We start from the raw sequence: 208053 nt of genomic DNA, 5'->3' as shown, positions 1-208053 counted from the left end.
ACTAAAGCGAGCAGACCAAGTAGAAGATGAACGCCTAAAACAGCTTTATCAATACAAAGCCTATGAAACACTAAAAGAAAATAAAGGTGCTTTAGAAGGCATAAAAAATATTGACAATCCGAAAAGCTCGAACCTACAGCTTAACGTAAGCCTAGGAACAAGCAAATCCGAAAGCAGTTATAAAAGTGAAACCGAATTAAATCAAGGCAGTAATCTCTATGCAACCGGTGACGTAAACGTCAAAGCCACCGAAAAAGATATCACCCTCAAAGGCAGTGAAATCACAGGTGAAAATGTAAATCTAGACGCTAAAGAAAATATCAACGTCATAGCAGGAACAAATAAAAATGTAGGCAAAGGAGAAAACTCCAGTAGCTCCGCAAGCATTGGTGTAAGTATAGACTTTAGCGGAATAAGTGGAATCAATGCAGGCTATAACAAAGCCAACGGCGAAGTAAAAGAAAACGCAGAAACACACGTAGCAAGCACAATCACAGCAAAAGACACACTCACCACAAAATCCGGACAAGACACCAACATCATCGGCAGTAAGCTTGAAGGCAACAGTGTAAAAATGGAAGTCGGTAAAGACTTAAACATCGAAAGCCTTCAAGACAAAGAAATCTATGATGAAAAGAACAGTAGTAGTGGTTTTAACTTTAGTGCAGACATAAAAGTAAATGCAGATACAGGGAAAAACCAATTTCAAAATGCAGGAATCACAGGCGGTAAAAATAAAGGCAATACCAACTCCACCTACGAAAGCGTAACCGACCAAGCCGGAATCTACGCAGGCAAAGGTGGCTTCGATATTGAAGTAGGCAAAAACACCGATTTAAAAGGTGCAGTCATAGCAAGCGAAGCCGATGCTAGCAAAAATAAGCTTAGCACGGATACGCTGACTTATTCTGATATTGAGAATAAGGCGGAATATAGTTCAAGTAGTAGTGGAATTAATGTAGATACGAGACCAAATGCAAAAGATAAAGACAAAGGAATTACGCCAAATATCGGAGTAACTTCAAGTGATGAAGCAGATTCCACAACAAAATCCGCAATAGCACAAGGAACAGTAGAAATCAGAAGCAATCCAGACCAAGATTTAACTGGGCTAAGTAGAGATACTCAAAATTCACTAAATGCATTAGAAAAAATTTTTGATAGAAAAACAGTCGCCGAACAACAAGAACTAGCACAACTATTTGGACAAATTGCATTTGAAGAAGTGCATAAATTAGGAAATAAATTTGGTTGGGATGATGGAAGTATAGGAAAAATAGCACTCCATGCATTTGTCGGAAAATTCATGGCGGAGCTAGGTGGAGGAGATGGAAAAACAGGAGCAATAAGTGCGGCTGTAAATGAAGCTTTAATAAAAGAAATAGGAAAACTACCAGTAGAGCTACAACAAATGGCAAGTGCAATACTAGGAAAAACAGTAGCGCAGATGACAGGAGGAAAGTCAAATACAGGAGCAAGTATAGCTGCAAGTGCAACGAAAAATAATTGGCTCAATACAACGCAGCAAGAAGCCCTAAAAAGAGATATGCGAAACGCTAAAACAGATAAAGAAAAGCTAGAAGTGATAGCGAAAGCATTAGCATTAAGTAAAGCAAATATAGACGTATATGGAGAACCCGAAGAAGGAGAAGCGATTATAAGGGAACTCTATGACTATTTAGATGGGCTACATATAGGATATTCAGATGCAGGGGGGAACAAAGGATACGAAATTAGTTCAGGAGGGTTAAATTATAACCTAGCAAAATTAGCAGAACAATTAGGCATAGACCAAAGTAAAATAAACCAGTATTATGAATATTATAAAGAAGTAAATAAACTAGACGTATTAAAACAAGAAAGCCCAGGAGATTATGCATATAAATTCGGACTAGCTGAAAAACAACTAGACCCAGCAACAGGAAGATATTTTGTAAGATTAGAAGATGGAGACTATACAATTTGGGGGATTCCGGCAAAAGGTGACCAACTAGCAGAACAAGGAGGGAAAGTAGTAAAAGGACAAGATGGAGGAAACTATGTACAAGATGAAAATGGTACATGGTGGACAACAAATCATGAAGTAACAACAACTGATTATGGTGAGGTCTTTAAAGGCGTAGTGCAAATGACAGGTGGTGGTAGTGAAGCATATTCTGGGGGAATGCTAATAGGTGGAACACTTGGGGTAGGTACAATTGCAGGTGTTGGGTTAGCAGCTGATGGAGTTGCAAATATGTCAGAAGGATTTGGTAGAATTTTGAACCAATTTACAGGAGGCAATCGTCAATGGAATTATGTAAAAAATGCGGCAGTGGTAATATCGCCTGAATATGGGAAGCGTGTATATGATGGTTCCCAATTATTATTGGGTGTATATGGAGTAGGGGCAGGAATCGGAAAGTTGACAGCAGAAACTGTATATACCAGTAAAAACCTATTAGGATATGTTGCAGTAGATAAAGGTAAAAATACATGGACATATGTAGGGATAGATAAGAAAGGTTTAGAAGTTTCTAAATGGACGGAAAATAATATTGTAGTTAATCGTCTTGTTGTAAATCCAGAATTAGTTACAGGAACAACGTTAGGAGGACTTGCACTTGATACATTTGGAATGAATGATGCATTAAGTTCAATAAAAGAAAATATGGGGGGAAATAAATAGTGATAAATTTTTTTCAAAGTTTAAATAAAAGATGGCATTTTCTTCTTTTGGGTGGTGTAGTTGCTTATATTGGTTTTTTGTTTGGAGAAATGCATAATAGAGATAGTATCTATCAATATCAACCGTTCACAATTATTACATTAATAGCCTCAATTGCTATTGGAAGTGTTTTATATAATGTATATTTATATAAGAAAAAAAAAATTAGTTATTTTGAGGGGCTTTTAAATACTGCTTTTTGGGAAATAATAGCATCTATAATATTAATTGGAGTAATGATGACAGTAAAATATCTAACAGAAAATTATCAAATGGATTTTAGCACATTATTAGGGTTTCCATATCATCCGAGATAGTTTTAAACTTAATATCTAAGTAAAAAATACGAGAAAATAGCAGACTATGAACTGCCCCTATAGATTAGATTAAAATCTAATTTATAGGGGCAGTTTTTCATGGTAAAGTTTTAAGCAAAACAAGGAACCGAAGTAAACGATCAAACGCAAACCACCAATAATAATCCTACGGCTACGGGAGAACAAGCGAATGAACCGAAAAAGCCACCAGAAAAAAGTGACTTATCAATTAATATCAGCCTAGGAACAAGTAAATCCGAAAGCCAATCACAAAGTCATACAACACTAGCACAAGCAAGCACAATATCAGCAGGAGAAAACGTAAATATAAAAGCCACAGCTGGAGATATCAAAGTTAAAGGAAGCGAAATAACAGGAGAAAATATAACCCTAGAAGCAAAAGGCAACCTAGATATCCAAGCAAGTGCAAACAAAAATACCAGCAATACCGACAGTAAAAGCAGTTCAGCTAGTATAGGCGTAAGTATAAACCTAGGTGATGGAAGTATTGGAGCTATAGGTGTAAGTGCAAGCAAAGCAACAGGGAAAATCAAAGAAAACGCAGAAACCTATAACCAAAGCACAATCACAGCAAAAGACACACTCACCACAAAATCCGGACAAGACACCAATATCATAGGCAGTAAACTTGAAGGCGATACCGTAAAAATGGAAGTAGGTAATAACCTAAAGATCGAAAGCCTCCAAGACAAAGAAACCTATGACGAAAAGAACAAATCAGCAAGCATCAGCATAAGTGCAGGAAGCATAAATGGCTCCGCAAGCCAAGGCAAAACCAACTCCAACTACGAAAGCGTAACAGACCAAGCCGGTATCCACGCAGGACAAGGTGGTTTTGACATCGAAGTAAGCAAAAACACCGACCTAAAAGGAGCGGTAATAGCAAGTGAAGCTACGCCAGATAAAAATAAATTATCAACAGATACGCTAACCTACTCAGATATAGAAAATAAAGCAGAATATAGTGCAAATAGTATAGGGGTTAATATAAATACAGACAAAAATGCAAAACTAAACGAAAAAGGAATCACCCCAAATATAGGAACACCAGCCAAAGGAGAAGCAGACTCCACAACAAAATCCGCAATAGCAGAAGGAACAATAGAAATAAGGAGCAATCCAAACCAAGACCTAAGTGGACTAAGCAGAGACACCCAAAATGCACTAAACGAACTAGGAAAGATATTCGACAAGAAAAAAGTAGAAGAACAACAAGAACTAGCTAATTTATTTGGGTAAATTGCATTTGAAGCAGTAGGAGACCTAGCTAGAAAAAAACAAGATGAAGCTGAGCTAACAAAAATATTAGCAGAAAAAGACCATGTTGCAGGAAACATAGAAAAAGAAGAAAAATTAGCACAACAATATAAGCAAAAAAATGATCAATTAGCCTCATGGTGTGAAGGCGGAGTGAATATTACAGCGATTCATGCTTTAGTAGGAGGACTAGCAGCCCAATTAGGAGGAGGTTCATTTACCACAGGTGCAACTGGAGCAGCAAGTGCAGAAATCAGTAGAAATTTAGTAAAAGATTTATCTCCAGATGCGCAACAATGGGCAAGTGTAATTATTGGAGGAGCAGCCGCAAAAGTTGTAGGAGGCAATGCTCAAGTTGGAGCATCTACGGCACTATCGGGAACAGTAAATAACGACCTAGCCCATAAGATAACTGGAATTACAAAAGGCATATTAAATGGAGTAGAAGAAGATGCAAAAGGGCTAATTGATTTTATAGTCAATTATCAAGAAACAATAGAAAATTTAAAAGATACAGCAAATGCAATATATGATTTAGGGAAAGAGCAAGGATTTGGGGCTATATTTGCAGAAATAGGTAATGCAATAGGTGGAGACTGGGTAAATAAATACGATACTATTGAAAATGAATATATCAATGGAATGATAGATGAAAACACCTATGACTATCGAATTGGTATGTTAGCAGGAGAAGTAACCTATTTTATTGCGAGTACAGTAGCAGAACCAGAAAAACTAGCGGTAAATCCAAAATTATTAACAAAAGTAGCAAAACTAAGTAAAGTAGAAAAATCATCGGAATTTACTTTAGAGACAGTAATAATAACAGCAGAAAGAATAGAGGGGTCGAGTAAAGGTGAACTTAGAATTGGTCGTTTTACAGCTCAAGAGACATCAAAGTTAGCAGCTACTAATGCAGAACGTGCAGCTGCACAAGAGGCTGCTCTGTCGGCTAAGAATACGGGATGGATTGATAGTGCTGGTAATATTAATTGGTCTAAAAATGATGGTTTTGTCGGTACACCAAAAAATGTAACCTTGCAACCAGGAGCAAAAATTGATAGATATGGCTATGAAAGTGGAAGCTATGTTTCGCCACAAGGAACATCTTATGAGATGCGTGCCTTAGTTCCTGGAACTGAAGCGAAACCGTATAATGTCTACGAAGTAGTGAAACCAATAGATGCTTTAGGTGGAGAAATAGCACCTTGGTTTAATCAGCCTGGTGGTGGTATTCAGTTAAAGCTAGGCAAGACAATTCAAGAACTCTTAGATGGGGGATATATCAGAAAGGTGGAACCATAAATTGAAAGAAACGGAATTAAAACGAAAATTAATAACGATGAATATTAGACCAGATATGTACTCACTTAACGGCGGATTACCAAATGAGAAATTTTGTTTATCGGAGGTAAATGGAAAGTGGGAAGTGTATTATAGTGAGCGAGGAAACAAAACAGGCTTAAAAAAATTCGATAATGAGGACGACGCGTGTGATTATTTCTATGATATGGTATATAAAACTTCGAAGAGTATGGGGCTAATATAACCTCGCTTCAAAACTTTAATCATCTTACGACAAAAAAACTTGTTTAGGGAAATAAAAATAGAATTTCTTTAATTACATGATGTAGATGACAATATATTTTATTCCTAAACTGATCGCATAATCTTAATTCTGTAGTTAGTCACCCAGAAAGCTCCTAGCGTAGCGGCAGTACCGTCGGTAGCATCAATGATGCAATTGCCTCTGCTGACGCTTTGATTTGAGAGGAAGGAACTGAATAAAAACAATGAGGTTAGCGGACGTAAAAAATCCGTTAACCTCTGTTTTTATCTCAGTGACTTCTAACCATATTAAACTGATATATAAATATTTTCCTATAAATGATAATAAAAAATCACTCAGGGTGAATCAGAAGGACTTAGACTCATTACTACTACAAAATGGACAACTCCCCCCATAACCATTGCCCATACAACTACCACAATATATCCCACCACATTCTTTTGGAGAGACAGAAGGGACGTTCCTTTTTTGACAACAAGATGATACACTTGAAGCACGAGGTGATAAAACTGTCGCGTGAAACAAGAATAGTAGTAATAAGTTGACGGAAAAGGAACGTCCCTTAGTGTCCTTCTTAGTGTCCTTAGTGTCCATACTTAGTGTCCCATATAAAAAACCTGTAAAAGCAGGGATAGTAAAAAGCAGGACAATATAAATGGAGCAGTTATAAAGCATATATAAAAAAAGAGCTAATATTAGGAATACTAGGAGAAAATAAAATCGAATCAATAAAAGAATTTAAAAAATTTACTGATATGGATGAAAATGATATATTTATTGATATAGATGCAAAGGAAAATAGGATGGAAGAAAAACAAGCAATAAAATTATGGAACGGGCTTGATAAAAAAGAAAGAACATTAGAAGAAAAATTAAAAATATTTAAGGTAGAAAGCAATTATACCACTAAGAAAGCTATCAGAAATAACAGGTATTAATAAAGATAAAATAAATATATTAACGAAGTGATAGACAAAAAGAACCGTAACCTTTGTATTCCTTTATCTTTTTTGTTAAAGTTAGAGTCTTTATTATGAATTAGTTATCAGATAGATTAGTTTCTTGAGGTACATTGTTAAGATTAAGTGAGGGGATAGGTTCTGCACAGACAATACTATTTTGAATAAGGTACGATTTGGTTGCTTCATCTGAGTAAGAATATCCCTTTTCAATCATTGATTTAATAAAAATCTTATTATAAAAATATGCAAAAATTGGGCCGACAAATAGAGCACCAAATCCTGCCGTACATAATGCTGTAAATAAAGAAATCAAAAATAAAATTGCTGCCCATTTGATATCTCCACGAATTAATGGGACGAAGATTCCGAATAAAAAGGTTGTCCAAGAGTATCCTGTAGGACATTGTTTTACAAGTCCAGTACGTTGATTTTTTAAAGTAATCATAAAAAACACATCCTCTATAAAAAATATTAACTACCCGATAATTACAATAATACCATATTATAACATAGAATTAAAGGGAAAATATTTTAAAAAAGTAAATTTAATTATATTTATGGACTTTTTTGTAATTTCATGATATGGTCAATAATGATATGTTTTTCAATAAAATGGATTTGGAGTGATGGGGTTGTTATTTTGGAATCAGGGGATTAAGTTTTTATTAGGTGTTGTTGCATTAGGCTGTTTAATGTTTTATCCAGAAGTTAGCTTCGCAACTGAGAATGGAGAAAATATAGTTCAGCAGTCAACTAATAATGAAATTTTCCTTGCAAAAGTTAAGGAAAATGGTAAATGGGGCTACATTGACCAAACGGGAAGGTCCATTATCCCAATTGTTTTTAATGATGTGGGCGATTTTTCATCTGGAATAGCAAAAGTTAAATTGAACGGTAAGTATGGATATTATAATAAGACAGGAAAAGAAATTATTCCAGCAATTTACGATGAGTTGGGTGATATAGAGGGGGGAATGATTTGGGCAAAACTCAAAGGGAAATACGGTTATTTTGATACGCTGGGGCAGCTGGTAATTCCTTTTGAATTTGACGATTTTGTAGGTTTTAAGGATGACCTATTTCTTTTAAAGAAAAATAAAAATTGGCAGTATTATAATAAAACTGGTCAAAAAGCTTTTGAGGGAACATATAAGAATGCTTCTTTTTTTTATAATGGTTTAGCGTTGGTTTCACAAGATGATAAATATGGCTACATAAATAAAAAAGGTGAAATAGTCATTCCTTATCAATATAAGTCCGCGAATCGTTTTAGTGAAGGGCTAGCAGCTGTTAGAGAAAATGGTAAGTGGGGTGTTATTAATAAAGAGGGTAAAATGGTAATAAAACCACAATTCAGTGAATGGATTTATAACTTTGATGATGGGATTGCAACGATAAAAGATGGTGGAAAATATAAATATATAGATAAAAAAGGTGAACTGCTTTGCGAGGCAGATTTTGATGAAGTATATCCTTTTAATGGTGAAATTGCTGAGGTTAGGAAAAAGGTAAGCAAGTTTTGTTGGGGCGGTTTTTTACTGACTGCAGCAATGGGAAGTATCGTTGATCATCCAGCACCTAATACTAGTGTAAGAAGAATTGAAATTGACCAAAATGATTTAACAACGCAGAAACAAAAACGCGGGTATATAGATAAAAAGGGCGATTTTGTTGTATCAACAAAGAATGATCAGGTGGATAAATTTCATGAGGGTATAGTGCGAGTAGTTACTGATGGAAAAAGTGGCTATATGAATATAAAAGGAGAATATATAATTCCTGCCCAATATGATGCGATATTAGGGTTTTCCGAGGGTGTAGTAGGGGCAGGTAAGGATAAAAAATGGGGATATGTAGACTTAAAGGGAAATGAAGTAATTCCTTTTAAATATGATATGGTTTCTGATTTTAGCGAAGGGCTTGCAGCAGTTAAGGTACTGGACAAATGGGCATGTATTAATAAAGAGGGAACTCAGATTGTTCGTTTAAAATACAATGCCATTAATGGATTTTCTGAAGGGGTGACTACTGCAAAGATAAATAATGCCTGGGTTATTCTTGATACAGCAGGTAATACAATAATGTCAGAAAATACAGCGATTGAAGATATGACATATTCTAAAAATGGTTTGATTCAATTTAAAGAAAATAAAAAATGGGGTTATATGAATCATCAAGGCGACAAGGTAATTGAAGCAAAATATGATTCTGTTACAGATTTCTTGAAAAGGTAAACGACAAAAAGAGGTTATGATTAGCGAGTTTAATCGCTAATCATAACCTCTTTTTATAAAATTAAATACAATTTACAGTTATTTAATTTTACTAATAGAAATATTAAGTTGATACGTCCCATAAAGGGAAAGTTGATCTAGTAGACCATTGAGTTCCTCTTGGTTTTTTGCATGTACTTTTAATAGATAGCAGCCATGACCGCTTATTTTATGGGCTTCTTTTATTGTGTCATGGGATTTGATTAGTTTTTGCAAGCCGAGGTGGTCGAGGTTTTTCATAAAGAGAATAATAAAACATTGTATTGAATTATTTAGTTTTGATTCATCAATCTCAATAGTAAAATGTTTGATGATGCCTGTTGATTCTAGTTTATCAATTCTAGCTGCCACCGCAGGAGCGGATAGATGAACTAGTTCTGAAATGTCTTTTAATTGCATTCTAGAATTCATTTTTAGACAATCAATGATTTTGATATCCGTAGAATCTAGGTTTATGGTTTTATCATTCATCTTTATCCACAACCTTTTTAAATTATTTTTTTTTTCTTAAAAACTTTGATAAATAAAGGATTATCTTAGATAATCTTTCTCTAAAAAAATAGCAAAATGCTAAACTTTAGATGTGATCACGATTTAGTTATGAACTAAGATTTAGATAGGGTTAAAAATGCACTTGAATCAAGTCATACCTTACCTATATAAAATCATAAGAGTTTTTAGCTCTTTTTGCAATGTTGATGTATCTCTATATAAATAAATTTAGAGGTGTATTTTGAAAGGGGATTTATTATTATGGATAATAATGTTTTATTGCTTATTGATTTTCAAAGAGAATATAATACCAAAGGACGTTCGTTTTATATCAAGGAGATTGAGGAAAGTTTGGGAAATGCACAAAGTATTTTACGTCATGCTAGGAAAAATAAATGGACAATTATTCACGTAAAACATTACAATGATTTAGAATTCAAAAATACAGAAGTTTTTTTAAAAGGGAATAAGTATGCAGAATATATAGATGAATTTATTCCCTTGAAAACAGAAACTGAATTTGAAAAAAATAATTATTCTTGCTTTTCAAATAAAGAGTTTACGGAGTTTTTAGAAAAATATAAATCGGAAAAAATTTTTGTTGTTGGCTACAATTCAAGGATGTGTGTACTTTCAACAATTATAGAAGGGTATCATAAAGGGTATAAGTTTTATTTTGTTCATGATAGTTCAAATGCAAAGGCGGATATGATATATACAGAAAAAGAAATACATGGGGTGATGACTTCTGTATTAGCTACTTTTTCACAGGTTGTTTCAACAAAAGAAATAGTAAAATAGGTATTCTTAAAAAGTGCATTATAATAAAATATTTTTCAAAACATAAATAAAACAGCTAGAGGATAAAACATCACTACTTTCGATGTTTGCCCTCTAGCTGTACCTATAGTTTGACATTGGGTTACTATACCTCATTCATTATTTTGTTGTCCGATATTCACTTGTCTGGACTCCTTTTCATCAGAGACCTCATACTGTTTATTTCTATAGCTAGCCTAACTAAAAAATATTATTTACAGGCGCGAGCGCACGGCAGATGAGCCATTGTCGCTAACTAAACTATATAGAGAAACATACAAGTAGAATCTAAATGGGTAGCCATTCATGTCATGACATTCAGAACAGGAATCTTTGTTGCGCATTGTTGCAATCAATGCGTTCTTTTAGGGGTAAACGGATTCACCTTACACGAATACTTACCGTCCTCTTCTGTGCCGTATCAGTATCTTCTCTCACCAAGAGTATACATCCGTCGGGATTGCATCTCTACATAGGCAACGAGTAAGATCTTTCAAACAATTTGTTTGCACCGTGACGTTAAGCTTATGTTGGGATGATTTGTTCGGTCATGTATTCGATAAACCTCACTTCCCTTCTGTATGAAGATTTCCTATTCCTTATGGCTTTATTATAGCATAACCGAAAATTTATTTCAATATTCAGATTATTTTAAATTTATAAATTTTTTCGCTGATTTTCGATTAAATTTGCTAATTAAAATTGAAAAAGAAGAAGAGGTAGTTGCTAAAATTATTTTTTATATTTAAGGCTAGAATACTTGGGGTAGGGGACAAATTACATTTTGAAACATATTATGTAATATAGGAGGTGAACGATATGTCTGATATGGAGCGGTCTAAAATAGAAGAAATTGTTCGATTTACAATTGATGAATATTGTGATAATTGGATTTTGTGGGTTGTGGTTTTACTATTAGCTTTTGTTCTTTTGATGGGAAATACTTTTTCGTTTTGGCTCGGTGTATTAGTGGGTTTGGCAATTCCATACTATATCATTCCGCACTATTTCACTAACAAGTGTGAAATTGTTGCTGAATAGATTATATGGCTACATTCAGTGGAGATAGAAAATTCGCTGGATGTAGTTTTTATATAGTTGAGAAATCGTTATTTTGCAATATTTCATCTATTTTTTGCATTGTAGAAAATATTTGTATTGACCAGTTTTTATCAGCGGCGTAAAGTTCATTTATATCACGAATCGTGTGACCGCGATAGTAGTCTCCGTCGATATAATGTGTGCGTAGAAATTGTGCGACATAAGCAATAGCGTCTTCTTTAGAGGCAAAGGCGATTGCATTTTCAGGAGTACTTGTATAAGCTGCAAAGCCAAATAAATTATTACGCTCTGTGGCTAGTGTGGATTTTCCCCAGTTTGATTCGTGAATTGCAATTGCAGCTAAGAAAACAGCATTGATTCCCGTATCTAATTCGGCATTAATGAACGACTCTCCTAATCCTTGCATAGGAGTATTTTTCAAAACATAGTTTAATTCAAATGCGGTTATTGCTGAGAGGAAAGTAATATCAAAGGTTTCTGGTGAGTAACGTTGGTAAGTTCGACTAGTTTTTGGCTTAGCACGATAGATTTTTGAGTTTAATTCAGCATCACAAAATCGAAGACGTGTGCTTTCTGGGGTGACGATTGTCTGGATAGTCAGTTTGCCGCACGCACCAAAAAAATCTACGTATAAATTGGTCAGAGAATTTTTCTTTTTTTGGATTTGCTTTTCTAAACTTCTAAGTTCAACGGTAAGAGTCGCAATTTTATTATTTGTAATTTGAAGATTTTCTTCTACTGAGGTTATACCTATATAAGGCGATGAAACTATGGCATAAAAAAATATACTAAATATAAATAAAATTACTAGGCATAATGATATTATGTAAAGTAAATAATTTTTAAATAGTATGTTTATGGTGATCACCGCCTTATCTTTTAAGTTTAAGGGTTAGGTGTAATCAGGATATGAAAAAGAGTAGTTTAAATTAATTATATAAAAAATAATAAATAAAGTCGAATAAAAAGACCTTTAGGCAGGAAAAGAGAGATTTCAAACTTGCATAGAGGCCTAATTTATATTTTTAGTAATGTAATGATCAATTAGCTGTTTTTACGCTGAAATTCTACCATGAAATCAACTAATGCTTGACAGCCGGCTTTTGGCATTGCATTGTAAATAGAAGCGCGAAGCCCGCCTACGGAACGATGACCTTTCAAACCGCCTAGACCTTTTTCAGTCGCTTCGGAAATAAATTGTTTTTCTAATTCTTCAGTTGGTAAGCGGAAGGTAGCATTCATGAAAGAGCGGCTCTCTTTTTGCGCATGTCCGCGATAGAACCCATTGCTGTTATCGATAGCATCGTAAATAATAGCAGCTTTTTCTGCATTGCGTTTTGCCATAACTTCAAGGCCGCCGTTGTTTTTAATCCAGCGAACTACTTTGCCAAGCATATAGATACCAAATGCTGGAGGTGTGTTATAAAGGGAATTATTTTTTGCATAAGTATCATAACGAAGCATTGCTGCAATATTTTCTGGCAAGTTTTCAATCATTGATTTACGAATTACAACTAAACAAACACCGGAAGGTCCAAGATTTTTTTGTGCACCTGCATAAATCATGGAGAATTTTGAAAAATCAACCGGACGAGAAAGCATATCAGAGGACATATCTGCAATTAATGGAACGTCGTTTGTTTCAGGAACGTATTTCCATTCCGTACCAAAAATTGTATTGTTATAGCAGATATGAAGATAAGCTGCGTTATCGCTTAATTTGATATCTTCTTGTTTTGGAATATAAGTGAAATTTGCTTCTTCACTGGAAGCGGCAATGTGTGTTGCACCAAAAAGTTTTCCTTCTTTCAAGGCTTTTTTGGCAAAGGAGCCAGAAACTACGTAGTTCCCAATTTTTCCTGCTGTTAAAAAGTTCATTGGAATCATATCGAATTGCATACTTGCGCCGCCTTGGATGAACAACACTTCGTAGTCATCACCAAGTTTCATCAATTCTTTGATATCGGCAATTGCTTGATTATGTACAGCTTCATATGGTTTGGAACGGTGACTGATTTCCATAATGGACATGCCTGTATTTTGGAAGTTTAATAATTCAGCCTGTGCTTCTTGAAGAACTTCAAGCGGTAAAACTGCTGGACCAGCGTTGAAATTAAAAATACGATTATTCAAATCAGGATACCTCCTCAGGTAACTTGTTTATTTTTTGTTATATTCTAACGCTATTTTTGCAAAATCGTCAAGGGAAAAATAAAAAATGTTTTTTTGAAAAATACACTTGACGTTTGACGGAGGATAAAATATAATCTAATACATGATAAAAAAATAAAACAGTCATTTTATTGACTATTTGTAAATGCGATGATGGGGAAGCGATTTAGCGATTACTTTTCAGAGAACCGGTGTTTGGTGCAAATCGGTAAGTGGTGTAGATTGTTCCGCCCCAGAGTATCTAATGATGAATTAAGACGGGGTTCGCCCGATATAGCGGACTAGAGGAAGCATATTATGCTAACTTGGGTGGTACCGCGGAATATTAAAGTTTCGCCCCAATTGATTTGGGGCGAAACTTTTTTGTATATATGCCAGATTCCGACTGTGCCAGCAAAGGAATCTAGGGAATTTGATTTTAAGATAAGAAAAGGAGAGTTTTGTAACATGATGAAAGTTTTAGTTGCCGATGGAGTTTCTCAAAAAGGGATAGACATTTTAAGTAAAGAGTTTGAAATTGTAGAAAAACCAAAATTGACTGCGGAAGAATTACTGGAAATGATTCCTGAATTTGATGCGTTAATCGTGCGTAGCGCATCTAAAGTAACAAAAGAAGTATTTGCAGCAGCAAAGAACCTTAAAGTTGTTGGTCGTGCTGGTGTTGGTGTAGATAACATTAACATCGAGGCTGCTACAGCGAAAGGTGTTATTGTTCTCAATGCGCCAGAAGGTAATACAATTGCAGCTACAGAACATACGATGGCAATGATGCTTTCCATGGCGAGAAATATTCCAATTGCCAATGAAACAACACAAAAAGGTGAATGGAATCGTAAAAAATATGTCGGTGTTGAACTTCGTGGAAAAACATTAGGTGTGATTGGTTTAGGCCGTATCGGTAGCGGTGTTGCAAAACGCGCCTTGGCTTTTGATATGGACGTTATTGGTTACGATCCATATGTTAATGAAGAAAGAGCGCAAAACATGGGCATTGAACTCGGTACATTAGATGATATCTATACAAAAGCAGATTTCATTACAGTACATATGCCGCTTACAGCACAAACAAAGCATATGATAGGTAAAGAAACTTTTGCAAAAATGAAAAAAGGCGTTCGTTTAGTAAATTGTGCACGTGGTGGAATCATTGAAGAAGCTGCATTAGCTGAAGCTGTAAAAGACGGTATTGTAGCTGGTGCCGCAATTGACGTTTTTGAGAGTGAACCTATGGGCGAAAATCATCCATTACAAGGGCTAGAAAAAGTTGTACTTACACCTCACCTTGGTGCATCTACGGTAGAAGCGCAAATCGGGGTTGCAGTTGACGTTGCTTATGGGGTAGCAGCAGCACTTCGCGGCGAACCTGTTTCAACTGCGGTAAATATGGCACCTGTTTCGGCTCAAGTAATGAAAACAATCAGACCTTACTTTGACTTGGCAGAACGTATGGGATGTACAGTTCGTTCTTTAGCAGAAGGTGCAATTTCTGAAGTAGAAGTAGAATACAATGGTGAAATTACAAAAGTAGATACAAAAATGATTACAACTGCAGTTGTTAAAGGAATGTTAAACCCAATATTGCAGGATGCAGTAAACTATGTAAATGCACCTGGTATTGCGAAAGAGCGCAATATTAAAGTGAAATCCGTTAAGAATGCAGAGGCAGATAATTTTGCAAATCTAATTACGGTACGTGTAAAAGCTGCGAAAAATGCGGTGGAAGTACAAGGGACATTATTCGGTGAAGAGGCTCGCATTGTTACAATTAATAAACATCGTGTAGATGTTGATCCCCATGCGAGAATCTTAATTTGCCCTCATATCAATTGCCCAGGTGTTATTGGTAAAGTTGGTTCTATTATGGGTGCTGCGGGTATTAATATTTCTGGTATGCAAGTGGGTAAAACAGATATTAAAGGAACAAATATTATGGTACTTACTATTGATAATGAAATTTCAGCGGATGTTCTTGCTGAGGTTGTTAGCATACAAGGAATTTTTGATGCAAAATTAGTCAACTTTGACGTAGTTTGAGGAAGGTTTTCTTCCTATATAATATAGGAATAGATGAATAGTAAAATTAAGAGATAAAAAATACAAGTCTTCAAAATAAAGACTTGTATTTTTTATCTCCATCTTTCATAGATTTTATCATATGAGGTATAATGAAAATAATGAATTTTATTAATGAGGAAATAGAATGAAAGAAATAGAGTTTTGTGAAAAAGTTCATCTGCTTGGGGGAAAACTTTATATTGTCGGCGGCTGGGTGAGAGATTTATTAAGGGGGGTAGCTGCACACGATAAAGATTATGCTTTATGTGGAGTCTGTGAAGAGTCTTTTGTACAGACATTCCCACAGGCAGTTCGTATAGGAAAAGCTTTTCCTGTGTATTTACTTACTGTTGATGAGAAAAAATGTGAAGTTGCTTTTGCGCGAAGTGAAATAAAATCTGGTGATGGATATCGAGGGTTTTCTATTGTATTTGATTCTAAAATTACAATAGAAGAAGATTTGTATCGTAGGGATTCTACGATGAATAGTATTGCCTATGATGTAATGACAGAAGAGATTATTGATCCATATCATGGCGCAGAGGATATCAAAGCGAAACGAATTCGGGCTGTTTCTAAGCATTTTACCGATGATCCCGTAAGAGCACTTCGGGCTGCGCGCCAAGCAGCGCAATTTGGTTTCGCTATTGATGATGTAACGATAGAGTATATGAAACAATGCCGTAGGGAGATCCAACTGGAAGCAAAAGAACGATTGGTAGGAGAGTTAGAAAAAGCACTGAAAACAGATATCCCATCAAGATTTTTTTCTGCATTGCGAGATGCAGAATTATTGGATGTGACATTTCCACATATTTATGCGCTTATTGGGAAAACGCAACCAAAGAAATATCATCCTGAGGGAGATGCGTTTGTGCACACTATGCAAGTCTTAGATAGAGTTGCCATGGAAAACAACCGTGTAGAGGTTCGTTTTGCCGCATTAGCACATGATATTGGAAAAGGGGTAACGCCAGCGGTTATGTTGCCGCATCATTATGGACATGAAAAAAAAGGCATAAAAGTTTTAAGTGAGTGGAATTGTCTAATGACATTACCGCGTTTATGGATAAAATGTGCGGATTTTGTGATTAAAGAGCATATGCGTGTCAATGTCATGAAACATGATGGGAAAATTGTTGATTTTATTATTGCGCTAGGAAAAAATCCGATTGGTGCAGATGGTTTTTCGGCCGTAATTCGGGCGGATAATGGAAGCTTACCAGAGTTTTTAATCCATTACGAATTTTATTTAGGTAAGCTAAGTCGGGTATGTGGGCATTCGGCGCCACAAGGATTGTCGGGAAATCAAATTGGGGCATGGGTTCGTAATGAGCGTTTACGTCTTTATCAACAGCTCAGAACTCAGGTTGAAAATAATTGAATGTGAAAATTTCTGAAAAAATCAATAAATTATATAAAAACGTTGAATTTCATTTGAAATTCAACGTTTTTATATATTCAAGAATATTGATTTCATGAATCGAAGAAATGATTTTATCTGCTTGACTTAAATCTTGTTTCCCAGAGTTTGGGTTGGCAAATCCAACACATTTCATTGCTGCAGCTTTTGCAGCGATTGTGCCACTTTTTGAATCTTCAATGACAAGGCAATTTGCTGGTTCAACGCATAATAGGTGAGCAGCTTTGAGAAATATATCAGGTGCAGGCTTACTATTTTCAATATCGTCTCCGCTGACAATTACATCGAAATAATTGTGTAGTCCAAATTTATCAACAACAGTATTTATAAATAATCGCTCTGATGATGAAGCAATCGCTGTTTTTATTTTATGTTTTTTTAAACTTGCTAATAATTCTCGAATGCCGGCGATTGGTTCATCCTCTAGTTTTTTTATTTCTCGAATAATAATATCACGTTGATAGGCTGCTATTTCAGCTATGGTCTGCTTTAATTGATATAATTCTCTTGTCTTGGTAAATACGGCTATACTTGTCATTCCGGTATAGTCTTCGGGACAATCGAGAAACTCTGTTATACCGAATTCTCGTAACATATCTGCATGAACTTTATTGTAGATTGGCTCGCTGTCGACAATGACTCCATCCATATCAAAAATAACAGCTTTCATAGAATATCCTCCTCAGAATGTTTACTATATCTCTATTATATATGATTTTGTAAAGTGTTGTTCCAATTTTTTCAAAAGCGTTCTAGGATGCTATATTCTTATGACTTTTGTCGGCTTTTATAATATAATGATAGCAAAAGGTGGTGATATCATTAGAATATGCAGAGTAATAAAAATTATTATATTGTTTTTATCATTAATGATACTCGTTCAGCCAATCAATGGCTATACTGAGGAGGAAAAAGAATCAATACGCGTTGGATATTTTTTATTTGATGGATATAACGATATTTATGGTATAGATCAAAAAGATGGTTATGGATATGAATATTTACAAAAAATTGCAGAGTTTACCAACTGGAAATATGAATATGTTCCAGGAACATGGCAAGAACAATTAGCTATGTTAGAAAAAGGTGAAATTGATATATTAGGTGCAGCACAATATACAGAGGAAAGAGCACGAATTTTTGATTATCCAAATTTTGAAATTGGTATGAGCGCTACAGGGATTTATGTGAGACAGGACAATGAAAATTTTGAATATGGCGAAGTTGAAAAACTAGATGGATTAATTGTTGGTTTTATGGCAGGCAGTGATGACAATCGTGTATTTGAAAATTTTTGCAAAGCAAGGAATATTAATACAAAAAATATTTATTTTGGCAGTCAGCAGGATATAGTGACTGCGTTAAATGAAGGTAGAATTGATGCTTTTGTTTCGGATAATCTTAGAAATTTAAAAACAGAGAAGTTATTAATGAGTTTTGAACCAGTCAAGTCCTATTTTATTACGACAAAAGGGAATAAACACGTTTTGGATAAGCTTAATTTTGCTCTCGCTGAAATAAAAAAAGAAAATCCTGATTATGATAAGGAGCTATTTGCTAAGTATTACGGGAAAATTGATACAAAGATGCATGTCTATACGAAAGAGGAGAGGGCATATATTAGGGAACATCCTATCCTTAAAGTAGGTTATGTTGTTAATGATTATCCAATGGAGTATTTTGATAAAAAGGATAAAAAGCCTAAAGGGATAATGATAGATATCATGGATTTGATTTCGGAATATAGTGGAATTAAGTTTGAATATGTGGGCTATAAAGGATATATAGATTTATTAGAAGGACTAAAAAAAGAAGAAATCAATATAGCTAGTCAGTTTCCGAACAATATTGCCCTAGTTGAGAAGTACCAAGCGTCATTAACAAAACCTTATATGCATATTTTTCAAACGCTGCTTTCTATAGATGATAGACCATTAAAAATGCATGCGACTATTGCTATTCCAGAAGATCGGATTGATTTAATTTATTATATTGAAAGACTTTATCCTGAGGTGGATATTATACGGTCAAGAAGTTATGATGATTCTGTTAGCAGAGTTGAAAGCGGAGAAGCTGACTTTGCTTTGCAGAATTTATATATGATGGAAGATATTATGCGGACTCGCGGGCAGATAAAGAACTTTGAAAAGAAGATTTTGACTGATGAAAAGTTGCTGCTTTGTTTAGCGGTGAATCGTGAAAATGGAACTATATTACCGCGTATTCTTAATAAGAGTATCGCTCGCATTAGTTTTGCTGATATTGATACTATCATATTGGGAAATACAAGGATAAAACAAGATTCATTGCAAAACTTTTTTTTGCAGTATTATTATCAAGTGATTGCTGGTGTATTATTTGGAGTTATTGCAATTTTAATTATAATTATTTTAGCCAAAAATCGTAAAGTGATAAAATTGCAAAGATTGGCGGAAACTGATGGGTTAAGTGATATGTATAATCGTGACGGAATAAAAAAAGAGATAAATAAGTTGCTTCATAGTGGAATATCTTATCATAGGGTGTTATTTATTATTGATATTGACCATTTTAAGGCGTTGAATGATACGTATGGGCATCCTTTTGGCGATGAAATTATTCAATTGGTATCGAAATGTTTGAAGGAGCAATTTGAAGGAAGAGGAATTTTTGGCAGATTAGGAGGAGATGAATTTGTCGTATTCCTCAATGTTATTGAGAAAGAAGAAGATATTGCAAAAGAAGCGATGCGGTTAAACAGAGCTTTTCGTAATATACAAAATAGTAAATCATGTAAGTTAACTTGTAGTATTGGAATTGCAAAGTTCCCTGAAAGTGGCTATAATTTTGATACTTTATATAAGTCAGCAGATAAAGCTTTGTATTATGCAAAACAACAGGGGCGGAATACGTATAGTTTTTAAAAAGCTTAAGAAGAAAAACCAAACTTTAAAATATTTTAAAGTTTGGTTTTTTTCGTAATCAGCTGATTTTGCCAAAGATTAAATGTTCTTTCTAAATTAATTATTAGAATTGCGCTAATAATAATACTGCCGCCTAATAATTGAATAGGTAAAACTGTTTCGCCCAGAATCAGTGAACCTGCAATAACGCCAACGATTGGAACGAGGTTCAGATAAATCGTTGTAATCGTAACGTCAAGGATTTTTAGCGCGTAAACGTAAAGATAATTTCCTAGTGCAGAACAAAAAACAGCAAGAAAAATAACTTGCGCTAATGCAAGGGGGGAGAAAGGTTGCCATTTTTGATATTCAAAGCAGGCGAGCGGTAATAGTGTAATTGTAGCAAAAATAGTTTGGTAAGTTACAATGCAAAGGCTGCTATATTTATGTTGTATTTTTCTACTGAGTAGAGTGAAAACTGCCCAAGAAAACATTGCACCGATCATAAGCATATTCCCTTTAAAATTATTTGAATCTAAAGATAAATCTCCGTTAGCGGTAATTGCAAGATAGGCTCCGATTAAACCGACGGCAGACCCGATAAATTCTAATCCTGATAAACGTGCTTTGAAAAAGATTACGTTAAGTGCAATCGCCATAATTGGAGTCAGGCAAGAAACTAAAGAAGCATTGGATGCACTTGTTAAACTAAGCGCAGTATTTTCAAAACAGAAATAGATGGTGATGCCAACAAATCCTGCAATTGCTAGGGGGAAGTAATCCGATTTGGATATCTTTGTTTGTGGTGCGTTAATTTTTAAGCCACAGTAGAGGATAATTGAAGTGATAAAAAAGCGAATAAAAGCGAGTGTAATCGGTGGGATTTCATGAACGGCTATCTTTATACTGATAAATGAACTGCCCCATATCAATACAATAAGGAGCATAATCAAGTTAGCAATGCATTTTAATTTGGTGTCTGGTATTTTGGTATCCTTAGAAATCATGTAGTTTCTCCATATCGTTATATGTTTAAATTTGGCTATGAAAAAAAGGAATTCGCTAGCAAATGCCGAATACCTTTAATTTGATGATAGGCTATTAATTAATAATAATTATTTTTTTTGAAATAGAGGAGGCTTTTTTATGGATATGTCAGTTTTATGGAAACTTTCTTATGGAATGTATGCAGTCGGAACGTTAGATGAGGAGCGTCCGACAGGGTGTATTGTTAATACTGTTGTACAGATTACAAGTGAAAATCCAATTATTGCTGTGAGTATGAATAAAGATAATTTTACTTATAAAGCAATTAAAGAGTGTGGGAAATTTAGTATATCTATTTTATCAGAGCGGACAAGCCAGAATACAATCGCGAGACTTGGCTTTTGCTCAGGGTGCGAAGTGGACAAATTTGATGGCTTAGAATATATGTATTTGGATGGTATGCCAATAGTAAAAGAGAATGCTTGTGGATATATTGGGGCGGAAGTGATATCCATGACGGAAACTGAAACGCATTTTATTATTCTTGGGCGTGTTACGAATACGATGAAAGGTGTAAATGTTGATCCGATGACTTATAAATATTATCATGAAGTTATAAAAGGAAAAGCACCGAAGAATGCGCCTACGTATCAAGCTGAAGTAGAAGAAACGATAAAAGATAAATATGTCTGTGATGTTTGTGGATATGTCTATGAAGGTGATATTCACGATGCACCAGCAGATTTTGTTTGCCCAGTTTGCAAGCAAAGTAAATCCCATTTTAAAGAGCAATAAAGTGGATTCATTTGGGTGGAGTTTTACCTCATATAAAAATCCCTATCATTTTTTACAAAATGATAGGGATTTTTGTTGAAGTCTATTTTGCATTAGCAAGGAGATATTTTTCGGCTTCTACATTCCAAAGACCATTGGTTTTCTTTGTTATTTCATTAAGTTTTGCAAAAAGGGGATTTGTTTTACCTAATTCAGCAAAATCCTCAATCGCAACAAGTGGAAGATTAATTCCGGTATAAATTAATTTTTTCCCAGCTGGTTTATCAGGTAGTGTAAGCACCGCTTCGGCGGCATGATCAATACCGCCAATATGTGTTACCATAACTGCGGGATTGATTTTTCCTTCTTCAGTTAAACGAAGGGATTCAATCATATCATCTGTATTCCCACCAGTTGTTCCAATTGTATGCGTGGAGGCGTAGTGTACGTTATAGAAATTGCATTCAGCAGAGAATTTGGTATCTGTTGGGCCTGCGAAGAAGTTTAAACAACCATCGCGTCCTAAAATTTGATCTGCTTGTTCGACTACTGCTTTTACAGGGGCAAAGGCGAATACATCATCAAATCCTGTATCGCCGCTTAATTTACGAAGATAGGAAACGGGATCTTCCACTTTGGCTGTATTGACGAAGTGAAGTTCGATGCCGGATTTTTTCGCTTTTTCAGCGAAAATTTGTTCAGCGCGGGCAAGTCTTGATTCATTGACGTCGGTTACGACGATAAAACCAGGACGGCGATCACAGTGAAGTGCATAATCAATTGCACCAAGTCCCATTGGACCAGCCGCCGCGATAAGCGCTAATTTTCCGCCCTCAACGATGCCCATAAGGTGTTCATAACTCCCCATTTTTGTATGGAAGTTTGCATGAAAAGCGCCGATAATACAAGACATTGGTTCAGCAAGAGAAGCTTCATAGAAGGATTCACCGCTGTATTTTAATAGGCAGCCAACTTCCATAACTTCGTGCGGAAGGATGGCATGTGTTGCTGTACCTCCGCAATAGCGATATGAATATCCAGGAGAATCCATACTTCCCTTATAATTTAGTGCCGGTTGCAATGCATATTTTTCACCGGCTTTGAATTTGCCTTGCCATTTTTGTCCGACTTGAAGAATCGTTCCTGCCATTTCATGTCCAACGATAATTGGGTGCGAAGAGATGTCTGAAGGTACGCGCTTATGATCTTCACCTAAACAGGCGGCTTTATAAGTTGACATACAAACGCTGTCAGTTATAATATCGACCAATATTTCATCGTTTTGTATTTCTGGAAGTTCAAATTCTTCTAATCGTAAATCTTTTTTTCCGTATAAACGGACTGCTTTTGTTTTCATTTTTTTTGCTCCTTTATCAAGTTTTCATTTTAAATACTATAGTTAGCTGTTCAAAATATTTATTTAATGGCTAATTTGCTTTAAGACTCTCAACTTTTATAAGTGAGAGTTACACCCACACAGGGCACAGGCGAGCAGCTACGCCCCTGGATAAGGTTGTTGGCAGGGTTCAGATGGAGTAAAAACTCCACCTGAATTAAGTCTACTTTATTTTACATGGTAAAGATATGATAAATATCTTCTATTTTGTCTGTTTTGCGAAGCTTTGCTACAATATCTTCACCGCCATCTTCATCGGATTCAATTGCAGTTGCGATATTTGCCAGAATATTTAAATGCTCATTGCCAAGCCCAGCAATACCAATAACGAGGTAGGCGGTATCATCACCAAACTGTACACCGTCTGGATATTGCAGAACGACAATACCAGATTTTTTAATTTTCTCTTTAGCACTTGATACACCGTGAGGAATTGCGATACCTTTACCGATATAGGTAGTAATATCATTTTCACGTGCAATCATTGCTTCAATATAATCTTCTTCGACATACCCGCTTTTGAAAAGTAGCTTTCCAGCTTCGCGAATCGCAGTTTCCTTATCGGTAGAAGGGCAGTTTAATTTAATATTCTCTCTTTTAAGCATACTGCTTGAATCAGGTTGATTTTTCGGTATTTCTGTTTCAAGAATAGGTGCTGTTTTGACATTTGCTAAACGTTCGGATAAAATTTCAAATACATTGTTTTGGAGAAAATCTTTTACGAAGATATGCTCAGCTTGTGGGGATGCTTTCACTGCGCGTTCCGCAAGTTTTTCATGTGTAACGACAACTTGAGCATCAGCAGGAATTGCTTCGATTGCACAGTTGGTAACACTCACATTAAAACCAGCTTTTTTAAATTTATTTCTTAATGTACTCGCACCCATTGCACTAGAGCCCATACCAGCATCACAAGCATAAACGATTTTCTTCAAGTCGTTGCCTGCAATTGCTGTTTTGGAAACAGAAGTGTTTGGAGTTCCTTTTAAATCTCTCAGCGTTTCTTGTGCTTTTGATAATTCACTATCATCCATTCTTCCAGCTGCACGTTTTACGAAAACGGAAGCAACGAGGAAGGAGACGATTGTAGAAGTCAGGATGCCAGCGAGTACAGCAAGATGAAGTCCTTTTGGCGTCATTGCAAGTAATGCGAAGATACTACCAGGAGAAGGTGTGGCAACCAGCCCTGCTCCGAGTAGTGAAAAGACGGCTACACCGCTCATTCCGCCAGCGATTACGGCTAAAACTAAAAGTGGATTCATTAAAACATAAGGAAAATAGATTTCATGAATACCACCGAGAAAATGGATGATTGTTGCGCCAGGGGCAGAATCTTTAGCAGTTCCTTTAGCAAACATCCAGTAGGCAAGTAAAATACCAAGTCCAGGCCCAGGATTTGATTCAAGTAAAAAGAAGATGGATTTTCCGGTTGTTTGTGCTTCTTGAATACCAATTGGACCTAAGACACCATGATTGATTGCATTATTTAAGAATAGAATTTTAGCTGGTTCGATGAATATAGATGCAACGGGTAAAATACCAGCAGTTACAATTGTTTCTACACCAGCGCGCAAAAAATTATTTAAAAGTAGAACAATTGGCCCAATTGCAATATAAGCTAATAAAGCAAGAATGGCACCAATAATGCCGGCAGAAAAATTGTTAATGAGCATTTCAAAACCGGATGGGATTTTGCCATCGATGGATTCATCAAATTTTTTGATAATATAACCGCCGAGAGGTCCCATAATCATTGCACCGATAAACATTGGGATTCCAGCGCCGACGATGACGCCGCTGGTTGCGATTGCACCAAGTACACCACCCCTTGCACCAGCTACAGCTCTACCGCCAGTATAACCAATTAGCAGTGGTAATAAATAAGTTACCATTGGATCAACGAGCGAGGCTAATTTTTCGTTTGGATACCATCCCGTAGGAATGAATAAAGCCGTAATGATGCCCCAAGCGATAAAAGCGCCAATGTTTGGCATAACCATACCACTGAGAGCACGACCAAATTTTTGAATGCTTTCTTGCATGCTTATCCCTCCATGAATGTTGTATTTTTCTCTTTATAAAACTCTTCCAACATATTACTGACTTCTAAACGAATGCGCTCTTGGGTTCCGCTTTGCAATAAATCAAGCAACCCAAATCGTTCAAGAAGCATTTTAGCGAGGTAGCTCATTATTTCCAATTTTGTTTTGCTGACTTCCTCAGGTGCCAGCATGACAACTATCGTTTTCACAACTTTCATCTCATTATTTCCGTCATCTACAGTGATTTGATTTGCTAATTGAATTACTCCGAAACATAATTGTGTGATACTATCATTTCGACAGTGCAATAAAATAATTGGAGAATCAGAGATGAACGTAGTGCCATAACGTTCTCTTGCTAAAAACGCTTTTTCTAGTAGCTTTTGTTCGGAAACGTTAGATTTCAGGAATTTACTGATATTTATGATCACTGTTTCTAATGAATTTGCGCTAGCATCAACAGTAAGAAAAAAATTGTTTAGCAATTCGAGAATCGCTTGTCCATAGTCTGTTAACATAGTGAGCTTTTCAGAAAAAGTATAATTTTGCTCGGTCATTTTTGATAAAGTTTGGTGTGAAGCATTTAGTAAATTTATTTGATTCTCAATCGCAAGTCTATCGACATCGAGGAGCAACGAATTTACCACTATGACAGGTAGGGGGCAATTTGTTATTGGAATCGTAGAGATGACGAAGTCAACACTTGCTTTGCGTAATTCGGTTTCATCTATGCGAATTGCAGAAATAATATTGGTGATTTTGAGAGTTTCATATTCTCTTTCAATTCGTGTAGCTAATAAGCGAGAAGATCCCATGCCAGAAGGACACGCAATCGCTATCTTGTAAATTGGTTTAAACACTTTATGTTGGCTTTCAATTGCTGCTCCTAGATGCATTGCAATATATGCAATTTCCGCCTCAGGCATAATGAGATCTAGCTTATCTTCTAAAGTTTTCGCGCATTTTTTACTTATCCACATTAATTCCGGATAATGCTCTTTCATATCTTTTAATAAAGGATTTCTTATTTCCATATTCATTTGCAAGCGACGAATGGATGGTCCGAGATGATTAACTAAGCCAATGAGTAATTTTTCGTTTTTTATTAATGGAAGCTTTATTTCTTGCTCAGCGATTTTGATCATTTGTGTTGCAAGTTGAACTAGTTTAAAGTTGTCAATCGTTTTGTCTCTATTTTCAGCAGAAAAATATTGGTTGCGTGCACCTAAAAGGTGCATGGTAATGTAACCAATTTCAGCTTCAGGAACAGTTAGGTGAAATACATTGTTAATTTGGATGGCAATTTTTTGCGCAATGCGATATTCGGCTTCTTGTTGTAGCTCAGTAAGGTGTGATTGTGTCATGGTAATTGAACCATAGGTTTGCATTCGTTTAATTGCCAAAGCTAGGTGTACAGTTAAGCCGATATAGGCATTGTCTGAAAGCTTTTTAGACATAAACTCTTCCGTATCTTTTAAGAGGTTTGTTAGCTTTATGATAACGCTGGGTTCAACTAGATTGAGTAATTGCCGACTCGCATCTATTGCAATGGATGCATGATTCTCTTTAGCTTTTGAAAAATTATCACGTAATATACTAAGCAAAGCTGTTTCGTCAATGTTTTCATAAATATAGTGAATAATTGCTTTACGAATGTCCTGTTCGTCGCCTTGGAGATAGATGCCTAGACCCGGTTTTCTGATGAAAGATAAATGATGTTTAGCAAACCAAGGTTCGAGCTTATCTAAATCGTTGCTGATTGTGCTTTCCGTGACGTTGAGCTGCTTTGTTAACTTAAATAACTTCATTGGTTCTTGATCTGATAAAAGTTGACCTGCAATTGCAATTTGACGCTGAGTGGGGGTATAGATTCGCTGAGTCGTCTGTTCCTGAAATAATTGGATAAGCTGATTTTTTTCCGCCGAAGAAGCGAGTAGCTGAATCCCGACGCCGGTTTTTTTGTCTAAGTTAAATCCATATTCGCATAATATTTTTTCAACATATGGCAAATCACGGCGAATAGTTTTAGCACTGACTTCTAAATTTTCAGCTATTTCAGAAAGCGTAATTGGAGTTGCAGCTTTAGCTAATTGAAGAAGAATTTCCTTAATCCGCGGATTGAGCTTTGCGCTGTTCATTACAATGCCTCCTCTGTTTATCCGATAGTATGAGTTGGCTTTATCTTAAGATTAATTTTATTATACATTCAAAGTCGGTCAAACTCAATCAAAAGAAATCATGACAAGTCCATATTTATTATGGACAAAATTAAAGATTTCAATTTATTGATGAAAATAAAGTAGGAGGATAAGAATTTAGTCTGTGTAATAGTAAGATATAATGAATTTTTATATAAAGTCTTTCATTAGATAGGTAATGGAGCAACTTAAAGAAACTGTATAAAAATGGACCAATAAAAAACATAATTAACAGTAGGAGAACAATGCTCAAGAATTTGAATGTAAAATGCACCTGTTTAAAAATTCGTAAAAAGTTAAAACCTATGTTATCAGTGTTTGGTTAAATAAAAGGAGAAAAGAATAAAATGATACGTAAGCACCTATAAGGGTTTATTTAGGGATGAAGATTCAGAGGGAGCTAAAATGCCATCTGTATCAAGGTTTGTGCTATTGTCATGGTATCATTCGGGGAGGAATTATTGTTGATTCTACGTAGAGTCGTATATCTATGTCTTATAAGTTTATTTATGTTAATAAAAATATCGGTTGGGTTCGCGTCGCCGGATCTTGAAAAGCTGACAGCACAGGCTGTTATTTTAATAGAAGCAGACACGGGGAAAGTTATTTATGAAAAAAATGCTGAGAAAAAAATGTATCCGGCAAGTACGACAAAAATTATGACGACGATTCTTGCATTAGAAAAAAGTAATTTAAATGATGTAATTATGGTAAGCGAGAATGCTGCTGGGACAGAAGGCTCTTCAATGCAATTAGCGACTGGGGATCAACTGCCGATGATAGATGCGTTGTACGGCATTATGATGTTATCCGGCAATGATGCATCCATTGCGGTGGCGGAACATATCTCTGGCTTAGTTGAGAATTTCGCTGCGCTAATGAATGAAAAAGCACAACGCTTGGGGGCGTTTCATACGCATTTTGCAAATTCTTGCGGGTTACCAGATCCCAATCATTATACAACTGCACATGATTTGGCACGAATTGGAGCGTATGCATATAAAAATCCTATGTTTAGAGAGATTATCAAAACGCAGTATAAATCTTTTTCGTGGCGAGAATACCAAGCCCCCGTTCTATTTGAAAATACAAATTTACTATTGGGAAATTATCAGGGGATTAATGGAATGAAAACAGGCTATACGGAGGCAGCAGGGGAGTGTCTTGTTGCTTCTGCCGAGCGAGATGGTGTAAATCTTATTGCTGTAGTTTTGCACTGCGCGCAGGATTATCGCTGGTATGAGGCCGCGGCGTTATTAGATTATGGCTTTGAAAAAGTAACAATGGAAACAATGGTGACAAAAGAAGGCTCAAGCACTTTTGTGCGTGTAGATGATGGAATTTCTTATCGCGTAAAAGCAAGTCCTAATGAAGATATCAAGATTGCGGTATCTAACGGTGATAGAAATCGTTATGCATTGCAACTTGAAGTACCGACAGTTAGGGCACCTGTGCGAAAGGGACAAGCTGTTGGAAAGATAAATGTACTTTATGGCGAAGAAGTTGTAAGGCAAATAGATTTGCTGGCTGAAGAAGATGTTGAAGCAGGATTCAATATTTTTGCGAAGGTAGCAGGGCTTTTTTATGATGTAATTCAATGGGCAAGAAGTGCTATGGAATAAATAAGGGGGTGGAAATGTGAAAATTATCATTGCACCGGATTCGTTTAAGGGGAGTTTGTCAGCGATTGCGGCGGTCAAAGCGATAGAATGTGGAATGAAGAGAATTTTTCCCGCTGCGGATTTCATAAAAATGCCGATTGCGGATGGTGGTGAGGGAACGCTTGATACGCTTGTTTATGCGACTGGCGGAAGCATTGAAAAAACAAAAGTTATGTCGCCAATTGGTGGAACGGTGGAGGCAAGATGGGGCATCTTAGGGGATGGCAAGACCGCAATCATTGAAATGGCAGAGGCCTCAGGGTTGACATTGGTTGAAGCGGCAAAATGTGATATCAATAAAGCGACGACCTACGGAACGGGACAATTGATGAGGGCGGCGCTTGAAAAAAATTTACATAAGATTATTGTTGCCATTGGCGGCAGTGCGACGAATGATGGCGGCTCAGGAATGGCACAGGCTTTAGGGGCTAAATTCTTAGACGAAAATGGAGAAAGTATAGCGTTTGGTGGAGCAGCATTAACTTCTTTGGCAAATGTTGATTTAAGCAAATTCGATAGAAGAATCGAGCAGGTGGAAGTAGTTGTCGCTTGCGATGTTGCAAATCCGTTATGTGGTGAAAATGGTGCATCAGCAGTATATGGACCGCAAAAAGGTGCAACAACTGATGATGTGCGAAATCTTGATTGCGCATTAGGCCATTATGCAGATATTATGACAAGGGTCACGGGGAAAGATTTTCGGAATAGCGATGGTGCGGGGGCGGCAGGAGGACTTGGAGCAGGACTTTTGTGGTTTACTGGGGCAAGGATGAAACGCGGAATTTCGCTTGTTATGGAAACGCTCAATTTTGCGGAAAAAATCAAAGAGGCTGATTTAGTCATTACGGGGGAAGGCCGTACAGACAAGCAAACCTTATGTGGAAAGGCACCAATTGGAATTGCTGAGATTGCGAAAGCGTATCATATTCCTGTTGTCTGTATCTCCGGCGCATTGGGCAAAGGGTATGAAGAAATTTTTAAGGGCGGCATTGATGGTGTACAAGCAATCCCACACCAACCAATGCAGTTAGAAGATTGTATGAAAAATGCCGAAGTGCTCCTCACGCTTGCCGCTGAACGAGTGGCGAGATTGATAAAAATAGGGCGAGAATTAAAGTGAAAATAGAAAAATAATCGGTAGATAGAAAGATTACTTAATTGAGTGTTTTATAATGAGTAAATATATTGATGATGTAAAATATTTCAATAATAAAGTTTTAGGGCGAGTAAAGAGGCATTAAAATTTATTTTTAAACGGTAATTGTTACAAGTATACGATTTTTTATTGACAAGAGAATTTGTTAGTGATATTATCTAAACCATAATTAAATGAGAAGCTCTTATCAAGAGAGGTCGAGGGACTGGCCCGATGAAACCCGGCAACCGGCAGAAATGCAGTGGTGCCAAATCCAGCAGGAGTATATTTCCTGGAGATGAGAGAAAAGTAGTGTATGAATGATAGGCTCTTTTCCTCACGGAAAAGAGCCTTTTTGTTTGACTGGAAATAATTTTAGGGGGGATTTTAAATGAGAAAAAAGTGGGTAGGGTTGATTTTGGCTATGGTGGCAGTTTTGAGTATGACGCTAATCTCGGGTTGTACTTCCGATAAAAATGCAGATCCTTCGGCGGAAAAAACATCAATAAAGGTTGGGGTAACGCCTGGACCTCATGCAGAGGTTATGGAGGTTGTACAAAAAGTAGCGGCGAAAGAGGGTTTAACTATTGAAATTATTGAGTTTAGTGATTATATTCAACCGAACGTCGCATTAAATCAAGGGGAGATTGATGTGAATAGTTATCAGCATCAGCCATTTCTTGATGCACAGGTGAAAGACCGTGGCTACAAAATCGAAACTTTGGCAAAAACAATTTTGTTCCCAATGGGGGTATATTCCAAAAATTTGACGGCGATTCAGCAAGTTCCGGAAAATGGTGTAATCGCGATACCTAATGATCCTAGTAACGGTGGCAGAGCGTTAAACATTTTAGAAAAAGCGGGTCTGATCAAGTTAAAAGAAAATGCTGGACTTAGTGCGACGGCAGCGGATATTGTGGAAAATCCGAAACATCTTGTAGTCAAGGAATTAGAAGCGGCGCAGATTCCATTATCGTTAAGTGATGTCAGCCTTGCAGTGATCAATACGAATTATGCAGTTTCCGCAGGGTTAGTACCAACGAAAGATGCATTGTTTTTAGAAGATGCAGCTTCACCCTATGCGAATATTTTAGTCGTTCGGTCAGCGGATAAAGAGAATATAGCTTATCAAAAATTTGTGAAGGCTTATCATTCAGAAGAAGTAAAACAATTTGTCAATGACCATTTTGCTGGTTCGGGAATTGCAACTTGGTAAATAGATTAAAGGAGTGAAAAAAGTTGATTCAGCTATCGAATATAGAAAAGATTTATGATGGAGCATCGGGCCCAGTTCACGCATTAAAAGGCATTAATCTTCATATTAAGCGCGGGGAAATTTATGGTGTTATTGGACTTAGCGGTGCAGGAAAAAGTACATTAATTCGGTGTATTAACATGTTAGAACGTCCGACAAAAGGAAAGGTCATTGTTGATGGCGAAGATTTGACAGCGATGTCAGATAGTCAGCTTAGAAAAGCGAGAAAAAGTATCGGCATGATTTTTCAGCATTTTAATCTGCTTTCTTCAGCTACTGTCTATGAAAATGTAGCGTTTCCATTAACATTAATCGGAACAAAAAAATCGGAGATAGCAAAAAAGGTTTTACCTTTGTTAGAATTGGTAGGACTTGCAGATAAAAAAGATCAATATCCTGCGCAACTAAGTGGTGGTCAGAAGCAAAGAGTAGGGATTGCGAGAGCTTTGGCAAGTGATCCGAAGGTGCTTTTATGCGATGAAGCAACTTCTGCGCTTGATCCACAAACGACGAAATCTATTTTGGAATTAATCCGTGATATTAATCAAAAATTGCAATTAACTGTAGTTTTAATTACCCATGAAATGCAGGTAATTAAAGAAATTTGTGATAATGTAGCTGTGATAGAAAATGGTGTGATTTGTGAGCAAGGGACAGTGCTGGATGTATTTACGAATCCACAGCAACCGATTACGAAAGAGTTTATCAGTGTCATTATCAGTCGTGATATTCCAGAGGCATTTAAAGATGCTAAGATATCGCAAATCCCAATTCCAAATAGTAGTTTATTAGTTCGCTTATCCTTTATCGGAAATTCGGCGGAAGAACCGGTAATATCCAGCTTAATTCGTCGCTTTGCCGTAGATACAAATATTATTTATGGAAATGTTGATCATATCAAGAGTACACCATATGGCACTTTGGTTCTTGAGATTACAGGTGAAGATGAAGAGATACAAAAATCATTGAATTATTTACAGGAAAGAAACTTAGGAATTGAGGTGATTGGCTATGTCGCAGGACATGATAATGCTATTAGCTAAAGGGTTATGGGAAACGACGTACATGGTCTGTGTATCCTCGCTTATTTCCGCATTGATTGGAATTCCGTTAGGGGTTATTCTCGTTACTACAGATAAGGGGCATATTTTAGAGAATTTATCCTTTAATCGAATTTTAGGTGCAGTGGTAAATGCTGCGCGGTCAACGCCATTCATTATTTTAATGGTTGCAATTATTCCATTGACTAGAATCATTGTAGGTACTTCTATTGGTACGGAGGCGGCTATGGTTCCGCTTACGTTGGCGGCAATTCCGTTTGTGGGTCGTATTATTGAAACTTCATTAAAAGAGGTTGAACATGGATTGATTGAAGCGGCGCAATCAATGGGGGCAACACCTTATCAAATTATTACGCGGGTGATGATTCCGGAGGCAATGCCATCTATTGTTTCGGGAATTACGATTACCGTGATTAACTTGATTAACTATTCTGCGATGGCTGGTGCAATCGGCGGCGGCGGACTCGGAGATTTAGCAATTCGTTACGGCTATCAACGGTTCCGTGGAGACGTGATGTTAACTACAGTTATTATTTTGATTATTCAAGTACAGTTGGTACAATCTATTGGGGATTATGTGGCAAATAAATTAAATAAACGTTAAGTTTTGGTATCCACAGCAGTTTTGCTGTTAAGATATAGAATTAAAATGGAGGGGACATATAGAATGAAAAAAATCACATTACTTTTGGTTTCGTTACTTATGGTTGTTATGGCTGTAGCAGGCTGTGGCACAAATGCACCTGCAGCAGATAAAGCGGCGGACAACAAGGTATTAAAAGTTGGCGCGACAGCGGTTCCGCATGCGGAAATTCTTGAGGTGGTAAAACCTATCTTAGAAAAGGAAGGCATTAAATTAGAAATCGTTGAGTTTAGCGATTATGTACAACCAAACTTAGCTGTTTCTGATAAGGAATTAGATGCAAACTTCTTCCAACATACACCTTATCTTGAAAAATTCTGCGCGGAACGCAATTTAAAATTAGTAAATGTTGCTGGTGTTCATCTTGAGCCAATGGGCATTTATTCAAAAAATATTAAAAATATTGCAGATACAAAAGATGGTGCTAAAGTAGGCATTCCAAATGACCCTACAAATGGCGGTCGTGCATTAGCACTACTTGCTAATGCAGGTTTAATTACATTAAAAGATGGCGTTGGCATTCATGCAACTGTACCAGATATCACGGCAAATCCGAAAAACTTAAAAATCAATGAACTTGAAGCAGCGCAATTGCCTCGTTCACTTGATGATTTGGATCTTGCTGTAATCAATACAAATTATGCACTTGAAGCAAACCTTGTACCGGCAAAAGACGCATTATTTATTGAACAAAATGATTCTCCTTATGTAAATATTTTAGTAGCACGTGCTGGGGATGAAAATCGTCCAGAAATTCAAAAACTAGCAGCTGCTTTAAAATCCGAAGAAGTGAAAAAATTTATCAATGAAAAATATAAAGGGGCTATATTGCCTGCATTCTAAATCATAAGAAATAGATGAGGAATAGGGGTGACCAAAGTTTTATTTTGGCCACCCCTTAATTTTTGCAAAAAAAGAAAGCATTATAGTTATGCTTTGCATAAGATAGGGTAATATTATTACGTTGAAACGAGGTGGAGTTGGTGTCTGAGGAAGAGAGAAAGCTAAGGCCGGCAAAATGGCAAAAACCAGAAGTAGAAGATACACGAACAAATCAAACTGAGATGAAGAGAGAGCCAGACTGGCAAAATCGACAAGAAAATATGTGTAGACCTCAACCAAGAGGATATTGTTATCCTAGAGTTGGGGCATTGCAAGGAGGATGCTATCCAGGTAGGTATATTGGGTGGTATCATCATCATAAATGTCCACCGCGACATCTTTGTTATCCGCGTGCTTATTATCAATATTAATTATTGTAGTTTATATATAGAGAGGTCGTTTTATTATCCTTACGATAATAAAACGACCTCTCTATATTATTAAATAATTGATGTAGACTATTTTTAATCCGGCTTTATTTGAAGAATAATTGACATAGTTATAGTAACGACTCCTACAGGTTTATATATTTCAAATCAAATTAAAGTATATTGTATACATTAATGGTTATTTATTAAATAATAGTAGGATAATTTATATTTATGTAGAATAAAATTAATATATGGTATACCACGTGTCAGTTGCCAGTTTTGCTAACTGATTATCGTTTTTACAAGGAGTCTTAAATGAAACTTAATCGCATTCCAAAAGTAATCTCATACAAAGAAAAAGCTTATAATGAAATTAAGAGTGCTATTTTAAATAACATTATTACAGCAAATGATATTTTGAATGAACGTTCTTTAGCAAATGATTTAGGCATCAGCCGGACACCGATACGGGAAGCATTACAGTTGTTGGAAAATGAAGGTTGGGTAGTAACGGAACCTTGTAAAGGTACAAGGGTTAAAGAAATTACCATTGATGATATTAGAGAAGTTTATGAGATGAGATTGGCCTTAGAGCCATATGCTATCAAATTAGCGATAAAAAATATAACAAAGAATGAGTTAGATCAATTAAGAAAAATTAGTGAAAGTCAATTACAATTGTGTGCTGGAATACATCCAGAAAACTTTACGGAAGCCGATATGAATTTTCATATGTCTATAAGTGCAATATCCAAAAACTCTCGGCTAATAAATACAATCAATAGTTTTATGGATATCATGGGAATGTATATCATACGAACGATTAAAAATGATAATCGCTATATTGATGCAGCAAAAGAGCATATTGATATTATTGATGCCGTATTAAAAAAAGATGTTTTAAGTGCAGAAAAGGCAGTTGCTAGTCATCTTGAAAAAGCTTATACGAGTATTCACCATTTTTTAATGGATAAAAATACTTAGATGCTATTTTTTTGCTTTTTGTGGTATGCCACATGTTGCATTTTACATGTTTTTAATATATTTGTTGCGAATTTTTATTAAGGGGGGTGGATAATCTAAGATTAAAAATTTATTGCAAAGGCGGCTGTCATTGCATTCACTACTAAAAACAAGGTAGTGAAGATATAGAAAGCTGTAGCTTTTTATATGGATCCCCAATATATCATGTTAGGAGAATGAGTTATGACAATTTCACAGATTCTTATGTTATTAACATTATTGCTAATGGTTTCTGGCCGCACACCGATTTATTTAACTGCTATTGTAGGATCTTCTATCGCTGCTATAGCTGCAGGATTTCCGTTGTCTGGCGGATCGGATGTTACTGTTTTAAAGCTTATCAATGGTGGATTGAATCCAGTAATTGCTGATATGGCAGGGGTATTGTTATTTATTGGAATAATGGAAAAGTCGGGATTTCTTGATATTGTAATCCGTAAAATAATGCAAGTTGGTACAAACCTTGGCGGTGCACCTGGGATTGCTGCTGCAGGAACCTTTGCTGCTGCTGTAATTGGTGCTTTGACTGGTTTTACTCAACCAGCGATAACTGCAGTTATTACTGGCCCAGCTGCGATTAAATTAGGTCTTAATCCGAGTAAGGTGGCTGGGTTACAAGCGCATGCTGGTCACTTTGGTAATTTTGCCGGTTTTACACATCCAACTCAAGTTGCAGTAGTGGCAACAGCAGCCATTGGTTTTGGTGCTATTAATGTTGTTGGTGCAATCGTAGGGTTATCAATTATTGCATTCAGTTTTTTCCGTTTACATCGCGAATTAAAAAGTACAGGTTTTAAATTAACCAAAGAGCAACTTTCTGAAATTGATGCAGTTACTTCTTCGAATTCTTCAACGTCCTTTTTAACGGCAATTGTTCCGTTTTTAGTTTTGTGTACAGGGTTTGTTTTAGGTTATCCTGTGTTCTTAATGGGAGCAGTCGCAGCAATTTTAGTATTAGTTTTAGCTAAGCTATCCTTGAATGAAGGTGAAGCTGCAATGCTACAAGGGGTTACTAAAATAGCAACTCCTTTAATCGCAACAATCGGCTTCTTATTTATGTCTGGGGTTATGAATAAAATTGGTTTAGTAAGTGTAATTTCTGATGTTCTTGGTCCGATTGTTTCAGTCGCACCAATTCAAGTAATGTTATTGGTATCAGCATTAACAGGTTTCTTTACGCAATCAAATGGTGCATCTGCCGCAATCGTAGTACCGTTTTTACAAGTTGTACTTGCAACTGGTGCAGATCCGTTAGCCGCGGCATGTGCGGCAGCTGGTGGTGCAGCTATTATGCAATACTTCTTGACTGGAGGACCTGTAGCAGCTTTATCAACTGTTATACCAGTAGTTCCAGGTTCAGAGTTAAAGGCTGCAAATAGATTCCAACGTCCAGCGATGCTATTTGGGTTAACAGTTTTATTTGTCATTACTTTATTTATCTAATAATTAATCTTAGAGAATATTCTCAGCTTCTATAAGTTGGAGTTAAGAGTGACTTGATTCAAAGAGCGTTAAGACTGTACTTGAATCAAGTCTTACTTTATATAAGGTGGTGAGTTTATTGCAAATAAATTTAAGTAATGAGAGAACAGGTATTATAGGTGTTGCTGGCCATGTTGGATGTGGACATTGTCATAGCCATAAGCAGTTTATTCAAGATGATTCTGTCGGGTTGGCGACGGTGTTAACCCTTTTTCAAGAAGCTACTCATTTATCTTTAAAGATCAAGGATGTTCGTAGTGTTACGGGAAGTCACAATTACGTTGAGGTTGAAACAGAATCAGGCGGTATTGGCAGAGCGACTGCTCGGCGTGGAATAACGATTCATGAAGCCGAACTTGTAAAAACATTGGTTGGAAAACAAGCAATCAATACTCATACTTTAGTTTTGGAAACATTCGGAAGAATCTATGGGCAAGGAATTCATGAAGTTCCTGTTGCAGTTCAAACCGCTATAGCTAATGCTGCTTTAGATAGCTTTGTCAAAAACTATCCGGATCATTTTATTAGTGGGTATGAAGATTTAATAGGTTCTTGTGGGCGAATCGCAGGGGCTGTTTTAGATATAAATGGAATACCTGTATCAGTGATTGGCACAGTGAATGCTTCTATTGGTGGTATTGGCCCGAATGAGGATATGGAAGGGAATATTGCCGTAGGAGTCAAAAAAGAAATAATGGAAAAGTTAGGCATGATTAGATTGCCAACGATTGTTGTTGAGGGAAAGGTATATTGGCCAGCTATGTCTGATAAATTAGATTGTCCGACTTTTTTAGTTCGTCAAGCTTCTGGAATAGACAATTGCGTTGTTGCTGATTGTATCTATCGTGCTGCTCAAACTTCTTTATTGCCAATAGAAATTAATGAAACTTCTCTACAAAGGGAAGTGGGGGCTTTAACCAATCATACGATTGCATTCAGCGAAAAGGTTATTGCTTTAGCTGAGCAATTAAAAACTGCGGAATTTTCCCAAAATAAAGTTAATATTCTAGCTGAACTTAGTGTGCTAGTTAGTCAAGATGGTGGGGGTATTAGCTTTATGAGTGACAAACTTTATGATATTGTTGGTGGAATAGGAATGCTGCCTGCAACTAGTGCTGTTTTTAGTTATATTGTTCCTCGTTCTTACTACGATAAATACATTGTTCCATTTGCTACGGAAGAAGATGTAAATCATTTTGTTAAAATTGTGAAAAAATCTGTCCAAGAATTGTATCAAGTATTGCCACATGCACTAACACAAGTGAATCAATCTGTTGATAAAGGCACGTTAGAATCCTTGGTCTTATTGAAAGGGTGAAATAAAATGCATGACAAAAAAGTTATTATTATAACTACAGGCGGGACAATCGCTATGCGCTATGATCCTGTGAAAAAAGGATTATGTCCCGCGGTTACGGGTCCTGAGCTTATAGAAGCCATTCCTGAATTGGCTGGCTTATGCTTGGTTGAAGTAGTAGAATTCTCTAATATACCAAGTCCGCATATGAATCCGCAATTAATGTTTAAATTGGCGCATCTTGTAGATGAGCTTGCTATGCGAGAAGATGTTGCTGGAATCGTTATTACACATGGAACAGATACCCTAGAAGAAACGGCATATATGTTAGATTTAACCGTAGAAACAAATAAACCGGTTTGCCTGACTGCTGCGATGCGGAGTTCAGCAGAATCAAGCCCGGATGGACCTAAAAATATTCTTTGCGCAGTTAAAGCTGCAATTTGCCCGAAGCTTGTTGATGCTGGTGTTGTAGTAGTAATGAATGAAGAAATTCATGCGGCAGTAGAAGTTACTAAGACGCATTCTGCAAATACAAAAACATTTGCCTCTCCTTTTTGGGGACCCGTTGGTTATGTAGATACTGATAAGGTGATTGTTCGTCGAAAATCGCTTACGCTGCAGAAAATACATACGAAAGAAATTATAGATGATGTATATCTTATTAAGGTTGTTGCAGGGTTAGATGACTTTTTCTTCCGTTGCTTGATTGAAAAAAAAGTAAAAGGTATAGTTGTCGAAGGACTGGGCAGAGGGAATGTTAATCCAGCAGTAAAGGCTGGTATCATTGCAGCAATTGACAGTGGGATTCCTGTTGTTCTTGCAACGAGAGTTTATAGTGGTAGAGTACTAGATACTTATGGTTATGATGGTGGTGTAAAATCATTTAAAGACTCGGGTGTTATTTTAGCTGGAGAGTTAACTGGTCAAAAAGCACGTCTAAAGCTAATGGTTGTTTTAGGTATAACAAATGATATGAAAGAGTTGGCAAGATATTTTGACAACTAATAAAATATTGGTTCCTAAAGAGGTATCGCGCTAAAAATTAGTGCGATACCTCTTTTTCATAAAAATAGCTCTAGACTACCAGAAATTTGAGTGTTTATTACTATATTTATGATGGTATATTTTCTTTGCCCGCTGGCTAAAGATAATTTTTGGTAAAAAGGTTTAAAATAATAAAATATTAGCAGGATTTTCCGTGGAAAGGTGAAATAATAGTATCGTTGTATTTTACAATTTTATTTTAAATTTTAATTAGAGATGGGAGAGGGATATGAACAGTTTTCGACTAACTAAAAATGCCATGCACCAATTGGCAACGGAGTATACAACTCCATTATTGGTAATATCTTTAGAGCAGATTGAGTATAATTATCGATTTTTGGCTAAATATTTGCCTCGAGTAAAAGTTTTTTATGCGGTAAAGGCAAATCCAAATGATGATATCGTCAAGAAGGCTGCTGAATTAGGGTCTTATTTTGATGTTGCATCTGATGGAGAAATGTTGCAATTAACTAGATTAGGTATTGGTGCGAACCGTATGGTATATGCGAATCCTTATAAGACGCCAAAAGGGCTTGCAGTAGCGAATCGTACGGGAGTGAATAAATTTACGTTTGACAGTGAAAGTGAAATCTATAAGATGGCAAAGGCAGTTCCAGGAGGAACGGTGCTTTTACGTGTCAGAGTAGATAATCCGAAAGCATTAGTCGATTTAAATAAAAAATTTGGAGCCGCGGTGGAAGATGTGCCGCGTTTATTGAGGATAGCGCGCGATCAAGGTCTTGATGTTGGAGGACTTTGCTTCCATGTTGGAAGTCAATCACCAACTGCAGAAGCGCATATAGAGGCACTTCATATTGTGAGAAATTTATTTGATAATGCACAAAAGGAAGGTTTTAAGCTTAGAATTCTAGACATTGGTGGAGGCCTTCCAATTCCAACATTAGATGCAAATATAGACCTTGCTAAAATAGCGGAAGATATAAATATAGCTTTGGAAGAATTATTTCCAGATACGGAAATATGGGCTGAACCTGGTCGTTTTATTTGTGGCACAGCGGTCAACTTAATTACTAGTGTGATTGGAACGCAGGAGCGTAATCATCAGAAATGGTATTTCCTTGATGATGGTCTTTATGGTAGTTTTTCTGGTGTGATTTTTGATCATTGGGAATATGAACTAGAGCCCTTTAAAGAAGGTGAATTATATCCGTCTACAGTAGCTGGCCCAAGCTGCGATTCATTGGATGTGTTATATAGGGATAGAATGATGCCTAAACTAGAAATAGGAGACTTGTTGTTAACTGCAAATTGTGGGGCATATACTTCGGCATCTGCTACAGAATTTAATGGATTTGCAAAAACTCCAATGATAATTTGGGAAGATGTTAAAAATAAAATAAAGTAAAGTTAGTTGAAAAGTCTATGATAAATAAGTGGATAACTTATTTGTTATAGACTTTTTCATATAAAAAACAATAGTTATCCACATTTTTATTCACATAGTGCATAAGTTTGTGGATAAGTTTGAGTATAAACCATAAAATAGTTAGGTTTTTAAGAAATATCTTGTGGATAAGAAATTATCCACAAAAATAAAATATGTGAATAACTTATGGTTTTATGTTGATTTATTATAGAATGATTTTTATCTTGATGTATTTTGAGGTATAATAAAAAATAATGTTTCAATTTGAAAAAGGATGATAAAATGTGTGATCTGGATGAAAAAACATTAGATAATATTATAAAAGAAACAATTCACGCAATGGAAAATGGAAAGACACAAATCTTTGAAATTTATGAAGCGGCTTGCAATGAAGTAAAAAATGTTAAAAAAGACATTGAAGAGTTAAAAAAAATGGCAGAAGAGATTATTAATAAAGTTGATGATCATGAAAAAAAAGAACGCCTTGCTAGGATGAAATTAGCGCAGGTAAGCTGTAATTTTAAGCTTTATAATGAAACGGATATAAAAATATGTTATGAAGAAGCCAGACAAATTCAAATTCAGGTGGCTGTTCTACGAGAGCAAGAACAAAGTATGCGAAAAAAGCGTGATGAAATGGAAATTCGCCTTAAACAATTGATGGGAACGGTAGAAAAGGCGAAGCAGCTCGTTTCACAAGTTGGTGTGGTATTAGGATATTTAAGTGCCCAGATGGGTGCAGTTGCAACGAAAATGGAGGAAATGAATCAGGAGAAATTACTTGGTGCTACGATTATTAAAGCGCAAGAGGATGAAAGGCTGAGAATTTCGCGTGAGATTCATGATGGGCCGGCACAAATGATGGCAAACGTTGTTTATCGGACGGATATTTGTGAGCGGTTATTGGCTATGGATACAGAAAAGGTGCGTGAAGAACTACATGATCTTAAGGCGCAGGTACGCAATTGCTTGACGGAAACGAGGAAGATCATTTTTGATTTACGGCCGATGGGACTGGACGATTTAGGTTTGGTAGCAACAATTTTTCACTTTTTAGAAAAGTTTGAAGAACGCAATCATCTCATTGTTGATTTTAATGTGATTGGAGAAGAGGTGCGCCTGGCAAGACATATTGAAATAGGTGTATTTCGTGTAGTTCAAGAGGGAATAAATAATATTCATAAACACGCACAAGTAGATCAAGCAAAATTGGTGGTCGAATTTCATCATGAATATTTGTCTATTACTGTTGAGGATGAAGGGATTGGTTTCAATGAAGATGATGTTGATGTGCATGAAGGAGAATGCTATGGGTTGCTTGGGATGAAAGAGCGTATTTCTTTGCTGAAGGGCAGATTAACGATTATTTCAAAAGCATTTGAAGGAACAAAATTAAGAATTTTAATCCCGTTGCTGGACAAAGAATAGCAAAGGAGCTTGCTGGTGAACGAAAAGCAGAAAACAGTGCCGATACTTACGGCAATGAAACGATATGTAGAAGATGGTGCAGTTGGATTTCATACGCCGGGGCATAAGCAGGGTAAAGGAATGGATGCGGAATTTTTTGATTTAGTTACGCCGCTTGGATTAAAAACCGAAGTGTCTTTAATGGAAGAGTTGGATGATTTACATGAACCGGCGATGTGTATTAAAGAAGCACAGGATTTAGCTGCTGAGCTTTATAACGCCGACTCCAGCTATTTTGTTATCAATGGAACAACAGGCGCAATTCACGCGATGATTATGGCGGCAGTAAATCCGGGAGATAAAATTATTATTCCGCGCAATGCGCATAGGTCTGTGATTGGTGGGGTCATTTTAAGCGGAGCAGAGCCGATTTTTGTTTTACCAGAAGTGGATATAGAGCTGGGAATCGCGATGGCAGTATCACCGGAGCAAATTGAGCATGCGATAAAAGAACATCCTGATGCAAAAGCTGTATTAGTTGTGTATCCAACTTATTATGGCGTGGCTTCTGATATAGAGAAAATCGCTTCCATTGTACATAAAAATAAAATGCTGTTACTTGTAGATGAAGCGCATGGACCTCATTTAAAATTTAGTAATTGTTTGCCGATGCAGGCAATGGATGCAGGCGCTGATATTGTTGCGCAGAGCACACATAAGATTTTGGGAGCTATGACACAATGCTCAATGCTTCATGCACGTCATCACCGTATTGATGTGCAAAAATTGAAGACGATGATTAGTTTAGTTCAATCGACGAGCCCTAATTATTTACTTCTAGCATCTTTGGATGTAGCACGGCGGCAAATGGCGGTTGAAGGAAAAGCTTTATTAAAGCGAGCCGTTGATTTATCCATTTGGCTTAGAAATGAAATCAATAAAATTGAGGGACTTTATTGCTTTGGAGAAGAAAAGTTAGGTTCGCAGGGCGCATATGCACTTGATATTACGAAGCTGACTGTCACCGTTAAGGGACTCTATATGACAGGTGCAGAAGCTGAAAAAATTTTACGCTACAAATATAAAATCCAAGTAGAATTATCTGATTTATACAATATTTTGTTTATTCTTTCCTATGCGGATGGTCAAAGAGAAGCAGAAACATTATTAATGGCATTGCGTAAGCTGGCTGAAGAGGTAAACCAAAATTCTACTTCAATAAATACTTTAGCCTGTGCGATTTATCCATATAAAATTTTAACAAAACAATCACCTCGTCAAGCATTATTTGCAGTGAAGAGAAAAATGCCATTTCACGAATCGACTGGATATATCTGTGGGGAAGTGATTACTTTTTATCCACCGGGTATTCCACTGATATGTCCAGGCGAAGTGATTACGCAGGAGTTAATAGATTATTGTAAAATGATGCAGCAGAGTGGATTAAAGGTAGTGGGTCCTAATGATGCATCGCTTACGACAATTCAAGTTGTTGCTGAATAATTTATCCGAGGGTTAACGGATCTGATTTCAGTGGGAGCTAAAAAACATACTGAAAGAGCATTATTTATTTTTTAAGGTGGTGTGACGGTGGGAAAGATATTTTGCTTGATAGGAAAAAGCAGTTCAGGAAAAGATACGATATTTAAAAAAATATTGAACGAATTGAATATGGAATTAAAACCTGTTGTCACGTATACAACACGCCCTAAACGAAATCATGAAGTTGAAGGAAAAGAATATTATTTCATCAATGAGGAAAAAGTTCAAGCATATGAAAAGAGCGGATGTTTAATAGAGAAGCGCATTTATCATACGGTAGATGGAGATTGGATATATTGTACAGTCGATGATGGGCAGTTTGATTTGCAAAAATATAGTTATCTCATGATAGGAACGTTAGAGGTATATCAAAGTCTTCAAGAATTCTTTGGGAAAAGAGCGATTGTTCCATTATATCTGCATATAGATGATGGAGTTCGATTAGAACGTGCATTATTCCGCGAGCGACAGCAGGAAAATCCAAATTATGAAGAGGTATGTCGACGTTTTTTAGCAGATAGTGCAGACTTTAGTAACGCGAAGCTTGTGAAATGTGGGATTGATGAACATTTTCAAAACCATGATTTGAGAGAATGTATGAAGAGGATAAAAGCATTTATTTTAGAAGTGATAAAAAACAAATAGTTTACTTGAGTAAAAGATGCAATTTGATTGCATCTTTTTTATCTATTAGGATACAGATGGGAGGAAAAATGTTCTGCATCAAATTTTGCATTATATAAAAAGGATTTTTTAGGAAAAGAGAATAGGTTAGGTAATAAGATTGATTGCTTATTTTAAATAAAGGAATTATAATTTAAAGTAGGTGTATCTATCAAAGTTTCTGGAAGGTGGATTAGAATGAAAGTTAGTAATATGGGGGCGCGAAGTTCATTCCCTGTTGGTGAACATGATGCGAACTCTAAAATAGGGAAAAAAACGAGTCCATTTTCATCTGAACTTACGCATAGCCAAGATGAGATCTCTCTAGAGCGTTTGAACGAACTGCTTGAAAAGATTGATAAGCAAGGGGCTAAACTGACGCAAACACCGACTTATTCGGAATTAAAATCATATCGTGATTTAGTAAAAACTTTTGTTGGCGAAGCTGTATCGAGAATGTATACGATTAACTCGCAGACTGGATGGGATAGGCAAGGTAGACAAAAGGTGTATACGACGATAAAAAAAGTAGATTCTGTTTTAGAGAGTATGACAGAGGATATTCGGACTGGACAAGCTACAAATTTATCTATCGTAGCTAAGCAAGATGCAATTCGTGGTATGCTTGTTGATTTATATATGTGATGGTGCTGAAAATGAATTGGCATGATGTAATCGGGCACGAAGATGTAATTGCTGAGTTAGAAGCGATAATGAAGCAGGGGCGAATGCCTCACGCAGTTTTATTCATCGGACCGGAGGGGATTGGAAAACAATTGGTTGCGAGAATTATGGCGGCGTCACTTTTTTGTGAAAAGCAAAATGGAACCCCTTGCGGAGAATGCTTTCCTTGTCGGCAGTTTTTCAGCAATCAACATCCGGACTTTTTCTTTTTATCCCCAGAGGGCAATAGTATAAAAATTGAGCAAATTCGTCAGTTGCAGGGTGAAATTTCTTTAAGTCCGTATTTAGCTGATAAACGGATTGTCATTATTGATAAAGCAGAATTAATGACGGTGCAGTCAGCGAATAGTTTATTAAAGACGTTAGAAGAGCCGCAAGGCGATGTTATTTTCATTCTACTTGCACATAGCCGGCAGAGTTTGTTGGATACGATTTTATCCAGATGCCAAGTGTTTAATTTTCAGCCATTAAAAGTTTCTGCATTAGCACAAGCTTTATTGTCTCATGGCATTGATAAGGATAAAGTGGAGATTCTCGCTCGATTATCAGATGGGAGTATGGGAAAAGCATTAGAACTCTGGGAAAAAGATGGGCTGCAGCTTCGTAAGCAGGCTATAGAAGTTCTTGATTGTATAGATCTGGATGATATTTGGCGAGTGAGTACGGCTTTAAGTGAATTGGAGCGCAATCGCTTATTAGCGGTGTTAGAATATCTCAGTATGTTATGGCGTGATATGCTGGTATTGCATGACGAGTGTAATGGTGAATTAATATATAACATAGATATGAAAGAAATCTTAAATAATAAAAGTGATGCATGGCCAGCAAGACGGCTTTTGGCGGCGTTGCAACTACTTAGTAAAGTGCGTATGTCATTAAAGGCGAATGCAAATGCTAGACTTGCGATGGAATCATTTTTATTAAAATTAAGAGATTTATAAGGAGGCTGCATGTGCAAACGGTAGTTGGTGTACGCTTTAAAAAAGCGGGTAAAATATATTATTTTGATCCTGGTGAGCTAAACATTTTAGAAATGGACGATGTCATCGTTGAAACTGCACGCGGAGTGGAATATGGTCAAGTTGTTATCGGACCGCGTGAGGTGGAAGAAGACCAATTGGTGCTACCATTAAAAACAGTGCAACGAAAAGCTACAGAGGCCGACTTGGCAAAAGTAGAAGAAAACAGGCGCAAGGAAAAAGAGGGGTTTGCAATTTGCGAAAAGAAAATTGCTGCTCATAATTTGCCAATGAAATTAATTGATGTAGAGTATACGTTTGATGTAAACAAAATTATTTTCTATTTTACTGCTGATGGAAGAATTGACTTTAGAGATCTTGTTAAGGATTTAGCAGCGGTTTTTAGAACGAGAATTGAACTCAGACAGATTGGTGTTCGTGATGAAGCAAAATTGATGGGCGGTATTGGCTGTTGTGGTCGTCCGCTTTGTTGTGCTACGTTTCTTGGAGATTTTGAGCCAGTATCTATTCGAATGGCAAAAGAACAGAATTTATCGTTAAACCCGACAAAAATTTCAGGTATTTGTGGCCGTCTGATGTGCTGCTTGAAATACGAAAATGATTGTTATTGTTCATGCTCTTGTAAAAAAATTGTTGCACCGAAACAGGGGAGTAGGGTCATTACGATAGATGGTGAAGGTAAAGTAATTTCCGTGAACAATCAACGAAAAACAGCAACGATTTTACTTGATGATAATAAAACAATTGTAACTTCATGGGAAGATGTCGTTGAAAAGGATTGATTTTCTGTTAGCAGATGGCGAACGTTTAGATGATTTGCAAATTGATGGGTTAAAGGTGATTCAACATAAAGATCAATTTCGTTTCTCTGTAGATGCAGTATTATTATCACATTTTGCGCACTTGAAGAAAAAGTCACGTGTAATAGATTTAGGGACGGGTACAGGCGTTATTCCGCTATTATTAACAACACGTGGCGCAGATAATATTACGGGAATAGAAATTAACGCTGTGATGGCTGATTTAGCCAAGCGCAGCGTTAAATACAATCAATTGGAAGACAAAATTAAAATTGTGCAGTGGGACTTACGTGAAATTCGGAATTTGTTTCAAGCAAGTATGTTTGATTTAGTTGTGGCAAATCCACCTTATCGTCCCGTTAAGCAGGGGAAAATCAGTGAACTTGATGCGGTTGCTATAGCACGTCATGAGGTGTCTGCAACGCTTGAAGATGTAGTAATGACTGCGAGATATTTATTGAATATGCGTGGTCGCTTTGCAATGGTTCATTTACCGGAACGTTTAACTGAGATTATTGTCGTAATGCATTCGGTAGGGATTGAGCCTAAACGTTTGCAATTTGTGCATAGTAAAATGGGGAAGAAGCCTGTGTTGGTTCTCATTGAGGGAGTTGTTGGTGCTAGGTCTGGACTAATAGTAGAAAAACCGTTTACGATTTATAACGAAGATGGTTCCTATCATAAGGACATTATGGAATATTACGCGAGATAATTTACAAATAAAAATGGACATACTATAATGGAGATGCAAGTATACTTTGTCTTGCGAAGATGGTATGCTAAACATTAAAAGACAAAGAGAATGTCAGCGTTTGATTTTGCGACATTCTCTTTTTGTATTGCAAATATATTTTGAGCAGAAAATAGGAGAGTCAAATGGCTGGAATTTTATACTTATGTGCTACCCCAATAGGTAATTTAGAAGATATGACGTTTCGAGCAGCTAGAGTATTAGGGGAAGTGGACTTTATTGCTGCGGAGGATACACGGCATACGAGAAAGTTATTAACACATTTTGATTTGCATACACCGTTAATTAGTTATCATGAGCATAATAAATTCGAACGAGGACCAGAATTAATTTCCATGCTCCTGGAGGGGAAAAATATCGCGGTGGTAAGTGATGCTGGATTACCGGGGATTGCAGATCCAGGCAGTCACTTAGCACAGCTTGCAATTGAAGAGGGCATTATTGTAACGCCGCTCCCGGGAGCAAATGCAGCATTGTCCGGACTTATTTGTTCTGGGCTTGATACGACAAGTTTTTTATTCGTTGGTTTTTTACCGAAGACGAGTAGAAAGCGGCGGGAAGTATTAGAGTCTATTGTATCATCAAAAGCAACATTGTTATTTTATGAATCACCACATCGATTAAAAGATACGCTAAAAGAATGTATTACTGTTTTAGGAGAGCGAAAAGCGGTTGCATGTCGAGAATTGACGAAGAAATTTGAGGAATTCGTGCGAGGAACACTTTCTTCTTTACAAGAACATTTTCAAAATAATCAGCCTCGCGGTGAATTTACTTTAATTATTGAGGGCAATACTAAAGACGAAGAAGATTTTGAACAATCAGCCGGAGAGATTTCCTTACAGGATGCTGTAGAGCAATTAATAAAACAAGGTGCAGATAAGAAAACGGCGATGAAAGAAGTGGCAGTAAAGTATAAAGTTTCAAAGCGGGATGTATATCAGGCTTTATTGGGAAAATAAAAAAGTACCCTGAAAATTGGCGGGTATAAGCCAATCTTTCGGGTACTTTTTGAAATATGTATTGGGGGAATTACATGGAAGGTTGAGCCATTGCTTCTAAGCACTCAGAGCAAATGTTTTTTCCTTTGAATTTTGTAACTTTATCTGCATTACCGCAGAAAACACATGCGCAAGATGGTTCATATTTGCGAAGTATAATGCGGTCTTGATCTACATAAATTTCTAAAGCGTCTTTTTCTTCAATAGCAAGTGTACGGCGTAACTCGATAGGAATAACCACTCTTCCAAGTTCGTCTACTTTACGTACAATACCAGTTGATTTCATCATATATTCTCTCCTTTATATTCAACAACATTCGACAATTTGTGTCTAAATAAATAGTACCAGACATTACATTTGTTGTCAACCCTGTTTTTCCCAAAAAAAACAAATAAACTGTCTATTTTCTTATTTATGGGGGAAATATTTGTAAATTAACGACATTAATATGTAGAATTTTGTCGAAAGTGTAATTAATTTGAGATGAATGTATTATAATTACTCGAAAAGAATGAATCTGAATTGCCAGTCAAAAAAATTTTTCGCTTAAATTATAGCGAAAAAACGACTTTCTTCTCCAATAGAATAAAAACATAATTTAATCAAGTAAGACTTGCTTAAATTATGTTTTTATTCTATTGGAAATTTAGTCGCCCTCATCTAGGAGATTAGCCTGGAGGTATAATTCCTAATTATAGAAGGTATGAGTCTAGAACGAGTTAGTTATCGAATAAATATAAAAATTTTGTATAGTTATGATAGGAATAAAATGAATAAAAATTTTAATAAATTTTTTTAAAAAAATTCGTCATTTTAATTCTGACATGATAAAATGAATAGTGCGATGAAAGGGGTTTAACATTTATGGAAAAGAAATCATTTTATATAACAACACCTATTTATTATCCAAGTGATAAATTGCATATTGGGCATGCGTATTGTACGACAATTGCAGACTCTGTAGCAAGATATAAGCGTTTATGTGGGTATGACGTATTATTTCTAACAGGTTCCGATGAGCATGGGCAAAAAATCCAACGTAAAGCGGCAGAACAAAATATTACGCCATTACAATATGTAGATAAAATTGTAGCAGGGTTCCAAGATTTGTGGGTAAGATTGAATATTTCAAATGATGATTTTATTCGTACAACCGAGGAGCGTCATCATAAAGTTGTACAAGAAATTTTTAAAAGGATTTATGAAAAAGGCGATATCTACAAAAGTACATATGAAGGGCTTTATTGTACTCCATGTGAAACGTTTTGGTTAGAACGTCAATTGGTAGATGGAAAATGCCCAGATTGCGGTCGTCCGGTAGAAACAGTTCAGGAAGAAAGTTATTTCTTCCGTATGTCAAAATATCAGGAGCGTCTATTAAAATTTATTGAAGATAATCCGGATTTTATTCAACCGGTATCACGCCGTAATGAAATGATTAACTTCATCAAAGGTGGGTTAGAGGATCTTTGTATCTCCCGTACAACTTTTGACTGGGGAATTCCTGTACCAATTGATGGAAAACATGTTATTTATGTATGGTTTGATGCACTTAGCAACTATTTAACAGCAGCGGGCTATTTATCAGATGAAGAAAAGTTCAAGAAATATTGGCCGGCAGATTTGCATTTAGTGGGAAAGGAAATCGTTCGTTTCCATTCGATTATTTGGCCAATTATTCTAATGGCTCTTGATATTGAATTGCCGAAAAAGGTGTATGGACATGGTTGGTTAATCGTAGAAGGCGATAAAATGTCAAAATCTAAAGGAAATGTTATCGATCCGGTTGGATTGATTGAAGAGTTTGGTGCAGATGCGATTCGTTATTTCTTGCTTAGAGAAATAAACCTTGGTATGGATGGCAATTTCTCGCGTGATGCATTGATTCAAAGGATTAATTCTGACCTTGCAAATGATTTAGGAAATTTATTGCACCGTACACTTAGCATGGTAGCACGATTTAATGATGGAATTGTTCTTGAGCCTGGTCAAGCAGATGAAGTAGACGGATCTCTCATTGATTTAGCGAAAAAAACCGTATCTGAATATGAAATGTTAATGGATAAAATGGATATTAGCCCAACGATTAAATTGGTATGGGCGTTTATTAGCCGTACTAATAAATATATTGATGAAACAATGCCATGGGCGCTTGCAAAAGATCCAGAAAAAAAATCTCGCTTAAATACGGTGATGTATAATTTGGTAGAAAGCTTGCGTGTAATTAGTGTGCTAATTGCTCCATTTATGCCGATAACTGCAGAAAAAATATGGAATCAATTGGGCATTGCTCAAGCATTTGATGAGGTTCAATTCGCGGATATAAAATCTTGGGGCAAAACGCCTGTAGGTACGAAAGTAAATAAACCTGAGCAACTTTTCCCAAGGATTGAAGAAGAAAAAGAAGAAAAAACTCAAAAGGCAGAAGTGAAGCCAGCAGTGAATGAAAAAGTAGTTGTTGAACCGGCTGTAACTGAAGAAATTAGCATTGAGGACTTTAGTAAAGTACATTTGCGTGTAGTGAAAGTATTGGCAGCAGAAAAAGTTAAAAAAGCTGATCGATTGCTAATGCTTACCGTAGATTTGGGCGATGAACAACGAACAATTATTTCTGGAATTGCTGAGCACTATACGCCGGAAGAATTAATTGGTAAGAATGTTGTTATGGTGATTAATCTAAAACCGGCAAAAATTCGTGGTGTTGTTTCAAAAGGAATGGTCCTTGCAGCATCAATAGATGATAAATTAAAAGTAATTGAAGTAGATATGCCAGTGGGTAGTAAGGTGAAGTAAAATGTTTTTTGATTCTCATGCTCATCTTGATGATGAAAAATTTACTGATGACCGTGCAGAGGTCATTGCGCGGGCGAAAGAAAATGGTGTAACGCATATTGTGAATATTGGTGCAGATATGGAGTCTTCGGCGCGGTCAATTGAGCTGACGCAGCAGTATGATATGATTTATGCAGCGGTTGGAGTACATCCTCACGATGCAAAGAAGGTTATAGTATCTGACTATGACCAACTGGCGCAGTGGACAAGATTAGATAAAGTTGTGGCAATTGGTGAGATTGGTCTGGATTATTACTATGACCTATCTCCGCGAGAGCTACAAAGAGAAGTTTTTATCAGACAACTTGATGTTGCTCGGCAAACGCATATGCCAATAGTGATTCATGATCGTGATGCACATGGCGAAACGATGGAGATTTTAAAACGTGAAGGAAAAGGGTTGATAGGGGTAGTCCATTGTTTTGCCGGCAGTATGGAAATGGCAGCGGAGCTGATCAAAATGGGCTGGTATATCGGTTGCGATGGACCAGTAACATTTAAAAATGCAGCAAAACTACCGGAAATTATGCAAAAGATTCCATTAGAACGTTTGCTTATTGAAACGGATAGTCCATATCTCACACCTGTACCATTTCGCGGTAAGCGTAACGAGCCAGCCTATGTTCGCTTTGTTGCAGAGCATATCGCTGTTTTACGTGGTATTCCTATTGAAGAGATTGCGAAAGCAACGACGCAAAATGTATGTGATTTATTTCAAATCAAACTATAGAAAAATCAGTTATGTTAATATAATTACAAAAAATGATCGGAAAGAGATTCTCTTTCCGATCATTTTTTATAACCTGCTACTGAATTCGATAAGTAAGATTTGAGTTAGGTAAAGATTAACTCCGTTTGAAATTTATTCAGCGTTATAAGGTTTTTATTTTCGCCTAAAAAGCCAAAGTTTGGGTAAGGCTAATCAACGGATAAAATGACCATTGCTTTCTAAAAAAAGATGTACTAAGATGAAAGAAAATTTACAAATGAAATCCTAAAAAATATAAAAATTATTTTTAAAGCATAAGGGGGGATTAAATGAAATTGCCAGATTTCTTAACACGCATATTTTTAGGGTTATTAACGCTATGCATACTTAATTTAGATTTAGGTTCTATTGTAAATGCAGGACCTGCCCCAATTCTAACTGGTGCTAGATTTGTTTACTTAGCGGTAGGGGAAAATGAATATTTATATCCGAACAATCGAAATAAAGTAATTTGTCCTACCGAACTAGATGGAGAATATGTAGATATTATGGTTGAGTTCAAAGGGTATCCTAATCAAAGTGTAACTTTTATTAGGCAAGGTGGAATCGCATTGAAAAAAACGATAAATTCCATTACACCGACTAAAAATGGGGTTAGAACGCTTTATAGAATTAAAAAAGAAGATATGTCTGGCGGATACATAATTCTAACATTAGATGCTAAAGGGGCAAATGGTGGAAGTGCGAGTGCTTCTGTAGAAGGATTAAGACTTATTTCATAAAAAACTAAATGCGTTTTAGCACTATTTTTCTTGGAGACTAAATAAGAAAATCTTTAGTGTTTATTGTACTTGAAAATATAATTTATTGAAATATTAACGATAATGCAGAAACCAATTGGAAAACAGCTCCTTTTTATGCATAATTTTTATCTTATTTGCATAAGATTTAGATATGGAGGAAAAATTTAATAAAGAAAAATTTTAGGGAATTATTTGACAATGGTAATTTTACGTGGTATAATGCACAAGTTCTTCAAAAGGGGGAATTGAGTGAGTAAAAAAGAAAGATTCTTGCACAAAAAAAGCAGCTTTATTACTATTTTATTACTCGTCGTTTTACTAACAACAGGCTTCATTTATGGACAAAAAGATGTTCAAATTGATGCAGATGGTAAAATGATTAAAGTAAGTACGTTAAGATCTGATCCTTCACAGATTTTAAAACAGGCAGGCGTTATTTTAGGACCAAAGGATGAATACAGATTATCGACTCAAACTTTAGAAAAAAATACGACAATTTTCGTGTATCGGGCGGTGCCCGTTACAGTTACCTACAAAGGTACAAGCAACTCTTATATGACTGGAAAACCAACTGTGGGCGAATTACTCGCCGAATTAGGTATTGCGGCTGATACAACAAAGTCAGTTCCGCAGGTAGACTCGAAAATTACAGAAAATCTTGAAATAAACGTAGTGGATGTAACAGAAAAAATAATTGAACGTGAAGAACAAATTAGTTATGAAGTAATCCGTCAGCCGGATCCAACAATGGAAACCGGGAATGAAGAAGTGATTACTGAAGGTGAAAACGGTGAAAAACTTGTGACTGTGAAGATTGAGTATCACGATGGTCAGCAAGCATCTGAAACCGTGACGAATGAAAAAATCATAAAGCCTGCTAAATCTGAAATTGTAAAGGTTGGTACACGTGATACGATAGATACATCACGTGGTACAATGAGATTTAGAAAAGTAGCGCACATGGAAGCGACTGCCTACCTCCCAACGGATGGGAATGGAGCTGGGATAACTGCAACTGGAATGGCCGCAAGGCGCGGAATTGTTGCTGTAGATCCAAATGTAATTCCATTAGGAACTAGACTCTACATACCAGGCTATGGAATGGCACTTGCTGCTGATACCGGTGGAGCAATCCAAGGGAATATTATAGACCTTTGTGTAGAGGACTATGGTGAAGCAATGCAGTTTGGTAGAAGAACTGTGAAAGTCTATATTTTAGATTAATAATATAAGAGAGAAACTATCGTGAAAGGTTATTTTGCGATAGTTTTTTTTCATCCCAACGTGCAAGGGTGTTTTAAAGAAAGTTTACTTTCTCTGGGCAGCCTTGCTTTATTTTGATTATATGCAGCAAAGATTCGTAAATTTCATAAAATCGCGGTATAATATAAATAATAATTTAAAATAAAGTAGGAATGAAAATGGTAAAAGAAGTGATTGTAGTAGAAGGTAAACAAGATGTAATTGCGGTGAATCGAGCGGTTGAGGCAGATTGTTTAATTACAGGCGGTTTTACGTTAAAACCTTCTATGATAGAGGATATTCGCCGTGCTTATGAAAAACGTGGAATAATTATCCTTACGGATCCAGATGGGGCGGGGGAAAGGATTCGCAAGTATTTGAGTGAACGTTTTCCGAACGCGAAGCATGCGTTTGTTCCTAAATGCGATGCGACAGCAAATGATGATGTGGGAATTGAGCAGGCATCACCGGAAGCAATAAAAAAAGCTTTGGATAAAGTGCGGTATTTAGAATGGACACCGACAAAGATTTTTACAAGTCAAGATTTAGTGTTAAATGGCTTGAGTGGGAGTCCATCCGCATCGATAAGGCGGGCAGATCTTGGCGCAATTTTAGGAATTGGATTTGCCAACGCTAAAACATTTTTAAATCGATTAAATCATTATGGAGTAACGAGAATGGAGTTTGAACAAGCAATACAAATATTAAAACAAAATGCAGAGGAGAATGTGACTGAATGATTCAGCCGATAATTGCAAAACGCGAGGTAACCCGTCATATTTTAAGAACATTTGATATTCATATGAGTAAAAAATTAGGACAGAACTTTCTTATTGATGAAGGGATTGTTCAGGGAATTGTAGCAGCAGCCGATATTCAAGAGGGGGAAACAGTTTTAGAGGTTGGCCCGGGGATTGGAACGCTTACGCAAGGATTAGCAGAAGCAAAAGCAAATGTGGTTGCTGTTGAATTAGATAGCCGATTGCCAGAAGTTTTGGCAAAGACGTTAGAAGGATATGAGAATGTACGCATTGTGCATGGGGATATTCTAAAAGTAAACATTCGTGAAATTATTAAAAGTGAGAGCTTTAAGGTTGTAGCTAATCTACCATATTATATTACGACACCAATTATTATGGCACTGTTAGAGCAACATTTACCGGTGAAAAAATTAGTTACAATGGTACAAAAGGAAGTAGCAGAGCGCATGGTGGCAAAGCCTGGTACAAAAGATTATGGCGCATTGTCCGTTGCTGTACAATATTATACGGAGCCAAAAATTATTCTGGATGTTCCGCCAAAATCTTTTATCCCGTCACCGGCGGTGGATTCGGTGGTCATTTGTTGTGATGTGAGGGAAAAGCCAGCTGTAGATGTTGTCAATGAAAAAATGTTTTTTCGTACGGTAAAAGCTGGGTTTTCACAACGTCGTAAAACCTTAAATAATGCATTAAAGACAATGGGCCTTGGTGTGGAAGTAGTAAAAAATGCATTAGAGGTAGCTGGTATTGATGGAAATCGGCGCGGGGAAACATTGTCGCTTGAAGAGTTTGCTGCAATTGCAAATGCGATTAAAGGGTAAAAATAGGGCTGTTGCAGTAGCGAATATTTTTCGCGACTACAACAGCCCTTGCTTTTATTATCCAATATGAGTTAAACAAAGTATGGTTATTTATCATTGATAATATGTAGAGGAAGACATGGTTTTAGATATCATCCCATAATACCGTCGAGAATCATAACTAGGTTGATTCTATGACACTTATTTTTATGCGAAGAAAAGACTAGGAATAATCCTAGTCATGTTTGTGTTCTAAGTATTTAAAATATTCCTCAATGTGATCTATACCTGATTCCTCGTCGCACCAGTCAATCCATTTTTTTTCACATTCACTGTATTCCTCTAAGGTGGATGTGTTGGAGGAATTTTGGGGTAAATTGTTTTCATATTGAAATTTATCATATTCTGCTAATGTATCCATAATTTTTTTTGCTTCTTTCAAATTAGCGACATCAATAATAAATGGGTTACATGCTGTTGGTGGAACATGACATACTCTTAACTTTTTCATTGTAAACATCTCCTTATTAAATTCTTTTGGTTTTAATGATTTTCTATGCTAAACTGTGTTTCTATATGCTTCATTATCATTGTTTCGCCGTCGTTCCATATAATCCCTTTTTGCTTTGTATAGGTATTTTTCAATATACATTCAATAGACATAATAGTAGCAGAAGACGAAAAAATCAGCCTAGCACCTCTATGAGAAAAAGAGCATACAACGTAGATGCAGTTTCAGAAATGTTAGATTTACCGTCGAGTATATTGTATGGTATGATTATAAATGGGAAAATCACTGTAATGAAAATCGGTAAACGTTAAAAATAAGTTGAAATACAGTTAGACGAACTTTTGAATAGGTTAGAGAGTAAACCTTTTTTAAGTAGAGGCAAAAGAATTGATACCTAATTTACAAGGAGGTAAATGTACGAATGAAAATTATTGATTCACATATCCATTTTTCAAATAGTGAGCATTTTGTAAACGCGGCGAAAAATTCTGAACATATAGTTACATTGGAACATTTAGAAATGATTTTTCAGCAAAGTAATATTGTATTGGGGATTGGAATGGGCGTCGATGGGAAAGACCCTGCAGGCGGGATAAGTAAACCGCTCACGCTTGGAAAGGAAGGGTTACCTCCGTTTTTGGTACAATGTTTAGGGATAGATACAGCGGCAATTCGCAAGGAGACTTTGAATGATACGTTAGATGCTTTTGAGCGTATGCTGAATGAGAAAACTACAGTTGGTCTTAAAGTATATGCAGGATATCAGCATTTTTATGTAAATGATGAAATTTATCATCCGTTTTATGAGATGGCAGAGGCCCATGACGTTCCGGTTGTTATTCATACAGGCGATACAGCGAATTCGAAAGCATTGCTTAAATATGCGCATCCGCTTACTGTGGATGAAGTAGCAGTAAATTTTCCACGAGTTCGTTTTGTTATGGCGCATTATGGAAATCCGTGGATCGCTGATGCAACAGAAGTTGCGCGAAAAAATGAAAATGTCTATGTAGATTTATCGGGCCTTGCAGAAGGTATATTTAATGTGAATTGGTTTATGCAGCATTATGAAGATTATGTCAATCATATGAGGATGTGGATGACTTATTTGGGAAACTATGAGAAGTTTATCTATGGCTCTGATTGGCCGCTAGTATCAATGAAGGCTTATATTTCATTGATTTGGCGGATTATTCCGGTAGAGTATCATGAACTGGTTTTTTGGAAAAATGCAGAATCTGTATTTTCACGGATAAAAGAAGTTCTCCCAAAAGAATAAAGTAGGATAAAAAGGACAGCGATTTAGATCGCTGTCCTTTTTATATATCCCAAGCAATAGAATCAAGTGGTGGGGTTGCTTTATCAATTTCGCTTAAAATCCAAGGTGCATTATCATGATCGGCGGAAAAAGCAACTTCAAGAGCTTCTTTATATTCTTCTTTTATTTCCATAAAGGATAAGGCTTTATGCATATAGTCTTTCATAATTAGAGTTGTAGAGCTATGTGCCGCAATTTGAGCTTTGAAGCGATATGCATGATATAGATAACTGTTTTGATGAACTGGAATAGATTCATATATTTCAATTTTTTCATCAGCTTCAGCTAAAGCTATATTTGTACGCTGCATTTGGTGAAGTGTAATCCAGCGATCTGCCCAAAGTTCACCACGCAGAACGTATTTATAAAGGAAATCCGTGCTTTCGGCTAATTCAATTGCTATATTGATATAGTAGAGTGCGTCATCCAGCTTATCTTTTTGTTCGCGCAAACAGGAACTTAAGCGTTGTAGAGCAAAAGCTTTTTCTTCTACTGCTTCTCGGTTTTCCTCATCTACTGCCGCTTCGACAATAGACTTAAATAGCTCTATCGCTGTTGCTTGCTTATCAAATTGGGGCATTGCTAAAAAATGAGCAAGCCTCGCTCTTGCGTGCCAGTTATCCATTCCGCCGTCAAATAGTGAATGTGGTGGATTTGCAGGACTGTCAATTACGAGATGAACGAGTTCATGAAATTCTTCATTTGTCATAAATAGGTCAACTCCTATATTTTCGATTTATTTTTATATCATATAGAATAAATCTCGTTAAGTAAAGTTTAGTCAGTGATAAATAAGTTCATTTTTTAACTTATTGGGAAAAGATGTATTTTTATATAGAGAATGATATAATAAAAAAGATAGTTTAAACGGCGATTAAGAATCATCGCAATGGATATGATAGTATTGGGAAGCGGGGAATATCGTATGGATAGTGATTTTTATTCAGATGAGATTATGGAAACACACGACCCAAGGGGATTTACATTAAGAGAAGCAATTCATGAAGCAAAACGCTGTCTAAACTGTGCAAAACCACTCTGTCGCACTGGATGTCCAATTGAAAATGAAATTCCTGAATTTATTAAGGAGTTAGCAAATGGAAATATTGGCGAGGCCAGCGCTGTAATCGCGAGGCGAAGTAATTTGCCAGCAGTGTGCGGAAGAGTTTGTCCACACGAAAAGCAATGTGAAGGTGCTTGCATATTAAATCGAAAAGGTGAAGGTATTAAGATTGGTAAGTTGGAACGTTTTATTGCAGACGTGGATGCAGATTTCGAGCTAACGCCACCACCTAAGCCTGTAGATACTAAAGGTAAAGTTGCGATTATTGGATCTGGACCAGCTGGGCTTACTGTTGCCGGTGATTTGGCGAAAAAAGGTTATAAGATTACAGTTTTTGATGCTCAAGAAGAGCCTGGTGGGGTTTTAATGTATGGAATCCCAGAATTCCGCTTGGCAAAGGAAGTAGTAAGGCGAGAAATAAAAAGAATTCGTAGATTAGGTGTAGAGTTTATTAATAATATTATGGTCGGGCAAGATTTGACGTTGCAAGATATTTTTGCACAAAATTTTGATGCAATATTCATTGCGACGGGAAATTCAGTTGCAAAGTCGTTAGATATTGATGGAAAGAATCTTGTAGGCGTTTTAGAGGCAACTTATTTATTGCAAATGGTTTCTTTGGCTACACAGGGAAGCGTAGATCAAAGTGAGGTTCCGATAAAGTCCGGTGATGATGTTGTGATTATTGGAGCCGGTAATGTTGCGATGGATGCGGGGCGAAGTGCAATACGTGAAGGTGCTGCGAGTGTTACTGTAGTTTGTCGTGAAGCAGAAGATAAAGTGGCGGCACTAGAGTCAGAAGTAGAAGCCGCAAAAGCGGAAGGCGTAAAGTTTAGATCACTTCGCCAGCCAACGAAATTTTTAGGTTCAATTAAAGTACGTGGATTGCAATGTGAAATTTTGCATTTTGATGAAAATGCAAAATTAACTGGTACGGGTGTGCATGATTTCATTAAGGCAGATAAGATTGTGATTGCGATTGGTCAACGACCGGCTGCTCGGATTATATCAACGACGAAAGGAATTGAAGTAGATGAGGGGGGATTTGTAAAAACTAGATCGCGCCCTTATGGAATGACAACGCTACATGGAGTTTTTTCTGGTGGTGACGTAGTGCACGGTCCGGCAACTGTAGTGAGGGCGATGAAGGATGCAAAAAAAGTAGCTATGGGAATTGCTCAATATGTAGAAGCAAAAAAGCTTATGCAGGAATGTGGTTTGAAAATAGAAAAAGATCGTTGATGAAAAAGTAAAATGACACAGGAAGGACAAGTTTGTTCCTCCTGTGTCATTTTACTTAAACGGGAGTTAAAAATTCATCAAGAATATCAAAACGGCGCTCAGCATGATAGCCAACATAGGATTTATTTTGCCATTGGCGGTTGCGTGGTTTTCCTTCGTAGACGGTGATTGCTTCGATACAATCACCTACGATTGTATCAATAATCTTGTTAGCATGGACGGATCCTTTGACAGATGAACCAAGAATATAATGGGGGATTGTTGTGCCAATGGCTATTTTTAGATTGTGTATTTTTGCCAAGGATAGAGTGACTGGTGGAATTGCAAATTCTTGTAGAGATATTGTATTTAGTAGTTTTTTTGAAATGGCATGTGGACCATGTGCTGGATTGGATAATTGAATTTTATTTTCTAAATTTAATGTCTGATTTAGAAGAGAGCGCCATTTAAAAGTGGGATTGCATTTTTCAATATGTCTAGGCGGCAATGGATAGCAATTCGTTAATGCCATATCCACTTTATCTACTAAAACTGCATCGATTAGTTCTATTAAATTTTTCCCAAACGTGCCAACCATGTCACCATCAACAAAAACAACAACATCGCTTCCTAAGGATTGAGCGACTTTAGCACCAATAGATCGTGGAACATCGATGCCAAGAGGTTCATAAAAATAGATAAGTTGAAGCTTAGGAATTCTTAGCTGTAAAGATTGATAAACGGTAGAATCACGACAGCCGTTTGTAATGAGAATAATATGATCAATCGGCAGTAATGCCAGATTTTGCAATACTGTCATAATTCGCCCAGACTCATTTTTTGCTGGGACAATGGCACAAATCATAGTATTTCACCTCGTTAATCACAGTAACTGACTCGTAACAGTATATGGATACGTTAACTCAGTTGCTACAAATGGAAGAATATAAATGATGAGTACCAAAGATTCGCCCTTTGCATAGAATGTAGTAACGAGGGGGTGCGGAGTGTGGCGGTAATAAATGTGGGGGATTTAGTTGTTAGAAAATCGCATGATAAAGATATTATTTTTAAAGTAATAGATATTAATCGTGATGAAAATGATAAAGATAAATGTGTACTAAAAGGCATGCATATGCGTCTGGTTGCCGATGCACCGATTCATGATTTAGAACAAATTAGTGCAGAAAATCTGCGTAATGAAGTTGTAAATATGGAAAAAATTCAGCAATCAGGATTAGAAAGAGCTTTTGATAGAAGAAAAGGCGAGAGAAGAAAAAATTCTCTTTTCCGCGGATCAGAGAAAAAAGTAAGTTTTTTTGAGATTCCGGGGCGAGTATTGCATATCGATGGCGATGAGGAATACTTAAGGATGTGTTTAAAAACTTATAAACAATTAAATATGGAAGCTGTTGGAAAGTGTATTGAAGAAGTAAAGCAACCATTGCATATTGCTAAACTGGTGGAGCAATACCGCCCCGATATTTTAGTTTTAACTGGCCATGATGCCTTGATTGGTGGAGGGAAAAAGGATTTAAAAGATATTAAAAATTATCGGCATTCAGCATACTTTGTAGAATCGGTAAAGCAAGCGCGAATGGTAGAACCAAATCGTGATGATTTAGTTATTTTTGCTGGCGCGTGTCAATCGCATTTTGAGGCAATTTTAGCCGCAGGCGCGAATTTTGCTTCATCCCCGATTCGTATTTTCATCCATGCATATGATCCAGTATTCATTGCTGAGAAAGTAGCATTTACACCAATTAATCGAACGGTGGATGTTTGTGATGCAATTACAGCTTCAGTAACAGGCGTGCAAGGTGTAGGCGGAATTGAAACGAGAGGAAAATTTAGGCTAGGTTTACCGAAAACCCCATACGGTTAAAAATACGGCTTAAAATAGTTAAATGAACTATTTTAAGCCGTATTTTATCTTGTATATAATTTGCTTGTAAAATTTCAAAACAGTTGTGTTTTAAATAAGAACGGTTAGGTTTTAGCGTAAGTGAAACTTTTATATTGAGATTAATTGCTTACTTTAATTGGCGAAGCTGCTTGAGTAGAGATTGACATCCACATAAAACATCTTCATAGGTACGGTCAAAATTTCCAGTGTACCATGGATCAGCGATACTACGCTCTTCTCCTGCAAAAGAAAGTAATAAATGAACTTTATTCTGGACATCCTTTCCGATAATTCGTTCAAGATTTTTAAAGTTTTGCTGATCCATAACAATAAGGTAATCATATATAGCATAATCTTTTTTTGTCACTTGCACCGCTTGTCTAGATGAAAAATGAATTTGCATTTGGCGAAGTTTTTTCTGTGTGCCAATATGAATATTGTTACCGATTTCTTCTCGGCTAGTTGCTGATGACACAATAAAAAAATCTCTTTCGCAGCCTGCCTTTTTTACTAAGTCCTTCATTACGAATTCTGCCATTGGGGAACGGCAAATATTCCCATGACAGATAAACATTATTTTTTTCATTTTGTTCCCCCTAAAAAAGTTCCTATAAATAAGTCATAGCCTACATAAATGTGACTTAATTATAACATAAGTGAAATGCAGAGTGTGTAGTCATATATCAGAGGGGGCTGTATAGAAATTTGCGAAAAGATGAATAACGTTTACTAATCTATTATGGTATAATAAAAAGTCTACAATAAAGTAATATTTGGGAGATGTAAATGGTGCAAGAAGAAAAAAATAGACAAATAGGAATGGCGGCAGCCATTGGAGCGTGCTTTATGTGGGGAATATTGCCCATATATTGGAAGTTACTGCGGGATGCTTCTGCTTATGAAATTTTGGCGCATCGAATTTGTTGGTCATTTATTTTTATGTTAGCAGTTATTTTTCTTTTTCGCAGAGGTAAGAAATTTGTCATGGATTGTAAAGAGATTTGGCAAGATAAAAAGCGGAAGCAGTTATTATTAAGTGCTTCTTTACTGATTAGTGTAAATTGGCTGACTTATATTTGGGCAGTGAATCACGATCATGTTATTGAAACAAGTATAGGTTATTATATCACTCCCTTGATGAGTGTTTTATTGGGAATGGTTATATTTCATGAGAAGCTGATTCTGGGGAAAAAAATTAGTATCGTTTTAGCTTTTATTGGGATTGTGATTATGACGTGGCAGTTTGGACAAGTACCCTGGATTTCTGTGATTTTGGCAGTGTCTTTTGCAATTTATGGGGCATTAAAAAAGAAAATGATGATGGATCCAATTACGAGTATTACGTTGGAAACCTTATTGGTAATGCCCCTAGCTTTAGTTTATATAGGTTACCTTTGGTTAAGCGGTGAAAGTCATTTTGGTGGTATGAATTGGGCACTTACTTTATTCTTAATTGGTGCTGGGATAGTCACGGCAACGCCGTTAATTCTTTTTTCACAGGGGGCAAATCTTTTACCTCTAAATGTCCTGGGCTTCTTACAATATATTGGTCCGACAATTGCACTTTTCCTCGGAGTGTTTTTATTTAAAGAGGTTTTTAACTGGACACATATGATTGCATTTAGCTTTATTTGGGCGGCTTTAGTGATTTTCTCACTTTCGGAACGTTTTGCAATACCTCAGAGTAAGCCAAAAAGAAAGAAAACAGTTCTTCAGGAGTAATTATGGTGTTATAAAACTTTAAATGTGAAATTATTTTATCATAAGAAAATAATTAGAATTTAAATGCAAAACGCGACGAATTGTAATTTTTAATACAATTCGTCGCGTTTTTATTTTAAGTAGAAGTGAGATATCTATTATAATGAGTTGCTTAGCTTGGCGTTTGTTTCACGTACAGCAGCTACGCTTTTGGCAAACATTTCACGTTCTTCTAGAGTTAAAGATAAAGTTACAATTTTTTCTGCTCCACTTGCACCTAAGATAACAGGAACACCAGCACATACATCTTTTTCTCCATATTCGCCATCTAAATAAGCAATACAAGGTAATAATTTTCTTGTGTTTAAGGCAATAGCTTCCGCCATTATTGCGACAGCTGCACCGGGTGCATACCATGCAGAAGTGCTGAGAAGTTTAGTTAGTGTTCCGCCGCCGACTTTTGTTTCGTGAATGATTTTTTCTAAGGTTGCGTTGTCTAATAATTCTGTAACAGGAATGCCTTTATAAGAAGCTAGACGAGTTAAAGGGAGCATAAGATCGCCATGAACGCCTATGACCATGCCATCTACATCCGTTGGTGGACAGCCGATTTTTTGACTTAAGAAATAGATGAATCTGTTACTGTCTAGCACACCGCTCATGCCAATCACTCGATTGTGTGGTAATTTACTATCTTTTAGTGCTAGATATGTTAAAGTATCTGCAGGATTTGAAACGATAATAAAAATTGCATCAGAAGAATATTCTAAACATTTATCCATAACACCTTTTACGATTTTCGCATTTGTACCAATTAATTCTTCGCGTGTCATACCTGGCTTTCTAGCTAATCCAGAAGTGATAATGATGATATTGGAATGTGCTGTTTTGGCGTAATCGCCTGTAGTTCCAACCATTTTGGTATTAATATTAAGCATATGTGCAGTTTGCATCATATCCATAATTTTACCTTCGGCAAATCCTTCTTTAATATCTAATAGAACCAACTCATCGGTAAACTTTTTTAATGCAATCACATTTGCAGCAGTAGCACCGACGTTTCCTGCACCTATTACACTGATTTTCATAAAATCATCTCCTTTTTAGATTGACTAGCCTTATTTACAGAGCATAACTGAACAAGTTGCGTGATGGATAACGTCATGGCTGACGCTTCCAAGCAATGCGCTTTGCACGCTGCCTAATCCGCGCGTTCCCATGATAATTAAATCAACATTGTTTTTCTTTGCAAAGTTAACAATTGTTGTAGATGGAGTTCCTTCTTCTAAATATGTTTTCGCATCAATTCCGCTAGGAACTTTTTCTTTGGCATTTTTAAGAATGTTTTCTCCCATGTGATGATGTGATTTTAAAATTTCATCTAGTAAATAAGAATCTACAGAGATCTTTTGAATATTTGTAACATATAAAAAGGAAAGTTTGATTGATTGATTTTCAGCTAGGCTGATTGCCTGCTCAATCGCGTTTATTGAGTGTTCGGAGCCATCGATTGGAACGAGAATATGTTGTATTTTTTTCATGATAAGACTTCCTTCCTTGTAAAATTTACAGATGTTTTGTTTACAGTTATAGAGTACCCTTTTGTAGAATATAAGTAAAATTGTTTTATTTAATCAAAAGAATAGGCAGATGCTTATATCAATATTCATCTACTCTATCATGGGCAACTAGAAACAATTTTATGAAAGAAAAACAGGGTTGTTTTTTTGTTGAAAATAACTATTAAATTTAAGATTGCATGGGTTAGTGATTTAATCACAGTAATCTATCAGTGATTTTGATAGGATAATGCAAAAGATTATTTTAAGGATGAGTGAGTATGTATAAAATTTTATTGATATTTTTAGTAGTTGGATATTTTTATCCAATCATTGGATTCTTAGCGTTGGTTTGTATGGTGGGGCCAGTTATCATGGCAGTTAAGCGTGGGCGTTATTGGTGCGGGCATTATTGCCCGCGGGGAAACTTTTATGATAAATGGATTGGAAAGTTTTCACGTACCCAGAGGATTCCTGCTATATTTCGTAGACAATGGTTTCGCATCTTTATGGTAATTTTTATCTTTATGGTATTTGGATTTCAAATGTATAATGCGTGGGGAGATTTAGCTCAAATGGGCGCAGTTTTTTGGCGAATTGTTTTTGTTACAACCGTTGTTGGAATTCTCTTAGGAGTCATTTACCGTCCTAGAACATGGTGCAGCTTTTGTCCAATGGGAACTTTGTCTTATTGGGTTTCGCCGAAAAAGAAAACAAAGTCAAATGCTTTTGAGAAGATTTTTGTTAGTGATGAGTGTGTAGGGTGTAAAGTTTGTACGAATGAATGCCCATTGGAAATTAAGGTTTATCGAGCAAAAGGTGATCGCGATGGATTAAGAAATCGAGATTGTTTAAAATGCGGACGTTGTATAGCAAAATGTCCGAAGCAGGCAATAAATTTTGCAAGGGAAAATAAAAATGCACTTGACTTTGCATGTAACAAATCTTTTATTGAGTGAATATAAATAAGAAGAGATAAACATGGCTGTTTCATTAGCAGTTTTGATTTCCACTGAAATTAGGTATGTAATCCATAGGATTACGGGGTCTTTACTGCCGCCTAAAGAGGCGGGGGTATTATAAGCAGAGAAGCAAAATCTTTGATTTCGTGTGAATTGCTTCTTTCGATAGATGACGCCGCTAGTCAGAGAATAAAAAGATGATGTAAGTATTGGAAAAAATTTTCTTGTACGAACATCATTTTTTTCACATAATTTTAGCTTTTCACATATATATAAATAGAAAAGCTAAAAGGGGTGAAGCTGAGTGAACGATGAAAAAAAACGCCATTATATGCCGGATTCTTTAATAGATGCTACCAGAGCAGGTGCACAAACAATTGTAGTTCGGCAGGTACTTGGTGAAAAAGAGAAACAAAAAGCAATGGATCTTCGTATTTGGTTGCCAGAAGGAAAGCCGGCAGTTGAACAGATTGTTGATGTTTTTGTAAAGAATGTTGAAGTAAATGCTGTTGATGTAATTACGGATAAGGTTATTGTAAGAGGGGAGTATGAGGTAAAGGCAATTTATGTTGCTAACTTGCCAGATAAACCTGTGCATGCAGTAGAACTCAAACACTGTAAATGGACAGTTGATCTTGATATTCCAGGGGCAAGAAAGGGTATGGATGCAGATGCAAATGTTGTTATAGAATTTGTAGATTATGATGTGCCAATGATGACACGTGCGTATAAATATAAATATCATGGTTGTGACGATAGTTGTGCAGATAGTTGCTGCAAAGATAGCTGTGATTCACTATGCATGCCATTAAAACCACCTCATAAACCAAAACCACCTTGTGACCATATGTGCAAGCCGCCAAAACCGCCGATGAATCCGTGTCCGCCAATGAATCCGTGTCCGCCAATGAATCCATGCCAACCACCAAAACCACCATGTGTGGATCCTTGTCAAGTGAAAGTTCCATTCCCAGGTCCATCCACTGAAATGTCTTGTCGTGAGTTTGATGTATCGGTAGTACTTAAAGTGGTAGCAAAAGTTATTGTGGATCGCGAAGTTCAAATTAATGCGGGAACTGTAACGCAACCAGAATTACCAAATAGACCAAAAGGATAAGATTGACTTATGGAGAAAGGAGGGGGAAAAATGGACGATAATATTAGGAAGGGGCAAGGGTCAACAACTACGGCTACTTTTGCTACGGCTGTAGGGATAATGACGTCGCAGACTGGCGAAACTACGGGTGAGAATGTTGAGCAAGGCGGGATGGAAAAAATAGAAGTAGAACAGGTGCTTGCAGCAGAAATGCGTCAAAAAGTAGTGGAAGGCGATATGATCGTGCCAAGCCAGAAACCTGATATTCATCAGGTTGTTGATGTGTATGTAAAAGACGTAAAAATCAGCAGTGTTGATGTAATATGCAATAAAGTTATTGTACGAGGTGAGTTGGAAGTGAAAGTCATGTATGTGGCGGATCTCCCAAACGAACCAGTGCATGCTTTTGAGAAAAAGCATATTAAATTTACTCGTGATATTGATGTTGAAGGTGCAATGCCGGGAATGCAGGCCACTGCAGACTGTAATGTGGAATATATTGATTATGATTTTAACGAATGTGAACCGCGTAAAGTTCATGTGACACTTGTTTTGAAATTCTGGACGCGAGTAACAACGGTTACGCAAATGGATGTAAAGGTGCTATCATCTTTAGACGAAGATTGCACAACGACGAGTACGAGCGCTTCAATGAGTGCGAGTAATATGGCGTCGGCCGCTGATTTAGCGCAATCGAGCAGTACTGCAAATCAAAGTGCGGGTAGTGAATGTTGTCAGATGCAGCCTCCATTGCCTCCATTTGTACAAAATGTAGAGCCAATTCAGCCGGAAGCAGGAACATCGCAATCTGTAAGTGGAATGGAAGGAACGGTTACCGCAAATCGGGTAAATCTACGCACGGGTCCGGGAACAAATTATCCATCCATTAAGAAGCTTAATAAAGGCGATGAGTTAAAGGTAAAAGAACAGGCTTTTGGATGGTACAAAGTTGTGATGGATGGTGGAGAGACTACAGGTTGGATTGCGAGCTGGTTTGTGAATGTATAAATAAAGCCGGCTTGGTAAGAAAAATAGGGGGCATCAGACTCTGGATAAATCGGAAGCAGGTGTTGTAAAATTTTATTTTACAACACCTGCTTATTATTTTCAGTATGAAATATACGTGGTAGAATAAGAAAAAGAAATTTGTAGTATTGGAGAAATACGATGGCCGTAACGAAACGCAGACGAGTAGAATATATTACTGTGATAAGTGGTATTTTAGTTGCAATGCTATTGATGGGCTCATTTTTCATAAAAAGTATCCAAAACTTATTGCTAGATGAAATCGAGGAATCTTTAACGGAGGTAGCAGAGCATAGTGCAGTTGCAGTTGATAATAAAATGACTGGACGATTAGAGATTTTAAGATCGATTTCAGATTTAGAGATTAACAAAGATTCAAAGATGAATTTGAATCAAAAAATTGCTGAGATTACGCAGGAATTTGGTAATGCTGGATTTGTTCACATCGGTATTAGTGATGAAGATGGAAATGCGGTTTTAGATGATGGTCAAATGTCTTATATTGGAAATCAAGTATATTTTCAAAGAGCGAAAGATGGTAAATCAAATATTTCTGATAGTATTGTGGATAACTTTGGCGAAGAAAAAAATATTGTGGTTTTTGCTTCGCCAATATATGAAGATGACAGATTTGTAGGCGTTGTTTTTGGCACGGATAAAACGGAAAAATTAATTGATTTAGTTATGGATATTTGTAATGGAGAAAATAAGGAAACTTTAATTTTAGAGAAAAATGGAATGATTATTGCTAATGATAGTGAAAAAATAAAAAATAATATGAATTTTTTTACGGAAATATATGAAAAAACGAATCGTGAGCAATATGAAAAGCTTTATGATTTAATTCATTCTGGAAAGGCCGGCTCAGGAGAATATGTTGCAAGTGAAATAGATAAAATAACTGGAATTGCACCAATCAAAAATACGAATGGGTGGTGTATTTTGATTATTTCGCCAGTTGAAAAGGTGATGCAAAAGGCAAATAAAGTACTCCTTATGACAACTGCTGTAGGGTTTGCCTTAATTTTGTTTGTAATACTTGCGATTACTTATTTTTATTTTTTTAATAAGCGTTATATGGAAGAAAAATATTTTGCGAGTATTGCAAAAAAACGATTAAAAGAGTCTAATTCTCAATTGAAAGTTAAGGATGAATTTATTGCAAATTTTTCACATGAAATTCGAACGCCGATGAATGTAATTGTAGGAATGACATATTTCTTAAAGAAAACGGAATTGACAAGGGAACAGAGCAATTATATTCAAAAGATAGAAATCTCCACGACGCTATTACTGGGAATTATCAATGATATCTTAGATCTATCAAAGATACGTGAGGGTAAATTAAAATTACATAAGCAAAAGTTTACCATTCGTGAAGTGGTCCAAATGATAGATGATATCTTTTCTTCTCGTATACATGCGAAAAATTTGGAATGGAAGATTGTAAATCATATCGAAGAAGATATGGTCGTTTTGGGGGACAAGCAGCGGTTACTGCAGATTATTGTGAATATTGTAAATAATGCATATAAGTTTACAGAGGTAGGAAGCATTGAACTCTCAGTGAAAAAGTTATCGGAAAATTCTACGGATATTGAGTTTTTATTTAGTGTAAAGGATACGGGAATTGGGATTGCGCAGGACAATAAGCGCAGGTTATTTCTTCCTTTTGAGCAAGTAGAAGAAGCAATAACCAAGGTATATGAAGGGACGGGATTAGGTCTTAGTATTTGCAACTGTTTTGTTAAACTTATGAATGGGAATATTTGGGTGGAAAGTGAGTTGGGAAGTGGTTCTGACTTTAGATTTACGGTTAGATTAGAAAAGAGGCAAAATAAGGAAGAGCTGGATTGTGAAACTCATTCAGAGATTTTAGTTAAAGAACCGAAGCCAGCACATGTCTTATTGGTAGAGGATAATGATATTAATGCGGAAATTGCAGGGATGTTACTTGCTGAGTTAGGAATTCAATATGAATGGGCGCAAGATGGTCAGCAAGCAATTGAAATGTGTAAAAATCATGAAGTGGATTATTATGATTTGATTTTAATGGATATTCATATGCCTAAAATGAATGGATATGATGCTGCCCAGTATATTCGTGAGAAATTAAAAGGAAGCTATCCAATTGTTGCATTGACGGCAACGCTTATAGATCATGAGTTGGTAAAAAAAGGTAAAGGGATTGATGACTGTCTTTTAAAGCCATTTAGTGCGGTTGAATTTAAAAAGATGGTTTTGAGGTATATTGAAAAACAATAAAAGGATAAAACAGCGCCTAGGCTGGATAAAGCTTAGGCGCTGTTTTTGTGTGATGAATTTTTCTTTCTTTTCATATAGTGTTAGGAAGGCAGTTGAGGGGGAATGCAGATGCTAAAAGCAGATATGTATATGGGGCGGGTTGGTGTAGGTGTTACATCTCCCAGTTTAATAAAAGCGGATGATGGATATATTTATGTTGTAAAAATGAAAAATAATCGCTTGGGAACGAAAGTGTTAGTAAATGAATATATTGCAGCATGGATGGGGAAGAAGTTAAATTTACCTTTCCCTTTTAGTGATTGTATAGAGTTAAGCGAGGAGTTTATTTCGCAAAATCGGCGGTTGCATATAAAAATGAAAGCTGGCATTCATTTTGCCAGTCGGTATTTAAAAAAGACAAAATATGTACATTATTATCATATGCCATACGTAATCAATAAACCGGAATTTGCTGGAGTGATTTTATTTGACCATTTTATGCTAAATGAGGATAGAACATTGAATGGAAAAAATATTTTGATTTCTAAGGTAGAAGCTGGCTATCAAATGTATGCGATTGACAATTCACATTTGTTTGGCAGCGGCAGATGGTTGACAGAAAAATTACCGACTTTAGTCCATCAATTTAAACTGAATAAGAGGCGGGCGTTCGGTTCATTATTAAAACACGATTTAAAAAAAGAGGATTTTACAGAATATATGAACAAAATTAAATCGATAAAAGATGAAGAAATTGAAGAATTTATCTGCAAAATTCCGGAGGAGTGGGGGATGCAGGAAAAAGATAAAGCGGCAATTGGTCACTTTATCAAATGCCGCAGAGATATAGTTGAAGACATCACGGGAAAAATTATTGCATCAATCCCGAATGTACACGGGAGTACCGAGCTCAATGAACTCAAATAATTGTTCTACGTTATGGTTGTGCATTCTTATGCAGCCATTAGAAACCATTTTGCCGATTAACCAAGGTTGATTGGTGCCATGTATACCATAGGCATCATAATTTAGCCCCATCCAACGAGTGCCTAAATTTCCGCCGGGATTTGTAATTTTATTTGCAATAAGGTAGTTGCCAACAGGAGTCTGTGTAGATGGCTTACCTATTGCAATTGGATATTGAAGAATTTGTGAATTATTACTATAGAGCGTCAATGTACGCTCGTTTTTTATGATAATAATTTTTGGATTTTTTGCAATTCTTGATGCGACCTTTTTTTTTGCCATATGAATCGCTCCTTTTGGTTTTAATATATCTTATGATAACAAATAGATGAATGTGTTTTTGAAAATAAATGTATATAAAGCGTGCTTTCTTGGAAAATACTATAGAAGATGAAGTTTCATCCAATGGTTAACCGTATTTTTACTTTTTTGTTATTAAAATAAAGTAGAGATGCCGTGAGCTCTTGGATTATATGAATAGAACCGGGGTTATCCAATGTTTGATGTGTTTTAGTATTTTGTTTTTTGAAGATGTAAGAGCGTGTAAAGTTTTGGATTCTTCGTCAGTTTCAGTAGCTGTTAAACTTCTTACTGAAACAACTTTGTTTATTCTAAGGTATGGATTCGGAGGATATTATGCATAGTCAAAATGAAGGAGTATTGCTAATTATTGGCGGTAATGAAGACAAAGCTGGCGATTGTACTATTTTAAAAAAGTTTGTTGAGCTTGCAGGAGAAAGGAAGGCTAGAATCGCTATCTTAACTACTGCCACGGAACTGCCAGAAGAAGTTGGCCGTGAATATCAAACGATTTTTAATCAACTTGGTGCTGAGCAGGTGGATATCATTCATATTGCTGATCGTTTGCAAGCAAGTGAAAAGCAAATCGGACATTCATTTGCAGAATATACGGGGATATTTTTCACAGGTGGAGATCAACTGCGTTTAACGAGCATTCTCGGCGGATCAACTGTAAATCAAGAAATTGTTGCTGGCTTTAAACGGGGGGCTGTGATCGCGGGAACTAGTGCTGGGGCATCGGTGATGAGTCAGATTATGATTGTTGGCGGAGATTCGAGTGAAACGCCGAAAAAATCATCGATTTCATTAGCCCAAGGAATGGGGCTTTTGGAGTGTGTAGTCATTGACCAGCATTTTGCTCAGCGGGGAAGAATTAACCGTTTGCTTGCAATCGTTGCACAAAATCCCAATGTTTTAGGGATTGGTATTGATGAAGATACTGCACTTTTAGTTAAAGGAAATAAATGCAGTGTGATTGGATCGCAGACGGTGACAATTGTTGATGGCAGAGCAATTCTTCATTCGAATATTTCAGAATCCAGTCGATTTGAAGCATTGGCAATTACAAATGTGAAATTGCACATATTACCATATGGATTCGGGTTTGACCTTTGTACCCGAATTCCTTATGAGAAAGATAGATAAGGCTGCCGTTATTGGTTTTGCCATACTACCTAAGAATTTGGAGAATGTTTTAAACAATTTTAGGAGGATTATTGTGAAAATCGTTGAGATAAAAGCGTTAACAGGGCCTAATGTATTTAGCCATCATCCAGTTTTATGGTGTAAAGTTGATTTAGGTAAATTTACAGATGTATCAAGCTGCCAGATTGATGGTTTTAATGAGCGATTATTGGAGTTTTTACCCAATCTAAATGACCATCAATGTGCATTAGGGGAAAAAGGCGGATTTGTAAAACGCTTATATGAAGGTACTTATTTAGCACATATTTTTGAACATATTGTATTAGAGTTGCAAAATGAGTGCGGAGACGATGTCTCTTATGGTAAGGCGCGTGTAACGAAGCAGGATAATATCTATGACGTGATTGTGGCGTTTTATTATGAAAGCGTAGCAAGACGTTGTGCGAAGATTAGTGAAGAGCTGTTAAATGCTGTGATTTTCAAACAACCGTATGATTTGAAAACGAAATTGTTAAAAGTGCAAAAGGTCTGGCAGGCAGTGCAGTTAGGACCTAGTGCGCAAACAATTTATCAGGCAGCAAAGCAAAGAAATATTCCAGTTCAAAGGTTTTTTGAAGAGGATTTATTAGAGCTAGGGCAAGGGATTCATCGGCAAAAAGTCTGGTCGACAGTTACAGAAAAAACGAGTCTTGTCGCTGCTGATTTAGTATCAAATAAATATTTAACGACACAACTTCTTTCTAGGCATAATGTCCCTGTACCTAGAAATGAAATCGTTGAGCAAGAAGAAGAAGCAGTGAAAGCATTTCATCATTTTGGAGGAAAAGTTGTAGTTAAACCTCTTACTGGAAGTCATGGACGCGGGGTTACAGTAGAAGTAGAGAATGAAAAAGATATTAGGGAAGCTTTTCGTATTGCGGCCGCTTATGATGAATATATATTGATTGAAGAATATATCGTAGGCAGGCAATATCGTATTTGTGTTGTAGATGGAAAGATGGTAGCTGCGTCAGAAAGGATTCCTGCTTATGTGATTGGTGATGGAAAACATACGGTAGAAGAACTTGTCAGAATTATCAACAGTAATCCATTACGTGGTGATGGACATGATAAACCATTAAGTAAAATTGTGATTGATGAGGTCGCATTAGCAGTATTGGAAAAACAAAAATTAACGCCACACTTAGTTCCAGAAGCAAAGCGTGTTGTTCAAATTCGAGCTACTGCAAATTTAAGTACAGGAGGAACTGCTGTCGATGTTACGAAGGGAGTTCATGAAGAGACTGCCAAACTTGCAGAGTATGCAGCACAGATTGTCGGATTAGATATTGCAGGATTTGATATTATTGCAAAAGATATTACAAAGCCTTTAGGAAGTGGCAATGGTGCGTTTATTGAAGTGAATGCAGCGCCGGGAATTCGTATGCATCATTATCCAAGTGCTGGACAACCTCAAGATGTAGGTGGTGCAATCATTGAATATCTTTATCCATATGAACAAACGGGAAGAATTCCGATTACTGCAATCACGGGAACGAATGGAAAGACAACAGTTACGCGTATGCTTAGTAGTATTTATCAACAGGCGGGGTTTGCAGTTGGTATGTCAAATACAGAGGGGATTTTTTTCAATAATGAATGTATGTTCAAAGGGGATTGTAGTGGACCTGACAGTGCGAAAATGATTTTAGCGAACAAAAAGGTTTCCGCTGCGGTATTAGAAACTGCCAGAGGTGGCATAGTGCGGGCAGGGCTTGGTTTTGATCGTTGTGATGTTGGTATTATTACAAATATTAGTGAAGATCATTTGGGGCAGGATGGAATAGAGAGCTTAGAGGATTTAGCATATATTAAATCGCTTATCTTGGAAGTGGTGGACAAAAATGGTGCAGCAATTATCAATGCGGATGATACATTTGCCGAGTATTTTACATCTAGGGTGTGTGCCCCTATTGTATATACAAGCATACAAGCGGAAAATAAATGGATAAAACGGCATTTAGGGATTGGTGGCAAATGTGTCTTTATCAAAGATGACAAAATTTATGCAGCACATGGGGATAAGATGAAAGAATTAGTTGCAATTAGTGATATCCCCGTTACTATGTATGGAAAAGCGTTGCACAATGTACAGAATGCTTTAATTGCAGCAGCGGCAGCTCATGCATATGGAATTAATGATCAATATATTAGAAAAGGGCTAAGAAACTTTGCGCAAAACAATGGAAGATTAATGGTTATCCAGATTCGTGATTTTTCTGTCTGTGTAGATTATGGCCATAATATGGACGGATATAAAGCACTGATTGCTACTGCGCGTAAATTGGGCAAAGGTAGAATCATCGGTGTAATTGCGGCTCCTGGCGATCGGCAAGATAGCAGCATTGTGGAATTGGGTAGAGTTGCAGGACTTGGATTTGATGAAATATATATCAAAGAAGATAGTGATTTAAGAGGTAGAAACCGTGGTGAGACAGCAGAACTTTTAAAAAAAGGTGTAGTAAATGCAGGCGTTGCAGCAGAAAAAATCAAGGTGATTTTAGATGAGCGTCAAGCTGTAGAATTAGCGTTAAACCATGCGCAAAAAGATGATTTTATCGTTGTGTTCTATGAATTATACGATGTAGTGATGAAGACGGTTATGCAAATGAAAAAACGATTTGAAGAAGAAAAAGAATCAAAAATGGAAGGAAAATATGAAGTTTTAGCAATAGAAAAAGAGAAACATAATGTAAAAAGGAAAACGATTTAAAATTTTATCGGTTTATGCAGGCAAAAATAACTTCTATGTAGAATAAAATGGCTAAGTATAGATATTTTTATCTGATGATTTATCCGCGCGTAAGCTCTCATTTTTCATGAGTGAAGATCGGATAAGTCCTTGGATAAGTATGACTAAGATTCAGTTGAAGTGAATTGAATCGAGTCTAATTTATTCTATTCCTTTTATATTACATAGAAGTGGAGGCCATAAAATGAGCACAGAATTACAAGTTACCGTATTTCGTTTTGCTAAAGAAGAGTATGCATTGCCGATTACAAAGGTTAAAAGTATAATTAAGTTACTTCCAATAACAAAAATGCCCAATGCCCCGCTATTTATGGAAGGAATTATAAATTTGCGGGGGGAGATTATTCCCATCGTTGACTTACGACCTCGCTTTAACTTATCAATTCAACCGGCTACTGATGAAAGCCGAATTATCATCGTGGATATAAATCAGCAGATGGCTGGTATCATTGTTGATTGCGTAGATGAGGTGATTCGTGCTCCAATGGATGATATAGACTTGCCGCCGGCAGCAGCTAGATTAGACACGACATATATTACTGGGATTTGCAAATATAATTTAAGGCTGATTACTTTATTAGACATTGATAAAGTTTTGACGCAAGATGAGGTAAAAGATTTAAAAAAAGTAGATGGGTGATGGGGAATGATAAGAATCGACGCACGAGCGAAGATTAATTTAAGTCTTGATATTTTAGGAAAAAGGCAGGATAATTATCATGATGTGATGATGATTATGCAGTCGGTAGAATTATCGGATGTTTTAACTTTTCGTGAGCAAGAAAAAGAAGCCGGTATTCAAGTGATTAGCAATATTCCTGGACTACCGAGCGCAGAGCGTAACTTAGCATATAAAGCAGCAGCGCTTGTGATGGAAACCTTTAAGCTAGATAAAGGGCTATATATTGATTTAACTAAACGGATTCCAATTGCAGCGGGACTCGCTGGTGGAAGTACTGATGCCGCCGCAGTACTTGTTGCATTAAATGAAATGTGGAATTTGGGATTAAAAGCACCGGATCTTTGTGCGCTAGGGGAGCAAATCGGTTCTGATGTGCCGTTTTGTATTCAAGGGGGGACAATGCTCGCTAAAGGCAGAGGTGAAATTCTTGAAAAGCTTCCTACTATGCCAGAATGCTTTGTTATTTTAGCTAAGCCTCAAGCGAGCGTTTCTACGGCATGGGCATATCAGAATTTTAAAGCGGATAATGTTGAGGAATGGCCAGATACAGATGCAGTGATTGCAGCGCTTAAAAATGGTGATTTAGAAGGGATTTGTAAGCATCTTTGTAACGTATTAGAAAGTGTAACGATTCCTGCCCATAATGAAATTGCTCATTTAAAACGTTTAATGTGCAAACATGGTGCATTAGCAAGCTTGATGAGTGGTAGTGGCCCAACTGTATTTGGATTGGTGGATGATGAAGAAAAAGCTGAATACATAGTAGAAAAATTATCGGATATAGACAATGTACAGGTGATTTTAACAAAAACTGTTTCGGAGAATTGAGGGAAGAGAAAATGCAACGAAAATTGGCACCAATAAAATTAGATAGCTATCAACCACTTCGTGAAGTGGTCTGTGAAACTTTAAGGGAAGCAATACGGGGCGGGGTGCTGAAGCCTGGAGAACGATTAATGGAGATTCAACTTGCCGATGAGCTCGGTGTAAGCCGCACGCCAGTGCGTGAAGCGATTAGAAAATTGGAGCTGGAAGGTTATGTAATTATGTTGCCGAGACGTGGCACATATGTAGCAAATCTTTCTATTCGTGACATTAATGAGGTTTTTGAAATCAGAACTACACTGGATGCCTTGGCAAGTGGACTTGCAGCTGAACGAATTACTGCTGAAGAATTGGAAAAATTAGAACGTTTATTGGTAATGATTAGCGAATATATTGAACAAGATGATATTGAAAAAATTGTTGCTGCTGATACTGAATTTCATGATTTGTTATATCAGGCGAGTCGCAATACACGCTTGGTCGGGATTATTTTTAATTTACGTGAACAATTGACAAGGTTCCGCTCAGCATCGATGTCATATCCAGGCCGTTTAAAGAAAACATTGGAAGAGCATAGCCGTTTAGTGGAAGCAATCGCGCAGGGAAATGTAGAGCTTGCCCAAAGATTGGCTGTAGAACATATGGAAAATTCTGAACATATTTTACTGCAAAATATGGAAGGTATAAATAAAGAGGAAATTGTAAATAAGTAAAATAGGATTCATAAGAATTTTATACATAGGTAGATAAGCATAGGAGGTTTACTATGTACGATGCTATTGTTTTAGCAGGCGGAAAGAGTAAAGGCGCAGGAATCGGAAACGGTGAATATGAGGCTTTACTAAACATAGGTGGTCGCCCTATGCTTTATTTTGTTGTCGATGCTTTGAAAAAAAGTGAAAAAATTGACGAGATTTTTGTTGTTGGGGCAGTTGAGGTCTTGTCAAAAACGCAATTGTCTGGTAAAGTTAATTTTGTTTCGAATGGTTGCACGATTATGGAGAGTGTACGAAATGGCATTGCATCATTAAGTGGTAATCGCAAAGTGCTGATTGTTACAACGGATATTCCTTTTTTAACAGCAGAAGCGATTGATGATTTTTTAATGCAATGTGAATCCATGAATCGTGACTTTTATTATCCAATTATCGAAAAATCATGTTGTAAAGCTAAATTTCCAAGATGTCAACGCACATTTGTCAAAATTATAGATGGAACTTTTACTGGAGGAAATATATTTTTAGTAAATCCTAAAGTTATTGATAAATGCATAGATCTTGCCAATAAAATGGTAGAGGATCGAAAGAAGCCATGGCGATTAGCGAAAAAATTTGGTGTAATATTTTTGCTTAAATTTATTATCGGCAAATTGACTCTGACAAAAATTGAACAGCATTTTTTAGAGCTTACAGGAATTGACGGAGCAGTCATCCACTCTAATTATGCAGAAATTGGTATGGATGTTGACAAGACAACTGATTTACAAGTAGCAAATGAATATTTTCAGTCACTTATGAAAAATTGATAGAGTGCTGCATCTGCAGTACTTTTTTACTTTTTTGACGAAAAAGACAAATTTTTCATAGAAAGTATTGCAAAGAATGTCGATGCTTTCTACAATAAGAAAGGGAAATATTTTGTATACATTGTACTTCGTGATAATTTGGATGGGGCTTTATGTTTTGCTCAGATAGAGCAGGAAAACGGAAGAATATGTCGAAAGGTAGAGTTGGTGAACGGATGACTCTAGTGCTTTGGGATGTTTTTGCCTAACATAGAGTCTTTAATTATTTTTAGTCGGTATACGGAAAGTTTAGATTTGGAGGGATACTATGGCAGGTCTGTTAACTGTTGTTTTGGCAGCAGGCAAAGGAACACGGATGAAATCCAAATTGCCAAAGGTCTTACACAAAGTTGGCGGCAAAGCAATGCTCGAAAAAGTTTTAGATGCGGCAAACCAAGCGGGAGCGACACGTAATATTGTTGTTGTTGGTTTTGGTGGTGATGTAGTAAAATCTACAATTGGCAATCAAGCAGAATTTGTAGAACAAGCTGAGCAATTAGGTACTGGCCATGCAGTAATGCAGGCGCAGGAAGTATTAAAAGACTTTGATGGGACAGTAATGGTACTTTGTGGAGATACGCCATTACTTAAAGGTAGTTTACTTAAAAGACTATATGAAGAGCATCAAAAAGCTGGAGCAAAGGCCACAGTATTAACTGCGAAAATGCCAGATGCGACTGGATATGGTCGCGTTATACGCTTAGCGGATGGTTCTGTTAGCAAAATTGTTGAACAAAAAGATGCAAATTTTGAAGAGTTGTTAGTGGATGAAGTGAATTCAGGAATTTACTGCTTTGATAGAGAAGCTTTATTCGGTGCGTTAGCGAAATTAAATTGCAACAATGCACAAGGCGAATATTACCTGACAGATGTATTTTCTATTTTAAACGACCAGAAAGAAAAAGTATGGGCAGTTACGGCTGATGATTATGAGCAAACGCTTGGTATCAATTCAAGGGTACAGCTTGCAAATGCGGAACGTATATTACGCGAGCGCAAAGCTGTGGAATTAATGGAAAATGGTGTTACGATTATGGATCCATCAAGTACGTTTATTGATACTGACGTAGTCGTGGGTAAAGATACGATTATTTATCCATTTACTTGGCTTGAAGGCAATACGGTTATCGGAGAAAACTGCGAAATTGGGCCAAATACTAGGTTGACAGATACGACAATTGGTGACGGTGTAACTATGCATTTTGCTTATGCGCATGAATGTGAAGTAGGATCAGGTGCGATTGTTGGCCCTTATGTGCATTTGCGTCCAAAAACAAAATTATGTGAAAACGTAAAGGTCGGAAACTTTGTCGAAGTGAAAAATTCGATAATAGGAAGTGGTTCCAAATTACCACATTTAAGCTATATTGGTGATTCTGATGTAGGCAGTGGCGTAAATATGGGATGCGGAACGATTACGGTAAATTATGATGGAAAGACTAAATCCCGTACAACGATAGAAGATGATGCTTTTGTCGGCTGTAATTCGAATTTAGTGGCTCCAGTTACGATAGGAAAAGGGGCATACGTTGGTGCAGGTTCGACGATAACGAAAAATGTACCTTCTGCTGCACTCGGGATAGGAAGAGCGCGCCAAACGAATATTGAAGGTTGGCATGACAAACGAAAAAAATAATTTAAACATATAAACTTTGGAGGATGTTATAAATGAAAATAGCGGATAGCAAAAATCTACGTATTTTTACAGGTAATGCCAATCCGGAACTAGCTAGAGAAATTGCTGAATATATGGGTGTACCGTTAGGAAGTGCTTATGTAGGTCACTTTAATAATGGGGAAACACAAGTGATGATTGATGAAAGTGTACGCGGTAAAGATGTATTCATTATCCAGCCTACTTGTCAACCAGTAAATGACAGTATGATGGAATTATTGATTATGATCGATGCTTGTAAACGTGCTTCGGCAAAAATGATTACAGCAGTTGTTCCTTATTACGCATACGCGCGTCAAGACCGTAAAACACGTGGTCGCGAACCTATTTCCGCAAAATTAGTAGCAAATCTTTTAACGACTGCCGGTGCAAGCCGAATCATGACAATGGATTTACATGCAGGCCAAATTCAAGGCTTTTTTGATATTCCAGTAGATCATCTTGTAGGAGTACCAATTCTTGCCCGTTATATTGCAGAAAAAAAATTAGAAGATGTTGTTGTTGTATCGCCTGACTTAGGTGGCGTTACAAGAGCTAGACAATTAGCAGATAGATTATCCGCACCAATTGCAATCATTGAAAAACGTCGTCCAATGCCTGGCGTTGCTGAAGTAATGAATATTATTGGTAATGTTGAAGGCAAAACAGCAGTTATTGTTGATGATATTGTTGATACTGCTGGTTCATTAGTTGAAGGTGCTCGCGCTTTAGAAAAAATGGGTGCAAAAGAAGTATATGCTTGCTGTACACATGGGATTATGAGTGATCCAGCGACGGAACGCGTTCAAAATTCTTGTATTAAAGAATTGATTATTACAAATAGCATTCCGTTAGCTGAAGAGAAGAAAATTGATAAAATTAAATGTTTATCAGTCGCTGAAGCTTTTGCTGAAGGTATTGCTTGTGTATATGAGAAGGGTTCAATCAGTAAATTGTTTCAAAAATAATAACTGAATTTGTATTTATATAAATTGAAATTCTTTATTGATGTTTTTAAGTGCCATCATAGCTTTATGATGGCACTTTTTATATAAAAATTTTTTTCGTTTAAGATTAGGAAAAATTGATAGCTTTATTATTAGAATTTATTACAAAATATCCTTAAAAGCATTTTGTTGGCAATATTAAATTGTCATGATATGATAATAATAAATTTACCATTAATAAAATGTTGCTAAAATAGCGAATAGTTCATATATTATACGGATAATGATATAATTTAGATATATCTGATGATAAATAAGCTGTTGCTATAGGTAACAGCTTATGTTTTTTATTGTGATGAGGTGGAAGAACTTTGAAGATTATTGTAGGACTTGGAAATCCAGGCGATGAATATGCATATACAAGACATAATATCGGCTTTATGACAGTGGATGCCTTGGCACGTCATTATGAGGTAACGAATTGGAAAAATAAATTTGATGCATTGATTGCGGAGGTAAAATTGAATGGAGAAACGATTTTGCTTGTAAAACCGCAGACTTATATGAATTTAAGCGGCAGTGCCGTTGGACAAATTTTTCGCTGGTATAAAGCGGAGCTTAATGATGTTATTGCGATTTATGACGATATGGACTTACCAGTAGGAAAAATTCGCCTGCGTAAACGTGGCAGTTCGGGCGGTCATCGAGGGGTAGAGTCGATGCTTGTTCATCTTGGAAAAGAAGAATTTCCAAGAGTTCGCATAGGCATTGGCAGACCACAAGCAGGGTGGACTGTTAATGCACATGTATTGGCTAATTTCACAAGAGAAGAACAAGACGTGATTGCCAAAGTCGTTACTGATTTAGTACCAGCAGTTGAATCAATCGTGCAAGATGGAATCGATAAAGCAATGAATAAGTTTAATCCAAAAAAATGATAGGGGGATGGAAATGATAACAGCTTTATATGCCGATGAAAATGGCGAGATTTTTGACCATCCCGAGTTTCATGGCGTCGGACGGATTGGCGATCAAAATGTAGTGTTGAAAAAAGAGGATTTAATTCCCCTGCCAGAGGGGGCGGACTTAATGTTTTTGCCAGGCAGACTTGCCTTAGGCGAACAAAACGGTAAAATTGTTCCAATTACAGGTCGTGCTGTTGCAGCAATTTTACCGGCAGGATATACGCGAGTTTTTATGCCGGCGTTTGCAAAAGCTGAGGATGAGGACAGCGTTTTACCACTTTATGGGTATACTGCTGTTGTATTGTATAAAGATGAACTTTATGTAGCTGCGATTTATACTGATGAGAATGAGAAATGGCAGCCGCTTAATTATAATACACATGATTTAAAGAAACTTGTTACGCGTACGAAAAAGGATTTACCAAACAACCGTATTGTTGAGCAGGTTGGGAAGTGTTCACTTCAGTGGCATTGTTGTACAGCGCAAAATTTGTTTTATCGTCGCTGGGAAGCAGGAATCCCCGTATCGCCAGCTTGTAATGCAAACTGCTTTGGTTGCATTTCCTTACAACCGTCGGAGTGTTGCCCATCCCCACAAAACCGTATTGATTTTAAGCCGACCCCGAAAGAAATTGCTGAAGTTGGTATTTATCATTTGGCAAATGCACCAGAAGCGATTATTAGTTTTGGTCAAGGGTGCGAAGGTGAACCTTCCCTTGCGGCTGATAATATTGCAGAAGGTATTCGCTTGATCCGCAACGAGGTAGACCGTGGACAAATCAATATCAATACAAATGCTGGATATACGGAAGGGATAAAAAAAATTGTCGATGCAGGACTTGATACGATGCGTGTCAGTATTATTAGTGCAAGAACAGATAGCTATCAAGCATACTATAGAGGCAACTATTCCTTGGATAACGTCAAAGAATCTATTAACTATGCGAAAGAAAAAGGTGTTTATGTATCGCTGAATATGCTTTTTTTCCCAGGCTTAAATGATCGTGAAGAAGAGATAACTGCATGGAAAAAATTTTTAGCAGAGACGAAAATTGATATGATCCAGCTTAGAAATTTAAATATTGACCCTGATGCATTTTTAGAAATTATGCCAAAGCCACAAGGAAAAATGTATGGAACAAGGTTTTTTATTGAAGAGATTAAACGATGTTTCCCTCAACTTATTATCGGCAGTTTTAGTCATTATGTAAAAGCGTAGGGAATGCTTAACGAGGTGCAATTTAATAAGATAAAAATGCTTTAATCGAGAGATAGAAAGTATCTACTGTTAAAGGAGGACTTTGTCATGAGAGTAATAAGAATAGAAAATCTGAAGGATGATATGGTTTTAGCTCGCCCGCTATTTCAAAAATATGGTATTGTTTTATTGAATGAGGGAGCAACAAATCTTGTAAGGTACAAAGAAAAGTTTAAACAGATGGGTATTTTTTATCTCTATGTTGAGGATGATGAATCTCGAGGCATTGAAATTGACGATGTGGTAAAACAGGAAACACGTAATGAGGGGCGACGTGTTGTTGGCCAAATGTTAAAAAAACTGTTGAATAAACAGCGAATACATATGAATGAAATCCAAGAGGTTGTAACATCCATTATTGATGATATTTTAACGAATAAAACTGTTATTGTGAATTTGACAGATCTGAAAAACACAGACGATTATCTTTATGGACATGCAGTGAATGTTTCTGTACTTGCTTTAATCATTGGACATGCTAAGGGATACAGTGAAAAACAGCTGATGTATCTTGGAACTGGAGCAATTTTACACGATATTGGGCTAGCGCTATTACCGGAGGATATTGTGAGAAAACCAGAAGAAAAAATGACATCGGAGGAGAAAAAAATCTATCGCTCTCATCCGAAGCTTGGGTATGAAACAGTAAAAAATTCATGGGATGTAGATGCTTTTTCTAAGTTGATTATTTGGGGGCATCATGAATGTCTTGACGGAACAGGGTATCCACGTGGACTAAAAGGAAACGATTTGCATGAAATGGCTAGGATTGTTGCTGTATGTGATGCATATGATGAGCTTACGAGCAATGAAATTGAACCAGGAAAGAAAATGCCATCTTATTTGGCGATGGAATATTTATCGCTAAATGCCGGAATTAAGTTTGATGCAGAAATTATTGAATTATTTTTGAAACATATTGCAACTTATCCGGTGGGAAGTATGGTAACTTTAAATGATGGACGAGCTGGGATTGTTGAGAAACAAAACGAAGGATTTCCAATGCGGCCGGTAGTACGGTTGTTGAATGTAGCCGATTATGCGATTGCTGATTTGATGAAAGAAATGAATGCAGTCATCGTTGATAGTGAATAGTTTTTACCAAGAGAAATGCTGAAATTCATCTTGCGCTTGGTTGACCTGTATGCTATAATTGTCTGGTAATAAACATAAGTGTGTTTAATTGCAGTTTCGAATCTGTCAAGAATAGCTATGCTTATCTCGTTTCTGAGAAAGTGAAGGCTTATCTGATGCTGGTGCATTTAAAATATTTATCCATGTATTTTCCATGGGACAAAGTGAGGTGCAAGACAATGCAACAAGGAATTCATCCAGAATTCAAAGAAGCAAAAGTTATTTGTGGATGTGGTAATACTTTTACAACAGGTTCCGTTAAAGAAGAACTTCGTGTAGATGTATGCTCCAAATGTCATCCTTTCTTTACTGGTCGTCAACGTGATATCACTGCTGGCGGACGTATTGAAAAATTCAATAAACGTTATGCGAAATAAGATGAATGACAAGCAGAGCAGTGATGCTCTGCTTCATTTGTAATTGGATATAATTGCTAAAGGGGGGAGTGCCATGACTGCAAAACCAACTGTCGGTGGGCAGGCCGTAATCGAGGGGGTCATGATGCGTGGCCCTGAATACGTGGCTACAGCTGTTCGCGAGCCATCAGGAAAAATAAGTGTAAAAACTGAAAAGGTTTCGTCTATAACCCAAAGGTATCCTATTTTAAAGAAACCAATGCTTCGTGGGGTTGTAGCATTAGGTGAATCGCTTATTCTAGGATTAAAGTCGCTGTCTTATTCTGCAAAAATGGCAGGGGAAGAAGGCGAAGAATTGACCGATCGTGAGATTTTGATGACGATGGTCTTCTCCCTAGGATTGGCGATAGTTTTATTTGTCATCATTCCTACGGCGGCGGCGAAATATATTCACTCGTCTATTACTGATCCGATGTGGCTTAACCTTGCCGAAGGCGGGCTGAGAATGCTAATATTTTTAGCTTATATTTACGGGATTTCGCGGCTGAAAGATATTCAGAGAGTCTTTCAATATCATGGTGCTGAACATAAAACGATTCATGCCTATGAAGCAGGTGAAAAACTTACTGTAGAAAATGTGCAAAAACACAGCACTTTACATCCACGCTGTGGAACTGCATTTTTATTGATTGTTATGATTGTGAGCATTATTATGTTTGCGTTTTTGGGATGGCCTGATTTGTGGTTGAGAATTCTATCACGGGTTATTTTACTACCAGTTGTTGCTGGCGTGTCTTATGAAATTATTAAAATTGCAGGACATAGCAGCAATACTTTTATTCGTCTGGCAATTTTACCTGGACTGTGGTTGCAGAAAATTACGACGAATCAGCCGGATGATGAACAAGTGGAAGTGGCGATACAAGCTTTGGAAGCAGTAAAGCCAGCACCAGTAAATTAAGATACTGATGTATGAGGTGATAATGTGCTTGATAAATTACAGGCAGTTGAAGATAAATATTTACAATTAGAATCTATGATTAGTGATCCGTCAATTATTGCGGATATGCCGAAATGGCAAAAGTACAGCCAAGAGCATGCAAGCCTTGGAACTATTGTAGAAAAATTTCGTGAATATAAAGAAGTCTGTCAAGGAATTGACGATGCAAAAGAAATGTTTAATGAACAATTGGATGATGATTTTCGCAAAATGGTAGAAGCGGAATTATCGGAGCTAAAAGATCGTCAAGAAAAATTAGAAGCGGAATTGCCAATTTTGCTTTTACCAAAAGATCCGAATGACGATAAAAACGTTATCGTTGAAATTCGCGGCGGTGCTGGCGGGGATGAAGCGGCGCTATTTGCCGGAAATCTATTTAGAATGTATACTCGTTATGCAGAAATTCAAGGTTGGCGTGTAGAAGTTCTCGATGCGAATGCTACAGAACTCGGTGGGTTCAAAGAAGTATCTTTTGCTATTGCAGGATATGGTGCTTATAGCAAATTTAAATATGAAAGTGGTGTGCATCGAGTACAGCGTGTGCCAACAACTGAATCGAGCGGACGTATTCACACTTCGACAGTTACCGTTGCTGTATTGCCAGAAGCGGAAGAAGTTGATGTAGATATTAAGCAAAATGAGCTTAGAATTGATACGTATTGCGCGAGTGGTGCAGGTGGTCAGCATGTCAATCGAACGGAATCGGCAGTGAGGATTACGCATTTGCCGACGGGAATCGTTGTACAATGTCAAGATGAGAAATCGCAGCTTAAAAATAAGGATAAGGCTATGCGTGTGTTAAGAGCGAAAGTATTGGAACTTGCCGAAGAAGAACAACGCAGTGAACTTGCCCAAAATCGTAAGAGTCAAGTAGGGACAGGCGATCGCAGTGAACGTATTCGTACGTATAACTTCCCACAAGGGCGCGTAACTGACCATCGTATTGGACTTACCCTTCATAAATTAGATTTTATCTTGAATGGTGAATTAGAAGAATTAATCAACGCTCTGATTACAGCCGATCAGAGTGAAAAGTTGAAGCAGGTTAATTAAGATGACGAAGCAAAGTGAAATATGGACAATTGGCAGTATTTTAAAGTGGACAGAGCAGTACTTCAATGACAAAGGCGTCGAATCATCACGCCTTGACGCGGAAGTACTGCTTTCGCGTGTTTTAGGCAAGGAACGAATTTATTTATATGTACATTTTGATCAGCCGTTGCAACAAATGGAACTAGGTAGGTTTCGTGAAATGATAAAGCAGAGGGTAAAAAGAATCCCTGTTGCTTATATTCTAGGGGAAAAAGAATTTATGGGTATGGATTTTTCCGTGTCTCCAGCCGTTTTAATCCCTCGTCCTGATACTGAAATTTTAGTGGAAAATGTGATTGAACGTTTGAAAAAACTGGGAAATGTACATATTGCTGATATCGGAACAGGAAGTGGCGCAATTGCGGTATCTATTTTAGCGAACTGCTTAAATGTTAGTGGAGTTGCTGTTGATATTTCTTCGGAAGCATTAGCGGTAGCAAAATCAAATGCAATCAGGCATGGCGTAGATATGCGCCTTGAGTTTGTAAAAAGTGATGTTTACGATAGTTTATCAGCTGGACAATTTGATGCAATTATTTCAAATCCTCCTTATATTCCTGATAAGGATATCGCTGGGTTAGAGCCAGAAGTAAAGCGTGAACCATATGGTGCTTTAGCTGGTGGAAAGGATGGATTAGATTTTTATCGCCGCCTTATTCAAGAGGGAATAAAATTTTTGAAACCAAATGGATTTATGGCCTTTGAAGTCGGCATTTATCAGGCGGAGGATGTTGCTGATATAGGCAGACAAACCGGTGCGTTTAATCATTTTGAAATAATAAAAGATTATGGCAATATTGACCGTGTTGTCATAATGAAAAAGCAGGAGTAAGTTTGTTATGAAAACAAAATTGATTTCATCAGGTGATGAGGAGGGGCTTAAGCTTGCAGCTAGTTTGTTAAAAAGTGGGAAATTGGTAGCCTTTCCAACGGAAACTGTATATGGTTTAGGGGCAAATGGATTTGATTCTGAAGCTGTGGCACATGTTTATTGCGCAAAGGGGCGGGCGTTGAGCAATCCACTATCGCTGCTTTTGGCAGATGTAAGTCAAATAGAAAAGGTAGTCACTGATGTGAGCGATAAGGCAAAAAAATTAATTAAGGCTTTTTCTCCAGGGCCGATTACTTTTGTCTTGAAACGTAAGAACATTGTGCCTAATATTGTAACGAATGGAAAGGATACCGTTGGAGTTCGTATTCCTGACCATGAAATTGCGCGGAAAATTATTCGCCTTGCGGATATCCCGATTGCTGCGCCAAGCGCAAATACATCGGGGCGACCGAGTCCGACTTCGGCTGTGGCAGTTTTCGATGATTTACAGGGGAAAATTAGTGCAGTTGTCGATGGAGGGGATTGTGCGGTTGGAATTGATTCGACGATTATTGACTGCACACAAGAGGTACTGACTGTTTTACGTCCTGGAGTGATTACGCTAGAAATGTTGCGTCAAGTAGTCGGTGCAGGATCGGTACAAATGAAAGAGGACATCATCGAGCAAAATCATTATGCGCCAAGCGCACCGATGTTTATTCTAGAGGGCGCACCGAATAAGATTGAAGATGAGATGAAAAACTACATTAGAAAAGCGGTTGACGAGAAAAAACGGCTTGGGATAATTGCTAGTGATGAGCTTATTGCAGGGATTTCTAATGATGTGCTAACGTATTCTTATGGAAACCGTGGGGATATGAAAGCGATTGCAGGAAATCTTTATCGGGCTTTGCGATTTTTTGATGACCATAAAGTTGATGTAATTTATGCTGAAGGAATAGATAAAATGGGGATTGGTTTAGCAATTATGAATCGTATGTATAAAGCGAGTGGGTATAGAATTATTACGCTATAGTGTATAAGTTCCCATTCTGTTTCATATAAATAAGGAGATTATTCGTATGTAAACGGAGGGAATAATGATTGACTGATCTTGAATTGTTTATTATGAGTGTGGCTTTGGGGATGGATTTATTTTCTATAGCAATTCCAATAGGGATGAATAGACTAAAAAAACGTGTCATAATAAAAGCAAGTATAGTCTTTGCAACCTTTCATATCATTATGTTGCTATCTGGCTGCTACATTGGGGGTTTTTTAGGAAAATTAATTGATAGATTTGGGACAGAAAGTGGCTTATCCGTATTGATGTTAGGAGATTGGGCTGGTGCGATTACAGGTGTTGTTTTAGCCGGATTAGGTGTGAAAATGATTCGGGAAAGTTTAGTCACTCAGAATATTGGGCATGTGCAATGTAATAATCCATTAACGGGAATGACCCTAATAGTCTTGGCCTTTAGTGTAAGTATAGATGCTTTAGCTATAGGCTTTGGGATAGGAATGATAGATGTCAATTTAATTAAGTTAAATATAATTTTAGGTAGTGTAATTTTTATTATTTCTCTTATTGGACTCAATATAGGGCGACAGGCAGGGCGATTTTTAGGTGAATATGCAGAACGGATTGGCGGATTTGCGCTTATTTTGTTGGGTGGACAGATTTTGTGGAATTTGTTAGGATAAAATGTTTTTTTATCCGTGCTGATATGCTAAAATAGTCAGAGATAAGTTTTAGGTGCAAAAGGAGTTTACTTGGTATGGTAAAAGTTTTATTTGTGTGTACGGGAAACACTTGCCGTAGTCCGATGGCGGAAACTTTGCTTAGAGAGAAAGTAAGCAATCAGCATTTAGATGAGAAAATTATTGTTAAATCAGCGGGATTAGCAGTCTCGGTAGGATCTGTTGCTACAAGTGGGGCAAGAAAAGCGATGCTATCAAAAGGGTTATCTCTAGATCATCACGTAGCAACACAATTGACGTTGCCAATATTGGAAGAAGCGGATTTAATTTTAACGATGACAAAGCAGCATAAGCTGGGGATTTTGCAAGCTGTACCATCGATTGAGGGAAAAATTTATTCTTTAGCTGAATATGCAGATAGCCAGATAGATATTGCCGATCCATTTGGTGCAGATGAAATGATTTACCAAGAATGTGCGCAGCAGATTTCGCAGTTGATTGAGAGATTATGGGATAAGATTTGTACTTTTGCAGAAGAAAAATAGCTTATGTGTAAAAGGAGTCTTAAAAATGGAGCTAGAAGAAATTAGGCTGCAAGCTAAATCTGCATTGGAAGAATTAATTTCAATTGCAGGTTTGAAACGTGGACAAATTCTTGTAATTGGATGCAGCACCAGTGAGGTTATTGGATCAATCATTGGTACGGCTGGATCTAAAGAAGTTGCAACAGTTTTAATGAAAACCTTTAGAAAAATTTGCGATGCTTATGGAATTTATTTAGCGATACAATGTTGTGAACATTTGAATCGTGCACTTGTTGTAGAAAATGAAGTGGCTGAAAAATATCAGTTGGAAATTGTCAGTGTAGTTCCTGTTGCTCATGCGGGTGGGTCACTGGGACAGAGGGCAATGGAGGAGTTTCATGATCCTGTTGTTGTAGAGACAATCTCAGCTCACGCGGGACTTGACATTGGTGCGACTTTAATTGGGATGCATTTGAAACACGTGGCAGTTCCGGTTCGCTTACAAATGAGGCAAATTGGACAAGCTATACTTATCGCGGCACGAACGCGACCCAAATTTATTGGTGGCAATCGTGCTGTATATAAAAAGTTTGATGATAGATGATTATTAAAAATTTTATTTATGGGGGAATTTGAAAATGTCTATTCTAGATACTCTTGCAACGGTAGATCCGGAAATATCCCAAGCGATTGATAATGAATTAAATCGTCAACGCAATAAGTTGGAATTAATTGCTTCAGAAAATATTGTAAGTAAAGCAGTAATGGAAGCTCAAGGCTCTGTATTGACGAATAAATATGCGGAAGGTTACCCAGGAAAACGTTATTATGGCGGTTGTGAATGTGTAGATGTTGTTGAAGAACTTGCGATTGCCCGTGCAAAAGAATTATTTGGTGCAGGCTATGCAAACGTTCAACCTCATTCAGGTGCGCAAGCAAATATGGCGGTATTCTTTGCCTTGTTACAGCCCGGTGATACAGTAATGGGAATGAACCTTACTGATGGCGGGCATTTAACACATGGAAGCCCTGTAAATATGTCAGGTAAATATTTCAATATCGTTCCTTACGGTGTTGGCGAAGATACGCAAAAAATTGACTATGATGCTTTAGAAAAACAAGCTGAAGAATGCAAACCTAAACTAATCGTTGTCGGCGCAAGCGCCTATGCAAGAACAATTGATTTTGCAAGAACAAGTGAAATTGCGAAAAAAGTTGGTGCATATCTCATGGTAGATATGGCGCATATTGCAGGTTTAGTTGCAGCCGGACTTCATCCAAGTCCAGTACCTTATGCTGATGTAGTAACAACGACTACGCATAAAACTTTACGTGGCCCTCGTGGCGGTCTCATTTTAACAAGAGATGCTGAATTTGGGAAACAATTCAATAAAGCGATTTTCCCAGGAATTCAAGGTGGTCCATTAATGCATGTAATTGCAGCAAAAGCAGTTGCTTTTAAAGAAGCATTAAGCCCTGAATTTAAAGCTTATCAAGAACAAATTGTTAAGAATGCGAAAGTTTTAGCTCAAACCTTAATTGAAAAAGGTTTTGATATCGTATCTGGTGGTACAGATAATCATCTAATGCTTGTCGATTTGCGCAGCAAAAATTTAACAGGTAAAGTTGCTGAAAAATTATTAGATGATATTGGAATTACAGCAAATAAAAATACAATTCCATTTGAGCCATTGAGTCCATTTGTAACAAGTGGTATACGTCTTGGCTCGCCTGCACTTACGACTCGTGGTTTTAAAGAAGAAGATATGAAACAAGTTGCAAGCATCATTGCAATGGTACTTGACCATCCGGAAGATGAAAAAGTACATGCTCAGGCAAGAGAGCTTGTAGCAAAACTTTGTACAAAGTATCCATTATATTAGGGGGAAATAGTTGATGTCAGATTTAAAAGTAAATGTAATAGCACATCCGTTAATTCAACACAAGTTAACGCTTATGCGTGATGAAGAAACGGGAACAAAAGATTTTCGTCAATTACTAGAGGAAATTTCTATGCTTATGGCATATGAAATTACAAGGAATATGCCTTTAACTGAAGTGGATGTAAAAACTCCAGTTACTGTGTGTAAAAGTAAAGTGTTAACTGGCAAGAAAATTGCAGTTGTACCAATTTTACGTGCTGGTCTTGGCATGTTAAATGGTGTTGTAAATTTAATTCCTGCTGCTCGCGTTGGTCATGTAGGGTTATATCGTGATCCAGAGACATTAAAACCAGTAGAATATTATTGCAAATTGCCTAGTGACGTCGGCGAACGTACTTTAGTTGTAGTAGATCCAATGCTTGCAACGGGCGGTTCAGCAGCAGCAGCAATTGATTTATTAAAAGAAAAAGGTGCGAAGTCCATTATTTTAATGTGCCTAGTTGCAGCTCCAGAAGGTGTTAAAGTAGTGAATGAAGCTCACCCAGATGTAGAGATTTATGTAGCTAGTGTAGATGAATGTTTAAATGATCATGGATACATAGTTCCGGGTTTAGGTGATGCGGGCGATAGAATTTTCGGCACTAAATAATTTTCTTGGATACTAGGGCGAAGGCTAGCGGGCTGGCAATAAGCACGCATCTGCGTCGTTGCTCCTCGCGGGTTCGGTCGACGTACACTAGTACGACTTCCTCACGCCGCTGTGGTGCGCCTAGCATCTACGTACTTCTTGCCAACTGGCGAGCCTTCTTATTGTAGATTCTGTAGTTTTTTATAAAGAGAGTTTCATTTGATGAAACTCTCTTTAGTATATGATGGGATTCTGTTTGATTGGTAAAATATAAAGAGAAGTAGAATATTTTTATATTTACTCTTTTGTTATAAATGGAGGAATAGGATATGCGTCCATCTTGGGATGAATATTTTTTAAATATTGCAAAGGCTGTAGGAACGAGGGCAACTTGCTTGCGTCGATTGTATGGTGCAGTCATTGTAAAAGATAATATTATTATCAGTACCGGATACAATGGGGCACCGCGTGGTGCTGTAAACTGTGTTGATGCTAAGATGTGCCAAAGAAATCTGCATAACGTACCAAAAGGTGAACGGTATGAACTTTGTGAAGCGGTACATGCAGAACAAAATGCGATTATCAATGCGGATCCAGAGAAAATGAAAGGTGCAACGATTTATATTGCCGGTGTAAATGCGGATGGTAGTTTAGCATCAGGCAAGCCATGCCTGCTTTGTCGTCGGATGATTCGCAATGCAATGCTCAGCAAAGTTGTTTACTATGAAACAGATGGCAGTATCGTTGAGTGTGAGCCGAAAAATATTACAGATGAAAAATAATTTATTTATGGATAAATATTGCAAATTAAAGGGATATAGAGTAAAATCTCTTTATGTGTCATTTGAATTTAGGGAGTGAATTTTTCGTGCTTGAAATGTTAAAAGTAATTTTCCTTGGTATAGTGGAAGGAATTACGGAATGGTTGCCAGTAAGTAGTACTGGTCATATGATTCTCGTTGATGAGTTTATTAAGCTCAATATTACACCTGCATTTAAAGAAATGTTTCTGGTGGTGATTCAGCTTGGTGCTATTTTGGCAGTTGTGATGCTCTATTGGAATAAACTTTGTCCAATTACGGTAAAGCGTGGACTGAAAATTGATCAAGATTCTATTTTGTTATGGATGAAAGTAATCATTGCAGTACTTCCAGCAGCAGTTATTGGGCTACCGTTTGATGATTTGCTTGATGCTTTGTTTTACAATTATCAGACCGTAGCTGTGACGTTGATTTTATATGGAATTTTATTTATTATACTGGAAAATAGAAATAAAAAAGTTCGTCCACAGGTACAGACTTTAGAACAGTTAAGCTTTCTAAAAGCGATAGGGATTGGTTGTTTTCAAGTGTTAGCGCTTATTCCCGGGACATCGCGTTCCGGAGCGACGATTTTGGGCGCGATGCTCATTGGCTGTTCACGTGAAGTCGCAGCTGAGTTTTCTTTTTTCTTAGCAGTTCCTGTTATGTTCGGGGCGAGTTTGCTCAAGATGTATAAGTTTGGTTTAAACTATACAGCGGAGGAAATTCAGATTTTAATTGTTGGCTTAGTTACGGCGTTTGTGGTATCCGTTCTAACGATTAAATTTTTAATTGCTTATATTAAGACAAGTGATTTTAAGGCTTTCGGCTATTATAGAATTGTACTTGGTATTATTGTATTTTCCTATTTCTTATTTGGCTAAAGTGATCAAAGTTTTATTTAATAGAAGAATTTGTTACTAAAATTTAATAAAGAAAAAGTCGATAGGGTTTGTGCAAGGATAAGCACAAACTCTATCGACTTTTTTTCTAAAAACATAGCAAGAGCAGGTAAATATTAAAATATTTAATTATTCTTGATATTGCAGTATAATAAATTATATTACACTTTATTTTAATAAATGTATATTTATAACAAAATATGTTAAGTTGAGAGGAGAGAAGGGGATTCTATGAATTGGAAAAATAGTTTGAAATACAAAAAAATTATTGTCTTTCTATTTATAGCGATGTTCCTTCCCTTATTTTTACTACTATCTTTTCGTGAAAAAGTTGCGACAATGCTTAATTATGAAGTGGAAATGGGTCTTGTCGAATTAACAAAACAAAACTCTATTTTATTAGAAGGTAAAATAAAGGCAACCTTCTCTTTTCTACATACGATGTCTAATTTGATTACAAAAAGCGCTATAGGTAGAGAAGAAATAGGAGAGAAAGATAACTTAATTAATTTTTTTAAAGAGGAATTTCAGAATAATAACTTTACTCGTTTTGGTATTTTAGATACGCAAGGAAGAGCCATTTATGGCTTTGATGTAGATTTTCGTAATATGAAATATTTAGAGGAATCCTTACAAGGGGAGAGTAAAGTGACATATGTTCCATGTACACCTTTTCTTGATCTTCACAGTATGGTTTTTTCAGTCCCAATTTATGCGGAGAATAATAAAATTATTGGTGTATTATATGCAATTTATGGGATTGAAGATTTGAAAAAGTTTTTTTCATTTAGTTTTTTTGATGGGAAAGGGGATTGCTTTATTTTAAATCAATCTGGGAACTTATTAATTCCAGTAAAAGACAATGAAAAAAATGATCGTTTGCGTGACTACTTTCACCATTGGCAGGAAAAAACTGAGGTTGAAGATAATAATTTGCATAAATTTATTTTGACGTTAAGAGATGAACAACAGGCGGTAGGAAAAATTCAATTGAAAGGGCTGGGTGAACAATATATTGCCTGTGTCCCTTTAGGAAATATTAATGGAATTTATACCGTTTCTAGTGTTCCGGCAGATTTTATAACAAAAAGAATAGCCAATATTCTTTTTCTAGTAACAATGGTTTTGCTAATTTCTTTGCTCATCTTATTTTGTATATTGATTTATATTGAAATCATAGAAAATAAAAATCGTAAGAATGTTTATCGATTAGCATATATCGATCAGCTTACGAATTTAGGGAATTTTGAAAAGATGAAGTTGGATAAAGAAATAACGAAAAAAAATAATAAAGGAAAATATATTTTAGCAGTGGTTGATATTGATAAATTTAAATTGATTAATGAAATGATGAGTTATCAATATGGTTCCGAGCTTTTAACTTTTGTTGCATCAAAACTTGACACTGCTTTAATAGAAAATGAATATGTTTATCGGCTGGGCAACGACTTATTCGGGCTATTGTTAATTTCAAAAGAAAAGGAAGAAAGTTTGACTAGACTGACCCAGCTGTTTGATGAAATAAGTGAATATTATAATCATAAACATGTACTAACCTTTTCTTGTGGAATATATCAAATCGGGAAATACGATTTTGATTTGGCAAAATGCATTGATAATGCAAATATTGCGCGTCTGGCGGGAAAAAATTATAGTAATAACTCCTTTATATATTTTGATGATAAAATGTTAATCAAGATGCGGGAGATAAAAGAATTCGAAGATGGTCTGCAACAGGCTATTGAAGAAAAACAATTTGAAATTTATTTACAGCCTAAATATAAAGTTCGCCCCCCAAGACATTTAGGCGGGGCAGAAGCGTTAGTCCGGTGGATTCATCCAACAAAAGGAATGATCTCTCCTGTAAAATTTATTCCTGTATTTGAACAAAATGGGACTATTAAATATTTGGATATGTACGTTTTTGAAGCAGTTTGCCGTCAAATGAGAATTTGGCTTAATCAAGGAATTACACTTGTGCCGATATCAGTGAATATATCTAGACTTACCTTATTAGGGCAAAGCAATTTTATTGAACGGATTGAAGCAGTTGCACAAAAGTATAATATTGCGCATAGCTTACTTGAACTAGAAATATTAGAGAGTGTATCTTTTAATAATGGCGAAGGTTTGACTGGATTTTTGAAAAAAATCAAAAATCGGGGATTTAAAATTTCTATTGATGATTTTGGAAGTGGGTATTCCTCATTGGGTTTATTGAAAAATATGCCAATTGATACATTAAAAATAGATCGTAGCTTTTTTTCAGATTGGCAGCGAGAGGTTTATACAGTTGAAGAAACGAAGGAAAAGAGTATTGTGCGTTCAATAATTGAAATGGCGCAAGGCCTTAATTTGAATACTGTGGCGGAAGGGATTGAAGAGGAATATCAAGTTGAGTTTTTAACAAATGTAGGTTGTGATTTAATTCAAGGATATTATTTTAGCAAGCCATTACCTGTTGAAGCATTTGAAAAACTCTTAAAAAATAAAGAATAATGATCAGAAGTAAAATGTACCCTATAAAATTGACAGGAAAAGGTGTCAACTATAGGGTACATTTCTCTGCTATTTTATTCTTTTTCTAAAACTTTAATTAGAGCTTGTGTGCCGTAATTTTCTCCACCATTGTATGCAAGTTGTTCATATAGAGTTTTTGCAAGTGTAAGCCCTGGTAAATGAAGATTCATTTCCGCAGCAGAATCTAATGCGATTTTCATATCCTTGATAAAATGTTTAACGAAAAATCCTGGGTTGTAGTCTCCTTTAATAATGCGTGGGGCAAGATTACTTAATGACCAACTGCCCGCTGCACCAGTTGAAATGCTATCTAACACTGAGCTTGGGTCAAGACCGACTTTTTTTGCATAAACAATCGCTTCGCATACCCCCATCATATTGGAAGCGATGACGATTTGATTGCACATCTTCGTATATTGTCCTGCGCCTGCACTGCCTTGTAGTTTGATATTTGTTCCTAAAAGCTGTAAGATTGGCAAAGCTTTTTCAAATACTTCCCTCTCGCCGCCGACCATAATGGCAAGCTGCCCGTTTTTTGCACCAATGTCGCCGCCAGAAACAGGCGCATCTAGTGCAAATAAATTTTTGCTCTTAGCTGCATTGGCAATTTTTTTTGCAAGAGTAGGGCTGGAAGTTGTCATATCAATACAGTAAGTACCAGCGTGGGCATGATCTAAAATACCATCATGAAAATATACTTCTTCGACATCTTTTGGATAGCCAACCATAGTGATGATGAAATTACACTTATCTGCAATTGCTTTTGGTGAATCCGCCCAAACGGCGCCTTTTTCTAAAAGTTTAGTTGCTTTTGTTTTTGTACGTGTATAAACATGTACTTTGTAATTATCGTTGAGTAAATGAGTAGCCATGCTTTTTCCCATAACTCCGATACCTATAAATCCAATTGTTAAATTTTCTTTCATGATAAGATCTCCTCTTTTTCCTTATAACTTAAGATATACAAAGTAAAACTAAATTAAAGGATTAATTCACTTTCCGGTGAATTTTATTTTAGTTAAAATTATACAATAATTTAGAAAAAATGACTAGAAGAGTATGATAAATTTAGAGGATGCATGTGGAGCTATAAATATATTAAAAACACATTTATAAAAGAGTAGCAAAAGGTGAGTAATTATTTTAGTCATTGTATTAAATTTTTGCTTTTTAGAGAGTAAACAAAAGTTTAAATATTTTCTTTAATAGAAATAAAAGGATTTGACTCTTGTTGGAAAGTGTGAGAAAATGTCTTAGTTTACTCTATTTTATTTAATTGACAGTCTAGAATTAGTGAGGTACAATGGGGTTGTTGTATAGAAAAGGGGTGCGAAAATATGATGCCGGATTATGTTTTGGCGTTTATTATTGCGATAGTAGTAGCCTATATTTTGACGCCTAGAGTAATTTCTTTAGCGAATAAAACAGGAGCAATGGATGCGCCTGATGAAAGAAAAGTTCATAGTAAACCTATTCCTCGTATAGGTGGGCTTGCGATATATTTTGCTTTTATGGTAGCAGCTTTATTTACGGTGGATTTGACGAAAGAAGTCGTAGGGCTGTTAACTGGTGCTACAGTAATTCTAATTGTAGGGATTATTGACGATTTTAAGTCTTTGCCAGCAAAAGTTAAACTGATGGGGCAGATTATTGCAGCAATTGTATTGGTGTTATTTGATGTTCGCATTGATTGCATTACGAATCCATTTGGTGATATGTTTTTCTTGAGTGAATATTTAGCAATTCCAATTACGATATTTTGGATTGTTGGCTTGACGAATACCGTGAATTTAATTGATGGGTTGGATGGATTAGCAGCTGGTGTATCAACGATTGCTGCGATAACAATATTATTGGTTGCGTTGCAGCAGGGATTCTTACTTGTTGCGGTGCTTACAGCTGCCCTTGCAGGGGCTGCAATGGGATTCTTGCAATATAACTTTAATCCAGCTAAGATTTTCATGGGAGATACAGGAAGTATGTTTTTGGGTTATATGTTAGCAGGAATTTCCGTATTAGGAGCGGTAAAAAGTGCAGCAACGATAGCTTTAATCGTGCCGATTCTGGCACTTGGGCTTCCGATTCTTGATACGACTTTTGCGATTGTTCGTAGATATTTAAATGGAACACCGATATTTAAGCCGGACAGGGGGCATTTACATCATAGACTCTTGGATATGGGCTTTACGCAAAAGCAGGCAGTATTGTTGATGTATGTAATTAGCGGTGGGCTTGGGTTAAGTGCGATTGCACTTACGGAAGTGAGTCGAGGGTTTGGCCTGTTAATTATTTTAGCTGTTACCTGCGCTGTTGTTTTTGGCGCGAAAAAGATTGGCATTTTAAAAACGAAGAAATCTATTGAAACGAATCAATAATATTAGGCAGGTGTAGACCTGCCTATTCTTTACAAACTGGAAGGAGTAATGAGATGCTAAAAGTAATGACTGTATTTGGTACGCGTCCGGAAGCGATAAAAATGGCGCCGGTTGTATTGGAATTGACAAAATATCCTGATTTAATTCAACCGATTGTAGCGGTTACGGCGCAACATCGTGAAATGCTTGATCAGGTGCTTCATTTATTTGATATAAAACCTGATTATGATTTGGATATTATGGCACAAGGGCAGACTCTCTTTGATATCACTTGTAAAGCTATGCAAGGTTTAAATCGTGTACTCAGTGAGTCAAAACCGGATATTGTATTGGTACATGGCGATACAACGACAACATTTGCCGGAGCCTTAGCAGCGTTTTATCATCAAACTGAAATTGGTCATGTCGAGGCAGGTCTTAGAACGCATAATAAATATTCACCATATCCAGAAGAAATGAATCGCAAGCTTACAGGTTCGCTTACAGATATGCATTTTGCTCCTACAGCTACGGCGAGCAATAATTTACGGCAAGAAAATATTAAAGAAGAAGCGATTTTTGTTACAGGTAATACGGTAATTGATGCGCTTCTTGCAACGGTTAACGAAAAATTTGAGTTTTCGAATGAAGTTTTGCGTAAAATTGACTATAAAAATCGTAAAGTTGTTTTAGTTACAACGCATCGCAGGGAAAATCTTGGTGAGCCAATGCGTCATGTTTATCAAGCATTGCGTGATTTGGTCAACGAATTTGAAGACATTGAAATCGTTTTCCCTGTACATAAAAATCCTAAAGTCCGTGAAGTAGTAGAAAGTGAATTAGGCGGACTCGCGCGGGTGAATTTAATTGATCCTCTTGATTATGAACCCTTTGCGAATCTTTTGGCGCGCTCTTATTTAGTCCTTACAGATTCAGGTGGAATTCAAGAAGAAGCACCGGCATTAGGCAAGCCCGTATTGGTACTTCGTGATACAACGGAACGTCCTGAAGCGATTGATGCAGGTACGGTGAAACTCATCGGTACCGATAAAATGAAAATATATAATGAAGCAAAATTATTGCTGTCGAATAAAAAGGAATATGAAAGAATGGCGAATGCTTGTAACCCATATGGTGATGGACAAGCTGCAAGAAGAATCGTTGAGGCTATTTTGTGGAAACATGGCTTACGATCTGAAAAACCTGAGTCGTTTGAGTTTTAAATTTTAGAGTTACTGCTTTTGTAGTAACTCTTTTTTATCTATCTTCGGATAAAGGGAAGGAAGAGATCGTATGAAAAAACGTGAAGAATCTACTTTGGCAGCAGCTGGATTTGCATTAGGGATAGGGATTAGCTTTGCAGTGATTATTGGGGTGGGAATTTTTATTGGCAGGTGGATAGATGAGGTATTTTTGTCATCGCCTTGGGGAACAATAATAGGAATTGTTTTAGGTTTTATTACTGGCATGTGGTCGGTGTATAAACGGTTAGTCGGAAAAAGTAAGATTTAAAAATTTTTAGGATGTCGGAAAAAGTGGGCGAATATTTTTTTATTGTAAGAATAGTAAGTTTTTTTCAGAAAAAATAAGTTTAATTTATAAAATCATATAGCACAACTATAATCAATCGTGTATAATACAAACATGACAAAAATTCTTGCTTAAAATGTAAAAGAAGAGAGCTTTTTAGCAGAAAAATTTGGTTATTTTATATTTTTGTAAAGGATTTGCTGAGTCTTTGTCGAAGATAAATGTTTGTTATTGTAGATAATCACTATATTAATTAAATTTATGTTTTGATTTAATTAGATTATGGGATAGAATTTTGTGGAGGAGATATGGAAAAAGTCTGGTGGGTGCATATTAGCCGAATTATCAAACAATATTTTATCAGTTTGATTGTCGCTTGGGGTATACTTTATTCATATGGAAAACCAAGTTTGATATTTGGTATTCTTGTTGGCGAATTAATTGGGGCGGTATGTATTTTCATTATGGGAAATCGTATGTTGAAAAGTATTGATTTTTCGCCGGATGCTGCAGTTTTCACGATGAAGATAGGCTGGATGATTCGCTTATTTTTAATTTTGGGATGTTTAGCTGCGGTGATTCAGATTTCCGTATCATTGTTTTGGGCTGTGGTTACAGGATTTTTTTTAGCTGAGGTTATTATGCTGGCAAATGCCGTGTATTGGATCTTGAAAAAAAATTCTGATAAACAAAAATAAATTTATAGACTACATAGCATGGGAGTGATTTGTATGCACGAAATTGGTGCTCGTGTCGTAGAATTTTGCGGATTGAAATTCAATGTGTATAATTCTATGCATGAAATCGGTACTCATAACGTGGTTAATTTTGCAGGGTTTAGTTTTAATATGGATACTTTGCAGATGACATGGCTGACTATGGCAATTGTGATCTTGATTGCTTTTCTCGCCACGCGTAGTCTCAGCTTAGTTCCTCGCGGCTGGCAAAATCTGATAGAGATGCTTGTCGTCGCCTTACTGGAACAAGTTGATTCCATCATGGGACCTAAAGGAAGAAAGTTAGCACCACTGATTATTACATTATTTTTATTTATTTTGATTTCAAACTGGCTGGGGCTCGTGCCGGGGTTCACATCACCAACGAATGATGCCAATACCACATTTGGTCTGGCATTGATGGTGGTCATTCTGCTTCATATTCTTGGTGTTTGTTTTAAAGGCGTTGGTTATTTAAAACATTTCTTTGAACCATTTGTGCCGTTTGTTATTATCAATGTTATTGAAGAAATCGCAAAGCCGATTACGCTCGCTTTTCGTCTATTTGGTAATATTCTTGCCGGTGAAATTCTCATTATTATCCTTGGACTTTTGCTTCCGATTTGGATGCCGATTCCAAGTATTGTATGGCTGGCTTTTAGCTTATTTGTCGGCGTTGTTCAGGCATTTATTTTTACGATGTTGTCAATGGCATATTTGTCAAATGGGATAAAAGATAACCATCATGACTAATAAAATCACAAAATGAAAAAATATTTTTAATTCTTAAGGGGGATTTATTCATGGAAAATTCAATTATGGTAATCGGAGCTTTTTTAGCAGCAGGTATTGCTATTGGTCTTGCAGCAGTAGGTGCGAGTATTGGTAATGGTTTAGTTACTTCTAAATTTATTGAAGGTATCTCTAGACAACCAGAAGCAAAAGGAACTTTGCTTGTAAACATGCTTATTTCCGTTGGTTTGATCGAAGCAGTGCCAATCATTGCTACGGTTATTGCAATTGTTCTGTTATATGCTAATCCATTATTAAAATAATGGGAGAGTTTTGTGGATAAGGCGGCTGGTTTTCAGTCGCCTGCTTACCGTCATATAAGGAGGTGCCTAAAAATTGATTGATATTAATATGACTTTGGTTGCCCAGATTTTGAACTTCTTGATCTTGGTAGCTATTTTATATAAAGTGGCTTATAAGCCCTTATTAAAGGTTCTGAATGAACGTGAAGCTAAGATTGCCGGACATATCAGCGAGGCAGAAGCACAGCAAAATGCTGCTGAAGAATTAAAGGCAGAATATCAAAAACAATTGGCAAATGCGAGAATTCAGGCACAAGAAATCGTGGATAAAGCGATGAAAGCTGCCGCTGAAGAAAGAGATGCAAGCATTGCTGAAACAAAAGCTGAGACTGCTCGCATGTTAAAAGTTGCCCGTGAAGAAATTGCGCGTGAACAAGCAAAAGCCATTGCTGAGGTACGCGGTCAAGTTGTTGCTTTATCTATGGCAGCGGCTACAAAAGTTATCGGTAACAATATTGATGAAACTGTAGATGCTAAATTAGTAGAAGAGTTCATTGATAAAATTGATGCTGAGAAAATAGGTGGTTTACCATGCTAACCAATCAGTTAGCGATTCGATATGCCAGAGCGATTTATGAGATTGCAAAAGAAACGGCTGCATTAAAAGAGTTTGGCACGCAAATCAATTTAATTAAAGAAACGATTGCAAGCCAAGAGGATTTAGCTGATTTTATGTATCATCCTCATATTAAGCCGGAGGCAAAAAAAGAAGTGCTGGAAAAGATATTTAAAGGGCAATTGGCTGATGAAGTCTACAAATTTTTAATGCTTCTTGTTGATAAACGCCGTGAAGGATTATTAAAGCAAATTGCTGCTGAGTATGAAGTTTTAGCGAATATTGAGCAGAATGTTCTAGAAGCGGAAGTTGTCGTGGCTAGACCGTTATCAAAGGAACAAGAAGCAAAATTAATAAAAAAATTAAGTGATACTACTAGAAAAAGTGTAGTAATTCAAACAAGGATAGATGCGAGTATTTTAGGCGGCGTAATTGTGAAAATTGGTGACAAGCTCATTGATGGCAGCGTTCTTCGCCAAATGCAAGTGTTGAAGCGTAATTTATTGACAAATGAAGCTGCTAAGATTGGGGTGACAGAGTAGTTATGAAAATGAATCCGGAAGAAATAACTGCGATCATTAAGGAACAGATAAAAAATTATCAAGTTGACCTTAATGTTGATGATATTGGTACTGTTATCGAAGTTGGCGATGGTATAGCTCGTATTCATGGCTTAGAAAAAGCGATGGCGGGGGAACTACTTGAGTTTGATAATGGTGTTTTTGGTTTAGTACAAAATCTTGAGCAAGATAACGTCGGCGGTGTTATTCTTGGTGGTGAAACTTTAGTAAAAGAAGGCGATACAGTTCGTAGAACTGGTCGTATCATGCAAGTACCTGTTGGAGATGCGATGATTGGTCGTGTAGTGAATGCACTTGGTCAACCGATTGATGGTAAAGGGCCAATTGCAACGACAGAAACTCGTCCAGTAGAGTATCCAGCACCTGGGATTGCGGATCGTCAATCTGTAAATGAACCTTTACAAACAGGGATTAAAGCGATTGATGCGTTAGTACCAATTGGTCGTGGTCAACGTGAACTTATTATCGGTGACCGTGGTACAGGTAAAACTGCGATTGCAGTAGACACAATTTTGAATCAAAAAGGGCAAAACGTAATCTGTGTATACGTAGCAATTGGACAAAAAGCGTCCACTGTTGCGCGGGTAGTAAAAACATTAGAAGATCATGGTGCAATGAGCTATACAATCGTCGTTGCGGCTACAGCTTCTGATAGTGCACCTCTACAATATTTAGCACCGTATGCAGGGGTAAGTATTGCTGAATACTTCATGTATAAGGGACAACATGCGTTATGTGTATATGATGATTTGTCTAAGCATGCGATGGCATATCGTGCAATGAGCTTGCTGCTTCGCCGCCCACCAGGACGTGAAGCGTATCCAGGGGACGTATTCTTCTTACATTCTCGCCTGCTTGAACGTGCGGCTAAATTATCAAAGGATTTAGGCGGTGGTTCAATCACAGCTTTACCTATTATTGAAACTTTGGCGGGTGACCTTTCCGGGTATATTCCAACAAACGTTATTTCGATTACAGATGGTCAGATCATGCTGGAAAGTGAAGCTTTCTATTCTGGGATTCGCCCGGCGATTAACGTTGGACTCTCCGTATCCCGTGTAGGTGGTTCAGCGCAAATTAAAGCAATGAAACAAGTTGCCGGACGTATGCGTCTTGATCTTGCACAATATCGTGAATTGGCAGCGTTTGCGCAGTTCGGTTCTGACTTAGATAAAGATACAAAAGCACAACTTGACCGTGGTGCGAGAATGGTTGAAACATTAAAACAACCACAATACTCGCCACTTGTTGTAGAAGATCAAGTTGTTGTGATTTACTTAGCGGTTAACGGATATTTAGCGGATGTTCCAGTAAACCAAGTCGTTAAATTCCAAAATGATTACTTGAAATTTATGCATTCCAATTATGCAGAAGTAATCAAAGCGATTCGTGAACAAAAGAAACTAGAAAAAGATACGGAAGAAGCACTGAAAAAAGCGATCAAGGATTTCAAAGAGACATTCTCATATGAACAAGAAGCGTAAGTGCAGCGAGGTGATGTGAAATGGCTAGTACACAAGACATCCGTCGGCGTATCAAAAGCGTAAAAAATATTCAGCAAATCACGAAAGCCATGAAAATGGTTGCGGCAGCACGTCTTCGCAGAGCACAGGAAGGTGCGTTAGCGAATAAGCCTTATGCAGAAAAAATGCAGGCAGTATTAAGAGACGTTGCAGGAAGTGCCGGAGATATTAATCATCCGCTTCTTGAAGTTCGTCCAGTTAACAAAAAAGCCTATGTAGTGTTAGCGGCTGATAAAGGGCTAGCTGGTGCATACTCCAGTAATGTATTTAAAGAAGTGATTACGCATTTTTCTAATAAAAGTGATGCGGATTTAATAACTGTGGGCAGAAAAGCGAGGGATTATTTTTTCCATCGTGGTTATAACATAGTTACTGAATACGCAGGCTTTACTGAAAGACCGACGTATGAACATGCGAAACATGTTGCAATGAAAATTATGGAGTTATTTACTTCTGGTGAATACGATGAAATCCATATGGTATATACGAAGTTTATTTCGCCAATTAATGTCGTTCCAACTACGGTAAAATTATTGCCGATTAGCGATATTGAAGGTGAAGAAAAACAAAGTGGCGGAGAATACATTTATGAACCTAATGCAGGCGAAGTACTTGGATTATTGCTGCCACAGTATTTAGAGACAATGGTTTATGGCGCACTTTTACAGTCAGCGGCGAGTGAGTTAGGCTCTAGAATGACAGCGATGAGTGCAGCAACGGATAATGCTGATGAATTAATTAGCAAACTTGTCTTAAATTATAACAAAGTACGTCAGGCTGGCATTACACGCGAGATCAATGAAATCGTAAGTGGTGCGGAAGCCTTGAAGTAAGGAGGGGTACCGCTTTGGTTAAAGGTAAAGTAGTACAGGTTGTAGGTCCTGTAGTAGATATTGAATTCCCCGTAGATGAGTTACCGGCAATTTATAATGCTGTAACAATCAAAGGCAAATCGGGAGAGATAGACATAGATTTAACGGTTGAGGTAATGCAACATTTGGGTGATAATACGACGCGTTGTATTGCAATGAGTTCCACTGATGGTTTAACACGTGGAATGGAAGCTGTAGATACTGGTGCGCCAATCAGTGTTCCAGTTGGTGATGGTGTACTGGGACGTATCTTTAATGTATTGGGTGAAACGGTAGATAAAAATCCAGCACCTGTAAAAGCTGATGACAAATGGCCAATTCATCGTCCAGCGCCAACTTTTGATGAGCAGGAAACTGCAACAGAGATTCTTGAAACAGGAATTAAAGTCGTTGACCTTATCGCTCCATATTCCCGCGGTGGTAAAATCGGGTTATTTGGTGGTGCCGGTGTAGGTAAAACTGTATTAATCATGGAATTGATCAATAATATTGCAACACAACATGGTGGGTACTCTGTATTTGCTGGTGTTGGTGAACGTACACGTGAAGGTAATGACCTTTGGTCTGAAATGACAGAATCAGGCGTTATCAATAAAACTGCTTTAGTATATGGTCAGATGAATGAACCACCTGGAGCTCGTATGCGTGTAGCGTTAACGGGTCTTACTATGGCAGAATATTTCCGTGATAAACAAAGCCAAGACGTACTTTTATTTGTTGATAACATTTTCCGCTTTATTCAAGCGGGTTCAGAAGTATCGGCGTTACTTGGTCGTATGCCATCTGCCGTTGGTTACCAACCAACACTTACAACAGACGTGGGCGCACTTCAAGAACGTATTACTTCAACGAAAAAAGGTTCGATTACTTCCGTTCAAGCGGTATATGTACCTGCCGATGACTTGACTGACCCAGCGCCAGCGGCAACTTTCGCCCATTTGGATGCGACAACAGTTCTTTCTCGTCAAATTGCGGAACTTGGTATATATCCAGCCGTTGACCCACTTGACTCTACTTCTCGTATTGTGGATCCGCATATCATTGGGGAAGAACATTATGAAGTAGCACGTGGCGTACAAGAAATCTTGCAAAAATATAAAGAATTACAAGATATTATTGCAATCTTAGGTATGGAAGAATTATCTGATGAAGATAAACTCGTTGTAGCTAGAGCTCGTAAAGTCCAAAGATTCTTGAGTCAACCGTTCTTTGTAGCGGAAGCGTTTACTGGTACTCCTGGTAAATATGTTCCATTAAAAGAAACGATTCGTGGATTTAAAGAAATCTTAGAAGGTAAACATGATGAGATTCCAGAAGCTGCTTTCTATATGGTCGGCAGCATTGATGAAGTGTTAGAACAGGCCCGTAAAATGAAGGGGGAATAACAATTGGCTAATAAAATTAAGCTTGAAGTTGTTTCTCCAACTGAGGTTGTTTATACTGCTGATGCCAATATGGTTATCGTTCGCAGTAGTGGCGGAGAACTTGGTATTATGCCAGGACATGCGCCGCTCATTGCTGGACTTATTCCAGCTCCAGTTCGTGTAAAGGATGAAGAAGGTGAAACGCTGCTTGCTGTAAGTGGTGGTTTTATCGAAGTTCAGCCTACGAAAATTACGATTTTGGCTACTTGCGCGGAACTTGGAGATAAAATTGATGTAGAACGTGCCGAGAAAGCACGTCAAAGAGCATTAGAAAGATTAAATAACAAACAAAGTACAATTGATCTTGATCGTGCAGGCTTTGCGCTTAAACGTGCGACTGCTAGATTAAAAGCTGCGGGTAGAATTATACAGTAGTTTTAGTGAAATGAAATAGGAGAAAAAGGCGTTGCTAGATGCAGCGTCTTTTTCTTTTTCTGTCGTATAGCAATAGAATAAAATGGTAAAAATATACTTAAGAAGTTTTAAGGAGGCTATACGATGAAAAAGTATTTAAAGGTTATTATTTTATTTATTACTATTTTGCTAATACATAATATATGGATGTCGAGGGTAGAGAGTGTTCCAGTGATGACGGAGGAGCCGCTTTACCGTGCGATACAGGCAACAGGTGCGGAAGTTGAATCCTTAACCATACATAGCTATGCAGTAGTCACGATGAAAGAGAATGAAGTTGAAAACCTAGACAATGCCATAAATTACTTAGCAGAGGATTTTGAATTAAAGAAAGAAGAAATAGTAAAGGAAATTATTCAAAATAGTAAAGAGCGTAGTATAAAAATATGTGGTAATGTGGATGGGCAAAACATAAGTATTACATTAAAGAGATTATTTGCAGAAAATATCGCTGATAAAATACATTTAAGTATCAAAATAGAGGAAGATCATCCGGAAAGTTATAACTTAAATTATACAAAAGAAAAATTACTTGAAATTTTTCGAAAATTTTTTGTTGAGCCACACATTACCACTTGCTTGGAAGGGTATCTTGATGGTAAACTAAGGAAGGGTGTGGCTGATTGTTGTATACGGGATGCACTAGATTCTATTGGTGCAGATATGAATAGCCGCGTAGATGGCGGAAACTATATTAGTGTGACTGGATATACATCTCTGATTGATGATAAAATTATAGCAGGTAATATACCAGTGAATATAAATATGGCTATACGATATCATACTTTGGATAATCGAACTTATATAACGATTGGTTCACCGCTAATTTTAGTTGAGTATTAATGTTGAATACGGGCGCATATGTGTTTGGGAGGATATAAATTGGAAAAGTTAGTTATACATGGTGGCAATAGATTAGAAGGTACTGTAAAAATCAGTGGTGCGAAAAATGCTGTATTACCGATTATTGCAGCATCGCTATTAGGGCAAAGTCCTAGTTTGTTAGAAGAAGTACCTGACTTAGAAGATGTAAGAACGATTTCTAAAGTTCTTTGCCAGCTAGGTGTGAATGTAGTAAATAAAGGCAATGATGTGCTCTATATAGATAGTAGTAAAATAACGAGTTGTGAAGCACCCTATGAATTGGTGCGAAAAATGCGCGCGTCTTTTTTGATTATGGGACCACTTCTTGCTAGATGTGGGCATGCAAAAATTTCTTTACCTGGTGGTTGTGCAATTGGAACTCGTCCAATTGATTTGCATCTAAAAGGGTTTGAAGCTCTTGGTGCAGAGATTGAAATAGGACATGGTTATATTGAAGCAAAAGCGCCAAATGGGTTAACGGGAGCAAAAATATATCTTGATTTTCCGAGTGTTGGTGCAACAGAAAATATTATTATGGCTGCTTCTATGGCGAAAGGTCAAACGATCATTGAAAATCCAGCGCATGAACCAGAAATTATTGACTTGGCGAATTACCTTAACATGATGGGGGCTAATATTCGTGGCGCGGGAACAAATGTAATCAAAATTGAAGGTGTGGAGCGCTTAGAGGGTAAAAACTACACGATTATTCCTGACCGTATTGAAGCTGGGACTTATATGGTTGCAGCGGCAATGACAAAAGGCGATGTATATATTGAAAATGCAATTAGTGAACATTTAAAACCGGTGATTGCCAAATTAAAGGAAGCAAATGTAGAAATTATTGAAGATATTAATGGAATTCGTGTGCGTGGCAATGGACAGATAAAAGCAGTGGACATTAAAACGCTGCCATATCCAGGTTTTCCGACAGATATGCAGGCGCAATTTATGGCAATGAGTACAATTGCCGAAGGTACGAGTGTTGTAAGTGAAACGGTATTTGAAAATCGCTTTATGCATGTGGATGAGTTAAAGCGCATGGGTGCAAATATTAAAATTGAAGGACGTAGTGCAGTTGTTGAAGGCGTAGCCAAATTGACTGGCTGTGAAGTAAAGGCAACAGATTTGCGTGCTGGTGCAGCTATGGTATTAGCTGGACTTGTTGCTGAAGGAGAAACTAGAGTTGGTTGTATTCATCATATTGATCGTGGTTATGATGGCTTGGTAAATAAATTATGTGGTTTAGGTGCAGATATTGCGCGTGTAGATGAATAAGAATAAGAAAGCACTATAACTGATCTTGGTTATGGTGCTTTCTTTGTTATATGTGAAAGGGGATTTTCTATGATTTTGCGTAAAGAACGTGAGCTTGTTGTAGAATATGGGCAAAAGATGGTTACTTCGGGATTAACTACAGGCACAGGGGGAAATCTAAGTATTTTTAATGGAACAGAACAATTATTTGCGATTAGCCCAAGCGGGCTTGATTATTTTAAAACGGAACCTGAGGATGTTGTTATCCTTGATTTAGATGGAAATGTTGTAGATGGAAAAAGAAAACCGTCAAGCGAATACGACATGCATCGTATCTTTTATGAACGTCGTCCCAAAATTGGTGCTGTTGTACATACGCACTCAAAATATTCTGCGATTCTGGCGTGTTTAAATTGGAGCATTGAACCTGTACATTACTTGATTGGGTTTGCAGGGAAAAATGTTCGTTGTACAGCTTATGAACCGTTTGGCAGTAAAGAACTTGCGATAAGTGCTTTTGAGGGAATGAAAGACCGCTATGCGGTTTTGTTGGGTAATCATGGCCTGTTAACGATTGGAAATGATATAGATTATGCTTTTAATACTGCCGAAGAGATTGAATTTTGTGCTGAAATTTATTATAAAACGAAGTTAGCTGGCAATCCGGTTACTTTATCAAGCGAGCAGATGGATGTTGTTTTAGAAAAATTTAAGACCTACGGACAGAAAAAACGTTAAGAAAAAGCAGTATAAAATTTTTTATACTGCTTTTTCTTAACGTTAATTTAATGTCATATTTATACTCTTTGCTGCATAGAATTTCTAAGGGTAGATGCGATTGTGGCGAAGGGGGCGTTTTTATGCGGCGATTATTGGCATATATGATTGGAATTGTGTCTTTTGCCGTTATCGTTGTACCTGTCTTGATTACAGGGGTAAATTTAAGTAAAGAAAGTGGTGGAAATATGACGGATTTATCAAGCTTAGAAAGCGTGATGCTTAACGTATATCTCCATGATAAAAATAAAATTGTTAGCATGACGCTCGAAGAATATGTACAAGGTGTGGTTGGAGCAGAAATGCCGGCGGAATTTTCTGAAGCGGCACTACAAGCGCAAGCGGTAGCGGCACGAACTTACGCGGTAAAACACATGCATAAGTTCGGTGGTAGTGGCGTTAGTGATCATCCTGATGCGGACGTGAGCACAGATCATACAGTAAATCAGGCTTGGGTAAGCGATGATACATTAAAGGAACGATGGGGAAAAAAGTATTATGAATATAAGCAAAAAATTAAATTAGCTGTTTTAAAAACGCAGGGAATGATTTTAACGTATAACGATGAGCCGATTCATGCTTTATTTCACTCGACGAGTGGCGATAGAACTGCCAGTGCAAAAGAAGTTTGGGGTAACGATTATCCTTATCTACAGAGCGTTGAGTGTAAATGGGATACTGCTTCCCCTCGCTATAAAGACAATAAGACGATTAGCGTGGCGAACTTAGCAGAATCATTTGGGCAAGATGCTGTGACGGTTAGTGCCGGTAACGGAGATTTAATAAAAATATTAAGCTTAACGGATTCAGGTCGCGTTGCTCAGATAAAAATAGGGAACAAAAACTTTACAGGGAGTGAGGTTCGTAATACCTTAGGATTACGTTCCGAAAACTTTACGATAGAAAGTAAGGGAGATGAAATCATCTTTCATACGATTGGTTATGGTCATGGTGTAGGGTTATGTCAATATGGCGCTAACGGCATGGCAAAAGAAGGTTGGGCATATCAGGATATATTGAAATATTATTATAAAGGGGTCGAATTAAAAAATATTTATGGCTCTTAATGGAGTAAATTAACCACAAGATAAATGTAAGATTTTGCAAGGCAAAGGTTTAATAAATGCATAAAAAGGGAATGATGATTATTGAGGTGATTTAAATGCTCAATGATCGGAATCCAGTCGTTTTTATTCGAAAAGTCGTTGCTACAGTCCGAGGAATTCGGGCACTCGAAGTTAAATTTATTTATATAGGAATTATAGCGTTATTAGGTGTAATCGTATTATCGTTATTATTACAAGTGAGCTTGCTTTCTCATCAGTTTGTTATTGCTGAAAAGCCGGCTGGCATAGTAAACTTTTCTGATGAGAAAGTGAGGTTAGAGGATAATTTTCCTGAGATGAAGCAGATGAAAACCAAGGACGATGTTACGCATGAAGTGACCAAAGCTAAGGAGGAAACAGCAGCAACTGTTGCTGTTAGTGATAACGTAGTAGAAGAGTGGTACTTTGATGAAGTTTATCAAGAGTGGCGTTATCGTAAAATTTAAGCAAATAACGAAAATACGGGTGGACAAATGATCATTTCGTTTGTCCACCCGTATTTTTAAATAAAGTACATCAATGCTTCTTCGGATTTATTCTTTTCCATTTCAATGACGAGGTCTACTAGAGTAATATTACTTAATAGGTTTTGTACGGAGTTGTCCAATAAAGTGAAAATAGAATTTTGTAATGCTTTATCAATTTCCGGACAATGATTTGAAGTGGCAGCTTCTGTTTTCTCAAATAAAGATAATTCAATTGCTGATAAAACCTCTAATGCATTGATTTTTACTGGTGCTTTTGCCAATTGATATCCGCCTTGGGCACCTTTGATTGATATGACCAAATTAGCTCGTTTTAAAAGCGAAAAAACTTGTTCAAGATAAATTTTTGAAATGCCTAATTTTTCTGCGATGCTGATAATTGTAATTGGAACTCCAGTTTCATATTGCGAGGCAATATGTGTCATTGCGGCTAATCCGTACCGTCCTTTAGCCGAAACTCTCATGTGATCACCCATTCCATACTAAAAATATATGTTTTCTTTAATCATAGACTTATCTAACAAAAATGTCAATCTGCCTTTGTTGTTTCCAATAGTGTATCCTTATTTTTCGAAAACATAAATATAATTTCCATGAAGAAAATTATATTGACTTTTAAAAAATAAAGGAATATAATAAAACATATTAATCATATATGTTTTATATTAGAATAAATTTTAAAATTTGTTTTAGGAGGTTTTATTATGGCAAAAATTTATCAAAGTATAACGGAACTTATTGGGAAGACTCCTTTGTTGGCATTAAATAATTATAAAAAACATTTTGATTTAGAAGCAAATATTTTAGGAAAGTTGGAGTACTTCAATCCAGCTGGTAGTGTAAAAGATAGAATTGGTTTAGCGATGATTGATGATGCAGAGCTTCGTGGAATTTTAAAACCGGGTGCGGTGATTATTGAACCGACAAGCGGTAATACAGGAATCGGGCTTGCAAGCGTAGCTGCAGCACGCGGTTATCGAGCGATTCTTACAATGCCTGAAACAATGAGTGTAGAAAGAAGAAATTTATTAAAAGCTTACGGTGCGGAAGTTGTTTTAACCGATGGTTCCAAAGGAATGAAAGGTGCAATTGAAAAGGCTGAGGAACTTTCCAGAGAAATTCCAAATTCTTTTATTCCATCGCAGTTTACTAATCCAGCAAATCCAGAGGCGCATAAAAAGACAACAGGTCCAGAAATATGGGAAGATACTGATGGCAAAGTAGATATTTTTGTTGCCGGCGTTGGCACTGGTGGTACAGTGAGTGGTATTGGCGAATATTTAAAATCTAAAAATCCTAAAGTGCAAATTGTTGCTGTAGAGCCAGCGTCATCACCAGTCTTAACAAAAGGTGAAGCTGGTCCGCATAAAATTCAAGGGATTGGTGCGGGGTTTGTTCCAGAGACATTAAATACGAAGGTTTATGATGAAGTAATTGCCATTCAAAATGAAGATTCTTTTACTTATAGTAAAGCTGTAGCCCGTACAGAAGGTTTTCTTGTTGGAATCTCAGCTGGTGCGGCACTTGCAGCAGCAGTAGAGTTAGCTAAGCGGCCAGAAAATCGCGGTAAAAATATCGTTGTGTTATTGCCTGATACGGGAGACCGGTATTTATCTACCGAGTTATTTGTTTAATAAAAATGCTGCTATATCAAATGTAATTTGGATATAGCAGCATTTTTTCTCGAATTTACCTTTTCTTAGAGTATAATAAATTTAAATAGATATCAATTTTAGGGGGGATAGGGATGCTAATACGAAATGATTTTTTGGCGATGAATCAAAGACAAGAGAAAACTAGTCTGGTTAAACTAGTGCAACAATCAAATACAGATCAGCATATAGTGCAATCTGCCAATTCTGCTAGTTCAGCAGCAGTTTATAATCACCGTATGGCAGATGACTATGATATGACTAAATTAAATGCTTTAGAAAATAAAATTGCTAATCGACAAGAAAAAATTAATCATCAGGTCAACTATCCAAGAGCTCCAGAAATACGATTGCAGGGACAAGCGTTAGAGTTAAAAGAGCAGGAAGTTTATCAAATGCAAGATCGCTTGCTGCTAAAAGAAAGAATGCAAGAAGATTTATTAAAAAAAGCGAATCCAGTGTCAGATTCTTCATCAAACCATGAGGATAGTTTGCGAATTGCCAATCAAGAACTGGAGACTGATGAAAAGGATGAGAAAGCACAAGATAATGTTGCTGACGAATTTTAAATTGTTGAATTAGATAATAGAAAATGGCTGAATCATGTATTGCTTAGTGTTGTATTTGGCAGTAGAATTATAGTGATACATATAAGGTGCAAGGAGAGATGCGTGTGGTTAAACATATTATTTTATGGAAATTGAAAGAAGAAGCTAAGGGTGAAAATTTACAAAAAAACGTAGATTTGTTACAAGGTAAATTTAAGGCATTATTAGGTGTTGTCGATGGATTAATTGCAATTGAAGTAGGAATTAATTATAATGGTGGTCCAGCGGATATTGCTTTGTATTGCGAATTTGAAAGTAGGGAAGCAGAAGTGGGATATCAGTCTCATCCAGATCATATTGCAATAAAAGCAATTGTAAAAGATTTGGTTTGTGAACGTAATTGCATTGATTATGAAATCTAGAATTTTTCAATTTAAATATTTTGAAAAATTTTAAATTGGGTTTACATTTATTCGATAGGTGATGCTCTTTTTGGCATCACTTATTTTATTGGGAGCTGATGTATAATGAACCGTGTACGCCTAGAGCGTAACCTCAAAAAATTAGCTAAATTTGGTGCAAAAGAAAACGAAGGAATTACTCGGATGGCATTTAGTGAAATTGATTGGCAGGCAATCGAATTTATTAAGCAATTAATGCTACAGGCGGGAATGGTAGTGCGCATGGATGATTTTGGTAACTTAATTGGAAGTTATCAAGGGAAAGATAGGGCATTACCAGTCCTTTTGTTGGGGTCACATATTGATACAGTGCCGAACGGTGGCAAATATGATGGGACAATCGGCGTGATTTCTGCGATTGAAGTAGTACACACTTTATTTGAGCAAAAAAAAGAGCTTGAGCGGACGGTTGAGATTGTCGTATTTCGTGCCGAAGAGTCAAGTCGATTTGGCAGATCCACGTTAGGGAGTAAAGCCTTTTGTGGAAAGTTAAAACAAGAAGATTTGGAAGAATATCAAGATAAAGAGGGATTTTGTTTAAGCGAAGCTTTACGCAAGGCGGGATTTAATCGACAAGATATTTGTCGGAATCGTTATGAAAAGCCGATTTATGCATTTTTGGAATTACATATTGAGCAAGGGATTGTACTAGAAAAAGCGCAGATGGAATTAGGTGTAGTAACATGCATTGCAGCACCATCACGGTTTCGATTAATTTTTCACGGCAAGGCTGATCATTCTGGAGCAACACCGATGAAGCTTCGCCATGATGCGTTAGCTGGAATTGCAGAAGTGATTTTACTTGTAGAATCTTTAGCAAAATCAACTGATGATGTTGTAGGGACGGTTGGGACAATCGAGCTTTTAAATGGTGCGATGAACGTTATTCCTGGAGAGGTTAGCATTGGGATAGATATTCGTAGTGGAAATCAAATGAGCAAAGAGCAAGTAGTTGCAAGGCTAAAAGAAAGGATTGATCAAATTGCTAAGTCTCGAGAGCTAACGTATACGCTTTCGGCTTTATCTAATGAAGAACCTGTTTTATTAGATGAACCACTAGGAGATTTACTGTATGAAATAGGAAAAACTAAAAAAAGGCGCATCATGAAAATGATGAGTGGGGCGGGGCATGATGCGATGAATTTGGCGAAAATAGCACCGGCGGCGATGATTTTCGTTCCCTCAAAGGCAGGAATTAGCCACAATCCAGATGAATTTTCTTCTATAGCTGAGATTTTTTGTGGAGCGGAACTTTTATATGAGACCGTTCTTCATTTAGAAAATAAACCCTAAATTGTATTAATACAATTTAGGGTTTTTAATTGACATGCTATTTATAGGTTTATATACTAACGTATAGTATAAACTATATCTACTTTGGAGTTTATTTGGAGGATGAAAGATGTTGAGACAAAAACGTGTAGCAGCGATTCATGATATATCTGGTTTTGGGAAATGTTCACTTACTGTAGCTTTGCCGATTATTTCAGCGACAGGCGTAGAATGTGCTGTTGTGCCTACCGCAGTATTATCCACGCATACAGGTGGGTTTGAAGGCTTTACCTATAGGGATTTAACGGAGGATATTGCGCCGATTGCTTATCATTGGCAATCGCTTAGCTTGCATTTTGATGCGATATATACAGGCTTTCTTGGTTCTTTTGAGCAGATTGACATTGTTTCAAAGGTATTTGATCAATTGCGTGCTAAGGATACGTTGATTATTGCCGATCCTGCGATGGCAGACAATGGTGAGCTATATAAGATTTTTCCGAAAACTTTCCCGCAAGAGATGAAAAAGTTGTGTGCGAAGGCAGATGTTATTGTGCCGAATATGACAGAGGCAGCTTTAATGCTTGGCGAAGAATATCAAGCCGGTCCGTATACAAAAGAATATATTGAGGGCTTGTTAAAACGTTTATCTGATATGGGACCTAGCCAGATTGTTTTAACAGGAGTACATTTTGATGATGCACAACTGGGTGCAGCAACTTATGATAAAAATAGTGACAAAATCAACTATCTTTTGGCAAATCGCATTGATGGATACTATCATGGTACGGGCGATGTGTTTGCGAGTGTATTGGTAGGTGCCTTGATGAATGACAAAGACCTTGATACAGCAACGCAAATTGCAGTTGATTTTACGGTGAAAAGCATTGCCTGGACAAAAGAAGCAAAAACAGATGTGCGTTTTGGTGTGAATTTTGAAGCGAGCATTCCAAGTTTAATCCAAGCGCTTGATTTGAAATAAAATAGATAACAAAAAGAGAAGCATTATGCAGGTCATTGACCTTGCTAAAATGCTTCTCTTTTTTGCGTTTAAATAGATTTGATTGCTTTTTTTAAACGAATTAGCGCTGTTTTTAATGTCTGGCGAGGACAGGAAATATTGATTCTTTCGAATTGTTTGCCTTCCTCCCCAAAAATTTCACCAGAAGCCAGCCAAAGCTTTGCTTTATTTACAATGAGGTCCTCTAACTCTTCATCGGATAAATTAAGGGCTGAAAAATCAAGCCAGAGCAAATAAGTGCCTTCAGGCTCAACTAATTTGATTTGTGGCAAATGCTTTGCCAGAAAATCACGTGTGAAGTCCAGGTTCCCTTTTAAATATGTTTTTAATTGATTGAGCCATGCGCTACCGTACTTATATGCCGCTTGGCAGGCAATAATTCCGAGCGAATTAAGTTCGCTATAACCATTTCGCTCCATTACTTGTACAAATTTTTCTCGAATATTAGGGTTGGCAATAAAAATATTGGAGACTTGTAGACCTGCGATATTAAAGGTTTTACTTGGGGAAGTACAAGTGAGTGTAATATTATTAAATTCTGGCTTTAAACTCGCTAAAACAAAATGGCGATGATTAGGATAAGTAAAGGCGGAATGAATTTCGTCGGAAATGATTTTTACTTGATGTTTTACGCAAATATCGCCGATAGTTGTTAATTCTTCTTTTGTCCAAACTCTGCCGACAGGATTATGAGGATTACATAAAATAAATAGTTTTATTTTGTTCGCTATGATTTTTTCTTCAAAGTCAGCGTAATCAATAGAATATCTACCGTTTTTGTAAATGAGAGGATTATTAATAAGCTTTCGATTGTTTTTTTCGATAGAGCTAGAAAACGGATAATAAACAGGACGTTGTATTAAAACAGCATCACCTTCATTTGTTAAAGCTTGAATTGCCGTGCATAGAGCAAAGACAACGCCTGGAGTTTTTACAAGCCACTCGTCTTTGATTTTCCAATCTAAATTATCATTAAACCATGTTTTTAATGTTTCAACATATTCACCTCGGGTATCAGAATAGCCAAATATTCCATGTGCATTTGATTTAGTTAGCGCATCAATTACTTGCTCAGGTACGCGAAAATCCATATCGGCAATCCATAATGGGAGAATATCTATGGGTTTTCCATGTTTCTCAGTAAAGTCGTATTTAATTGAATTTGTGTTTTTTCGGTCAATGATTTGGTCGAAATTATAGCGCATAGGTTCCATCCCCTTATCATTGTAAAATAATTTTATTTTTCCCATATATCTATAAATATTATTTCTTTTTTGTAAGTTAAAATCCTTTAGGCAAAGCATTGAATTATGATGAATTTTGTAGAAATATACACAAACAATCCTACCATTTGATAAATGGTAGGATTGTGAATTTGTATAACGTGTGAATAAAAACATTGATAAAAGATAGCTTTTAAATAGGTGTGATTAGAATTTAGATGGAGTAAAAACTTTGTCCGATTTGAAGTTTTCTTGGTAAATCGCAGATTTTAATTGGAGAAGTGCTTTTTCTAATGTTTGTTGTGGACAGGCAATGTTTATTCGCTGGAATTGTTTTCCTTCGATACCAAACATAATTCCTGCATCAAGCCAAAGTTTTGCCTTATGGGTAATTAAATCTTCTAAAGCTTCATCGGATAATTGGAGTGCAGAGAAATCTAGCCAAAGAAGATAAGTTCCTTCGGGCTCCACTAATTTAATTTCAGGTAGATGTTCCTTTAAAAATTCGCGGACAAAATTTAGATTATGAATTAAATATTGTTTAAGAGACTTTAGCCATTCCTCGCCATAGGTATAAGCTGCTTGGCAGGCTGCAATTCCCAATGTGTTTAAGTGTGAATAACCATTGCGGTCGATGGTATCAATAAATTGTTTGCGTAAATTTTCATTCGCAATGAAAATGTTAGACACTTGTAATCCTGCAAGGTTGAAGGTTTTGCTTGGAGCAGTGCAGGTTATCGTAATAGCATTAATTTCTGGGCTAAGGCTTGCAAAGACAATATGTTGATGACCAGGATAAGTAAAAGCAGAATGAATTTCATCTGCGATAACGATTACCTGATGTTTTAAGCAAATATCGCCGATTTTTGTCAACTCTTCTTTCGTCCAAACTCTGCCAACAGGATTATGAGGACTGCATAAAATAAAGAGTTTGACATCGTTTTCAATAATTTTTTGTTCAAAATCAACAAAATCAATTTGGTATTTATCATCTTTATAAATGAGTGAGCTGTTTACTAATTTACGATGATTTTTATGAATAAGGCGAGAAAATGGATAATACACAGGGCGCTGAATTAGAACTGCGTCCTCTTCTTTTGTAAAAGATTGAATAGCGATGCTTAACGCGAAAACAACGCCGGGGGTTTTTACTAACCAATCGTCTTTGATATGCCAATTTAAGGTTTTTAAAAACCATTGTTTTAGTGTATTGGTATATTCTTGTTTTGTATCAGAATAACCGAAAATTCCATGTTTACTAGAATTAATTAAGGCATCAATGACTTCATTTGGAACGCGAAAATCCATATCAGCTACCCAAAGAGGTAAAACATCGGCTGGCTTTCCATTTTCTAAAGCAAAATCATATTTTAAAGAATTAGTATTTCTACGATTAATCATTGTATCAAAATTCATGATATACAACTCCTTAATAAAGTTTAATTAAAATCACATATCCAGAAACAAAACATACTAAAACTATATGTTTAGAAAATAATAGCGGTAAATAGGTGAAAAGTCAATCGAATTTTTGCGTGGAAAATTTTAAAAAATAAAACCTTCAAAACCTATATGAAAAGTATTGACAGTTAAAAAATACGTGATATAATCATAATCAAAATAAAACCTATATGGTTAATATGAATTGAGGGATTGTAATGGATTACGACTTTATGATAAAAAGTTTACCTCTGTACGGAAAGGCAATTTTACTTACGTTGGAATTGGCAATTGGTGGGATATTATTAGCCTTTTTAATGGGGGTTATCTGTAGTGCGATTCTATATTATCGAGTACGCATATTAAAAACGATTGTTAGTTGCTATATAGAAATTGCGCGTAATACGCCATTGCTTATACAATTATTTTTTCTTTATTATGGCTTACCTAAGTTGGGAATAAAAATCGAGGCTTTTACGTGTGCGATTATGGGATTGGCATTTTTAGGGGGCGGCTATATGGCAGAAGCATTGCGTAGTGGATTTGAATCTGTAGAAAAGATTCAAATCGAATCTGGGGCTAGTATTGGATTAAGTCAGTTTCAGGTGTTTCGTTATATTTTGTTTCCCCAAGCCTTGGCGGTAGCGATACCGGCAGTTGGTGCCAATATTATTTTTTTATTAAAAGAAACTTCAATTGTAAGTGCGATTGCCTTGGCTGATTTGATGTACGTGGCAAAAGATTTAATTGGGATGTATTACAAGACGACAGAAGCATTTGTCTTATTGATCGGGGCGTATTTACTTATTTTATTGCCATTGTCTGTAGGTATTTCTAAACTGGAAAGGAGACTTCGCTATGCAGGATTTGGGGATTAGTATAATCTTTGAAGGTTCAAATTTCATTCGGTTGTTGGGTGGTCTTTGGATAACGCTTCGCATTGCAATCGTTGCGGTTAGTCTTTCGATTGTTTTTGGAATTGGATTAGGAATTTTGATGACGAGTAAAAATCAGATTGTTCGTTTACTGACAAAGGTTTATTTAGAAACAGTACGGATTGTCCCCATTTTAGTATGGCTCTTTGTATTTTTCTTTACGATTACGAAAGTAGTTCAACTCCATTTGCCGGCAGAAGCCTCGGCAATTCTTGTGTTTTCACTCTGGGGAATTGCTGAAATTGGTGATATTGTGCGGGGAACGGTTACGTCGTTACCAAAGCATCAATGGGAAAGTGGGATGGCGTTAGGACTTACAGCCCGTCAGATTTATCGTTATATCGTTTTACCACAAATCATTCGGCGTTTTGTGCCAGCTGCGATGAATCTAGTAACAAGAATGATTAAAACGACTTCACTCGTTGTATTAATTGGTGTAGTCGAGGTATTGAAAGTAGGACAGCAGATTATTGAAGTTTCCATTTTAAAAAATCCGATGGCAGCTTTTTGGGTGTATGCAATCATTTTTGCGCTATACTTTATCATTTGCTATCCAATTTCTTTATGGTCTCGTCATTTAGAAATGAAATGGCAGGGGCAGTGATTTTTTAGGAGGTGGTCAGAATGGAAAAAAGTGAAGTAAAGGTTTTAGAAGCTGTGGGATTAACAAAGTATTATACAGAAGAAAAAGTTTTTGATTCGTTTAATTTTTCAGTGCATCAGGGGGAAGTGCTCGTTATCTTAGGGGCTTCCGGTTGTGGAAAAAGTACTTTGTTAAGGTGTTTAAATGGCTTAGAACCTATTCAAGCGGGTGAGATTAAGTTAGATGGAAAAGTGATTGATGGAAAACAAATTACTTGGCAGAAAGCAAGACAAAAAATTGGCATGGTATTTCAAAGCTATGAATTGTTTTCTCATTTAACGATATTAGAAAATATTTTGCTAGGTCCGATGAAAGCGCAAGGCAGGGAAAGAAGTGAAGTGATTAAACAAGCGGAATATTTGCTAAACCGCGTTGGGTTAATTCATAAGAAGGATGCTTATCCTAGACAATTATCAGGAGGGCAAAAACAACGTATTGCGATTGTACGGTCACTGTGTATGAATCCGGAAATTATGCTATTTGATGAGGTGACGGCATCGCTTGATCCAGAAATGGTCAGAGAAGTTCTTGATTTAATGCTGGAATTAGCGCGGCAAGGGATGACAATGGTCATTGTTACACATGAAATGGAATTTGCCAAGGCTGTCGCAGACCGAGTGTTATTTTTAGACGGCGGAAAAATTGTCGAAGATGCAGTGGCAAAACAATTTTTCACGAGCCCCAAAACTCAGCGTGCCCAACGCTTTTTAAATAGGTTTGATTTTAAAATAGAAAGTGAGAGAGTAGGATGAAAAAGGGATTTAGAACAATTTTATTCGGGTTAATTTTAATTTTATCTTTAGGGGTATTGGCAGGTTGCGGATCAGATGCTGTGAAAAGCGGCGGTGATAATTCGGTAAAACAATCGACGCTTGAACAAATCAAAGAGCGCGGAAAAATTCGTATCGGCGTATTTAGCGATAAACCGCCCTTTGGTTATGTGGATGCAAATGGCAAAAATCAGGGGTATGATGTTTACTTTGCCAAACGCATCGCCAAAGATTTATTGGGAGACGAAAATAAAGTTGAGTTTGTCTTAGTGGAAGCGGCAAGCCGTGTAGAGGCTTTGGAAGCAAATAAAGTGGATATTATTTTGGCTAATTTTACAGTAACGCCAGAGCGTAAAGAAAAAGTAGACTTTGCAAATCCTTATATGAAGGTTGGACTTGGTGTAGTTTCGCCAGATGGTGCTTTGATTACTGATGTAAATCAATTAAAAGGAAAAAAATTAATTGTAAATAAAGGCACGACGGCAGAAACTTATTTTGTACAAAACCATCCGGAAATTGAGCTATTGAAATACGAGCAGAATACAGAAGCTTTTCAAGCGTTAAAAGATGGACGCGGTGCGGCATTAGCACATGACAATACATTACTGTTTGCTTGGGCAAGAGAAAACCAGGGGTATACTACGGGCATAACAAAACTGGGAAGCCTTGATTATATTGCACCTGCTGTTAAAAAAGGAAATATAGAGCTGAAAGATTGGTTAAATGAAGAAATTGAAAAATTAGCGTCAGAACAATTTTTTCATAAAGATTTTGCTGAAACATTACTTCCTGCCTATGGCGAATCCATTCAAGCTGATGATGTAGTAATAGATGGCGGCAAAGTAGAATAAAATGATAGTAATCCTTTAAGGATATAAAAAACACGCAAAATGCAGTTACTAAAATAGTTAGAACTGACATCGCGCGTGTTTTTTAATGACTATTTTTATTGTGAATCATCGTCCAGAAGAAGATACCGGCCGCAATTTCACTGCATAGGATTAACAATGCCATCGGAAGGGCGCTGTAACTGCCGCAAATGCCGACAAGCGGGGCCATTGCGCCACCAGTGATATTAGAAAAGAAGCCGAGAAGTGCCGCTGCACTGCCCGCCATTTTCCCTTGTGCTTGCATTGCAAGCGAGAAACTGCTGGAACCAACAATAGCCAAACTAGCAACAGTAAAAAATAGTGGGATAAGAATAAACAAAAGTGGAGCGTGATTGAGGAGACTGATTGCTAATAGAGTACTGCCGATAATCGCCTGCCAAACACCATAATGGAGAATGTTTTTATCGCTGAATCGTCCAGATAAACGTCCGGTCAGTTGTCCGGCAATGACGAGTCCCAACCCGTTGATACCAAAGATTAATCCAAAGGTTTGCGGCGAAACTTTATAGATATTTTGCAAAACGAACGGTGAACCGGAGATGTAAGCAAACAAAGCGGTAAAGGCGCAAGATTGCATAAAACAATGCCCCATAAAATAAGGTTGTTTTAAAAGGGAGAGAAAAGCTTTGAGTGATGAGGTAATTCCGCTGTCTAAACGCCTATTTGCAGGAAGACTTTCCTTACACCAAAAGAATACCGCTAGGAATAAACTAATTCCAATGAGTCCAAGGACAATGAAGACGCCTCGCCAAGAGGATACAGCTAAGACTTGACCACCAAGAACTGGCGCGAATATTGGTGCAACGCCATTGACGAGCATGAGCATGGCAAAAAATTTCGTTAATTCATAACCGGAATATAAATCTCTGGCGATTGCGCGGGCGATAACAATCCCCGCAGACCCTGCTAAACCTTGAATTAAACGCAAAAGCAAAAATGCCCAGATGGAAGTTGCAAATACGCAGGCAAAGGAAGTTAAAGTGAAGATAGCCATGCCGATTAATAAAGGCTTGCGTCGACCCTGCATATCACTGAGTGGACCGGCAAACATCTGTCCGACAGCAATTCCCAGCAAGCAGGCCGTTAAGCTGAGCTGAACGAGGGAAGCCGTCGTTGCAAATTCGCCGGCAAGTTGTGGCAGTGAAGGTAAATACATATCAATAGATAAAGGTGCAAGTGCAGTAAGCGCACCTAAAATGACCGGAAGCCATCTGGTGAAAGTCTTAGCGAAACTTCTCTGCCAAGTGAGAAACTCTCGCTCTTGGTCAATTGAAGAGGTAGATGATGTCATAAAGGTAATAAATCCTCCTTGATATTTGTTATATTTGATGAAATAAATGTTACATTGATAATAAAGATGATTATAATTAGCTGAGCTTTTTATGTCAATCAAATAAAAGCTATAGATTTAGGATAAAGTTGAATTAAAAAAGAATGTAGAGTAGAGGAGAATTGTAAAGCATAGAAAACCTATGGTATAATAGGGAAAAGAGGTGGTTAGGTGAAAATTTCGACAAAGGGAAGATATGCTTTACGGTTATTGCTTGATTTGGCTGTGCATAAAGAGGATGGATATATTGCATTAAAGGATATTGCAGAGCGTCAAGAGATATCAAAAAAATATTTAGAGCAGATTGTAGGGAGCCTAAATAGAGCGGAAATATTAAGAACGAATCGTGGCTTTCAGGGTGGCTACATGTTGGCGAAGTCACCTGATCAATATACGGTTGCAGATATCTTGCGTATTACTGAGGGAAGCCTTGCGCCGATTGCCTGTTTAGAGCAAGAGGAAAATCCATGTGGACGCAGTAAGCGTTGTATGACATTAGAGGTATGGAAAGGCTTAAATAAAGTAATGATTGATTACCTTGAAGGCATTACTTTGCAAGATATTCTTGATAAACACCAAACAGCGGATGCTGTTGAATATTATATTTAAAGTAAAAACGAGCAGAAATCTCTGGATTTCTGCTCGTTTTTCTATAGAGGAAGATACAGTTTTTTTGCTAAATTAGCAATCGGCTCTGCATGGTAAAAGTACAAATGATTGTTAAAGAAAATTTAAAAGTGTAAAGAGATTCAAAAAATACTTAAATTTTTGTATTGACAAAGATTTTTGTAAAGCATATAATGTAAAACATATCAAGGCTATAGGTTTTGTATACTTTTAAAAAGGAGTAGTTGCGTATGTACTTGATTTTTAAGATGTTGCGTCATAATTATCGAAATGGACGAATGTGTCATTGTAAGTAACCTTAGAAATAAATAAATGAAAAGGAATGTTTACAATGGCAAATAAAAATTATAAATTTGAAACTTTACAATTACATGTGGGGCAGGAAGAAGCTGATCCGGCGACGGATTCGCGGGCGGTTCCGATTTATCAGACAACATCCTATGTATTTAAAAATTCAGCACATGCGGCAGCTCGCTTTGGTCTTGCCGATGCTGGCAATATTTATGGGAGGCTCACCAATTCTACACAAGATGTTTTTGAAAAGAGGGTCGCTGCACTTGAAGGTGGCGTTGCTGCACTTGGTGTAGCTTCTGGAGCCGCTGCGCTTACTTATACTTTTTTAAACTTAGCACAAGCTGGCGATAATATTGTATCGGCGCAGACAATTTATGGCGGAACCTATAATTTACTTGCGCATACGTTACCGCAATATGGGATAACGACAACGTTTGTTGATGCGGATGACGAAAGTTCTTTTCGTCAAGCGATAAACGAAAATACAAAAGCTATTTTTGTCGAAACGATTGGCAATCCGAATGCAACGCTGATTGATCTTGAAAAGGTTGCTGCGATTGCCCATGCGCATAAGGTTCCATTAGTTGTAGACAATACGTTTGCGACGCCTTATTTAGTCCGTCCGTTTGAGCATGGCGCTGATATCGTTGTACATTCAGCGACGAAATTTATTGGGGGACACGGTACGGCAATTGGTGGTGTAATTGTCGATAGTGGCAATTTTGATTGGGAAGCAAGCGGAAAATTTGCTTCACTTGTTGCGCCTAATCCGAGTTATCATGGTGTAAGCTTTACAAAAGTGGTAGGAAAAGCGGCGTTTGTGACGAAGATTCGGGCGATATTGCTTCGTGACACAGGAGCGACGATTGCGCCATTCCATGCATTTTTATTTTTACAAGGGATTGAGACGTTGTCGCTTCGCGTGGAGCGCCATGTAGAAAATGCATTAAAAGTAGTCGACTACTTAGCGCATCATCCACAAGTAGAAAAGGTAAATCATCCGTCGCTTAATAGTCATCCCCATCATGCGCTTTATGAAAAATATTTTCCTAACGGTGGCGTTTCTATCTTTACCTTTGACATTAAAGGTGGCGTAAAGGAAGCACAGAATTTTATTGATCGTTTAGAGATCTTTTCACTATTAGCGAATGTTGCTGATGTAAAATCTCTTGTTATTCATCCTGCCTCTACCACGCATTCGCAGCTTTCTGAGGCTGAATTGTTAGAGCAGGGAATACACCCAAATACAATTCGTTTGTCAATTGGTACAGAGCATATTGATGACATTATTGCTGATTTAAATCAGGCTTTTGGCAAAGATGAATAATATTAAGTAAAATACATAGTTTAATAAAATGTTAAAATTGATGATATTAATAAAGTAAAAATTGCCCTCAATACTTTGGATAAATGTATTGAGGGCAATTTTTGTTGATGTAAAGCGGAAAAAATAATTTTTCGTGTAAAGCTGTAAATATTCCACATTGATATTTAAAGATGACAATGCTAAACTATTAAAAATGGAAATAAAGTAAGACTGATTTTGAATGGAGTGCTGAGATGAGTACATATAGTATAAATTTACCGAGTTATACCATTGGCGTAGCTGCATATGAGCAGATACAAGAAGTATGTCCGACTTACGGGACAAAAGTAGTTGCAATCGGTGGAAAAACGGCGATAAGTAAGGCGAAAGATTTGATTTGTTCGGCGATAAAGGATTCTGAGCTCCGAGTTTTAGATTTTGTTTGGTATGGTGGTGAAGCTTCTTATGAAAATATGGAAGCTTTAAAAGTGTTGCAAAGCGTACGAGAGGCGGATATGATTTTTGCAATTGGCGGTGGCAAAGTAATGGATACTTGCAAACTGCTGGCGCGAGCTTTACACAAACCCTTATTTACTTTTCCAACGATTGCAAGCAATTGTGCCTGTCTAACTGCGCTTAGTGTTGTTTATTATCCCGATGGAACTTTTCGTGAATTAAATGTATCTGATATTCCTCCGGTACATGTCTTTATTCATACGCAAATAGCTGTAGAAGCACCCAAACAGTTTTTATGGGCGGGAATGGGTGATACGATTGCGAAATATTACGAATCGAATTTAGCTGCACGAAATGTAGAATTAGAGCATTTTAATGCAGTAGGTGTACAGCTTAGCCGATTGTGCGCCAACCCAATTTTAGAATATGGAATGAAAGCATTAAAAGACAATGAAAATCATGTGCTAAGTAAAGAGTTTGAACAAGTTGTCTTAGCGATTGTGGTAAGCACAGGATTAGTATCTAACTTTGTTGAGTCGGATTATAACGGACATATTGCACATGCATTTTATTGCACGATTACGATGTTGCCGCAAATTGAAGAGAAGCATTTACATGGCGAAGTTGTTGCTTATGGCGTTTTATTGTTGTTGATGTGCGATGGTCAGGAAAAAGAATTAGCAAAGGTATTTAGCTTCTGTCGTGATCTGGGCTTGCCAACTTGTTTGGCAGATCTTGATGTAACGTTAGCAGAGTTAGACGGTGTATTTGATGAAACGGTAAAAAGCGGTGAGTTAGCACGCTCGCCGTATCTTGTAACAAAGGAAATGCTCTATACGGGTGTTTTAAAATTAGAAGAATATCATGAAAAAAATTGTCGATAGATGATGACGGTTGAAAACGTGCACCGCTATTGGGTAAACGATAGTAGGGTGCGCGTTTTTCACTTGGTTTTCTAATTTGCTACAATTTTTAGTAGCATTTCTAGACTTGTAAACAATTACATTGTGATTTATCAATAGGAATGTTATAATTCGTACAAGGTTTGATAGATTAAATTTATCCGATGGCTGACGGGGGCTAACCCCTGCCTCTTTAGGCGGAAGAAAGACCTCGTAAGCCCCTGGATTACGTGTCTGATTTCAGTGGGAGTTAAAGCTACTACTAAGACAGCCGTGTTTATCCCTTAAAACTAGGAAGGGAATTGGTTTAGATGTTAAAAGGCGTTGCAAAATCATTTGCAGCGCCTTTTGTATTAGATAGTTCAAGATGTAACAAAGTGATAGAGAGGGCTTGAAATAATGGATTTTAAAATGAAGGAGCAAATCCTTACAAAAGAATTAGTAGAACAGATTGATTTGATTTTATTTTCCCATAACAATGATGCTTCACAATTGGTGGGCATTTTGCTTGATATCCAAGCGATTATTCCACGTCAGTATATTCCGGAGCAAGTGGCATATTATTTGGCGGAGAAACTCAATACAAAAATTACAAATGTTTATGATGTGATTTCTTTTTATGCAGCGCTATCTGATAAACCGCGAGCAAAATACCCGATTCAGATTTGTGATAGTATCGTTTGTAAAATTAATAATAATACGACAATATTTACAGTGCTAAAAGAAGTTTTAGGGATAGAGATCAATGAAGTAACGTATGATGGTAGATTCACGATAGAAAAGGTTCCCTGCTTTGGTGCTTGTGATGTTGCTCCTGCGGTTAGAATCAATGGAAAAGTCTATGGGCATTTAACGAGTCGAGAAAAAATTATTGCACTGCTTGATGCATTAGGATAGAAGATAGGAGTGACAAAGATGACGAAGACAGTAGCGTTTATGACAAGAAATTTTGGGAAATATGATCCAATGTCGATTGGTGCTTATATGAGAATTGGTGGATTTCATGCATTAAAGAAAGCGGTGAACCTGGAAGGGGAAGCAATTGCGGCAATAATTGCGGCGGCTGAGGTAAAAGGGCGCGGTGGCGCAGGCTATGATATGGGGCGCAAATGGTCGCAGGCAAAAGCGGTAATTGATGATAATAAAGTTGTCGTGTGCAATGCCGATGAAGGAGAGCCGTGTACGTTTAAGGATCGGACGCTAATTGAGCATGACCCATTTAATTTAATTGAGGGAATGATTATCGCTGGCTACACGGTAGATGCGGAAAATGGATACATTTATTTAAGGGAAGAATATAGCCATTTGCGTCCGTTGCTTTTAAATGCGATAAAGCAGGCGCGCGTCTATGGTTTTTTAGGAAAGAATATTCTTGGCAAAGGGTTTAATTTTGATATTCATTTATATTCCGGTGCAGGTGCATATGTCTGTGGCGAAGGCACGGCACTCGTGGAATCTATTGAAGGGAAAAGCGGCCGGCCAAGAATGAAACCGCCATTTATTAAACAATGCGGGTTATATAACTTACCTACGTGCGTAAATAATGTGGAGAGTCTATCTTTAGTCACTGGAATTTTACTTGATGATCAAAATGTTTATCAAAGTTATGGAACGGAAAAATCAAAAGGGACAAAACTGGTTAGTGTGGGTGGCAATGTAAACTGTCCTGACGTTTTTGAAATTCCATTCGGCGTTACGGTACGAGAGATTATTTATGATTTAGCTGGGGGAATCCAAGGGAATCGTGCGATTCGGTTGATTCAATTCGGCGGTGCATCGGGAAAAATTGCCTCAACGGATATTTTAGATACACCTTATACGTATGAAGCTTTACAAAAAGCTGGTGTTGGTGTCGGTTCGGGGGCAATCTTGGTGGTAGATGAGCGAACGAGCGTTATGGAATTCTTAGTGGCAACGCAGGAATTCTTTTCTCATGAGAGTTGCGGGCAATGTACACCTTGCCGTGAGGGCAATCGTCATATGCGGATTTTACTTGATAAGGTAGCGCGAGGAACGCATACAGAAAGTGATGTAACCTCCATGAAAAAAATTGCAAAGTTGATGGCGATGTCTTCGATGTGCGGTTTAGGAGAAACGGCACAAAGTGCTTTTGTTTCTGCGATTGAAGTATTCCCGAAATGTTTTATAGTAAAATGAATGAGGTGATTTTATGGACAATCTGGTGCATATTAAAATAAATAATATTCCTGTTGAAGTGGAAAAAGGGACGAAAATTTTAGAAGCTGCAAAGAAGATTAATATCAATATTCCCCATCTCTGCTATCATCCGGATCAGACAATCAAAGCGCATTGCAGAATTTGTACTGTTGAAGTTGTCGGCGGAAGAAGATTATTTGCGGCATGTTCTACGGATGTATGGGAAGGTATGGAGATTTTAACGGATACAAAACTAGTGCGCGATACACAAGTGGGAATTTTAGAATTGATTTTAGCGAATCATGAACAAAATTGCTTATCCTGTGCGCGCAACGGTAAATGTGATTTACAAAAGTTATGCAGTCGATTTAATGTTTTAAAGCCAAATTTACCAAATGTGGCAAAACATATTCCGATTAATGACAACAATCCGAGTTTGGTGCGTGATTTATCAAAATGTGTCAAGTGTGGTCGATGCGTTAAAGCCTGTCAGGAAGTGCAAGGCGTAGCAGCGCTATCACATGCAGGGCGGTCAGAAGATTATATGATTACAACAGCTTATCATAAGCCATTGGAAGAAACGGATTGCATTTTATGTGGGCAATGCAGCGCCGTTTGTCCAGTTGGTGCAATTGTAGAAAAAGATGATACGCAAAAGGTATTAGATGTATTACAAGATCCCCAAAAACATGTAATCGTACAAGTAGCGCCATCGGTGCGCGTTGCTTTGGGAGATGAATTTGGCTTGCCAAAGGGCGAAGTGGTAACGGGGAAAATGGTAACTGCTTTACGGATGCTTGGCTTTAACCGTGTATTTGATACGAATTTTGCAGCAGATGTAACAATTATGGAAGAAGGAAATGAGCTGTTACAAAGGTTAAAGCAAAATGAAAGCTTGCCGATGCTTACTTCATGTAGCTCTGGATGGGTAAATTATATGGAGAAGCATCATGGCGATTATCTAGAATATCTTTCTAGTGTAAAATCACCCCAGCAGATTTTTGGTGCGTTATCAAAATCGTATTATCCAGCAGCTACAGGAATAGATGTTAAAGATATTGTTACGGTATCAATCATGCCATGTACGGCGAAAAAATACGAAGCATCTAGACCGGAAATGCAGCAGAGTGGAATCAGAGATGTTGATATTGTTTTAACGACACGTGAATTAACAAAATTAATTAATTATGTGGGGATTGATTTTAATCATTTAGCAGAGGGTGAATTCGATAGCCCTATGGGGATGGGAACTGGTGCCGGAGCGATTTTTGGTACGAGTGGTGGTGTAATGGAAGCTGCACTTCGTACGGTGTATGAAATATATACAGGAAAAGAGCTCATAAATTTGGATTTTGAAAGTGTACGTGGTTTTAAAGGGATTAAAGAAGCAATCATTGATTTGGGAGATAGAGAAATTAAAGTCGCAATCGCACATGGACTAAGAAATGCTGAGAAGATTATGAAGCAGATTAAAGCGGGAACTTGTGAATATCATTTTATTGAAGTCATGGCTTGTCCGGGCGGCTGTATTGGAGGTGGGGGACAGCCGATTAAAAGTACCAACGATGTGAAAATTATGCGCATGGATGCAATTTACTCGATTGATAAGTCGATGAAAATTCGTAAATCACATCAAAACCCAGAAGTGATTCGTTTATATAAAGAGTATTTAGCACATCCATTGAGTGAAAAAGCACACCGACTTCTTCATACGCGTTACAATAGAATAAAAAAAGAATATGAATTTGCTTATTTAAATGATGAGCCCGTGTATTCGTTATAGAAGAATCGGTATTGCATATATGCAATACCGATTTTTTATTTAGAGAAATATTCCCTTAAAAAGAATAGAGAAATAACGATATTATAAGTAGGATGTGTTGTAGGAGAGATAGATTTGTGTGGAGGGAAAGAAATGAATGAATTCGAGAAAGTTCAATATAAGGCGTATAGAGAACGATTAGCTAAAGCTCAGATGAAAAGTATGCAAGAGCCAAAAGAGTTTAAGTCGATGTTAACAAAGTTGAAGAATAGTAAAGGTGATGTAACTGATACAATTTTTCGTACGAGTCTTGTTGTTGAGCCCGATGGTACGGAGTTTCTTGTTATTAGAGAGGTAACGACAGGACGAAATGGAAAATTGGTAGAGTCGAAAGTAATTAGTAAGCAGAAAGTTGCTGAGCCTGTGATGATAAAAGAGGAGAAGGAAGAAATCGTGGTTGAAAAACTAAAAAACTTGTCTAGTAATGGTACCAATGAAAGCTTAGTCAATATTATGGCGAAACAGGGATTTAGTTGCTATAAAGTTGCAAAGCGGCGTAGAAAAATTACCACGCTTTCTTTAGAACATTTCTAAGCGAGAAGAATAAGACTCCCACTTGGAAAAAGTGGGAGTCTGTAAAGCTGGGAAACAGATTAGATGATTACCTATAAACATTTATTTTGTTAGTGGTGTAGATGCATCGTTACATTACCCAATCATGATTTTACCTTCTGGATATTTAATTTTTGTTTTTTGACTTTTTAATGCTAAGGCTAGAGCAAATGTAACAGGTCCAATACGACCAATGAGCATCATGATGGTGAGAACATATTTACTAAATGAATCTAATGTTGGTGTAATGCCCATACTGAGACCGCAAGTAGAAAAGGCGGAAATCACTTCAAAGAAAAGAGGAATACTTTCTGTGTTTGCATTATCCATGGTAAGTAGCATAATCGCAAGACAATTTAAAGCGGCAGAAATAAAAGTAAAAGTATAGGCTTTTTGGATCATAGCATTGGGAATTTTGCGATAAAACAATACAGTATCTTCGTGTCCGCGAATTTGGCTCCAGATGGAAGCGATTACGACTGCAAAGGTCGTTGTTTTAATACCGCCGCCGGTTGAGCTTGGCGATGCGCCGATAAACATAAGAATCATCATAGCAAATATTGAAGCATTTGTTAATTCACCGATTGGTAAAGTTGCAAATCCAGCTGTACGGAGCGTTACTGATTGAAAGTAACTAGCCAGCAATTTCCCTGTCAGTGATAAGCCGCTAAGTGTTTCTGTGTTGTAGTAGTCCATAAGTAAAATGTAAAACATGCCACCAAAAACGAGAAAGGCAGTAGTTGCAAGAACAATTTTCGTATGTAAAGCAAAAAATTTGAATTTCTTCGTTGTAGTAATGTCGGCAATTACGGCAAAGCCAAGACCTCCAAGAATAATGAGCGAGGTTAGAGTAATATTCACGATAAAATCATCTACATACGGAAATAAATTTCCATTTTTACTGCCGATAATATCAAAGCCTGCATTACAAAAGGCAGAAATTGCGTGCCAATAGCCGTAATAAATACCGGTGGTCCCAAAATCAACATAAAAGCGTATGGCAAGGATTGTACCACCGATGAACTCGATGAGAAGCGTAGATTTTATAATATACTTTACGAGCTTTACGATACCCGCAAGTGTTAACTGATTTAATGCTTCCTGCATAATAAGGCGGTTACGTAAATGGACTTTTTTTCGCATGAGAATTGCCATAAGTGTTGCCATCGTCATAAACCCTAAAGCACCACATTGGATAAGAAAAATAATGACTAGCTGCCCGAATAGCGAAAAATAATTCCCTGTGTCAACAACGACAAGACCAGTTACGCAAACAGCAGAGGTTGCTGTAAATAAAGCGTCAACAAATGACATGGATTCTCCACTTTGGCTGGAGAGGGGGAGCATGAGTAAAAAAGCCCCGCTTAATACGAGGGCAGCGATACCTAATGATAAAATTTGATATGGGGTTAAACGCCATTCGCTAATATTTAAAAAATTACGATTTGAAGTTATATTCACCTTTTATCCTCACTTTTGTCTTCTAAATATATTGAGTATATCATAAATTTTGGAATGTGAATAGGTAATTTGTAGAGTAAAATATAAGAGAAAACCTTTAGTGAGATAATACATAAGATGTCATAAAAGATTACATTTTACAAGATTTAAATCAGAAGTCTATTTTATGGGGACAAGTATAAGAAAACGGTATTGTTGTAGAGAACAACAATACCGTCTTTATTTTTAGAACTTAAACTTATGGGCTGTGTCTTGCAACTCTTGCGCGAGGTTTGCAAGACTTTGGCTTGAAGAGGCAATTTGTTCCATGGAAGCAGATTGCTCTTCTGTCGCAGCCGAAACAGCTTGTGTTTGTTCGGCTACCTTTTGACTTTCGGTATCTATTGATTGAATAGAAGAAACAATAGTTGTAGTTCCGTTGGCGATGTCTCTGGCAGTTGTTGACAAATTGGTAATTTGGGTTGCAACCTGTTCTACCAGTTTAACAATCTCTATGAAAGTGCTTCCAGCATTGCTTACGGCAGAGGTACCTACTTTTACTTCCTCTGTGCCAGCGTTCATAGAAATTACAGCGTTATTGGTTTTTGCTTGAATTTCGCCGATTAAAGTAGCTATCTGTCCGGCAGCTTCTCGGGATTGTTCAGCAAGTTTTCTTACTTCTTCAGCAACAACTGCAAAACCACGTCCGTGGTCTCCGGCACGAGCCGCTTCAATTGCTGCATTCAACGCAAGAAGATTGGTCTGTGCTGCAATGGCAGATATCGTTTCGATAATTTGACCAATTTCTTTTGAACGATCGCCAAGTCTACTTACTACGGATGCCGAGGTTGTTACAGTATCTTGAATTTGTTGCATTTGAATAACCGCTTTATTTACGAATTCATTGCCGTTTTGTGCTTTTGTTACAGCATCTTGTGCATAATTTGCCGAATTGTTTGCCATTATGGAAACAGAGTGAATTTCAGATGTAATATTTTCAATAACTTTTGTGGATTTGTCTATTGACTCTACCTGTGCATTTGAAGATGTGGCGACATCCGCAATTGATTGAGCTACCTGAACTGTAACCTGGGCTGATTGATCAGCACTGGCTGTAAGTTCTTCTGATGCAGCTGCAACCTGTTCAACAGTTTTTTGGATTTGATGTAATAAAGTTTTTAGGTCTTCAATCATTTTGTTACATGCATGAGCTAAATCTCCTAATTCATTTTTGCTATTAATGTTTAGTTTAGGTAAGCCTAAATTACCTGAGGCTAATTGATTTAATTGGTCTTTAATTTGGATAATTGGAGTTGCTAATTTTTCGCTTAGATACATTGCGATAATCATTGCAATAATTATACAAATAATTGTAATTAAAATAATATTGCGCGTTAAAGTATTAATTGGTTCATTTACTTCCGATTCAGGAGCAACAATTGCTAAAGTCCATTTCTTCCCTCCGGGTAGATCAATTGTTGAAAAAGTACCAAACTGTAAATCATTATTACCAAAATTAAAAACACCAGATACAAGTTCAGAGGTTTTAAGAGAATTTGTATATAGTTGAGTTAATCGAGAATCAATGGGGATTTCATTTTTAATTTTTGCTGGATTGTTCTCTCCGTTTAAATTTATTTTTTTTACTAGTTCAGGATTTTTACTATGAACGATAATCGTTCCCATTTCATCAAGTAGATAAGCGGAACCTGTTTTTGCAAAATTTATATCATTAACAAAACTCTGAAAATCCCTTAGCTCAAGGGAACCATAGACCATGCCAGTCATTTTACCATTATTCATTACAGGTACAATCAAAATAGTAGTTGGTTGATTTGTTGTTGAAGAAATGAGAACTTCTGATATATATTTTTCTTTTGTTTCCATGATATGTTTAAAATATTCGCGATTTAAAACAGAGGATATCTCACCGTTTTGACGAATTGCGTTGCCGTTTAAATCAACATAAGCAACGACTGAGAAGTCTTTTGCTCGAACCATACAATCGTTTAGGGCTGATAAGATAGTATCTTTATCTTTTGCATTTTTTAACCGCGCTGTGTCAGCAGCTGACTCTAAATACCCGATTAGCTCACTTAAACGGGTATTAACTTTAATGTGGGAATTTTCAGACATTAGTTTAATTGAGTTATTTTCGCTTTCTTGAAGGTATTTGTTTGCATAATAGTAACTGGAAGCACCGAGAATTACCATTGCGATGAAAATTAGCAAACCACCAATAAACATACATTGAGTGCGAAGACTTCGAAAATTGAATGACATAGGAATCCCTCACTTTTACAAATATTTATTTAATTAATAGAATAATACTAGAAAAAAGGAATATTTTCCTTTGAAAATTCTACAAAAAATTACAAAAAGCTTTGTAATTTTCACAATATAGAAAAAATAAGATTTACAAATTAAGGAGATCTTTTTAGTTAAAATAACAAAATCTTAATTTTGGCTTGCATTAACAAAACTGAGGCTTCTTCTTATAAGTTATGCTAATAATAAAATTAGAAAAAATACTTAAAGTTTCTTCAGTTTTTTCGATAAATTAAATGAGGGAACGAGAATTTGATCGAATGGATTCCATATTTAGGAGAGATTAAAAAATGAGCAGTATTCAAGGAGTAAATCACAATTTATGGAATACAGCTACTTCTGCTTCAACATCTTCTGTAAATAAAATGGATGACGCAGCTGAACAGTTCAAAAAAACATTAGCTGGAGAGACTAATTCTTCAAAAAGTCAAGGGCAAGGTGGCAGTGATGAGGAAACAACAACGACTATTCAGCGGAGTGTAATTACGGCTGATGATGGATCGCAGATTGTAGTATTGACACAAATTACTGTTGATTCTTCAGGAAAGCAAATTGAATCCAAAGTAATCAGTAAACAAAAAATAAGTACAGGAAATGATAAACAGTCTCAACACGGCAGTAATCCATTCAACATAGGGAAATCCCAAGATAAATATGATGATAAGACTACTTTGAATGCAATGACGGAAAGAGCTAGAAAAGAATATGAAGATAATAGTGTGATAAATTCTTCGCAATTAGAAAATATTTTTAAGGCGAATATATAATTGCAACAAATTTATTAATGGATATTTAGATTATCGCTTTAATTTTATACACTGGTGGATTTGTAAGGAATAACCTCTACGGCTATCAGTTCTGTCAATGTAGATTTTTGCATATACATTTGATAGCAAAGTCATTGGGGGAATGGACAGGATGAAAGAATATATTCGCAAACGTGTATTAGAGATTTGTGCGCATATTTTAGAGACCAAACATACAGTAAGGCAGGCTGCCAACGTTTTTGGTGTTAGTAAATCTACTGTACATAAAGATAATATAAAATAGAACGATAAAAAAGAATTCTCAACTTATAGTTGGGAATTCTTTTTTATCATTGTAGGGTTAAAAATATAAAGCGGATTAGTCAGCGGATAAAAATAAATAGGGAATTTTTTATTGATGAAGATAATATTTATTAGTACAAGCATTAGAGGGAGATGAAAAAAGTGAAAATTCAATTTGAAAACTGCAATTCAAGCAGTGAGATAGAAAAATTTTTACCGTTAATTCTTGCAGAAGCATTGATGATGAAAATCAAGTGCGATTTAGAACAAAGTAAATCAAAGCCAGAAGAAATGATGGGGTAAATTAGACACAGAATCTTTACTGTTTGGAGGAATCATATGCTGAATGATCAAGTGAAACCAAAGATTGCAGCCTATTGTAGAGTATCAACGGATAAAGATGAACAGATTATGAGTTTACAAGCCCAGAAAGAATTTTTTATGGAATATGCAAATCGTAACCATTTAGAACTGGTTGAGGTATATGCGGATGAGGGAATTAGTGGAACAAAATTAAAAAATCGTCGCGAATTTAAGCGAATGATGAAAGATGCAGAATGCGGAAGATTTTCCTCGGTGCACGTAAAAGACGTTTCTAGGCTTGCTCGTAATGTAGTAGATTTTCTGCAAAGTATTCGTAAACTCAAATCTTTAAATGTCGATTGTCGATTTGTTACGGCAAATATGTCCAGCAATGATGGGGAGCTTACATTGACCATTTTAGCTGCTGTTGCCCAAGAAGAAAGTGCTAATATTTCCAAAAGAGTTAAATTTGGCAAAAAGCGTAATGCAGAGAAAGGGCGTGTACCTAATTTAGTTTATGGATATGATAAAATTCATGGGGAATATTTCGATTTAAAAGTTAATCCATATGAAGCAAGGATCATTCGAAAAATGTTTGATTTGTATCTAAATCAAGGCTTAGGCTTTTTTAAAATTGCAAATTTTTTAAACAAAGAAGGGATAAAGACAAAACGAGATTATAAATGGCATCCATATTCAGTAGGAAAAGTTCTAAGCAATCAACTTTATATGGGAAGAGTGATAAATGGAAAATCCTATGTGAAAGACTTTTTAACCGGTGAACGGGGCGTGAATCGCGAAGCGGATTTTTTTATTGCAAACAAACCAGATTTAATGATTGTTGATGAATATACATTTAAAAAAGCGCAAAAAATTATGAAAAAACGAAATGAAGATTTTCGACATAAAAAGGAGCGGCAATCGAATAAGTATTGCTTTAGTACATTGATTCAATGTGAGAGCTGTGGATACAGTTTTCGTCGGATGTATAGAAAGTATACAAAAGAATATATACGATGGGTTTGTACAGGGCGTAACTCTCAAGGAAAAGATTTTTGTAATAATAGCACTACGATTGATGAAGCAGAACTGCTAACTGCTATTCAAGATTATTTTTCAGAAATGATAGATTCACAAAAAAATTTAATGGGGAAAGTTATTCATTTACTAAAAAGAAAGTGGAGTAAAGAGGATTTTACTTGCAATACAAATAAAATTCAAAAAGAAATTGTTCGACTAAAACGGATAAAGCGCAAGCAAACTGAGATGTATGAATTTGAGATTATTTCAATAGATGAATTAAAAGAGCGTGTGGGCGAGATTAATAGGCAAATTGAGTCGTATGAAAAGGAATTGAAGAGTTTTAAACAAGAAGAAAATATTCATCTGCAAATTGATATGCTAGTGCAAAGATATTGTGTAAATATAAAAGAAATTTTAAGCAGTGGTGAGTTTGGCAATATGTTATTAAGAAAATTAATTGAAAAAATTTTAGTTAGTGAACAAGGCAATATAAAAGTTAGATTAAATTTATTTTCAGAAGTAGACATAATGAATATATGTAGTGGCTAATAAAAAATGGCAGGACTCAGTGGTTGAGTCCTGCCATTTTTATTGCTGAGTATCATAAACTATTGTTTTTGCGCTTGGATTTGTTCAATAATATTAGTTTCTTTTAATATGTTAGTCAACTTTTCAGTGTCGGATATCCATTTCTTTTTGGTTTCTTCAGAATTTAAATAACTGACTTCCATGCCTAACTGGTCAAGATTGGTTTTAAAATCAGGGTCGCTAATCATATTCTTTAGTGATTCAACAAGTTTATTCTTTGTTTTTGCGTCAATTTCTTTTGGTGCGGCTATACCATACCAATTTTCTAAAACAATATCAAATCCTAATTCTTGAAAAGTAGGTATTTTGCTAAGTGCAGAATTGGATAAATGTTTTTCTCCAGATATGGCTAATGCTTTTAATTTACCGCTTTTAATTTGTTCAGTTAAAGCACCAGGGCTGGCAATGATAAATTGGACATGATCACCTAGTAATGCAGATATTGATTCACTTGCTCCGCGAAATGGTACTTGTTCGATTTCAATATTCGCTTTTTTGGCAAATATTTCACCAATAATGTGGCTAGAGTCACCAATTCCTGAATGCCCGAACTTGATTTCCCTAGGGTGTTGATTACAGTATGTAATTAAATCATCTAATGTCTCCCAAGAGTGATTGGCGTTTACAACTAAAATTGAAGGGGTTGTTGAGATTTGTACGATTGGCTCAAGTGCAGTTGGGTAATGATATTTTGTAGCTCCATATAATGGTTGCAAAATTAAATTTAAAGGACTTAATCCAATTGTATATCCATCAGGAGATGCAGTAACTAATTCATTAAGACCAATTGTACAACTTCCACCAGGTTTATTAAGAATAATAAAATTTTGATTAAGATATTTTGGAGCTAATTTTTCCAATGCCCTTGCTTGTAAATCAGTTCCGCCGCCGGCACTAAATGGGACAATTACATTTATAGGCTTATTAGGGTAATCGTTTTTTTCTCCGGTCATTGTACATCCAGTCATTGTAATTCCTGTAATGAATATACTCATCATAAGAAATGCTAGTGATTTTTTTTGCATGTCTTTACATCTCCTTTTTATTATTCATTAAGTTTTTAATTACTTTTAAAATTATTTTTTCTGTGCTTGAATTTGTTCAATAATATCAGTCTCTTTTAACATGTTAGATAGCTTTTCATTATCAGCAATCCATTTTTTTTTCGAGTCTTCGGAATTTAAATAACTTACTTCCATGCCAAGCTTTTCAATATTTACTTTAAATTCTGGGTCTGCAATCATTTTGGTTAATCCTGCTTCTAATTTCTTTTTTGTCTCAGAAGTAATTTCTTTTGGTGCAATAATGCCGAACCAATTTTCTAAAACTATATTATATCCTAGTTCTTTAAAAGTTGGTGTTTGCGCAAAAATAGGATTAGTAGAGCGATTTTCGCTTGATATAGCCAATGCTCGTAATTTTCCACTTGCGATTTGCTCCGTTAAAGCACCTGGGCTCGCAACTACGATTTGAATATGTCCCCCTAACAAAGCAGCTGTAGACTCACTTGCACCTTTAAATGGAATTTGATTAATGCTGATATCAGCTTCTTTGGCAAATATTTCTCCGATTATATGGCTTATATCTCCGATTCCGGCATGCCCTAAATTTATTTTGTTAGGATTCTGCTTACTAAATTTAATTAAATCATCAAGTGTTTGCCATGGTTGGTCTGTATTTACTACAAATAATAAAGGAGTAGTAGAAAACTGAACTATTGGTTCAAGTGCAGTTGGATAATGGTATTTTGTTGATCCATATAAAGGTTGCAAAAGTAAAGCTGCGTAACTGATCCCGATGTTATATCCATCGGATGGTGAAGTTACTAGTTCATTCCAAGCAACACTTCCACCACCACCAGGTTTATTAAGAATAATAAAATTTTGGTCAAGATATTTAGGTGCTAATTTTTCTAGAGTTCTAGCTTGTAAGTCGGAACTTCCTCCAGCTGTAAATGGGACAATTACATTTATAGGCTTATTAGGGTAATCGTTTTTCTCTCCGGTCATTGTACATCCAGTCATTGTAATTCCTGTAATAAATAAACCCATCATAAGAAATACTAGTGATTTTTTTTGCATGTCTTTACATCTCCTTTTTATTATTATCGTGACACTTTTTTGTGTACGATATTTGAAAATTTTTGAACCATTTAAACAAATTATAGATAGCAAAAAGAAGCCCGACACATATAATGGTTGCGGAAATCGGTCGTGTTAGCATGTCTAGTAAACTGCCGTCACAGATAATTAATCCTTGAATTAATCTTTGTTCAAGTTCAGGACCAATGACTATTCCAATGATGAGTGGCGCTGGCTCAAAGCCTGTACGATTTAGGAAGAAACCTAGGACACCAAATAATAAAATGCATATTAGATCAAATACACTATTGTTAACCGCATACGCTCCAGTTAATGTCAGCACAATGACTAATGGCATTAGTATATATAACGGTGTTCGTAATAGTTGGACGAAAACACCAACCAAGGGCAAATTGATAATAAGCAGCATAACATTACCTACGTACATACTGGCGATAAGACCCCAAAATAGGTCTGGATATTGTGTAATTAAGGAAGGACCTGGAAGAATTCCGTGGACCATGAATCCGCTTAGTAAAATTGCGGTACCGCCACAAAATGGCAATCCTAAGGATAAAAGAGGAATCATGCTTGCGGAACTAGCTGAATTGTTTGCAGACTCGGGACCGGCGACACCTTCAATTGCACCATGACCGAATTCAGCAGGATTTTTGCTGCAATATTTTTCTAATGCATAGGAGACAAACGTTGAGATTGTTGATGAAGGTCCTGGCATTAATCCGACTAAAAAGCCCGAAATACTGCCGCGGAAAATTGGGGCTATAGAGCGCTGGCATTCTTCGTGTGTTGGATATAAATCGCGGAATTTAAATTTTTGAATAGTTGATGGCGGGGTGGAGGAGGCCATGACAGTTAGAATTTCACCGATGCCGAATATTCCCATAGCTAGAAGGGATAAATCAAATCCACGGTCTAGTTCATCAATACCAAAAGTAAATCGGCTAATTCCTGACAGGGAGTCTAATCCAGCCGTACCAAGCATAATTCCTAAAGTAACCATTAACGTGGATTTTAGCATAGAAGTCCCTGTTAGTTTTGTTAAAAAAAATAAGGCGACAATCGATAAGGCAAAGTACTCTGGTGGTCCAAAGCTTAAGGCAAGATCAGCTAAAGGGGGAGCAAACAAGGTGAGTCCGATGACGCCGATAGTGCCTGCGATAAATGAACCTATTGCTGAGACTGTTAAAGCAGCACCTGCTCTTCCACGTTGTGCCATGGCATAGCCATCGATACAGGTTACAACAGATGCTGTTTCTCCGGGGACATTCATTAAAATAGAGGTAGTTGATCCCCCGTATTTAGAGCCGTAATAAATTCCTGCAAACATAATTAAAGATGAGGTAGGATCCATCGTATAACTAAATGGCAGTAATAAAGAAATTGCACCGATTGTTCCAATCCCAGGCAAAACTCCGACGAGTGTTCCTAATAAAACTCCTATGGCACATGCTACTAGATTTGCTGGCATCATGCTGACGGTAAAACCGTGTAATAGCATATCGAAAGTTTCCAAGGTAAAACCTCCTTAGCTGTTTTGATTAAGGTAATGTTACATCTAGGTAGTATTTAAAAAGTAAATAAAAAGAGGTTGAACTGATAAAAGAAATGATAAATGGATTCCACCAATCTGTTTTTTCTGATGCGATTTTAAGTAGATAGAATAGAAAAAATAAGGTTGAGAAGAAGTAGCCCAAAAATTTAAAAAACAAGATATAAAAAATCAATCCTAAAAGTATAAATGTAAATTTTGTCCAGTTTACTAATTCTGCAGACTCTGCTTTGGTTGAACGGAGTTGTTTGATAATTAATATGAAAGACAAAATTATAGCGATAATCCCAATGGTTATTGGCAAAAAACCAGACTGAGGATTTTGAAGCGAGCCAAAGGATAATTGATGGGCAAAATAAAGATAGAGTAAGCTTACTATTGCAAACATAGCGGTAAGTATTTTCTCGGTCATAGCAATACTCCTTTTAATTTTTATTATTTGAATCTATGGAGGGGAAGGTAACGATGAAAGTTGTACCTTCTCCTATTTGACTGTTGAATGTTAGAGTGGCTTTATGGCGATGAATAATCCGAGAGCAAATCGCTAAGCCAAGTCCTGTTCCTTTATCCTTGGTTGTAAAAAACGGTGTAAATAAATGATCTTGAATGTCTTTTGAAATCCCAATTCCAGAATCTTTAATTGTTAGAACTACATTATTGTTAGTTAATACTGTTGAGATATGGATTGATCCTCCATCAGGCATAGCATCAATGCTGTTTTGAATCATATTAAGAATAAATTGATGAATGCTATTTTTATCTAAAAGTAAATTTGGAATATCGCTTAAGTCTAAATAAACTTTACAGTCATAATATAGTGCATTTGCCTGAAGTAAAGGATAGATATCTTGTAAAATGGTATTTAAATTCATTTTTTGAAAGCTCATTGCTTTATTTTTTGATAGGGATAAAAACTCAGTAATAATCGCATTGGCACGATTAATTTCGGTAATCATTAAATCAAAATTTTCTTTATATTTATTGAATTCATTCTTTCGGCTCATGAATTGAAGCAGACCTTTTACGGTTGTAAGTGGATTGCGAATTTCATGCGCGATTCCAGCGGCCATTTCGCCGACGATATTTAATCGGTCTAATTGTGTCATTTTTTCTGTTTGTTTGCTTATATAATTTAAAATTGGAGCAAATTCTGAAAAGGAAATATCTATATCGTGAGAGTTCCCCGAAGAGATGGATTTAGCAAATTTAATCAAATCTTCTTTCAATCTAAGGCATAGTTCATGAAAAGCAATAACACAAAATAAAAGCATAACAAATGTGATTAAAAAGGTGTCCATTGTTCTTTGCCATAGGATTTTATATACTTTACTTTGATTAACGCTAGCGAAAGCCTGAGCAACGATAACTCCATTCTCTTTAATTGGAATACAGTAAGTGATTGATTTTTCACCATGCCATAAAGAGGAAAACTCCTCTTCAATGAGTGACGTTGTAGTCACATCATGGATGGGATTTGCTTTATTTAGTGACATGTCGATAAGTAAAGATTCATCAAATTTTGACCCGATAGCAACTACGTTTTTACAGTTTTGCGAATAGTAGCCAAATTGAATTCGTTTATAAGGCATACAAACTTCATCAACTATTGGTTGGAGCTTTTGGTTAAGAGAATAAATAGTCAATTGATTTGATTGATCTAAAGCTGTAGCTTGTATATAAGTTTCTGAAAAAAGATTAGGGGGGCTTTTCTCAGCTAAAAATTCTGTGATTGAAGTTAAATAACGTAAATTTTGTTTATTTTCAGCTTGTAACAAAAGCCAGTCGTTATAAATGGTAATTACCAGTATAACGAGAAAAACAACACTGACTATTTTAATATTAAACTTCGTTGTTAAATTGATCACCTTCATCATGTGAAACCTTTCTTGTCTACAAATTATTTCCGACAATAAACGACAAAAATAAACAATAATGTAAAATAATTGTTGCAGTATTAAAGTTTCGCTATTAGGGATTAAACTCCTGCAAAAAATGTAAATTGGTAATTATTTTTATCTTTTTAGAGAAGGATTTTTGAAACAAAGGTTGAAGATTGATAAACTTCATATAGGATTTCTAATTTAAAAATATGTTTCGATATTTAGAAGGATGGTAAAGAATATGGTTTATGAAGTAGCTTTATTGGATACAAAAATTTTATTTCTGTTGCAAGAACAGGTTAGAAATGAATATTTAACACCAGTTTTTAAATTGATTACGCACAGTGGTGATATGGGGATCATTTGGATTATAAGTGCTATCGTATTGTCGATTTATAAAAAAACAAGGACGATTGGCATATTGGCATTTATGGCCATGTTGCTATATGCTTTAATAGGGAGTGGATTTTTAAAGAATATTGTTCAGAGAACGCGCCCGTTTGATGCGTTAGAGGGATTATCTTTATTGACGGGGCGTCCATCAGGATATTCTTTTCCGTCAGGACATACTGGAATTGCATTTGCAGCAGCAGGTATTTATCTGAGGTATCTTCCGCTAAAATATGGAATAGGCGCAATGGTTTTAGCAGGTTTAATGGGATTTTCTCGCCTATATTTGGGGGCACATTATCCAAGCGATGTTATCATTGCTGCTTTTATTGGAAGCGTATCGGCGCTTTTGATTATTAAATTGAGTCGATATATAAATGAAAAAACGAAATTTAAATATAATAAAGTGACCTGACATAGAGAAATATTGAAAATGCAAAAAATTCTACGTTCCATTTTTTATTATCTGTACATAAGGATATGATAGAAAGATTGCCTATGTTGAATAAAGCTTTGTCGGACAGAGTGAGAATTGTCCTGGAAAAAAATAAGGCGGAACGCCATATTCGGGGTGGCGAAGCGACGCGAAAAAAATATAAATATTACAAAGAAAATCTTTAATTATAAAGGATTTAATTGTAAAATGTAGAATAAAGCATGTTGAGTAAAATTTTCTGTAATTTATATTAGAATGCTTTACGATTTTGCTGACTGAATGTAGTTTTGGAAGGGGATTTTCAATGTTGGGAATGTCAATGGATATTGGTGTGGATTTGGGAACGGCCAATGTTTTGGTTTATATAAAAGGCAAAGGGGTTGTTTTAAACGAGCCTTCTGTTGTAGCTATTGATAAAGATTCAGATAGGGTTCTTGCTATAGGTGAAGAGGCACGTCGTATGATTGGGCGTACACCCGGAAATATTGTTGCGATTCGTCCGCTTCGTGAAGGGGTTATTGCGGATTATGATACAACGGAAAGTATGCTTCGCCATTTTATTGAAAAAGTTGCGGGAAAAAGCTTTTTATTTAAGCCTCGTATTATGGTATGTATTCCATCTGGAGTAACGACTGTTGAAAAACGTGCTGTATTAGAGGCAGCTGTACAAGCGGGCGCGCGTAAAACTTATTTAATTGAGGAACCGCTTGCAGCAGCTTTAGGAGCTGGACTTGAAATTTCCGAGCCATATGGTGCGATGGTGGTGGATATCGGTGGTGGAACTACCGATGTTGCTGTGATTAGCTTGGGTGGAATTGTTATAAGCGATTCGTTAAGAATCGGTGGTGACAAATTTGATGAAGCGATTATTCGTTATGTGAAAAATGAGTATAATATCATGATCGGGGAGCGTACGGCAGAGGATATTAAGGTTAATATTGGAGCGGCGATGCGCGATGCCCGTAGTGGTTCGCTTGAGGTACGGGGGCGTGATTTATTAACGGGATTGCCAAAAACGATAAAGATGGAAGTAAATGAAACTTGTGAGGCTCTCAATGAACCTGTTAGCCGAATTATTCAATGTGTCAAGAAGGTGCTTGAAGACACACCACCTGAACTCGCGGCTGATATTATGGATCGTGGTATTGTCATGACAGGTGGGGGCTCAATGCTTTTTGCATTGGATCGCTTAATTCAAAAAGAAACAGGAATTCCAACGTATTTAGCAGATGATGCATTGTCTTGTGTTGCGCTTGGAACAGGCAAGGCATTGGATTCCATAGATAAATTGGAAGATAGTTTAACTACACTGAAAAATACAAATATAAGATAATTCTAGGAGGTGTCTTAATTTGATACGTGGGCTTTATACAGCGGCATCAGGAATGATTACAGAGACTACGCGTACGGATGTTATTTCAAATAATTTAGCAAACGTAACCACTACTGGTTATAAAAAAGATGAAACGGTGAGTTCTGAATTTGAACGAGTTCTAATTCGACGTATCAATGATGGACAAGTAGCACCTCAAATTGGCGAGTTAGGTCGTGGTTCGAAAATTGATGAAATTTATACACAACATGAACAGGGATCAACGCAACAAACGGGGAATACTTTTGACCTTGCGATTGAAGGAAAAGGCTACTTTGTCATTGATACTCCTCAAGGGACAAGGTATACTCGTAATGGGTCTTTTAATTTAGCTGAGAATGGACAACTTGTTACGAATGAAGGATTTCCTGTTTTAGCGGGAGGTCGTCCAGTACAAATTAATGGAAATGGTAATGTAACGATTGGCGCCGATGGACAAATCGCATTGGATAATGAGCAAATTACAACACTTGATTTTGTTGAGTTCGATGATGATAGAGTTTTGAAAAAAGAAGGAAACAGCATGTATGTTGCTCCGCAAGGAGAGCGTTCTAGACAAGCTACGGGGAAAATTAGTCAAGGCCAGCTGGAACTGTCAAATGTCAACGTTGTATCAGAGATGGTTAAACTGATTAATGCATATCGAGCATATGAAACGAATGCAAAGGCATTGCAATCAGAAGATTCAATGTTAGAAAAAGCAGTGAATGAAGTTGGCAGAGGATAATTGTACTTAACATTTTCGTTTATTATTACGATATAATATTGAAAAGTGTTTTAAATTGACTGAATTTGCAAGAAATATTTTTTGATGGGAGTTTTTTATTATGATGCGTGCATTGTGGACTGCAGCTTCAGGGATGAATGCGCAACAGAGTAACATGGATGTTATTTCTAATAATTTAGCGAACGTAAATACAACAGGACATAAAAAACATCGGGCTGAATTTCAGGATTTAATGTATCAAACGCTTCGTCAAGCGGGTGCTGATTCTGGCCCAGATACACAATTGCCTACTGGCTTACAAATGGGGCATGGCGTTCGTATGGTAGCTACGAATACAATACATACACAAGGAAGTTTTCAAAGCACGGGAAATCCATTGGATGTTGCAATTGAAGGTGAAGGCTATTTTCAGATTGAGCTGCCTGATGGGACAACAGCATATACGCGAGATGGTTCTTTCAAACGTGATAATACTGGTCGTATGACTACTTCAGAAGGATACTTATTAACGCCAGAAATTGTAATTCCAGATAATGCTACAGATATTACGATTTCAGGTGAAGGTCGCGTTTTTGCGGCTATTCCTGGACAAAATGAACCAGAAGAATGTGGACAAATTGAACTTGCTCGTTTTACGAATCCATCGGGGTTGTCGAGCATGGGGAAAAACTTGTATTTGGAAACAGCGGCTTCAGGAGTGCCCGTTACAGGTAATCCAGGCGAAGACGGTGCTGGTACACTTGTTCAATCGTATTTAGAAATGTCAAATGTACAAATCGTTGAAGAAATGGTGAATATGATTGTTGCTCAACGTGCTTATGAAACAAATTCAAAAGCGATTACAACGTCTGACTCTATGTTAGAAGTAGCAAATGGATTAAAACGGTAGAGTGAGATAATGAGAAAAATTTTACTTAGTCTGCTGATTTTACTTGGAATATTACAAGGGTTAGCATGTGCTGAGGAATCTTCGATTACGATTAATGTATATGATACTTGCAATATTAGTGGGCCAGATGTTTTATTGGGCGATATCGCAGATATTTTTGGCTACGATAATTCTAGGATAGAACAATTACGAAATTTAAAAGTTGCAAATGCAGCTGCACCCGGAGAAGATTTAGTCTTAACGAGTGAATTGCTGGGAATAAGGCTTAGTTCAGCTGGGGTGGATTTTTCAGGTATTGCTTGGAATATCCCCCCCACTATTAAAATTAAGACAGAATCACAGTTAATATCCGGGGATTCATTGGTGCAAATTGCAAAGGATTTTGTTTATGGTCAAATCGATTTATCTTCGTCAGAGCGTATATATACGGTTGAAGCCTCTAATCTTCCGAGAAACTGTTTTTTGCCGTTAGGCGATGTTCAATATAAGGTTGATCTGCCCTATGGAGTTCGTTATAGTGCACCTACAAATGTGATCGTTAATATTTATATTAATGGTGCATTTTATACGAAGAGTACGTTTCGTTTACAAGTTACAATGCAGGAACCTGTAGTTATGGCAACACGTAGTATTGCGAAAGGCGAAATGATTACAGCAGGAGATTTGCATTTAGTCACTGTTGATACAAGTCGATTACCAGCAGGGTATTTAACGAATACGAATGATGCAGTTGGTTTAGTTGCTCGGCGAAATATTAATATGGGGGTTCCGATTACCAAAAGTTTGCTTGATAAAGAAATACTGATTAAGCGTTCTGATATGATTAATCTTCTTTCAAAGGTAAATGGTGTAGAAATTGTTGTTCCTGGAATGGCAATGCAGAATGGTCGTGAGGGAGATAAAATTCGTGTGAAGAATACGTTGTCTAACAAGATTGTAATGGGACGAGTAATTGATGAAAAAACGGTACAAGTTGGGACTCATTGAAGGCAGGTGTAGATAAATGAAAAAAATGAATAAATTATGTGCAATGCTGATTTTATGCACAGTCATCCTTATGAGTTTTCCACTACAGGTAAATGCGGAGTCCTTGTGGGTAGATGATTCAAGTGGGATTAATCTGTTTGCCGATAGAAAAGCACGGTTAGTAGGGGATTCCTTAACGATTATTATTAAAGAAAGTTCTAATGCTTCACGCTCAGGAAGTAGTAATAATTCCAAATCCGGATCGAATACTTTAGCGGCAGGAACGGGGATTTTTGATTTTTTGGCTGCTGCGAGCGCAAGTGGTGAGGATAAATTTCAATCTTCAGGGAAGATTACAAATACAAATACCGTTACGGGGAAAATTACTGTGCAGGTAACGGAAGTTAAGCCTAATGGGAATCTAGTGGTTTCGGGTACACAGTCTATTAAACAAAATGCCGATTTACATACGATTACGATTACAGGGGTTGTGCGTCCTGATGATATTGCAGCAGATAATACTGTATTATCTTCTTATGTTGCAAATGCAGAAATGAAGTTTGATGGAAAAGGTCCGATTAATGCAAAACAACGTCAAGGTATATTGACGCAGATATTTAATATTTTATTTTAATTTTGGAGGCTATTATGCAGAAAAAGATAGCGACAATCGCATTATTAGTTATCCTCTGTTTTATGACTACAACTGTTTTTGCTGCGTCGACTACAGTGAGTACGAGAATAAAAGATATTGCTAAAGTACAAGGAGTTCGGTCAAATCAGCTAATTGGTTATGGACTTGTTGTTGGTTTAGCTGGAACTGGAGATTCGAATAAGACTTTAGAAACGTTACAATCTGTGGGAAATATGTTAAAAGCATTTGGTGTTAGTATAGATTCTTCACAGTTGAAAACGAAAAATGTTGCTGCTGTTATGGTAACCGCAAATTTACCGGCATTTGCTAGACCAGGAGATACGATTGATTTAACAATTTCATCTATGGGGGATGCGAAAAGTATCCAAGGTGGTACTTTGTTACAGACTCCGCTGAAAGCAGCGAATGGGCAAGTTTATGCTGTAGGGCAAGGTGCTGTTTCAACAGGGGGGTTTGCGACTTCTTCTGGAGGTGGCGGTACTAGCAAGAATTTTACGACAGTAGGACTTTCGCCAAATGGTGGAATTGTTGAGCGCGATGTTGAGGCAAAATTAGGCTCCGATGGTACGATTTCATTATCATTGGCAAAACCAGATTTTACAACGGCTGCAAGAATTACAAATGCGATTAATTCTAGATTTGGTAATATTGCTGGAGCGAATAATCCTGGTACGGTAAATATTACTGTCCCATATATGTATCAAAATAATTTAATTGGTTTTGTTGCAGAGTTGGAGGATTTATATGTTACGCCAGATAGCATTGCAAAAGTTGTTGTAAATGAACGAACTGGAACGATTGTTATGGGTGGTAATGTTGCAGTAGATGAAGTTGCCATTGCACAAGGTGGTTTAAATGTAAATATAGTGAAAACGACTTCTGTGAATCAACCACAACCATTCTCATTGGGGGAAACAATTGTATCGAAGGATACTGACGTACAAGTTACTGAAGATAAGGCACATACGATTGTTCTTTCGGCAACGGCAAATGTGAGTGATGTTGTAGGGGCATTAAATGCAATTGGAGCAACGCCGCGTGATATTATTTCTATATTACAAGCGATGAAAGCTGCTGGAGCGCTTCATGCAGATTTAGAGATTATTTAAAAGTAGGGGTGAAGCATAGTGCAAATTGATGCGATTTCTTCATCGGTAGTGATGAGCGAATATAATAATGCAAAATCAAAAAGCAGTACGGATTTTGCCCAACATTTAGAAGAAGCAACAAAAACGGCAAAAGAAAAACAAGATGATAAGAAACTAAAATCGGCTTGTAAGGATTTTGAAGCAATGTTTTTGAATTTAATGTATACAAAAATGCGTGAGACTGTTCCTAAAAATACTTTATTTGGCGATTCGAATGAAGAGCAAATCCTGCAGTCAATGCTGGATACAGAATTGACAAAAAAAATGGCGGATGCCGGGGGCATGGGATTAGCTGATATGTTGTATCGACAATTATCATTATCGAAAAAATAATAGTTGCCAGGCTCCGAGTAGCCTGGCTTTTCTAATATAGTATAGGAAGTGTGGTTAAATGAAGCGGTTTAATAAATATAGTGCTGTAATATTCCTTGTATTAGTCATGTTTATGCAAGTTGTTTTTGCAGCGCCGGCTAGTTCAGTAACGAATATTCGTTTTAGTCAAAAAGCTGAGTCTGTTCGTATTGTGTTTGATGTCGATTCAGTTCCTGCTTATGAAGTGAAACAAGAGGCAAATGGCACAAAAATTATTTTGAATATGCCAAATACAATGAATAAAGCGAATTTAACATCTTTACCGATTAAAGATACGGCTATAAAGAGCATTGATTTTGCAATGGATACAAAAAACAATTTCAGCGCGATTATCACATTGAATAGAAATGCAGTTTACAAAGTTAATACATTAAAAAATCCTAATAGAGTCTATATTGATATTATCAAAAATTATGATCAAAAAATTGTAGAACAAATTGCGCCAGGAATTCAGCATATAACGCTAATGCGAGGAAATGAAAAAGGGATGATTACTGCGCATGTGTTAGATATAGATTTGAAAAAAGGATACCAGATAAAACCTGCATTAGCGAACGGGATGATCGCAGGGCGGCAGGCGGTTAGCGGTATCGCGAAAGACAATAATGCGATTGCGGCGATAAATGCTTCCTATTTTGCTTCAAATGGGGAGATACTTGGCTTGACAAAAATAGATTCAACGATCGTTAGTACAGCTGGATTGGCGCGTAGTGCATTAGGAATTGCGGAAGATGGAACCCCTTTTATTGGGACTGTTGATTATCAAGGTTCGGTAAAATTGCGTGACGGTGAAATTTTACCGATTTCAGGTGTGAATTCTGAACGTGGTGAAAATGCAGCAGTACTCTATAACCAATATTATGATAAAACCACGAAGACAAATATTTATGGCAGGGAATATGTAATTAAAGATAATGAAGTGATTGCAATTAATCCTAATAATTCCGCCTTGAAAAAGGGTGAAGTGGTTTTATCTGTTCATGGATCGAGTGCAGATAGGTTAGCCAATCTACAAGTTGGTCAGGATTGTGTCATTACAGAGGATTTGGGAGAGCCTTGGAATAAAGCGAAAGATATTCTGGGGGTTGGCCCATTGCTTGTGCAAAATGGTAGTGTATATTTGACGACAAAAATAGAGCAGTTTGGTCCTGACGTTGCAAGTGGCAGGGCGCCTAGAACTGCTGTTGGGTTAACAAAAGATGGGCGTGTTTTACTAGCGGTTATCGACGGCAGGCAAAGCCATAGTATTGGATACACTTTATTAGAATTAGCTTTATTTATGCAGGAAATGGGTGCGGTAAGTGCTGTTAATTTTGATGGTGGGGGTTCAAGTGAAATGGTAATTGGTAAAGATATTATAAATTCTCCATCAGACGGTGGAGAACGAAAAGTTGGTTCTGCATTGGTGGTTTTAGGAAAATAGACTAAATACTTGCGATTACTTATAGTTAAGGTATAATGGAAATATAGACGGAATCTTTAGAAAGAGGTGTTTCGTATGCTTCATAAGAAAAGTATATTACTCATAATATTTAGCTTATTATTTGTATTTGGTGTTTGGACGGTTGCTGCTGGATCTTTAGTAAATCAGCAAGCAGTTTTGTCAGGAGAAGTTGTCAGTGCTGTAGCTGTTGGAGAGCATGTAGTAGAAGGAAGTGAACTGGTAAGAGTAAAAACTCTTGCAGGATCAAATACTGCTGCTCGTTCGAATACAAGTGGAATTGTTCGAGAAGTTTTAGTAGCTCCAGGCAATAAAATTAATAGTGGTGATGTAGTGGTTCGTATTGAGGCACAATAATGAGAGGATGAATAGGTTGGTACAATTTTTGAGAAATATAGTATGGGCAATTTTATTGCTTATATATATGCCCATCGCTTGTGTACAAGCATCCCCAGAGATTATGACGGTTGATCAATTGCAGCCGGGTATGCATGGAGTTGCAAAGACAGTGATTAAAGGAACTGCTGTAGAAAGTTTTGATGTAGAGATTATTGGAGTATTACGCGATGGTGCGCCAGAAGGTATGATTTTAGGTCGCGTATCAGGTGATGTGATCAGTCAGACTGCTGGTGTATTACAAGGAATGAGTGGGAGTCCAGTATATATTGATGGAAAACTAGTTGGAGCAATTTCTGGCGGCTGGCCGAGTATTGATGCAAGAGTTTGTGCAATTACGCCAATTGCTGAAATGCTAAAAATATGGGATATGCCAGATGATAAAGGCGAGAAAAAGATTCATCAAGTAGAAGTAAATGCGCCTTTGGAAACTGCAGATGTAGAAAAGGAAAAAGTTTCTGCACTGGAAAGCAAAGAGGAAAGTAAAGATTTATTTTTAGAAAAAGAAAAAGAAGTTGTTGAGGCGGTTAAGCAAGTAGAACCGGAAAAAGCTTCAACTATGTTAGTTGCTACAGGTTTTACTCCAGCGGCATTTTCGATGCTTGAGGAGAAGTTGGCACCTTTAGGAATGAAACCATACCAAGGAATTGGCTCGGCGAGTGATTCGTATGCTCCAATTCAGTTAGAGCCGGGAAGTGCTTTAGGTGTTGCGCTGGTTCGAGGTGATTTTAGTTTAGCTGCTACTGGCACAGTTACTGCAGTTGAGGGAAATAAGCTTATTGCTTTTGGACATCCTTTTTATCGTCGGGGTAATGTAAATTACTTTTTAACGGATGCAGTTGTATTGACATCAGAGCATGGATTAAATGGTGGTTTTAAATTTGGGCAGACAGGAAATTTAATCGGTGTGATTAATCAGGATCGTACTGCGGGAATTGGTGGTATCATTGGCAAATACCCTAGCGTAGTTCCGATGCAGATTACGGTGAAAGATAAACAATTAAATAAAGATAGTGTTTATAACCTTCAACTGGCATATGATGAGGAGCTTACTGCGCCATTAGTTGCGTCTATGGTGTATAATGCAATTGATAAAACGATGGATCGTATAGGCGAGAGCACGGCGAAAATTGATTTTGAGATACAAGCAAATTCGGTTCCGGGTGGAGTTATTAAACGTGATAATATGTATTATAGTATGCAAGACTCTGGACAGTTAGCCGTTGGGGAGCTGTTTCAAGCGTTGAATATGTTAAGCACAAATACGTTCCATGAAATTGATATTTTTAGTGTGAAAGCAAATGTTGAAATTGATCAAACGCGTCGTACGGCATCCATTATTAGTGCTATACCGAAAAAGACAGCGGTTAAGCCAGGTGAAACTGTAGATATAGCAGTGAAATTGAAGCCTTATCGTTCAGAAGAAGTCACTGTTAATGTTCCTTATACTGTTCCTAAAAAACAGCCGAAAGGAACAATGATGCTTGAGGTGCGTGGAGGCGGATTGATTTCGTTGGCACAGCTTATGATGAAACAGCAGGGAATTGACCTCAGTGCGGAAGAGGATAAAACGAGACCGTTAGAAGAAGATATTAAAAAATTTTTGGAAGCAAATAAAAATAATGAAATTGTTGTGGCCCCCGGCGTTATGAATCCAAATTTAACAAATCAAAGTAAGCCAACCCAAGAGCCACAACAAGTTCAAGACCCAATAAATCCAGTAGTTCAGGAGGAGACTTCTAAGAAAGAAGATGTTTCGGAAAGAAAAATAGGGACGATTGGAAATGAGAAATTAGAAGAAGAGAATGTGCAATCAAAGAACAAGAAAACCGTTGATTATATTATTGATAACATTCAAAGGATTTCGCTAAAAGTAGAATAATAAAGCTAAACCGAAGAATAAATAAACATTCTTCGGTTTTTTTTGCCAAAAATTAATATTTTTTTTATTAAAATGTCAAAAAAATATTTTGTTTAGCAGGGATATGATAAAAAAAATTGAATTAAATATAAGATAATAGTAAATAGTCGTTTACTATTATTATTTTTGTTCTGTAATTCGTCATCTGTTATAAACAAGGCTGTTTCAGTAGAAGTTTTAATTTCCACTGAAACAGATACGTAATCCGGAAGCTTACGAGGTTTTTACTTTCGCTCGAAGAAGGTAGCTTATGTTCGCTAGCGGATAAATGAAATAAGAGAGCGGGGATAGATGGTGATAGCCTTTCTGGAAAGGATTGGACGAGAGGTTTTAAAACTTATTGAAGGCTTTGGTTCTGTACTAATGCTTGGTTATGAAACGATATGTCAATTTAAAAAGCCTCCGAAATTTAAACATGTTTTAGAGCAAATGGCGCATTTGGGAGTAGATACATTACCGATTGTTACATTAACGATTCTATTTACAGGAATGGTAATTACACTCCAAACAGCAACTGAATTTATTAAATTTGGTGCACAGTCTACAGTAGGTGGAATTGTTGCAATTGCGATGGGACGTGAATTAGCTCCTGTTTTAACAGGTGTGGTTGCGGCTGGGCGCGTTGGTGCAGCAATTACTGCAGAAATCAGCTCAATGAAAGTGACGGAGCAGATTGATGCATTAAGAGTAATGGCAACAAACCCTATAGCTTATTTGGTCGTTCCTAGGCTTTTGGCTTGTATGATCATGATTCCGTTATTGACTATTTTTGCTAATGTAATTGGTAGTTTTGGTGGATATCTTGTAGCAACTTTATATGCGGGAATCAACTCAATAACGTATACCCAATCCATACAAAATTTTACTGTTCCTTATGATATTACTGGTGGATTGATTAAGTCGGTATTTTTTGGCGCTGTAATTGCAATTATTGGATGTTACAAAGGCTTGAATGCACCAAATGGAGCTGTTGGTGTTGGTAAAGCAACGACTGGGTCGGTTGTGGGTTCAATTATTACAATCTTTATTTCTAATTGTTTTTTATCATTGATTTTATATCGTTAGGAGTAGTGAAATGATTGAATTAAAGGGTGTAAATAAGAGCTTTCAACAGCGTAGAATTTTAAAAAATATTAATCTGGAAATTACAAAGGGGGAAACATTGGCAATTATTGGAGCTAGTGGCTCTGGAAAGAGTACATTATTGCGTTTGATTATTGGCCTATTAAAACCAGATGATGGAGAAATCTGGATTAAAAATAAGGAAATTAGTAATCTTCCAGAAAAAGAATTGAATGAAGTTCGTTTGAATATGGGAATGGTTTTTCAATATTCAGCACTGTTTGACTCTATGACAATAGGAGATAACGTTGCCTTTGGACTGAGGGAGCATACAACCTTGTCAGAAGCAGAAATCAAAGAGATTGTACAAGAAAATTTGCGGATGGTTGATTTAGCAGGTTTTGAAAATATGATGCCAAATGAGTTGTCGGGTGGAATGAAAAAACGTGTTAGTCTAGCTAGAGCTATCGCATTTAAACCAGATATTTTGCTTTATGATGAACCTAGCGCGGGATTGGATCCGATAATGAGTGCGAAAATCGATGAACTGATTTACCATATGCAGCAAAAATTGGGTGTTACTTCGATTGTTGTTACGCATCACATGAATAGTGCCTTTGCAATTGCCGATCGAATTGCGATGATTCATGAAGGAGAAATTATTGCAATTGGAGATGTTGAAATGATACAAAATCTAAAAAATCCCATTGTACAAAATTTTATTCATGGATCGAAACGATTTACAGGAGGTGATAGAGGAAATGACAACAGAAGCTAAAGTAGGTTCTTTTTCGCTAGGCGCATTAGCTGTATTAGTTTTTATTATTGTTCATTTAAGTGGTGCCAGCTGGGAAGAAAAGGGCTATAATATAGAAGCTGTTTTTGCTCATGTAGATGGATTAAAAGCTGGGAATATGGTTCGTTATGCGGGAGTTGAAGTTGGAAAAATTACTGGAGTGGAGCCTGTCATTGATGGAGCAAAAGCTCATTTAATGATTAATAAAAACGTGAAGATTCCTCAAGGATCTATTTTCGTTGTTAGTACAGATGGCTTCATGGGAGAAAAGTTTATTAGCATTTTACCGAATAGTGAGGCGGAAAATTTTTTGAAGCCCAATGACGTTGTAGAAGGGAAATCGCAAAAAAGTTTAGACGATTTAATTACTAGAGCTGATCTTGTTATGGCGGATATGGAAACGCTATTGTCCTCGCTTAACACAATTTTTGGTGATGAAAGAGTGCAGCAGTCATTTATTGAATCTGCAATTAATATCAAGGAATTAACGGCTAATTTGAATAAGATGAGTCTTGTTTTAGCTAGGATGGCGGTTGATAATGAAGGAGATATTCGTGTGATGGTCAATAATTTGAAATTGATGAGTGCGAATATGTTAAATGCTTCTGCAAGAGTAGATGCCATGATTACCGATTTCGATAACAATGGACAGACTACTGCTGACCTGAGGGAAGCGATTGCGAATTTGAATGTGACAAGTAAGCGGGTAGAGCATATGGCTGCTTCACTAGAAGGCGTAGTGACCGACCCTAAAACGGCAGAAAATATTAAAGTGACATTACAAAATGCTAGAAATGTTAGTGAAAAAGCTGATAAAATGATGACGCGGGTTTCAAATATTAAAACCGAGTTTGGGGCAGAGCTGCTTTATCATGGAGGTGAAGGACGTTATTTAAGCAATGCAGATTTTAAGATTTTTACAAATCCAAATAGCTTTCTTCTATTAGGGGTTAGTGATATTGGAGAAGAGAATAAAACAAACTTGCAAATTGGGTCAGGGAATGATAAATTTACAGGTAGAGTTGGTTTAATAGAAAGCAAAGCTGGTATCGGAATCGATACAAAACTGGGGGAAGATGTTAAATTCTCTGTAGATGCATATGACCCGAATGATTTTCGTGTAAAACTAAGGGCTCAGTATGAATTTGCACCCAATACTTTTTTAGTCAGTCAAACCGATAATATTAATAAAAGTGAAGAACGAGAAACGTTTGTCGGTTTGCGAAAAACTTTCTAAGAAATTGGAAATCTATTCGATTGACAGAAAACTAAAAAAAATCATATAATGGAAAACAGAACATGACTGAATAGTCAGTGTTTAGTTTAAGGAGGAAAACTAGCGTGTCAAAAAAATATAATTGGAAAAAACATTTAGCGGTGGTATTAGCAGGGGGAATATTTACGCTTGCAAGTACATCGGTATGGGCTAATGCAATAGATTTAACATTAGAAGAAAGTATTAATATGGCACTTAATAATAATAAGTCCATAAAAATATCTGGTACTGAAGTGGATAGTGCAAAATGGGCAGTGGAAGAAGCGAAAGGGAATAAAGGGTTTAGTTTAGGGTATATACACACAGATGGCCGTGCAAAAACCAGTTCTTCTCAGGGTTCTGTAATTGGGAACTCTTTTAAAAATCAGATTAAAGCTCAATTGCCAGTGTATACTGGTGGGGCTTTAGAGGGAACGATCAATAAAGCTGAGATTGGAGCAGAATCAGCAGAGTTATCTTTAGAAAATACTAAGCAACAGGTAAAGCTAGACACGACAACAGCATATTTTAATATTTTAAAAACAGCAAATTTAGTACAAGTTGGGCAAGAGTCTGTAAACAGTTTGAACGGTCATTTAAAAAATGTTAATGCACAGTATGCGGTAGGAACTGTTGCAAAATCCGATGTATTGCGTTCTGAAGTTGAATTGGCAGATGCACAACAAAATCTTATTGTATATCAAAATAATTATGATTTAGCGATGTCTAACTTTAATAATATTGTTGGTTTAGAGTTGGATACGATAGTGAATATTAGCGATAAATTGCAATATACAGAGAATGATTTATCTTTAGAAGATAGCATTGCTTATGCATTAACACATCGTCCTGATGGAATTATGGCAGAAAAGAATATTGCAATGGCGCAAGAACAATTAAATGTGGCTAAAGCTGGCGGACGGCCAAATGTTTATTTGGGAGCTGAACAATCTTGGCTTAGTGATAAATTTCCTGGTGATGACGACAATGGTTGGAGCGTTGGGGTAACAACGAGCTGGAATGTTTTTGACAGCAATGTTACTCGTTCACAAATTAAACAAGCAGAAGCTGCAGTAATGAAAACAATGGAGCAAGAACAACAGAAAAAAGATGCAATTCAGCTAGAAGTGCGTCAAGCGTATTTAAATATGCGAGAAGCTGAAAAACGTATTCAAACAAATCAAGTAAGTGTAGAAAAAGCTGAAGAAGATTTTAAAATTGCACAAGTCCGCTACAGTGCAGGTGTAGGTACAAACCTTGATGTAATTGATGCACAAGTGGCATTAACTTCTGCAAGAACAAACTACATTGTATCTTTGTATGATTACAATACAAGCAAGGCAAGTCTAGATAAAGCAATGGGTGTTGGAATTTAATTTAGAAAATTAGGATTCAGATGAAGTTGCAATTTCATCTGAATCCAAGTTTTTCTTTATTTTCATGGATGTGTAAAGTTGAGATAGGGATATTGTTAAACAATATCCCTATGATTTTTAGATGGGAAAATTCTCTACAGGAAGTCTCTATTGCTGTGTAGAATCTTGTATTATTAACAGTAGTGACGATGGAGGAGAAATTATGAGGCAAAGGTTATTCGTTGCAGTTTTATTGGTAATTGCTTTAACCATAGGAGCTTGTTTTTGGTATATAAAAAGCCAGGCTTTTACGACTTCGGCTGCAAATGTAATAGCTGGAGAAATAACGAAAACATTAGATACGCAGGTGGATATAGCGTCAGTTATTGTAGACTCGCCGACGACGCTTGCTTTAACGAATGTTACAATACAAGATAAAATGGGCACTGCTATTTTGGAAAGTGGGAGAATAGAGGTTTCTTTTAGTCCCTTAGCAATACTTATGGGAGAATCTGTAGTTAAGAGTATTAGTCAAGTAGAAATTGATTCCCCAGAAGTCAATTTAGTTCGTCGCAATAATCAAGAGTGGAATTACATGGACTTTATGAATAGTGACGAGAAAAGTGAGCTTGATTTTTATGGGAAAGTTAAGTTTAGTCAGGCGATAATTAACGTGGAAATCGATAAAAAAAGATTGAAGCTAGAGGATATCAGCGGTAGTCTAGATTTAGCTAATCAGCCATCCATTCATTTTGATATTATAGCTAAACAAGCAGATGGAGATATCAAATTCAATGGAGTATGGGGTGGAAAAAACAAAGCAGTGAGTGTAGAAGCTAATAATTTTACACTGGATAACTACTTAGAATTTTTGCCGGAAGAGTTTGCAATTCAGGTTAATAGTGGGAAGTTGACTTCTTTTAAAGCGACGGTAACAAGTGATGATAATGGAAATCTGAAGGTTAATGGCGAAGCATTATTGTTAGGCATAAGTTTAACTGTTGAGAAAACGGAGGTTGATCATATTGATGGATTCGTTTTATTCAATGAGTCCGAAATAAGAATTTTTAGCCGTGGACAGATCGCTAAGCAGCCAATTGTACTAAAAGGAACTACAGATCTGAATATGATTGAGCCGATGCTTAATCTAGAATTAAGTTCTAAATCGTTTGATGTTACTAAAGTGCTTGAAAATTTCCCCGTTAAAGGGACGTTTAATTTTGTTGCAAATATTCAGGGAAATTTTAAAGAACCTCTCATCACGGGCAATTTTTCATCAGAAGAACTCATCTATCAAGAGTATATTGCTCATAACGTTGTAGCAGATTTGCGATTTGGTAATGATGTTTTATATATTGATTCATTAACTACAGATTTGTGTGAGGGAAAGGCGAACATACAAGGCGAGTTCAATACAAAAACAGAAAAATATGGAATAACGTTGATGGGGGAAAATATAAATCTCGATTTGTTGCCAGAATATAATCAAGGATTATCAGGTTATATGGATCTTGACGTTAGGGCAAAGGGACAGGGATTAAATGATCTAAATAATGTAATTGTATCTGGCAAAACGACTGTTCATGATGGTTCGTATGCAGGTGTTAATTTTACTGGCGTTGATGCTGGATTTTATAAAGATGCTAATTATATCGCCGTAGATTATGTAAATGTAAATTTGCCACAAGGGCAAGTGACATTAACAGGGCAAATCAATGAGCAAAATATTAATCTTGTTATGCAAGGAAATAATGTAGCTTTAGCACAATTTTTGCAAAATAGATCAGAATTTGATTTGAGTGGTAATGCATCTTTTCATGGAAATATAAGAGGAACACTTGAGGCCCCTACAGTTTTTGTAAATGTTTTAGCTGAAAATGGAAGTATACTTTATCAGCCATATCAGAAATTGACGGGAATCTTGGAAAGTGACTTTGAAACGATAAATATAAAAAATATTGAAATGATAGATGGAATAAGTACACATAAAGTTCAAGGGAGTATTGGTTTAAAAAATGAGAATCCTTTGAATTTGACGGTTGTTTCAACTCAGGCTAGAGCAGAAAATCTAATAAAACTCTTATTGCCGGGAGAGGATTTAACTGGAAATGTTGATAATACAGTTGTTTTGCGTGGAACGTTAGAGAATATTGATGCGGAAGGAAATATTTTCTTTAATGATGGAAGTTACAGGGGAATGCTGTTGCGTGAGGCGCACGGTAAGTATAAACGTAAAGATGGGGTAACTTCTATTGAAGATTTCTCAATAAGTTCACCAAACTTGAATGTAAAAATAAGTGGATTGATTTCAGCCGGTAATGCGCTAGATTTTGATATTATTGCTGATGATATTGATTTAGTTCAGCTTAAATTAAACTTACCATATAAGGCAGAAGGAAAAGCAAAATTTGTTGGTAAGTTAAAAGGTCATGTAGATAATCCTAATTTTTATGGAACTTTAACGGCAGATCGCACTGTTTTTAATCAAAATGAATTGCGAAACATAAACGGAAAAATACGTTATGCAAATGATGAAATCGAACTGGACTCCTTTAACTTCATGCAAGGAGATGGAAGTTTTGATTTATCCGCAAACTTTAATTTATCAACCAAAAGGGTCCGTGGGGATTTGGTTGTAAAAAACTCTGATGTTGCTGGTCTGTTAGAAATTTTAAATGTAAAACAAGATTGGCTTTTCGGGAAATTAAATGGTGACATCCATCTAGAAGGAAGTACTGAAAAACCGAAAGTCAGAATCAATGGAACAATTGAAAATGGATTTTTAAAGAAATATCCACTAGATGATGTCTCCTTAGATGTTTTTGTTGATGGAAGAGTCATTAATATTGAAAAGTTTTATGCAAAACAAGGACACGGGATTCTTGTCGCAAAAGGGACAGCAGATCTAGATGGTGACCTTAACTTTGAAGTTGCAGGGCAGTCTATACACGCTGCTTTATTAACAGATCTAATGGATCTGGATATTGATACAAAAGGAACATTGGATTTTGGCAGCCAAGTATTTGGTACTGCTTCATCACCGAAAGCAAATTTATCTATGGAGATTAAAGGTGGAGGAATTGGTGGAGCGACTTTTGATTCTTTATACGGTATGTGTACGCTAAATGAAGGAATTATTGATGTTCAGCAGATATTGTTGACGAAAGGCGAATATAAAGCTAGTGCGTATGGTATTGTCCCATTGGCGGCATTAACAAAAACAGATAATGTTGATGTAAAAGAGCAAATGAATTTGAAAGTTTCATTAGATCAGGCCGATTTAAGTATTTTACCGTTTTTGACGAAAGAAATAGAATGGGGCAGGGGAAATACAAATGGAAATTTAGTTATCACAGGAAGCTTATTGCAACCGTTAATTAATGGAAACATTACCGTGAATGATGGGACTCTAAAATTGAAACATTTGGGGAAACCAATCCAAAAAATGGCGGTTGATATTCAATTTCTAAATGATAGAATAGATGTACAAACTTTTGATGGCGTTATGGGAGATGGATCTTATCAATTGCGTGGACGCGCTTTTATTGGTGCTAACGGGCTAAAAGATTATTCCCTCACTCTAAATTTAAATGATTTAGACATTGTGAATAAGTATTATACGGGTCCATTGAATGGTTTGCTATCATTAGAGGATGATAAAGGAGTTCCTAAAGTTGTCGGAAACGTCGATTTAGCAAATTGTACAGTTGATATACCGATGCTTCCGGATACAGAAGATGGTTTTCCTAATGTGAAATTGGATGTTACTGTTAATGCAGGTAAAAAAGTTCGTCTTTATAACTCAATGTTATATGATATTTTAGTTGAAGGACATGCTAATTTTAGTGGATCAACGCAGCATCCACGGGCATCGGGGGAATTTTCTGCAATTCGAGGCAATGTAAACTATTTAAAGACTTCGTTTAAAATTCGTGAAGGCACCGTGCTATTTAATCAAGCGGGTTCCTTTATCCCAAGTATTAGGCTAAGCTCTGATACGCAATTGCAACGAACAAAAATTTATTTGGATATAGATGGTCCTGTTTCAAATATGCAGGTCAAATTATATTCTAATCCAGAGTTAAGTGAACAAGAAATCTTATCGCTGCTTACTTTAAGAAGTGCTTATGACAGCAAAGAGGAATCTGGAATTGGTAAAGACGAGTTGAATGCAATTGTTAATCTAGGTCTAAGTGCAAGCTTTTTTAGTGAGTTAGAGAACATTGCAAAGAGTGCATTAGGTGTAGATGAGTTTAATGTTGTTAGGGATACTTTATCGTATACTGAAAATGGAAGTAATTATAATCGTGAAGTGTATAATTTAGAAATAGGTAAATATGTTACAGATAAAATGATGCTAAAATATACTACAGGAATTGATCATGAAGACTATTACTTTGGTATAAGGTATGATTTTAGTAATAGCATTAGTTTTACAAGTGATATTGATCAAGATAATAATAAACGATTTGGTATTGAGGCTAGATTTAAATTCTAGCGGAATGGATGAGAAGATGGATTTACGTAATTATTTAGAGGAATTAAATAAAATACGGCTATTAGAACAAGAGGAAGAACTAGAACTTTGGAAGAGCTATAAGCAGAAAAATGATTTGTCATCACGTGAATTATTAATATCTTCTTATCAGCCTTTGATATTTAAAGTAGTTACACAACTGCATTTAAATGACAGCCTTCTGATGGATGTTATTCAGGAAGGAACTGTTGGGTTGATTGAGGCGGTAGAACGCTATGAATATGAGCGAGGCGTAGCATTTAGCTTATATGCTACGCATCGTATTCGTGGAAGAATGTTGAATTTTATTCAGAAGGAATATAAGCGTAATTTGACTTATATTGACAATCCAATGTATAATGAGGATTGTGTTTTGGACTGGAGGGAGTCTTTAGTTGATGATGCTTTGCCAGTCTGTGAGCAAGTTGAAGATCATGTTCTTATGGAGCAGATAAAAAGTGCTGTGAGCCGCTTGCCGCAAAAAGAACAGCTTGTCATTGATAGTGTTTATCTTAAAGAACAGGAAACGAAGACAATTGCCCAAAATATGGAGCTAAGTACTACTCATATTTATCGTTTGCAAAAACAAGGGATACGTCGAATTCGTGGAATGCTATCAAAGTTTATGCAGCATTGGTAAATTGAAGATAAATGATGTAAATAGGTTATTTTTAAATGATATTTAATTAAAATGTTTAAATTTGACCTATTTTCTGTTCTTTTTTCACGAATTTATGAGTGGAAAAGACTGTCCTTATATTGATTGTATTTTATGTAGTGCGTAAAGAGGGCGGGGATGAGGTATGACTGATTTAAAAAAGAAGTTAAAAGGTCATCTTTGTTCTGCTAGACATTGGTTAGGCAAAGCCGAAGAATCTCTTGAAAAAGATAGAGATATTCGCGCAGAGTTAAATCTAATGTTAGCGCAAGCAGAGATTACTCATGCGAAGGAAGTTAAGAGTGAAAGCAAAGATAGAAGAATAAATTATCGAGGTCTGCTGATTCGCAGTATACTTTTAATAGGGCTTATAAGTTTTGGGATAGTATCTGGTTTTGGTGGATTTATTGGGACTCAACAGAAACTGTCTAATGAGTCACAGAAAATAGTGCCGAACTATAGGTCGACACTGTCGGAAGAAGTCCCTTTAAATGGACAAGTTGTACCTAAAATACAGGAAACTTCGTCGTTTGATTCTGGAGGACCTGATTTAGCGGGGCAACATAATGAAATTGAATCGGCTAAAAAAATGCCGATGAAGCAAAGGGTAGTTGTTGAAGAAACTATACCTAAAGCTGAGGCAAAGGTTTCGGTATCAGAACAGCCAGTACGGCTGCAACCGCGTGAAATGCAAGAATTGATTAGTGCGGCTGGAAAATCTTTACGTGGAGAATAAGAGAAGTTTAGGAGGTTATGTATGAAAATTAAATTAAATCATAGATGTATTTTATGCGCCTTGATGCTAACGACAAGTTTTGTAACTGTAAATTTACCTATAACGTTTGCTGAATCTAACCCTCAGGTTGGAAATGAAGCTCAGGCTCCAGCAGCAAATGAATTGATTGGCAAACCAGTTACAAGTGTAATTATTCAAGGTGTAAATAGCGAAGATTCTGTAGGGCTAATGGAGTTATTGAATACGAAAGTTGGCGATTCACTAACTGAGGAAGCTGTAAAAAATGATATGAAAGCACTTTATGATACAGGGAATTTTATTGATGTATCAACTGATTTTGTTAGAGTTCCAGAAGGTGTAAAAGTTGTTTATACAGCAATGGAGAATCCTATATTAGATCGTGTTGTGATTACGGGGAATGTTAAGTTTGATGAAAGCAAAATTTTAAGTTTCATTAAAGTTGAACCAGGCAAAACTTTAAATACAAAAACTTTACATGAAAACATCCGTGAGCTTGAACAAGCTTATCGTGAGGAAGGTTATATTTTTAGCAAGGTAAGCAATGTTGATATGAGTAAAGACGGTGTTTTAACATTATCAATTAACGAAGGAATCTTAGAGGGATTTGCTGTTAAAGGAAATGAAAAAACAAAAGATTATGTTATTACACGAGAAATGCGTTTAAAGCCAGGTGAACCTTTTAATGCAAAAGATGCTCGCCGTAGTATGCAACGTGTTTACAATTTAGGATTTTTTGATGATGTAAATATGAAAATTAATCCTGGTGTTGAACCAAATGCTGTAGTACTGGAAACCGATGTTGTGGAGCGCCGTACAGGAACTTTTGCAATTGGTGGCGGTTACAGTCAAAGTGATGGTTTAATTGGGATTATTGAAGTCGGGGATACTAACTTCCGCGGCACTGGTGATAACGCGAAAATCCATTGGGAGTTTGGCGGTGATGCAGATAGTTATGACAACTATGAATTTAGTTATACGCGTCCATGGATTGACAAAAAGGAAACGAGTGCTGGAATTAGAATTTATGATATGACAAAAGAGTTTGATGATTACGATAATGGCGGCGAGAAAGTTGCAACGTATGATAAAAACTATAAAGGAATTGATTTGTTCTTTAGTCGTCCAATGAGTGAATATTCAACAAACAGTGTAACACTTAGATATCGTGATGATGCTTATGTTGAATGGGTTGACGGTAGACATTACGATGATGCAACCTTATATCCGAACTATTTAGATGATAACTTTGGTAATACGCGTAGTATTATTTTAGGACACGTTACAGATACACGTGATAATGTGTATAATCCAACAGATGGTGCCAGAGCCTCTTTGCAAGCTGAGTTTGCTGGCTGGCTTGGCGGTGATTTTGATTATAATAAATATACGTTTGAAGATCGTCACTACTTTAAAGTTGGTCGAAACCATGTTATTGCTACACGTGGAACTATTGGTTTAGCCGATGGGTCGATGCCGGAAAGCGCGCTCTTCTCTGTTGGTGGACAGAGTACTTTGCGTGGCTATGAAGATAGACAGTTTGAAGGGAAATATATGCTTTTAGGAAGTGTTGAATATCGATTCCCGGTTGTGAATAAAATACAGGCTGCCGTATTTACTGATTTTGGTGGTGCTTGGGAAAATAAATACGATTTCTCTGATATGCATGCCAGTGTTGGTGTAGGGATACAGGTTGAAACTCCAATTGGACCAATTCGCCTTGATTATGGACGAGGTGAAGATGGTGGTAAAACACACTTTACTTTTGGGGGTAATTTCTAGGTAAATGCTTTCTAGTATAATTATCATGGGGTGATCATAATTGTAAGGAAAATAATAGCCCGAATTTTATATGTTTGTTTTATCATGCTATCAGCAGTTGCCGTTGTGTCAGCTGCTGATAGTGCAAGTGTTATAGAGACAATCGAAGTACAGGTTATACCCTTACAAGAAGAGCATCCTATTTCAGATAAAATTGCTAGACGAATGCAAGCTAGTGTTTATACTATTGGGGACAATGTATTAAATGGACATAGAGTAGAGGAAATTGCAAATAATAAATTAGGTTATGAAGTTTTAATACAGGATGTTTTTAATCGAATTTTGATTGGCTACTCTGTACAAAAAGTCAATTTGGAAATTGGTAATCATACAGTGATAAAAGTCATGGTATTTCCTTGGCATAATGTGATTCATAATGTTAATGTTGATGTTGAAATAAATGGAGTAAGTGAAGATATTAAACCGTTAATTATGCAAGATATACAAGGAATTGAGAAAATCTTTTTGAATGTATTGCAAGAGTTACCTATTGACGCAGTAGAATGGGTAAATGGGATATTAAGGACAGGGTTAAATGAATTTTTATCTAGTCGTATTCCAGAGTTTAATGCATCTTTTACTCTTGTTGCTGATGAAAACAATAGAGTGGATATAAAAGTTGATTTATATCCTAAAGGACAATTGATCCGAGAGACCAATTTACAAATAAAGTCTGGTACAATTCCGAATACGATCAGGCTAATGTTTCGTCCAGAATTAAATAAGCAACTTGAAGGTTTAGTTGGTTTACCGGTAAGGTTTGTTCAACGACATCAAAGCTATTTTATTGATAAATTAAATTCAGTTACTTTTGATAATAAAAATTTACAAAAGTATAAAGTCAAATCAGCGGTTGAAATGGTTGCTGATCATCAAACGCAAGTTTTGTATACGATGGACAGCAGTGAGTATATTTTAACAGTTGAAGGATATTTAGATGTTGGCAAGGAGGAACGCAATACCTCTATTAAAGCGCATGCAGGAAGAATGTTAGACAAAGAAAATGAGTTGTTTTTAGAAATGGATTTTTTCCCGCATCAAATGGAATGGGATTTTTACCCAGGTATTTTGCATAGCCTTACGTCAAAAACTAAAATTGGATTTAAATATGATATTGATGAGCGTAGAGGAATTCTTTTGGCGAATCAGATACTCAGTGATCGATTCTCAGCTAGAGTAGAACATGTGCCAAGCATCCAATTTACTGAGTTTGGGCTCAGATATCATTTGCATGATTTTTTTGATGTGGAATATGTAATTAATGACGATGAAAAATGGCTTAGGCTAATTGGAGTTTTATAAAAATAACATTATGTATTCTTAGAACCGTAGATAAACTTTCTTGTATAATGAAAACGGGTTTGATATAATAAATTATGCTTTTGGCCTATTGGCAAAGCAATTTAAATTTCATATTTTATGCCTTGAAGGGCAGGAGGAGAATCTTAGAATGATTAAATTTGAGAAAAAACAGATTAAATTTATTAGCATCGGTATTGCTTTGGTTTTTGTTTTTAGTGTGGTTGCTCTTGCAGTATCTCAGTCTTCTGTAGGATTTGCCGCAGCAGGTAATTCTTCGAATGTTGGTGTAGTAAATCATCAACTACTTGTGTCCCAGCATCCTGACATGGCAGCTGCTAAAACTGCAATGGAAGCTGAAGTTGAACAAGCAAAAAAAGATTTTGAAACAAAATCTGCAAATATGAATGACCAAGAAAAACAAGCCTATTATCAACAAACACAACAACGTTTGGCGAATAAAGAAAGAGAATTGATTGCTCCTATTTTTGATAAAGTAGATGCAGCAATCAAAGCAGTTGCTGAAGCTAAAGGATTATCTGTTGTTTTAGATAAAAACACTGTTGTTTATGGTGGACAAGATATTACAGATGAAGTTGTAAAAAAGTTTTCTAAATAATTAATGGTAATAAAATAAAATTTAGAGTTTATGCCGAGCTGGGGAGACCTCGCTCGGCAATTTATTAGAAAGGGTGGGCAGATGGAAAAGCGTAAATGGATGATCGTTGCTTTAATTGCTATAGTTGCTTTTGGGGTAGTAGGTTATGCTGTATCCTTACAATCGAATAAGAATTCGACAAAGCCTGATGTGAAAGCGGTTGAGAATCAGACTGATATTGGTGTTATTGATATGAGTCAAGTCCTTAAAGCTCACCCGAAATATGGTCAAACTATAGAGTTGCAAAAAGAGCTAAATACACTTAAGGCAGAAATTGATAATAAGTTGAATTTTATCAATCATCAAGCTATGCCGAATTCTATTGCAGTTGATGAGAAAGCAATTTTATCGTCGCAAAATCAACTTGGACAACAGCGGCTTATTGCTAAACATGCAGAACTTAATGAAAAGCTACAAAAAAAAGAAGATGAATTGCGGCAGAATTTTAATGAGCAAATGAACAAAGATGTAGCGGTTATTGATGAAGAATATATGCCTGAAATTTTTAATTTAAAGTTAAAAATGAAAACTTTGCAGATGACGGAAGATGCTTTTAATCAGATGCAAGCAAAGATTAATGAGTTGCAAGAGGCTCGAAATAAGAAAATCCATGAAAAACAGCAGCAGTATTTAAGTCAGCTTGGGGAACAGATGAAGGCTGAGCAACTGAAAGCAACAGAAGAGTTTAACCTTTTTGCGCAGCAAGTTGAAAAAGAAAATAAAGAATTTAGCAGTCAAAAAACAGCAGACTTAAATGACCGCAACAATAATGTGGAGAATCAAGGAAATGAAAGCGTTGCTCAAATTGCAGAATTAAAACAGCAAGTTGCAGACAAAGAAGTTGAATTACAAAAAATTCAGAATGAAATTCTTGATGAAGCGACAAGTCTTGTTGCTAAAGTTGCCTTAGAAAATAATTTATCAGTGGTTATTAATAAGGTGAAAGTTAATATTAATGGATTGGATATTACTGATTTGGTAATTCAAGGGTTTAACAAATAAATAAACCGTATATAATAATTAAATATAAATAAATTTTTTATGGATGGAAATGGAGATGGAATAATGAAGTTACATTTAAAACGTTTATTATTATTGGTTACAGTTGTTATTATGGCTGTTTTTATTGGGGGATGTTCAAATGAAAAAGTCGGTGTCGTTGATGGCAGTAAAATTTCCGATACCCCAAAAATTCAAGAAATGCAAAAGGATTTACAAGCAAAATTAGATGAAAAAGCAAAAGAGTTGTCTACGCAACTTGAGCAAGAAAAGGCTAACCTTAGCCCAGAAGATTATCAAAAACGTTATGTAGCACTTCGTACGGAGTTTAATACGTTACAAGAATCTTATCAAAAAGATATTTTAAATGCCGTAAATGAAGCGATTTCTGCTGTTGCAAAAGAAAAGAGTATTTCTACAGTGTTATACAAAGACGCGGTAGTACATGGCGGAATTGATATCACAGATGATGTCGTGAAAAAATTACAGTAACAGGAGGTTGTACTCTTGGAAAAAACGTTAAGAGAAATTGCTGCATTAGTAGACGGCAATATATTAGGTGAGAGCGAAGTAAAATTTACTGGAGCAACGAGTATTGAGCAGGCCGGTTTAACAGATATTACCTTTGCTGTAGAGCCGCATTTACAGGAAGCTGAGGGGTGTAATGCAGGTGCAGTAATTATTCCTAAGTATATTACCGTATTTGCTAAGCCTGCAATTCAGGTAGAGAATCCACGCGTTGCTTTTACAAAATTATTGGAATTGTTTACTCCTCCGTTAAAGATTAAGAGGGAAGTTCATTCTACCGTAATCGTTAGAGATAATGTAAAAATCGGTAAAAATGTTGCGATTATGCCATATGTAGTGATTGATGATGATGCAGTGATTGAAGATAATGCAGTGCTTTATCCTTATGTATATGTTGGACAAGGTGCTAGAGTTGGTGAATCAAGTACAATTTATCCTAATGTAACAATTCGTGAGTTTTGCGAAGTTGGGAAAAGAGATATCATTCATAGTGGGGCTGTAATTGGTAGTGACGGATTTGGTTTTGTCACGCAAAATGGTACGCATAACAAAGTGCCTCAGGTGGGAAATGTAGTTTTAGAAGATGATGTTGAAATTGGTGCAAATGTTGGCATTGATCGTGCGACTACTGGATCTACGCGAGTAAAACGAGGAACTAAAGTGGATAACTTAGTTCATCTTGGGCACAATGTAGAAATTGGTGAAGGTGGATTAATTGTAGCACAAACGGGAATTGCGGGGAGTACGAAAGTTGGACATCATGTAACTTTTGCCGGACAATGTGGTTGTGTGGGACATATTGAAATTGGTGACAATTGTACTTTTGCAGCGCGTACAGCGCCGATAAACAACGTTCCATCAGGATCTTTTTATGCTGGTTTTCCAGCACGTCCGCATAAAGAGTGGTTAAGAGTGCAGGCAAGTTTGCATAAGGCTCCCAATATGATGAAAAAAATGCGTGAATTAGAAAAACGTTTGGCTGAATTAGAAAAAAATAAATAAACAGAGGGCACTGATTTCGGCTGGTTTAAAAAATCAAAGAATGCAGTGCCTCCTTTATTATTCATTTGCTTATTGAGAAATGTGTGGTGATATCATGTATGGAGTAATGATAATTCTAAGTAAATTTGTTTGCGTTTTGCCGTTAAAGCTGCGAATGTGGATCGGAAATTTAATCGGGAATTTTACATGGCTACTTGTACCTAGAAAACGAAAGATGATGGCAATGAGAAATATTCAATTGTCACTTAATACAACTCCGCAAGAAACGCAAACCATTGCAAAGGCAAGTTGGACGCGATTTGGCAGAATGATTATGGATGTTTTGGCAATTCCAATTTTACCAAAGGAAATTAAGCAACGTGTTCGCTTTATCGGGATAGAAAATATGGACAAGGCTTTAATTCATGGGAATGGTGTAGTTTTAGCTACTTCACATAGTGGAAACTGGGAAATGCTTGGAGCAGCATTAGCCGCGAGTGGATATCCGTTAGTTGGAGTTGCACAGAAACAGGCGAATTTGGCAATGGATAGGTTTATTAACGAATATCGTACATTGTCGGGGATGCATGTTACATATAAGAGCGGTGTCAGGGAAATGATTCGATTAATGGGGCAAGGAATGATCATTGGAATATTAATGGATCAAGATGCTGCAGAAGATGGCGTTATTCTGCCGTTTTTTCATCGAGAGGCATCTTGCCCACAGGGGACAGCTTTTTTGGCGAGAATGAAAAAAGCACCGATTGTACCAACTTTTATTACGGAAGATAAAGATGGATATTATACGATAACTTGTCAGAAACCTGTTTACGTAGAAGAAACAAATGATAAAACTAAAGACATAATAAGGACGATACAGTTATTGAATACAATTATTGAAAATCATATTCGGAAACATCCTGAAGAATGGTTCTGGCTTCATAATCGCTGGAAATATACTGAAGAAACGTTAAAAAATAAAGTAGACTTGATTTAGATGGAGTTTTCACTCCACCTAAATCTTAGCCGACCTTATCCAAGGGCTTAGCCGCTCGCCTGTGCTCTGGAGTATACTCCTACTATAGAAGTTGGGAATCTTAGAGCAGGTTAGCCGTCGGCTAAAAAAATATCAATCCACTTAAAATATGGATTGGTATTTTTTATTTTTTAAATCGTGTAAATATTGTGTATCGAATCCAGCAGATTTATCAAAACTATAATGAAGTAAAATTATCTTGTTTTGATTTGGAAATGGAGTGCTGGGGATGAAAAATAATTTTTTTCGTAACGATATATTTATCTTATTGTTAGTTAGCATATTATTAAGTGCTTTAGTTGCTAAAGGAATATCTTTGGGTGCTAATCTTTACTTTCAGGAAACACTGACAAGTTTAACCGGGGACTATGGAGAATACGATTTGCTTGTTCAAGTTAGAGAAGAGAGTAGAGAAGAAGGGAAAATACAAATGCAACAGATGCTGGAGACAAATTTTCCTGGATCAAAATTTAAAGAGGCACCATCGATCGGAGGAAAGGCCAATTTTTTCATCGCATTGCCTCCAGGAGGCAAAACGAAAGAAATTTATGAAAATATTGATCGTTTATTTTCAGCGATTTATGGAGTTACGGGTGTAAGTATTATAACTGAGCCACGCCTAAGCATTCGTGGGGTTCCCAATGGGGCTGTAGATATGATGATGAAACGATTTGAGGCAATTGATGGTGTTACTTTTGTCTATCGACTTGGGGCATCGATTGGGATTGTCTTAGAAGGTGTTGATAAAATTGCGGCGGCAACTGAGCAGGTGGAGAATGAATTAAATTCTTATCAAGTACTAGAAGTTAATTTCCCGGCAGGGGCAGAAGCCGAAAATCCAGTTCGTTTGGCAGGGATTATCGTCGATGATATAACAGAAAAATTACATCCTACGATGCTTTATTATGTTTCTATTGATGAAAAAGCAGATGAGATGGCCTATGCTGTAAGCACGATGCAGGAAATGAGAAAGTTTTTTCTTGCTTATATGACGAAGATTACGATCTATCCTGAGGAGTCAGGCAAAATTCGCAAAGGTGATTTGATGCTTCTGCAAGGGACTTCGATTCGTGAACCGCAAATTGGCGATGATTTTTTGCGAGGTAATGTTATTGCAATTGTAGAAGAATTAAATAATGATGGTACAGCACAGGCCGTAATTACGCAAGGCGATTCTGAAAAAATAAAGGATCATCGAATTTATAAAATAGAAGGGGAAAAGGTACAAGGCTTTGTAGGGAAAGTTGAATATCAAAATCCTCGGATAAGATTAGCAAATGCAATTGAAAAAGCAGCTGGATTATTTGAAAAAGTTCCTGATCTAGCAAAAGATACTGTGCAGGTCAGTAAAACAGTGCGGCAGGCGATTGACGGATATAATAACAATAGCCAGCGTTTAGAAAAAACATTGAATAGAATGAATGATGCAGTAGCCATATTAAATAAAACCACGATTGATATTAGTTCTATTGATGTGAAAGGCGTAAAGAATCAATTGGAAAGCTCCATAAACTCTATTAAAACATTGCATACAGGGTTAAAATTGATTCAAATTTTTAATGCCGACGTTACCTCATCCATACAAGCATTGGAGGTAACACAAAATAAATTGGAAAATTTTCAGCAATTGTTAACTGGCATGGATGAAATGCATGATGATGCAGTAAAGGCACAAAGCGTTCTTAATGGATTAACACAAGAAGGGAAAGGTATTACCGAAATATTAAAAAGCATTAACCATAGTTCGGCTGAAAATAATTTGGTGAACTTAGAAACAAAACTTACGGATATTGCCGAAGCTGATTTAAAGCAAGCAGCAACAGAATTGCGCTATATGGCGGCATCAATTCCCAATATGAAAGATGAAGAAATTTATGCTTCTGTTAAGTTATTGGATAAATTAATGGCGGGGCATTTTTCTTTGGGGCAAAGATTACAATTCCTTTTAGATCGTAACATTGCATTAACAGATTTAAAGCCAATCGTTATTCAGGCGGTAGGTCATGAAAGTGTTGGTGTATTACAAGCTGATTTAGGCGTTATAGAGCCAAATATTTATTTGCAGGTATACCAAGTCTTAAATGAAGTTCAAGCAGTCTTAGCCGGGCTTACAGCGCTTGTATTGACATTGGTTTTACTGGCGCTAGATCATACCTCTATCATGGCAGCGCTAAAGATGCGAATAGATGATAAAAAAAATGGGTTCTTCACGGCTGATAAAATTTATGGAATGGCTATAGGTGCAATTCTGCTAAGTACGATATTTTTATTAGCAGGTGGTGGAATCCCGTATGTTCCATTTTATATGATTCCAATCATTGGTGCTTTGTTAGGTACATTTATGGATTTTTATAGTGAAAAAATCAGTCCAATAGAACGAGAGGAAATACTAGCAGCAGAATCCCTAGGGATGAGCTTTGATGAAATCATGCGAGAAATTGTTATTCCAAATGCAAGACCAGGGTTATTACAAAAATTGAATCGACGAAGATTGTTATTCAAATAGAGGGGATGATTTTTTGCTGGAAATCAAAGATTTAACAAAAGACTTTGGTGATGTTAGGGCTGTTGATCACTTAGCATTACATGCGGACAAAGGAGAAACGGTTGTGATTATGGGGCCGTCTGGGTGTGGAAAGTCTACAACAATCCGAATGATCAATCGTCTTGTTGAACCTGATTTTGGCACTGTTTTTTTCGATGGCATAGATATTACGGGGTTGCATAAAAATGAATTATTGGCAATGCGAAAACGAATTGGATATGTTTTTCAGCATTTTAATTTGATTGCTAGGCTTACTGCACTGGAAAATGTGATGCTAGGATTAGTAATGGGGCGGGTTTCTTATGATGAGGCAAAAAAACGTGCTGTTGCAATTCTAGAAAAAGTGGGGCTGGGAAGATATATGAATTATAAACCGAGAGAGCTATCAGGTGGGCAGCAGCAGCGCGTCGCAATCGCTAGGGCCTTAGCCTTTGAACCGGAATTAATTTTATGGGATGAACCCACCGCCTCGCTTGATCCAATTTTAGTTCGGGAAGTTTTAGTTATCATGGAAGAACTGGCAAAATATAGAGCCAGTACAATGCTCGTAGTAACGCATGAATTGTCTTTTGCATTAAAAGTGGCCGATCGCATTCTTCTCATGAATAAAGGAAAGATTGTAGAGAGTGGAAAACCTATTGAGATTTTCGCGAATCCACAGTCGACAATAGGGAAAACATACAAAGATCTCATTGATTATCAAATGAATACAATTTAAAGCTAATGATTGGTTTTATTTAGAATATTTACGTATTTTTATTCATTTTTCAAGGTAAAGCTTGCAGTAGTCGCTAATATTTTGTAGAATAAACAAAGGTTATCATGTCAGGAGGATTTTTTTATGCAGTATCAAACTACGATTGCAAAGAATGCGACATATACAGGTATTGGTTTGCACTCGGGATGTGAAGTGACGGTTACAATAAAACCAGCGCCTGCAAATACGGGAATTGTTTTCGTTCGCGTAGATTTGCCAGGATGTCCACAAGTTGCTGCTATTTCTGACAATGTTACTGCTACAATGCGAGCAACAACGTTGGAAAATGGCGAGGCAAAAGTTTTTACGGTGGAACATTTGTTGGCGGCATGCAATGCAATGCAGTTGGACAACTGCTATATAGAAATGAATGCACCAGAACCACCGGTCGCGGATGGAAGTGCGATTGTTTTTGTTAATTTAATTAAAGATGTAGGACTTGTAGAGCAAGAGGCCAAGCGTCAGGTTATTGTAATTGATAAAGTGTATACAGCACGTGAAAAAGATAAATTTATTACGGTTATTCCTTATGATGGTTTTAGAATTTCATTTACTTCAGTAAATCCACATCCGATGTTGGGTGTACAGTATTGCGATATTGAGATCAACGCGGAGACTTTTACTAAGGAAATTGCACCAGCACGTACAATTGCCTTTACAAAGGAAATTGAAGCATTGCAAAAGATGGGGTTAGGTTTAGGTGGTTCTATTGAAAATGTCATTGTATATGATGAGGTAAAAGCGTTAAATCCACTTAGATATGAAGATGAGTTGGTTCGCCATAAAGTCTTAGATGTTGTTGGGGATATGCGTTTAGCTGGAAATATACGTGGGCATATCATTGCAGTGAAGTCAAGTCACGCGCTTAATACATCATTGGCAAGAAAAATAAAAGGTTTCGTGGAGTAAGGAGAGGATTTTAAATGGTGTTAAATGTAACAGAAATACAAGAAATTTTACCACATCGTTATCCATTTTTATTAGTGGATAGAATTATTGAATTAGAGCCGATGAAAAGGGCTGTAGGCATTAAAAATGTTACAATGACTGAAGCTCATTTCCAAGGGCATTTTCCGGGGCAGCCGGTCATGCCGGGAGTACTTATTCTGGAAGCAATGGCGCAAGTTGGTGGAGTGGCAATGCTTTATCCAGAAGAGAATCGCGGAAAAATTGCTTATTTTGGAGCTATGGAGCGCGTGAAATTTAGAAAACCTGCGATTCCAGGAGATCAATTACGTATGGTGGCTGAATTGATAAAAGTGCGTGGCTCTATTGGAAAGATTTTTTGCCAAGCTTATGTAGAGGAACAATTGGTAGCAGAAGGAGAATTTACTTTTGCATTAAAAGCCCCAGAAAAGAAATAAATTCAAGATATTTGGTGGATTTTTGGTGAAAACGTTAGCAATAATAGAAATTATTCGCAAAAATGACGAATTAAGCCGGTTTATTGGATGTTTAATTTAGACTGACTAACTGGACTATATAAACGTTAAAGAAAATGATACGTTAGACGTTCACATACTATTTTAAGAAGGAGTGACATGGTGATGAAAGCAGAAAAGGTTATCGCATTGCATAAGATACATGAAGCTGCCGTAGTTCATCCAATGGCGCGTATTGGCAAGGATGTTGAAATTGGACCGTACGCAGTAATTGGAGAAAATGTCGTTATTGACGATGGAACAAAGATAGGGGCTCATGTTGTAATAGATGGGTGGACAAGCATCGGCAAAAATTGCGTTATTTTCCCAGGTGCGTCAATTGGTGCAGAACCACAAGATTTGAAATTTGCTGGTGAAAAATCTTATGTATTTATTGGTGATAATACAAAAATTCGCGAATGTGCAACGGTAAACCGTGCAACTGGTGAAGGTGAAGAAACGCGAATTGGCAGCAGCTGTCTAATGATGGCTTATACGCATGTTGCGCATAATTGTGTCGTTGGCAACAATGTAATTATGTCAAACGCAGCTACACTTGCGGGACATGTAATCGTAGAAGATCGCGCTGTTATCGGTGGACTGACTGGTGTACATCAGTTTGTAAAAGTTGGACGAAATGCGATGATTGGTGGGGCATCGAAAGTAGTGCAGGATGTTGTACCTTATACAATCGTTGATGGACATCCGGCAAAGGTTTCGGGATTAAACAGCGTTGGTATGTCAAGGGCGGGTATTCCGATTGCATCAAGGCGCAGCATAAAAAAAGCTTATAAATTATTGTATCGTTCGGGATTAAGCTTAGCGCAAGCGATTGCTATGATTGAACAGGAAGTGGATTCTTGCTCGGAAGTGGATCATTTTTTAAGATTCTTGCGTAATGCTGAACGGGGAATTTGCCGTGGACGTAAAGAAGTTGGCGAATAAAAACTGTTTTATTCGGAGGATAGGAATGTGGAGAAAATAGGTTTACTAGCAGGCATTGGCAAGTTGCCAGTAGAAATTGCTTGTGCGGCGCGTAAAATGGGGTTTTCGATAGTCGCAGTAGGGCTAGTAGAGGGCGTAGATGCAAGACTAGCTCAAGTTTCAGATACATTTGCACAAATTCAGGTTGGCGATCTTGAGAGAATCTTTGCTTTTTTAAAAGAAAACCAAGTTGAAAAAGTTACGATGATTGGCAAGGTAACGAAAGAATTGATGTTTAATGGTAAAGTTATCTTGGATGCACGTATGCAAAAATTATTGTCTTCTTTACCTGACAATAGTGATGATACATTAATGTTAGCGTTTGTTCGTGAATTAGCAGCAGAAGGAATGACAGCGTTCGATCAAACTGCGCTTATTCGGTTTTTAATGCCAGCGCCAGGAGTGTTGACAAAACGTGAGCCTACGCAAGCAGAAAAAGATGATATGCAATTTGGCTTTAAAATGGCAAAGGCCATTGGCGGATTAGACATTGGACAAACAGTTGTTGTTAAAGATTTGGCTGTTATGGCAGTGGAGGCAATTGAAGGCACGGATGAATGTATTAAACGTGGTGGGCAATTAGGACGCGGCAAAGTAACTGTAGCTAAAGTTGCAAAACCAAAACAAGACAATCGTTTTGATGTTCCAGCGATTGGTCTTGATACATTGAAATCTATGTGCGAGGCGAAAGCTGTAGCACTTGTAATAGAGGCTGGGAGAACACTTGTTGTAGATAGAGAAAAAGTTATTCAATTTGCGGATGAAAATGGAATAACAATTCTAGCGATGTAAATAATGATAATAGGGCGCGAAGGATGCTAAAAGCGTAGCGTCCTTTTGCGCTTTTTTGATTATAGTAAAAAGATTGAAGCAACGGAGGGAAAATAAGATGCACAAGGTCATGATATCGGTAGGTGAAGCTTCCGGTGATTTGCATGGTGCTAGTATTGCAGATGCATTAAAAGAATTAGAGCCAGATATTCGTATTTTTGGTATGGGTGGGCAGGCCATGCGTAAGGCGGGAGTTGAGATTGTACATGATATTGCGGATCTTGGCATTATTGGATTTGTCGAGGTAGTAAAAAATTTGCCTCGTTTTTTTCGTTTGCGTGATGAGCTTATTGATTTAATGAAAAAAGAGCAGCCGGATGTATTATTAGTAATTGATTATCCGGATTTTAACATGAGATTAGCGCCAAAAGCTCGTGAATTAGGTATCCCTGTAGTTTCTTATATTCCCCCATCTGCTTGGGCTTGGCGAAAAGGACGGGCAAAGTCGGTAGCGAAGATTGTAGATAAGATTGCCTCCATTTTCCCATTTGAAGCTGAGGTATATCAAAAAGCTGGTGCGGATGTAGAGTTTGTTGGCCATCCTTTAATTGATATCATAAAACCTTCGCTGGATAAAGAAAAGGCGTATAAGTTTTTTGGTATCAATTCGAATCATCCTGTTATTTTATTATTGCCTGGAAGTCGCAAGCATGAAATTGAGAATTTATTACCGGTGATGCTCAAAAGTGCCGAAAAAATAAAATTAATTTATCCAGAATGTCAATTTATATTGCCTGTAGCATCGACAATTTCCCAGGAAATGTTGCAAGGTATGATAAAACAATACAGCGTGAATGTAAAATTGACGTTTGAAAATACATACGATTTAATGGCGATTGCTGATTCGGCAATTGCTGCTTCAGGGACGGTTACACTTGAAGCTGCAATTTTAGGTTTACCAACGGTCGTTATTTACAAAATGGCAGCGATGACGTATTTTATCGGCCGCTTATTGGTAAAAATACCCAATATAAGTTTGCCGAATATTGTTGCTGGCAAACGCATTATTCCTGAATTATTGCAATATGAAGTCAATGCTGATAATATTGCAAGAGAGACCTTGGCACTTTTACCTTCAAGTGAACAAGGAGAAAAGGTGCGTAAAGAGTTACTAGTAGTAAAAGAGAAACTTGGTGCTGGTGGGGCGGTAAAACGAGCAGCACAAGTTGTATTAAATGCAGCGAAAAAAAGATAGGAGAATTTTATGAATACTTATAAACGGTTACTGATGTATGCAAAACCATATATTCCACGCTTTTTATTAGCTGTTGTTTGTATTGTTTTAGCTGCTGCGGCAAATTTATATGTTCCTTGGGTAGTAAAAGATGTTATCGATGAAGTGTTGGCACAGCGTAATTTAATGATGCTCAATAGCATAGCGATAGGAATCGTAGTTGTATTTTTCTTTCGTGGAATTTTCTTTTATGGACAGACCTATTTAATGAGTTATATTGCACAAAAAATTATTATTGATATCCGCGAAGTATTATATCGGCATTTACAAAAGTTATCGCTTTCTTATTATGAGAAACGCAAAACTGGTACGATCATGAGTTATGTTACAAATGATGTAGCTGCCTTGCAAACTGCCCTTGTTGACAGTATGGTTGAGTTGGTTACCGAAGGGGCTATTTTAATTGGCTCCTTAGGGACAATGTTTTACTTACATTGGAAGCTTTCTTTATTGACGCTGATTACTATGCCTGTGATTGCACATGCGATGAAAATTTTTGGCAGACGCCTAAAACAGACTAGCTTTGTTATGCAAGAAAGAATTGCTGACATCACCTCTGTTTTACAGGAGGCTATTGCATCAGTTCGTGTAGTAAAATCCTTTGTTCGGGAAGACTATGAAATAGAACGGTTTAAAAAAGAAAATTATTCTAATTTTTCGGCGCAAATGAAAAATACGCAGATTATGGCAACGTTAACGCCAGTGGTTGAGTTTTTAGCAGCGATTGGTGTTATGGTGATTATTTGGTATGGTGGACTTGAAGTAATCCATGGTAACTTAACGGCGGGAGCTTTGATGGCATTTTTAATTTATGCAGTAAATCTGGCAAATCCAATTAAACGTTTAAGCCGTGTATTTGGGAATATCCAAAAAGCGATGGCAGCCGCAGAGCGTGTATTTGAAGTACTTGACACTACACCGGAAATTACCGATAAAGCGAATGCTAAACCGTTGGCAAAAATTGAAGGCAAGGTTAGTTTTAAAGAGGTGAGTTTTGCCTATAAAGAAGGCGAAATGGCTTTGGATAATGTAAGCTTAGAGGCAAAAGCTGGACAGATGGTTGCGATCGTCGGCCCAAGTGGCGCAGGCAAAACGACGATTGCAAATTTATTACCGCGCTTTTATGATCCAACGGCTGGTACGATTTTTGTAGACGATATAGATATTCGGGAAGTAACGATGCATTCGCTACGAGAGCAAATTGGGATTGTACCGCAGGAAACTGTTTTATTTAATGGGACGGTTTATGAAAATATACTTTACGGTGATTTAAATGCCACAGAAGAAGAAGTGATTGCAGCAACTAAAGCGGCAAATGCCCATGAGTTTGTTATGGCAATGCCGGAAGGGTATCAAACGCAGATTGGTGAACGCGGGTCTAGTCTGTCAGGCGGTCAAAGACAAAGATTAGCGATTGCGCGCGCTATTTTAAAAAATCCTCGTATCTTAGTTCTTGACGAAGCAACATCTGCACTTGATACAGAGAGTGAAAAGCTGGTACAGGCCGCTTTGGATCAATTGATGGTTGGGCGTACTTCTTTTGTAATTGCGCATAGATTATCAACGATTCTAAAAGCGCATATGATTTTGGTTATGGAGAAAGGTAAGATTGTAGAACGTGGTACACACGAGGAATTGCTTGCTTTAGGCGGATTGTATAGCAGTTTGTATCAGATTCAGTTTAATAAGAGCAGATAAGTTGATAAGAATTGTGAGGTAGAAACATGCAAATAATATACAATATAGCAGCCATTCTATTGGTTATCATTGCATTGCCAATTTTTGTAATTCGGACGATGCGGGAAGATGGTTTTTGGGAACGGTTCAAGCAGAGTTTTGGCCTTTTGCCGCCGCATATTCTTGACCCTGTTGCCAAGAAAAATTGTATATGGGTACATGCGGCGTCTGTAGGAGAAATCGTAGCGGCGAGCCCATTGATTAAGGAATTCCGCAAGGAATTTCCCAAAAAGCCAATTTTAGTTTCCGTTGTGACGAATAACGGTTATGCCATGGCAAAGCGGATTGTAAAAGATGCAGATAGCATTATTTATTTTCCGTTAGATTTACCATGGCTTAGTAGCGGAGTAGTAAGGAAAGTTATGCCAAGTGTATTCTTACCTGTAGAAACAGAACTGTGGCCGAATTTCTTGAAAGCAGCGCGTAAGTACAAGATTCCGGTGATGATGGTGAATGGGCGGATTAGTGACAAAAGTGTAAGACGATATCATCATTTGCGTGGCGTGTTAAAAGATATGATTGGAACAGTAAGCAAATTTTGTATGCAGTCAGAAATTGATGCACAGTATATCGGTCAACTGGGCGCACCACCAGAGCTTGTTACGGTAACAGGCAATACAAAATTTGATCAAACCTATACCGATATCACGGAAAATGAAAAAAAGATATTGCGTGAGGAAATGGGACTTGCCAATTGTGAGATGATTTTGCTTGCTGGTAGTACGCATAATGGTGAAGAAGAGGTTATTTTTAAATCTTTTAGTAGGATTCGTGAACGGTTTCCAAAGGTGAAATTAATTATTGCGCCACGTAATATTATGCGAGCGGACGAGATCGTTGACTTAGCGCAGCATTATCATTTTCGGGCATCGAAACGGACTGCATTAAAAGAGAAACTAACAAATCAGCATGATATTGTTATCTTAGACACGATTGGTGAATTGGGTAAAATTTATGGTGTCGGGGATATTGTTTATGTGGGAGGAAGTCTAGTTTCGCATGGTGGACACAATATATTAGAGCCAGCGGCGCATGGTAAAGCGATTATTGTTGGGCCTAATATGTTTAACTTTAAAGATACGTATGCGTTATTTTCAGCGCGTAAAGCATGTTTAACAGTAAAGAATGCAGAAGATTTAACTCAAGCCGTGCTTAGATTGTTGGAGCAGCCTGAGGCGAAAAAAGCGATGGAAGATGAAACGTTATCAATTGTACGTGAAAATCAAGGTGCATCACGTAAGAGTGCAGTAATTTTGCGTGAGGTGCTTGAAGAATATAAAAGGAAATCTACTGTACACAATATTAATAAAAGTGATGATATTATCGAAAATATTCAGAGTTACTTATATAAGCTGGTACATGGGGAAACAAAAGGTATTATTGCAAATATTTTCATGACGGTGCTATACTTTTTTTCTTTCATTTATTGTCAGCTCTTGGATTTAAAGCTAGCGTTTTATCACTGGGGGGTGCTAAAACAATATAAACTCGATTGTCATGTCATCAGTTTAGGAAATATCACAGTTGGTGGGACGGGGAAAACGCCAACTGCACAGCGATTGGCTGTAGCGATTCGCGATATGGGATATAAGGTAGTGATTTTAAATCGCGGGTATCGGGCAAAATGGAAAGGCGAAGTTGGCGTTGTTTCTGATGGGGAAAAAATTTACATGTCAGCAACTGAAGCTGGTGATGAAGCTTTTCTTTTAGCGAAAAACTTACCAAAGGTCCCTGTGTTAATTGGGGCGGATAGAGCCGTTACAGGACAATATGCTGTTGAACAGCTTCACGCTGACGTCGTTATTCTTGATGATGGTTATCAACATTGGCGATTGGTTCGCGATTTAGATATTTTGCTCATTGATGCCATTAATATTTTCGGTAATAATTACATGTTGCCACGAGGCACTTTACGTGAGCCGTTAAACCATTTAAATCGAGCCGATGTTTGCTTATTGACAAAAGTTGACCAAGCGGCTCCTGATGCTTGTAACATCATTAAAAACACAGTAAAAAAATATAATGAAAAAGCATTAATTGTGACAAGTGTGCATAGTCCAAAATACTTTGTTGAAGTTGCTGATTGGTATAAGGGTGCTTCAACACATATCACTTCAATTGATAGTTTACGAGGGAAAAAGGTTACAGCAGTATCAGCTATAGGAAATCCAGCATCTTTTGAACAGACGATTAATGACGTTGGCGCACAAGTGATTGAAAGTGTCAGATTTGCTGACCACCATGATTATACGATGGCAGAAATGCAAATTATTATGGATAATGCCATTGAATCTGGATCGGAAGCACTTATTATAACAGAAAAAGATTTAGTAAAAATACCATCTGAATTCATTCATTCTAGTCGTGATTTGCCAGTCTATGTGTTAAGCATGGAAATTGGATTTATTGATGGCTATCATGAATTTATTCAATTGATTGAAACAAGTTTAAAAAACAAAAAGCGATAAGCTTTATTTTTCGGAGATGAAACGATGAAGATTTTATGTGTAATTCCTGCACGATACGCATCTACACGTCTGCCAGGTAAGCCACTTGCTGATATTGCAGGCAAACCGATGATTCAGCGTGTGTATGAACGCGCAAGCCTAGCAAAGTTACCAAATGAAGTTTTAGTTGCTACGGACAATGAAAAAGTTTTTGCAGCAGTGAAAAATTTTGGGGGATCTGTTGTTATGACATCGCCTGAGCATGCGACGGGGACGGATAGATTGGCAGAAGTAGCGCAAAAATATCCTGATGTTGATGTAATCATTAATGTACAAGGCGATGAACCATTAATCGAACCTAGCATTATTGATAATTTAGCTGAAGTTTTTGAAAAAGATAGTGAATTAAATATGGCTACCTTAATGACGCCTATTCCAGAGACAGAGCAAAATAATCCAAACAACGTGAAGGTAGTGACAGATTTACAAGGTTATGCTTTATATTTTTCCAGGTCGCTTTTACCATATCCGCGTAAGGCAGATGAAGTTCCTGTTTATAAACATATTGGAATTTATGCATATCGTCGTGATTTTTTACTTAAATTTGCAGCTATGCCATCAACTCCGTTAGAGAAAAGCGAATCATTAGAGCAGCTTCGGGCCTTGGAAAATGGTTATAAAATTAAAGTGTTAAAAACAGATTTTCATTTCATTGGTGTAGATACTATGGAAGATTTAGAAAAAGTGAATCAATTATTAAAAAAAGAAATTGTGGAGGGATTATAATGAATACAGTTCAAATTGGCTCAGTAAAGATTGGTGCAGGACAACCTCTTGCACTTTTAGCAGGACCGTGTGTAATAGAAGGACTAGAACGAAGTTTAAAGATTGGTCGTGCAATAAAAGAAATTACGACTCGGTTAGGAATTCCGTATATTTTTAAAGCTTCGTTTGATAAAGCGAATCGTTCTTCTTATACAGCTTTTCGCGGACCAGGACTTGAAGAAGGTCTTAAAATCTTAAAAACGATTAAAGACGAGTTACAAGTTCCAATCGTTAGTGATATTCATTGTATAACACAAGTAGAGGCTGCTGCTGAAGTACTTGATGTATTGCAAATTCCAGCCTTTTTATGCCGACAGACGGATTTATTAAATGCGGCGGCTAAAACAGGGAAAACGGTAAATATTAAGAAAGGCCAATTCTTATCGCCGAAAGATATGGAGAATGCAGCACGTAAAATTCGTGAGGCTGGCAATGAAAATATTTTATTAACAGAACGGGGCGCAAGCTTTGGTTATAACAATCTAGTTGTAGATATGCGCAGCTTCCCGATTATGCGTTCTTTTGGGTATCCGGTAGTTTTTGATGCAACGCATAGCGTTCAATTGCCAGGTGGAGCCGGGACATCTTCTGCTGGACAGCGTGAGTTTGTTGAATACTTAACACGTGGTGCTGTAGCTGTAGGCGTTGATGCACTCTTTATGGAGGTACATGACAATCCGGAAGAGGCACTTTGTGATGGGCCGAATATGGTTTATGTAGATAAGTTAGAAGCACTTTTAAAAGATGCATTAGCAATTGATGAAGTTGTACGTAAACATAAGTAATAAAAGTTTAAAAATATCCATAGGGAGCGGAGAAAAATGTCTAATAAACAAGCAATAGATGTTTTAAATATTGAAGCTGAAGCAATAAAAGCATTAATTCCTCGAATTGATGAAGAGTTCAATAGAGCTGTAGAAATGATTCTGGCTTGCAGAGGAAAAGTTATTGTAACAGGCATGGGCAAATCGGGAATCATTGGCAGAAAGATTGCTGCATCGTTTGCGAGTACGGGAACACCATCCTTCTTTCTTCATCCAGCAGAAGCTTTTCATGGCGATTTAGGGATGGTGACTTGCCATGATATCGTCATTGCGATATCGAACAGCGGTGAAAGTGCTGAAGTGGTAAATATTTTACCGATTATTCAGCGAATTGGTGCACCGATTATCGCGATGTGTGGACGTAGAAAATCTACGATGGTTGATCATGCAGAAGTGTTTATAGATATTAGTGTAGAGCGTGAAGCCTGTCCTTTGGGATTAGCTCCAACGGCTAGCACGACAGCTACACTTGCGATGGGAGATGCATTAGCTGTTGCTTTGCTATCAGAACGCAATTTTACTCCACAAGATTTTGCATTATTTCATCCAGGTGGTGCGCTAGGGAAAAAGCTGTTGTTAAATGTGGAACATGCAATGCATAGTGGCGAAGATAATCCTGTCATTGGTCGAGATAAAACGGTAAAAGAAGCTATTTTTACAATGACGGAAAAAGGCTTAGGTGCGACTTCTATTGTTGATGAAAATGGTATTTTAGTTGGAATTGTAACAGATGGAGACATTCGGCGCAGTATTGAAAAAGGACATCAATTCCTTGATGAAGCCGTTGCAAAAATCATGACGCCAAATCCAAAAACGATTACAAAAGAAAAACTGGCTGCTGCTGCACTTCATCTTATGGAAAAGCACCAGCCAAGACCAATTACAGTACTACCAGTGATCAATGAGAAAAAAGAACCGATTGGTATTTTGCATCTTACTGACTTATTGCGTCAAGGAGTGGTATAATGTACTATAGTAAACGTGCCACTCGGATAAAAATGGTGATTTTTGATGTAGATGGCGTACTTACTGATGGAACTATTGTAGTAGGAACTACAGGGGAACTTATGAAGAAGTTTAACTGCCAAGATGGACTTGGAATTAGCTTGCTGCATAAAGCAGGAATAAAGACAGCGATTATTACTGGAAGAACTTCGGAAATTGTCAAAATACGTAGTCAAGAGCTCAATATTACGGAAGTGTATCAAGGGGTGTCAAATAAATTATCAGCCTTTCATATGTTAAAAGAAAAGTATCATCTAGAAGATGATACGATCGCATATGTTGGGGATGATTTAATCGATTTGCCGGTAATGCTTCAAGTAGGACTTGCCTGTGCAGTAGATAATGCTGCATATGAAGTAAAAGAAGTTGCGCATTTTGTTGCAAGAAAAGAAGGCGGCAAAGGTGCAGTAAGAGAAATTGTTGAAATGATTTTAAAATCACAAGGAAAATGGGACAGTCTCATTGAAACTTATTTTACAAGACAGCCATTGCCGGAAACAAAACAATAGTTGAAATAAGATTACGATTCATTGATTTGTTGGTTATGGTGTGGGCGGGGTTTCTCGCCCTGATTTTTGTATATTGGAAAGGATGGCGGTTATATGCAATATTGGTTTTTTAAAGCACTCAGCCGCTTTTTGTGTTTATTACCTTATGGTTTAGTTCTAAGTACTGGACGAATATTAGGCAAGTTGTATTATTATATTGCGGCGAAACAACGAAATCGTGCGACAAGGCAAATGATGCGTAGTTTAAATATCTCAAAAGTAGAGGCCGATAGTTTAGCAAGAAAGATGTTCGATAATATTGGAAAGAATTTTGTAGAGATACTTAGAACGCCTAAATTAACAAAAGAAAATTATCAAGATTTTATTACAATAAATCACTTAGAACGTTTTGAGGATGCTTTAGCAAAAGGACATGGTGTTGTTTTGTTAACGGCGCATATTGGTAACTGGGAATGGCTCGGTGCAGCGCTTGCTTATGCGGGATTACCTTTGTCAAGTGTTATTAAACGCCAACCCAATGATCAGCATACAAGACTTTTAAATGAGTATCGCGAAATGGTGGGCATGGAAATATTTTCGCGAGGGACAACTGAATTAGTAGGAGCGGCAAAAGCGTTGAAAAAAGGTAGAGTATTAGCCTTTTTAGCCGATCAAGATGCTGGCCCAGGAGGGGCATTTATTGATTTTCTTGGCATCCCAGCGTCGACGCCTTTAGGGCCAGCGGTTTTTGCAAAACGATTTAAATCGCCAATTGTACCTGTGTTCATGTTAAGGGATAAAAATGGAAAGCATATAGCACAGGTGCATGAACCCTTTTATTTTAATGACACAGGAAATGAAGAACAAGATTTATATGACATTACAGTAAAAATGACAAATTTGATTGAATCGGTAATTCGCGAGAATCCAAGTCAATGGATGTGGTTTCAAAAGCGTTGGAACACTCCGCTAAATGAAGAAAAACAAGCGGGAAAACATCATGCGAAGAAGGGAGCAGGTAAGCATGAATAAATCAGTAATGACATTGTTTATCTGTACTTTTTTGGCTGTTGGTGGTGTTTTGTACTGGGCTTTTTCTGACAACACGCAAATTCATGTTCAAAAGGAAGAAGACGAAGCTCAAAAAATCCTAACATATGAAGGGAATACATTGAGCGAAGAAAAAGATGGCAAAAAGATTTGGGATCTTACAGCTGAAACGATCACAATTGATCCACAAACGAAAAATGTTACATTGAAAAATATTCAAGGCGTTTTTTATCAAGACGATGGGAATAACATTAACTTGACAGCACCAACTGCAGTGTATGATAATAAAACGCATGATATTATTATTACAGAAAAAGTAATTGCGACCAGAAATGATGGGTCTAACTTTACGGCAGATCAGGTTTTATGGCAAAATAGTATCCAAAAATTTTCCGGAGAGGGAAATATTAAAATTGTTCAAGCAGATACTGTGATTACTGGTGATAAGATGGAAACTGATTCGGGCATGAATAAAGTAAAAGTAGAAGGAAATGCTCATGTAATAAAAGGTGGTGCAGAGTAATGAATTTGAAAAAAATGTGTTTAACAACAATGTTATGTATGGCTATTGCTTCACCGTTATATGCCGCAAATGATAAGCCTATAGACTTATCGGCAGATGTGATTGAGTATGATTCGACGACTGGTATGATGACAGCTACGGGCTCTGTAAAAATGGTACAAGAGAACGCGGTCGTAACTGGCATGAAAGCAACTTATAATACAAAAAGTAAGGAAGCTGAAATCGATGGCGGTGTCCATATGGTTAAAGAGGATATGGATTTAACGGCAGCAAATGTTAGGTCTATTGACAATAAACATGTTATAGCAGTTGGAGATGTTGTACTCGTGAAAGGAACAAGTACGCTAACTGGACCACAGGTGGACTATTTCTTAGATCAAGATTATGTGTTGATTAATAGCAATGCTAAGATTTCTATGCCAGACGGAGTAATGACCTCTGAGAAGCTAGAGCATTTTGTTAAAGAAAATCGAGCAGTTGCTACTGGAAACGTCCATATTGTAAGCCAAACGCGCAATCTTGATGCTACAGGCGATGTTGCAACTTATTATGGTGGAGAAGGGCAGCAAGGAAAGATTGTCCTTGCTGGTAATGCAGTGGCTGTTCAAGACAATAATACTTTACGAGGTAAAACATTAACGATGTATTTGGAAGAAAAGCCAGCCTCACAAAGTAATCAGAGTGAATTAGTGATTAAACCAAATGAAAAATAACCGCAAAGTGAGGCGGATTCATGTTTATTGAGACTGCAAATTTAATTAAAACTTTCAAAAAACGTAATGTTGTTGACGGAGTTTCCATTCGGGTTGAAAAAGGGGAAGTTGTTGGCTTGTTGGGGCCAAATGGAGCTGGAAAGACGACAACGTTCTATATGATTGTTGGGCTAGAAAGACCCACCAGTGGAGATGTTTCTATTTCAGGAGAAAGTGTTACGCATTTACCTATGTATAAGCGCTCCAAATATGGGGTGGGATACTTGGCACAAGAGGCTTCTATTTTTAAGAAGCTTACTGTTGAAGATAATCTTATGGCGATACTTGAAACAACGCCAATGAGCAGAAATGACCGAAAAATAAAAGTGGAAGATTTATTAAAGGAATTTCATGTGCTTCATGTGCGTGATAGAAAAGGAACTGAACTATCGGGCGGGGAGCGTAGGCGGGTGGAAATTGCTCGTTGCTTAGCTACAGACCCCAATTTTATTCTTTTAGATGAACCTTTTGCTGGAGTTGATCCGATTGCAGTTGCAGATATTCAAGATATTATTGCCTATCTGCGCGAACGTGGTATTGGGATATTAATCACTGATCATAATGTAAGAGAGACGCTTAGCATTGTTGATCGTGCTTATATATTAAATCAGGGAAAAATATTAATTGAGGGAGATAGACAAACCATTGCATCTAGTGAAATTGCACGGAAATTCTATCTCGGTGAGAAATTTAGTCTATAGTAAATTTTGGTTTGTATTAAGTTTAGAAAGTATTTAAAAGGTAAACCGTTAAAAAATAAGAAACTGTTTACGTCTAGGATAAACACGGCTGATTCAGTGAGAGTTTTAACTCTTTTGCGAGCAGACAAGTAGTCCAGAGGCTTACGGTGGTTTTTACTTCTATTTGAAGAGAGGGGCACCCGTTAGTCATCGGATAAAACCCTATGAGGGAGAAGAATATGCGGATTTTAGACAAATATATCATCAAAGAAATGTTAGGTACTTTTATTTTTGGGATTTTTGCCTTTTCTAGCGTTTTTATTGGTTCAAGTACACTTTTTAGAATTGCGCAATATGTAACGAATTACGGTGCTTCTATTCAGGCGGTTATTAAGCTTTTTATTTATAGTCTGCCTAGCATTGTTGTTTTGACTTTTCCTATGTCGATGTTACTAGCAACGCTATTGTCATTTGGCAGGCTTTCGGCAAGTAGTGAAATAACAGCGATGAAGTCAGGTGGAATTAGTTTTTATCGCATCGCTATGCCTGTATTTATTATTGCACTTGTAGTTAGTGTATTTGCTATTTTATTTAATGAGCATGTAGTTCCCAGAGCCAATGAAGGATATAGTTATGTTGTTAACTTTGAAATAAAAGGCAATACTGCGCCAAAATCACAAGATCATGTCGTATTGAAAGAGATAAAAGAAGGACAGATTAATCGATTGACTTATGCACGACGTTATGATGCGCAAACAATGGCGATGTATGGTGTTTCTATACAAGAGTTTGAAAATGATACGCTTGTGCGAGTGCAAAATGCTGAGAAGGCTGACTGGAGTAATGATCACTGGACGATGCATAATGGAATTCTTTATGATTTATCGGCAGAGGGGAATGTACAACGTACATTAAAATTCTCGCAGCAAATTTTACCGATTTCGCAGTCGCCAAATGAAATTATACGCTCTCAGAAAAAACCTGATGAAATGACGATGCGAGAGCTACGGCATCAAATTAAAGCTATGCAGATGCAATCTGTAGATACAAATGAATTGGAAGTAGAGTTGTATAAACGAATTACGATTCCATTTGCAACGTTTATTTTTGCTTTAATTGGGACGCCTTTGGGTTTACAGCCAAATCGGACGAGCTCATCTATTGGGTTTGGGATAAGTATTATTATTATTTTTGTTTACTATACAATTATGACAATTTCCTCGACGCTTGCACAAGGTGGTTCGGTAAATCCGTTAGTTGCCGCTTGGATGCCGAATACCATAGGATTAATTGTCGGGATTTCTTTAATGCGTAAAGCGGCAAAATAAATAAGAATAAAAGGAGGGAGAGTCAGTGTACGGTATTGTTTTAGTAGTTATTCTAATTGTTATGGGCGGCGCAATTGCTTACATTGGTGATAAACTGGGAAGCAAAGTCGGCAAGAGAAAACTATCTATATTTGGATTAAGACCGAAGCATACTTCGATTATTGTAACGATTATTACAGGAATACTGATTACTTCCTCAACGCTTGCAGTTTTAGCAATGACCTCTGAAAATGTTCGCGTCGCTTTGTTTGGAATGGAAGCATTAAATAAACAAATTCAGGAAACCGAATTTAATTTAAATACAATTCAAGCAGAGTTGGATAATGCCAATCAACAGAGGCAGAAAACAGTTGCAGAGCTTGAAAAGGTGACTGCTGCGTATGAAAAGGCAAATCAAGATATAGCGCAGTCGCAGGAACAAATTAGAGCATTAGAAGTTACAAAAAATACATTGGAACAAGCGAAAACAGCTTTGGACGCAAAAGTTGCAACTTTGACAGAAGAACAATCTGTGCGTGAAGCAGATATTGAACGACTTAATATTTTAACAGAAAAACTTAATAAAGGTATTTTATTTGTCAGAGAAGGACAAATTATTTTTCGGGCTGGTGAAGTTATTACTAATGTCGTTGTTCCCTATACCGATAATGAAGATAAACGCATGCACATGCTTTCTGACATCGTTTATCAGGCAAATAAGCAAATCCTAGAACGATTGGCTATTAAAGAAGATATTGAAGTTTTGTGGCTATCTCAAGCTGAATTTAATGAGGCGATGAGACAATTATCATCTTTAGGACAAAAGGAAGCTGTGGTACGAATTATTGCAGCGGGAAATATTGTCTATGGTGAACCAGTTAGGGTACAAATCAAGTTATATCCTAACCATCGTATCTATAATCAAAATGACTTTGTTTACAGTGAAGTTGTTTCAGTTGAAAAAGGGGATAATGCGGAGCAGGTTGTATTAGATTTCCTAGCGGACGTAAATGAAAAGGCGATTGCTAAGGGAATATTGCCAGATCCAATTCGAAGGACTGTTGGAAGCATGACAGGGTCGCAATTTTATGATATTGTGAATAATATAGAAAATTTAAGCGGGAAAATTGAAATTTCAGCGTATGCTGGAGATGATGTTAATGCAGCAGGTCCATTACGCTTAAATATCTATGTAAAAACGCTAAATTAAATAACAAATGAAATACAGTGTAGATTTTTATTTAAATTAAAAATGGAAAGTTGTTAAAATAAATGCCTTTTAAGGTATTGTTTTAGCAACTTTTTTATTTTTAAATTTATCCGATAACTAACGTAGCATTTGGTAAATCAAAATGATTACGAAAAAGAAAATGTATAACTGAAGACTGATATGATTTACCATACTTGGCAGAATTTCAAACTAGATGAAAGTCGTTTTAAGAAATATAATAATACTAGAAGGAGCTAACTTAAGTAAAAGTAGAATAGATTTATCTAGATATGTTATTTTAAGGATTTATCTTGAGTTTTGTCGAAATTGGTAAAAATTTAAACTAGACGAAAGTGAGTTTTGACGGTATAGTAAGTATATCGGGTGACCTGATACAAAAGAAAAAAATTTAAAACATATTACGAAAAAGATTTGCAAAAATCTTTTTTAAAAGACCATGAATGACTGACCAGTCTACACACATATGACAATCCTACCGATAAATTTAATTTAGTCTACATACCTGCGAAATGCCGCAGGGACATAAAAGGGACTTAGTGAGTTGGAAACCTTTGAGGAAACGTGGATACTCGGAGTGGATGACAATGAACGAAATACCTTGAATGTCGGTGCTTGCACCAGCGAAAAAACATTTAAATTTATTCAAGGGGGATTTCCGAAAATGAACAAAAAATTATTAAAGGTTGCCGTTACAAGTGCATTAACTGTAGCATTTGCTGTACCAGCATTTGCAAATCCATTCGTTGATGTATCTAAAGATCATTGGGCATATGATGCAGTTGTTGAATTAGCTAAAGAAGGTGTAATTGAAGGTTATGGCGATAACACTTTCCGTGGTGAGCAAAACATTACTCGTTATGAAATGGCTCAAATGGTAGCAAAAGCTATGGATCAAGATCTAACTGGTGAACAAAAAGCTACTGTTGAAAAACTAGCGAGAGAATTTGCTAAAGAATTAAACTCTTTAGGTAAAGATGTTAAAAATCTTAAAGCTGAACAAGAACGTGTAAAAATTTCTGGTGATGCTCGTGTTCGTTATGGTTCTAACGATGAAAGCGACAACACTGATTTCAGAGCACGTGTTACTCTTGACGGAAAAATTTCTGACAACTTAAAATTCAATACTCGTGTATCCAGTGGTGACATTAGTTATGACGAAAATAGTGAAGGTATCGTTTTAGATACTGCAAACTTAAGCTTTAATGCACTTGGTTTAGAAAATACAATTGGTCGCCAAGACTTAATTTTAGGTACTGGTACAATCATTGACGATACAATGACTGGTATTAGTTCCGAAGTTGGCGGTTTAAAAGTATTCTATGGTAACCATGCATCTGAAGAACAAGACTTATTTGGTGCTGAATACGGTACTGAATTGTTTGGTGCAGATGTGAACCTTGATTATATGAAAGCTGATGCTAAACAAGGTGAAGATAAAGAGTTCTATGGCGTGAATACTTCTTTCGGTATCACAAAGAATATCAGCATGAACGCTGAATATGCAAAAGAAAATAAATCTGGTGATGATGCAGTAGCTTATGGTATCAAATTTGATAAATTAGGTTTATCTGCAACTTACAAAGATGTAGAAGCTGGTGCAGCTACTAACTATGGTGCACAAGCATACGATATCAATAACGTATCTTTCTTAAGTGAAGGTTACAAAGGTATGGAATACAAACTTGAAAGAGAATTAAATGAAAATACTCTATTCACCGTAAAATACCAAGACTTTGAAAACCAAGCGGGTACAAAAGATGATAACCGTACTTCTGCTTACTTGAATGTTAAATTCTAATTATTAAAAGAGTTAATTTCTGAAAACAGCCGTCTTGCGATTGCAAGGCGGCTGTTTTATACTGTAGGCAGAGAGGTGAGTCGATGAATATTTTATCTATTGATCCAGGACGCGAAAAGAGCGGGGTAGCTATTTTAAATCAAAATGAAATTTTGTTGCATCAAGTAATAGAAAGTGAGATATTGATAGAATTTTGTATTGCAAATATCAAAAAATTTAGGATTTTGGCAATTGTGATTGGAGATGGAACCTCTTCAAAAGAAGCGATAAAAAATTTAAAAAATCAGATAAAGGAAGTTCCTATTTATAAAATCAATGAGTATCGTACAACTGATGCGGCAAAAATTCGTTATTGGAAGGATAATCCACCAAAGGGGTTGAAAAGATTTCTTCCTAAAGGTCTGTTAGTTCCTCCGCGCCCTATAGATGATTATGCAGCAATTATTTTGGGTGAACGATATTTGGAAAATAATAAAGAGATAAAGTGAGAAAAAGTAGCAGAATAAATTTATTTTGCTACTTTTTCTTTTTCATTTATTTTGTCGAAAAAAGGCGAATATAAATAACCTTTATTAAATTTGTTAAAGCTGAAAAATTTAAATAATGAGATTTTTTTGTGCGAATATAATTTTAATCTTGCTTTTTCGACAAAATGCATTATAATATAGATAAGATTTCGACAAAATATACATAATAAATTGACGGAAAAAGTCGAAAAATTATAAAATGTAGAAAAAAATATTAATTTAGGGTATTGTGTCGAAATGTGAAATGGGTTATAATAAACCCGTAAAGAAAATACAGCACAGGATTTATATGGCTGTAAATGAAGAGTTTACATATTTGGGATTGAATTCAAGTAAGAAAATATAACTGAAGAGGAAACGTGGATACTCTTGAAACGTATTTTCTGAAAAAATTTTTTTCTGGAGACGAAACTCGAAAAAATAATTTATTTTGAGGGGGATTTTCTCATGAAAAAAACACTTGCTGCTGCAATCACTTCAGCATTAGTTATCGGCGTAGCTGGTACAACTTTTGCTGCTGCAAATCCATTTTCCGATGTAAAGGCTGATCATTGGTCTTTCGATGCTGTTGCTAAATTAGCGCAAGAAGGCGTTATTGAAGGTTATGGCGACAACTCTTTCCGCGGTGATTCTCACATCACTCGTTATGAAATGGCTCAAATGGTAGCAAAAGCTATGGCAAAAGAAGACAAAGTGAATAAACAACAAAAAGCTATGATTGACAAATTAGCTGCAGAATATGCTGCAGAATTAGATAATCTTGGTGTACGTGTTGCTAATTTAGAAAGCAAAATTGATAATGTAACTTGGAATGGACAACTTCGTCTTCGTACACAAAAATGGAATGAAGAAAATTCCGATGCTGCTACTCAAAGCCAAGTGTATTACGATTTAAATCTATCCGCAAAAATCAATGATACATGGACAGGCCATGTTGAATTAGAAGGCGAACGTGTAATGAATGGCATGGAATTTAATCCAATGGCAGATGATGACGGTTATGCAACTTCTAATGTTTATGTACAGGGTCCTTTATTTGGTGCTGACGCGAAAATTGGTAAATTTGATTCTTGGGGTGCGCAAGGTTATGTATTAGATGACGCTATGCGTGGTATGGAATTAAATTATACTAGTGATAAATTAGATACTACAGTAAGATTTGGTCGTGTTAATGGTGGTCATGATGATTACTATACTTGGGCAAAAGATAGAGGCCCAGTCTATGATTCTGCCAATGATGAAAATAACAGTTTAAATCAGCTATCAGAACCTGCTAACTATGCAGCTCTTGAATTAGCATATCGTACATCTGATGCAACTACTTTACAATTAGGTTATCATCATTTAACATCTGTAAATAAATTTGCTAATGCTAATTTTGCAGGAATGACTGATGAAACAAATGATATCTTTACTGCAGGCTTCCAAACTAAATTGACTGATGATTTAAAATTAGAAGCTATTTATGCAAAATCTAGCACAGATAGTGCAAATGGAACTACTGGTAAATATTCTTATGCATATGATGACAATGATGGTTATGCAGCTTTCTTAAGATATAAAGGTACGAATGTTGCTGAAAAAGGAAGCTATGGAATTTGGGCTGGCTACTTTGAACTTCCTATTTCTACAGTTATTTCCTCAACATATTATTTAGGTCATAGCTACAAAGCATTAGAAGTTGGTGTAGGTTACGTTCCTGCTGAAAATGTGTTAGCAAAAGTTTACTACTGGGATGCAAAAGGTATTGGCGATACTCCAGATGCTGATATGTATCGTGCTCAAGTACAATTCTTCTTCTAATCTTAAAATTAACAAAATTATTGCGCGATAATTTTAAAAGGCTCTTGCAGATGCAAGAGCCTTTTTTTATTAAAAAAATAATTTTTTTTGGAAAATTAAAAAAATAAAATAAAATTTAAAATTTTATTATAAATTTAGAAAAACACCTTATCAATACTATGATTTTGGGTGTTTTTTTTTAGTTCATAAATTTAAAATTCTTCATTAATATGTAAGAAAAAATTATTCCCATTTATGAAAATAAAATGGAAATGATTTGATTATATTTCCAAATATAAAGAAGGAGTTTTATTTTAGTTGGAGAATCTTACAAAATCAAAGAGTTAAATTGCCAAATATTAAAAAGTAAAAAGGAATCCCTTGCAAATACTTTACAAAAAAGAAATATTTTAACATGAATAAAATTACTTAAAAAGCAATAAATTGATATTATTGTGGTTTGAAATAAAAGTATAAAATTCAAATAATAATATTATTACAATAAAACTTCCCAGTAATTTAAAGGATTTATAAGTTATTTAATACATTTTAACAATAAAATTCTAAAAAAAATATTTATTTCAAGTATTGCAAAAAAAATCTTTTAAATGTATAATATGCCATGTAAAAGCTTGGAAAGCTATTAGCGCGAAATATTCGCGTTATAATAGAGAGTTACATATTTTGGATAAATCAAAGAAGGAAATAATATTTGATGAGGAAACGTGGATACTCTTAAATTGAGTTTCTAACTGAGATTTTTTCTGAAAATGAACTCAAAAAATAAAAAATATTTATTTTAAGGGGGATTTTCTCATGAAAAAAACACTTGCTGCTGCAATCACTTCAGCACTAGTAATCGGTGCGGCTAGCACAACATTTGCTGCTGCAAATCCATTCTCTGATGTTGCAACTGACCATTGGTCTTTCGACGCTGTTGCTAAATTAGCACAAGAAGGTGTTATCGAAGGTTATGGCGACAACACTTTCCGTGGCGATTCTCATATCACTCGTTATGAAATGGCTCAAATGGTAGCAAAAGCTATGGCTAAAGAAGACAAAGCTAATGCTCAACAAAAAGCTATGATTGACAAATTAGCTGCTGAATATGCTGCTGAATTAGACAATCTTGGTGTTCGTGTTTCTAACTTAGAAGCAAAAGTTGGCAACGTAACTTGGGGCGGTAAAGCTCGTTTACGTGTGAATGAAGAAAAACATGAAGGTCCTGGATTTGATGAATCCAACAGTACTTCTCATTCTTATGTTGATATGTGGGCAACTGCTAGAGTTAACCAAGACTGGACTGCTAAAGTTGAATATGAAAATGAAAAAGATATGTCTGGTAGGAATGATAGAGACAGTGATAGCACAACTAAAATTTATGTAGAAGGACCTTTATTTGGTGCGGATACTAAAATTGGTAAATTCGGCATGAATTCCAAAAATGATTTTGTAATGGATAAAGCTGTATCTGGTATCCAAATGACATTTGGTGCTGATAAAACTACAAGCTTCACAGTTACTGCAGGTCGTATGGAAAGTACTGGTGCTTGGGCATATGAGGATACTCTTGGAGATATGGATGCTGATTATGCTTCATTAATGGTAAATTATAAACCAAATGATAAATGGGGCGCATATGCTGCATACCATCAACTAGCTAATTCTGCCTATTTGACTGATCTTAATGGTGATGCAAAAGATTTAAAAACTTGGGAAATTGGTTTTAATACAAAATTCTCTCAAGATTGGGGATTTGACGCGTTATATGTAGGTACTAATTCAGATGATTTTGAAAAAGATACAGAAAATAATGGTTATAGAGTTCAATTGACTTATGGAAATGTTGATACTGCTAAAGTGGGTAGCTATGATATCTTTACAAGCTATGAACAAGTTCCAGGCGGATTATTATATAATACTGATGGATGGAATGTTGGTACTAAAGGTTGGAGAATTGGGTTTGATTATGTTCCAACTGAAAATGCTAAATTCACTGCGTTCTATTATGATGGTAAAGATGTTGATGACAGTGATTACAAAACAAAATTCACTCGTGCTCAAATCGAATTCTACTTCTAATCTAAATTTTTCTCTTGATTTAGATAAAATGACGCTTTTAAAAGACTCCTGCATTTGCAGGAGCTTTTTCTTTTCCTTTTTTGCAGGATTTTTACGATTCATTTAGAATTATGATAGAAAAAGGAAATATAGGAGGAAAAGGAATGTTACGTAAACCAATTGCAATATTACTTATGCTAATATTTTGTTTTTCTAGTATAGCTTTAGCCGCAGAAAATAAAGCGGAAATGACTGTATTAGGAAAAGTTATTGCTGTTGAAAATGCATTTTATGGAAGTGAGCAAACTGGCTCACTATTAGAGCGTATCGGAAAATTGGAACGCGATTTATATGGTGCAGAAACAAATAATGCGATGGTAGCAAAAATGGATGCAATATATGATAATGTGTTTCATAATACAAGTGGACCATCTTTAATTATGAAAGCCAATTCTGTGGAATGGGCAATTATGCACGAGGTGTCAACAGCACCAATTAAAACTCGTATAGAACAAATGGAAATGATGATTCATGGCACAGCAAATATGGGATCGTATACAGAGCGACTAAGCTCTCTTATGCAATTATCGTTTGTTGATGGTGATGTCACTTTAGTAAATAAATTTGTAGAACCAGATACATTGGTGAAAATAAAATTGGTTACTTCTATTGATAGTAAAACATCTCGCGTAGGCGATGTTGTTCATTATGAAGCTGCTGAAGATGTGATTTATCAAGGGGCTTTATTAGTTGCAAAAGGAGCAGAGGGAACTGGTATAATTACAAAAGTTTCTCAAGCACAGAATTTTGGGCGTGATGCAAAAATAGAGATTGATTTTCAAAATATTACTACCCTTGATGGCACAAAAATGAACACTTTCCTAGGGGAAAAAGCGCAAAAAGAAACTGAAACAATGGTAATTGCAGCAGGAGCAACTGTGGCAGGACTCGCTATTTTGGGACCTGTAGGTATCGTGACTGGTGCCTTTATTAAAGGGAAAAATATAGAAATTCCAGAAGGCACTGAAATGTATATTCAAACGAAAAATGAGTCTTCTGCTGACGGAATTCAAATAGAGGCACTGTAATTTTGCTTTTGATAAAATAGCCATACATATTTTGTGTATGGTTATTTTCTATTTACATATATTAACATAGGACCTAAGAAGGAAATAGGCGATAATTGTAGAATAATAAATAGTTAATAAATTAACACTAATTAGATTTCTGCTAGGAAAATCCTAGATTAGAGTAGGAGTAATATTTATTATGAATAAGCCAGTAAAGGCATTGTGTGCAGCAATTACGTTGTCGATTTTTTTAGGAACAAGTGTAGTTGTTTTAGCAGCAGAAGAAATAAATGAAAATATTGATACAGTACAAGAAGTAGAGATTGCAACAAGTCAGCAAAATACTTCAAAAAATCAAGACAATCATAAAGTAAAAAATAAAGATAAGAAAAGTAAAAAAAATGAGAATGAAAAAATAGAACAGGAAGCTGCTCCACCAGCCCCTGTATTTTTTGATGGGGATGATATTTCTTTTGATAGTAATAGTGGAGATGTTTACGCACGTGGAAATGTAATAATTATTCAAGAACCTGCGAAAATTATCACTGATGAAGTAGAAGGTAATACAAAAACAAATGAAGTTTGGATCAAAGATTGGGCAAACATAAAACAGCCGAATGTAGATTTAAATGGGCATGATATTTTTTATAACTATCAACAAAAGACCGGGAAAATGGGGAAAACTGATGGTGTTGTAGATAAAAAGTTCATTCATGGGGAGAATGTTGAAGTATCTCCAGAAATGATCACTATTTATAATGGAACTATCACAAAATGTCCTGCAAAGAAACCAGATTATCGTATTAGTGCTGAGAAAATTGAAGTTTGGCCAAATGATAAGCTGATTGCTTATAATGCGAAATTTTGGGTGAAAGATGTAGTAATTTATAGTACGAAGAAGTATACAACTGAAATAGGCGAAAATCGCGAAGATGCTGTTTTCCCAGAAATGGGGTATAATAGTAGTGATGGATTCTTCATCAAACAAACTTTTACTGAGCCAATAGGGGGAGAGGATTCTTCAGTATCAGCCTTTTTTGACTTTGGATACTATACAAAACATGATTTGAAAAATAGTTATGGCTTTGTGCAGAGAAAGCCTAACTATACCTTGATGTTACAACAAGGGCACTTTATGGATGATGATGATGAATGGATAAAAAAGGAACCTGAGCTTAAATTTAATTATGCAACACAACGTATTGGTGATGGACCTTGGAAATATGATTTTGAAGCTATTTATGGTAAGTGGAAGGATGAAGATAAATCAAGTTGGCATCAAGACTATACGATTTATTTTTCTCGTGATGTGATAAAATTAAGTGACACCTTAAATCTTTATGTAGGAGCTGGGTATGAAATAGTTAAAGAAAGTTATGATCATTCTCAAACGAACAGTCTAAAGTATGATGTAACTTTTGTGAATAGATTTAGCGATAAGCTTACAGGCTGGTCAGGATATCACTATACGCAAAATAATAATAATTTGTTTGATTATGACAGTACTGATGTAGCGAAAGAATTAGCAAGCGGAATAAACTATAAGCTTGATGATAAAAATTCTATTACGCTTGAGCAAAGTTATGATTTAGAAAATAAAAGAGTTGCAGATATGGATTATACATTATCTCATGATTTACATTGCTGGGGTATGGATATAACGTATCGAGAAAAACGTGATGAATGGAAATTTATGCTTAAGACGAAACATTGGTTCTAGAAAATTTGATGGGGTGCACAGCGAATGAAAGATGATTTAGTTGAAATAGTTGAGCAAATTCAAAGACAATGTATTTTGGTTATTGGGGATATGGTTGCAGATGTATATTTAGATGGAAGAATCTCAAGAATTTCGCGTGAGGCACCTGTACTTGTTCTTGAACAGGAAAGAGAAAATTTTGTTCCAGGCGGGGCTGCAAATGTTGTTCACAATGTGGCAACGTTGGGTGGCTTAGTTTGGGCTGTAGGTATATTAGGGTCTGATGAGCAGGGGAGAGGCCTTCGTTTAGTATTGGAAGAAAAAGGTGTGAATACCGAAGGTCTTGTCCATGACAGTAGTCGTTTAACGATTAGTAAAACTAGGGTTGTTGCTGGTGGATCTGGAACGGTGAGTCAGCAAATTGTGCGAATTGATCGAGAGACAAAAGCTCCTTTAAGTCAGGTTGTAGAGGCTGAATTGAGTAAAGTTCTAGCAGAATTACTACCCAAAGTTAAAGGCGTTGTGCTCAGCGATTATGGAAGTGGAACGATTACAGAAGCTTTGCGCAAACAAGTGATTGAATTCTGTGATAACAATGCGATTCCTTGTGTTGTGGATTCAAGATATGACTTGTTGTCCTTTAAAGGAGTGCACTATATTAAACAAAATGATGCAGAAGCTGCAAAAGTTGCTGGATTCGAGATAACAAATGATGAACTTTTGGTGAAAGCAGGAGCAATTATTTTAGAAAAAATGAATGCAAAAGGTGTGCTTATTACTCGTGGAAGTAAGGGTATGACTTTGTTTGAAAATAATGGAGCTATTCACCATGTTCCGGTAACCAATAAAAGCGAGGTATTCGATGTAAGTGGAGCTGGCGATACGGCGGTAGCGACGTTTATTTTATGTTTGGCATCAGGTGTAGAGCCTGTTCTAGCTGCGGAACTTGCTAATTTTGCTTCTGGGATTGCAGTGCGAAAGTTTGGTACAGCGGCGGTTACGGCGAAAGAATTAAAACAAGTGATAGGAGCGAATTGACAAATGTTAATACCTAGACGTGATATTGGTGTTCTTGCTGATCAGATTCATATGGCAAAACAAAAAATCGTATTTACTAATGGTTGTTTTGATATACTCCATGCAGGGCATGTTCGTTATTTAAAGAATGCGAAGTGCTTTGGGGATGTTTTAATTATTGGGCTAAATAGTGATAAATCAGTGCGCGCGCTAAAAGGGATGGGGCGACCTGTGAATGGAGAACAAGATCGTGTTGAAGTTCTCGGTGCATTAAAACCTGTAGATTATGTTGTTTTGTTTGATGATGAAACAGCAGAATCATTGATTGAAGAAATTGAACCTGATATTTATGTAAAGGGTGGAGATTATACACTTGATACTTTGCCGGAAGCTAAGGTTGTAGAATCTTATGGTGGAGAAACGAAGCTAATTCCATTAGTCCCAGGGCGATCTTCAACTAATATTATTAATCGTATAAAAGCTTGTAAATAGAGTAATTAGACTAAATTTAAAATATTTCATAGGTTGAGGATTTTAGCTATGACAATAAATAATATTATGGTTGTAAAATTAAGTGCGATTGGCGATGTAATTCATGCATTGCCAGTTTCTTATGCAATAAAAGAAAGTTTTCCAAATTGTAGATTAACGTGGGTAGTTGAGCCACCTGCCTATGATTTATTAAGAAATAATCCATATATTGATAGAATTGTTGTATTTGAAAAGAAAAAGTTTAAATCATTGGGAGGGTTTTTGAAAAATATACCCTCTTTTTCGTCTGTTATACGACAAGAAAAATATGATGCAGTTTTAGATTTACAAGGGCTAGGGAAAAGTGCAGCTATTGCGTATTTAAGTAATGCACCGATAAAATTAGGGTGCGCTAATATGCGTGAATTTAGTGGCTGGGTGAGTAAACCAGTTTGTGGGCGAAATCAAAATGGCCATATTGTTGAGCGTTATCTTGATGTAGCAAGGGAGCTTGGGTGTAAGGTGAATCAAGTGGTTTTCCCTGTGAAAATTACGCAAGAAGAATCTGAATTGGCAAAACGTATTGCTCAGCAGGCAGGAATGAATATTGAAAATAATTATGTTGTGTTAGCTGTTGGTGCAAATTGGCCGAATAAACGCTGGCCGACAAGTTATTATGCGAAACTGGTGGATTGGTTGTATGATAAAAATATCATTCCTGTTGTAATTGGCGGTGGAGTAGTAGATGATAGGCTTATCGCTGAAATTAACGAAAAGTCAGAAATCCCTCCAATTGATTTAGTTGGAAAAACGACATTGAAACAGTTAGCGTATTTAATAAAAAAATCCGTTGCCTTAGTCGGTGGTGATACAGGCCCAATGCATTTAGCGGCGGGGCTTGGAAAATCTGTAGTTGCATTAATGGGGCCGACAGACGCAAATCGTAATGGTCCATATGGACAATTAGCGAATACAATTGAAATAGATGCAGATTGTAAATATTGTTGGAAAAGAAAGTGTCCATTAGATAAAGATTGTTTAGCACAAATTAGCGTTGAACAAGTGAAAGAAAAATTAATTCATTTTATTTAGGAGATAGAGTAGAGATGAAATTTGCTATTGTAGAAGGTACCGTTATTTTTAATAAGGAACAAAAACAAGAAATTGATCAAATTGCCGGTGATTTAATTAATATGGGACATGAAGTTGAGGTTTTTGTTGCGGAAGATTCGAAGTTTTGCAGTACCGCCAATGGCTTAGTAGTAAATAAACTTTCTGGTGTTTTTTCATATAATACGGAGAAAACTATATTAAACTCACTTTTTGTTTCTGTAAAGCGTGAATTAGCTTTACGTTCTTTATATAATAAAGTAATGCAGATTGCAAAACCAAATAGATTTGATGCTGTAGTCTTCCCAGAAGCCACATGCTCTTATATGCGTGTGCTCAGCATGCATGAGTTAAAACGAGGACAAGTGCCGATGGTTTTTATTATACAGGGATTAGTACCGCGGGATTGCAAAAATCTTGGGTCTTACTCAGATCGCCTATTATTAAAAACGAATATACGGATTGCAGTACCACGGTCAGGTAAATATGGATTTGAAGTTGCTGTTCCCAATATTGAACTGATTTATTCTAGAAAATTGGCTGAGCATATAGTAACTTTAGCAACGGATTAAATGGGGGAAAACCATGAATATTTTGATTTTATTTTCACAACCGTGGCGTGTTGGTGGTGCTGAAACACATACAGAAGCCTTAATTAAAGGACTTGTTGGACACGACGTTTATCTCGTTGTTAATCATGGAAGCGATGAAAAAAAACTGGGGAAAATAAAAGAACTGTATCCATATACTAAGATTATAAGGATTCAAACGCGCGGTGTAAATTTATTTAAGTGGCGACGAGACTTTCAAAAACTTTGTGCTTTAATTAAAGAGAAGCGTATCGAAATTATTAGTGCGCAACAGCGAACTTCTGGAATATGGGCTCATTTGCTAAAGCGAAACTTAAAAATTCCTTATACTGTTACGATGCATGACCCATGGCATCGGGCTTTTTTTAAACCTTTGTATGCAAACGTATTTTCAGAAGTGTTTGCTGTTAGTGAGAATTTAGCAAATACCTTAGCGCAAGATTTTAAGATACCTAGAGAGTCGATTCATCTGATTAATAATGGAATTGATTTTTCTTCTTTTTATCCGCTAAATAAATATGCGTGTCGAGAAAAATTGGGATTAAGTGCAAATGATAAGATTATTTTACATGTAAGCCGATTAAGTAGGATAAAAGGTGCTGTATCACTACGTATTATTGAAGGTATGGAAAAGGTTCTCGAGCATTGTCCAACGGCAAAGTTGGTCATTATTGGTGAAGGTCCGTTACGTTTAGAGATAGAAAAGAAAATAAATGAGCTAAAAAGCAAATTTGAAAATCGGTTTGAAATTCATAATTTTGTAGATAATATTCTCGAATGGTATAATGCTTCGGACATTCTAGTTGGTGAGGGGCGCGTTGCAATGGAGACACTAGCCTGTGAAAAACCGATTGTAGCGATTCGCAATGCAGAATCATTTATTGGTGTAATCACCATGAAAAATATTGCCTATGCGTGTGATGTAAATTTTGATGGACGAGATAGGGATGCTTGCACTCAACAAGTGGCGCTAGAAATAGAAAAAGCTTTTGCTGTGACGAACGAGGAATGCAAGCAGATTGCAAACTATATTAAAACGCGTCTTAGTATTGAAACAATGGTAAACAAATATTTGACTGTATTTGAGAGCTTGACTAAAAAATAATGCGATTGTCGTATGTTTTGGAGTAAATGATGAGAAAAATTTTAGTTTTTAATCGGTTAGGAATTGGCGATGTCGTAGTTACGACACCTCTAGCACAATTGATAAAAGAAAATATTGATGCAAAAGTTGGTTTTGTTGTGGCAGCGAAATCAGCAGATATATTAAAAAATCATGACTATATTGATGATGTTTTCCCTTATACAAAACGGACGAAACGAGAAGTCATTTCACAAATTAAAGCAAAATGTTATAATGAAGCAATTATTGTGGATGAAAGATTTAGCTCGTCACTCTTGGCTTGGAAATCAGGCGCAAAATTATTAAATGTAGGAAAAGAAATGTCTGTCGGGATAAAACGCATTTTTATTCGTAAACAACATGAATTACGCGCGAGTGAAGATTTTGGCAGTTATATAAAATTATTAAGTCCAACAATTCAATACAAAGGGATATTACCTAAAGTCGGTAATATGGATGAGACGAGAGCTGAGTATGTGAAGGATTGGTTGAATAAAATTTTTGCAATGAGTAAACAGCTAGTCTTGATCGTACCGCGAAGTGCAGCTGATAATAAAAATTGGCCGCGTGAATCTTTTGCTGAATTGAATCGTTATTTAAATCAACGAGGTGTTGTTCCTGCATATATTGGATCGCCGGCAGATAAAGAATATATTGATCAAATCGGCGGTAAAAAGTATAATGCGGCTGGTGAGTTATCACTCAGGGAATTGCCAGTCATCGCAAAAAAAGCTGCTTTTGCAGTCTCAGTTTGTACAGGACCACTACATATTATTGGAACCGCAAATATACCGATTTTAGCGATCTATGGACAAGGCGAGCCAAAACGATGGGCACCAGCGAGTGCGATTGTTGTACAAAGTAAATTGCCTTGTGTACCATGTCTAAGATTGGATTGCTCACAGCCAAAAGGACAAACGTGTATGGATGAG

General features: G+C 36.7%; 195 protein-coding genes, 1 riboswitch and 1 other annotated feature (1 of these 197 only partly in view). Of the genes, 166 read left to right on the top strand and 29 right to left on the bottom strand.

Translation table 11 applies throughout. From position 1 onward, the window contains the following. The 6 genes from ACWZFG_RS10265 to ACWZFG_RS10240 form a co-directional block, all read left to right on the top strand. A partial coding sequence (locus ACWZFG_RS10265) for a hemagglutinin repeat-containing protein (protein ID WP_455577589.1) occupies positions 1–2668 on the top strand: 2668 nt, incomplete at its 5' end. Beyond that, positions 2668–3024 (top strand): hypothetical protein, encoded by a 357-nt coding sequence (locus tag ACWZFG_RS10260; protein ID WP_455577588.1) that lies wholly within the window; start codon positions 2668–2670, stop codon positions 3022–3024. The genes ACWZFG_RS10265 and ACWZFG_RS10260, both read left to right, overlap by 1 nt. A gap of 228 nt (positions 3025–3252) precedes the next feature. Continuing rightward, complete coding sequence (locus ACWZFG_RS10255) at positions 3253–4284, top strand: hemagglutinin repeat-containing protein (protein ID WP_455577593.1); 1032 nt, start codon at positions 3253–3255, stop codon at positions 4282–4284. 171 nt (positions 4285–4455) lie between these two features. After that, the gene (locus ACWZFG_RS10250; protein ID WP_455577587.1) at positions 4456–5607 is read left to right on the top strand and encodes a TNT domain-containing protein; all 1152 of its coding nucleotides are present in this window, start codon (positions 4456–4458) and stop codon (positions 5605–5607) included. Position 5608: 1 nt separating this feature from the next. Next, positions 5609–5851 (top strand): hypothetical protein, encoded by a 243-nt coding sequence (locus ACWZFG_RS10245; protein WP_455577586.1) that lies wholly within the window; start codon positions 5609–5611, stop codon positions 5849–5851. A 776-nt stretch (positions 5852–6627) separates the two neighbouring features. Continuing rightward, entirely contained in the window at positions 6628–6810 is a 183-nt protein-coding gene (locus ACWZFG_RS10240) for a hypothetical protein (RefSeq protein WP_455577585.1), read from the top strand. A gap of 100 nt (positions 6811–6910) precedes the next feature. Here the strand turns inward: ACWZFG_RS10240 and ACWZFG_RS10235 are convergent, their stop codons facing one another. Further along, positions 6911–7279 carry a hypothetical protein gene (locus ACWZFG_RS10235; RefSeq protein ID WP_418626596.1) on the bottom strand — a complete coding sequence of 123 codons (369 nt, stop codon included), beginning with the start codon at positions 7277–7279 and terminating at the stop codon, positions 6911–6913. Positions 7280–7460: 181 nt separating this feature from the next. Here ACWZFG_RS10235 and ACWZFG_RS10230 point away from each other — a divergent pair, with 181 nt between their 5' ends. Further along, positions 7461–9068 (top strand): WG repeat-containing protein, encoded by a 1608-nt coding sequence (locus ACWZFG_RS10230; RefSeq protein ID WP_455577584.1) that lies wholly within the window; start codon positions 7461–7463, stop codon positions 9066–9068. A 78-nt stretch (positions 9069–9146) separates the two neighbouring features. On the opposite strand, the gene ACWZFG_RS10225 is transcribed toward ACWZFG_RS10230, so the two are convergent. Beyond that, on the bottom strand, positions 9147–9578 hold the full coding sequence (locus tag ACWZFG_RS10225; RefSeq protein WP_177503519.1) for an AsnC family transcriptional regulator: 432 nt from the start codon (positions 9576–9578) through the stop codon (positions 9147–9149). A gap of 282 nt (positions 9579–9860) precedes the next feature. Here ACWZFG_RS10225 and ACWZFG_RS10220 point away from each other — a divergent pair, with 282 nt between their 5' ends. Beyond that, positions 9861–10400: an isochorismatase family protein gene (locus tag ACWZFG_RS10220; protein ID WP_177503521.1), complete on the top strand. Its 540-nt coding sequence runs from the start codon at positions 9861–9863 to the stop codon at positions 10398–10400. An 837-nt stretch (positions 10401–11237) separates the two neighbouring features. Then, a complete protein-coding gene (locus ACWZFG_RS10215; protein ID WP_177503523.1) occupies positions 11238–11459 on the top strand; it encodes a hypothetical protein in 222 nt (73 codons plus the stop codon). A 49-nt stretch (positions 11460–11508) separates the two neighbouring features. Here the strand turns inward: ACWZFG_RS10215 and ACWZFG_RS10210 are convergent, their stop codons facing one another. Further along, complete coding sequence (locus tag ACWZFG_RS10210; RefSeq protein ID WP_455577583.1) at positions 11509–12348, bottom strand: glucosaminidase domain-containing protein; 840 nt, start codon at positions 12346–12348, stop codon at positions 11509–11511. Between the two features lie 176 nt (positions 12349–12524). Beyond that, positions 12525–13613 (bottom strand): 3-phosphoserine/phosphohydroxythreonine transaminase, encoded by a 1089-nt coding sequence (gene serC, locus ACWZFG_RS10205; protein WP_455577582.1) that lies wholly within the window; start codon positions 13611–13613, stop codon positions 12525–12527. Between the two features lie 180 nt (positions 13614–13793). Further along, positions 13794–13996, top strand: a binding site (T-box leader). A gap of 106 nt (positions 13997–14102) precedes the next feature. Here serC and serA point away from each other — a divergent pair. Together serA and ACWZFG_RS10195 are read left to right on the top strand one after the other, a co-directional pair. Then, the gene (gene serA, locus ACWZFG_RS10200; protein ID WP_177503839.1) at positions 14103–15686 is read left to right on the top strand and encodes a phosphoglycerate dehydrogenase; all 1584 of its coding nucleotides are present in this window, start codon (positions 14103–14105) and stop codon (positions 15684–15686) included. 166 nt (positions 15687–15852) lie between these two features. Next, a complete protein-coding gene (locus ACWZFG_RS10195) occupies positions 15853–17091 on the top strand; it encodes an HD domain-containing protein (RefSeq protein ID WP_177503529.1) in 1239 nt (412 codons plus the stop codon). Positions 17092–17140: 49 nt separating this feature from the next. Here the strand turns inward: ACWZFG_RS10195 and ACWZFG_RS10190 are convergent, their stop codons facing one another. After that, a complete protein-coding gene (locus ACWZFG_RS10190; RefSeq protein WP_177503531.1) occupies positions 17141–17800 on the bottom strand; it encodes an HAD family hydrolase in 660 nt (219 codons plus the stop codon). Positions 17801–17927: 127 nt separating this feature from the next. Between ACWZFG_RS10190 and ACWZFG_RS10185 the strand changes: the two genes are divergently transcribed. After that, positions 17928–20033: a transporter substrate-binding domain-containing diguanylate cyclase gene (locus ACWZFG_RS10185; RefSeq protein WP_455577581.1), complete on the top strand. Its 2106-nt coding sequence runs from the start codon at positions 17928–17930 to the stop codon at positions 20031–20033. A 35-nt stretch (positions 20034–20068) separates the two neighbouring features. Here ACWZFG_RS10185 and ACWZFG_RS10180 read toward each other — a convergent pair whose 3' ends face one another. Further along, positions 20069–21019 carry a DMT family transporter gene (locus ACWZFG_RS10180; RefSeq protein WP_177503540.1) on the bottom strand — a complete coding sequence of 317 codons (951 nt, stop codon included), beginning with the start codon at positions 21017–21019 and terminating at the stop codon, positions 20069–20071. A gap of 139 nt (positions 21020–21158) precedes the next feature. Here ACWZFG_RS10180 and ACWZFG_RS10175 point away from each other — a divergent pair, with 139 nt between their 5' ends. Then, on the top strand, positions 21159–21794 hold the full coding sequence (locus ACWZFG_RS10175) for a flavin reductase (RefSeq protein WP_177503542.1): 636 nt from the start codon (positions 21159–21161) through the stop codon (positions 21792–21794). 82 nt (positions 21795–21876) lie between these two features. Here ACWZFG_RS10175 and ACWZFG_RS10170 read toward each other — a convergent pair whose 3' ends face one another. The 3 genes from ACWZFG_RS10170 to ACWZFG_RS10160 form a co-directional block, all read right to left on the bottom strand. Next, on the bottom strand, positions 21877–23130 hold the full coding sequence (locus ACWZFG_RS10170) for a zinc-binding dehydrogenase (RefSeq protein WP_177503544.1): 1254 nt from the start codon (positions 23128–23130) through the stop codon (positions 21877–21879). A gap of 212 nt (positions 23131–23342) precedes the next feature. Then, positions 23343–25211 (bottom strand): PTS mannitol transporter subunit IICBA, encoded by a 1869-nt coding sequence (locus ACWZFG_RS10165; protein WP_455577580.1) that lies wholly within the window; start codon positions 25209–25211, stop codon positions 23343–23345. A 2-nt stretch (positions 25212–25213) separates the two neighbouring features. Next, positions 25214–27349, bottom strand: coding sequence for a BglG family transcription antiterminator (locus tag ACWZFG_RS10160; protein ID WP_455577579.1), 2136 nt, complete (start codon positions 27347–27349; stop codon positions 25214–25216). A gap of 524 nt (positions 27350–27873) precedes the next feature. On the opposite strand from ACWZFG_RS10160, the gene ACWZFG_RS10155 reads away from it, so the two are divergent. The 20 genes from ACWZFG_RS10155 (at position 27874) to rsmI (ending at position 48442) form a co-directional block, all read left to right on the top strand. Further along, positions 27874–29031 carry a D-alanyl-D-alanine carboxypeptidase family protein gene (locus ACWZFG_RS10155; protein WP_177503549.1) on the top strand — a complete coding sequence of 386 codons (1158 nt, stop codon included), beginning with the start codon at positions 27874–27876 and terminating at the stop codon, positions 29029–29031. A 16-nt stretch (positions 29032–29047) separates the two neighbouring features. Then, positions 29048–30190: a glycerate kinase gene (locus tag ACWZFG_RS10150; protein ID WP_455577578.1), complete on the top strand. Its 1143-nt coding sequence runs from the start codon at positions 29048–29050 to the stop codon at positions 30188–30190. Positions 30191–30407: 217 nt separating this feature from the next. Next, a riboswitch (SAM riboswitch) is annotated at positions 30408–30510 on the top strand. Between the two features lie 86 nt (positions 30511–30596). Further along, positions 30597–31421 carry a MetQ/NlpA family ABC transporter substrate-binding protein gene (locus tag ACWZFG_RS10145; protein ID WP_177503553.1) on the top strand — a complete coding sequence of 275 codons (825 nt, stop codon included), beginning with the start codon at positions 30597–30599 and terminating at the stop codon, positions 31419–31421. A gap of 23 nt (positions 31422–31444) precedes the next feature. Then, positions 31445–32503, top strand: coding sequence for a methionine ABC transporter ATP-binding protein (locus ACWZFG_RS10140; RefSeq protein ID WP_455577577.1), 1059 nt, complete (start codon positions 31445–31447; stop codon positions 32501–32503). Further along, the gene (locus tag ACWZFG_RS10135; protein ID WP_147667243.1) at positions 32472–33125 is read left to right on the top strand and encodes a methionine ABC transporter permease; all 654 of its coding nucleotides are present in this window, start codon (positions 32472–32474) and stop codon (positions 33123–33125) included. Before ACWZFG_RS10140 ends, ACWZFG_RS10135 begins: the two co-directional genes overlap by 32 nt. Positions 33126–33188: 63 nt before the next feature. Then, the gene (locus ACWZFG_RS10130; RefSeq protein ID WP_177503557.1) at positions 33189–34007 is read left to right on the top strand and encodes a MetQ/NlpA family ABC transporter substrate-binding protein; all 819 of its coding nucleotides are present in this window, start codon (positions 33189–33191) and stop codon (positions 34005–34007) included. 131 nt (positions 34008–34138) lie between these two features. After that, positions 34139–34417 (top strand): hypothetical protein, encoded by a 279-nt coding sequence (locus ACWZFG_RS10125; protein WP_455577576.1) that lies wholly within the window; start codon positions 34139–34141, stop codon positions 34415–34417. Positions 34418–34732: 315 nt separating this feature from the next. Further along, the gene (locus tag ACWZFG_RS10120) at positions 34733–35401 is read left to right on the top strand and encodes a GntR family transcriptional regulator (protein WP_177503561.1); all 669 of its coding nucleotides are present in this window, start codon (positions 34733–34735) and stop codon (positions 35399–35401) included. 222 nt (positions 35402–35623) lie between these two features. Further along, entirely contained in the window at positions 35624–36883 is a 1260-nt protein-coding gene (locus ACWZFG_RS10115; protein ID WP_418626602.1) for a hypothetical protein, read from the top strand. Positions 36884–37001: 118 nt separating this feature from the next. Continuing rightward, on the top strand, positions 37002–38240 hold the full coding sequence (locus ACWZFG_RS10110) for a hypothetical protein (RefSeq protein ID WP_177503563.1): 1239 nt from the start codon (positions 37002–37004) through the stop codon (positions 38238–38240). Positions 38241–38246: 6 nt separating this feature from the next. After that, the gene (locus ACWZFG_RS10105; protein ID WP_177503566.1) at positions 38247–39227 is read left to right on the top strand and encodes an asparaginase; all 981 of its coding nucleotides are present in this window, start codon (positions 38247–38249) and stop codon (positions 39225–39227) included. A gap of 268 nt (positions 39228–39495) precedes the next feature. After that, complete coding sequence (locus ACWZFG_RS10100; RefSeq protein WP_177503568.1) at positions 39496–40632, top strand: type III PLP-dependent enzyme; 1137 nt, start codon at positions 39496–39498, stop codon at positions 40630–40632. A 303-nt stretch (positions 40633–40935) separates the two neighbouring features. Next, complete coding sequence (locus ACWZFG_RS10095; protein WP_455577575.1) at positions 40936–42081, top strand: sensor histidine kinase; 1146 nt, start codon at positions 40936–40938, stop codon at positions 42079–42081. Between the two features lie 54 nt (positions 42082–42135). Beyond that, the gene (locus ACWZFG_RS10090; protein ID WP_455577592.1) at positions 42136–43563 is read left to right on the top strand and encodes an aminotransferase class I/II-fold pyridoxal phosphate-dependent enzyme; all 1428 of its coding nucleotides are present in this window, start codon (positions 42136–42138) and stop codon (positions 43561–43563) included. A gap of 87 nt (positions 43564–43650) precedes the next feature. After that, entirely contained in the window at positions 43651–44247 is a 597-nt protein-coding gene (locus ACWZFG_RS10085) for a hypothetical protein (protein ID WP_455577574.1), read from the top strand. Between the two features lie 216 nt (positions 44248–44463). Next, complete coding sequence (locus tag ACWZFG_RS10080; protein ID WP_177503575.1) at positions 44464–44910, top strand: YaaR family protein; 447 nt, start codon at positions 44464–44466, stop codon at positions 44908–44910. A gap of 11 nt (positions 44911–44921) precedes the next feature. Then, positions 44922–45890, top strand: a complete 969-nt coding sequence (holB, locus tag ACWZFG_RS10075; protein ID WP_177503578.1) for a DNA polymerase III subunit delta' — start codon at positions 44922–44924, stop codon at positions 45888–45890. Between the two features lie 11 nt (positions 45891–45901). Continuing rightward, on the top strand, positions 45902–46711 hold the full coding sequence (locus tag ACWZFG_RS10070) for a PSP1 domain-containing protein (RefSeq protein ID WP_147667226.1): 810 nt from the start codon (positions 45902–45904) through the stop codon (positions 46709–46711). Next, positions 46698–47441 carry a tRNA1(Val) (adenine(37)-N6)-methyltransferase gene (locus ACWZFG_RS10065; RefSeq protein ID WP_418626603.1) on the top strand — a complete coding sequence of 248 codons (744 nt, stop codon included), beginning with the start codon at positions 46698–46700 and terminating at the stop codon, positions 47439–47441. Before ACWZFG_RS10070 ends, ACWZFG_RS10065 begins: the two co-directional genes overlap by 14 nt. Before the next feature lie 164 nt (positions 47442–47605). Further along, complete coding sequence (rsmI, locus tag ACWZFG_RS10060; RefSeq protein WP_177503583.1) at positions 47606–48442, top strand: 16S rRNA (cytidine(1402)-2'-O)-methyltransferase; 837 nt, start codon at positions 47606–47608, stop codon at positions 48440–48442. Positions 48443–48512: 70 nt separating this feature from the next. On the opposite strand, the gene ACWZFG_RS10055 is transcribed toward rsmI, so the two are convergent. Then, positions 48513–48767, bottom strand: a complete 255-nt coding sequence (locus tag ACWZFG_RS10055) for an AbrB/MazE/SpoVT family DNA-binding domain-containing protein (protein ID WP_177503845.1) — start codon at positions 48765–48767, stop codon at positions 48513–48515. 579 nt (positions 48768–49346) lie between these two features. On the opposite strand from ACWZFG_RS10055, the gene metG reads away from it, so the two are divergent. The 6 genes from metG to rsmA all read left to right on the top strand — a co-directional run bounded on the left by metG (position 49347) and on the right by rsmA (position 55650). Further along, positions 49347–51275: a methionine--tRNA ligase gene (gene metG / locus ACWZFG_RS10050; RefSeq protein WP_455577573.1), complete on the top strand. Its 1929-nt coding sequence runs from the start codon at positions 49347–49349 to the stop codon at positions 51273–51275. Between the two features lies 1 nt (position 51276). Next, complete coding sequence (locus ACWZFG_RS10045; protein WP_177503588.1) at positions 51277–52044, top strand: TatD family hydrolase; 768 nt, start codon at positions 51277–51279, stop codon at positions 52042–52044. Positions 52045–52352: 308 nt separating this feature from the next. After that, the gene (locus ACWZFG_RS10040; RefSeq protein ID WP_455577572.1) at positions 52353–52805 is read left to right on the top strand and encodes a hypothetical protein; all 453 of its coding nucleotides are present in this window, start codon (positions 52353–52355) and stop codon (positions 52803–52805) included. A gap of 270 nt (positions 52806–53075) precedes the next feature. Then, the gene (locus ACWZFG_RS10035; protein WP_418626604.1) at positions 53076–54050 is read left to right on the top strand and encodes a G5 domain-containing protein; all 975 of its coding nucleotides are present in this window, start codon (positions 53076–53078) and stop codon (positions 54048–54050) included. Between the two features lie 197 nt (positions 54051–54247). Further along, complete coding sequence (gene rnmV / locus ACWZFG_RS10030; RefSeq protein ID WP_455577571.1) at positions 54248–54808, top strand: ribonuclease M5; 561 nt, start codon at positions 54248–54250, stop codon at positions 54806–54808. Beyond that, positions 54805–55650 (top strand): 16S rRNA (adenine(1518)-N(6)/adenine(1519)-N(6))-dimethyltransferase RsmA, encoded by an 846-nt coding sequence (rsmA, locus tag ACWZFG_RS10025; RefSeq protein ID WP_455577570.1) that lies wholly within the window; start codon positions 54805–54807, stop codon positions 55648–55650. The genes rnmV and rsmA overlap by 4 nt, the downstream gene beginning before the upstream one ends. 214 nt (positions 55651–55864) lie before the next feature. Here the strand turns inward: rsmA and ACWZFG_RS10020 are convergent, their stop codons facing one another. Continuing rightward, positions 55865–56140 carry a hypothetical protein gene (locus ACWZFG_RS10020; protein ID WP_177503596.1) on the bottom strand — a complete coding sequence of 92 codons (276 nt, stop codon included), beginning with the start codon at positions 56138–56140 and terminating at the stop codon, positions 55865–55867. A 421-nt stretch (positions 56141–56561) separates the two neighbouring features. Between ACWZFG_RS10020 and ACWZFG_RS10015 the strand changes: the two genes are divergently transcribed. Next, on the top strand, positions 56562–57419 hold the full coding sequence (locus tag ACWZFG_RS10015; protein ID WP_177503600.1) for an amidohydrolase family protein: 858 nt from the start codon (positions 56562–56564) through the stop codon (positions 57417–57419). A 40-nt stretch (positions 57420–57459) separates the two neighbouring features. Here the strand turns inward: ACWZFG_RS10015 and ACWZFG_RS10010 are convergent, their stop codons facing one another. Then, a complete protein-coding gene (locus ACWZFG_RS10010) occupies positions 57460–58167 on the bottom strand; it encodes a tetratricopeptide repeat protein (RefSeq protein WP_177503602.1) in 708 nt (235 codons plus the stop codon). Positions 58168–58383: 216 nt separating this feature from the next. Here ACWZFG_RS10010 and ACWZFG_RS10005 point away from each other — a divergent pair, with 216 nt between their 5' ends. Beyond that, positions 58384–59763 (top strand): NAD(P)-dependent oxidoreductase, encoded by a 1380-nt coding sequence (locus tag ACWZFG_RS10005; protein WP_147667201.1) that lies wholly within the window; start codon positions 58384–58386, stop codon positions 59761–59763. A gap of 55 nt (positions 59764–59818) precedes the next feature. On the opposite strand, the gene ACWZFG_RS10000 is transcribed toward ACWZFG_RS10005, so the two are convergent. Next, a complete protein-coding gene (locus tag ACWZFG_RS10000; RefSeq protein WP_147667199.1) occupies positions 59819–60607 on the bottom strand; it encodes a glycosyltransferase family 2 protein in 789 nt (262 codons plus the stop codon). A 144-nt stretch (positions 60608–60751) separates the two neighbouring features. On the opposite strand from ACWZFG_RS10000, the gene yabG reads away from it, so the two are divergent. After that, the gene (yabG, locus tag ACWZFG_RS09995) at positions 60752–61627 is read left to right on the top strand and encodes a sporulation peptidase YabG (RefSeq protein ID WP_147667197.1); all 876 of its coding nucleotides are present in this window, start codon (positions 60752–60754) and stop codon (positions 61625–61627) included. A gap of 148 nt (positions 61628–61775) precedes the next feature. Here the strand turns inward: yabG and ACWZFG_RS09990 are convergent, their stop codons facing one another. Beyond that, a complete protein-coding gene (locus ACWZFG_RS09990) occupies positions 61776–62234 on the bottom strand; it encodes a low molecular weight protein-tyrosine-phosphatase (protein ID WP_177503606.1) in 459 nt (152 codons plus the stop codon). Between the two features lie 203 nt (positions 62235–62437). On the opposite strand from ACWZFG_RS09990, the gene rarD reads away from it, so the two are divergent. Continuing rightward, positions 62438–63370: an EamA family transporter RarD gene (gene rarD, locus ACWZFG_RS09985; protein ID WP_455577569.1), complete on the top strand. Its 933-nt coding sequence runs from the start codon at positions 62438–62440 to the stop codon at positions 63368–63370. A gap of 137 nt (positions 63371–63507) precedes the next feature. Here rarD and ACWZFG_RS09980 read toward each other — a convergent pair whose 3' ends face one another. Both ACWZFG_RS09980 and ACWZFG_RS09975 read right to left on the bottom strand, forming a co-directional pair. Then, the gene (locus ACWZFG_RS09980) at positions 63508–64437 is read right to left on the bottom strand and encodes a malate dehydrogenase (RefSeq protein ID WP_455577568.1); all 930 of its coding nucleotides are present in this window, start codon (positions 64435–64437) and stop codon (positions 63508–63510) included. Positions 64438–64467: 30 nt separating this feature from the next. Further along, entirely contained in the window at positions 64468–64890 is a 423-nt protein-coding gene (locus ACWZFG_RS09975; RefSeq protein WP_455577567.1) for a universal stress protein, read from the bottom strand. Between the two features lie 299 nt (positions 64891–65189). On the opposite strand from ACWZFG_RS09975, the gene ACWZFG_RS09970 reads away from it, so the two are divergent. The 5 genes from ACWZFG_RS09970 (at position 65190) to ACWZFG_RS09950 (ending at position 71163) form a co-directional block, all read left to right on the top strand. Beyond that, entirely contained in the window at positions 65190–65867 is a 678-nt protein-coding gene (locus ACWZFG_RS09970) for a 4Fe-4S binding protein (protein ID WP_455577566.1), read from the top strand. Between the two features lie 307 nt (positions 65868–66174). After that, a complete protein-coding gene (locus ACWZFG_RS09965; RefSeq protein WP_455577565.1) occupies positions 66175–66987 on the top strand; it encodes a DUF3794 domain-containing protein in 813 nt (270 codons plus the stop codon). 30 nt (positions 66988–67017) lie between these two features. Then, a complete protein-coding gene (locus ACWZFG_RS09960) occupies positions 67018–67974 on the top strand; it encodes an SPOCS domain-containing protein (RefSeq protein ID WP_455577564.1) in 957 nt (318 codons plus the stop codon). Positions 67975–68133: 159 nt separating this feature from the next. Continuing rightward, positions 68134–70257: an ATP-binding protein gene (locus tag ACWZFG_RS09955; RefSeq protein WP_455577563.1), complete on the top strand. Its 2124-nt coding sequence runs from the start codon at positions 68134–68136 to the stop codon at positions 70255–70257. Between the two features lie 108 nt (positions 70258–70365). Then, the gene (locus ACWZFG_RS09950) at positions 70366–71163 is read left to right on the top strand and encodes a HipA family kinase (RefSeq protein WP_177503616.1); all 798 of its coding nucleotides are present in this window, start codon (positions 70366–70368) and stop codon (positions 71161–71163) included. Here ACWZFG_RS09950 and ACWZFG_RS09945 read toward each other — a convergent pair. Continuing rightward, entirely contained in the window at positions 71116–71484 is a 369-nt protein-coding gene (locus ACWZFG_RS09945) for a L,D-transpeptidase (protein WP_147667184.1), read from the bottom strand. The two genes, ACWZFG_RS09950 and ACWZFG_RS09945, sit on opposite strands and share 48 nt — an antisense overlap. Before the next feature lie 354 nt (positions 71485–71838). Between ACWZFG_RS09945 and ACWZFG_RS09940 the strand changes: the two genes are divergently transcribed. From ACWZFG_RS09940 to ACWZFG_RS09825, 24 genes are all read left to right on the top strand, one after another. Then, entirely contained in the window at positions 71839–72648 is an 810-nt protein-coding gene (locus ACWZFG_RS09940) for a cyanophycinase (RefSeq protein WP_177503618.1), read from the top strand. A 73-nt stretch (positions 72649–72721) separates the two neighbouring features. Next, complete coding sequence (gene cphA, locus ACWZFG_RS09935) at positions 72722–75400, top strand: cyanophycin synthetase (protein ID WP_455577562.1); 2679 nt, start codon at positions 72722–72724, stop codon at positions 75398–75400. 223 nt (positions 75401–75623) lie between these two features. Further along, positions 75624–76079 carry a chemotaxis protein CheW gene (locus ACWZFG_RS09930; protein ID WP_177503621.1) on the top strand — a complete coding sequence of 152 codons (456 nt, stop codon included), beginning with the start codon at positions 75624–75626 and terminating at the stop codon, positions 76077–76079. A 6-nt stretch (positions 76080–76085) separates the two neighbouring features. Further along, positions 76086–76949, top strand: a complete 864-nt coding sequence (gene ispE, locus ACWZFG_RS09925) for a 4-(cytidine 5'-diphospho)-2-C-methyl-D-erythritol kinase (RefSeq protein WP_177503623.1) — start codon at positions 76086–76088, stop codon at positions 76947–76949. An 11-nt stretch (positions 76950–76960) separates the two neighbouring features. After that, positions 76961–77659 carry a GntR family transcriptional regulator gene (locus tag ACWZFG_RS09920; RefSeq protein ID WP_147667174.1) on the top strand — a complete coding sequence of 233 codons (699 nt, stop codon included), beginning with the start codon at positions 76961–76963 and terminating at the stop codon, positions 77657–77659. A gap of 53 nt (positions 77660–77712) precedes the next feature. Next, positions 77713–78471, top strand: coding sequence for an NTP transferase domain-containing protein (locus ACWZFG_RS09915; protein WP_455577561.1), 759 nt, complete (start codon positions 77713–77715; stop codon positions 78469–78471). A gap of 307 nt (positions 78472–78778) precedes the next feature. Then, positions 78779–80146, top strand: a complete 1368-nt coding sequence (glmU, locus tag ACWZFG_RS09910) for a bifunctional UDP-N-acetylglucosamine diphosphorylase/glucosamine-1-phosphate N-acetyltransferase GlmU (protein ID WP_177503629.1) — start codon at positions 78779–78781, stop codon at positions 80144–80146. Between the two features lie 32 nt (positions 80147–80178). Then, entirely contained in the window at positions 80179–81132 is a 954-nt protein-coding gene (locus tag ACWZFG_RS09905; protein ID WP_177503631.1) for a ribose-phosphate diphosphokinase, read from the top strand. Between the two features lie 350 nt (positions 81133–81482). After that, positions 81483–82049 (top strand): aminoacyl-tRNA hydrolase, encoded by a 567-nt coding sequence (gene pth / locus ACWZFG_RS09900; protein WP_455577560.1) that lies wholly within the window; start codon positions 81483–81485, stop codon positions 82047–82049. 7 nt (positions 82050–82056) lie between these two features. Beyond that, on the top strand, positions 82057–83295 hold the full coding sequence (locus tag ACWZFG_RS09895) for a radical SAM protein (RefSeq protein ID WP_177503635.1): 1239 nt from the start codon (positions 82057–82059) through the stop codon (positions 83293–83295). A gap of 87 nt (positions 83296–83382) precedes the next feature. Beyond that, positions 83383–84429: an HD-GYP domain-containing protein gene (locus tag ACWZFG_RS09890; RefSeq protein WP_455577559.1), complete on the top strand. Its 1047-nt coding sequence runs from the start codon at positions 83383–83385 to the stop codon at positions 84427–84429. A gap of 218 nt (positions 84430–84647) precedes the next feature. Beyond that, positions 84648–84845 carry a 50S ribosomal protein L31 gene (rpmE, locus tag ACWZFG_RS09885; protein ID WP_147667160.1) on the top strand — a complete coding sequence of 66 codons (198 nt, stop codon included), beginning with the start codon at positions 84648–84650 and terminating at the stop codon, positions 84843–84845. A 73-nt stretch (positions 84846–84918) separates the two neighbouring features. Further along, positions 84919–85785, top strand: coding sequence for a DUF1385 domain-containing protein (locus tag ACWZFG_RS09880; RefSeq protein WP_455577558.1), 867 nt, complete (start codon positions 84919–84921; stop codon positions 85783–85785). A gap of 24 nt (positions 85786–85809) precedes the next feature. Then, on the top strand, positions 85810–86877 hold the full coding sequence (gene prfA / locus ACWZFG_RS09875; RefSeq protein ID WP_147667156.1) for a peptide chain release factor 1: 1068 nt from the start codon (positions 85810–85812) through the stop codon (positions 86875–86877). Between the two features lies 1 nt (position 86878). Further along, positions 86879–87748, top strand: coding sequence for a peptide chain release factor N(5)-glutamine methyltransferase (gene prmC, locus ACWZFG_RS09870; protein WP_455577557.1), 870 nt, complete (start codon positions 86879–86881; stop codon positions 87746–87748). A gap of 7 nt (positions 87749–87755) precedes the next feature. Further along, a complete protein-coding gene (locus ACWZFG_RS09865) occupies positions 87756–88763 on the top strand; it encodes an L-threonylcarbamoyladenylate synthase (RefSeq protein WP_455577556.1) in 1008 nt (335 codons plus the stop codon). Between the two features lie 68 nt (positions 88764–88831). Further along, complete coding sequence (locus ACWZFG_RS09860; protein ID WP_177503644.1) at positions 88832–89431, top strand: manganese efflux pump MntP; 600 nt, start codon at positions 88832–88834, stop codon at positions 89429–89431. A gap of 74 nt (positions 89432–89505) precedes the next feature. After that, positions 89506–89973: a low molecular weight protein arginine phosphatase gene (locus ACWZFG_RS09855; RefSeq protein ID WP_177503646.1), complete on the top strand. Its 468-nt coding sequence runs from the start codon at positions 89506–89508 to the stop codon at positions 89971–89973. 25 nt (positions 89974–89998) lie between these two features. Beyond that, positions 89999–90556, top strand: a complete 558-nt coding sequence (locus tag ACWZFG_RS09850) for a TIGR01440 family protein (RefSeq protein WP_455577555.1) — start codon at positions 89999–90001, stop codon at positions 90554–90556. Between the two features lie 34 nt (positions 90557–90590). Next, positions 90591–91835 carry a serine hydroxymethyltransferase gene (gene glyA / locus ACWZFG_RS09845; protein ID WP_147667143.1) on the top strand — a complete coding sequence of 415 codons (1245 nt, stop codon included), beginning with the start codon at positions 90591–90593 and terminating at the stop codon, positions 91833–91835. 13 nt (positions 91836–91848) lie between these two features. Continuing rightward, positions 91849–92484 carry a uracil phosphoribosyltransferase gene (gene upp / locus ACWZFG_RS09840; RefSeq protein ID WP_177503652.1) on the top strand — a complete coding sequence of 212 codons (636 nt, stop codon included), beginning with the start codon at positions 91849–91851 and terminating at the stop codon, positions 92482–92484. Between the two features lie 308 nt (positions 92485–92792). After that, positions 92793–93245: a deoxycytidylate deaminase gene (locus tag ACWZFG_RS09835; protein WP_177503654.1), complete on the top strand. Its 453-nt coding sequence runs from the start codon at positions 92793–92795 to the stop codon at positions 93243–93245. 95 nt (positions 93246–93340) lie between these two features. Beyond that, positions 93341–94147: an undecaprenyl-diphosphate phosphatase gene (locus ACWZFG_RS09830; RefSeq protein ID WP_418627182.1), complete on the top strand. Its 807-nt coding sequence runs from the start codon at positions 93341–93343 to the stop codon at positions 94145–94147. Between the two features lie 249 nt (positions 94148–94396). Then, complete coding sequence (locus tag ACWZFG_RS09825; RefSeq protein WP_455577554.1) at positions 94397–96664, top strand: bifunctional diguanylate cyclase/phosphodiesterase; 2268 nt, start codon at positions 94397–94399, stop codon at positions 96662–96664. A 74-nt stretch (positions 96665–96738) separates the two neighbouring features. On the opposite strand, the gene ACWZFG_RS09820 is transcribed toward ACWZFG_RS09825, so the two are convergent. Next, complete coding sequence (locus ACWZFG_RS09820) at positions 96739–97611, bottom strand: NAD(P)-dependent oxidoreductase (protein ID WP_418627181.1); 873 nt, start codon at positions 97609–97611, stop codon at positions 96739–96741. Between the two features lie 414 nt (positions 97612–98025). Here ACWZFG_RS09820 and ACWZFG_RS09815 point away from each other — a divergent pair, with 414 nt between their 5' ends. The 17 genes from ACWZFG_RS09815 (at position 98026) to ACWZFG_RS09735 (ending at position 112199) form a co-directional block, all read left to right on the top strand. Next, positions 98026–99060, top strand: a complete 1035-nt coding sequence (locus tag ACWZFG_RS09815; protein ID WP_147667498.1) for an MraY family glycosyltransferase — start codon at positions 98026–98028, stop codon at positions 99058–99060. A 53-nt stretch (positions 99061–99113) separates the two neighbouring features. After that, positions 99114–100262, top strand: a complete 1149-nt coding sequence (gene wecB, locus ACWZFG_RS09810) for a non-hydrolyzing UDP-N-acetylglucosamine 2-epimerase (RefSeq protein ID WP_177503660.1) — start codon at positions 99114–99116, stop codon at positions 100260–100262. Positions 100263–100332: 70 nt separating this feature from the next. Continuing rightward, positions 100333–100551: an AtpZ/AtpI family protein gene (locus tag ACWZFG_RS09805; RefSeq protein WP_147667129.1), complete on the top strand. Its 219-nt coding sequence runs from the start codon at positions 100333–100335 to the stop codon at positions 100549–100551. A 326-nt stretch (positions 100552–100877) separates the two neighbouring features. Beyond that, positions 100878–101267: a hypothetical protein gene (locus ACWZFG_RS09800; protein ID WP_455577553.1), complete on the top strand. Its 390-nt coding sequence runs from the start codon at positions 100878–100880 to the stop codon at positions 101265–101267. Between the two features lie 96 nt (positions 101268–101363). After that, complete coding sequence (gene atpB, locus ACWZFG_RS09795) at positions 101364–102038, top strand: F0F1 ATP synthase subunit A (protein WP_455577591.1); 675 nt, start codon at positions 101364–101366, stop codon at positions 102036–102038. A gap of 50 nt (positions 102039–102088) precedes the next feature. Further along, positions 102089–102340, top strand: coding sequence for a F0F1 ATP synthase subunit C (atpE, locus tag ACWZFG_RS09790; protein WP_147667125.1), 252 nt, complete (start codon positions 102089–102091; stop codon positions 102338–102340). Positions 102341–102413: 73 nt separating this feature from the next. Beyond that, positions 102414–102917 carry a F0F1 ATP synthase subunit B gene (gene atpF / locus ACWZFG_RS09785; protein ID WP_177503666.1) on the top strand — a complete coding sequence of 168 codons (504 nt, stop codon included), beginning with the start codon at positions 102414–102416 and terminating at the stop codon, positions 102915–102917. Further along, the gene (locus ACWZFG_RS09780) at positions 102911–103477 is read left to right on the top strand and encodes a F0F1 ATP synthase subunit delta (RefSeq protein WP_177503668.1); all 567 of its coding nucleotides are present in this window, start codon (positions 102911–102913) and stop codon (positions 103475–103477) included. Before atpF ends, ACWZFG_RS09780 begins: the two co-directional genes overlap by 7 nt. Before the next feature lie 2 nt (positions 103478–103479). Continuing rightward, positions 103480–105000 carry a F0F1 ATP synthase subunit alpha gene (gene atpA, locus ACWZFG_RS09775; protein WP_147667118.1) on the top strand — a complete coding sequence of 507 codons (1521 nt, stop codon included), beginning with the start codon at positions 103480–103482 and terminating at the stop codon, positions 104998–105000. A 20-nt stretch (positions 105001–105020) separates the two neighbouring features. Further along, positions 105021–105872 (top strand): ATP synthase F1 subunit gamma, encoded by an 852-nt coding sequence (gene atpG / locus ACWZFG_RS09770; RefSeq protein WP_455577552.1) that lies wholly within the window; start codon positions 105021–105023, stop codon positions 105870–105872. Positions 105873–105886: 14 nt separating this feature from the next. After that, complete coding sequence (gene atpD / locus ACWZFG_RS09765) at positions 105887–107296, top strand: F0F1 ATP synthase subunit beta (RefSeq protein WP_147667113.1); 1410 nt, start codon at positions 105887–105889, stop codon at positions 107294–107296. Positions 107297–107299: 3 nt separating this feature from the next. Then, entirely contained in the window at positions 107300–107710 is a 411-nt protein-coding gene (locus ACWZFG_RS09760; protein WP_177503674.1) for a F0F1 ATP synthase subunit epsilon, read from the top strand. Between the two features lie 123 nt (positions 107711–107833). After that, on the top strand, positions 107834–108592 hold the full coding sequence (locus ACWZFG_RS09755; RefSeq protein ID WP_177503676.1) for a YwmB family TATA-box binding protein: 759 nt from the start codon (positions 107834–107836) through the stop codon (positions 108590–108592). Between the two features lie 39 nt (positions 108593–108631). Then, positions 108632–109891, top strand: a complete 1260-nt coding sequence (gene murA, locus ACWZFG_RS09750) for a UDP-N-acetylglucosamine 1-carboxyvinyltransferase (RefSeq protein WP_177503678.1) — start codon at positions 108632–108634, stop codon at positions 109889–109891. Positions 109892–109960: 69 nt separating this feature from the next. Continuing rightward, positions 109961–110608 carry an L-fuculose-phosphate aldolase gene (locus tag ACWZFG_RS09745; RefSeq protein WP_455577551.1) on the top strand — a complete coding sequence of 216 codons (648 nt, stop codon included), beginning with the start codon at positions 109961–109963 and terminating at the stop codon, positions 110606–110608. 122 nt (positions 110609–110730) lie between these two features. Next, a complete protein-coding gene (gene spoIID / locus ACWZFG_RS09740) occupies positions 110731–111714 on the top strand; it encodes a stage II sporulation protein D (RefSeq protein WP_455577550.1) in 984 nt (327 codons plus the stop codon). Positions 111715–111809: 95 nt separating this feature from the next. Next, positions 111810–112199 carry a hypothetical protein gene (locus tag ACWZFG_RS09735; RefSeq protein WP_147667100.1) on the top strand — a complete coding sequence of 130 codons (390 nt, stop codon included), beginning with the start codon at positions 111810–111812 and terminating at the stop codon, positions 112197–112199. A 56-nt stretch (positions 112200–112255) separates the two neighbouring features. Here ACWZFG_RS09735 and ACWZFG_RS09730 read toward each other — a convergent pair whose 3' ends face one another. Then, entirely contained in the window at positions 112256–112702 is a 447-nt protein-coding gene (locus ACWZFG_RS09730) for an RrF2 family transcriptional regulator (protein ID WP_147667098.1), read from the bottom strand. A gap of 240 nt (positions 112703–112942) precedes the next feature. Here ACWZFG_RS09730 and cysK point away from each other — a divergent pair, with 240 nt between their 5' ends. The 5 genes from cysK to ACWZFG_RS09705 all read left to right on the top strand — a co-directional run bounded on the left by cysK (position 112943) and on the right by ACWZFG_RS09705 (position 117153). Then, positions 112943–113872: a cysteine synthase A gene (cysK, locus tag ACWZFG_RS09725; protein ID WP_455577549.1), complete on the top strand. Its 930-nt coding sequence runs from the start codon at positions 112943–112945 to the stop codon at positions 113870–113872. A gap of 113 nt (positions 113873–113985) precedes the next feature. Beyond that, positions 113986–114459, top strand: coding sequence for a hypothetical protein (locus ACWZFG_RS09720; RefSeq protein WP_455577548.1), 474 nt, complete (start codon positions 113986–113988; stop codon positions 114457–114459). 104 nt (positions 114460–114563) lie between these two features. Next, complete coding sequence (locus ACWZFG_RS09715; RefSeq protein ID WP_455577547.1) at positions 114564–114860, top strand: Dabb family protein; 297 nt, start codon at positions 114564–114566, stop codon at positions 114858–114860. A gap of 105 nt (positions 114861–114965) precedes the next feature. After that, positions 114966–116192, top strand: a complete 1227-nt coding sequence (locus tag ACWZFG_RS09710) for a M20 family metallo-hydrolase (protein WP_455577546.1) — start codon at positions 114966–114968, stop codon at positions 116190–116192. Positions 116193–116301: 109 nt separating this feature from the next. Next, entirely contained in the window at positions 116302–117153 is an 852-nt protein-coding gene (locus tag ACWZFG_RS09705; RefSeq protein ID WP_455577545.1) for a pyridoxamine kinase, read from the top strand. Positions 117154–117221: 68 nt separating this feature from the next. On the opposite strand, the gene ACWZFG_RS09700 is transcribed toward ACWZFG_RS09705, so the two are convergent. Further along, positions 117222–118397: a MalY/PatB family protein gene (locus tag ACWZFG_RS09700; protein WP_455577590.1), complete on the bottom strand. Its 1176-nt coding sequence runs from the start codon at positions 118395–118397 to the stop codon at positions 117222–117224. A gap of 225 nt (positions 118398–118622) precedes the next feature. Continuing rightward, the gene (locus tag ACWZFG_RS09695) at positions 118623–119831 is read right to left on the bottom strand and encodes a MalY/PatB family protein (protein ID WP_455577544.1); all 1209 of its coding nucleotides are present in this window, start codon (positions 119829–119831) and stop codon (positions 118623–118625) included. Between the two features lie 242 nt (positions 119832–120073). Here ACWZFG_RS09695 and ACWZFG_RS09690 point away from each other — a divergent pair, with 242 nt between their 5' ends. From ACWZFG_RS09690 to ACWZFG_RS09675, 4 genes are read left to right on the top strand one after another with little or no spacing between them, the layout of a single operon-like run. Then, positions 120074–120733, top strand: coding sequence for an amino acid ABC transporter permease (locus ACWZFG_RS09690; RefSeq protein WP_177503699.1), 660 nt, complete (start codon positions 120074–120076; stop codon positions 120731–120733). Next, on the top strand, positions 120714–121394 hold the full coding sequence (locus tag ACWZFG_RS09685) for an amino acid ABC transporter permease (RefSeq protein ID WP_177503701.1): 681 nt from the start codon (positions 120714–120716) through the stop codon (positions 121392–121394). The genes ACWZFG_RS09690 and ACWZFG_RS09685 overlap by 20 nt, the downstream gene beginning before the upstream one ends. A gap of 20 nt (positions 121395–121414) precedes the next feature. Continuing rightward, positions 121415–122185, top strand: a complete 771-nt coding sequence (locus ACWZFG_RS09680; protein ID WP_177503703.1) for an amino acid ABC transporter ATP-binding protein — start codon at positions 121415–121417, stop codon at positions 122183–122185. Further along, complete coding sequence (locus ACWZFG_RS09675) at positions 122182–123054, top strand: cysteine ABC transporter substrate-binding protein (RefSeq protein ID WP_455577543.1); 873 nt, start codon at positions 122182–122184, stop codon at positions 123052–123054. The genes ACWZFG_RS09680 and ACWZFG_RS09675 overlap by 4 nt, the downstream gene beginning before the upstream one ends. Before the next feature lie 82 nt (positions 123055–123136). Here the strand turns inward: ACWZFG_RS09675 and ACWZFG_RS09670 are convergent, their stop codons facing one another. Beyond that, on the bottom strand, positions 123137–124486 hold the full coding sequence (locus ACWZFG_RS09670; RefSeq protein WP_455577542.1) for a multidrug effflux MFS transporter: 1350 nt from the start codon (positions 124484–124486) through the stop codon (positions 123137–123139). A 108-nt stretch (positions 124487–124594) separates the two neighbouring features. Between ACWZFG_RS09670 and ACWZFG_RS09665 the strand changes: the two genes are divergently transcribed. The 7 genes from ACWZFG_RS09665 (at position 124595) to ACWZFG_RS09635 (ending at position 132521) form a co-directional block, all read left to right on the top strand. Continuing rightward, the gene (locus tag ACWZFG_RS09665) at positions 124595–125032 is read left to right on the top strand and encodes an RrF2 family transcriptional regulator (RefSeq protein ID WP_177503709.1); all 438 of its coding nucleotides are present in this window, start codon (positions 124595–124597) and stop codon (positions 125030–125032) included. Between the two features lie 349 nt (positions 125033–125381). After that, positions 125382–126671: an O-acetylhomoserine aminocarboxypropyltransferase/cysteine synthase family protein gene (locus tag ACWZFG_RS09660; protein WP_455577541.1), complete on the top strand. Its 1290-nt coding sequence runs from the start codon at positions 125382–125384 to the stop codon at positions 126669–126671. Between the two features lie 233 nt (positions 126672–126904). Next, the gene (locus ACWZFG_RS09655) at positions 126905–127990 is read left to right on the top strand and encodes an iron-containing alcohol dehydrogenase family protein (RefSeq protein ID WP_455577540.1); all 1086 of its coding nucleotides are present in this window, start codon (positions 126905–126907) and stop codon (positions 127988–127990) included. A 417-nt stretch (positions 127991–128407) separates the two neighbouring features. Beyond that, positions 128408–128905, top strand: a complete 498-nt coding sequence (locus ACWZFG_RS09650; RefSeq protein WP_177503715.1) for an NADH-quinone oxidoreductase subunit NuoE family protein — start codon at positions 128408–128410, stop codon at positions 128903–128905. Positions 128906–128923: 18 nt separating this feature from the next. Continuing rightward, entirely contained in the window at positions 128924–130165 is a 1242-nt protein-coding gene (locus ACWZFG_RS09645) for a complex I 51 kDa subunit family protein (RefSeq protein ID WP_455577539.1), read from the top strand. A gap of 13 nt (positions 130166–130178) precedes the next feature. Next, positions 130179–131948 carry an NADH-dependent [FeFe] hydrogenase, group A6 gene (locus tag ACWZFG_RS09640; protein WP_177503719.1) on the top strand — a complete coding sequence of 590 codons (1770 nt, stop codon included), beginning with the start codon at positions 130179–130181 and terminating at the stop codon, positions 131946–131948. Between the two features lie 132 nt (positions 131949–132080). After that, complete coding sequence (locus ACWZFG_RS09635) at positions 132081–132521, top strand: hypothetical protein (RefSeq protein ID WP_455577538.1); 441 nt, start codon at positions 132081–132083, stop codon at positions 132519–132521. 114 nt (positions 132522–132635) lie between these two features. On the opposite strand, the gene ACWZFG_RS09630 is transcribed toward ACWZFG_RS09635, so the two are convergent. Then, positions 132636–134000, bottom strand: a complete 1365-nt coding sequence (locus tag ACWZFG_RS09630; protein ID WP_455577537.1) for a TrkH family potassium uptake protein — start codon at positions 133998–134000, stop codon at positions 132636–132638. A 225-nt stretch (positions 134001–134225) separates the two neighbouring features. Beyond that, the gene (locus tag ACWZFG_RS09625; protein ID WP_455577536.1) at positions 134226–136226 is read right to left on the bottom strand and encodes a methyl-accepting chemotaxis protein; all 2001 of its coding nucleotides are present in this window, start codon (positions 136224–136226) and stop codon (positions 134226–134228) included. 371 nt (positions 136227–136597) lie between these two features. On the opposite strand from ACWZFG_RS09625, the gene ACWZFG_RS09620 reads away from it, so the two are divergent. From ACWZFG_RS09620 to ACWZFG_RS09605, 4 genes are all read left to right on the top strand, one after another. Further along, positions 136598–137074: a hypothetical protein gene (locus tag ACWZFG_RS09620; protein WP_455577535.1), complete on the top strand. Its 477-nt coding sequence runs from the start codon at positions 136598–136600 to the stop codon at positions 137072–137074. Positions 137075–137216: 142 nt separating this feature from the next. Continuing rightward, the gene (locus ACWZFG_RS09615; protein ID WP_309320551.1) at positions 137217–137357 is read left to right on the top strand and encodes a sporulation transcriptional regulator SpoIIID; all 141 of its coding nucleotides are present in this window, start codon (positions 137217–137219) and stop codon (positions 137355–137357) included. A gap of 161 nt (positions 137358–137518) precedes the next feature. Further along, the gene (locus ACWZFG_RS09610) at positions 137519–137659 is read left to right on the top strand and encodes a hypothetical protein (protein WP_177503729.1); all 141 of its coding nucleotides are present in this window, start codon (positions 137519–137521) and stop codon (positions 137657–137659) included. Positions 137660–137695: 36 nt separating this feature from the next. Beyond that, complete coding sequence (locus ACWZFG_RS09605; protein WP_455577534.1) at positions 137696–139231, top strand: recombinase family protein; 1536 nt, start codon at positions 137696–137698, stop codon at positions 139229–139231. A 59-nt stretch (positions 139232–139290) separates the two neighbouring features. Here ACWZFG_RS09605 and ACWZFG_RS09600 read toward each other — a convergent pair whose 3' ends face one another. Genes ACWZFG_RS09600 through ACWZFG_RS09580 form a run of 5 tightly spaced genes read right to left on the bottom strand, consistent with a single transcriptional unit; the run spans position 139291 to position 144696 of the window. Then, a complete protein-coding gene (locus ACWZFG_RS09600) occupies positions 139291–140295 on the bottom strand; it encodes a tripartite tricarboxylate transporter substrate binding protein (RefSeq protein ID WP_455577533.1) in 1005 nt (334 codons plus the stop codon). A gap of 51 nt (positions 140296–140346) precedes the next feature. Beyond that, the gene (locus ACWZFG_RS09595; protein WP_418626561.1) at positions 140347–141351 is read right to left on the bottom strand and encodes a tripartite tricarboxylate transporter substrate binding protein; all 1005 of its coding nucleotides are present in this window, start codon (positions 141349–141351) and stop codon (positions 140347–140349) included. A 4-nt stretch (positions 141352–141355) separates the two neighbouring features. Continuing rightward, complete coding sequence (locus ACWZFG_RS09590) at positions 141356–142885, bottom strand: tripartite tricarboxylate transporter permease (RefSeq protein ID WP_177503734.1); 1530 nt, start codon at positions 142883–142885, stop codon at positions 141356–141358. A gap of 25 nt (positions 142886–142910) precedes the next feature. Further along, positions 142911–143333 (bottom strand): tripartite tricarboxylate transporter TctB family protein, encoded by a 423-nt coding sequence (locus ACWZFG_RS09585; RefSeq protein WP_177503737.1) that lies wholly within the window; start codon positions 143331–143333, stop codon positions 142911–142913. A 13-nt stretch (positions 143334–143346) separates the two neighbouring features. Continuing rightward, on the bottom strand, positions 143347–144696 hold the full coding sequence (locus tag ACWZFG_RS09580) for an ATP-binding protein (protein WP_455577532.1): 1350 nt from the start codon (positions 144694–144696) through the stop codon (positions 143347–143349). Positions 144697–145042: 346 nt separating this feature from the next. Here ACWZFG_RS09580 and ACWZFG_RS09575 point away from each other — a divergent pair, with 346 nt between their 5' ends. From ACWZFG_RS09575 to ACWZFG_RS09295, 57 genes are all read left to right on the top strand, one after another. Then, entirely contained in the window at positions 145043–145606 is a 564-nt protein-coding gene (locus ACWZFG_RS09575; protein ID WP_455577531.1) for a phosphatase PAP2 family protein, read from the top strand. An 11-nt stretch (positions 145607–145617) separates the two neighbouring features. Further along, the gene (locus ACWZFG_RS09570; protein ID WP_418626568.1) at positions 145618–145812 is read left to right on the top strand and encodes a sporulation transcriptional regulator SpoIIID; all 195 of its coding nucleotides are present in this window, start codon (positions 145618–145620) and stop codon (positions 145810–145812) included. A 119-nt stretch (positions 145813–145931) separates the two neighbouring features. Further along, positions 145932–146960 carry a rod shape-determining protein gene (gene mreB, locus ACWZFG_RS09565; RefSeq protein WP_177503742.1) on the top strand — a complete coding sequence of 343 codons (1029 nt, stop codon included), beginning with the start codon at positions 145932–145934 and terminating at the stop codon, positions 146958–146960. A 19-nt stretch (positions 146961–146979) separates the two neighbouring features. Further along, entirely contained in the window at positions 146980–147726 is a 747-nt protein-coding gene (gene flgF / locus ACWZFG_RS09560) for a flagellar basal-body rod protein FlgF (RefSeq protein ID WP_455577530.1), read from the top strand. Positions 147727–147826: 100 nt separating this feature from the next. Next, positions 147827–148615, top strand: coding sequence for a flagellar basal-body rod protein FlgG (gene flgG, locus ACWZFG_RS09555; protein WP_147667043.1), 789 nt, complete (start codon positions 147827–147829; stop codon positions 148613–148615). A gap of 9 nt (positions 148616–148624) precedes the next feature. Beyond that, positions 148625–149602 carry a flagellar basal body P-ring formation chaperone FlgA gene (flgA, locus tag ACWZFG_RS09550; protein ID WP_455577529.1) on the top strand — a complete coding sequence of 326 codons (978 nt, stop codon included), beginning with the start codon at positions 148625–148627 and terminating at the stop codon, positions 149600–149602. A 16-nt stretch (positions 149603–149618) separates the two neighbouring features. Beyond that, on the top strand, positions 149619–150215 hold the full coding sequence (locus tag ACWZFG_RS09545; protein ID WP_177503749.1) for a flagellar basal body L-ring protein FlgH: 597 nt from the start codon (positions 149619–149621) through the stop codon (positions 150213–150215). Positions 150216–150229: 14 nt separating this feature from the next. Next, the gene (locus ACWZFG_RS09540; protein ID WP_177503751.1) at positions 150230–151345 is read left to right on the top strand and encodes a flagellar basal body P-ring protein FlgI; all 1116 of its coding nucleotides are present in this window, start codon (positions 150230–150232) and stop codon (positions 151343–151345) included. 18 nt (positions 151346–151363) lie between these two features. Next, entirely contained in the window at positions 151364–151717 is a 354-nt protein-coding gene (locus ACWZFG_RS09535; protein ID WP_177503754.1) for a rod-binding protein, read from the top strand. A gap of 58 nt (positions 151718–151775) precedes the next feature. After that, positions 151776–153179, top strand: a complete 1404-nt coding sequence (locus tag ACWZFG_RS09530) for a phosphodiester glycosidase family protein (RefSeq protein ID WP_455577528.1) — start codon at positions 151776–151778, stop codon at positions 153177–153179. 75 nt (positions 153180–153254) lie between these two features. Continuing rightward, a complete protein-coding gene (locus ACWZFG_RS09525; protein WP_177503757.1) occupies positions 153255–153554 on the top strand; it encodes a biotin/lipoyl-containing protein in 300 nt (99 codons plus the stop codon). A 28-nt stretch (positions 153555–153582) separates the two neighbouring features. Beyond that, complete coding sequence (locus ACWZFG_RS09520; protein ID WP_455577527.1) at positions 153583–155475, top strand: SpoIVB peptidase S55 domain-containing protein; 1893 nt, start codon at positions 153583–153585, stop codon at positions 155473–155475. Positions 155476–155805: 330 nt separating this feature from the next. Then, complete coding sequence (locus ACWZFG_RS09515) at positions 155806–156579, top strand: MlaE family ABC transporter permease (protein WP_177503761.1); 774 nt, start codon at positions 155806–155808, stop codon at positions 156577–156579. 10 nt (positions 156580–156589) lie between these two features. Then, positions 156590–157354, top strand: coding sequence for an ABC transporter ATP-binding protein (locus ACWZFG_RS09510; protein WP_177503763.1), 765 nt, complete (start codon positions 156590–156592; stop codon positions 157352–157354). Continuing rightward, a complete protein-coding gene (locus tag ACWZFG_RS09505) occupies positions 157338–158609 on the top strand; it encodes an MlaD family protein (RefSeq protein ID WP_177503765.1) in 1272 nt (423 codons plus the stop codon). The genes ACWZFG_RS09510 and ACWZFG_RS09505 overlap by 17 nt, the downstream gene beginning before the upstream one ends. Positions 158610–158713: 104 nt before the next feature. After that, positions 158714–160003 carry a TolC family protein gene (locus ACWZFG_RS09500; protein WP_177503767.1) on the top strand — a complete coding sequence of 430 codons (1290 nt, stop codon included), beginning with the start codon at positions 158714–158716 and terminating at the stop codon, positions 160001–160003. Between the two features lie 202 nt (positions 160004–160205). After that, positions 160206–164480 (top strand): translocation/assembly module TamB domain-containing protein, encoded by a 4275-nt coding sequence (locus ACWZFG_RS09495; RefSeq protein WP_455577526.1) that lies wholly within the window; start codon positions 160206–160208, stop codon positions 164478–164480. 16 nt (positions 164481–164496) lie between these two features. Then, positions 164497–165138 carry a sigma-70 family RNA polymerase sigma factor gene (locus tag ACWZFG_RS09490; RefSeq protein ID WP_177503778.1) on the top strand — a complete coding sequence of 214 codons (642 nt, stop codon included), beginning with the start codon at positions 164497–164499 and terminating at the stop codon, positions 165136–165138. A 163-nt stretch (positions 165139–165301) separates the two neighbouring features. Continuing rightward, positions 165302–165892: a hypothetical protein gene (locus ACWZFG_RS09485; RefSeq protein WP_177503780.1), complete on the top strand. Its 591-nt coding sequence runs from the start codon at positions 165302–165304 to the stop codon at positions 165890–165892. 21 nt (positions 165893–165913) lie between these two features. Continuing rightward, on the top strand, positions 165914–167692 hold the full coding sequence (locus tag ACWZFG_RS09480; RefSeq protein WP_455577525.1) for a BamA/OMP85 family outer membrane protein: 1779 nt from the start codon (positions 165914–165916) through the stop codon (positions 167690–167692). Positions 167693–167776: 84 nt separating this feature from the next. Next, the gene (locus ACWZFG_RS09475; protein WP_455577524.1) at positions 167777–169033 is read left to right on the top strand and encodes a hypothetical protein; all 1257 of its coding nucleotides are present in this window, start codon (positions 167777–167779) and stop codon (positions 169031–169033) included. 148 nt (positions 169034–169181) lie between these two features. After that, entirely contained in the window at positions 169182–169649 is a 468-nt protein-coding gene (locus ACWZFG_RS09470; RefSeq protein ID WP_177503785.1) for an OmpH family outer membrane protein, read from the top strand. An 81-nt stretch (positions 169650–169730) separates the two neighbouring features. Then, on the top strand, positions 169731–170690 hold the full coding sequence (locus ACWZFG_RS09465) for a hypothetical protein (protein WP_455577523.1): 960 nt from the start codon (positions 169731–169733) through the stop codon (positions 170688–170690). A 63-nt stretch (positions 170691–170753) separates the two neighbouring features. Then, the gene (locus ACWZFG_RS09460; protein WP_177503788.1) at positions 170754–171179 is read left to right on the top strand and encodes an OmpH family outer membrane protein; all 426 of its coding nucleotides are present in this window, start codon (positions 170754–170756) and stop codon (positions 171177–171179) included. Positions 171180–171194: 15 nt separating this feature from the next. After that, a complete protein-coding gene (gene lpxD / locus ACWZFG_RS09455) occupies positions 171195–172217 on the top strand; it encodes a UDP-3-O-(3-hydroxymyristoyl)glucosamine N-acyltransferase (RefSeq protein WP_455577522.1) in 1023 nt (340 codons plus the stop codon). A gap of 79 nt (positions 172218–172296) precedes the next feature. Beyond that, a complete protein-coding gene (locus ACWZFG_RS09450) occupies positions 172297–173193 on the top strand; it encodes a lysophospholipid acyltransferase family protein (RefSeq protein WP_455577521.1) in 897 nt (298 codons plus the stop codon). A gap of 268 nt (positions 173194–173461) precedes the next feature. Continuing rightward, positions 173462–175738: a hypothetical protein gene (locus tag ACWZFG_RS09445; RefSeq protein ID WP_455577520.1), complete on the top strand. Its 2277-nt coding sequence runs from the start codon at positions 173462–173464 to the stop codon at positions 175736–175738. A 13-nt stretch (positions 175739–175751) separates the two neighbouring features. Further along, positions 175752–176495, top strand: coding sequence for an amino acid ABC transporter ATP-binding protein (locus ACWZFG_RS09440; protein WP_177503796.1), 744 nt, complete (start codon positions 175752–175754; stop codon positions 176493–176495). Positions 176496–176618: 123 nt separating this feature from the next. Beyond that, positions 176619–177443 (top strand): UDP-3-O-acyl-N-acetylglucosamine deacetylase, encoded by an 825-nt coding sequence (gene lpxC, locus ACWZFG_RS09435; RefSeq protein ID WP_177503797.1) that lies wholly within the window; start codon positions 176619–176621, stop codon positions 177441–177443. A gap of 14 nt (positions 177444–177457) precedes the next feature. Next, positions 177458–177898 (top strand): 3-hydroxyacyl-ACP dehydratase FabZ, encoded by a 441-nt coding sequence (gene fabZ / locus ACWZFG_RS09430; RefSeq protein ID WP_177503798.1) that lies wholly within the window; start codon positions 177458–177460, stop codon positions 177896–177898. A 183-nt stretch (positions 177899–178081) separates the two neighbouring features. Beyond that, the gene (lpxA, locus tag ACWZFG_RS09425) at positions 178082–178900 is read left to right on the top strand and encodes an acyl-ACP--UDP-N-acetylglucosamine O-acyltransferase (protein WP_177503800.1); all 819 of its coding nucleotides are present in this window, start codon (positions 178082–178084) and stop codon (positions 178898–178900) included. Positions 178901–178927: 27 nt separating this feature from the next. Beyond that, positions 178928–179731 carry an LpxI family protein gene (locus ACWZFG_RS09420; RefSeq protein WP_177503801.1) on the top strand — a complete coding sequence of 268 codons (804 nt, stop codon included), beginning with the start codon at positions 178928–178930 and terminating at the stop codon, positions 179729–179731. 97 nt (positions 179732–179828) lie between these two features. Further along, a complete protein-coding gene (gene lpxB / locus ACWZFG_RS09415) occupies positions 179829–180965 on the top strand; it encodes a lipid-A-disaccharide synthase (RefSeq protein WP_455577519.1) in 1137 nt (378 codons plus the stop codon). Positions 180966–180974: 9 nt separating this feature from the next. After that, the gene (msbA, locus tag ACWZFG_RS09410) at positions 180975–182702 is read left to right on the top strand and encodes a lipid A export permease/ATP-binding protein MsbA (protein WP_455577518.1); all 1728 of its coding nucleotides are present in this window, start codon (positions 180975–180977) and stop codon (positions 182700–182702) included. Positions 182703–182728: 26 nt separating this feature from the next. Beyond that, the gene (gene lpxK, locus ACWZFG_RS09405) at positions 182729–185209 is read left to right on the top strand and encodes a tetraacyldisaccharide 4'-kinase (protein WP_455577517.1); all 2481 of its coding nucleotides are present in this window, start codon (positions 182729–182731) and stop codon (positions 185207–185209) included. Between the two features lie 24 nt (positions 185210–185233). Beyond that, positions 185234–185974, top strand: a complete 741-nt coding sequence (gene kdsB, locus ACWZFG_RS09400; protein ID WP_455577516.1) for a 3-deoxy-manno-octulosonate cytidylyltransferase — start codon at positions 185234–185236, stop codon at positions 185972–185974. After that, a complete protein-coding gene (gene kdsA / locus ACWZFG_RS09395; RefSeq protein WP_147666978.1) occupies positions 185974–186798 on the top strand; it encodes a 3-deoxy-8-phosphooctulonate synthase in 825 nt (274 codons plus the stop codon). The genes kdsB and kdsA overlap by 1 nt, the downstream gene beginning before the upstream one ends. Positions 186799–186834: 36 nt before the next feature. Continuing rightward, a complete protein-coding gene (locus tag ACWZFG_RS09390) occupies positions 186835–187803 on the top strand; it encodes a KpsF/GutQ family sugar-phosphate isomerase (RefSeq protein ID WP_177503812.1) in 969 nt (322 codons plus the stop codon). Beyond that, positions 187803–188351 (top strand): KdsC family phosphatase, encoded by a 549-nt coding sequence (locus ACWZFG_RS09385; protein ID WP_455577515.1) that lies wholly within the window; start codon positions 187803–187805, stop codon positions 188349–188351. The genes ACWZFG_RS09390 and ACWZFG_RS09385 overlap by 1 nt, the downstream gene beginning before the upstream one ends. Before the next feature lie 93 nt (positions 188352–188444). Continuing rightward, positions 188445–189362, top strand: coding sequence for a lysophospholipid acyltransferase family protein (locus ACWZFG_RS09380; RefSeq protein WP_455577514.1), 918 nt, complete (start codon positions 188445–188447; stop codon positions 189360–189362). Next, positions 189355–189903, top strand: coding sequence for an LPS export ABC transporter periplasmic protein LptC (gene lptC / locus ACWZFG_RS09375; RefSeq protein WP_177503818.1), 549 nt, complete (start codon positions 189355–189357; stop codon positions 189901–189903). Before ACWZFG_RS09380 ends, lptC begins: the two co-directional genes overlap by 8 nt. Then, positions 189903–190616, top strand: a complete 714-nt coding sequence (locus tag ACWZFG_RS09370; RefSeq protein ID WP_177503820.1) for an LptA/OstA family protein — start codon at positions 189903–189905, stop codon at positions 190614–190616. Before lptC ends, ACWZFG_RS09370 begins: the two co-directional genes overlap by 1 nt. Before the next feature lie 20 nt (positions 190617–190636). Beyond that, positions 190637–191356, top strand: a complete 720-nt coding sequence (gene lptB / locus ACWZFG_RS09365) for an LPS export ABC transporter ATP-binding protein (protein WP_147666964.1) — start codon at positions 190637–190639, stop codon at positions 191354–191356. A 218-nt stretch (positions 191357–191574) separates the two neighbouring features. Next, complete coding sequence (locus ACWZFG_RS09360; protein ID WP_455577513.1) at positions 191575–192663, top strand: LptF/LptG family permease; 1089 nt, start codon at positions 191575–191577, stop codon at positions 192661–192663. Positions 192664–192688: 25 nt separating this feature from the next. Beyond that, a complete protein-coding gene (locus ACWZFG_RS09355; RefSeq protein ID WP_455577512.1) occupies positions 192689–193852 on the top strand; it encodes a DUF3084 domain-containing protein in 1164 nt (387 codons plus the stop codon). Between the two features lie 595 nt (positions 193853–194447). Beyond that, the gene (locus ACWZFG_RS09350; RefSeq protein ID WP_455577511.1) at positions 194448–195671 is read left to right on the top strand and encodes an S-layer homology domain-containing protein; all 1224 of its coding nucleotides are present in this window, start codon (positions 194448–194450) and stop codon (positions 195669–195671) included. A gap of 83 nt (positions 195672–195754) precedes the next feature. Continuing rightward, positions 195755–196159: a pre-16S rRNA-processing nuclease YqgF gene (locus ACWZFG_RS09345; RefSeq protein ID WP_455577510.1), complete on the top strand. Its 405-nt coding sequence runs from the start codon at positions 195755–195757 to the stop codon at positions 196157–196159. A 486-nt stretch (positions 196160–196645) separates the two neighbouring features. Then, on the top strand, positions 196646–198001 hold the full coding sequence (locus ACWZFG_RS09340) for an S-layer homology domain-containing protein (protein ID WP_455577509.1): 1356 nt from the start codon (positions 196646–196648) through the stop codon (positions 197999–198001). A gap of 795 nt (positions 198002–198796) precedes the next feature. After that, positions 198797–200062 carry an S-layer homology domain-containing protein gene (locus ACWZFG_RS09335; protein WP_455577508.1) on the top strand — a complete coding sequence of 422 codons (1266 nt, stop codon included), beginning with the start codon at positions 198797–198799 and terminating at the stop codon, positions 200060–200062. Between the two features lie 143 nt (positions 200063–200205). Next, positions 200206–201129 (top strand): hypothetical protein, encoded by a 924-nt coding sequence (locus ACWZFG_RS09330; protein WP_455577507.1) that lies wholly within the window; start codon positions 200206–200208, stop codon positions 201127–201129. 181 nt (positions 201130–201310) lie between these two features. Beyond that, positions 201311–202831, top strand: coding sequence for an LPS-assembly protein LptD (locus tag ACWZFG_RS09325; RefSeq protein WP_455577506.1), 1521 nt, complete (start codon positions 201311–201313; stop codon positions 202829–202831). A gap of 24 nt (positions 202832–202855) precedes the next feature. Beyond that, complete coding sequence (locus ACWZFG_RS09320) at positions 202856–203848, top strand: bifunctional heptose 7-phosphate kinase/heptose 1-phosphate adenyltransferase (RefSeq protein ID WP_455577505.1); 993 nt, start codon at positions 202856–202858, stop codon at positions 203846–203848. 3 nt (positions 203849–203851) lie between these two features. Next, complete coding sequence (rfaE2, locus tag ACWZFG_RS09315; RefSeq protein WP_147666944.1) at positions 203852–204319, top strand: D-glycero-beta-D-manno-heptose 1-phosphate adenylyltransferase; 468 nt, start codon at positions 203852–203854, stop codon at positions 204317–204319. 48 nt (positions 204320–204367) lie between these two features. Continuing rightward, entirely contained in the window at positions 204368–205390 is a 1023-nt protein-coding gene (locus ACWZFG_RS09310) for a glycosyltransferase family 9 protein (protein ID WP_455577504.1), read from the top strand. A gap of 14 nt (positions 205391–205404) precedes the next feature. Beyond that, positions 205405–205980, top strand: a complete 576-nt coding sequence (locus ACWZFG_RS09305; RefSeq protein WP_177506055.1) for a hypothetical protein — start codon at positions 205405–205407, stop codon at positions 205978–205980. Positions 205981–205993: 13 nt separating this feature from the next. Beyond that, positions 205994–207103, top strand: coding sequence for a glycosyltransferase (locus tag ACWZFG_RS09300; RefSeq protein WP_455577503.1), 1110 nt, complete (start codon positions 205994–205996; stop codon positions 207101–207103). A 29-nt stretch (positions 207104–207132) separates the two neighbouring features. Further along, positions 207133–208053 carry the 5' portion of a glycosyltransferase family 9 protein gene (locus tag ACWZFG_RS09295; protein WP_455577502.1) on the top strand. It continues 54 nt past the right edge of the window, so 921 of the gene's 975 nt are visible here — the first part of the coding sequence; its start codon is at positions 207133–207135; its stop codon lies beyond the right edge, outside the window.

This window comes from Anaerosinus sp. (assembly GCF_965318445.1).
Note: the sequence above shows the minus strand (reverse complement) of the source record. Positions and strands in the feature narration are given on the sequence as shown.

Bases quoted from the DNA above. Each gene is read 5' to 3' on its own strand.
- ACWZFG_RS10240 (WP_455577585.1), top strand. From the start codon at position 6,628: ATGGATGAAAATGATATATTTATTGATATAGATGCAAAGGAAAATAGG.
- ACWZFG_RS10235 (WP_418626596.1), bottom strand. From the start codon at position 7,279: ATGATTACTTTAAAAAATCAACGTACTGGACTTGTAAAACAATGTCCT.
- ACWZFG_RS10230 (WP_455577584.1), top strand. From the start codon at position 7,461: ATGGGGTTGTTATTTTGGAATCAGGGGATTAAGTTTTTATTAGGTGTT.
- ACWZFG_RS10225 (WP_177503519.1), bottom strand. From the start codon at position 9,578: ATGAATGATAAAACCATAAACCTAGATTCTACGGATATCAAAATCATT.
- ACWZFG_RS10220 (WP_177503521.1), top strand. From the start codon at position 9,861: ATGGATAATAATGTTTTATTGCTTATTGATTTTCAAAGAGAATATAAT.
- ACWZFG_RS10215 (WP_177503523.1), top strand. From the start codon at position 11,238: ATGTCTGATATGGAGCGGTCTAAAATAGAAGAAATTGTTCGATTTACA.
- serA (WP_177503839.1), top strand. From the start codon at position 14,103: ATGAAAGTTTTAGTTGCCGATGGAGTTTCTCAAAAAGGGATAGACATT.
- ACWZFG_RS10195 (WP_177503529.1), top strand. From the start codon at position 15,853: ATGAAAGAAATAGAGTTTTGTGAAAAAGTTCATCTGCTTGGGGGAAAA.
- ACWZFG_RS10190 (WP_177503531.1), bottom strand. From the start codon at position 17,800: ATGAAAGCTGTTATTTTTGATATGGATGGAGTCATTGTCGACAGCGAG.
- ACWZFG_RS10185 (WP_455577581.1), top strand. From the start codon at position 17,928: ATGATAGCAAAAGGTGGTGATATCATTAGAATATGCAGAGTAATAAAA.
- ACWZFG_RS10180 (WP_177503540.1), bottom strand. From the start codon at position 21,019: ATGATTTCTAAGGATACCAAAATACCAGACACCAAATTAAAATGCATT.
- ACWZFG_RS10175 (WP_177503542.1), top strand. From the start codon at position 21,159: ATGGATATGTCAGTTTTATGGAAACTTTCTTATGGAATGTATGCAGTC.
- ACWZFG_RS10170 (WP_177503544.1), bottom strand. From the start codon at position 23,130: ATGAAAACAAAAGCAGTCCGTTTATACGGAAAAAAAGATTTACGATTA.
- ACWZFG_RS10165 (WP_455577580.1), bottom strand. From the start codon at position 25,211: ATGCAAGAAAGCATTCAAAAATTTGGTCGTGCTCTCAGTGGTATGGTT.
- ACWZFG_RS10160 (WP_455577579.1), bottom strand. From the start codon at position 27,349: ATGAACAGCGCAAAGCTCAATCCGCGGATTAAGGAAATTCTTCTTCAA.
- ACWZFG_RS10145 (WP_177503553.1), top strand. From the start codon at position 30,597: ATGAGAAAAAAGTGGGTAGGGTTGATTTTGGCTATGGTGGCAGTTTTG.
- ACWZFG_RS10135 (WP_147667243.1), top strand. From the start codon at position 32,472: ATGTCGCAGGACATGATAATGCTATTAGCTAAAGGGTTATGGGAAACG.
- ACWZFG_RS10130 (WP_177503557.1), top strand. From the start codon at position 33,189: ATGAAAAAAATCACATTACTTTTGGTTTCGTTACTTATGGTTGTTATG.
- ACWZFG_RS10120 (WP_177503561.1), top strand. From the start codon at position 34,733: ATGAAACTTAATCGCATTCCAAAAGTAATCTCATACAAAGAAAAAGCT.
- ACWZFG_RS10115 (WP_418626602.1), top strand. From the start codon at position 35,624: ATGACAATTTCACAGATTCTTATGTTATTAACATTATTGCTAATGGTT.
- ACWZFG_RS10105 (WP_177503566.1), top strand. From the start codon at position 38,247: ATGCATGACAAAAAAGTTATTATTATAACTACAGGCGGGACAATCGCT.
- ACWZFG_RS10100 (WP_177503568.1), top strand. From the start codon at position 39,496: ATGAACAGTTTTCGACTAACTAAAAATGCCATGCACCAATTGGCAACG.
- ACWZFG_RS10095 (WP_455577575.1), top strand. From the start codon at position 40,936: ATGTGTGATCTGGATGAAAAAACATTAGATAATATTATAAAAGAAACA.
- ACWZFG_RS10090 (WP_455577592.1), top strand. From the start codon at position 42,136: ATGAAACGATATGTAGAAGATGGTGCAGTTGGATTTCATACGCCGGGG.
- ACWZFG_RS10080 (WP_177503575.1), top strand. From the start codon at position 44,464: ATGAAAGTTAGTAATATGGGGGCGCGAAGTTCATTCCCTGTTGGTGAA.
- holB (WP_177503578.1), top strand. From the start codon at position 44,922: ATGAATTGGCATGATGTAATCGGGCACGAAGATGTAATTGCTGAGTTA.
- rsmI (WP_177503583.1), top strand. From the start codon at position 47,606: ATGGCTGGAATTTTATACTTATGTGCTACCCCAATAGGTAATTTAGAA.
- ACWZFG_RS10055 (WP_177503845.1), bottom strand. From the start codon at position 48,767: ATGAAATCAACTGGTATTGTACGTAAAGTAGACGAACTTGGAAGAGTG.
- metG (WP_455577573.1), top strand. From the start codon at position 49,347: ATGGAAAAGAAATCATTTTATATAACAACACCTATTTATTATCCAAGT.
- ACWZFG_RS10045 (WP_177503588.1), top strand. From the start codon at position 51,277: ATGTTTTTTGATTCTCATGCTCATCTTGATGATGAAAAATTTACTGAT.
- ACWZFG_RS10040 (WP_455577572.1), top strand. From the start codon at position 52,353: ATGAAATTGCCAGATTTCTTAACACGCATATTTTTAGGGTTATTAACG.
- rnmV (WP_455577571.1), top strand. From the start codon at position 54,248: ATGGTAAAAGAAGTGATTGTAGTAGAAGGTAAACAAGATGTAATTGCG.
- rsmA (WP_455577570.1), top strand. From the start codon at position 54,805: ATGATTCAGCCGATAATTGCAAAACGCGAGGTAACCCGTCATATTTTA.
- ACWZFG_RS10020 (WP_177503596.1), bottom strand. From the start codon at position 56,140: ATGAAAAAGTTAAGAGTATGTCATGTTCCACCAACAGCATGTAACCCA.
- ACWZFG_RS10015 (WP_177503600.1), top strand. From the start codon at position 56,562: ATGAAAATTATTGATTCACATATCCATTTTTCAAATAGTGAGCATTTT.
- ACWZFG_RS10010 (WP_177503602.1), bottom strand. From the start codon at position 58,167: ATGACAAATGAAGAATTTCATGAACTCGTTCATCTCGTAATTGACAGT.
- ACWZFG_RS10005 (WP_147667201.1), top strand. From the start codon at position 58,384: ATGGATAGTGATTTTTATTCAGATGAGATTATGGAAACACACGACCCA.
- ACWZFG_RS10000 (WP_147667199.1), bottom strand. From the start codon at position 60,607: ATGATTTGTGCCATTGTCCCAGCAAAAAATGAGTCTGGGCGAATTATG.
- ACWZFG_RS09990 (WP_177503606.1), bottom strand. From the start codon at position 62,234: ATGAAAAAAATAATGTTTATCTGTCATGGGAATATTTGCCGTTCCCCA.
- ACWZFG_RS09980 (WP_455577568.1), bottom strand. From the start codon at position 64,437: ATGAAAATCAGTGTAATAGGTGCAGGAAACGTCGGTGCTACTGCTGCA.
- ACWZFG_RS09975 (WP_455577567.1), bottom strand. From the start codon at position 64,890: ATGAAAAAAATACAACATATTCTCGTTCCAATCGATGGCTCCGAACAC.
- ACWZFG_RS09970 (WP_455577566.1), top strand. From the start codon at position 65,190: ATGTATAAAATTTTATTGATATTTTTAGTAGTTGGATATTTTTATCCA.
- ACWZFG_RS09960 (WP_455577564.1), top strand. From the start codon at position 67,018: ATGGACGATAATATTAGGAAGGGGCAAGGGTCAACAACTACGGCTACT.
- ACWZFG_RS09955 (WP_455577563.1), top strand. From the start codon at position 68,134: ATGGCCGTAACGAAACGCAGACGAGTAGAATATATTACTGTGATAAGT.
- ACWZFG_RS09950 (WP_177503616.1), top strand. From the start codon at position 70,366: ATGCTAAAAGCAGATATGTATATGGGGCGGGTTGGTGTAGGTGTTACA.
- ACWZFG_RS09945 (WP_147667184.1), bottom strand. From the start codon at position 71,484: ATGGCAAAAAAAAAGGTCGCATCAAGAATTGCAAAAAATCCAAAAATT.
- ACWZFG_RS09940 (WP_177503618.1), top strand. From the start codon at position 71,839: ATGCATAGTCAAAATGAAGGAGTATTGCTAATTATTGGCGGTAATGAA.
- ACWZFG_RS09930 (WP_177503621.1), top strand. From the start codon at position 75,624: ATGAGCACAGAATTACAAGTTACCGTATTTCGTTTTGCTAAAGAAGAG.
- ispE (WP_177503623.1), top strand. From the start codon at position 76,086: ATGATAAGAATCGACGCACGAGCGAAGATTAATTTAAGTCTTGATATT.
- ACWZFG_RS09920 (WP_147667174.1), top strand. From the start codon at position 76,961: ATGCAACGAAAATTGGCACCAATAAAATTAGATAGCTATCAACCACTT.
- ACWZFG_RS09915 (WP_455577561.1), top strand. From the start codon at position 77,713: ATGTACGATGCTATTGTTTTAGCAGGCGGAAAGAGTAAAGGCGCAGGA.
- glmU (WP_177503629.1), top strand. From the start codon at position 78,779: ATGGCAGGTCTGTTAACTGTTGTTTTGGCAGCAGGCAAAGGAACACGG.
- ACWZFG_RS09905 (WP_177503631.1), top strand. From the start codon at position 80,179: ATGAAAATAGCGGATAGCAAAAATCTACGTATTTTTACAGGTAATGCC.
- ACWZFG_RS09895 (WP_177503635.1), top strand. From the start codon at position 82,057: ATGGAAATGATAACAGCTTTATATGCCGATGAAAATGGCGAGATTTTT.
- ACWZFG_RS09890 (WP_455577559.1), top strand. From the start codon at position 83,383: ATGAGAGTAATAAGAATAGAAAATCTGAAGGATGATATGGTTTTAGCT.
- rpmE (WP_147667160.1), top strand. From the start codon at position 84,648: ATGCAACAAGGAATTCATCCAGAATTCAAAGAAGCAAAAGTTATTTGT.
- ACWZFG_RS09880 (WP_455577558.1), top strand. From the start codon at position 84,919: ATGACTGCAAAACCAACTGTCGGTGGGCAGGCCGTAATCGAGGGGGTC.
- prmC (WP_455577557.1), top strand. From the start codon at position 86,879: ATGACGAAGCAAAGTGAAATATGGACAATTGGCAGTATTTTAAAGTGG.
- ACWZFG_RS09865 (WP_455577556.1), top strand. From the start codon at position 87,756: ATGAAAACAAAATTGATTTCATCAGGTGATGAGGAGGGGCTTAAGCTT.
- ACWZFG_RS09855 (WP_177503646.1), top strand. From the start codon at position 89,506: ATGGTAAAAGTTTTATTTGTGTGTACGGGAAACACTTGCCGTAGTCCG.
- ACWZFG_RS09850 (WP_455577555.1), top strand. From the start codon at position 89,999: ATGGAGCTAGAAGAAATTAGGCTGCAAGCTAAATCTGCATTGGAAGAA.
- glyA (WP_147667143.1), top strand. From the start codon at position 90,591: ATGTCTATTCTAGATACTCTTGCAACGGTAGATCCGGAAATATCCCAA.
- upp (WP_177503652.1), top strand. From the start codon at position 91,849: ATGTCAGATTTAAAAGTAAATGTAATAGCACATCCGTTAATTCAACAC.
- ACWZFG_RS09835 (WP_177503654.1), top strand. From the start codon at position 92,793: ATGCGTCCATCTTGGGATGAATATTTTTTAAATATTGCAAAGGCTGTA.
- ACWZFG_RS09830 (WP_418627182.1), top strand. From the start codon at position 93,341: ATGTTAAAAGTAATTTTCCTTGGTATAGTGGAAGGAATTACGGAATGG.
- ACWZFG_RS09825 (WP_455577554.1), top strand. From the start codon at position 94,397: ATGAATTGGAAAAATAGTTTGAAATACAAAAAAATTATTGTCTTTCTA.
- ACWZFG_RS09820 (WP_418627181.1), bottom strand. From the start codon at position 97,611: ATGAAAGAAAATTTAACAATTGGATTTATAGGTATCGGAGTTATGGGA.
- ACWZFG_RS09815 (WP_147667498.1), top strand. From the start codon at position 98,026: ATGCCGGATTATGTTTTGGCGTTTATTATTGCGATAGTAGTAGCCTAT.
- wecB (WP_177503660.1), top strand. From the start codon at position 99,114: ATGCTAAAAGTAATGACTGTATTTGGTACGCGTCCGGAAGCGATAAAA.
- ACWZFG_RS09805 (WP_147667129.1), top strand. From the start codon at position 100,333: ATGAAAAAACGTGAAGAATCTACTTTGGCAGCAGCTGGATTTGCATTA.
- ACWZFG_RS09800 (WP_455577553.1), top strand. From the start codon at position 100,878: ATGGAAAAAGTCTGGTGGGTGCATATTAGCCGAATTATCAAACAATAT.
- atpB (WP_455577591.1), top strand. From the start codon at position 101,364: ATGCATGAAATCGGTACTCATAACGTGGTTAATTTTGCAGGGTTTAGT.
- atpE (WP_147667125.1), top strand. From the start codon at position 102,089: ATGGAAAATTCAATTATGGTAATCGGAGCTTTTTTAGCAGCAGGTATT.
- ACWZFG_RS09780 (WP_177503668.1), top strand. From the start codon at position 102,911: ATGCTAACCAATCAGTTAGCGATTCGATATGCCAGAGCGATTTATGAG.
- atpA (WP_147667118.1), top strand. From the start codon at position 103,480: ATGAAAATGAATCCGGAAGAAATAACTGCGATCATTAAGGAACAGATA.
- atpG (WP_455577552.1), top strand. From the start codon at position 105,021: ATGGCTAGTACACAAGACATCCGTCGGCGTATCAAAAGCGTAAAAAAT.
- ACWZFG_RS09755 (WP_177503676.1), top strand. From the start codon at position 107,834: ATGAAAAAGTATTTAAAGGTTATTATTTTATTTATTACTATTTTGCTA.
- ACWZFG_RS09745 (WP_455577551.1), top strand. From the start codon at position 109,961: ATGATTTTGCGTAAAGAACGTGAGCTTGTTGTAGAATATGGGCAAAAG.
- spoIID (WP_455577550.1), top strand. From the start codon at position 110,731: ATGCGGCGATTATTGGCATATATGATTGGAATTGTGTCTTTTGCCGTT.
- ACWZFG_RS09735 (WP_147667100.1), top strand. From the start codon at position 111,810: ATGCTCAATGATCGGAATCCAGTCGTTTTTATTCGAAAAGTCGTTGCT.
- ACWZFG_RS09730 (WP_147667098.1), bottom strand. From the start codon at position 112,702: ATGAGAGTTTCGGCTAAAGGACGGTACGGATTAGCCGCAATGACACAT.
- cysK (WP_455577549.1), top strand. From the start codon at position 112,943: ATGGCAAAAATTTATCAAAGTATAACGGAACTTATTGGGAAGACTCCT.
- ACWZFG_RS09720 (WP_455577548.1), top strand. From the start codon at position 113,986: ATGCTAATACGAAATGATTTTTTGGCGATGAATCAAAGACAAGAGAAA.
- ACWZFG_RS09710 (WP_455577546.1), top strand. From the start codon at position 114,966: ATGAACCGTGTACGCCTAGAGCGTAACCTCAAAAAATTAGCTAAATTT.
- ACWZFG_RS09705 (WP_455577545.1), top strand. From the start codon at position 116,302: ATGTTGAGACAAAAACGTGTAGCAGCGATTCATGATATATCTGGTTTT.
- ACWZFG_RS09700 (WP_455577590.1), bottom strand. From the start codon at position 118,397: ATGCGCTATAATTTCGACCAAATCATTGACCGAAAAAACACAAATTCA.
- ACWZFG_RS09695 (WP_455577544.1), bottom strand. From the start codon at position 119,831: ATGAATTTTGATACAATGATTAATCGTAGAAATACTAATTCTTTAAAA.
- ACWZFG_RS09690 (WP_177503699.1), top strand. From the start codon at position 120,074: ATGGATTACGACTTTATGATAAAAAGTTTACCTCTGTACGGAAAGGCA.
- ACWZFG_RS09685 (WP_177503701.1), top strand. From the start codon at position 120,714: ATGCAGGATTTGGGGATTAGTATAATCTTTGAAGGTTCAAATTTCATT.
- ACWZFG_RS09680 (WP_177503703.1), top strand. From the start codon at position 121,415: ATGGAAAAAAGTGAAGTAAAGGTTTTAGAAGCTGTGGGATTAACAAAG.
- ACWZFG_RS09675 (WP_455577543.1), top strand. From the start codon at position 122,182: ATGAAAAAGGGATTTAGAACAATTTTATTCGGGTTAATTTTAATTTTA.
- ACWZFG_RS09660 (WP_455577541.1), top strand. From the start codon at position 125,382: ATGGCAAATAAAAATTATAAATTTGAAACTTTACAATTACATGTGGGG.
- ACWZFG_RS09655 (WP_455577540.1), top strand. From the start codon at position 126,905: ATGAGTACATATAGTATAAATTTACCGAGTTATACCATTGGCGTAGCT.
- ACWZFG_RS09650 (WP_177503715.1), top strand. From the start codon at position 128,408: ATGGATTTTAAAATGAAGGAGCAAATCCTTACAAAAGAATTAGTAGAA.
- ACWZFG_RS09645 (WP_455577539.1), top strand. From the start codon at position 128,924: ATGACGAAGACAGTAGCGTTTATGACAAGAAATTTTGGGAAATATGAT.
- ACWZFG_RS09640 (WP_177503719.1), top strand. From the start codon at position 130,179: ATGGACAATCTGGTGCATATTAAAATAAATAATATTCCTGTTGAAGTG.
- ACWZFG_RS09635 (WP_455577538.1), top strand. From the start codon at position 132,081: ATGAATGAATTCGAGAAAGTTCAATATAAGGCGTATAGAGAACGATTA.
- ACWZFG_RS09625 (WP_455577536.1), bottom strand. From the start codon at position 136,226: ATGTTTATTGGTGGTTTGCTAATTTTCATCGCAATGGTAATTCTCGGT.
- ACWZFG_RS09620 (WP_455577535.1), top strand. From the start codon at position 136,598: ATGAGCAGTATTCAAGGAGTAAATCACAATTTATGGAATACAGCTACT.
- ACWZFG_RS09615 (WP_309320551.1), top strand. From the start codon at position 137,217: ATGGACAGGATGAAAGAATATATTCGCAAACGTGTATTAGAGATTTGT.
- ACWZFG_RS09605 (WP_455577534.1), top strand. From the start codon at position 137,696: ATGCTGAATGATCAAGTGAAACCAAAGATTGCAGCCTATTGTAGAGTA.
- ACWZFG_RS09600 (WP_455577533.1), bottom strand. From the start codon at position 140,295: ATGCAAAAAAAATCACTAGCATTTCTTATGATGAGTATATTCATTACA.
- ACWZFG_RS09595 (WP_418626561.1), bottom strand. From the start codon at position 141,351: ATGCAAAAAAAATCACTAGTATTTCTTATGATGGGTTTATTTATTACA.
- ACWZFG_RS09585 (WP_177503737.1), bottom strand. From the start codon at position 143,333: ATGACCGAGAAAATACTTACCGCTATGTTTGCAATAGTAAGCTTACTC.
- ACWZFG_RS09575 (WP_455577531.1), top strand. From the start codon at position 145,043: ATGGTTTATGAAGTAGCTTTATTGGATACAAAAATTTTATTTCTGTTG.
- mreB (WP_177503742.1), top strand. From the start codon at position 145,932: ATGTTGGGAATGTCAATGGATATTGGTGTGGATTTGGGAACGGCCAAT.
- flgG (WP_147667043.1), top strand. From the start codon at position 147,827: ATGATGCGTGCATTGTGGACTGCAGCTTCAGGGATGAATGCGCAACAG.
- flgA (WP_455577529.1), top strand. From the start codon at position 148,625: ATGAGAAAAATTTTACTTAGTCTGCTGATTTTACTTGGAATATTACAA.
- ACWZFG_RS09545 (WP_177503749.1), top strand. From the start codon at position 149,619: ATGAAAAAAATGAATAAATTATGTGCAATGCTGATTTTATGCACAGTC.
- ACWZFG_RS09540 (WP_177503751.1), top strand. From the start codon at position 150,230: ATGCAGAAAAAGATAGCGACAATCGCATTATTAGTTATCCTCTGTTTT.
- ACWZFG_RS09530 (WP_455577528.1), top strand. From the start codon at position 151,776: ATGAAGCGGTTTAATAAATATAGTGCTGTAATATTCCTTGTATTAGTC.
- ACWZFG_RS09525 (WP_177503757.1), top strand. From the start codon at position 153,255: ATGCTTCATAAGAAAAGTATATTACTCATAATATTTAGCTTATTATTT.
- ACWZFG_RS09515 (WP_177503761.1), top strand. From the start codon at position 155,806: ATGGTGATAGCCTTTCTGGAAAGGATTGGACGAGAGGTTTTAAAACTT.
- ACWZFG_RS09510 (WP_177503763.1), top strand. From the start codon at position 156,590: ATGATTGAATTAAAGGGTGTAAATAAGAGCTTTCAACAGCGTAGAATT.
- ACWZFG_RS09505 (WP_177503765.1), top strand. From the start codon at position 157,338: ATGACAACAGAAGCTAAAGTAGGTTCTTTTTCGCTAGGCGCATTAGCT.
- ACWZFG_RS09495 (WP_455577526.1), top strand. From the start codon at position 160,206: ATGAGGCAAAGGTTATTCGTTGCAGTTTTATTGGTAATTGCTTTAACC.
- ACWZFG_RS09490 (WP_177503778.1), top strand. From the start codon at position 164,497: ATGGATTTACGTAATTATTTAGAGGAATTAAATAAAATACGGCTATTA.
- ACWZFG_RS09485 (WP_177503780.1), top strand. From the start codon at position 165,302: ATGACTGATTTAAAAAAGAAGTTAAAAGGTCATCTTTGTTCTGCTAGA.
- ACWZFG_RS09480 (WP_455577525.1), top strand. From the start codon at position 165,914: ATGAAAATTAAATTAAATCATAGATGTATTTTATGCGCCTTGATGCTA.
- ACWZFG_RS09475 (WP_455577524.1), top strand. From the start codon at position 167,777: ATGCTATCAGCAGTTGCCGTTGTGTCAGCTGCTGATAGTGCAAGTGTT.
- ACWZFG_RS09470 (WP_177503785.1), top strand. From the start codon at position 169,182: ATGATTAAATTTGAGAAAAAACAGATTAAATTTATTAGCATCGGTATT.
- ACWZFG_RS09465 (WP_455577523.1), top strand. From the start codon at position 169,731: ATGGAAAAGCGTAAATGGATGATCGTTGCTTTAATTGCTATAGTTGCT.
- ACWZFG_RS09460 (WP_177503788.1), top strand. From the start codon at position 170,754: ATGAAGTTACATTTAAAACGTTTATTATTATTGGTTACAGTTGTTATT.
- ACWZFG_RS09450 (WP_455577521.1), top strand. From the start codon at position 172,297: ATGTGTGGTGATATCATGTATGGAGTAATGATAATTCTAAGTAAATTT.
- ACWZFG_RS09445 (WP_455577520.1), top strand. From the start codon at position 173,462: ATGAAAAATAATTTTTTTCGTAACGATATATTTATCTTATTGTTAGTT.
- lpxC (WP_177503797.1), top strand. From the start codon at position 176,619: ATGCAGTATCAAACTACGATTGCAAAGAATGCGACATATACAGGTATT.
- fabZ (WP_177503798.1), top strand. From the start codon at position 177,458: ATGGTGTTAAATGTAACAGAAATACAAGAAATTTTACCACATCGTTAT.
- lpxA (WP_177503800.1), top strand. From the start codon at position 178,082: ATGAAAGCAGAAAAGGTTATCGCATTGCATAAGATACATGAAGCTGCC.
- lpxB (WP_455577519.1), top strand. From the start codon at position 179,829: ATGCACAAGGTCATGATATCGGTAGGTGAAGCTTCCGGTGATTTGCAT.
- msbA (WP_455577518.1), top strand. From the start codon at position 180,975: ATGAATACTTATAAACGGTTACTGATGTATGCAAAACCATATATTCCA.
- lpxK (WP_455577517.1), top strand. From the start codon at position 182,729: ATGCAAATAATATACAATATAGCAGCCATTCTATTGGTTATCATTGCA.
- kdsB (WP_455577516.1), top strand. From the start codon at position 185,234: ATGAAGATTTTATGTGTAATTCCTGCACGATACGCATCTACACGTCTG.
- kdsA (WP_147666978.1), top strand. From the start codon at position 185,974: ATGAATACAGTTCAAATTGGCTCAGTAAAGATTGGTGCAGGACAACCT.
- ACWZFG_RS09390 (WP_177503812.1), top strand. From the start codon at position 186,835: ATGTCTAATAAACAAGCAATAGATGTTTTAAATATTGAAGCTGAAGCA.
- ACWZFG_RS09385 (WP_455577515.1), top strand. From the start codon at position 187,803: ATGTACTATAGTAAACGTGCCACTCGGATAAAAATGGTGATTTTTGAT.
- ACWZFG_RS09380 (WP_455577514.1), top strand. From the start codon at position 188,445: ATGCAATATTGGTTTTTTAAAGCACTCAGCCGCTTTTTGTGTTTATTA.
- lptC (WP_177503818.1), top strand. From the start codon at position 189,355: ATGAATAAATCAGTAATGACATTGTTTATCTGTACTTTTTTGGCTGTT.
- ACWZFG_RS09370 (WP_177503820.1), top strand. From the start codon at position 189,903: ATGAATTTGAAAAAAATGTGTTTAACAACAATGTTATGTATGGCTATT.
- lptB (WP_147666964.1), top strand. From the start codon at position 190,637: ATGTTTATTGAGACTGCAAATTTAATTAAAACTTTCAAAAAACGTAAT.
- ACWZFG_RS09360 (WP_455577513.1), top strand. From the start codon at position 191,575: ATGCGGATTTTAGACAAATATATCATCAAAGAAATGTTAGGTACTTTT.
- ACWZFG_RS09345 (WP_455577510.1), top strand. From the start codon at position 195,755: ATGAATATTTTATCTATTGATCCAGGACGCGAAAAGAGCGGGGTAGCT.
- ACWZFG_RS09340 (WP_455577509.1), top strand. From the start codon at position 196,646: ATGAAAAAAACACTTGCTGCTGCAATCACTTCAGCATTAGTTATCGGC.
- ACWZFG_RS09335 (WP_455577508.1), top strand. From the start codon at position 198,797: ATGAAAAAAACACTTGCTGCTGCAATCACTTCAGCACTAGTAATCGGT.
- ACWZFG_RS09330 (WP_455577507.1), top strand. From the start codon at position 200,206: ATGTTACGTAAACCAATTGCAATATTACTTATGCTAATATTTTGTTTT.
- ACWZFG_RS09325 (WP_455577506.1), top strand. From the start codon at position 201,311: ATGAATAAGCCAGTAAAGGCATTGTGTGCAGCAATTACGTTGTCGATT.
- ACWZFG_RS09320 (WP_455577505.1), top strand. From the start codon at position 202,856: ATGAAAGATGATTTAGTTGAAATAGTTGAGCAAATTCAAAGACAATGT.
- rfaE2 (WP_147666944.1), top strand. From the start codon at position 203,852: ATGTTAATACCTAGACGTGATATTGGTGTTCTTGCTGATCAGATTCAT.
- ACWZFG_RS09310 (WP_455577504.1), top strand. From the start codon at position 204,368: ATGACAATAAATAATATTATGGTTGTAAAATTAAGTGCGATTGGCGAT.
- ACWZFG_RS09305 (WP_177506055.1), top strand. From the start codon at position 205,405: ATGAAATTTGCTATTGTAGAAGGTACCGTTATTTTTAATAAGGAACAA.
- ACWZFG_RS09300 (WP_455577503.1), top strand. From the start codon at position 205,994: ATGAATATTTTGATTTTATTTTCACAACCGTGGCGTGTTGGTGGTGCT.